General features: G+C 72.8%; 199 protein-coding genes, 1 other RNA gene and 2 pseudogenes (2 of these 202 cut by a window edge). 105 read left to right on the top strand and 97 right to left on the bottom strand.

Annotated elements, in window-relative coordinates; translation table 11 throughout:
* The 3 genes from QSK20_RS02705 to QSK20_RS02695 form a co-directional block, all read left to right on the top strand.
* Nucleotides 1–1085, top strand: partial view of a ferredoxin reductase family protein gene (locus tag QSK20_RS02705; RefSeq protein WP_285786927.1) — the 3' portion only. The gene continues 334 nt to the left of window position 1, outside the view; the window shows 1085 of its 1419 coding nt (coding positions 335–1419); its start codon lies beyond the left edge, outside the window; the stop codon is at nucleotides 1083–1085.
* 11 nt (nucleotides 1086–1096) lie between these two features.
* Nucleotides 1097–1696 carry an FMN-binding protein gene (locus QSK20_RS02700; RefSeq protein ID WP_285786926.1) on the top strand — a complete coding sequence of 200 codons (600 nt, stop codon included), beginning with the start codon at nucleotides 1097–1099 and terminating at the stop codon, nucleotides 1694–1696.
* Between the two features lie 253 nt (nucleotides 1697–1949).
* Entirely contained in the window at nucleotides 1950–2669 is a 720-nt protein-coding gene (locus QSK20_RS02695) for an FAD:protein FMN transferase (RefSeq protein ID WP_285787196.1), read from the top strand.
* Nucleotides 2670–2910: 241 nt separating this feature from the next.
* On the opposite strand, the gene QSK20_RS02690 is transcribed toward QSK20_RS02695, so the two are convergent.
* Nucleotides 2911–3579: a bifunctional DNA primase/polymerase gene (locus tag QSK20_RS02690; protein WP_285786925.1), complete on the bottom strand. Its 669-nt coding sequence runs from the start codon at nucleotides 3577–3579 to the stop codon at nucleotides 2911–2913.
* A 223-nt stretch (nucleotides 3580–3802) separates the two neighbouring features.
* Here QSK20_RS02690 and QSK20_RS02685 point away from each other — a divergent pair, with 223 nt between their 5' ends.
* The 8 genes and pseudogenes from QSK20_RS02685 (at nucleotide 3803) to mctP (ending at nucleotide 11648) form a co-directional block, all read left to right on the top strand.
* Nucleotides 3803–5032, top strand: a complete 1230-nt coding sequence (locus QSK20_RS02685) for a helix-turn-helix domain-containing protein (RefSeq protein WP_285786924.1) — start codon at nucleotides 3803–3805, stop codon at nucleotides 5030–5032.
* The gene (locus QSK20_RS02680) at nucleotides 5029–5604 is read left to right on the top strand and encodes a flavoprotein (protein WP_285786923.1); all 576 of its coding nucleotides are present in this window, start codon (nucleotides 5029–5031) and stop codon (nucleotides 5602–5604) included. The genes QSK20_RS02685 and QSK20_RS02680 overlap by 4 nt, the downstream gene beginning before the upstream one ends.
* Nucleotides 5605–5745: 141 nt before the next feature.
* Nucleotides 5746–6297 (top strand): M23 family metallopeptidase, encoded by a 552-nt coding sequence (locus QSK20_RS02675; protein ID WP_285786922.1) that lies wholly within the window; start codon nucleotides 5746–5748, stop codon nucleotides 6295–6297.
* A 195-nt stretch (nucleotides 6298–6492) separates the two neighbouring features.
* Nucleotides 6493–7332: pseudogene (locus QSK20_RS02670) on the top strand (Nif3-like dinuclear metal center hexameric protein); the annotation flags it as partial.
* Between the two features lie 182 nt (nucleotides 7333–7514).
* Nucleotides 7515–8252: a zinc ribbon domain-containing protein gene (locus tag QSK20_RS02665; protein WP_285786921.1), complete on the top strand. Its 738-nt coding sequence runs from the start codon at nucleotides 7515–7517 to the stop codon at nucleotides 8250–8252.
* Nucleotides 8249–9463: a bifunctional RNase H/acid phosphatase gene (locus QSK20_RS02660; protein ID WP_285786920.1), complete on the top strand. Its 1215-nt coding sequence runs from the start codon at nucleotides 8249–8251 to the stop codon at nucleotides 9461–9463. The genes QSK20_RS02665 and QSK20_RS02660 overlap by 4 nt, the downstream gene beginning before the upstream one ends.
* 269 nt (nucleotides 9464–9732) lie before the next feature.
* Nucleotides 9733–9993 (top strand): DUF3311 domain-containing protein, encoded by a 261-nt coding sequence (locus QSK20_RS02655; protein WP_285786919.1) that lies wholly within the window; start codon nucleotides 9733–9735, stop codon nucleotides 9991–9993.
* Nucleotides 9993–11648: a monocarboxylate uptake permease MctP gene (mctP, locus tag QSK20_RS02650; protein ID WP_285786918.1), complete on the top strand. Its 1656-nt coding sequence runs from the start codon at nucleotides 9993–9995 to the stop codon at nucleotides 11646–11648. The genes QSK20_RS02655 and mctP overlap by 1 nt, the downstream gene beginning before the upstream one ends.
* A 109-nt stretch (nucleotides 11649–11757) precedes the next feature.
* Here the strand turns inward: mctP and QSK20_RS02645 are convergent, their stop codons facing one another.
* Nucleotides 11758–12519, bottom strand: coding sequence for a sulfite exporter TauE/SafE family protein (locus QSK20_RS02645; protein ID WP_285786917.1), 762 nt, complete (start codon nucleotides 12517–12519; stop codon nucleotides 11758–11760).
* Nucleotides 12520–12624: 105 nt separating this feature from the next.
* Between QSK20_RS02645 and QSK20_RS02640 the strand changes: the two genes are divergently transcribed.
* The 3 genes from QSK20_RS02640 (at nucleotide 12625) to QSK20_RS02630 (ending at nucleotide 15872) form a co-directional block, all read left to right on the top strand.
* Entirely contained in the window at nucleotides 12625–14085 is a 1461-nt protein-coding gene (locus QSK20_RS02640) for a hypothetical protein (protein ID WP_285786916.1), read from the top strand.
* Nucleotides 14086–14189: 104 nt separating this feature from the next.
* An RNA gene (gene rnpB, locus QSK20_RS02635) (RNase P RNA component class A) lies at nucleotides 14190–14608 on the top strand.
* A 283-nt stretch (nucleotides 14609–14891) separates the two neighbouring features.
* Nucleotides 14892–15872, top strand: a complete 981-nt coding sequence (locus QSK20_RS02630; RefSeq protein WP_285786915.1) for an HNH endonuclease — start codon at nucleotides 14892–14894, stop codon at nucleotides 15870–15872.
* 453 nt (nucleotides 15873–16325) lie between these two features.
* Here QSK20_RS02630 and QSK20_RS02625 read toward each other — a convergent pair whose 3' ends face one another.
* From QSK20_RS02625 to QSK20_RS02610, 4 genes are all read right to left on the bottom strand, one after another.
* Nucleotides 16326–17057: an HNH endonuclease gene (locus tag QSK20_RS02625; protein ID WP_285786914.1), complete on the bottom strand. Its 732-nt coding sequence runs from the start codon at nucleotides 17055–17057 to the stop codon at nucleotides 16326–16328.
* Nucleotides 17054–18391, bottom strand: a complete 1338-nt coding sequence (locus tag QSK20_RS02620; RefSeq protein WP_285786913.1) for an AAA family ATPase — start codon at nucleotides 18389–18391, stop codon at nucleotides 17054–17056. The genes QSK20_RS02625 and QSK20_RS02620 overlap by 4 nt, the downstream gene beginning before the upstream one ends.
* A 164-nt stretch (nucleotides 18392–18555) precedes the next feature.
* The gene (locus QSK20_RS02615; RefSeq protein WP_285786912.1) at nucleotides 18556–19245 is read right to left on the bottom strand and encodes an HAD family hydrolase; all 690 of its coding nucleotides are present in this window, start codon (nucleotides 19243–19245) and stop codon (nucleotides 18556–18558) included.
* Complete coding sequence (locus QSK20_RS02610; protein ID WP_285786911.1) at nucleotides 19242–20108, bottom strand: GntR family transcriptional regulator; 867 nt, start codon at nucleotides 20106–20108, stop codon at nucleotides 19242–19244. Before QSK20_RS02610 ends, QSK20_RS02615 begins: the two co-directional genes overlap by 4 nt.
* Before the next feature lie 201 nt (nucleotides 20109–20309).
* Between QSK20_RS02610 and QSK20_RS02605 the strand changes: the two genes are divergently transcribed.
* From QSK20_RS02605 to QSK20_RS02565, 9 genes are all read left to right on the top strand, one after another.
* Nucleotides 20310–20633, top strand: coding sequence for a hypothetical protein (locus tag QSK20_RS02605; protein WP_285786910.1), 324 nt, complete (start codon nucleotides 20310–20312; stop codon nucleotides 20631–20633).
* A 187-nt stretch (nucleotides 20634–20820) separates the two neighbouring features.
* Nucleotides 20821–20943, top strand: coding sequence for a hypothetical protein (locus QSK20_RS02600; RefSeq protein ID WP_285786909.1), 123 nt, complete (start codon nucleotides 20821–20823; stop codon nucleotides 20941–20943).
* Between the two features lie 97 nt (nucleotides 20944–21040).
* The gene (locus tag QSK20_RS02595) at nucleotides 21041–21316 is read left to right on the top strand and encodes a hypothetical protein (protein WP_285786908.1); all 276 of its coding nucleotides are present in this window, start codon (nucleotides 21041–21043) and stop codon (nucleotides 21314–21316) included.
* Nucleotides 21316–21552: a hypothetical protein gene (locus tag QSK20_RS02590; protein WP_285786907.1), complete on the top strand. Its 237-nt coding sequence runs from the start codon at nucleotides 21316–21318 to the stop codon at nucleotides 21550–21552. The genes QSK20_RS02595 and QSK20_RS02590 overlap by 1 nt, the downstream gene beginning before the upstream one ends.
* A gap of 381 nt (nucleotides 21553–21933) precedes the next feature.
* Nucleotides 21934–23022: an FtsK/SpoIIIE domain-containing protein gene (locus tag QSK20_RS02585; RefSeq protein ID WP_285787195.1), complete on the top strand. Its 1089-nt coding sequence runs from the start codon at nucleotides 21934–21936 to the stop codon at nucleotides 23020–23022.
* Between the two features lie 5 nt (nucleotides 23023–23027).
* On the top strand, nucleotides 23028–23963 hold the full coding sequence (locus QSK20_RS02580) for a hypothetical protein (RefSeq protein WP_285786906.1): 936 nt from the start codon (nucleotides 23028–23030) through the stop codon (nucleotides 23961–23963).
* Between the two features lie 134 nt (nucleotides 23964–24097).
* Nucleotides 24098–25408: a replication initiator gene (locus QSK20_RS02575; protein ID WP_285787194.1), complete on the top strand. Its 1311-nt coding sequence runs from the start codon at nucleotides 24098–24100 to the stop codon at nucleotides 25406–25408.
* 10 nt (nucleotides 25409–25418) lie between these two features.
* Complete coding sequence (locus QSK20_RS02570) at nucleotides 25419–25574, top strand: helix-turn-helix domain-containing protein (protein ID WP_502888827.1); 156 nt, start codon at nucleotides 25419–25421, stop codon at nucleotides 25572–25574.
* Complete coding sequence (locus QSK20_RS02565; protein WP_285786904.1) at nucleotides 25575–26777, top strand: tyrosine-type recombinase/integrase; 1203 nt, start codon at nucleotides 25575–25577, stop codon at nucleotides 26775–26777. It abuts the gene before it with no gap.
* A 509-nt stretch (nucleotides 26778–27286) separates the two neighbouring features.
* Here the strand turns inward: QSK20_RS02565 and QSK20_RS02560 are convergent.
* Together QSK20_RS02560 and QSK20_RS02555 are read right to left on the bottom strand one after the other, a co-directional pair.
* Nucleotides 27287–28117: a M23 family metallopeptidase gene (locus QSK20_RS02560; protein WP_285786903.1), complete on the bottom strand. Its 831-nt coding sequence runs from the start codon at nucleotides 28115–28117 to the stop codon at nucleotides 27287–27289.
* Between the two features lie 158 nt (nucleotides 28118–28275).
* The gene (locus tag QSK20_RS02555) at nucleotides 28276–28635 is read right to left on the bottom strand and encodes an ArsR/SmtB family transcription factor (protein WP_285786902.1); all 360 of its coding nucleotides are present in this window, start codon (nucleotides 28633–28635) and stop codon (nucleotides 28276–28278) included.
* A gap of 177 nt (nucleotides 28636–28812) precedes the next feature.
* On the opposite strand from QSK20_RS02555, the gene QSK20_RS02550 reads away from it, so the two are divergent.
* Nucleotides 28813–29787 carry a cation diffusion facilitator family transporter gene (locus QSK20_RS02550; protein WP_285786901.1) on the top strand — a complete coding sequence of 325 codons (975 nt, stop codon included), beginning with the start codon at nucleotides 28813–28815 and terminating at the stop codon, nucleotides 29785–29787.
* Nucleotides 29788–29963: 176 nt separating this feature from the next.
* Here the strand turns inward: QSK20_RS02550 and QSK20_RS02545 are convergent, their stop codons facing one another.
* Both QSK20_RS02545 and QSK20_RS02540 read right to left on the bottom strand, forming a co-directional pair.
* Nucleotides 29964–30461 (bottom strand): YcxB family protein, encoded by a 498-nt coding sequence (locus QSK20_RS02545; protein WP_285786900.1) that lies wholly within the window; start codon nucleotides 30459–30461, stop codon nucleotides 29964–29966.
* A gap of 199 nt (nucleotides 30462–30660) precedes the next feature.
* Nucleotides 30661–31197 carry an XRE family transcriptional regulator gene (locus tag QSK20_RS02540; protein WP_285786899.1) on the bottom strand — a complete coding sequence of 179 codons (537 nt, stop codon included), beginning with the start codon at nucleotides 31195–31197 and terminating at the stop codon, nucleotides 30661–30663.
* Between the two features lie 411 nt (nucleotides 31198–31608).
* Between QSK20_RS02540 and QSK20_RS02535 the strand changes: the two genes are divergently transcribed.
* Complete coding sequence (locus tag QSK20_RS02535) at nucleotides 31609–31836, top strand: hypothetical protein (RefSeq protein ID WP_285786898.1); 228 nt, start codon at nucleotides 31609–31611, stop codon at nucleotides 31834–31836.
* Nucleotides 31837–31841: 5 nt separating this feature from the next.
* Here the strand turns inward: QSK20_RS02535 and QSK20_RS02530 are convergent, their stop codons facing one another.
* A complete protein-coding gene (locus QSK20_RS02530) occupies nucleotides 31842–32636 on the bottom strand; it encodes a GntR family transcriptional regulator (RefSeq protein WP_285786897.1) in 795 nt (264 codons plus the stop codon).
* Between the two features lie 212 nt (nucleotides 32637–32848).
* Between QSK20_RS02530 and QSK20_RS02525 the strand changes: the two genes are divergently transcribed.
* From QSK20_RS02525 to QSK20_RS02505, 5 genes are all read left to right on the top strand, one after another.
* Entirely contained in the window at nucleotides 32849–33001 is a 153-nt protein-coding gene (locus QSK20_RS02525) for a hypothetical protein (protein ID WP_285786896.1), read from the top strand.
* A gap of 169 nt (nucleotides 33002–33170) precedes the next feature.
* The gene (locus QSK20_RS02520) at nucleotides 33171–34232 is read left to right on the top strand and encodes an XRE family transcriptional regulator (protein ID WP_285786895.1); all 1062 of its coding nucleotides are present in this window, start codon (nucleotides 33171–33173) and stop codon (nucleotides 34230–34232) included.
* A gap of 162 nt (nucleotides 34233–34394) precedes the next feature.
* Nucleotides 34395–34754 carry a GntR family transcriptional regulator gene (locus QSK20_RS02515; RefSeq protein ID WP_285786894.1) on the top strand — a complete coding sequence of 120 codons (360 nt, stop codon included), beginning with the start codon at nucleotides 34395–34397 and terminating at the stop codon, nucleotides 34752–34754.
* A complete protein-coding gene (locus QSK20_RS02510; protein ID WP_285786893.1) occupies nucleotides 34751–35629 on the top strand; it encodes an ATP-binding cassette domain-containing protein in 879 nt (292 codons plus the stop codon). The genes QSK20_RS02515 and QSK20_RS02510 overlap by 4 nt, the downstream gene beginning before the upstream one ends.
* Nucleotides 35626–36321 (top strand): ABC transporter permease, encoded by a 696-nt coding sequence (locus QSK20_RS02505; protein ID WP_285786892.1) that lies wholly within the window; start codon nucleotides 35626–35628, stop codon nucleotides 36319–36321. The genes QSK20_RS02510 and QSK20_RS02505 overlap by 4 nt, the downstream gene beginning before the upstream one ends.
* A 121-nt stretch (nucleotides 36322–36442) precedes the next feature.
* On the opposite strand, the gene QSK20_RS02500 is transcribed toward QSK20_RS02505, so the two are convergent.
* A complete protein-coding gene (locus QSK20_RS02500) occupies nucleotides 36443–36940 on the bottom strand; it encodes a DinB family protein (RefSeq protein ID WP_285786891.1) in 498 nt (165 codons plus the stop codon).
* Between the two features lie 91 nt (nucleotides 36941–37031).
* On the opposite strand from QSK20_RS02500, the gene QSK20_RS02495 reads away from it, so the two are divergent.
* The gene (locus QSK20_RS02495) at nucleotides 37032–37370 is read left to right on the top strand and encodes an Imm51 family immunity protein (protein WP_285786890.1); all 339 of its coding nucleotides are present in this window, start codon (nucleotides 37032–37034) and stop codon (nucleotides 37368–37370) included.
* Nucleotides 37371–37445: 75 nt separating this feature from the next.
* Here QSK20_RS02495 and QSK20_RS02490 read toward each other — a convergent pair whose 3' ends face one another.
* From QSK20_RS02490 to QSK20_RS02445, 10 genes are all read right to left on the bottom strand, one after another.
* A complete protein-coding gene (locus tag QSK20_RS02490; protein ID WP_285786889.1) occupies nucleotides 37446–38564 on the bottom strand; it encodes a Gfo/Idh/MocA family protein in 1119 nt (372 codons plus the stop codon).
* A gap of 1 nt (nucleotide 38565) precedes the next feature.
* Entirely contained in the window at nucleotides 38566–39627 is a 1062-nt protein-coding gene (locus QSK20_RS02485) for a Gfo/Idh/MocA family protein (protein WP_285786888.1), read from the bottom strand.
* The gene (locus tag QSK20_RS02480) at nucleotides 39624–40547 is read right to left on the bottom strand and encodes a sugar phosphate isomerase/epimerase family protein (protein ID WP_285786887.1); all 924 of its coding nucleotides are present in this window, start codon (nucleotides 40545–40547) and stop codon (nucleotides 39624–39626) included. The genes QSK20_RS02485 and QSK20_RS02480 overlap by 4 nt, the downstream gene beginning before the upstream one ends.
* A gap of 29 nt (nucleotides 40548–40576) precedes the next feature.
* Nucleotides 40577–41416: an ATP-binding cassette domain-containing protein gene (locus QSK20_RS02475; protein WP_285786886.1), complete on the bottom strand. Its 840-nt coding sequence runs from the start codon at nucleotides 41414–41416 to the stop codon at nucleotides 40577–40579.
* Nucleotides 41413–43236, bottom strand: coding sequence for a dipeptide/oligopeptide/nickel ABC transporter permease/ATP-binding protein (locus QSK20_RS02470; protein ID WP_285786885.1), 1824 nt, complete (start codon nucleotides 43234–43236; stop codon nucleotides 41413–41415). Before QSK20_RS02470 ends, QSK20_RS02475 begins: the two co-directional genes overlap by 4 nt.
* A complete protein-coding gene (locus QSK20_RS02465) occupies nucleotides 43233–44174 on the bottom strand; it encodes an ABC transporter permease (protein ID WP_285786884.1) in 942 nt (313 codons plus the stop codon). Before QSK20_RS02465 ends, QSK20_RS02470 begins: the two co-directional genes overlap by 4 nt.
* 79 nt (nucleotides 44175–44253) lie before the next feature.
* Complete coding sequence (locus QSK20_RS02460; protein WP_285786883.1) at nucleotides 44254–45774, bottom strand: ABC transporter substrate-binding protein; 1521 nt, start codon at nucleotides 45772–45774, stop codon at nucleotides 44254–44256.
* 72 nt (nucleotides 45775–45846) lie between these two features.
* Nucleotides 45847–47034: an ROK family transcriptional regulator gene (locus tag QSK20_RS02455; protein ID WP_285786882.1), complete on the bottom strand. Its 1188-nt coding sequence runs from the start codon at nucleotides 47032–47034 to the stop codon at nucleotides 45847–45849.
* Nucleotides 47035–47610: 576 nt separating this feature from the next.
* On the bottom strand, nucleotides 47611–48003 hold the full coding sequence (locus QSK20_RS02450; RefSeq protein WP_285786881.1) for a hypothetical protein: 393 nt from the start codon (nucleotides 48001–48003) through the stop codon (nucleotides 47611–47613).
* 156 nt (nucleotides 48004–48159) lie between these two features.
* The gene (locus QSK20_RS02445) at nucleotides 48160–48759 is read right to left on the bottom strand and encodes a dihydrofolate reductase family protein (protein WP_285786880.1); all 600 of its coding nucleotides are present in this window, start codon (nucleotides 48757–48759) and stop codon (nucleotides 48160–48162) included.
* Between the two features lie 104 nt (nucleotides 48760–48863).
* Between QSK20_RS02445 and QSK20_RS02440 the strand changes: the two genes are divergently transcribed.
* Both QSK20_RS02440 and QSK20_RS02435 read left to right on the top strand, forming a co-directional pair.
* Complete coding sequence (locus tag QSK20_RS02440; protein WP_285786879.1) at nucleotides 48864–49355, top strand: winged helix-turn-helix transcriptional regulator; 492 nt, start codon at nucleotides 48864–48866, stop codon at nucleotides 49353–49355.
* Between the two features lie 82 nt (nucleotides 49356–49437).
* Nucleotides 49438–49914: a DUF6194 family protein gene (locus QSK20_RS02435; protein ID WP_285786878.1), complete on the top strand. Its 477-nt coding sequence runs from the start codon at nucleotides 49438–49440 to the stop codon at nucleotides 49912–49914.
* Nucleotides 49915–49972: 58 nt separating this feature from the next.
* Here QSK20_RS02435 and QSK20_RS02430 read toward each other — a convergent pair whose 3' ends face one another.
* The 4 genes from QSK20_RS02430 to QSK20_RS02415 all read right to left on the bottom strand — a co-directional run bounded on the left by QSK20_RS02430 (nucleotide 49973) and on the right by QSK20_RS02415 (nucleotide 53213).
* Nucleotides 49973–50491 (bottom strand): OsmC family protein, encoded by a 519-nt coding sequence (locus tag QSK20_RS02430; protein WP_285786877.1) that lies wholly within the window; start codon nucleotides 50489–50491, stop codon nucleotides 49973–49975.
* Nucleotides 50492–50626: 135 nt separating this feature from the next.
* Complete coding sequence (locus tag QSK20_RS02425; protein WP_285786876.1) at nucleotides 50627–51109, bottom strand: roadblock/LC7 domain-containing protein; 483 nt, start codon at nucleotides 51107–51109, stop codon at nucleotides 50627–50629.
* Nucleotides 51106–51477 carry a hypothetical protein gene (locus QSK20_RS02420; RefSeq protein WP_285786875.1) on the bottom strand — a complete coding sequence of 124 codons (372 nt, stop codon included), beginning with the start codon at nucleotides 51475–51477 and terminating at the stop codon, nucleotides 51106–51108. The genes QSK20_RS02425 and QSK20_RS02420 overlap by 4 nt, the downstream gene beginning before the upstream one ends.
* Nucleotides 51478–51779: 302 nt before the next feature.
* The gene (locus tag QSK20_RS02415; RefSeq protein ID WP_285786874.1) at nucleotides 51780–53213 is read right to left on the bottom strand and encodes a hypothetical protein; all 1434 of its coding nucleotides are present in this window, start codon (nucleotides 53211–53213) and stop codon (nucleotides 51780–51782) included.
* Nucleotides 53214–53348: 135 nt separating this feature from the next.
* On the opposite strand from QSK20_RS02415, the gene QSK20_RS02410 reads away from it, so the two are divergent.
* Nucleotides 53349–54773, top strand: coding sequence for an RNB domain-containing ribonuclease (locus QSK20_RS02410; RefSeq protein ID WP_285786873.1), 1425 nt, complete (start codon nucleotides 53349–53351; stop codon nucleotides 54771–54773).
* A 68-nt stretch (nucleotides 54774–54841) separates the two neighbouring features.
* A complete protein-coding gene (gene npdG, locus QSK20_RS02405) occupies nucleotides 54842–55537 on the top strand; it encodes an NADPH-dependent F420 reductase (protein ID WP_285786872.1) in 696 nt (231 codons plus the stop codon).
* Here the strand turns inward: npdG and QSK20_RS02400 are convergent.
* The 3 genes from QSK20_RS02400 to QSK20_RS02390 all read right to left on the bottom strand — a co-directional run bounded on the left by QSK20_RS02400 (nucleotide 55524) and on the right by QSK20_RS02390 (nucleotide 58885).
* A complete protein-coding gene (locus QSK20_RS02400; RefSeq protein ID WP_285786871.1) occupies nucleotides 55524–56054 on the bottom strand; it encodes a hypothetical protein in 531 nt (176 codons plus the stop codon). The two genes, npdG and QSK20_RS02400, sit on opposite strands and share 14 nt — an antisense overlap.
* A 91-nt stretch (nucleotides 56055–56145) precedes the next feature.
* Nucleotides 56146–57021: a 3-methyl-2-oxobutanoate hydroxymethyltransferase gene (panB, locus tag QSK20_RS02395; protein WP_285786870.1), complete on the bottom strand. Its 876-nt coding sequence runs from the start codon at nucleotides 57019–57021 to the stop codon at nucleotides 56146–56148.
* A gap of 97 nt (nucleotides 57022–57118) precedes the next feature.
* Nucleotides 57119–58885: an NAD+ synthase gene (locus QSK20_RS02390; RefSeq protein ID WP_285786869.1), complete on the bottom strand. Its 1767-nt coding sequence runs from the start codon at nucleotides 58883–58885 to the stop codon at nucleotides 57119–57121.
* Between the two features lie 221 nt (nucleotides 58886–59106).
* On the opposite strand from QSK20_RS02390, the gene glnA (QSK20_RS02385) reads away from it, so the two are divergent.
* The 3 genes from glnA (QSK20_RS02385) (at nucleotide 59107) to QSK20_RS02375 (ending at nucleotide 64621) form a co-directional block, all read left to right on the top strand.
* Nucleotides 59107–60456: a type I glutamate--ammonia ligase gene (gene glnA / locus QSK20_RS02385; RefSeq protein WP_088982775.1), complete on the top strand. Its 1350-nt coding sequence runs from the start codon at nucleotides 59107–59109 to the stop codon at nucleotides 60454–60456.
* 78 nt (nucleotides 60457–60534) lie between these two features.
* Nucleotides 60535–60960, top strand: coding sequence for a DUF350 domain-containing protein (locus QSK20_RS02380; protein ID WP_285786868.1), 426 nt, complete (start codon nucleotides 60535–60537; stop codon nucleotides 60958–60960).
* A 205-nt stretch (nucleotides 60961–61165) separates the two neighbouring features.
* Nucleotides 61166–64621: an NACHT domain-containing protein gene (locus tag QSK20_RS02375; protein ID WP_285786867.1), complete on the top strand. Its 3456-nt coding sequence runs from the start codon at nucleotides 61166–61168 to the stop codon at nucleotides 64619–64621.
* 32 nt (nucleotides 64622–64653) lie between these two features.
* On the opposite strand, the gene QSK20_RS02370 is transcribed toward QSK20_RS02375, so the two are convergent.
* Together QSK20_RS02370 and QSK20_RS02365 are read right to left on the bottom strand one after the other, a co-directional pair.
* Nucleotides 64654–65091 (bottom strand): hypothetical protein, encoded by a 438-nt coding sequence (locus QSK20_RS02370; RefSeq protein ID WP_285786866.1) that lies wholly within the window; start codon nucleotides 65089–65091, stop codon nucleotides 64654–64656.
* A gap of 163 nt (nucleotides 65092–65254) precedes the next feature.
* A complete protein-coding gene (locus QSK20_RS02365) occupies nucleotides 65255–66130 on the bottom strand; it encodes a S66 peptidase family protein (protein ID WP_285787193.1) in 876 nt (291 codons plus the stop codon).
* A gap of 178 nt (nucleotides 66131–66308) precedes the next feature.
* Here QSK20_RS02365 and QSK20_RS02360 point away from each other — a divergent pair, with 178 nt between their 5' ends.
* The 6 genes from QSK20_RS02360 (at nucleotide 66309) to QSK20_RS02335 (ending at nucleotide 75390) form a co-directional block, all read left to right on the top strand.
* A complete protein-coding gene (locus tag QSK20_RS02360) occupies nucleotides 66309–67076 on the top strand; it encodes a type 1 glutamine amidotransferase (protein ID WP_285786865.1) in 768 nt (255 codons plus the stop codon).
* A gap of 6 nt (nucleotides 67077–67082) precedes the next feature.
* A complete protein-coding gene (locus QSK20_RS02355) occupies nucleotides 67083–70064 on the top strand; it encodes a bifunctional [glutamine synthetase] adenylyltransferase/[glutamine synthetase]-adenylyl-L-tyrosine phosphorylase (RefSeq protein WP_285786864.1) in 2982 nt (993 codons plus the stop codon).
* The gene (locus tag QSK20_RS02350) at nucleotides 70057–71724 is read left to right on the top strand and encodes a hypothetical protein (protein ID WP_285786863.1); all 1668 of its coding nucleotides are present in this window, start codon (nucleotides 70057–70059) and stop codon (nucleotides 71722–71724) included. Before QSK20_RS02355 ends, QSK20_RS02350 begins: the two co-directional genes overlap by 8 nt.
* A gap of 96 nt (nucleotides 71725–71820) precedes the next feature.
* Entirely contained in the window at nucleotides 71821–73344 is a 1524-nt protein-coding gene (gene mptB, locus QSK20_RS02345; RefSeq protein WP_285787192.1) for a polyprenol phosphomannose-dependent alpha 1,6 mannosyltransferase MptB, read from the top strand.
* A gap of 103 nt (nucleotides 73345–73447) precedes the next feature.
* Nucleotides 73448–73957 (top strand): SigE family RNA polymerase sigma factor, encoded by a 510-nt coding sequence (locus QSK20_RS02340; RefSeq protein ID WP_285786862.1) that lies wholly within the window; start codon nucleotides 73448–73450, stop codon nucleotides 73955–73957.
* The gene (locus tag QSK20_RS02335; protein WP_285786861.1) at nucleotides 73954–75390 is read left to right on the top strand and encodes a beta-propeller domain-containing protein; all 1437 of its coding nucleotides are present in this window, start codon (nucleotides 73954–73956) and stop codon (nucleotides 75388–75390) included. Before QSK20_RS02340 ends, QSK20_RS02335 begins: the two co-directional genes overlap by 4 nt.
* Before the next feature lie 122 nt (nucleotides 75391–75512).
* Here the strand turns inward: QSK20_RS02335 and glnA (QSK20_RS02330) are convergent, their stop codons facing one another.
* Nucleotides 75513–76937, bottom strand: a complete 1425-nt coding sequence (gene glnA / locus QSK20_RS02330; protein WP_285786860.1) for a type I glutamate--ammonia ligase — start codon at nucleotides 76935–76937, stop codon at nucleotides 75513–75515.
* Between the two features lie 259 nt (nucleotides 76938–77196).
* Here glnA (QSK20_RS02330) and QSK20_RS02325 point away from each other — a divergent pair, with 259 nt between their 5' ends.
* On the top strand, nucleotides 77197–77601 hold the full coding sequence (locus QSK20_RS02325; RefSeq protein ID WP_285787191.1) for an RDD family protein: 405 nt from the start codon (nucleotides 77197–77199) through the stop codon (nucleotides 77599–77601).
* Nucleotides 77602–77696: 95 nt separating this feature from the next.
* Here QSK20_RS02325 and QSK20_RS02320 read toward each other — a convergent pair whose 3' ends face one another.
* The 3 genes from QSK20_RS02320 to lipA all read right to left on the bottom strand — a co-directional run bounded on the left by QSK20_RS02320 (nucleotide 77697) and on the right by lipA (nucleotide 81128).
* Nucleotides 77697–78386, bottom strand: a complete 690-nt coding sequence (locus QSK20_RS02320) for a DUF4191 domain-containing protein (protein ID WP_285786859.1) — start codon at nucleotides 78384–78386, stop codon at nucleotides 77697–77699.
* Nucleotides 78387–78449: 63 nt separating this feature from the next.
* Nucleotides 78450–79937, bottom strand: a complete 1488-nt coding sequence (locus QSK20_RS02315; protein WP_285786858.1) for an NAD(P)/FAD-dependent oxidoreductase — start codon at nucleotides 79935–79937, stop codon at nucleotides 78450–78452.
* 147 nt (nucleotides 79938–80084) lie between these two features.
* Complete coding sequence (gene lipA, locus QSK20_RS02310) at nucleotides 80085–81128, bottom strand: lipoyl synthase (RefSeq protein ID WP_285786857.1); 1044 nt, start codon at nucleotides 81126–81128, stop codon at nucleotides 80085–80087.
* Between the two features lie 371 nt (nucleotides 81129–81499).
* Between lipA and aspS the strand changes: the two genes are divergently transcribed.
* On the top strand, nucleotides 81500–82786 hold the full coding sequence (aspS, locus tag QSK20_RS02305) for an aspartate--tRNA(Asn) ligase (protein ID WP_285786856.1): 1287 nt from the start codon (nucleotides 81500–81502) through the stop codon (nucleotides 82784–82786).
* 142 nt (nucleotides 82787–82928) lie between these two features.
* Here aspS and lipB read toward each other — a convergent pair whose 3' ends face one another.
* Both lipB and QSK20_RS02295 read right to left on the bottom strand, forming a co-directional pair.
* A complete protein-coding gene (gene lipB, locus QSK20_RS02300) occupies nucleotides 82929–83567 on the bottom strand; it encodes a lipoyl(octanoyl) transferase LipB (RefSeq protein WP_285786855.1) in 639 nt (212 codons plus the stop codon).
* 219 nt (nucleotides 83568–83786) lie between these two features.
* The gene (locus QSK20_RS02295) at nucleotides 83787–85613 is read right to left on the bottom strand and encodes a DUF6311 domain-containing protein (protein ID WP_285786854.1); all 1827 of its coding nucleotides are present in this window, start codon (nucleotides 85611–85613) and stop codon (nucleotides 83787–83789) included.
* A 179-nt stretch (nucleotides 85614–85792) separates the two neighbouring features.
* Here QSK20_RS02295 and QSK20_RS02290 point away from each other — a divergent pair, with 179 nt between their 5' ends.
* Complete coding sequence (locus tag QSK20_RS02290) at nucleotides 85793–87007, top strand: extracellular catalytic domain type 1 short-chain-length polyhydroxyalkanoate depolymerase (RefSeq protein WP_285786853.1); 1215 nt, start codon at nucleotides 85793–85795, stop codon at nucleotides 87005–87007.
* Nucleotides 87008–87203: 196 nt separating this feature from the next.
* On the opposite strand, the gene QSK20_RS02285 is transcribed toward QSK20_RS02290, so the two are convergent.
* The 4 genes from QSK20_RS02285 to lpdA form a co-directional block, all read right to left on the bottom strand.
* Nucleotides 87204–88121 carry a TIGR01777 family oxidoreductase gene (locus QSK20_RS02285; RefSeq protein ID WP_285786852.1) on the bottom strand — a complete coding sequence of 306 codons (918 nt, stop codon included), beginning with the start codon at nucleotides 88119–88121 and terminating at the stop codon, nucleotides 87204–87206.
* Between the two features lie 112 nt (nucleotides 88122–88233).
* Nucleotides 88234–88578, bottom strand: coding sequence for an antibiotic biosynthesis monooxygenase family protein (locus QSK20_RS02280; protein WP_285786851.1), 345 nt, complete (start codon nucleotides 88576–88578; stop codon nucleotides 88234–88236).
* 219 nt (nucleotides 88579–88797) lie between these two features.
* A complete protein-coding gene (gene sucB, locus QSK20_RS02275; protein WP_285786850.1) occupies nucleotides 88798–90648 on the bottom strand; it encodes a 2-oxoglutarate dehydrogenase, E2 component, dihydrolipoamide succinyltransferase in 1851 nt (616 codons plus the stop codon).
* A gap of 74 nt (nucleotides 90649–90722) precedes the next feature.
* Nucleotides 90723–92168, bottom strand: a complete 1446-nt coding sequence (lpdA, locus tag QSK20_RS02270) for a dihydrolipoyl dehydrogenase (RefSeq protein ID WP_172900399.1) — start codon at nucleotides 92166–92168, stop codon at nucleotides 90723–90725.
* Nucleotides 92169–92290: 122 nt separating this feature from the next.
* On the opposite strand from lpdA, the gene QSK20_RS02265 reads away from it, so the two are divergent.
* Nucleotides 92291–92626, top strand: a complete 336-nt coding sequence (locus QSK20_RS02265; protein WP_088982797.1) for a hypothetical protein — start codon at nucleotides 92291–92293, stop codon at nucleotides 92624–92626.
* A gap of 145 nt (nucleotides 92627–92771) precedes the next feature.
* On the opposite strand, the gene QSK20_RS02260 is transcribed toward QSK20_RS02265, so the two are convergent.
* Nucleotides 92772–94340 (bottom strand): leucyl aminopeptidase, encoded by a 1569-nt coding sequence (locus QSK20_RS02260; RefSeq protein WP_285786849.1) that lies wholly within the window; start codon nucleotides 94338–94340, stop codon nucleotides 92772–92774.
* A gap of 158 nt (nucleotides 94341–94498) precedes the next feature.
* Between QSK20_RS02260 and gcvT the strand changes: the two genes are divergently transcribed.
* Complete coding sequence (gcvT, locus tag QSK20_RS02255; protein ID WP_285786848.1) at nucleotides 94499–95629, top strand: glycine cleavage system aminomethyltransferase GcvT; 1131 nt, start codon at nucleotides 94499–94501, stop codon at nucleotides 95627–95629.
* A 36-nt stretch (nucleotides 95630–95665) separates the two neighbouring features.
* Here gcvT and QSK20_RS02250 read toward each other — a convergent pair whose 3' ends face one another.
* The 4 genes from QSK20_RS02250 to QSK20_RS02235 form a co-directional block, all read right to left on the bottom strand.
* On the bottom strand, nucleotides 95666–96952 hold the full coding sequence (locus tag QSK20_RS02250) for a DUF2314 domain-containing protein (RefSeq protein ID WP_285787190.1): 1287 nt from the start codon (nucleotides 96950–96952) through the stop codon (nucleotides 95666–95668).
* 65 nt (nucleotides 96953–97017) lie between these two features.
* Nucleotides 97018–97791, bottom strand: a complete 774-nt coding sequence (gene cobS / locus QSK20_RS02245; protein WP_285786847.1) for an adenosylcobinamide-GDP ribazoletransferase — start codon at nucleotides 97789–97791, stop codon at nucleotides 97018–97020.
* Between the two features lie 191 nt (nucleotides 97792–97982).
* Nucleotides 97983–99929 carry a bifunctional adenosylcobinamide kinase/adenosylcobinamide-phosphate guanylyltransferase gene (locus QSK20_RS02240; RefSeq protein WP_285786846.1) on the bottom strand — a complete coding sequence of 649 codons (1947 nt, stop codon included), beginning with the start codon at nucleotides 99927–99929 and terminating at the stop codon, nucleotides 97983–97985.
* 52 nt (nucleotides 99930–99981) lie between these two features.
* The gene (locus tag QSK20_RS02235; RefSeq protein ID WP_285786845.1) at nucleotides 99982–101832 is read right to left on the bottom strand and encodes an AMP-dependent synthetase/ligase; all 1851 of its coding nucleotides are present in this window, start codon (nucleotides 101830–101832) and stop codon (nucleotides 99982–99984) included.
* Between the two features lie 211 nt (nucleotides 101833–102043).
* Here QSK20_RS02235 and QSK20_RS02230 point away from each other — a divergent pair, with 211 nt between their 5' ends.
* Nucleotides 102044–102244: a hypothetical protein gene (locus QSK20_RS02230; RefSeq protein WP_285786844.1), complete on the top strand. Its 201-nt coding sequence runs from the start codon at nucleotides 102044–102046 to the stop codon at nucleotides 102242–102244.
* The gene (locus tag QSK20_RS02225; protein ID WP_285786843.1) at nucleotides 102241–103038 is read left to right on the top strand and encodes a site-2 protease family protein; all 798 of its coding nucleotides are present in this window, start codon (nucleotides 102241–102243) and stop codon (nucleotides 103036–103038) included. The genes QSK20_RS02230 and QSK20_RS02225 overlap by 4 nt, the downstream gene beginning before the upstream one ends.
* Before the next feature lie 169 nt (nucleotides 103039–103207).
* On the opposite strand, the gene QSK20_RS02220 is transcribed toward QSK20_RS02225, so the two are convergent.
* Together QSK20_RS02220 and QSK20_RS02215 are read right to left on the bottom strand one after the other, a co-directional pair.
* Complete coding sequence (locus QSK20_RS02220) at nucleotides 103208–104206, bottom strand: aldo/keto reductase family protein (RefSeq protein ID WP_285786842.1); 999 nt, start codon at nucleotides 104204–104206, stop codon at nucleotides 103208–103210.
* A 61-nt stretch (nucleotides 104207–104267) separates the two neighbouring features.
* Entirely contained in the window at nucleotides 104268–109454 is a 5187-nt protein-coding gene (locus QSK20_RS02215; protein WP_285786841.1) for a WG repeat-containing protein, read from the bottom strand.
* Nucleotides 109455–109616: 162 nt separating this feature from the next.
* On the opposite strand from QSK20_RS02215, the gene QSK20_RS02210 reads away from it, so the two are divergent.
* From QSK20_RS02210 to QSK20_RS02200, 3 genes are read left to right on the top strand one after another with little or no spacing between them, the layout of a single operon-like run.
* Nucleotides 109617–110468 carry an ABC transporter permease gene (locus QSK20_RS02210; protein ID WP_502888826.1) on the top strand — a complete coding sequence of 284 codons (852 nt, stop codon included), beginning with the start codon at nucleotides 109617–109619 and terminating at the stop codon, nucleotides 110466–110468.
* The gene (locus tag QSK20_RS02205; RefSeq protein ID WP_285786839.1) at nucleotides 110461–111276 is read left to right on the top strand and encodes an ABC transporter permease; all 816 of its coding nucleotides are present in this window, start codon (nucleotides 110461–110463) and stop codon (nucleotides 111274–111276) included. Before QSK20_RS02210 ends, QSK20_RS02205 begins: the two co-directional genes overlap by 8 nt.
* The gene (locus QSK20_RS02200) at nucleotides 111273–112244 is read left to right on the top strand and encodes an ABC transporter ATP-binding protein (RefSeq protein WP_285786838.1); all 972 of its coding nucleotides are present in this window, start codon (nucleotides 111273–111275) and stop codon (nucleotides 112242–112244) included. Before QSK20_RS02205 ends, QSK20_RS02200 begins: the two co-directional genes overlap by 4 nt.
* 124 nt (nucleotides 112245–112368) lie before the next feature.
* Here QSK20_RS02200 and QSK20_RS02195 read toward each other — a convergent pair whose 3' ends face one another.
* From QSK20_RS02195 to nadA, 3 genes are all read right to left on the bottom strand, one after another.
* The gene (locus tag QSK20_RS02195; protein WP_285786837.1) at nucleotides 112369–113007 is read right to left on the bottom strand and encodes a DUF3043 domain-containing protein; all 639 of its coding nucleotides are present in this window, start codon (nucleotides 113005–113007) and stop codon (nucleotides 112369–112371) included.
* 109 nt (nucleotides 113008–113116) lie between these two features.
* Nucleotides 113117–114472, bottom strand: a complete 1356-nt coding sequence (gene murA / locus QSK20_RS02190; RefSeq protein ID WP_088982810.1) for a UDP-N-acetylglucosamine 1-carboxyvinyltransferase — start codon at nucleotides 114470–114472, stop codon at nucleotides 113117–113119.
* 213 nt (nucleotides 114473–114685) lie between these two features.
* The gene (nadA, locus tag QSK20_RS02185) at nucleotides 114686–115861 is read right to left on the bottom strand and encodes a quinolinate synthase NadA (RefSeq protein ID WP_285786836.1); all 1176 of its coding nucleotides are present in this window, start codon (nucleotides 115859–115861) and stop codon (nucleotides 114686–114688) included.
* Nucleotides 115862–115904: 43 nt separating this feature from the next.
* On the opposite strand from nadA, the gene QSK20_RS02180 reads away from it, so the two are divergent.
* The 3 genes from QSK20_RS02180 to QSK20_RS02170 all read left to right on the top strand — a co-directional run bounded on the left by QSK20_RS02180 (nucleotide 115905) and on the right by QSK20_RS02170 (nucleotide 118841).
* Nucleotides 115905–117065 (top strand): glycerate kinase family protein, encoded by a 1161-nt coding sequence (locus QSK20_RS02180; protein WP_285786835.1) that lies wholly within the window; start codon nucleotides 115905–115907, stop codon nucleotides 117063–117065.
* 163 nt (nucleotides 117066–117228) lie between these two features.
* Nucleotides 117229–117597: an iron-sulfur cluster insertion protein ErpA gene (gene erpA, locus QSK20_RS02175; RefSeq protein WP_088982811.1), complete on the top strand. Its 369-nt coding sequence runs from the start codon at nucleotides 117229–117231 to the stop codon at nucleotides 117595–117597.
* Nucleotides 117598–117863: 266 nt separating this feature from the next.
* A complete protein-coding gene (locus QSK20_RS02170; protein WP_285786834.1) occupies nucleotides 117864–118841 on the top strand; it encodes a carbohydrate kinase family protein in 978 nt (325 codons plus the stop codon).
* A 136-nt stretch (nucleotides 118842–118977) separates the two neighbouring features.
* Here QSK20_RS02170 and QSK20_RS02165 read toward each other — a convergent pair whose 3' ends face one another.
* Together QSK20_RS02165 and QSK20_RS02160 are read right to left on the bottom strand one after the other, a co-directional pair.
* Entirely contained in the window at nucleotides 118978–119205 is a 228-nt protein-coding gene (locus tag QSK20_RS02165; protein WP_285787189.1) for a sulfurtransferase TusA family protein, read from the bottom strand.
* A 110-nt stretch (nucleotides 119206–119315) separates the two neighbouring features.
* Complete coding sequence (locus tag QSK20_RS02160; protein ID WP_285786833.1) at nucleotides 119316–120467, bottom strand: cysteine desulfurase family protein; 1152 nt, start codon at nucleotides 120465–120467, stop codon at nucleotides 119316–119318.
* A 196-nt stretch (nucleotides 120468–120663) separates the two neighbouring features.
* Between QSK20_RS02160 and ctaC the strand changes: the two genes are divergently transcribed.
* Together ctaC and QSK20_RS02150 are read left to right on the top strand one after the other, a co-directional pair.
* Nucleotides 120664–121638 carry an aa3-type cytochrome oxidase subunit II gene (ctaC, locus tag QSK20_RS02155; protein ID WP_285786832.1) on the top strand — a complete coding sequence of 325 codons (975 nt, stop codon included), beginning with the start codon at nucleotides 120664–120666 and terminating at the stop codon, nucleotides 121636–121638.
* A gap of 10 nt (nucleotides 121639–121648) precedes the next feature.
* Nucleotides 121649–122074: a cytochrome c oxidase subunit 4 gene (locus QSK20_RS02150; RefSeq protein ID WP_285786831.1), complete on the top strand. Its 426-nt coding sequence runs from the start codon at nucleotides 121649–121651 to the stop codon at nucleotides 122072–122074.
* A 130-nt stretch (nucleotides 122075–122204) separates the two neighbouring features.
* On the opposite strand, the gene QSK20_RS02145 is transcribed toward QSK20_RS02150, so the two are convergent.
* The 4 genes from QSK20_RS02145 to QSK20_RS02130 all read right to left on the bottom strand — a co-directional run bounded on the left by QSK20_RS02145 (nucleotide 122205) and on the right by QSK20_RS02130 (nucleotide 125252).
* Nucleotides 122205–122411 (bottom strand): hypothetical protein, encoded by a 207-nt coding sequence (locus QSK20_RS02145; protein ID WP_285786830.1) that lies wholly within the window; start codon nucleotides 122409–122411, stop codon nucleotides 122205–122207.
* 246 nt (nucleotides 122412–122657) lie between these two features.
* Entirely contained in the window at nucleotides 122658–123704 is a 1047-nt protein-coding gene (gene trpD / locus QSK20_RS02140) for an anthranilate phosphoribosyltransferase (RefSeq protein ID WP_285786829.1), read from the bottom strand.
* Between the two features lie 117 nt (nucleotides 123705–123821).
* The gene (locus QSK20_RS02135; protein ID WP_145836323.1) at nucleotides 123822–124229 is read right to left on the bottom strand and encodes a hypothetical protein; all 408 of its coding nucleotides are present in this window, start codon (nucleotides 124227–124229) and stop codon (nucleotides 123822–123824) included.
* A gap of 93 nt (nucleotides 124230–124322) precedes the next feature.
* Nucleotides 124323–125252 (bottom strand): cytochrome c oxidase assembly protein, encoded by a 930-nt coding sequence (locus tag QSK20_RS02130; RefSeq protein WP_285787188.1) that lies wholly within the window; start codon nucleotides 125250–125252, stop codon nucleotides 124323–124325.
* A gap of 129 nt (nucleotides 125253–125381) precedes the next feature.
* On the opposite strand from QSK20_RS02130, the gene ctaE reads away from it, so the two are divergent.
* The 5 genes from ctaE (at nucleotide 125382) to QSK20_RS02105 (ending at nucleotide 130514) form a co-directional block, all read left to right on the top strand.
* A complete protein-coding gene (ctaE, locus tag QSK20_RS02125) occupies nucleotides 125382–125981 on the top strand; it encodes an aa3-type cytochrome oxidase subunit III (protein WP_088982818.1) in 600 nt (199 codons plus the stop codon).
* Nucleotides 125982–126044: 63 nt separating this feature from the next.
* Nucleotides 126045–126881, top strand: a complete 837-nt coding sequence (gene qcrC, locus QSK20_RS02120; RefSeq protein WP_285786828.1) for a cytochrome bc1 complex diheme cytochrome c subunit — start codon at nucleotides 126045–126047, stop codon at nucleotides 126879–126881.
* Nucleotides 126882–126948: 67 nt separating this feature from the next.
* Nucleotides 126949–128028, top strand: coding sequence for a cytochrome bc1 complex Rieske iron-sulfur subunit (gene qcrA, locus QSK20_RS02115; protein WP_285786827.1), 1080 nt, complete (start codon nucleotides 126949–126951; stop codon nucleotides 128026–128028).
* Nucleotides 128025–129650: a cytochrome bc1 complex cytochrome b subunit gene (gene qcrB, locus QSK20_RS02110; protein ID WP_285786826.1), complete on the top strand. Its 1626-nt coding sequence runs from the start codon at nucleotides 128025–128027 to the stop codon at nucleotides 129648–129650. Before qcrA ends, qcrB begins: the two co-directional genes overlap by 4 nt.
* Nucleotides 129651–129800: 150 nt before the next feature.
* Nucleotides 129801–130514 (top strand): DUF4142 domain-containing protein, encoded by a 714-nt coding sequence (locus tag QSK20_RS02105; protein WP_285786825.1) that lies wholly within the window; start codon nucleotides 129801–129803, stop codon nucleotides 130512–130514.
* Between the two features lie 129 nt (nucleotides 130515–130643).
* On the opposite strand, the gene QSK20_RS02100 is transcribed toward QSK20_RS02105, so the two are convergent.
* From QSK20_RS02100 to QSK20_RS02080, 5 genes are all read right to left on the bottom strand, one after another.
* Nucleotides 130644–130931, bottom strand: coding sequence for an Lrp/AsnC family transcriptional regulator (locus QSK20_RS02100; protein ID WP_088982823.1), 288 nt, complete (start codon nucleotides 130929–130931; stop codon nucleotides 130644–130646).
* A gap of 160 nt (nucleotides 130932–131091) precedes the next feature.
* Nucleotides 131092–131973 carry a nucleotidyltransferase family protein gene (locus tag QSK20_RS02095; RefSeq protein ID WP_285786824.1) on the bottom strand — a complete coding sequence of 294 codons (882 nt, stop codon included), beginning with the start codon at nucleotides 131971–131973 and terminating at the stop codon, nucleotides 131092–131094.
* Nucleotides 131970–132563 carry an NUDIX hydrolase gene (locus QSK20_RS02090; protein WP_285786823.1) on the bottom strand — a complete coding sequence of 198 codons (594 nt, stop codon included), beginning with the start codon at nucleotides 132561–132563 and terminating at the stop codon, nucleotides 131970–131972. The genes QSK20_RS02095 and QSK20_RS02090 overlap by 4 nt, the downstream gene beginning before the upstream one ends.
* 55 nt (nucleotides 132564–132618) lie before the next feature.
* The gene (locus QSK20_RS02085; protein WP_285787187.1) at nucleotides 132619–134403 is read right to left on the bottom strand and encodes a RelA/SpoT family protein; all 1785 of its coding nucleotides are present in this window, start codon (nucleotides 134401–134403) and stop codon (nucleotides 132619–132621) included.
* A 129-nt stretch (nucleotides 134404–134532) separates the two neighbouring features.
* Entirely contained in the window at nucleotides 134533–136287 is a 1755-nt protein-coding gene (locus QSK20_RS02080; RefSeq protein WP_285786822.1) for a DEDD exonuclease domain-containing protein, read from the bottom strand.
* A 128-nt stretch (nucleotides 136288–136415) separates the two neighbouring features.
* On the opposite strand from QSK20_RS02080, the gene QSK20_RS02075 reads away from it, so the two are divergent.
* The 4 genes from QSK20_RS02075 (at nucleotide 136416) to QSK20_RS02060 (ending at nucleotide 140764) form a co-directional block, all read left to right on the top strand.
* Complete coding sequence (locus QSK20_RS02075; protein WP_285786821.1) at nucleotides 136416–137885, top strand: NYN domain-containing protein; 1470 nt, start codon at nucleotides 136416–136418, stop codon at nucleotides 137883–137885.
* Between the two features lie 144 nt (nucleotides 137886–138029).
* Complete coding sequence (locus QSK20_RS02070; protein WP_285786820.1) at nucleotides 138030–138239, top strand: hypothetical protein; 210 nt, start codon at nucleotides 138030–138032, stop codon at nucleotides 138237–138239.
* 144 nt (nucleotides 138240–138383) lie between these two features.
* On the top strand, nucleotides 138384–139643 hold the full coding sequence (locus tag QSK20_RS02065) for a M48 family metallopeptidase (RefSeq protein ID WP_285786819.1): 1260 nt from the start codon (nucleotides 138384–138386) through the stop codon (nucleotides 139641–139643).
* Nucleotides 139640–140764, top strand: coding sequence for a glycosyltransferase family 4 protein (locus tag QSK20_RS02060; protein WP_285786818.1), 1125 nt, complete (start codon nucleotides 139640–139642; stop codon nucleotides 140762–140764). Before QSK20_RS02065 ends, QSK20_RS02060 begins: the two co-directional genes overlap by 4 nt.
* A gap of 111 nt (nucleotides 140765–140875) precedes the next feature.
* Here QSK20_RS02060 and QSK20_RS02055 read toward each other — a convergent pair whose 3' ends face one another.
* From QSK20_RS02055 to QSK20_RS02035, 5 genes are all read right to left on the bottom strand, one after another.
* Nucleotides 140876–142726 carry a putative bifunctional diguanylate cyclase/phosphodiesterase gene (locus QSK20_RS02055; RefSeq protein ID WP_502888825.1) on the bottom strand — a complete coding sequence of 617 codons (1851 nt, stop codon included), beginning with the start codon at nucleotides 142724–142726 and terminating at the stop codon, nucleotides 140876–140878.
* Complete coding sequence (locus tag QSK20_RS02050) at nucleotides 142677–143483, bottom strand: SAM-dependent methyltransferase (protein ID WP_285786817.1); 807 nt, start codon at nucleotides 143481–143483, stop codon at nucleotides 142677–142679. Before QSK20_RS02050 ends, QSK20_RS02055 begins: the two co-directional genes overlap by 50 nt.
* Before the next feature lie 188 nt (nucleotides 143484–143671).
* Complete coding sequence (locus QSK20_RS02045) at nucleotides 143672–144340, bottom strand: response regulator transcription factor (RefSeq protein ID WP_088982832.1); 669 nt, start codon at nucleotides 144338–144340, stop codon at nucleotides 143672–143674.
* A 7-nt stretch (nucleotides 144341–144347) separates the two neighbouring features.
* Nucleotides 144348–146048: a sensor histidine kinase gene (locus QSK20_RS02040; protein WP_285786816.1), complete on the bottom strand. Its 1701-nt coding sequence runs from the start codon at nucleotides 146046–146048 to the stop codon at nucleotides 144348–144350.
* A 14-nt stretch (nucleotides 146049–146062) separates the two neighbouring features.
* Nucleotides 146063–147874 carry an AMP-dependent synthetase/ligase gene (locus QSK20_RS02035; protein ID WP_285786815.1) on the bottom strand — a complete coding sequence of 604 codons (1812 nt, stop codon included), beginning with the start codon at nucleotides 147872–147874 and terminating at the stop codon, nucleotides 146063–146065.
* Nucleotides 147875–148026: 152 nt separating this feature from the next.
* On the opposite strand from QSK20_RS02035, the gene QSK20_RS02030 reads away from it, so the two are divergent.
* The 6 genes from QSK20_RS02030 (at nucleotide 148027) to QSK20_RS02005 (ending at nucleotide 153279) form a co-directional block, all read left to right on the top strand.
* Nucleotides 148027–148482: an SRPBCC family protein gene (locus QSK20_RS02030; RefSeq protein WP_285786814.1), complete on the top strand. Its 456-nt coding sequence runs from the start codon at nucleotides 148027–148029 to the stop codon at nucleotides 148480–148482.
* A gap of 39 nt (nucleotides 148483–148521) precedes the next feature.
* Nucleotides 148522–149163, top strand: a complete 642-nt coding sequence (locus QSK20_RS02025) for a hypothetical protein (protein WP_285786813.1) — start codon at nucleotides 148522–148524, stop codon at nucleotides 149161–149163.
* 68 nt (nucleotides 149164–149231) lie between these two features.
* Nucleotides 149232–150179, top strand: a complete 948-nt coding sequence (locus tag QSK20_RS02020) for an ROK family glucokinase (protein ID WP_285786812.1) — start codon at nucleotides 149232–149234, stop codon at nucleotides 150177–150179.
* Between the two features lie 62 nt (nucleotides 150180–150241).
* Complete coding sequence (locus QSK20_RS02015; RefSeq protein WP_285786811.1) at nucleotides 150242–150937, top strand: endonuclease/exonuclease/phosphatase family protein; 696 nt, start codon at nucleotides 150242–150244, stop codon at nucleotides 150935–150937.
* Nucleotides 150938–151042: 105 nt separating this feature from the next.
* Nucleotides 151043–152452, top strand: coding sequence for a flavin-containing monooxygenase (locus QSK20_RS02010; protein ID WP_285786810.1), 1410 nt, complete (start codon nucleotides 151043–151045; stop codon nucleotides 152450–152452).
* A complete protein-coding gene (locus QSK20_RS02005) occupies nucleotides 152449–153279 on the top strand; it encodes an alpha/beta hydrolase (protein ID WP_285786809.1) in 831 nt (276 codons plus the stop codon). Before QSK20_RS02010 ends, QSK20_RS02005 begins: the two co-directional genes overlap by 4 nt.
* A gap of 64 nt (nucleotides 153280–153343) precedes the next feature.
* On the opposite strand, the gene QSK20_RS02000 is transcribed toward QSK20_RS02005, so the two are convergent.
* Nucleotides 153344–154747 (bottom strand): alpha,alpha-trehalose-phosphate synthase (UDP-forming), encoded by a 1404-nt coding sequence (locus QSK20_RS02000; protein ID WP_285786808.1) that lies wholly within the window; start codon nucleotides 154745–154747, stop codon nucleotides 153344–153346.
* Nucleotides 154748–154937: 190 nt separating this feature from the next.
* Nucleotides 154938–155771, bottom strand: a complete 834-nt coding sequence (locus QSK20_RS01995; RefSeq protein ID WP_285786807.1) for a DUF308 domain-containing protein — start codon at nucleotides 155769–155771, stop codon at nucleotides 154938–154940.
* A 368-nt stretch (nucleotides 155772–156139) separates the two neighbouring features.
* Here QSK20_RS01995 and QSK20_RS01990 point away from each other — a divergent pair, with 368 nt between their 5' ends.
* A complete protein-coding gene (locus tag QSK20_RS01990; protein WP_285786806.1) occupies nucleotides 156140–156832 on the top strand; it encodes a lysophospholipid acyltransferase family protein in 693 nt (230 codons plus the stop codon).
* Nucleotides 156833–156871: 39 nt separating this feature from the next.
* Here QSK20_RS01990 and QSK20_RS01985 read toward each other — a convergent pair whose 3' ends face one another.
* On the bottom strand, nucleotides 156872–160615 hold the full coding sequence (locus QSK20_RS01985) for an ATP-binding protein (protein ID WP_285786805.1): 3744 nt from the start codon (nucleotides 160613–160615) through the stop codon (nucleotides 156872–156874).
* A gap of 123 nt (nucleotides 160616–160738) precedes the next feature.
* On the opposite strand from QSK20_RS01985, the gene QSK20_RS01980 reads away from it, so the two are divergent.
* On the top strand, nucleotides 160739–160927 hold the full coding sequence (locus QSK20_RS01980; RefSeq protein WP_088982843.1) for a hypothetical protein: 189 nt from the start codon (nucleotides 160739–160741) through the stop codon (nucleotides 160925–160927).
* A gap of 195 nt (nucleotides 160928–161122) precedes the next feature.
* Here QSK20_RS01980 and QSK20_RS01975 read toward each other — a convergent pair whose 3' ends face one another.
* Nucleotides 161123–161815 carry a Crp/Fnr family transcriptional regulator gene (locus QSK20_RS01975; RefSeq protein ID WP_145836300.1) on the bottom strand — a complete coding sequence of 231 codons (693 nt, stop codon included), beginning with the start codon at nucleotides 161813–161815 and terminating at the stop codon, nucleotides 161123–161125.
* Between the two features lie 345 nt (nucleotides 161816–162160).
* Here QSK20_RS01975 and QSK20_RS01970 point away from each other — a divergent pair, with 345 nt between their 5' ends.
* From QSK20_RS01970 to QSK20_RS01940, 7 genes are all read left to right on the top strand, one after another.
* Complete coding sequence (locus QSK20_RS01970; protein ID WP_088982845.1) at nucleotides 162161–162658, top strand: polyadenylate-specific 3'-exoribonuclease AS; 498 nt, start codon at nucleotides 162161–162163, stop codon at nucleotides 162656–162658.
* Between the two features lie 161 nt (nucleotides 162659–162819).
* Nucleotides 162820–163323 (top strand): pyridoxamine 5'-phosphate oxidase family protein, encoded by a 504-nt coding sequence (locus QSK20_RS01965; RefSeq protein WP_285786804.1) that lies wholly within the window; start codon nucleotides 162820–162822, stop codon nucleotides 163321–163323.
* Between the two features lie 181 nt (nucleotides 163324–163504).
* Nucleotides 163505–164533 carry a 6-phosphofructokinase gene (locus tag QSK20_RS01960; protein WP_285786803.1) on the top strand — a complete coding sequence of 343 codons (1029 nt, stop codon included), beginning with the start codon at nucleotides 163505–163507 and terminating at the stop codon, nucleotides 164531–164533.
* Nucleotides 164534–164643: 110 nt separating this feature from the next.
* Nucleotides 164644–165462 (top strand): pyrroline-5-carboxylate reductase, encoded by an 819-nt coding sequence (gene proC, locus QSK20_RS01955; RefSeq protein WP_088982848.1) that lies wholly within the window; start codon nucleotides 164644–164646, stop codon nucleotides 165460–165462.
* A gap of 586 nt (nucleotides 165463–166048) precedes the next feature.
* Nucleotides 166049–166483 carry a DoxX family protein gene (locus tag QSK20_RS01950; RefSeq protein WP_285786802.1) on the top strand — a complete coding sequence of 145 codons (435 nt, stop codon included), beginning with the start codon at nucleotides 166049–166051 and terminating at the stop codon, nucleotides 166481–166483.
* 849 nt (nucleotides 166484–167332) lie between these two features.
* Nucleotides 167333–174274 carry a LamG-like jellyroll fold domain-containing protein gene (locus QSK20_RS01945; RefSeq protein ID WP_285786801.1) on the top strand — a complete coding sequence of 2314 codons (6942 nt, stop codon included), beginning with the start codon at nucleotides 167333–167335 and terminating at the stop codon, nucleotides 174272–174274.
* A 378-nt stretch (nucleotides 174275–174652) separates the two neighbouring features.
* The gene (locus tag QSK20_RS01940) at nucleotides 174653–174901 is read left to right on the top strand and encodes a hypothetical protein (RefSeq protein WP_285786800.1); all 249 of its coding nucleotides are present in this window, start codon (nucleotides 174653–174655) and stop codon (nucleotides 174899–174901) included.
* A gap of 48 nt (nucleotides 174902–174949) precedes the next feature.
* Here the strand turns inward: QSK20_RS01940 and QSK20_RS01935 are convergent, their stop codons facing one another.
* Entirely contained in the window at nucleotides 174950–175783 is an 834-nt protein-coding gene (locus QSK20_RS01935) for an exonuclease domain-containing protein (RefSeq protein WP_285786799.1), read from the bottom strand.
* 497 nt (nucleotides 175784–176280) lie between these two features.
* Between QSK20_RS01935 and QSK20_RS01930 the strand changes: the two genes are divergently transcribed.
* Nucleotides 176281–177069, top strand: a complete 789-nt coding sequence (locus QSK20_RS01930; protein ID WP_285786798.1) for an SGNH/GDSL hydrolase family protein — start codon at nucleotides 176281–176283, stop codon at nucleotides 177067–177069.
* Nucleotides 177070–177136: 67 nt separating this feature from the next.
* Here QSK20_RS01930 and QSK20_RS01925 read toward each other — a convergent pair whose 3' ends face one another.
* Together QSK20_RS01925 and QSK20_RS01920 are read right to left on the bottom strand one after the other, a co-directional pair.
* Complete coding sequence (locus QSK20_RS01925; RefSeq protein WP_285786797.1) at nucleotides 177137–177571, bottom strand: MarR family winged helix-turn-helix transcriptional regulator; 435 nt, start codon at nucleotides 177569–177571, stop codon at nucleotides 177137–177139.
* 136 nt (nucleotides 177572–177707) lie between these two features.
* Nucleotides 177708–178202, bottom strand: coding sequence for a glutathione peroxidase (locus QSK20_RS01920; protein WP_285786796.1), 495 nt, complete (start codon nucleotides 178200–178202; stop codon nucleotides 177708–177710).
* Nucleotides 178203–178433: 231 nt separating this feature from the next.
* On the opposite strand from QSK20_RS01920, the gene QSK20_RS01915 reads away from it, so the two are divergent.
* The 4 genes from QSK20_RS01915 to QSK20_RS01900 all read left to right on the top strand — a co-directional run bounded on the left by QSK20_RS01915 (nucleotide 178434) and on the right by QSK20_RS01900 (nucleotide 183672).
* Entirely contained in the window at nucleotides 178434–180041 is a 1608-nt protein-coding gene (locus QSK20_RS01915) for a glycosyl hydrolase family 18 protein (protein ID WP_285786795.1), read from the top strand.
* Between the two features lie 332 nt (nucleotides 180042–180373).
* Nucleotides 180374–180883 carry an outer membrane protein assembly factor BamD gene (locus QSK20_RS01910; RefSeq protein ID WP_285787185.1) on the top strand — a complete coding sequence of 170 codons (510 nt, stop codon included), beginning with the start codon at nucleotides 180374–180376 and terminating at the stop codon, nucleotides 180881–180883.
* Nucleotides 180884–181104: 221 nt separating this feature from the next.
* Nucleotides 181105–182511, top strand: a complete 1407-nt coding sequence (locus tag QSK20_RS01905; protein WP_088982856.1) for a class II 3-deoxy-7-phosphoheptulonate synthase — start codon at nucleotides 181105–181107, stop codon at nucleotides 182509–182511.
* Nucleotides 182512–182652: 141 nt separating this feature from the next.
* Nucleotides 182653–183672, top strand: coding sequence for a threonine aldolase family protein (locus QSK20_RS01900; protein WP_285787184.1), 1020 nt, complete (start codon nucleotides 182653–182655; stop codon nucleotides 183670–183672).
* Nucleotides 183673–183897: 225 nt separating this feature from the next.
* Here the strand turns inward: QSK20_RS01900 and QSK20_RS01895 are convergent, their stop codons facing one another.
* Nucleotides 183898–184761, bottom strand: coding sequence for a deoxyribonuclease IV (locus tag QSK20_RS01895; protein ID WP_285786794.1), 864 nt, complete (start codon nucleotides 184759–184761; stop codon nucleotides 183898–183900).
* Nucleotides 184762–186768 (bottom strand): Stk1 family PASTA domain-containing Ser/Thr kinase, encoded by a 2007-nt coding sequence (gene pknB / locus QSK20_RS01890; RefSeq protein ID WP_285786793.1) that lies wholly within the window; start codon nucleotides 186766–186768, stop codon nucleotides 184762–184764.
* A gap of 153 nt (nucleotides 186769–186921) precedes the next feature.
* Between pknB and QSK20_RS01885 the strand changes: the two genes are divergently transcribed.
* From QSK20_RS01885 to QSK20_RS01875, 3 genes are read left to right on the top strand one after another with little or no spacing between them, the layout of a single operon-like run.
* Nucleotides 186922–187302, top strand: a complete 381-nt coding sequence (locus QSK20_RS01885; protein ID WP_088985664.1) for an Rv2175c family DNA-binding protein — start codon at nucleotides 186922–186924, stop codon at nucleotides 187300–187302.
* 1 nt (nucleotide 187303) lies between these two features.
* Nucleotides 187304–187735, top strand: coding sequence for a lycopene cyclase domain-containing protein (locus QSK20_RS01880; RefSeq protein WP_285786792.1), 432 nt, complete (start codon nucleotides 187304–187306; stop codon nucleotides 187733–187735).
* Nucleotides 187732–188091 carry a lycopene cyclase domain-containing protein gene (locus QSK20_RS01875; protein WP_285786791.1) on the top strand — a complete coding sequence of 120 codons (360 nt, stop codon included), beginning with the start codon at nucleotides 187732–187734 and terminating at the stop codon, nucleotides 188089–188091. The genes QSK20_RS01880 and QSK20_RS01875 overlap by 4 nt, the downstream gene beginning before the upstream one ends.
* An 18-nt stretch (nucleotides 188092–188109) precedes the next feature.
* Here the strand turns inward: QSK20_RS01875 and QSK20_RS01870 are convergent, their stop codons facing one another.
* Both QSK20_RS01870 and QSK20_RS01865 read right to left on the bottom strand, forming a co-directional pair.
* Nucleotides 188110–189192 (bottom strand): polyprenyl synthetase family protein, encoded by a 1083-nt coding sequence (locus tag QSK20_RS01870; protein ID WP_285786790.1) that lies wholly within the window; start codon nucleotides 189190–189192, stop codon nucleotides 188110–188112.
* Entirely contained in the window at nucleotides 189189–190682 is a 1494-nt protein-coding gene (locus QSK20_RS01865; RefSeq protein WP_285786789.1) for a helix-turn-helix domain-containing protein, read from the bottom strand. The genes QSK20_RS01870 and QSK20_RS01865 overlap by 4 nt, the downstream gene beginning before the upstream one ends.
* Before the next feature lie 303 nt (nucleotides 190683–190985).
* Here QSK20_RS01865 and metF point away from each other — a divergent pair, with 303 nt between their 5' ends.
* Both metF and QSK20_RS01855 read left to right on the top strand, forming a co-directional pair.
* Nucleotides 190986–191903: a methylenetetrahydrofolate reductase [NAD(P)H] gene (gene metF / locus QSK20_RS01860; protein ID WP_285786788.1), complete on the top strand. Its 918-nt coding sequence runs from the start codon at nucleotides 190986–190988 to the stop codon at nucleotides 191901–191903.
* A 173-nt stretch (nucleotides 191904–192076) separates the two neighbouring features.
* Complete coding sequence (locus QSK20_RS01855; protein WP_285786787.1) at nucleotides 192077–192790, top strand: CDP-alcohol phosphatidyltransferase family protein; 714 nt, start codon at nucleotides 192077–192079, stop codon at nucleotides 192788–192790.
* A 216-nt stretch (nucleotides 192791–193006) separates the two neighbouring features.
* Here the strand turns inward: QSK20_RS01855 and QSK20_RS01850 are convergent, their stop codons facing one another.
* The 6 genes and pseudogenes from QSK20_RS01850 to QSK20_RS01825 form a co-directional block, all read right to left on the bottom strand.
* Nucleotides 193007–194512 carry a phytoene desaturase family protein gene (locus QSK20_RS01850; protein WP_285786786.1) on the bottom strand — a complete coding sequence of 502 codons (1506 nt, stop codon included), beginning with the start codon at nucleotides 194510–194512 and terminating at the stop codon, nucleotides 193007–193009.
* 13 nt (nucleotides 194513–194525) lie between these two features.
* A complete protein-coding gene (locus QSK20_RS01845; RefSeq protein WP_285786785.1) occupies nucleotides 194526–195707 on the bottom strand; it encodes a glycosyltransferase family 2 protein in 1182 nt (393 codons plus the stop codon).
* Nucleotides 195704–196510, bottom strand: coding sequence for a carotenoid biosynthesis protein (locus QSK20_RS01840; RefSeq protein ID WP_285787183.1), 807 nt, complete (start codon nucleotides 196508–196510; stop codon nucleotides 195704–195706). Before QSK20_RS01840 ends, QSK20_RS01845 begins: the two co-directional genes overlap by 4 nt.
* A 175-nt stretch (nucleotides 196511–196685) precedes the next feature.
* A pseudogene (locus tag QSK20_RS01835) lies at nucleotides 196686–197246 on the bottom strand (GNAT family N-acetyltransferase); the annotation flags it as partial.
* On the bottom strand, nucleotides 197243–197983 hold the full coding sequence (locus QSK20_RS01830) for a monooxygenase (protein ID WP_285786784.1): 741 nt from the start codon (nucleotides 197981–197983) through the stop codon (nucleotides 197243–197245). The gene QSK20_RS01830 and the pseudogene QSK20_RS01835, both read right to left, overlap by 4 nt.
* Nucleotides 197984–198182: 199 nt before the next feature.
* Complete coding sequence (locus QSK20_RS01825) at nucleotides 198183–199199, bottom strand: EamA family transporter (RefSeq protein WP_285786783.1); 1017 nt, start codon at nucleotides 199197–199199, stop codon at nucleotides 198183–198185.
* Between the two features lie 423 nt (nucleotides 199200–199622).
* On the opposite strand from QSK20_RS01825, the gene QSK20_RS01820 reads away from it, so the two are divergent.
* The 4 genes from QSK20_RS01820 (at nucleotide 199623) to QSK20_RS01805 (ending at nucleotide 206221) form a co-directional block, all read left to right on the top strand.
* Entirely contained in the window at nucleotides 199623–200066 is a 444-nt protein-coding gene (locus QSK20_RS01820; protein ID WP_285786782.1) for an SAV_6107 family HEPN domain-containing protein, read from the top strand.
* Nucleotides 200067–200150: 84 nt separating this feature from the next.
* A complete protein-coding gene (imuA', locus tag QSK20_RS01815; protein ID WP_285786781.1) occupies nucleotides 200151–200891 on the top strand; it encodes a DnaE2-dependent mutagenesis accessory factor ImuA' in 741 nt (246 codons plus the stop codon).
* Nucleotides 200892–201043: 152 nt separating this feature from the next.
* Nucleotides 201044–202747: a DNA polymerase Y family protein gene (locus QSK20_RS01810; RefSeq protein ID WP_285787182.1), complete on the top strand. Its 1704-nt coding sequence runs from the start codon at nucleotides 201044–201046 to the stop codon at nucleotides 202745–202747.
* Between the two features lie 108 nt (nucleotides 202748–202855).
* Nucleotides 202856–206221 carry an error-prone DNA polymerase gene (locus tag QSK20_RS01805; protein ID WP_285786780.1) on the top strand — a complete coding sequence of 1122 codons (3366 nt, stop codon included), beginning with the start codon at nucleotides 202856–202858 and terminating at the stop codon, nucleotides 206219–206221.
* 834 nt (nucleotides 206222–207055) lie between these two features.
* Here QSK20_RS01805 and QSK20_RS01800 read toward each other — a convergent pair.
* A complete protein-coding gene (locus QSK20_RS01800; RefSeq protein ID WP_285786779.1) occupies nucleotides 207056–207775 on the bottom strand; it encodes a sulfite exporter TauE/SafE family protein in 720 nt (239 codons plus the stop codon).
* Between the two features lie 171 nt (nucleotides 207776–207946).
* Between QSK20_RS01800 and QSK20_RS01795 the strand changes: the two genes are divergently transcribed.
* The 5 genes from QSK20_RS01795 (at nucleotide 207947) to QSK20_RS01775 (ending at nucleotide 212080) form a co-directional block, all read left to right on the top strand.
* On the top strand, nucleotides 207947–208126 hold the full coding sequence (locus QSK20_RS01795; protein ID WP_285786778.1) for a hypothetical protein: 180 nt from the start codon (nucleotides 207947–207949) through the stop codon (nucleotides 208124–208126).
* A 196-nt stretch (nucleotides 208127–208322) separates the two neighbouring features.
* The gene (locus QSK20_RS01790; RefSeq protein ID WP_285786777.1) at nucleotides 208323–209105 is read left to right on the top strand and encodes a methyltransferase domain-containing protein; all 783 of its coding nucleotides are present in this window, start codon (nucleotides 208323–208325) and stop codon (nucleotides 209103–209105) included.
* Complete coding sequence (locus tag QSK20_RS01785; protein WP_285786776.1) at nucleotides 209102–210277, top strand: alkaline phosphatase family protein; 1176 nt, start codon at nucleotides 209102–209104, stop codon at nucleotides 210275–210277. Before QSK20_RS01790 ends, QSK20_RS01785 begins: the two co-directional genes overlap by 4 nt.
* 29 nt (nucleotides 210278–210306) lie before the next feature.
* A complete protein-coding gene (locus QSK20_RS01780; protein ID WP_285786775.1) occupies nucleotides 210307–211566 on the top strand; it encodes a DNA polymerase IV in 1260 nt (419 codons plus the stop codon).
* A gap of 115 nt (nucleotides 211567–211681) precedes the next feature.
* Nucleotides 211682–212080 (top strand): SCO2097 family morphological protein, encoded by a 399-nt coding sequence (locus tag QSK20_RS01775; protein ID WP_285786774.1) that lies wholly within the window; start codon nucleotides 211682–211684, stop codon nucleotides 212078–212080.
* A 555-nt stretch (nucleotides 212081–212635) separates the two neighbouring features.
* Here the strand turns inward: QSK20_RS01775 and QSK20_RS01770 are convergent.
* Genes QSK20_RS01770 through QSK20_RS01760 form a run of 3 tightly spaced genes read right to left on the bottom strand, consistent with a single transcriptional unit; the run spans nucleotide 212636 to nucleotide 217477 of the window.
* Complete coding sequence (locus QSK20_RS01770) at nucleotides 212636–215113, bottom strand: transglutaminase TgpA family protein (protein ID WP_285786773.1); 2478 nt, start codon at nucleotides 215111–215113, stop codon at nucleotides 212636–212638.
* 10 nt (nucleotides 215114–215123) lie between these two features.
* The gene (locus QSK20_RS01765; protein WP_285787181.1) at nucleotides 215124–216422 is read right to left on the bottom strand and encodes a DUF58 domain-containing protein; all 1299 of its coding nucleotides are present in this window, start codon (nucleotides 216420–216422) and stop codon (nucleotides 215124–215126) included.
* A 2-nt stretch (nucleotides 216423–216424) separates the two neighbouring features.
* Nucleotides 216425–217477 carry an AAA family ATPase gene (locus QSK20_RS01760; protein WP_285786772.1) on the bottom strand — a complete coding sequence of 351 codons (1053 nt, stop codon included), beginning with the start codon at nucleotides 217475–217477 and terminating at the stop codon, nucleotides 216425–216427.
* Between the two features lie 549 nt (nucleotides 217478–218026).
* On the opposite strand from QSK20_RS01760, the gene leuS reads away from it, so the two are divergent.
* Together leuS and QSK20_RS01750 are read left to right on the top strand one after the other, a co-directional pair.
* On the top strand, nucleotides 218027–220879 hold the full coding sequence (leuS, locus tag QSK20_RS01755) for a leucine--tRNA ligase (protein ID WP_285786771.1): 2853 nt from the start codon (nucleotides 218027–218029) through the stop codon (nucleotides 220877–220879).
* Between the two features lie 176 nt (nucleotides 220880–221055).
* Nucleotides 221056–221370: a hypothetical protein gene (locus QSK20_RS01750; protein WP_285786770.1), complete on the top strand. Its 315-nt coding sequence runs from the start codon at nucleotides 221056–221058 to the stop codon at nucleotides 221368–221370.
* A gap of 59 nt (nucleotides 221371–221429) precedes the next feature.
* Here QSK20_RS01750 and QSK20_RS01745 read toward each other — a convergent pair whose 3' ends face one another.
* The 8 genes from QSK20_RS01745 to QSK20_RS01710 form a co-directional block, all read right to left on the bottom strand.
* Nucleotides 221430–221987: a gluconokinase gene (locus QSK20_RS01745; RefSeq protein ID WP_285786769.1), complete on the bottom strand. Its 558-nt coding sequence runs from the start codon at nucleotides 221985–221987 to the stop codon at nucleotides 221430–221432.
* Nucleotides 221977–223206 (bottom strand): D-mannonate dehydratase ManD, encoded by a 1230-nt coding sequence (manD, locus tag QSK20_RS01740; protein WP_285786768.1) that lies wholly within the window; start codon nucleotides 223204–223206, stop codon nucleotides 221977–221979. The genes QSK20_RS01745 and manD overlap by 11 nt, the downstream gene beginning before the upstream one ends.
* 37 nt (nucleotides 223207–223243) lie before the next feature.
* Nucleotides 223244–224197 carry a sugar kinase gene (locus QSK20_RS01735; RefSeq protein WP_285786767.1) on the bottom strand — a complete coding sequence of 318 codons (954 nt, stop codon included), beginning with the start codon at nucleotides 224195–224197 and terminating at the stop codon, nucleotides 223244–223246.
* Nucleotides 224194–224832 (bottom strand): bifunctional 4-hydroxy-2-oxoglutarate aldolase/2-dehydro-3-deoxy-phosphogluconate aldolase, encoded by a 639-nt coding sequence (locus QSK20_RS01730; RefSeq protein ID WP_285786766.1) that lies wholly within the window; start codon nucleotides 224830–224832, stop codon nucleotides 224194–224196. Before QSK20_RS01730 ends, QSK20_RS01735 begins: the two co-directional genes overlap by 4 nt.
* 5 nt (nucleotides 224833–224837) lie before the next feature.
* Entirely contained in the window at nucleotides 224838–225986 is a 1149-nt protein-coding gene (gene dgoD, locus QSK20_RS01725; protein ID WP_285786765.1) for a galactonate dehydratase, read from the bottom strand.
* Between the two features lie 7 nt (nucleotides 225987–225993).
* Nucleotides 225994–226809: a carbohydrate ABC transporter permease gene (locus tag QSK20_RS01720; protein ID WP_285786764.1), complete on the bottom strand. Its 816-nt coding sequence runs from the start codon at nucleotides 226807–226809 to the stop codon at nucleotides 225994–225996.
* On the bottom strand, nucleotides 226806–227756 hold the full coding sequence (locus QSK20_RS01715) for a carbohydrate ABC transporter permease (protein WP_285786763.1): 951 nt from the start codon (nucleotides 227754–227756) through the stop codon (nucleotides 226806–226808). Before QSK20_RS01715 ends, QSK20_RS01720 begins: the two co-directional genes overlap by 4 nt.
* A gap of 78 nt (nucleotides 227757–227834) precedes the next feature.
* The gene (locus QSK20_RS01710) at nucleotides 227835–229121 is read right to left on the bottom strand and encodes an ABC transporter substrate-binding protein (protein ID WP_285786762.1); all 1287 of its coding nucleotides are present in this window, start codon (nucleotides 229119–229121) and stop codon (nucleotides 227835–227837) included.
* Between the two features lie 169 nt (nucleotides 229122–229290).
* Here QSK20_RS01710 and QSK20_RS01705 point away from each other — a divergent pair, with 169 nt between their 5' ends.
* Nucleotides 229291–230052: a FadR/GntR family transcriptional regulator gene (locus tag QSK20_RS01705; protein WP_285786761.1), complete on the top strand. Its 762-nt coding sequence runs from the start codon at nucleotides 229291–229293 to the stop codon at nucleotides 230050–230052.
* Nucleotides 230053–230162: 110 nt separating this feature from the next.
* Here QSK20_RS01705 and QSK20_RS01700 read toward each other — a convergent pair whose 3' ends face one another.
* Nucleotides 230163–230686 carry the 3' portion of an ABC transporter permease gene (locus tag QSK20_RS01700; RefSeq protein WP_285786760.1) on the bottom strand. The gene runs 367 nt beyond the window's last position, so only the last 524 of its 891 coding nucleotides appear in the window; its start codon lies off the right edge, out of view — the gene reads right to left on this strand; its stop codon occupies nucleotides 230163–230165.

The raw sequence follows: 230686 nt of genomic DNA, 5'->3' as shown, positions 1-230686 counted from the left end.
CCCGCTGGCACCGGGACATCGGGGTGACCCTGCTGGTCGCGGTGCTGGCCCACGTGTCGCTGACGCTGACCGGGTACGCCCGGTTGCAGAAGCAGTCGGTGCTGGCCGAGGCGGGGGTGCTGCTGCGCGACTACGAGGACATGCCCGGCGCGTTCGCCGCCGCCGGCATCCTGACCCTGCTCGGCCTCACCGGGATCCGGGCCGTCCGCACCGCCCTGCCCTACGAGCTCTGGCACCACCTGCACCTGAGCAGCTACCTGGTGCTGCTGCTCGGCTTCGGCCACCAGTTCGCCCACGGCCAGCAGCTCTTCCGTCCCGGACCGGTGCGCACCGGCTGGATCGTGGCGTACCTGCTGGTGGCCGCCGCGCTGCTCTGGGGCCGGTTGGTGGTGCCGCTGCGCTTCAACCTCCGGCACGGCCTGCGGGTCGCCGACGTGGTCGCGGAGAACCCGGACACCATCTCCATCTACCTGACCGGCCGCCGGCTGAACCTGCTCGACCTGCGCGGCGGGCAGTTCCTCCGGTGGCGCTTCCTCACCGCCGGCCGTTGGTGGCAGGCGCACCCGTTCTCCCCGTCCGCGGCCGGCAACGGCCGGTGGGTGCGACTGACCGTCAAGGTCGTCGGCGGGCACACCGCCGGTCTGCGTGGCCTGGCCCCGGGCACCCGGGTCTGGGCGGAGGGGCCCTCCGGGGTCTTCACCGCCGCACACCGCACCCGGGACCGGGCCCTGCTGATCGCCGGTGGCAGCGGCATCACCCCGATCCGGGCGCTGCTGGAGGAGCTGCCGCCGAACGCGGCGCTGATCTACCGGGCCCGGACCCCGGAGGACGTGCTGCTGCACCGGGAGCTGGACTGGCTGGCCGAGGCCCACGGCACCGACGTCTGGTACGTCATCGGCTCCCGCGACGACCCCGGCCCCCGGCGGTTGATGAGCCCGCAGGGGCTGCGCCAGCTCGTGCCGGACCTCGCCGACCGGGACGTCTGGCTCTGCGGACCACCCGGCCTGGTCACCTCGACGGTGCGGGCACTGCGCCGGGCCGGCGTGCCCCGCCGGCAGATCCACCTCGCCACGTTCGAGCTGTAGGGAGGTTCCCCATGCGTCGCGCGTTCCTCGCCGTCACCGGCCTGGCCGCCGGCACGACCCTGCTGGTCGTGCTCAAGGGCGCGCCGGAGACCACCCGGGTCGCCGAGACCGCCGCACCCGAGCGCCCGCCGGTGGTCCCCGCGCCCACCGGTCCGACGCCCGTCGACTCCGCGCCGGCCAGCCCCGACCGGACCGGCGCGCCCCGGAACACCGTGCGGTCGGACGAGCCGTCCACCCCCGCGGCCACCCGCACGCCCCGGAGCGCGGGCGGCCGGACCACCGCCGCCACCCCCACCCCGCGCCGGACCACCGCGCCGCCGTCGGGACGACGTACGGTCACCGGGCCGGTGGTCGGCAACGAGTACGGCAACGTGCAGGTGCGGATCACCATCACCGGTGACCGGATCGTCGACGTGGTCGCCCTGGAACTGCCCGAGGAGACCGCCGAGTCCGACCGGCGCAGCTCCTCGGTGGACAACCGGTACAGCGGCACCGACGGGGAGGTGGTGCGACGGCAGGACGCCGACCTCGACACCGTCTCCGGGGCCACCGCGACCAGCGACGCGTACCAGCAGTCGTTGCAGGCCGCCATCGACGCCGCGCGGCGCTGACATGGCCGCGTTGCGTACCGCCGCCCCGCCGGCCACCCGCTCCGGCCCGGGTGTGCCCGCCCGCTCCGGCCCGGAGGTCGTGCCCGCCCGTCCCGGCCCGGAGGTCGTGCCCGCCCGTCCCGGCCCGGAGGTCGTGCCCGCCCGTCCCGGCCCGGAGGTCGTGCCCGCCCGTCCCGGCCCGGAGGTCGTGCCCGCCCGTCCCGGCCCGGAGGTCGTGCCCGCCCGTCCCGGCCTGCGCCGGGTCGAGCAGGTCATGGGCACGCCGATCAGCCTGGACCTCGCCGACGACCTGCCCCGGAGTGTCCTCGACGACCTGGCCGACGAGGCGTTCGGCTGGCTGCGTGAGGTCGACGCCCGGTTCAGCACGTACCGGGCCGACAGCGAGGTGAGCCGGTTCGACCGGGGCGAGGTGCTGCTCTCCGAGGCGTCCCCCGACCTGCGGCTGGTGCTGGAACGCTGCGCGGACCTCTGGGGGGCGACGGACGGCTGGTTCGACGCGTACGCCACCGGGAGCTTCGACCCGTCCGGTTACGTCAAGGGCTGGGCCGCGCAGGTCGCCTCGGACCGGCTGCTCGCCGCCGGGGCCGCCAACCACTGTCTCAACGCCGGTGGGGACGTCCGGCTACGCGGCCACTCCCCGGCCGGCCGGCCCTGGCGGGTCGGTCTCCAGCACCCGTGGGACCGCAGCGCCACCTTCCTCGTGCTCACCGGCACCGACCTGGCGGTCGCCACCTCCGGGGTCTACGAGCGGGGACACCACGTGGTCGACCCGCGTCGCGGCGAGCCGGCCCGGGGCCTGCGCTCGGTGACCGTGGTCGGCCGGGATCTGGGGGTGGCCGACGCGTACGCCACGGCGGCGGTCGCGATGGGCTCGGCCGGAGCGGGCTGGCTCGGTCGGCTGGCCGGGCACGAACACGCGGTGGTCACCGACAGCGGCCGGTGCCTGCGCTCACCGCGCCTGCCCGTCGCCTGACCGCGTCAGCGGGGTGGGCGGTTGCTTCCGGAGGGGCGACTGCCGAGCGGGCGCGGGCGGCCCGGACGGGAGCCGGCCGGTCTCGTGCCGATCCGGCGGTACGCCCGGCGGCGGTGCGGTGGTGGCTCGGCCCCCTCGGCTCGGCGGGCCGAATCGTCGATGGACATCGTTCCCCCGATCAGGGCGCGACCGCGCCCCCACCCGGAACAACGATGCGCCGCCCCAACGGGACGTGGCGGGGTCAGAAGCCGCGACGGGGGAGCGGGAGTTGGCCGGGGAGCAGATCGGCGGTCAGGGCGACGCCGGTGGCCCGCAGCGCGTCCACCATCACCTTCTGCACGAGGTACGAGTCGGGCAGCCGCCAGCGGGCCTGTTCCGGCGCGAGGGCCCAGCGCACCGGTCCCTCCGGCAGCCGGGTCGGCGGGGCGGGGATCCACGAACCGACCCCGTGCCGGACGACGTGGAAGCAGTGGTCCAGTTCGGGCCGGAGCGGGTCGCCGGGGCGGACCAGGAACATCCACCGACCGGAGGGGGTGACCGCGACCGGACCACGGGCCCGGTCGGCGGGGTGGTCGGAGATCGCGTCGAGCACGTGCCGGCCCAGGTACGAGGGCATCTCCAGCACGTCGAAGGCCCGCCCGGTGGGGAGCAGCACCCCGTGCGGGCGGCTGCGCCACCAGGTCGCGATCCGGGCCGGGTCGGTGCTGGCGGCGAGTTCCCAGTTCTCCAGGGCGGGGTGACAGCCCACGGTCGGGCAGCCGGCCCGGCCACAGACGAAGCGGCTGCGGGCGAGGCACGCGCCGGGGGTGACCTCCCAGCCGTGCATCGCGTACCGGACCGCGATCCGGCGCAGCCGCACCCGTTCGAGCGGCGACAGATGGACGACGTGCGGTCCGACGGTCCCCCACATGGTGTGTGCTCCTCTCGGGTGTCACGTTCCGGTCACGTCGGGCGTCGAGCCCCGTCACTGCCGTCACCGGTGCTCGTTGCGACAGGCGAAATGCAAGTTGCACGAAAGCTATGGGGTTCAGCAGGACGAGTGCCGCACAGTCTGTGCGATCAGGACAAAACAGACTGACGTTTGTCGCCTGTGGTGGGACTCCCGGAGGATGCCGGGCGTGGAAGGAGCGGGAATGGACGAGTTACCGATCGGGCGACGGGTGGCCTACTGGCGTGGGCGGCGCAAGATGTCGCAACAGGTGTTCGCCGATCGGTTGGGCAAGTCCAAGAGCTGGGTCGACAAGATCGAGCGAGGGGTGCGCCGGCTCGACAAGTTCTCCGTCCTCTACGAGATCGCCGACATCCTCGAGATCGACGTGCAACTGCTGGTCGGCCGGGACCCGGAACGGCGCAGCGACGCGTTGCACTGCATCGACCAGGTCGAGGTCGACCAGATCCGGGCCGCGCTGGAGCGGTACGACGCGCTCAGCGCGTACTTCGACGCGGCGCCGTACCCGCCGATGCTCGGCGACATGCGCAAGGCGGTCAACCACGCCTGGCTGACCTACCAGTACGGCCGGTACGGCTCGCTGACCCGGGCGCTGCCGAAGCTGCTGCGCGACGCCCAGGCCGCCGACGCCGCGTACGGCGGCGACGACCAGGGGCGGGAGGCCGCCCACCTGCTGGGGCAGGTCTACCAGGTCACCTCGTCCGTGCTGCGCAAACTCGGCGAGTGCGAGCTGGCCTGGCTCGCCGCCGACCGGGCGCTGGCGGTCTCCCAGCGCGCCGACGACCCGCTCCTCGCCGGGATCGCCACCACCCGGGTGGGCAACGCGCTGCTCGCCATGGGGCGGGCCCGTTCCGCGCTGGAGCTGAACCTGCGGATCGCCAACCGGCTCGCCCCCGGCGGCGGCCAGGACGCGACCCCGGAGCACCTCTCGGTCTACGGGATGCTGCTGCTCCAGGGCGCGATGGCCGCCGCCCGGGACGGCGACTCCGCCACCGTGGACGACCTGCTCGACGGCGCGCAGGAGGCCGCCAACCGGCTCGGCGGGGACCACAACCACTACTGGACCTGTTTCGGGCCGACCAACCTGAAGCTGCACCGGGCCGCCGCCGCCGTCGAGCTGGGCGACGGCGGGCGGGCCGTGGAGACCCATCACTCCATCGAGCTGCCCGCGTTCAACGGGCTGCTGCCGGAGCGGCGGGCCCACCACATGCTCGACATCGCCCGGGGCTTCGCCCAGATCGGCGACGTGGCCAGCGCCGGGGAGATGTTGCTGAAGGGTGACCGGCTCGCGTCGTCCGAGATCCGCTGCCGTCCGATCGCCCACGAGGTGATGTCCGACATCCTGCGTCGCACACGGGGTGCGCCGTCTTCGCCGATCGCGGAGTTGGCTGAGCACATGGGAGTCGGAATATGAACGCGGTCGTCCCCCCGGCGCGCGACCGCCGGCAGGTGCTCTACGTGATCGTCTGTGGTTCGCCACTGGCCGGCCGGGTCGGCCACCTGGTCGAGCTGGCCCAACGGGACGGCTGGGACGTGTGCCTGGTCGCCACACCGGACGGGGCGAAGTTCGTCGACGCGCCGGCGCTGGCCCGGCTGACCGGTCACCCGGTCCGCACCAGCTACAAGCAGCCGCAGGACCCGGACGTCCTGCCACCGGCGGACGCGATGGTGGTCTGCCCGGCCACCGTCAACACGGTCAACAAGTGGGCGGCCGGGATCACCGACACGCTCGCGCTCGGCCTGCTGGTGGAGGCACAGGGGCTCGGCGTGCCGATCGTGGCGGTGCCCTTCACCAACAACGCCATGGCGACCCACCCCGCCTTCCGGGCGGCCCTGGACCGGCTGCGGGAGTGGGGTGTCACGGTGCTCTTCGGCGACGACGTCTACCCCCTGCACGCGCCGGGCACCGGTGAGCGGTACCTGCACACCTTCCCCTGGCAGTTGGCACTGGACGCGCTGTCCGCCCCGGCCTGCCCCGCCAGGTAGCCGTCGAAGTCGGCCGCTCTGCGTAACCCCTATCCGCCGCGCCTGACATTGATCATTCGCGTGTCGCTTGCTTGGATGCCGGGAGCATCGTCAACGACAGGTCTGAATCTCTGTCACGCGCAGGAAAGTGGGGAGAGCGTGATGAACGCATCGAAGGTGCTACGCAGGGTGGTCGCCATGGTGAGCGCGGCGGTGACCGCCGCCGCGCTCACCCTGACCGGGGCCACGCCGGCCTCGGCCGCGAACTACTACTACGAGCTGCCGTACCCGGCGGGTGAGTCGTACCTGGTGACACAGGGGCCGGGAGGCTCGTTCTCGCACACCGACGTGTACAACCGGTACGCCTGGGACTTCGGGCTCCCGGTGAACTACGAGGTCTCCGCCTCGCAGGCCGGCACCATCGTCTACTCGGACTGGTCGCCGTACTGGCAGAACGGCATCGAGGTGATCATCCGGCACTCGAACGGCACGTGCACCCACTACGCGCACCTGAACCGGTCCTTCTACTGGCCCGGCGACTGGGTCCCGCAGGGCCGGATCGTCGGCTGGGTGGGCAGCACCGGGGCGTCGACCGCGCCGCACCTGCACTTCCAGGTGATCAATTGCAGCACCCGGGTGGGCATCTCGGCCGCCCTCCAGGGCTGGGTCCCGTGGACCGGCACCCGGCCGGTGAGCGTGAACCACTACGCCTGATCCGTCGTGCGCCGGGTCGGCCGGCCCGGTTGCTCCGGTCGCCCCAGTTGTTTGCAGGGGTCCCCTACTACCGCTTTCTGGGTAGCAGGGGACCCCTGCTCATCCGCCACCCGTGCGCTCCGTCGCGGCCCGGACGCGACGTGTCCCGAGCCGGGTCGCGTCCCCGCCGGGCCGACGCCGGTAAGCTGGCCCGCCGTGAGCACAACCGGATCCCCACGACCGACGGTCGCCGACGTGGTGGCCGTGCTGGAGCGGCGCTACCCACCCGCCTGGGCCGAACAGTGGGACCGGGTGGGGCTGGTGCTCGGTGAGCCCACCACCGCCGTACGCCGGGTCGCATGCGTGGTCGACGTGGTCCCGGAGACCGTCGACGAGGCCCTCGCGGTCGGGGCGGACATGATCGTCGCGCACCACCCGCTGCTGCTGCGCGGGGTCTCCTCGGTCGCGCCGACGACGTACAAGGGCCGGATCGTGCACCAGCTCATCCGCGCCGACGTGGCGCTGTACGTGGCCCACACCAACGCCGACGTGGCGAACCCGGGAGTCTCCGACGCGCTCGCGGCGCGGCTCGGACTGACCGGGCTCCGCCCGCTGCACCCGCCCGCGCCGGGCAGCCCGGCGTACGGCGAGGGACGCGGCATCGGCCGGATCGGCGAGCTGCCCCACCCGATGACGCTCGCCGAGCTGACCCGGCACGCCGCCGACGTGCTGCCCCCCACCTCGTGGGGGGTGCGTGCCGCCGGGGACCCGTCCCGCGTGATCCGTACCGTCGCGGTCAGCGGCGGCTCGGGCGACGGCTTCCTCGCCGACGCCACCGCCGCCGGGGTGGACGCGTTCCTCACCGCCGACCTGCGCCACCACCCGGCCGGCGAGCACCTCGCCGAGGGGGGACCCGCGCTGCTGGACGCCGCGCACTGGGCCACCGAGCGCCCCTGGCTGGACGACCTGGCCGCGCACCTGCGCGCGACGTTGGGCGTCGAGACGTACGTGTCCGACCTGGACACCGACCCGTGGAGCGTGCACGCCGCGAGCCCGCCGCCGCCCATCGGCACGAGCGCGCCCGCCGACAACCCCACCCACCGGCCCGCGTCGTCTTCGCCGGCCACCCCGCAGGAGAACCACACCCCCGCCCCCGGTGCCACCGCGACCACCCGGGGCCGTACCGCATCCGCCCAGGACGACCTCCACCCCGCCGTGGACGACAAGGAGCCCCGACCGTGAAGGCTGAACCGGCAGTCCAGCGCCGCCTGCTCGACCTCCAGGCGATCGACACCGCCCTCGCCCAGCTCGCCCACCGCCGGCGCACCCTGCCCGAGCGCGCCGAGCTGGAGGCCCTCGCCCGGGAGCTGTCCACTCTGGAGGACCAGCGGGTCCGCGCCCAGGTGGCGGTGGACGACCTGGACCGGGACATCGCCCGGCTGGAGAAGGACGTCGACCAGGTCCGCACCCGCAAGGGCCGCAACGAGGACCGGCTCGCCGCCGGCACCGGCCCGGCCCGCGAGCTGGAGGCGCTCCAGCACGAGCTGACCTCCCTCAACCGGCGGCAGAGCGACCTGGAGGACGCCGAACTGGAGTTGATGGAGCAGCGGGAGACCGCGCAGGCCGTCCTCGACGGCATCGAGCAGCGCCTGGGCGAGGCGCGCGAGAAGCGCGCGGAGACCGAGCGGCGGCGTGACGAGGGCCTGGCCGAGATCGCCAAGGAGGAGGAGTTCAAGCGCTCCGCCCGGCAGCCGCTCGCCGCCGACCTCCCGACCGACCTGGTCACGCTCTACGACAAGATCCGCGAGTCGACCGGGCTGGGCGCGGCCCTGCTGCGCGGTGGCCGCTGCGGCGGCTGCCGGCTCGACCTCTCCGGAGCCGACCGGGCCCGGATCGCCAAGGCCGCTCCGGACGAGGTGGTCCGCTGCGAGGACTGCCGCCGGATCATGGTCCGTACGAACGAATCCGGGCTGTGAGCCTGGACGCGGTGGTCGTCGAGGCCGACGGGGGCTCCCGGGGCAACCCGGGCCCGGCCGGCTACGGCGCCGTGGTCCGCGACGCGGCCACCGGTGAGGTGCTGGCCGAACGTTCCGAGGCGATCGGCACCGCCACCAACAACGTCGCCGAGTACCGGGGACTCATCGCCGGCCTGACCGCCGCCGCCGAACTCGGCGCGACCCGGGTCGAGGCGCGGATGGACTCCAAGCTGGTCGTCGAGCAGATGTGCGGGCGCTGGCAGATCAAGAACCCGGGGCTGCGTCCGCTGGCCGCCGAGGCCGCCGTGCTGGTCCGTCGCTTCGCGGCGGTGACCTTCACCTGGATCCCCCGGGACCGCAACCGGCACGCCGACGCCCTGGCCAACGCCGCGATGGACGCCGCCGCCGGCCGGGCTCCGGCCGCCCCCGCCACGACCACGCCCCGCACCGTCGAGCCGCCACGCGAGGTGGCCGCCCCGGACTCGCCGGCCCGCGCGGCCGCGCGGGAGGCCGCCGCCCGTGCCGCCACGAAGGCCACCACCGGCACCGACCCGGCGACCGCGCCCGCCTCCTGGGAGCCGCGTGGCACCAGCGAGGCGACCCGGCTGGTCCTGGTCCGGCACGGCCAGACCGAGTGGACCGCGCAGCGTCGCTACTCCGGCCGGGGCGACGTGCCGCTGTCGGAGCGGGGGCGGGACCAGGCACGGGCCACCGCCGCCCGGGTGGCCGCGCTCGCGCCGACCGTCGCGGCCGTGGTCAGCTCACCCCTGTCCCGGTGTACGGCCACCGCCCGGCCGATCGCCGTCGCGCTCGGCGGCGTCCCGCTGCGCACCTCCGACGACCTCGTCGAGTGCGACTTCGGCGCCTGGGAGGGCCGCACCTTCGCCGAGGTGCGCCAGGACTGGCCCGGCGAGCTGGACGCCTGGCTCGCCTCCACCGCGGTGGCCCCGCCGGACGGTGAGTCGTTCACCGACGTGACCGTCCGGGTGCGCCGGGCGCTGCGCGGGCTGCTCGACGCGTACCCGGGGGAGACCGTGGTGGTGGTCTCGCACGTCTCCCCGATCAAGATCCTGCTACGGGACGCGCTGGCCGCCGGGGACGCCTTCCTGCACCGGCTCTACCTCGACCCGGCCGGGGTGTCGGTGCTCGACGTCTGGGCCGACGGCGGGGTGGCCGTCCGCTCCGTCAACGACACCGCCCACCTCGGCTGACCCTCACCCTCGACCGGGGTGAGGTGGTAGCAGGGGCCCCCTGTTACCGCTTTTTGCCGAGCAGGGGACCCCTGCAACCACCCGACGCGGCGAGCGGGGCGCGTCGACCCGTGGATGGGAGTCCGATCTGCGGGGTGTGCGGTGATGTGCCGCTCGGCGCAGCCGGCACACCGCTGAGCGCAGTAGCCCGCTGTCATGAGTGACGGCGGTCACAATATCGATAACCTCCGGGCCGTCTGTGTGCACTACGACCTCCCGGAGGTGGGCCCATGGCCGCGACCGAACCGGAGCCGCCGACCCCGACGCGACGGCCGGCCACGGTACGTTCCCGGGCGAAGGACCACAGCCCGTGGAACTGGCTGCTCTTCGTCCCGATCGTGGTACCGCTGATCCCCGTGCTGTTCAACGGCGACTCGCCCCGGATCTTCGGCTTCCCGCGCTTCTACTGGCTCCAGCTGGCGTACATCCTGCTCGGCGTCGCCACCACCACGCTGGTCTACCAGATGACCAAGAAGCGGGGTGACCACTGATGTGGCGTGACCACCTCACTGAGATCATCGTCTTTACGGTGCTGTTCCTGCTGGTCAGCGCGATGGGCTTCGTCGCCGCCCGGTGGCGGGCACCGAAGGACATGGCCCACCTGGACGAGTGGGGGCTGGGCGGACGCAACTTCGGCGGCTGGATCACCTGGTTCCTGGTCGGCGGTGACCTCTACACGGCGTACACCTTCGTGGCGGTGCCGGCGCTGATTTTCGGAGCGGGCGCGGCCGGGTTCTTCGCCGTGCCGTACACCATCGTCATCTACCCGATGGTCTTCCTGGTGCTGGTCCGGCTCTGGTCGGTGTCACACCGGCACGGCTTCGTCACGCCGGCCGACTTCGTCCGCCGGCGTTTCGACTCCCCGGTGCTCGCCCTGCTCGTCGCGATCACCGGCATCGTCGCCACCATGCCGTACATCGCGTTGCAGTTGGTCGGCATCGAGGCGGTGCTCAAGACGATGGGCGTGACCGGGGAGAGCACGTTGGCCCGGCACCTGCCGATCATCGTGGCGTTCGCCATCCTCGCCGCCTACACCTACCAGTCCGGACTGCGTGCCCCCGCGCTGATCGCCTTCGTCAAGGACAGCCTGATCTACGTCGTCATCCTGGTGGCGGTGCTCTACCTGCCGTACAAGCTGGGGGGTTGGGGTGAGATCTTCGACGCCGCGGACGCCAAGTTCGCCGCTTCGGAGAACCCGAACGACGGCATCCTGCTCAACGCCAACAACCAGCTCCAGTACGTCACCCTGGCGTTCGGCTCGGCGCTGGCGCTGTTCCTGTACCCGCACAGCCTGACCGGCGTGCTGGCCAGCCGGAACCGTGACGTGATCAAGCGGAACATGTCCGCGCTGCCCGCGTACAGCCTGCTGCTCGGGCTGATCGCGCTGCTCGGCTACATGGCCATCGCGGCGCAGGTGACCCCGTTGCCCGGCGCGAAGGAGGGCACGGTCGACAGCAACACCGTCGTGCCGGTCCTGTTCGACCAGCAGTTCCCGGACTGGTTCGCCGGGGTGGCGTACGCGGCCATCGGCATCGGCGCCCTGGTGCCGGCGGCGATCATGTCGATCGCGGCGGCGAACCTGTTCACCCGCAACATCTACAAGGAGTACCTGAAGCGGGACGCCACCCCGGCCCAGGAGGCGAACGTCTCCAAGATCACCTCGCTGGTGGTGAAGGTCGGCGCGGTCGCCTGCATCGTCTTCCTCGACCCGCAGTTCTCCATCGACCTGCAACTCATCGGCGGCGTGATCATCCTCCAGACGCTGCCGGCGGTGGCGCTCGGCCTCTACACCCGCTGGTTCCACCGGGGCGCGCTGATCGCCGGCTGGGCCGCCGGCATGGGACTCGGCATGTGGATGCTCTACCAGATCCCCAACGCGGCCACCGGCCGAAAGCACTTCGGCGGCTCGGCCTTCCCACTGGCCGACTTCGGTGTCGACACCAGGATGACGATCTACGTCGGCATCGTCGCGGTGCTGGTCAACCTGGCCGTCGCGGCGATCGTCACCCTGGCGCTGCGAGCCGCCCGGGTGCCCGAGGGGGCCGACGGCACCACGCCCGACGACTACTTCGCCGACGAGGACGACCCCCGTGTCACCGCCGGCCCGAACCGGGACGCCGACAGCGCTCCGGAGCCGGTCGCCTGAGGTGGGGTGGTTGCAGGGGTCCCCTCCTCATCAAAAAGCGGTAACAGGGGACCCCTGCAACCACCCCCGGCGCAGTCCGACCCCCGGCGACACCCCGTCCGGTGCCCACTCAGCGCAGCGCGCGGTGCAGCAGGTAGCCGCCGATCACCGTGCCGAAGACCACGATCAGGGACTTCAGCACCACCGGCGGCAACCGGCGGACCAGCCGTGCGCCCACGTACCCGCCGACCAGCGTCGCCGGAGCGACCACCGCCACGGCGGCCCAGTTCAGCGGCCCGAAAGCGGCGAAGATCCCCACCGTGGTCAGCCCGACCACCGCCGATAGCAGGTTCTTCAACGCCGACACCCGGGCCAACGCCTCGTCCAGCACCAGGGCCAGCCCGGCAATCAGCATCACCCCGAGCGCGGCCCCGAAGTAACCCCCGTACACCGTGCCGAGCAGCACCATCGCCTGGAGCGTGACCACCCGGCGGCGCGCACCCAGGTCGCGCGGATGACCGACCAGCCGGCGCAGCGGATCCTGGAACGCCAGCACCGCCGTCGCCCCGAGCACCAGGAACGGTACGACCAGCTCGAACGCCCGGGCCGGCGTGTTGAGCAGCAGCAGCGCCCCGACCGTCGTACCGAGCAGGGCGGTGGGCAGCAACGCCAGCACCGTCCGTCGGGGCGGCAGGTCCCGCCAGCTCCCCGCCACGCTCGCCAGGTACCCGGGACACACCGCCACCGAGTTGCTCACGTTCGCCGCCACCGGGGGCAGCCCCACCCCGATCAACGCGGGAAAGGTGATCAGGGAACCGCCGCCGGCCACCGCGTTGACCGTGCCCGCGGCGAGACCGGCGACGAGCAGCAACGCGGCGTCGGAGAGATCCATGGCGACCCGAGGCTACCCCCAGGACACCGCCCGGACGCACACCCCACCCGCGTCGACCCGCCGAGGCGGCACGCTTGCCCGCCGCGGAAACGGGAAGAGCCGCACATGGCCCAGCCCCGACCACGGGAGACCCGTCGTGCCGCCGGTGCCATCCTGGCCTGCGCCGTTCTCGCCGCCCTGCTCCGGCTGCCCTTCGTCCGGACCGGTCTCTCCATGGACGAGGGCGGATACGCCCACGTCGCCCGGGAATGGGCGCGCGGCGTGCCGCTGTACCGCGAGGCATGGCTCGACCGGCCGCAGGGACTGCTCCTGACGTACCGGATGCTGCTCGGCCTCGACCCCGACGGCGGCGCCATCCGGATCGGCGCGGTGGCCGCCGGAGCGACGATCACCGTGCTGGTCGGCCTGACCGGCTGGCTGCTCGCCGGCCGGCGCACCGGCACGATCGCGGCGGCGCTCTACGCGGTCGTGGGTGTGGCGCCCCGGATCGAGGGCTTCACCCTCAACGGCGAACTGCTCGCCAGCGTCCCGGCCGCCCTCGCGGTCACCGCCGCGCTGCTCTGGCGGCGGTACCACACCCGGACCTGGCTGGTCGTCGCCGGCATCGCCGCCGGGGGAGCGGTCACCATGAAGCCCTCCGGGCTCGACGGCCTCACCGCCGCGCTGGCCGTCCTCGCCGTCACCACCGGACGCCACCCCCACCGGTACGCCCTCCTCCTGGCCGGAGCCGCCCTGCCGGTCGGACTCTGCGCCCTGCACGGCGCGACGGTCGGCTGGTCGCGGTACTGGCACGCGCTCGTCGGCTACCAGTTGGCCGCGCTCGGCGGCACGACCACCGGCGTCGACGACCGTGGCACCGCCCTCCTGCACAGCCTCCGCACGGCCGCGCCGGAACTCGCCGCCCTCGGAGTGGCGGCCGCCATCGGCCTCTGGTCCGTACGCCGACACCGGACGACGACCGCGACCGTGGCCGCCTGGCTCGCCGGTGGCCTGGTCGGAGTCAACCTCGGCGGCTCGTACTGGCCGCACTACTGGGTCCAACTCCTGCCCCCGCTGACCGTGCTCGCCGCCGTCACCGTCACCACCGTCGGAGCACACCGCCCCGGTGTGCGTGCCGCCGCCTTCGGGGCCGTGCTGCTGCCGCAGGTCGCCTGGCTGGCGGCGCTGGTCCCGGCCACCCCCGCGCAACGGGAACGAGCCGTCCCGTACGCCGAAGCGGCCCGACGCGACGCGCGGATCGCGGCGGTGATCCGGGCCGGGACCCGCCCCGAGGACCAGATCTTCGTGCTGGTCTCGCAGGCCGACATCTACTTCCTCGCCCGGCGGCGCACCGACTACCCGTACCTGTGGGGCAAGCCGATCGAGAAGATCCCGGACGCGCTGCCCCGGCTCCGGACGATGCTCGACGGGCCGAACCGCCCCCGGGTGGTGGTGCTCAACAACGCCCCGGCGCGGGTCGATCCCACCGGACAGGTCGAGCGGATCCTCGCCGAGCACTACCGCCCGTGGCGGGAGGTCGAGGGGGTGCCCCTGCTCCGGGCCGTACCGGACACCCCGCCCCGCTGACTCCCGTCCGGCTCGCGGTTCGCCCGTTCGCCCGGCCGGGACGCCGGTGGAACGGGCCGGCAATAGTCGCGGCCGTCGCGTCGTTAGGATGAGAGCGCGACGGACGAGTCGACCGGGCGGTCGCGTCGGCGGGCCAGGTGCCCGCCGCCGAGGAACGTCCGGACTCCACAGGGCAGGGTGGTTGTTAACGGCAACCCGGGGCGACCCGCGGGACAGTGCCACAGAAAACAGACCGCCGCGCCCACAGGGCGCGGTAAGGGTGAAACGGTGGGGTAAGAGCCCACCAGCATCCCGGGTGACCGGGATGGCTCGGTAAACCCCACCCGGAGCAAGGCCAAGAGGGCCGCCGACCGCGAGGACGGTGGCCTGCGCAGACGCTTGAGGGCGGCCCGCCCGATGTCTGCGGGTAGGCCGCAAGAGCCTGCCGGCGACGGTAGGCCGAGATGGATGGCCGCCGCCGATGCGGACCCGGTGACGGGGTACGCGTCGCGCACAGAATCCGGCGTACAGGTCGACTCGTCCGTCGCCCACCAGCTCATAGCCTTGATCAAGGCTATGAGCTGGTCTTATTTCTGGCTGTCTATGGGCGTTGTTGGTCGATGTTGGCCAGCATTTGACGGCCTGGCGACGGCCTGACGGCCTGGAGACGGCCTGATCTTGGGCGTTCCGTGGGCTGGCTGGGATTGCGGCCAACTGCCCCTGATCTTGAGCTCCGGGCGACCCAGTCGCATGTCTCCGCCTGCGTTGTTGCGCTCTATCGGCAGGTGCCCTTCGGCCCTGTCGCACGGGCGTCGTAGCCTCGGCCGGTGACCCTCGCCGATGTAACCCGTGTCAGTGTGCTTGCCGCGGTAGAAGAGTTCGACCGGCTCGGCCGAGACGCCTTCCTCAAGTCGACCGGCTTTGGCAGGTCGCGAGCCTACTACCTCGACCATCAAGGGAGCCTTTACGACTCGAAAGCGATCATCGGGTACGCACACGGCGTCAGTACTGGGACAGCTTGGGGTCCCGCTGACTTCAGCGGCGGCGACAAGACAGTTGCCCAACGACTAGAAGCACTCGGCTTCGTGGTCGCCTTCCTGCCGAATCCGGACTGGACTCGGGACGAGATCATTCTCGCGTGCGACCTCGTACTGGCCAATGGTTGGCGACAGCTCGACGCCAACGACGAACGAGTACGAACTCTGTCAGAACTACTGCAAAGCCCTGCTATCCACCGCGGTCGTCGGAATCCGGACTTCCGCAACCCAGCCGGCGTCGCTCTGAAGACCTACAACATCGTGGCCGACAGCAGCAACGGCAACCAACTAGACAAGCTGGTACGCCAGGAGTTCCAGGATCAGCCGACTGAGATGCAGGCGTTGGCTGGCCGCATCCGTGAGCTGCTTCGCGAAGAAGCCGAAGTAGAGCCGGTAAGCAATGATCCCGACCTCGACGAGATGTCGGCACGCGAGGGTGGGGTCACCTTGCGGGCTCACCTTCGCCGAGAGCGCAACCCAAAGCTCCGGCGCCAGAAGCTGGCCGACGCGAAACGCCGCGGCATGGCCATCGCTTGCGAGGTATGCGGATTCGACTTTCAACGTGTCTACGGCGACAGAGGACGCGATTACATCGAGTGCCACCACCGGACTCCACTACACGTCTCCGGCGAGACCAACACGCGTCTCAGCGACCTTGCCTTGATCTGCTCGAACTGTCACCGGATGGCTCACCGCGGCAGCCCCTGGCTGACGATTGAACAGCTGAAGGCACTGGTAACTGCGTCGTCAGCCTCTGTCGGAGCCGTCTGAACGTCAACCGCATCTGGACTCGGCTTTCGTGTCACGGTCCGGCACCCGGCGGACACCGCCACAGCAGCGCCCTTGACCTGACCCGGACCGGCGACGGCGTCGGCTCCTGGGCGACCGGCCCGACCACGGCGGCCCCCTCCCCCTTCCCAGGTGCCGGGTTTGACCTGACCTGGATTGCGGTAGCGGCTGGCGCGGGGGGTCGTCTGCTCGGGCACGGCGGGTGCCGCCCCCATGCTTGGGGCTTGCCGCTCGTGCCTTGCGGGGCATTCTCGGGGTCGCGCTCCGGCGATGGTCGGTTCTAGCTCCTGCTGCGCCGTGCGCCGGGGCGTGACCGGCCGCCAGGCCGCACGCGCGCCCCGGCGCGACACGGCGGCGGGCCGCTTGCGGCCCGCCCTTGACCAAGTAAAGAAAATCTGAACACACGCTACGCAAGATCTCCTGACCTCAGAACGACTACAGGCGGCAGCCGGGAAAGACCGACTTCACTACAGGAAGACTGTTCAGTGCATAACGGGCCAGTTTCGGGGCAACTGCCTTGTGAACGAGACGGTCGGTGGCGACGTCGTGCGCGAAGTGATGGAACGCGTCGACTACCGGCAAGAAACGCAGATCCTCGAGGTCGTCGGTATCGATCAAAGGCTTTTCTCGCGCTGCCTGCTCGAAAACACGGATGACGCCGCGCCATGATCGATATCGCGCCTCAACTAGCTCGCTGCGGGCGTTGAGCCCGAGCACGTCGATGGTCTCGCGACCTTGGGGTGTGAGTTCGATAAAAAGCCCGGTGCTGGCGAGGGTCATGTGATCGGCAGAGTCGTCGACGCTCGGGTCTAGTAGGAGCGGATGCCCCATCGGGTCGACCGGGAAACTTTCCTTCTTTGCCTGCTGATTGCAGTAGCCGCAGGCGAGGATGTGGTTTTTCCATTCGAAAGTCTGCGCCGGATCGCGGGCGATTGGCACGAAGTGGTCGACGTCCGTGCCACGGCTTTCGTAGCAGTACATGCAGAACGAAGGTCGCGCGCACATCCCCAGAAGCTGAGCTTTGAGCTGCCGACGAGTACCGGTCGCACCGCTCCAACTCGTGCGAGCCGTCTTTTGAGGGGTGGCGCTGGCGACAATCTTTGCGGTCTTGTCGGTCAGGCGCTCTGAAATGTGCGCGGGAAGCGGCCGACGCGTGATCGGGATCAAACGTCGTCCCCTAGCACGTCCCGCACCCGACTGCCGGGCGACGGCGACAGGGCCTCGGACAATTCTGTTAGCCTGGCCAGATCTTCTGGGCTTGCCTGACCACGAATGGCAAGTCGTTCCAGTCGGGTCAGTGCAGTTCGCAGCTCGTCAACACGTTCAGAATATGGAGAGTCCAATCCGAAAAGCTCCGTCAGAACGGCATCGTCGCCACTTCCGTTCACGACGCGTCGAAAGAGCTCATCTTTGGCGATGCGCGGCGGGAACTCCTCCTCAGGTCCGGGAAGCTGGATTAGGCCGCCCGGCGACGCGCTCTGGCAAATATATGGACTATGGCTTGTGACAATGAACTGAATGTAAGGGAAGTGCTTCAATAGCCAGGGCGCGATACGCTTCTGCCAGGAAACATGAAGATGTACGTCGATCTCATCGATAAGAACGACTCCCGATGTCAGGAGGACTGCCCGACCGTCTTTTGACCACTCGATCTTCCCGTCGAAGCACTCATTTATTTGGCGGACGATGTCGGTTATCAGTGCCGTAACGGTGCGGTATCCGTCGCTCATCTCATCGATCCGGACGGGCGAACCGGACTCCTTGGTGATCCATAGGCCGTCCGGATCGACCCTATCGACTAAATAGCCGTCGGGGAACAGGCCGTCGTTAAGTAGCCCGATGACGCGTTCCTCCAATTCCGCATAGCCTGCACGGCCGGACCGGGCGCGATAGTTGACCTGCTGAAGCCACTGCACGGTCTCGGCGAGTGAGGCTTCCTCTCGAAACAGGGTTATGAAGCGTGCCGCTGTCCAGTCTCCGGCCATCAGGCGTGCGACCTCGCCGCTCGTGCCGGCCAAGCGTCGGAACGGCCCGTAGCCTGCGGCGAACCAGCCGGTCGGTTTCGGAGACCAGAGAGATCGCTCGGCCATCTTGCCTCCTCGCCCGCGGCGTGTGTCGGCTTGGGGCCGTGCCCGCGCGCCCTCAGTCCGCTCCCACTTCAACGCAGCGGAGAAGACGTCTGCAGGCCGGCCCGTGCCAAGGTTGACTTCGTAGAAGTCCCGTACTATTTCCGCGTTGACTGTTGCTACTGTCTGCCCGTGACTAATCCAGTCGCGGTCGCCCTCCGTCAAACTGTTTGCCACTTCGGGACCGGCCAGTGCGGTTGCGGCGGCACGGAGAAGGGTTGTTTTGCCTGATCCGTTGCGGCCTGCGATAACGCAGAACCCCTTATAACGCTTGTAGAAGTCCTCGTCCTCGGGGCTCCGCTCAAAGCGGAGGTCGACGGCGCGAGAACCGTAAAAGCCCCGCACTCCTTGGATGCGCAGGCGATGTAAGTACACCGACAGTCCTCCACAAATCTTCGATCCGTACTTAGTCGTGAGCGCTGTTCGCTGCCAGCAGTCTACTGCGGTATCCGGGAGAGGGTCATCGGCTTGTTGCCACTCTGGACTAATCCCGGCTGAAAGTGCTGACTCGTTTTCGACCTCGTTCAACCTCGGGTGCTTTAGTGTCGCTTAACCAGGGCATCAGCAATTTCCCGCATGGTGGTCACCACCCAATCCGCCCCGGCTGCCTGGAATTTCTCGACTTTGGTTGGGCGGTTCGCGTACCCGATCACTCGTACCCTGGCTGCCCGCGCCCCGTCGATGTCCGTGCGGGAGTCGCCAATCAGTACGCACCGGGCCGGCGGCTCGCCTACCGCGTGCGTAGCTTGCCAGATTGGTTCCGGGTTGGGCTTCATCCGCTCCGGGGCGGCGTAGGCCCGGCCAACAACCGGCGAGACATGACCGGCAAGGCGGTGCGCTGCCAGGTAGGCGCTCACGGCTCCTGCCGAGTTGTTGCTGACCACCGCCACGGGGAAGCCGGCCTGCCGGGCTGCCACGATGACCTCCCGGCCGTACGGCGTCGGTTCGGCGGTCTCGACGGCCTGGCGCTCGGCCGCGCAGAGTGCGTCCTCTACGGCCCGTGTCGCGTTCTGGTCGCCGGTGGCCCCGATGCGACGTAGTACCTCAAGCGGGTCCGGTTCGCTGGCGAGATCCGGCGGGACCTCGATGCCACGCCGGTACAACACCTCGACCAGTTCCGCGGCGACCCTCGGAGCCGGATAGCCCGCGAAGATGCTGCACACCGGCCCGTCGAAGTCGAGCAGCACGGCACCGACTTCGTTGAGCAGTCGGCCAAGGTCGGCATTCATGCGTCGTACCGGTATGCGATGGTCGACCACACCGAGTCGAACCACTGGAGGGACGCTTCCACGAACTGCGTGCCGTGGGAGGCGTCGTCATCGGTCACCGCGTAGTGGAACAGCGGCACGTCCTTGCCCATCAGGTCGTAGATCGCCATCGGCTCACCCTTGATCGAGACGGTGCGCTCTACGACCGGGTAAAAGCCGTAGAAGACCTCTTCGCCGTTGATGATGTAGAGCTTGAACAGCGGGGACGCGCGGTGCATCCGTACCTCGACGGTGGTCGACCGAATCAGGCCCAGGTCGCCCAGCTCGGTGACATGGTCGATGATGCCGTCTGCTGCCCGACGGGTGATCCGCTCTGCCCGCTCGCGTACGGATGGATCGTCGGCCTGGGTCTCGGCTCGTGCGGGCAGCGCCATCGGCACGGTCATGTCGGAGATCAGGACGCGCACGGTGATCGTCTCTGGTGTGAGTCGCCCGACCCGGACCTTGTCGAGCGCCTCAGCGAGCGCGTCCCTCAGCGTCTCGCCAGAGAACCCGGCGAAGTCGATGCTGACGTGAGGTCGTTCGAATGCGGCTTCGATGTGGGGGCGAAGCTCGACGGCCCGCTGTGTCTGAGCGCGGACGAACGCGCCGCTTCCCTGCCGGGTAACGATCAGTCGTTCTGCCCGAAGCAGGTCCAGGGCTCGCTTGACGGTTTCCCGAGCGACGCCGTAGCGCGCTGCTAGGTCGGGCTGTGACGGCAGCTTGTCGCCGGGGGAGAGCCGGCGCGTGAGGATGGCAGCCCGCAGCTTGTTCGCGATCTGTTGCGACGCCTGCTTCGGGTCATCAGGGTCCAGCTCACCGAGGAAGTCAAGGTTCTCACTCACAGGACCACACTAGCCCTGACTAGCCAAGTAGGGAAACTTCTTGGCTGCGCTCTTGACCTGGCTAGCCAGGCTGGGCTACCTTCGAGGCCTTGCTTGGCTAGCCAGGTGCAACAAGCTGGCGGAACTTCGGTCAGGCGGACAACTCCGTTGGATGCGCGCTGTGCGCAATGAGACCGATCAAGATCAAAGGAGAGCGGCGAGATGCGGAACATCCCGGTGAACCTGGCTGGCTTCAAGCTTCGCGTGGTGGAGGAGCCGTCGATCAAGGCGGATCAGGACGGGAAGATGATCACGGCTTACGGGACGGATGACCCGCTGTACGTGGTGGGTGTGTTCGCCAAGCCCATGGCGACGGAGGACGGCTACCGGGGTAAGGGCGAGGAGCTGCGGATCACGCTGTCGACCAACCCTGAGGGGATCGAGGAGGGCGACGTGGTCGAGCTGATCGGGGCCACGGTGTCGCACTGGGAGCGGGACGGCCGTTCCGGTCTGACGTGGAAGGCGCAGGGCCTCAAGCCGGTCTGAGTTCGGTTTTTCGCCCCGCCCCTTTCTGGTGGGCGACCCGTTCGAGTCGGGTCGGGGCACTTTCGTTCGGAGACGTGGCCTGGCGTGGCTTCGTCCTCGGGCGTCGCGTTCGTTGAGAATTCCACAGTGGATAAAGCCTTGCCTAAAACAGGTCGAATATGCCATTCGAGTTTGAAGGGAGGTTGCTATGTCGGATTTCGAGTTGATCCTCATCGCGTTGCTGTTGCTGTCGATTTTGATCAACGTCGGGTTGATTCGCCGGGAGACGCGGCGTTGGCGTCGGGTGTGGCGTCTGACCGGTCGGGAGTAGCCGCCGGTCGGTGGCTCACTATCCGTCCCTTGGTGGATCTGCCGGGGGCGGGTGGTGGCCTACCGATGGTGGGGAAGACCGGACCGGAAGGAGCGGCATGGATTTGGTGCCGGAGTTCGTGAAGGAGTTGACCGGCAGACGGCGGTACGAGGCGCTGATGGGCAACGCGCAGGGTCTGGCGATGCTGCTGGACGGCGTGAAGAGCCTGATCGCCGCGTGTGAGCCGCCGCCGGGCACGGTGTACCAGTACGCGGCCCGGATCGAGGATTTGGAAGACGCGCACAAGCAGGCGGCGGAACACCTGAGGGCGTTCCATCTGCGGGTGAAGACGTTCGAGGCGGACCTGATCGCCAAGCCGTGGAAGGTGAGCTGATGTCGTACAAGGTTGATGACACCTACGACGGTATCGATCGGGCTATGCGCCTCCTGCGGGATTCGATGCGGGGAATGCCGGAGCGGCATCGGTACCTGCGGCAGTACGACGAATTGCGTCGGTCGGTCGCGGTGCTCCTGGTCCTCCTGGAGGAAGCTACTCCGTGGATGGACGAGACGCGGGAAGCGAAGCAGGCCACGTCTCGCGCTAAGCAGATGCTCTCGGCGGTGAGCTGACAGTAATTGCTCTACGGGAAAGGCCCGGATTGGTGATCCGATCCGGGCCTTTTCTTGCCCAAAAACAACACATGACGATTCATTCACAAATGGTGAAGGTGGGTGCGGGAAATGGGTAAGCGTGCTCAGGGGTGGGAATGGCGGGTCGCGGGTTGGTTCGCTCGGCACCCCGGTTTCGTGGCGGCTCCGACCGCTGTCACTGCCGGCCTGGTCGAGTTCGGGCCGATGACGACGGGTGGTGTGCTGGCGGGTGCGGTGGCGGCGGGTGTGGGCTGGTACCGGGGTCACCCGGACTCCTGGTCGCGGTGGGCGGCTCCGCAGCTTCGGGCGGTGCGTCGGCGGTGGCTGTCGCGGGCGTACCTCGGGCCGTGGTGGGGTCGGGTGACGGAGGCGTGCAACCTGGTGACGGTCCACCGGTCCACGGGCGTCGTCTCCGTGCCCCGGATCATCCGGGTCCGGTCGCACTCCCCGTCCACTGAGACGGTCTACGTGCGGCTCCTGCTCGGGCAGACGCCAAAGATGTGGGAGGAAGCCGCCGAAGCCCTGGCCGTGGCGCTCAAGGCTGAGCGGGTCGGCGTCGAGCGGGTCCGCCCCCAGGTCATCGCGCTCATCGTCCAGCGCTCCGAGCCGTTCACCGAACCGATCATCTCGCCTGACCTCCTCGGTGACTCCGACGCGGTGGACCTGGCGCGGGTGTACCTGGGTGAGACGGAGCACGGTACCGACTGGTGGGCGCCGCTGACCGGGCAACACTGGCTGGTCGCCGGGGCCACCGGCTCGGGTAAGAACTCCGTGACGTGGATGGCGCTGCGGGCGTGCGCTCCGCTGATCCGTGACGGCCTGGTGCGCGTGCACGTGGTCAATCCCAAGGGAACCGAACTCAACGCCCTGCGGCCGGTGTCGTACCGGTACGCCGAGACGGATGCCGACATCGTGGACGTCATCCAGGGCTTCTGGGGTGGCATGCAGGAACGCAAGCGCATCCTCGCGGAGCAGGGCCGGCGGACGTTCGCCATGTCCCGCGAGACTCCGCTTGACGTCCTGGTGCTCGATGAGCTGGGCGCGGTGACCGGCTACGGCGACCGGTCCTTGACCAAGGGTGCTCAGGCGGCGTTGCCGCTGATCCTGTCGCAGGCTCGGGCGCTGGGCGGCAGCGTGATCGGCGCGCTTCAGGAACCCACCAAGGACGTCATCCCGCAGCGTGACCTGTTCTCCCTGCGGGTGTGCCTGCGGGCGACGTCGGCCGGCCACGTCGACATGGTTCTTGGTGAGGACATGCGGCGTCGGGGCGCTCTGGCCGACGAGATCCCTAACGTGCCGGACTCGGCCGGGATCGGGTTCGTCGTCAAGCAGCGCTCCCGTACCCCGGTGCGGGTCCGGGCCGCGTACTGCGACGACTCCGACATTGCCGACCTCGTGCGGGTCGCCGGCTGGCCGGTGTCCGAGCTGGCGCACGCGGGGCAGGGGTGAACGAGATGAAGCGGGACGACAAGCAGGCTCGGCAGCCTCGGCAGGTCCGCCGGCTGAGCAAGCGTCTGGATGTGGCGCGGCAGCTTCACGACCTGGAGCAGGATGCCGCGCTGGACATCGTCGACATCGAACGGCTGCGGGTGTCCGTGACGCGGTCGCTGTGGATCTTCCTGGCGGTCGGGTCGGTGTTCACCACCACCGGCGTTCAGGACTTCCTCGCCGGTCACCTCACCCCGGCCGACCCGGTGTGGTGGGGCTGCTGGGGCGTCGAGCCCTGCCTTGTCGGCGTCCTCATCACGGTGCTCCGCTGGGAAGCGGCGATGATCGCCCGAGAGATCGAGATCGGCTCCAAAGCGGTCGACTGGCTCAAGCGGTTCCTCCTCACGTGCACGCTGGTCATGAACGTCGTGCCGGCGCTCTGGCCTCGTGAGGGTGGGATCAGCGCGGGCATGCTGGCGGCGCACATCATGGTGCCGGTCCTGGTGTTCTTCCTGGCCGAGGTCATGCCGATCGTGCAGGCGCGCTGCACCCAGGCGCGACGGGCGGTCACCCTGACCAAGCCTCAGACCAGTGAACCCGCCTCGTCGGCCCCGGCCGTCGAGCCGCCGGCCTCATCGGTGGAAGCGCCGGCTGTCGTCGCACCCCCACCGCCGGCCGTCCCGGTCGAGCCTCCGGCTGTTCCCGTGGTGCCCCCGACCGTGGCGACCCTGCCCCCGGTCGCCCCGGTGGAGACCCCGGCCCCGGCTCCGCCTCCGGCGGTCGAGCTGGACGGGCTCGGCATCCCGACGGCGATGCAGGCACAGATCCGGCAACTCGTCGCGGACTCCACCGACCCGGTGACCGCCGCCGACATCCAACGCGCCACGCGGCTGCCGCTGACCATCGCGGCACGGGTGGTCGACCGGCTCACCCCGGTCACCGCCAACGGCTACGCGCACTAACCCTCGCACCTTCTCGCTCTGTCCTGCCGTGCCCCTACACGTCCCAGGGGCACGGCAGGGCCGTATCCGGAGGGATTCCTATGTCCTCGTCCCCGTGGCCCGTGCATGACCCTGAGGCGGCGCTGACCCGGTGGATGCGCTCACCGGCCTACCGGGAGTGGCGGGCCGGCGTCGAGTCCGTCCAGGGCTGCCTACAGCCGGTCCGCCTCACTGGCAAGTGGGAGGTCCGCCACCTCGGTAGCGGTGACCTGATCGCGTCCCGGCAGGGTCGGGTGTGGGCCTCCTGCGGCACCCGCCGGGCGGCTGTCTGCCCGACCTGCGCCGACCGGTACGCCGCCGACGCCTGGCACCTGATCCACGCGGGCATGTCCGGCGGTAAGGGCGTCCCCGACACCGTGGCCCGGTCCACGCGGCTGTTCGTGACCCTCACGGCTCCGTCGTTCGGCGCGGTGCACAACCGGCCCGGCAAGCGGCCCTGCTCCTGCGGACGCTGGCACCCCGAGGGTTACCGGCTCCTCGGTAGCCCGATCGCCCCGGACTCGTACGACTACACCGGCGCGGTGCTGTGGCAGGCGCACAGCGGCGGCTTGTGGCACCGGTTCACCATCGCCCTACGCCGCGCCGTCGCCGCTGCCGGTGGCCTGACCGTCCGGGAGTCCGGGGCGTTCCTGCGGATCTCCTACGCCAAGGTCGCTGAGTATCAGGGGCGCGGCCTAGTCCACTTCCACGCGGTCATCCGCGCGGACGGCCCGACCGGTCCGGACTCCTCGCCCCCGGTGTGGCTGACTCCTGACGTCCTGGCCGATGCGGTGCGCTCCGCGGCTTCGTCCGTCGAGCTGGACACTGTCCGCCCCGATGGAGTTCCGCTGCCGCTGCGGTGGGGCACGCAGGTCGACGTCAAGGACATCACCGCCACCGACATCGACATCCCGGACGGGACCGACGACGGGGACCAGGTCGTCAACGACACCCGGCTTGCCGGCTACATCGCGAAGTACGCCACCAAGGGCACCGGCGCGACGGAGACCGGAGACCGGCGCATCCGCTCGCAAGCGCACATCGACCGGCTGACCATCTCCAACCACCACCGGGCCATGATCCAGACCGCGTGGGACCTCGGCGGCCTCGACCAGTACGCCGACCTCAAGCTTCGCCACTGGGCGCACATGCTCGGCTTCCGGGGCCACTTCCTCACCAAGTCGCGCATCTACAGCACGACCTTCAAGAACCTTCGCGCCGAACGTCGCGCGCATCAGCTACAGACCGCGCTCACGGAAGCCGGCCTGCCTGAGGACACGGACGTCCTGGTCGTCAACGACTGGCAGATCCTCGGCATCGGCTACGACACCCGCGAGCAAATCGAACTCGCCACCGCCATCGGAGACCGCATCCGAGCCGCGCGGAGGAATCGCACATCAGAAAGGGGAGGGGATTCCAATGACTGAAGTTTGGTCGGTGGAGGACGTAGCTCGGTTCCTGCGCGTCCCGGTGGCGACCGTCTACCGCTGGCGGAAGGTCAATTACGGCCCGCCGGCTGCTCGCGTGGGGAAGTACCTGCGGTACGACGCGACCGACGTGCGGGCCTGGTTCAAGGCACAGGCGGCGGCATAGATGGCGCACATCGAAGATCGCTGGTACAAGACCATCCGGCACCCCACCGGGCGGACCGAGCGGGTCAAGTCGGAGCTGTTCGGTACGGGCAACCGCTACCGGGTCCGGTACATCGCACCGGACGGGCGGGAGCGCAGCAAGTCGTTCCCTGACCGGGCCAAGCGGGACGCTGAGGCGTTCCTCGTCTCGACGGAGACGGACAAGCTCCGGGGCTCCTACGTCGACCCGGTTGCCGGGCGGATGACCTTCATGGAGTACGCCGAGACCTGGCTCCGTACGCGCTCGTTCGACGAGTCGACCCGGGAGAGCACGGAATTCCGGGTACGGAAACACCTGCTGCCGTTCTTCGGCTCTCGGCAACTGGCGTCGATCAAGCCGGGTCACATCCGGGAGTGGGATGCCGCGATGGTCGGCAAGCTGGCTCCGGCGACCCGGGCCGTCGTCTTCGCGCACCTGCGGACCATCCTCGGCGCGGCGGTCGACGACGAACGGATCGCAAAGAATCCGTGTTCGGCAAAGTCGGTCAAGCCGCCGCGACCGGTTCAGCGTCGGGTGGTGCCGTGGCGGTACGAACAGGTTTCGGCAATCCGCGGTGGCCTCGCCCAGCGGTACCGGCCGATGGTCGACCTCGGCGCGGGGTGCGGGCTGCGACAGGGGGAGATCCTAGGGCTCGGCGTCGACGACATCGACTTCGACGGCGGCTGGGTGCACGTCTCGCGTCAGGTCAAGCTCGTCCGGTCCCGGCTGGTGTTCGGGCTGCCCAAGAACGATCGTGACCGCCGGGTGCCGCTGCCTGACTCCGTCGCCCTGGTCCTGCGGCAGCACGTCGACGACTTCGCCCCGGTGAAGCTCACCCTGCCGTGGGAGAACCCGGCCAGCGACGAACGGGTCACCGTGCCACTGCTGTTCACCACCACCCGGCGCGGCGCGATCAACCGGCGCACCTTCGACGACAAGAGCTGGCGACCGGCTGTCGTGGCGGCTGGCATCACGCCGACCCGGGCCACCGGGATGCACGCGCTGCGCCACTTCTACGCCTCGTCGCTGCTCGACGCGGGGGAGAGCATCAAGGCCCTTGCGTCGTACCTCGGCCACGCCGATCCCGGCTTCACGCTCCGGGTCTACACGCACCTGATGCCGGCCAGCGAGGAACGCACCCGGAACGCGATCGACGACCTCTTCGCGTCGGGGGAGAAGCCCTGACGGCCTGGCGACGGCCTACAGCGGTTGTCGCCAGGCTCCGCCCCAGGTCAGAGGGCGCTTCACCGTCATAATCCGGCGTACAGGTCGACTCGTCCGTCGCCCAACCAGTTCAGAGCCTCGATCGAGGCTCTGAACTGGTTCTATGTCCGGGTGTCGACGGTCGTTCATGGTCAACTTTGGCCAGCGTCTGACGCCCTGGAGACGCCCTGATCTTGCGGTATCCGCGATCGCTAGGCGACGACCTGGTAGCGGGCGAGCATCGACATGATGGTCTCGATGCGGGCTGCCAGTAGTCGGTCGGGCGGATGATGCACTCGAACCGTTGTGACGATGGAGTCGGGATCGTTAGCCATCTCTAGACGGAGCGTCATGGTCCCGATGAGTGGGTAGCTGTACCACCCTTGCGAGTCGGCCCGTCCGTCCTTTCACGTTGCAGAGCGACGCTGAGGATTACCAGGGGTCACCCCGGCAAGGCGGGGATCCCGAACCGCCGTGACGCGCGGGGGCCATCAACCGATGCCGTCGACCGCCGCCCTGAGTGCATTGATCGACGGCTCCCAGCTGAAGTTCAGGACGGGGATGCCGGAAGCGGCGGCATTGCTGTCGCCACCGAGGACCACTGCCCGCGGCTTACCGGTGCCCTGGGGGACAACGAGGTACCAGTTGCCCCTGACATTCGCGACGAACACGTCATCTACCTCCTGGTCGGGCGGGTTCGGGTTGGTGGCGTCCCCGACGTGGTTCTCGAAGTCCACCGTCGCGCTGAAATTCGTCGGACTGCCGGTGTTCAGCCAGAGGCTCGTGTGCACATGCGGTCCGACGCCGTAGTCGCTGCCGTGCGCCGAGGCGCCGGAGTAGGCGATCGTCTGGCCCCGCGACACGCGTTGACCGGTTGAGACGGCGATCCTCGACAGGTGCAGGTGCCGGGTATAATTGCCGTCGTCGTGGGCCATCCCCACGACGCGTCCGGTGGCGGTGGAGGTGTCGGTCTTCACGTACCGGATCGTGCCGTGCGCCGCGGCCATCACCGGGGTGCCGGTTCCGACCGCATAGTCGGTGCCCGGCTCACCCGAGGGCGGTGTCCGGTTCCGGTGGTCCTGCCAGGAGCTCGAGATCCGGACGTTTCCGCACGGTCTGAGATAGCTGCCGGCAGCCTGGGCGGCGTCGGGCAGCAGCGCAAAGGCGGTCGACACCCCGGATGCCGCCAGCACGGCGCTTGTGATGAACCCCCGTCTCGAGAGCCCTCGCAGATAGGCGATGCCACCGAGATCCTCGGGCCGCAGATCGGGGTGGCTGACGGTCCGAGGAGGGTCAGGGCGAGGCTCCCCGCTGAGGATCATCAATGCAACTTAAGGCTGCGTCCGTTGGAGGGCAAGGCTTTCGCTGCGATCGCTTCTGGAAGTCGCACGAGTTCTCTGCGTGAAGTAGCCAGGCCGAGTCCACCGGGCGGTCGCGTCGGCGGGCCGGGCGCCCGTCTAGCAGTAAGGCTCCGCCGGGTTCACTCGTGGTCGGGGATGCCAGCCACCCGGTGAGACGCGGCGTGCATGACCTCGGTCACCAGCCGTCGTACATGCCCGCCCCGCGCCGTGTAGAGGGCTCGGCGGCCTTCCCGACGCATCGCCACCAGTCCCGCCAACCGCAGCTTGGCAAGGTGTTGCGACACCGCCGGCCGCGCCACCCCCAGCGCGGTGACCAACGCCGTCACGTCGTGCTCGCCGTCGACGAGCAACCGCATCAACCGTAGTCGGGTGCCGTCGGCCAGCATCCGCAACATCTCCGTCGCTGCCTCCACATGGCTGTCGGGAGGGAGGCGTCGTTGCAGGTCAGAGGCAGTTGCAGCATTGTCGCGTGCGTACATGAGCACATATTATGCCGCTGTCAAGGGGTACCTGCCCGCCAACCGCCGAAGGTGTTGGGAGACGCGGTGGACAACCACAACCACGGTCACGACGGCCATGGCCACAACCACGCCCATGGCCACGGTCACGACCACGGGCATGGCCACTCGGGTCGGCTCGCTGCATGGTGGCACCGGTTGACGCACGCGGTCGTTCCGCACTCGCATGACTCCCGGGCGAAGATCGACCCCGCGTTGGAGTCCTCCCGCGAGGGTCTACGTGCGCTGTGGATCTCGCTGGTCGGTCTCGGCGTCACGGCCGTGGCCCAAGCGGTCATCGTGGTGCTGTCCGGCTCGGTCGCCCTGCTCGGCGACACCCTGCACAACGTCGCCGACGCGCTGACCGCCGTGCCGCTGGGCATCGCCTTCCTGCTCGGCCGGCGGGCCGCCACCCGCGCCTACACCTACGGGTACGGACGCGCCGAGGACATCGCCGGCATCGTCATCGTCGCGGTCATCGCCGCCTCCGCCGTCGCCGCAGCCTGGACCGCAGTCGCTCGTCTGTTCCACCCGGCCGAGGTCACCCATCTACCGTGGGTCGCTGCTGCCGGCCTCGTCGGCTTCGTCGGCAACGAACTCGTCGCCCGCTACCGCATCCGGGTCGGCCGCCGTATCGGCTCTGCCGCCCTGGTTGCCGACGGCCTGCACGCCCGTACCGACGGCTACACCTCCCTTGCGGTGCTCCTCGCCGCTGGTGGGGCCGCGCTCGGCTGGCGGTGGGCCGATCCTGTGATCGGCCTGGTCATCGCGGTCGCCATCGCCTTCGTCCTCAAGGATGCCGCCCGCGAGGTGTACCGGCGGCTCATGGACGCCGTCGACCCCGCCGTGGTCGACCAGGCCGAGACGACTCTCCGGGCCGTGGACGGGGTGCGTGACGTGGCCGCGATCCGCCTGCGCTGGATCGGCCACCGGCTGCACGCCGAAGCAGAACTGGTCGTCGACGCCGATCTCAGCCTTATCGCCGCACACGAGATCGCCGCCGACGCGGAACATCAACTCACTCATGCCGTACCCAGGTTGACCGGTGCCACCGTCCACACCGACCCGGACAGTCACCCCGGCGGCCACCACCACACCGACCTGTCACACCAACGCCGCCAACGCACCCGCTGATCGAAGGGTCGGCCTACCTGGGGTGCGGGCGACGGCCGGCGCGGTGGATTTGCCAACGGTCAACGTTCTCGGGTGGTGCCAGCGATCAATCGACCACATCGGCATGGCCCGTCGGTTGCCTCTCCGGTCCTGCCGGTGTGGCCCCTGACGTCCGCTCGGTGGCAGACGAAACGTGTTCACCGAGGCTGGAGCAGCCCACGTTCGGCCATGAAGGCTCGCAACGTCTCGGCGTCCTCGGCGGACATCAGGCCACGTGGGATCACGGTCGCCGGCACCCCGCGGACGTACACGATCCAGAACTCGGGGGTGTCCCGCACCTGGTCGACCCCGTCCCAGGCGATACCGCCGGACTCCGAGCCGCTGCGCATCATGATGTTGTCGTCGGTGATGTCGTAGGAGCCCTCGACCGCGTAGCGACCGGAGCGCCGCCGGGCCCGCCACCGTGCCCACGGTGCGTAGAGCATCGCCAGCACGCCACCCACGAGCATCGGTATCCACAGCGGTGCGAGCTGCTCGCCCCACCCGAATCCCCGCGAGGCGGCGAGCCCGACTGCCCCGACCGCCGCCAGCACCGCGCCGACCTGGCCGTATCTGCGCAGTCGGAACCTGCTGAGCGCGGCGGCCACGCGGCCCGGATAGTCAGGATCGGCCGGGACGTCGAAACGGATGCGCACGCCAGCACGATAGTGCCCATGCCCGCTCCGGGCAGCGACCGACTCCCGCCCGAACCGGGAGCGCACCTAAAGCGGGCACCTGCGACGCCTAGAAAGGGGCGTGGCCAACGAGGTGACCGTTCCCCTGCTGCCGTCCCAAACGCTTCCTTGATCTTGAGGCGGTTGTGGAGGGGGTCCAGGCGGCGGGGGTGAGCGAATCTCAGTCCGCCGGGCCGATGGACTTTCCGGCGGCCCAGAGGGATTCGAAGTGCTCGACGTACCTGTCGAATGCGCCCCCGTCCTGCCCTCGTCGCAGGTGCAGCGTCACGGAGTCCTGTCCGAGTCCCGCGCCGATGTGGGTGGCGACGATCGCCTCGTCGTCGAAGACCCATACGGACATGGCGATGTGCCGGTCGGAGAGGCGTACAGGAATCGCCGCGTTCGCTTTGTTGATCTCTGCCCGGGTCATCGCGATGCGGGTGGCCAGGGTGAGCGGAGTCGACTCGATTCGTTCGCGTTCGGCGGTGACCGGGCTGTCCGGGTCGCCGAGCAGGAACCGCACGTCCGCCCCGGCGTTGACCTTGGCGGCGAGGGTTGCCGCCGCGTCGGGCACCTCCAACCAGAGGAAGTAGCTGGTGTACCCGCCGAACCACAGTCGGGAGCCGCCGCGTTCGATCGCCTCCCGGAATACCGATCGGGGAAGGTCGGCCCGGCGAGGGTAGATGCCGACCAGCTCACGATCGGTCCCGACCTTCACCGCGCGTCGTACGATCTCAGGCCACAACACCCCCACATCGTGACCCAACACCTCGGCCGCCCGCACCCTGGACCGGGGATGCGGAACCCGGCCCCGGCTGACCCATCTCTCCACGGTCTTCACGTCGACCTGGCAGCGTTCTGCCAGGTCAGCCACGGTGAGCCCGGATCCCATGATCGTCTGTCTGAGTACGTCGTTACGCGCCATGACCACCAGGGACCTTTCCTGGACGTCCTCGCAAGGTCTCATCTGGACGGTGCAACGGTCCGTGACGCGCTGGCAGCGTTTCGCACATGCCGAACCCGTCCCCGCCTGTCTGCGGTGTGGATCTAGGGCAAATCGTCGTTCGTGGAGATCCGCCAACAACGATTTTCCCTAGATCGACGTGACGGGGGCGCGGGCGGGGCGGGTTTGACCACCCTCGGAGGGGCGGACGGTCGTGGGTCGGGGTGCGGCAACACTCCCGCCCTCGACCTCGCCGGAAAGGTGAGCGTGTTCGTGGTGCTCGGGGTCTCGTTGATCGTGCTCGGTGGGTCGGCGTTGAGCTTCGTGCTCGGGCTCGGCGTTCAGGTGCGGTCCGCGTGGTGTTCGCGGTGTGGACGGTCCACCGCCGGGCTGCACCGGGCGGGGCGGCGATGAGCGGGTCAGTCGGCTTCGGGCTCGTCGGCGGGTGGCGTCCACGGGTCGACGGGGACTTCGTACACCAGGCGGTATCGGTCGCCGGGGAAGACGATGTCGGCGGTCTCGACAGCGGTCCGCCCGGCATGGTAGGTGCGTTCGACGGCGATCACCCACCGGCCGCCGCGCCGGTCGAGGGCGAGGGCGTCGACCTCCTCGGGCAGCGCCGGGCGGGTGGTGACCTCCTCGGTGAACCGGTCGATGGCCACGCCGATGAAGTCCATCCGGGCGACGACACCGACGACCGGCCCTCGCTCGGGAAACTCCACCCGCGTGCCGCCCGTGACGGCCAACGGCTCGTACGAGTCGGCGAGCTGGATCGGTGTGTCGTCGGCCAGGTACCGGTAGTGGGTGTGCATCACCGGGTCGCCGGGTTGGATGCCCAGCCGGGCGGCCACCTGCGGCGGGGCGGGGATCTTCCGGCTGTCCGCCTCCCAGCTCGGGCGCTTGCCGGCGGCTTGGCTGTCCCGCGCGAACGGCGACGTGCTCCCGACCCGGTTACGCAGGTCCCGGGAGTGGGCCCGCCGCACCAGCCGGGTCCGGTCGCGTACGTAGTTTCCGGAGCCGCGTCGGCCCTCAATGAGCCCTTCGCTGCGCAGCAGGGTGAGTGCGTTCTTGATGACCGTGGTGGAGAAGCCCCATCGCTGTTGGAGTTCCCGCTCGGTGGGGAGCTTGTCGCCGGGGGCGAGTTCACCGTCGAGGATCCGCGAGCGCAGATCGTCCACGACGCGCTGGTAGCTGGGCGGTTCCTTGTCGGTCATCGGTGGCCCCTCCGAGTCGACGCGGTCACTGGTCCCAAGTCGACCATGGCCCACCCGACACGGCAAACAACGTCCTTCTCCATCATCCGCAAGTTAGTGCACCCGATCTTGTTCTGAAGATATGTGAGTGCGCTAACTTGCCGCCTGTTGAGGCGTTCAGCCGTCGTTCCGCTACCCGTACCGATGTGGGGTGGCCTGGTCGGAAGGTGGGTGTGTCCGTGGTTGCCGAGGTGATCGTGTCGGCCGTTTTCGGCGGGCTGGTGCCCGGGTTCCTGCTCGGGCTGCTCGCGTTCCGGGTGAAGTCCCGGTGGTGTCCGCGCTGCGGGCAGTCCACTGAGAGCCTGCACCGGGGGGTGCGCCGGTGAGCGTGCCGCCGCCGTGCGACAACCGTCGTGAGTTGCCCATCGGCCGGCGGATCGCCCAGCTCCGCACCCGCCGGGGCATGAACCAGCAGGTCTTCGCCGACCGCACGGCCGGTCGAAGAGCTGGGTCGACAAGGTCGAACGCGGCGTCCGCCGCCTCGACCGCCTCCCGATGATCGAGGCCGTGGCCGCCGCGCTCGGCGTCACCCCAGCGGTGCTGCTCGGCCGTAACACCCGCCGCGCCCCGGCTGCCGGTGGCACTACCGCCGCCGTCGAAGCCGTCCGGGAAGCTCTCGCGGATCATGACACCCCCGCCGGCCGGGACCGGCCGTCGACCGTCACCGAGCTTGACCGGCAGCTCCGGTACGCCGAGACCGCCTACCGGCATGCCCACCACCGGCAGGTGTTGCGCGTCCTGCCGGGCCTGCTCACCGCCACCCGCCACGCCCACCACACCGCACCAGCGCTCACCGACCCCCTGGTGCGCGTGCACCGGCTCACCGCCCAGACCCTGGTCAAGCTCGGCGATCCCCACCTCGCCTGGTTGGCCGCCGACCGGGCCATGACCACGGCCGTCGGCGATGCCCGCCTCACCGCCTGCGCAGCCGTCGCCCTCACCCAGGCGTTACGGGCGCTCGACCGGGGACGGCTCGCGCTGACCGTGGCCACCACCGCCGTACGCCGGTTCGCTCCGCGCCCGCACTGGGACACGCCGCCCGACCATCTCCCGGCCGACGGCCTGGCCCTGGCCGGGACGCTGCTTGCCGAAGCGGCCATCGCCGCCGCCACCTGCGGCGACGCCACCACCGCCCAGGAGTGTGCCGACCAGGCGCTCCGCCTGGCCACCAGCCACCACGCCCGGGGCCTCCACGACGACGACGGCTTCGCGCCCGTCCTGGTCGAGTTGGCCCGCGCCCTGGTCGCCGCCCGCCTCGGCGACCATGGCACCGCCCTCGCCCTCCACCACCACGCCACCCGCGACACGGCCTGGCAGCGGCTGCCCGCCGAACACCGCGCCGCCCACCTGATCGACATGGCCCGCGCCCACCTCGACACCGGCGACCATCACGCCGCCGGCCGGGCCCTGCTCACCGCCGACCAGATCGCCCCCGCCGAGGTGCGCCTCCGCCCCGCCGCCCACACCCTGCTCACCACGCTTGTCCGCGCCGGCCGTACGCCCGCCGACCTGACTCGCCTCGCCGCCACCATCGGCCTCACCCGCCAGCCCCGGTAGCCACGCACCCGCCGGGAAGTCGCCGTGCCACGTGAGTGAAGAGGGCCGCCACCCGGTAACGAGGGGCGCTGGCCTGCTGGTGGGCGCGGCAGGGGTGCTCTTGACAGCCAGGGTTTGCCGGTGCCATGGTTAGCTACATGAGTAATGAACCGATGAGGCGAGATGGACGATGATCGGCCGATCTTCGTCCAGATTGCGGAGCTGATCGAGAACTCGATCGTCGACGGGACGCTCGCCGAGGAGACCCAGGTGCCGTCCACGAACGAGCTGGCGGCGTTCCACCGGATCAATCCGGCGACCGCCGCCAAGGGGATCAACCGTCTGGTGGACGACGGGCTTCTCTACAAACGCAGGGGGATCGGGATGTTCGTGGCAACGGGGGCCCGCGAAACGCTCCGGGAACGTCGGCGGCTCGACTTCGCCCACCAGTACGTGCGCCCTCTCGTCGAGGAGGCCCGCAAGTTGGGCATCGGCACCGAAGAGCTGAAGAAACTCATCGAGACCTGGGAGGAACAGCGATGAGCGTCGTGGCGGCAGCCGGCCTCACCAAGCGGTTCGGTGACGTGACCGCTCTCGACGACGTCACCTTCACCCTGGAGGAGAACACGATCTACGGCCTTCTCGGCCGCAACGGCGCCGGCAAGACGACGCTGATGCAGCTGATCACCGGCCAGACCGGTGTCACCTCCGGTGACCTGACGCTCTTCGGTGAGCGCCCGTACGAGAACGAGCAGGTGCTCAAGCGGGTGGTCTTCGTCAAGGAGAGCCAGAAGTACCCGACCGTCTACAAGGTCCGGCACGTGCTGAGCCTGGCGGGCCGGCTCTTCCCCAACTGGGACGACGACTTCGCCCGGTCCCTGGTGGACGACTTCGACCTGCCCCGCGACCGGGACGTGCGCAGGCTGTCGCGCGGCATGACGTCCGCGCTGGGCGTGACGATCGGCCTGGCCGCGCGGGCACCGCTGACCTTCTTCGACGAGCCGTACCTCGGCCTCGACGCGGTCGCCCGGCAGCTCTTCTACGACCGGCTGCTGGCCGACTACGCCGAACACCCGCGCACGGTAGTGCTCTCCACGCACCTCATCGACGAGGTGGCCGACCTGATCGAGCACGTCCTGCTGCTCGACCGGGGCCGGCTGCTGCTCGACGCGCCCAGCGACGAGCTGCGCGGCGAGGTGGTGGACGCGACCGGGCCCGCCGAGGTGGTCGACGGCTTCGCGACCGGACACCAGGTGCTGCACCGCAGCCAGCTCGGCGGCACCGTACGGGCGACGTTGCGTGGCCCGTTCGACGACGCCGAACGGCTGCGCGCCAAGCAGCTCGGCCTCGACCTGGAACCGGCGTCGCTCCAGCAGGCGGTCGTCCGCCTGACGACGGAAAGGGAACTGGTCCGATGACACGCATCCTCGACGTCGCACGGCTGCACACCGTGGCCTGGGTCAGCCAGATGGCGTGGCCCTGGGGCATCATGGCCAGCTCGCTGGCGATCAACATCCTGCTCTTCGCGTCGATCGACGAGGCGGCGCCGGGCAAGACCAGCACCGGTGGCCTGTCCAGCATCTACGTCGTCGCCGCGATCGGTGCGGCCGTCTCGATCAGCCAGATGTTCCCGTTCGCGCTCGGCATGAGCGTCACCCGGCGCACCTTCTACCTCGCCACCACGCTGGTCACCGTCGTGCAGGCGGTCGTCTACGGCGCCCTGCTCTACCTGCTCAACCTGGTCGAGGGCGCCACCAACGGATTCGGGATCCAGCTGCACTTCTTCCGGGTGCCGTACGTCGACGTCGCCAACGGGCTGTTGCAGGTCGCCGTCTACGCGGCGCCGTTCCTGTTCCTGAACTTCCTCGCCATCTTCACCGCCGTCTGGTTCGTCCGGTTCGGCACCAACGGCCTGTTCACCGTGATCGTGGCCGCGATCCTGGTGTTCGGCCTGCTCGCCGTGCTGGTCACCTGGCAGGGCTGGTGGGGTGACATCTGGCACTGGCTGAGCAGCCAGCACCAGGCCAGCCTGTTGGTGGGATGGCCCGTCCTGGTGGCCGCGGTGGCCGCCCTGGGGGGAATGGCGGGCATCCGCAGGGCCAACGCCTGACGGTGGCCCACCCGGCGACCGCCGGTCCGCCTGGAGCGGGCCGGCGGTCGCCGGCGGACCGGGACCGGCCAGGGGCGGACGCGGCGTCCGGTGGGTGGCCCACCGAGCGGACGTGCACGGACTACCCGTCGACGAGTTGCTCCCGGAGAATGTCGGCGTGCCCACAGTGCTGGGCGAGTTCACGCAGCACGTGGAGGTACACCCAGCGCAGCGGAAGCGGGCCCCGCCGGTGCCCGTGCAGGATGTCGTCCAGACCCAGGGACGACGTCGCGTGGCGTGACGCGTCGCAGGCTACGCGGTGCGCGTGCTGGACGGTGGCGATCGTGTCGTCGTCGTCGAGGACGAACGACTCCTCCGACCGCTCGGGAATGCCGATCTCCGCGCGCGTCCGGCCCGTGACGGCTTCGTCGAACCAGACCTTCTCGACGAAGGTCGCGTGCTTCACCAGACCCAGCAGCGTGGTCCGGGAGGCCACCAACGACCGGCGTGCCTGCTCCTCGGTCAGCCCGTCCAGACAGCTGTTGAGCGCGTTGCGGTGCTCGTCGAGGAACGTCTCGAACTGGGCGCGGGCCGGTTGTGCGACGACGTGGTCGGCGAAGGTCGGCGGGTAGGAAGGCATGGCCGAAGCATCCCAGAGCGCCGCCCGGGGACAAGCGAAGGTCGTGTCCGGGATGCTTGCCGCCGGTTACCGGGGGTGCCAGGATCGTCCGGTGACTCCGCTCAAACTGATCGAGACGACCCCCGGAAAGTACTCGCTGCTGCTGAACGCGGGCACCACCCCGGTCGACGGGCTGGTCGAGGAACTCGGCCACGAGCCGAACGGGTACTTCTGGGAGGGCGTCGCGCGACTGCTCGTCAGCACCGAGGCCCCGGCGCTCGACGGCCGGTTCTCCTACGACCCGGAGGGCGGGATGTTCTGCGCCTACGGTGCCGACCGGAGCGCGCTGGAGGAACTCGCCGTCCGGATGGCCGCCGTCGCCACCGACGGCGAGCTAATGCGGCAGGTGGTCGCGGCGGCCGAGGCGAACGGGTTCGAGTTCGACGACTGAACCCGACGCCTCCGGCCACGTGCGACGCCCCCGTACGCCGGAACCGCACCCGCGGGGCACGCCGGTGTCGGCGGCTCAGGCCGACCCGGGCCCGACGGTGGCCGCCGGTCGCTGGCCGTCCGGGGCCGTCAGCGTCGACTCGATCCGTACGAACCGGCCGCCGTCGCGGGCGGAGTCGGCGATGGCGGTGAGGACTTCGAGGACGTGGAAGCCGCGGGCCGCCGTCGCCTGCGCGGGGCGACCGGTCAGGATGGACCGGGCCAGGTCGACCAGGCCCATCCCCATGAAACCGTCGGACGCGGTGGGCTCCGGCAGCACCTCGGTGAACTCGGCGTCGCCGGTCGTCCGGACGAGCACCGGGCCGCCCCACGAGTTCGCCTGCGCGGCGACGATCGTGCCCTCGGTCCCGTGGATCTCCAGGTGCGGGGTGCGGGTGGCGGTGACGTCGAAGCTCGTCACCAGCAGGCCCAACGCCCCGTCGGCGAACTCCAGGACGCTGTTGACGTGGGTCAGGGTCTCCACCCCGAACGTCGTTCCCGCGCGGGGCCCGGTGAGCACCACCCGCTCGGGTCGCGCCGTGGCCCCGAGGGCGCCCACCCGGGCGACCGGCCCCATCAGCGCGGTCAGGACCGTCAGGTAGTACGGCCCGATGTCGAACAGCGGGCCGGCGCCCGCCTGGTAGAGGAACTCCGGTTCCGGGTGGAAACGTTCCGGTCCGGCGTTCATCATGGCGGCGTTCACCGAGACCGGGGTGCCGATCCGCCCCTCGGTGACCAGCGCCGCGCAGGCCCGCGCGCCGGCACCCAGGAAGGTGTCCGGTGCGGTGCCCACCCGCAGCGACCGGGCGTCGGCGGTCTCGACGATGCGGCGGGCGTCGGCCATCGACGTCGCCAGGGGCTTCTCCGTGTACACGTGCTTACCGCCGGCCAGGGCCCGCAGGGTCGTCTCGGCGTGCGCCCGGGGTGGGGTCAGGTTGAGCACGAGGTCGACCCCCGGGTGCGCCAGCAGGTCGTCGACCGACGGTACCTCCGGCACCCCGTGGGCGGCGGCGAGCGCCCGCGCCCGCGCCGGCTCGGCGTCGGCGCAGGCGACGACGGTGACCTCCGGCTGCCCGGCCAGGTTGGCCAGGTAGCGGGAACTCACGTTGCCGCAGCCCAGCACCCCCACCCGGACCGTCGCGTGGTCGTGGCCCATCTCAGTCGAGCCTGATCTCGCGGCCGGTCCGGGCCGACTCGTAGACACCGGAGAGCATCCGCATGACCTCCGCGCCGTGCCAGACCGGCGCCACCTCCTCGGCCTCGCCGAGGCAGAGCGCGACGAAGTGGGCGATCTCGGTGGCGAACCCCTCGGCGAAGTCGAAGGACAGGTGGTCGATCTGCGGGTCCACGTTCAGCACGGTGTCGGCCCGTTCGGTGGCGATCCGCAGCTTCGGTTCGAGTTCCGCCCCGCCCCGGTCCCCGAAGACCGCCACCTCCAGCCGGTCCTCCAGGGCGTGCAGGGAGTAGCTGGTCTCCAGGGTCAGGGACGCCCCGTTGTCGAAGCGGATGAGCGCCGCGGCGAAGTCCTCGACGTCGCTGCGGGACGGGTCGTAGTCGGCCACCTTGTAGCGGGACAGCGAGGTCACGTTCGCCCGGTTCCCGAGCGGCGAGTGGGTGACCGCGCTGACCGTCACGGCCTTCGGGGTGCCCATGAAGTACCAGCACAGGTCGAGGACGTGCACGCCGATGTCGATCAGCGGCCCGCCGCCGGAGCGCTGGCTGTCGGCGAACCAGCCGCCCGGGTTGCCGAGGCGTCGGATGTTCGTGGCCCGCGCGTGGTAGACGTGGCCGAGCATGCCGTCGTCCACGAACGACTTCAGCACCCGGGCGTTGGCCCCGAAGCGCCGGACGAAGCCGACCTCGAGGTGCCGGTCGTTGCGTTCGACCGCCGCCACCAGGGCCTCGGCCTCGGCGACCGTACGGCTCAGCGGCTTCTCCACCAGCACGTGCTTGCCGGCGTCCAGCGCGGCCGTGGCGATCTCGGCGTGACTGTCGTTCCAGGTGCAGATGCTCACCGCGTCGATCTCGGGATCGGCCAGCAGGCTGTCCAGGGTCGGGTGGACCCGGGACACGCCGAAGGTCGCCGCCTTCTGCGCGCCGCGTTCCGCGTTGAGGTCGTACACGCCGACGAGCCGGACCCGGGGGTTCGCGGCGTACGCGGCCAGGTGCATGTCGGCGATGCTGCCGACCCCGATCACCCCCACCCCGAGCCGGCTCACTTGGCGGCCCCGGTCCCGGCGTGCGCTCCTGCCTGCGCGTCGGCCTGCGCCTCGGCGAAGAGGCGCCTGGCGTTGGCCAGACCGATCGGGTTGGCCGTCAGGCACTCCTCGATGCCCTCGAACTCGATGGAGATGAACCCGTCGTAGCCCGCCGCGACGATGCCCTGCACGATCCGCCGCATGTCCAGGTCGCCGTAGCCGACGATGGAGCCGAGCAGGTACATGCCGCCGGGCGTGTGGTGCCAGCCCTCGCCGGGGTACTGCTTACGGACGTAGAAGTCCTTCAGGTGGACGATGCTCGCGTACCGGGCGTTCTCGGCGACGGACACCACCGGGTTGTCGTCCACCGACATGAAGTTGCCGACGTCGAGCGTGGTCTTGAAGTTCGGTTCGTCGACCAGGTGGATGAGCCGGCGGACCCGCTCGCCGCCGTTCATCAGCAGCCCGTGGTTCTCCACGCTGGTGGTGATGCCGTACTGGGCGGCGTGGCGGGCGATCTCCTGGCACGCCTCCACCATCCGGGGCATGAGCGCCTCGAACTCGGCGATGTCCTTCGCCCGGTGCGCCCACCGGGCGACGTCGTGGCGGAACAGGCCGATGCCCAGCTCCGCGGCGACCTCCAGGTGCCGCTTGACCCGCGCCATGTGCCGTGGCGCGTCCTCGCCGAGCAGGTCGGCCGGGACGACGAGGTTGGAGAGGGTGACCCCCTGGTCGGCCGCGCGGGTCTTCACCTCCCGCACGAACGCCGGGTCCTGGTCGAGGGTGGAGGTGTCGTTGGAGATGTCCGGGGACAACGACACCGTGGCGATCTCCATGTGGGTGGCGTCGCTGGCGCCGATCCAGTCGATGACGTCGAACAGGTTCATCCTGCCGGTGCGCAGGTGCTGGTAGAAGGAGTACGAACTGAAACCGAACTGCACTGGTACGTCCTTTTCTCTGTACGGGTTGGTCAGGTGAGGGCGGCGTAACGGCGGCGTCGTTCCGCCTGGCGTACCGGGTCGGGGATGGGTGAGGCCATGAGCAGCCGCCGCGTGTAGGGGTGCTCCGGTGCGGAGGTGACGGCGTCGCCGGCACCGGTCTCGACGATCCGGCCCTTGAGCATCACCGCGACCCGGTGGCAGATGTAGCGGACCACCGACAGGTCGTGGGAGACGAAGAGGTACGCGACGCCGGTCTGCTCCTGGATGTCGATGAGCAGGTCGAGGATGCGGGCCTGGGTGGAGAGGTCCAGGGCACTCACCGGCTCGTCGCAGACGACGAGTCGGGGCTCCAGGGCGAGCGCCCGCGCGATGGCGATGCGTTGGCGTTGACCGCCGGAGAACTCCCGGGGATAGCGGCGTCCCGCGTCGGCGCTCAGGCCGATCTGCCGGAGCAGCTGGCCGATGCGTTCGGCGGCGTCGGCACGGGGCGTGCCCTGGGCCCGCAGCGGCTCGGCGAGGATGCTCTCCACGGTCATGGCCGGGTTCAGCGACGAGTACGGGTCCTGGAAGACGACCTGGATGTCGCGGCTCAACGCGCGGCGGGCACGTCGACCGGCCCGGGTGATGTCGACGCCGTCGAAGGTGACCGTTCCGCTGCTGACCGGGGCGAGACCGAGGAGGGCACGGCCAAGCGTGGTCTTGCCCGATCCGGACTCGCCGACCAGGCCGACGGTCTCGCCGGCCCCGATCCGCATCGAGACGTCGTGCAACGCGTGGAAGGACGGGGACCGCCAGCGGCGTCCGGGGTAGACGACGTTGAGGTCGCGGACGTCGAGCAGGGGAGTGTCGGGGCGGGTGCCGTCGGTCACGGGGACACCTCCGGGCGGGCGGCGCGGGCGCCCCGGGGTGGGGCGTCGTCGAGGGTCGAGTCCAGGAGCATGCGGGTGTACTCGTGCCGGGGGTCGGCGAAGAGGTCGGCGACGGGTCGCTGCTCCACGACGAGGCCGTCCCGCATGACCGCGACCCGGTCGCAGATGTCGGCCACCACACCCAGGTTGTGGGTGACGAGGATGAGGCCCATGTCGCGTTCCCGTTGCAGGTCCCGCAGGAGCGTGAGCACCTCGGCCTGCACGGTGACGTCGAGCGCGGTGGTGGGTTCGTCCGCGATGAGCAGCTCCGGGTCGCAGGAGACCGCGCCGGCGATCAGGACCCGCTGGGCCATGCCCCCGCTGAGCTGGTGGGGGTAGGCGGCCATGGTCCGGGGCGGGTCGGGGATGCCGACGCGTTCGAGCAGGCGCAGGGCCCGGTCGGTGGCCTCCCTACGGGAGATCCTGAGCTTGCGGCGCATCGGTGTGGTCAGCTGCGCGCCGACGGTGAACGACGGGTCCAGGTTCGACATCGGCTCCTGCGGGACGTACGCCATCTTCTGGCCGCGCAGCTTCTGCATCTCCCGTTCGGGGAGCCCGACCAGGGACCGGCCGCCGAGGGAGAGGTGCCCGGCGGAGACGAGAGCGTCGGGCGGGAGGAGACCGAGGATCGCGAAGGACGTCTGGGACTTGCCCGACCCGGACTCGCCGACCAGGCCGAGCACCTCCCCCCGGGCGACGTGCAGGGACACGTCCCGGACCACGGTCTTGGTGCTGCCGTCCTCGGCCGCGTACCGCACCGCCAGGTTCTCGACCCGCAGCAGGGCGTCGGCCGGGGCGGCGGAAGTCGACGCGGTGGCCGGCCCGGTGACCGTCGGGTCGTCCGTGGCCGGTGCGTCGACGGGCCCGCTCCGGGTGACGGTCGGATCGTCCTTGGCCGGTGGGAGCGTGGCCCGGCGGGCCCGGCTGCGGCGGCCGGTGCCGAGCGAGTCTGCGAGCGCCGCCCCGACCAGCACCAGCGCCATGACGGTCAGGCCGATGGCGACCCCCGGCGCGACGACCAGTTCGGGCGCGCGGTGGAAGTTCTGGAAGGCGTTGCTGAGCTCGCCGCCCCAGCTCGGTCGCTCCGGATCGCCGAAGCCGAGGAACTCCAGGCCGGACTGGACGATGATGGCCATGCCGAAGATGAACGAGGACCGCACGAGCACCGGCCCCAGCACGACCGAGAGGACGTGCCGGAAGATGATCCGGAGGTCGGAGAGCCCGGCCACCCGTGCCGCGTCGAAGTAGAGCTCCTCCCGTACGGCGATCACGGCGGCCCGGGTCAGCCGGAAGATGTCCGGCGACGCCAGCACGCCGAGGGTGATCATCGTCGGGGCGAGGCCGCTGCCCAGGGAGGCGATGACCACGATGATGATCAGGATCTCCGGCAGCGACATGAGCATGTTGAAGACCCAGCTCGACAGGCCGTCGAACCACTTCGCGTGGTAGCCGGCGAGCAGACCTGCGGGGACCCCGCAGAGGATGGCCGTGACCACCATGATCGTGCCGGCCTGGAGGCTGACCCGTCCGCCGTACAGCAGCCGGCTGAGGATGTCGCGCCCGTTGCCGTCGGTGCCGAGCGGGTGGTCGCCGCTCGGCGGTCGCAGCGCCTCGGAGAGCACCACGAGGTTCGGGTCCTGCGGGGCGAGCAGGGGCGCGAGGACGCTCGCGACGACGATGGACAGCAGCACGCCACCGGCCACCACGCCCATCGGGTTGCTGAGGAAGGCGCGGGCTCTCCGGAATGTCAGGCCCGCGCCGGCGGTCACGTCGGCGCTCATGCGTTCCGTACCTTCGGATTGAGTGCGGCGTAGATGATGTCGACCGCGAGGTTGACGAGGACGACGACGAGCACCGTGAAGAGCAGGACGCCCATGATGACGGGGATGTCGCTGTTGCCCGAGGCGTTGATGGCGACCGCGCCGATGCCCTGGAGACCGAAGACCCGCTCCACGATCGCCGCGCCGCTCATCGCCGCGATGAACTGCAACGAGAGCATGGTCAGCGCGGGCGGGGCCGCGTTGCGCAGGACGTGGGTGAGCAGGATGCGGCGAGCGGACAGGCCACGGCTGCGCAGCGTGCGGACGTAGTCCTGGTTGGTCACGGTGATGACGGAGTTGCGTAGCTGCTGGGCGATGGCGGCGATCGAACCGACCGACAGCGCCGCGATCGGCAGGGTGACGGAGAGCAGCCAGCCGCTCGGCGAGTCCTGGAGGTGCACGAACCCGGTGGCCGGGAACCACCGCAGCTGTACGGCGAAGACCAGGGCCAGGATGATCGCCACCCAGAAGTTCGGCAGGCTGAACCCGAGCACCATGACCACCTGGAGCACGCGGTCGAAGCTGCCGGGGCGGGTCGCGGCGAGCAGGCCGAGCGCGATGCCCAGTACCGCCGCGACCACGACCGCGCCCAGCGCGAGGGAGACGGTGACCGGCAGCCGGGTGACGATGAGGTCGATCACCTCGGTGTTCTGCGCGGAGGACATCCCCAGGTCGCCCCGGAGGGCGCCGCCCAGCCAGTCCAGGTACTGCTCGACGACCGGGCGGTCCAGCCCGAGCTGCGCCCGCTTGACCGCGACCTGTTCCTCGGACGCGTAGAGGCCGAGCGCGCCCCGGGCCGGATCGGACCCGGTGAGCATGAGGAAGAAGAACATCCCGGTGACGACCGTGAACGCCAACAGCAGGCCCATGACCAGGCGCCGAGTGACGAAGCTCAGCATGCCGGCTACCTCCTAGATGAGCTGGTGGGCACCGGGCGGGTCGGCTGGCGTCCGACCCGCCCGGGGCGGATCCGCGGCGTTACTTCGCCGGGGCGAAGAAGCGGAGGCTGGGCATGAGCTGCGCCTGCTGCATGGTCACGTCGATCTCCGGCTTGGCGAGGTAGACGTTCTCCTGCGTGACGATCGGCGCGAACCAGGCATGCTCCACCAGGTGGGTGTTCAGCTCCTTGTAGAGCGCGGCCTGCTGGTCGCCCTGGGCGGCGGGGATCTCCCGCAGCAGCCGGGTGACCGTGTCGTCGGTGTACTGGAAGTTGTTCCACAGCGACGTCGGGGTGAGCTTGTTCAGCACGTCCGTCCAGGCGGGGATGTTCGTGGAGAACGAGAGCATGAACGCCGGCTGGCCCTTCAGGGTCTCCAGGCCGCCGTTGGCGAAGCCGTTGACCGGCACCTGCTCGACGGTGACGCCCACGTCGGCGAGGTACTGCGCGACGATCGGGACCAGGGGGGACATGAAGCCCTCGCTGAACGACACCTTGAGCTTGAAGCCGTTCGGGTAACCGGCGGCGGTCAGCAGTTCCTTCGCCTTGGCCGGGTCGTACGGGTACCGCTCGTTCAGGCTCGGCACCCACGCCTCGCTGGCCGGGTTGAAGGTCTGCGTGGAGACCTGACCGAGGCCGCCGTAGTGCGTGTCGAGGATGGCCTTGCGGTCCAGCGCGTGGTTGATCGCCTGCCGCACCCGGACGTCGCCGAGAGCGGGGGAGGCCTTTCCGGCCCGGTCCTGGAGGATGATGCCCTGCCACTCACCGGGCACCGTGGCGACGGTGAGCCCGTCGGCCTTGGCCTTCGGCACCATGTCCGGCGTGCCGTACATGAACTGGATCTGACCGGTGGTGAGCGCGTTGTACCGGGCGGTGAACTCCTCGTACGGCCGGATCACGACGGTCTCGAACGGGAACGCGTCGCGGTTCCAGTAGCCCTCGCGGCTGGTGAACGTGTAGCGCACGCCCTTCTCGGTGTTGCCGGGGTCGAGCAGGTAGGGGCCGGAGCCCACCGGGGTGGTGGCGATCCCGCCCGCGGCGAGCGCCTTGGGGCTCGCCATGTAACCCAGGTAGGTCGCCAGGGCGGCCAGCAGGCCGGGGCTGGGCTCGCTGAGGTGCAGCTTGACGGTGGTCTTGTCCACCACCTCGACGCGTTCGATCACCCGGGCGGCCTCGGAGGCGCTGCCCGCGCCCTTCTTCCGCGCCTCCAGGTTGACCCGGACCGCCTCGGCGTCGAAGGTGGTCTCGTCGCTGAAGGTCACGTCGTCGCGCAGCTTCAGGGTGAGTTCGGTGAGGTCGTCGTTGTACTGGTACTCGGTGGCCAGGTTGGGTTCGATCTTCGACTCGGGTGTCTTGCGGAGCAGCGGGTCGTAGACGGCCTCCGCGTAGTGGATGACCGCGCCTTCCTTCATCTCGGCGGGGTCCCAGGTCAGGAGGTCGCCGTTGTTGCCCAGGACGAGCTGGGACGTGTCCCCTTCGGCCGCCTCCCCACCTCCGCTGCAACCGGCGAGGGCCAGAGCGACCGCGGCAAGCGCTGCGGTCAGCGTACGGTTCAGTTTCACCGTTTTCCCTTCTGTTACGGCAAAGCCACCGCCGGTCGGCGTTGCTCTGATAGCGAGAATCTGATCGATGGATCAGGTGATGCCCAGCTGCTGGTCCATCACCATGGCGCCGGCGCCGCGCAGGACGATGTCGTCGCCGAGGTCGGAGAGCCGCAGGACGATGTCGCCGTGCGCCTCGGTCAGGGCGCGCTCCCGGATGGTCGCCGTCACGGCGTCGGCCAGCGGACCCTCCAGCACCCGGTGCGGCCCGCTGAGCACGATCTCCGAGACGTTGAGCGCCGCCACGATCGGCGCGAGGACGGCGCCGAGCGACTCGCCGGCGACGGTGAGCACCCGGTTCCGCTCCGCGTCCGTACGGGCGCGTGAGAGGTCGTCCCGGATGCGTCGGGTGGACAACCACGTCTCGAGGCAACCGGCCTTGCCGCAGACGCACTGCCGGTCGCTGGCGACGTCCACGACCACGTGGCCGATCTCGCCGGCGGCGAACCTGCTGCCCAGGACGGGCGTGCCGTCGAGCAGCAGCCCGGCGCCCACGCCGACACCGACCCGGATGAGGAGGGTGTCCGCCGCGCTGCGTCCGTAACTGCGCTCGGCGAGCACGGTGGCGTTCGCGTCGTTCGAGACGACGACGGGGCAGGAGAAGCGCTCGACCAGCACCGACCGGAGGTGAAGGTCCTTCCATCCCAGGTTCGGGGCACTGAGCACGACACCCGTGACGTCCACGATGCCGGGCGTGCCGATGCCCACGCCGAGCAGCGGCGCGGTCACCTGGTCCCGCAGCGCGCCGACGAGCCCGACGACCTTCGCCAGGGCGTCGTCTCCGGTGCTGCCGCCGATCTCGACGTCCTGACGGGCCACGACCGTGCCGCCGAGGTCGAGGACGGCCCCACGGTAGAGCGTCGAGTGGCTGAGGTCCAGGGCGATCATCTGGTGGCCGTGCTCGTGGAACTCCAGCATCATGGCCGGTTTCCCCGGCCGGCTCCCCGAGCGGGTGCCCACCTCGACCACGAGGTCGTCGGCGAGGAGCTCGCCCACCACCTCCGAGACCGAGACCCGGGTCAGCCCGGTACGCCGCGCCAGGTCGGCCCGGCTGTGCGGTCCTTCCCGGTACAGCGTCCGCAGCAGCAGCTCCCGGTTGTGCACCCGAACCTGCTCCGGGCGCACCTTCTCGCCGGAACGGACCCGGCCCGGAGCGCTGCCGCGGGCGGGGCTCTCCAGTGGTTCGACTGCGGGCGGTGCCGCGTCATCAGTGCACGTCACCCGGTTAGTACAGGGGGCTAACAAACCCTCGAACAAGACTCGACCCCGGCTTGTTGCCAAGTCGTGACATTGTTTCGGGTCATGTCGTCCAGGATGGGAGCCGCCGGACAAAGTCCCTGGTGAGGATGCTGGACCCGGGTCGGGTCGCCCCGGAGTGGGTGCCCACCGGGGGGCGGGCCGGTGGCTGGCGCGGACGCCGTCGGACGCCGGTCGCGGCGCCGGGCGGTGGCCCGACGCGGGCGGGGCCCGCAAACGCCGTCCACACCGGTCGAGTGGTCCTCTTCGCCGGTACGGAGAGCGTTCGTCAGGATGGCGGGGAAACGGGCAGCGCGACGCCCGGAGATCGCGGGGGAGAATGCGCGCCGCTGTCGTCGCCGCCACGAACGACGTCGATGTCGAATGCGCCGGTGAATTGCGGCGGCCGTCGATCACGTCGGTGTCAGGCGAACAGTCGTGGCGAAGGTCCGCTGCCGATCCGACCGGCTTTTCCGCGTCGGGGCCGCCGAGCCCGCCCGTCGATGCCGGCTCCTCCGCGCGACTCGGGCAGGCGGCCGACCCGGGCGGCCGCCTGCCCGATCACCCGCCCTGGTCGGGACGGTGAACCGTGGTGGCGGGTCGGTGGAACTCGTGGACGACCTCGATCGGTCCGACGATGTGCGCGTTGAACTCGTCGAGTTCCTCGGCCGGCACCCACAGTTCGAGGATGGTCCGCCCACCGACCTGCCGGACGGGGTAGCGGCGGAGGAAGTCGGAGTCGACCCGGAAACGGGTGACGTAACCGGAGCCGGAGGCCGGCACGTTCCAGTCCCGGGCGATCGTGATCGCGTAGTCCTCGTTCAGGACCGGATAGAAGATCGGCTGGTCCGGCAGGCGCGGCGGCCAGCGCCGCCAGCCGGAATCACGAACGAGGGCCAGTTCCTGTGGCCCGGTGGGGCGCCACAGGACCGTCGTACCGTCACCGCTTCTCATGTCGACCTCGCCACTCGGAATCCTGCCGGGGCCGAACGGTACCGACACATCGACCGGCGACACCACCGCATTCGGTGCCTCCCGGGGCGGGGCGAGTGTGGACACGGCGTCCCGCGTCCGCACCGTGCACGCGTCGCGCCGACCGGGAGGCCGGGGTCAGCCTCGTGTCCGGTAGGTGACGTGCGTGACGAGGGCGGCGGCCCGGGCCCCGACCAGTTCGAGGTGCCGGGGCGGTACGCCGTCGAAGAGGCGTTCACCGGCGCCGAGGGTGACCGGGGCGATGTGGGTGCGCAACTCGTCGAGGAGTCCGGCGGTCAGGTACTGGTTCACGGTGGACGCGCCTCCGGCGATGGCGACGTCGAGATCACCCGCCGCCGCGCGGGCCTGGTCGAGGGCGGCGTGGATGCCCTCGGTGACGAAGGTGAAGGTGGTGCCGCCCTTCATGGTCAGCGGGGCGCGGGCGTGGTGGGTGAGCACGTACACCGGCCGGTGGTAGGGCGGTTCCTCACCCCACCAGCCGGTCCAGCTCAGGTCCCACTCGCCGCGTACCGGGCCGAACATGTTGCGGCCCATCACGTAGGCGCCGGCGGCGGTGATCCGGTCCACCTCGGCCCGGTTCTCGTCGGGGGTGTCGAACATCCACGCGTGCAACCGGTCGACCGGTCCGTCGCCGAACGGCTTCTCGGCCGTCTGGTTCGGGCCGGCGGCGTAGCCGTCGGCGGAGATCGAGATGTCGCAGACGACCCGTGGGGACATGGTGCTCTCCGTTCCGGTGACCGATTGCATTGTGCAACCAGTTCGCACGCTAGCCCATCCGCTTGTAGACTGCAATCAGTTTGGCGTGGCGGAGGGGTTTCGACGTGGCGGAGCGCCGTTCGGGCTGTCCGATCAACCTTGCGGTGGAGGTCCTCGGTGACCGCTGGTCGCTGGTGGTCGTCCGGGACATGATGTTCGGCAACCGCCGGCACTTCCGCGAGTTGCTGACCGGCTCCCAGGAGGGGATCGCCTCGAACATCCTCGCCGACCGGCTGCACCGGCTCGTCGCGCACGGTCTGGTCTCCCGCGCACCCGACCCCACCCACCGGCAGAAGGTCGTCTACTCGCTCACCGAACCCGCCATCCAGCTCGTACCGGTGCTCGCGCACCTCGGCGCGTGGGGCCGGCGCCACCTGCCGGTCAGCCGGGAGCTGGCCGTCCGGGCGGAGTTGCTGGAGCGTGGCGGCCCCGAGCTGTGGGACCGGTTCATGGACGAGCTCCGGGAGCAGCACCTCGGTGTCTCCCGGCCGCCCGGCGCCGGGTCGGTGTTCGCCGAGTTGCGCGCGGCGTACGAGGCCGAGCTGGCCCGGGAGTGAGGTCCCGCGGCGTCCGCCCGCGTGCCGGCCTCGCCGTCGGCGCCCCACCGTGACCGCTGGTGCCCTCCCGCATACTGATCCGATGCGCGAAGAGGATGTCGTCGCCTTCGTCGGCGCACTGCCCGGTGTCGAGCTGCTCACCGCCGGCCCGGAGACAGGTGCCCCCGAGGTGGCGTGGGGGGACCACTTCTTCTACTACGACCCCGAACGGGTCCTGCCCGCCGACCGTCGGATGCCGTTCGCGACGATCGTGGTGAAGGACTACCCGGGCTTCGACACCGCTTCGGACCTCGACCGGGACGGCGTTTTCCGGGTGAACGTGGCCGTCGGCCGGCAGGTCTTCGAGGACCTGTTCGGCTACCCGCCGGCCGCGCAGGCGGAGCACCACGGCGACCACGACTACGCCGCCCTCGACCGGATGCTGCCCCATCCGCTCTACGCGACGCAGGGTTGGATCTCGGTGCTCAACCCGGCCCCGACCACCGCCGGGCAGCTCCGGGACCTGCTCACCGGGGCGCACGCCCGGGCCGCCGCCCGGTACCGCCGCCCGACCGGCTGAGCGGTACGGGGACCGATCCGGCCGGTACGGGTCCGGAGCCCGGACGTCCGGGGCCGGGTCAGGCCGGGAGCCGGAGGTCCGGACCGGTGGATCCGGGCGGCTCCGGCGCGTCGTCGACGACGACGGTCGGCTCGTGGCTGACCGGGAAGCTCACCGAGTTGGCGATGAAGCAGACGGCATGCGCCTGTTCGTGCAGGGCGAGCGCGCTGGTCCGCATCTCGGTCGTGGCGACCCGGACGACCGGCCGCAGCACCACCGAGGTGAAGTGCCCGCCGTCGCCCTGCTGCGCCATGGTGCCGCGCGCCCGGTCGACGTACCCGGTGACGACCACGCCCTGCCGGGCGCAGAGCGCCAGGTACGACAGCATGTGGCACTGCGCGAGCGCGGCGACCAGCAGCTGTTCCGGGTTCCACCGGCCCGGATCGCCCCGGAACGCGGGATCGGCGCTGCCGCCGATGGCCGCCGGGCCGTCGGCGGTCACCTCGTGGTCGCGGTCGTAGTCGCGGTAGCCGCTGGTGCCGGTGCCCCGGTCGCCGGTCCAGCTGACCACCGTCTCGTACTCGTGCAGCCTCGTCATGCCGCGATTCTGCCGATCCGGCCCGCATCCAGCCAGAGCCGGATCAGGTCGCGGCGCAGTGCCGGGTCGGGACGGCCCGGACGGTCGCGTGGCCGTGACAGCCGCCGGGTGCGGGGTCGACGGTGACGGGCCGGCTCAGCGCGGCGCGGCGAGCAGGACGGCGAGGCGCTCGGCCACCCCGGGCGCGTGCAGGTGCAGCCGGGCCACGTTGACCGCGTCCTCGCCGACCACGGCGAGCAGCGCCTGGCTGTCGACGGCGTAGACGCTGAGGTAGCCGGTGGCGTTGCGGACGGTCGACTGCCGGAACGGTCCCTGCCGGAGGCTCAGACCGACCTGCCGGCCCAGACCGAAGGTGCTGGCGGCGAGGGCGGCCAGGTCGTCCGGACTCGATCCGCCGGGCATGGTGTGGGTGATGAGCAGCCCGTCGACCCCGCCCAGGACGCAACCGGTCACACCCGGGATCTGGAGCCGCAGCTCGGCCAGTTCGGTGTTGATCGCCGCGTACGGCAGGGACCGGCTGCCGGCCAGCGACGGGACGTGACGTTCCGGCGGTGGCGGTGGGCCGGCCGGTCGGACCCGGCGGGGAAGGGCTGTCTCGCCCGGGACGGGGGCGCTCACAGCTCCAGGCTCTCCTCGATGTTGCGCAACTGGTGCCGGGCGAGAGCCAGGTTGGCCCGGCTCTTGCTGAGCATCAGGTAGAGGAACAGGCCCTTGCCGTGGCGGCCGGTCAACGGCCGGATCAGGTGGTACTGCGTGCCGAGCGTGATGAGGACGTCCTCGATCTCGTCGTTGAGCTTCAGCATCTCGATGGTGCGCATCTTGGCGCGGACCACGTCGGTGTTGCCGGCTGCGGCGACCGTCAGGTCCAGCTCGGCGGTGCCCCCCGCGACGCCGAGCGTCATGCCGCTGGTGTAGTCCACCACGGCGACACCGATGGCGCCCTCGATCTGCATCGCGTTCTTCAGGGCGACGTCAAGGTTCGCCACGAACTTCCCCCAGTCAGCGAGATGGCGCCGCTGCCGACAGGTACGGTGCCAGGGACGGATGCCCGGGTCGGCGCAACGCCTTGTGGAACGTTGCAACGAGGCTCGCACATCGCCCAGGTCAGCGCACCTCGACAACGGCCCAACCATTCGACCAGCCGTCGGGAGCACACCACTTACCAGCGAGAACCTGCCGTCCGGTGGATGGCTCCGGCGCGTGGTCGTCTGTTAGGGGCCGTGGGTGACCCGTCCGGGTGCCGTACCGGTGTTCTTCGCCGTTTCGCCTCCTGCCGCTGGAAGCACGTCTACTGTGGATGACATCGGCGGCTACGCATGATCCGGTGGCGGCCGGTGGCGCCCGGGTGCACAGTGATGTCATGAGTGACAGCGGACGCGGAAGCTACTACTGGTGCCTGCGACACCATCGGGTCGAGACCGAGGCCGACAAGTGCCCGGCCAAGTTCGTGCTCGGTCCGTATCCGTCGGCAGCCGACGCCGAGAACGCCCTGGAGCGGGTGCAGGAGCGGAACGAGGCGTGGGAGGCCGAGGACGCCCGCTGGGCCGGGGAGGACAGATGAACGACGCGGGACACCCCGCGTCGAGGAACTCCGGGCTCCGGACGGAGCCTCGCGAGCGCATGTCCCCGAGGAGGGAGACGAGATGGCCGACGCACGCAGGGCCGCCACCCGCCCGGCCACCGCCCGGACCACCGCCAGGAAGACCGCCGCGGCGGAGCGGAACACCGCTGCCAGCAGCACGACCCCGGTCCGGAAGTCCACCACGGCGGCCCGCCGTGGCACGGCGGGCGAGGTGACGGCGACCCGTGCCACCACCGCCCGGCGGACCGGCCCGGTCGCCCGGCAGGCACCCGCCGGTGCCGTCGCCAACACGAACCGCACGAGCGTCACCGGTCCGGGTCCGGCCCGAAAGACCTCGGGCGGTACGGGATCCGCCGGCTCGCGTACCGCCGCCCGGAGATCGGCCGGCCCGGACACCGCCGCCCGGAGCGCCGGTACGTCGGCGCGCGGGAACGCCACCACGGGAGCCGGTACGGCGCGGAAGGCTGCCACCGGAGGGACCACGAAGGCGGCTCCGACCGCCCGGCCGACCACGGCGGCGGCGAAGCGGACCGCCACCACCGCGCCGAAGAAGGCAAGCACGGCGAAGAAGGCGACCGCGCCGAGGAAGACGGCGGTGGCGAAGAAGACCAGCGCCCCGAAGAAGACGGCGACGGTGGCGAAGAAGGCAACCGCGCCCAAGAAGACGACGGTGGCGAAGAAGACCAGCGCCCCGAAGAAGACGACGGCGGCGACGAAGACGACCACGGCGGCGAAGCGGACCGCTACCGGCGCGGCGAAGAAGGCCACGGCGGTGACGAAGACCGCCACGGCGGCGAAGCGGACCGTCTCGGCCGCGACCGGCCGCGCCGCCGCGACCGGCCGGAAGGCGACCACCGCGAAGCGCACCGCCGCCACCACGGCCCGGAAGGCGACGACGGCGACCCGCCCGGCGGCCCGGAAGGCGACCACGGCCACCCAGGCCCCGGTCCGCGCGGCCGCCTCGCGGCGACCGGCGTCCACCACGTCGACCGCGAAGCAGGCGCCGTCCCGCACCGCCGCCGCGTCGGCCGCCGCCCGGCGCGAGGCCCGGACCAGCACGTCGACCGCCACCACGAAGCGGACCACCTCGGCCCGCAAGACCGCCGGCCGGAAGGTGGCCGCAGGACGGTCGACGGTCAAGCCGGCGGGCGCCGCTCCGGCCCGAGCCCGCCGGGCCACCGGTCCGGCCGACTGACCCGGGTACGCACGCCGCGCCGTCCACCGGGCGGGCGGCCTCCCGAGCGGAACCGCCCGTGCGCTGCCAGGATGGGTGCCGTGGTCATCCGACGTGTGCTGGCACCCCGCATCGACTTCGGCGCGCTCCGGCGGGAACTGGGGTTGCCCGACCGCTTCCCACCCGAGGCGCAGCAGGAGGCGGACGAGGCGGCGGCGCGTCCCCTGCCGGCGCTCGCCGACCGGACCGACGTCCCGCTGGTCACCCTCGACCCGGCCACCTCCCGCGACCTGGACCAGGCGATGTGCCTGACCCGGCGACCGGGCGGCGGCTACCAGGTGCGCTACGCCATCGCCGACGTCGCCACCCACGTCCGCCCCGGCGGGGCGCTGGAGGCGGAGACCTGGCGGCGCGGACAGACCGTCTACCTGCCCGACGGCAACGTGCCGCTGCACCCGGAGACGCTCAGCGAGGGCGCGGCGAGCCTGCTGCCCGACGTCGAGCGGGCGGCCGTGCTCTGGACCATCGACCTGGACGCCGACGCGGCGACCGTCGGCGTCCACCTGGAACGGGCCCGGGTCCGCAGCCGCGCCAAGCTCGACTACCGGGGCGTGCAGGCCGACGCCGACGCCGGCCGGCTGGCCGAGCCGATCGCCCTCCTGCCGGAACTGGGTGCCCTGCTGACCGCGCGCGGTCTCCGGCGCGGGGCGGTCAACCTGCCCCTGCCCGAGCAGGACGTGGAACCCGACGGCGACGGCTGGCGGCTGGTGCTGCGCGGACCGGTGCCGATGGAGGACCACAACGCGCAGATCTCCCTGCTGACCGGGATGGCCGCCGCCGACCTCATGCTTGCCGGCCGGATCGGACTGCTGCGGACGATGCCCGCCGCGAAACCGGAGGCGGTGGCCCGGTTGCGGGCCGCCGCCGCCCCGCTCGGGGTGGACTGGCCGGACGGGATGCCGGTCGGCGACGTCATCGCCCGGCTCGACCCGGCCCGGCCCCGGGCGGCGGCCTTCGTCGACCAGGCCGCCGAGCTGATGCGCGGGGCCGCGTACACGGCCTTCGACGGCGAGGCGCCGGCCGAGCCGGGGCACGGCGGGGTGGCCGCCGCGTACGCCCACGTCACCGCGCCGCTGCGGAGGCTCGCCGACCGGTACGCCACCGAGGTCTGCCTCGCCCTGTACGAGGACCGGCCGGTGCCGGAGTGGGCGCGGGCGGCGCTGCCGAAGCTCCCCGAGACGATGGCGGCCACCGACCGGACCGCCGGGGCGGCCACCCGGGGCGCGATCGAGCTCGCCGAGGCGGTGCTGCTCGCCGACCGGGTGGGGGAGACGTTCGAGGCGGCGGTGCTGGACGTGGACGCCCCTGCCACCCGTCCGGGCCGGCAGCCCGGCGGGACGGTGGCGCTGGACTCGCCGCCGGTGCGGGCCCGCTGCACCGGTGAGCTGCCGCTGGGCGAACGGATCACCGTCCGTCTGGTGACCGCCGATCCGGCGGCCCGCCGGGTGGCCTTCGCCCGCGCCTGACCGGTTGCGGAGTTTCTCACCGCCGAAGGCTCTGCCGCCCGCGCGGGACCGTTTGCGAGGATGAGCCCATGGCATACGACGCGAGCGCGCTGCCCGACGTGTCCGGGCTGACCGTGGGCATCATCGGCGGCACCGGCGACCAGGGACGGGGGCTCGCCTACCGGTTCGCCCGGGCCGGGCAGACCGTGCTGATCGGCTCCCGGTCCGCCGAGCGCGCCGAGGAGGCCGCGCGGGAGATCGCCGCGTTGCCCGGGGTGGCCGCCGCCACCGTCGCCGGGGCCGGCAACGAGGAGGTGGCCCGGCGCAGCGACGTGGTGATCGTGGCGGTGCCCTGGGACGGGCACGCCGCCACCGTGGCCGCCCTGGCCGGACCGCTCGCCGGCAAGATCGTCGTCGACTGCGTGAACCCGCTCGGCTTCGACAAGCAGGGCCCGTACGCGCTGACCGTCGAGGAGGGCAGCGCCGTCCAGCAGGCCGCCGCGCTGCTGCCCGAGTCCCGGGTGTGCGCCGCGTTCAACCACGTCAGCGCGCCCCTGCTCGCCGACCCGGAGATCGACCGGATCCAGCTCGACGTGCTCGTCTGCACCGAGGACCGGGACGCCGCCGCCGTGGTCGCCGCGCTGGCCGCCCGGATCCCCGGCATGCGGGGCATCTACGCCGGCCGGCTGCGTAACGCCCACCAGATCGAGGCGTTCACCGCCAACCTGATCGCCATCAACAAGCGGTACAAGGCGCACGCCGGCATCCGGGTCACCGACCTGTGAGCCGGTGACGCCGGTACCCGGGTGGCAGCGGGCCGACGAGGAGGCCGTTCTCGTCGAGCGCGTTGAAGACGACGAGCACCGTGTCGCCGAGGTCGACGCCGAGCGCCACGGTCCCGTTCGCCAGGTCACCCGGGTCGCCGTGCCACTCCAGCAGTTCGACGCCGGTGACCGGGCGACCGACCAGGCCGGCCAGCTCGGGCAGCGGCTCCGGACGCCAGACGATCGGGACGTCGTCCATACCGGGCCACCGGACGGCACGTGCCGGGTCGACGGTGTTCCAGGAGACCGTCACCTCGTCGAACTTCCAGTGGTTGACCTCGACCTGTTCACCGGCGAAGTCCAGCAGCACCGGGCAGTCGGCAAACCAGGAGTCGTCGGACAGGTCCCAGGCCAGCCACACCCAGGTCAGCGTGCGGCCGGTCAACGCGGCCAGCCGTGCCCCGTGCGCGGCGGCGACGGCCGTACGCCCGCTCAGCCACCGCGCCCGGTAGCCCGGGATCCCGAAGTCGTCGTCCACCCGCCGATTGTGGCCGTCGGCGACGGCCACCGCTCCCGGGCACCGCGAGCCGCGGCGGTCGGGCCGGGAGGCACCCGGCCCGACCCGTACCTCAGAAGGTGTGCTCGGCGGCCGGGAACTCCCCGGCGCGGACCTCGTCGGCGAAGCGGTGCGTGGCGTCGGTCAGGACGCCGGCCAGGTCGGCGTAGCGCTTGACGAAACGGGGAGCCTTCCCGCCACGGAGGCCGGCCATGTCCTGCCAGACCAGCACCTGCGCGTTGGTCTCCGGACCGGCGCCGATGCCGACGGTCGGGATGGTCAGCGCGCCGGTCACCCGCTTGGCGACCTCACCGGGCACCATCTCCAGCACCACCGCGAAGGCGCCCGCCTCGGCCACCGCCCGCGCGTCGGCCAGCACCTCCTCGGCGGCCTCACCGCGTCCCTGCACCCGGTAACCGCCGATGGTGTGCTCCCGCTGCGGGGTGAAACCGACGTGCGCCATCACCGGGATGCCCGCCCCGGTGATCGCCTCGATCTGGGGGGCGCAACGCCGGCCGCCCTCCAGCTTCACCGCGTGGCAGCCACCCTCCTTCATGAACCGCACCGCCGTGCGCAGCGCCTGCGTCGGCCCCTCCTCGTACGAGCCGAAGGGCAGGTCGGCCACGACCAGGGTGTGCCGGGTGGCCCGGACCACCGCCCGGACCAGGGACAGCATCTCGTCGACGGTGACCGGGAGGGTGGTCTCGTGGCCGAAGACGTTGTTCGCCGCCGAGTCGCCGACCAGCAGCACCGGGATGCCCGCCTGGTCGAAGATCGCGGCGGTGTACTGGTCGTACGCGGTCAGCATCGGCCACCGCTCGCCGCGCTCCTTGGCGGCCAGCAGGTCCCGGGTGCGTACCCGCCGGGTCGCCGGCCCGCCGTAGAGCGCCGTCACCTCGTGGGGACCGGGGTCGCCGGTGGGCACGGCGCCGCTCACTGCTTCGGACATGTCCGCTCCTCTCGCCTCGAGGCCGCCCTCGCGGTCCCCGGGCCACCCGCATCGTCGCACCGCCCGAGGGCGACCCGGCAGAGCGCAGTGGAGGAATTCACAGCCCGTGTTCGCGCCACCGGTTCGTGATCGGCAGTCGCCGGTCCCGGCCGAACGCCTTCATGGAGATCTTCGTGCCCGGCGCGGACTGCCGACGCTTGTACTCGGCGGTATCCACCATCCGCAGCACCCGGTCGATCACCGCCGGGTCGTGACCCGCCTCGACCAGCCCCTCCCGGCCCAGGTCGCCGTCGACGTAGCCGATCAGGATCGGGTCGAGCACCGTGTAGTCGGGCAGGGTGTCGCTGTCGAGCTGGCCGGGGCTCAGCTCGGCGCTCGGCGGCTTGCCGATCGAGTTCTCCGGGATCGGCGGCGTCTCGCCCCGGCTGGCCGCGTCCGCGTTGCGCCACTTCGCCAGCCGCCAGATCAGCGTCTTCCAGACGTCCTTGACCGGGTTGTAGCCGCCCACCGAGTCGCCGTAGAGGGTGGAGTAGCCGACCGCCAGCTCGCTCTTGTTGCCGGTGGTCAGGACCAGGTGCCCCTCCTGGTTCGACAGGGCCATGAGGATCACCCCACGGACCCGGGCCTGGAGGTTCTCCACGCTCACCCCGGAGAGCGACATGTTCGCCAGGAAGGTGTCCACCATCGGCTGGATCGGCTCGACGCGGTAGTCCAGCCCGGTCCGCTTGGCCAGCTCCGCCGCGTCCTCCCGGGAGTGCTCGGAGGAGTGCTGGCTGGGCAGGGAGACCCCGACCACCCGCTGCGGGCCGAGCGCGTCGACCGCGAGGGCCGCCACCACCGCCGAGTCGATGCCGCCGGAGAGCCCGAGCACCACCGAGGGGAACCTGTTCTTGTCGACGTAGTCGCGCAGCCCCAGCACCAGGGCCTGCCACACCTCGGCCTCGTCGGCGACCGGCTCGACGAGGCCACCGACCGCCGGCGGTCCGGCGGGCGCGGGCCCGGCGTCGCTGATCCGGGTGCGGGCGACCCGCATCCCGTCGGCCAGCTCCCCGGACTCCGGCGTGCCGGACTCCGGCGCGGCCGGCAGGTCGAGGTCGTGCACCATCAGGTGCTCGACGAACTGCGGGGCGCGGGCGAGCAGCGTGCCGTCGGCGGCCACCACCATCGAGTCGCCCTCGAAGACCAGCTCGTCCTGGCCGCCGACCATGTTGACGTACGCGATGGCCGCGCCGGCCTCGACGGCCCGGCGGCCGACCAGCGGCAGCCGGATGTCGTCCTTGTTCAGCTCGTACGGCGAGCCGTTGATGGTGACCACCAGGCCCACCCCGGCCTGCCGGGCCACCGCGAACGGCCCGCCGGCCTGCCAGAGGTCCTCGCAGATGGTCAGCGCCACGTCCACGCCGTCGACCCGGACCACGGTGAGCGTGTCCCCGCCGACGAAGTAGCGGTCCTCGTCGAAGACGCCGTAGTTGGGCAGGTGGTGCTTGAAGTAGGTGGCCACCACCGTGCCCCCGTGCAGCACCGCGGCGGCGTTGCGTGCCCCCCGGCCCGGTTCGGCGTCCGCGCTGACCTGCGGCGGCCCGTCCGCGTCCAGGTAACCGACCACGACCGGCAGGTCACCGAGGCCGTCGGCGGCCAGGTCGGCGGCGAGGGAGCGCAGCGCGGCCCGGGACGCGGCCACGAACGAGCGACGGAAGACCAGGTCCTCGACCGGGTAGCCGGTCAGCACCATCTCCGGGAAGGCGACGAGGCGGGCGCCGGCGTCCGCCGCCCGGCGGGTCCACCGGCGGACCAGCTCGGCGTTGCCGGCCAGATCGCCGACCGTCGGGTTGACCTGGGCGAGAGCGAGGCGCAGGGTGGGCATGTCCTCATCTTGCCCCAGCCGGCCGGAGCCGGCGCGGCGGGCGGCCCGGGTGGGGCGTCGCCCGTCGGCGAGCCCGTCCGGAGCGGCGCAGCGGGGTGGGACACCCGGGACGTCGCGCCCGGTGGTCGCGTAACGTCGGCGTAACGAGGCCGGTGAACACTGGTCGGTCAGGCCGTCCCGGGGTAGTCCGACGACGGGCGTGCGACGTGCGAGGGGTGGAAGTGGACCGTCAGCAGGAGTTCGTCCTCCGTACGCTGGAGGAGCGGGACATCCGTTTCGTCCGGTTGTGGTTCACCGACGTGCTCGGCACGCTCAAGAGCGTCTCCGTCGCGCCCGCCGAACTGGAAGCCGCCTTCGAGGAGGGCATCGGCTTCGACGGCTCGGCGATCGAGGGCTTCGCCCGGGTCTTCGAGTCCGACATGGTGGCCATGCCCGACCCGACCACCTTCCAGGTCTTCCCCTTCGAGGGCGGGGTCAGCGGCGAGAGCGCCCGGATGTTCTGCGACATCCTCCTGCCCGACGGCAGCCCGTCCTGGGCCGACCCCCGGCACGTGCTGCGCCGGATGCTCTCCAAGGCCGCCGACCGGGGCTTCACCTTCTACACCCACCCCGAGATCGAGTTCTTCCTGCTGGAGAACGGCCCGCAGGACGGCTCGGTGCCGGTCCCGGTCGACACCGGCGGCTACTTCGAGCACACCACCCACGCGGTGGCCCGGGACTTCCGCCGGCAGGCGGTGCTCGCCCTGGAGCGGATCGGCATCTCGGTGGAGTTCAGCCACCACGAGGTCGCCCCCGGCCAGCAGGAGATCGACCTGCGGTACGCCGACGCGCTGACCACCGCCGACAACATCATGACCTTCCGGCACGTGGTCAAGGAGGTGGCGCTCTCCACCGGCGTGCAGGCCAGCTTCATGCCGAAGCCCTTCACCGACCAGCCGGGCAGCGGCATGCACACCCACCTGTCGCTGTTCGAGGGGGAGCGCAACGTCTTCCACGACGCGGAAGACCCGATGAAGCTCTCCAAGGTGGCGAAGTCCTTCATCGCGGGGCTGCTCACCCACGCCCGGGAGTACACCGCGGTGACCAACCAGTGGGTCAACTCGTACAAGCGGCTCTTCCCGCAGGCGCTGCCGGACCGGATCACCGAGAGCCCGGCGTACGTCTGCTGGGGGCACCTCAACCGGTCCGCGCTGGTCCGCGTGCCCGCGTACGGCAAGCCGAACTCGGCCCGGGTCGAGGTCCGCTCGCTGGACTCGGCGACCAACCCGTACCTCGCCTTCGCGGTGATGCTCGGCGCCGGGCTCAAGGGCATCGAGGAGGGCTACGAGCTGCCGGCCGGAGCCGAGGACGACGTCTGGTCGCTGTCCAGCGCCGAGCGCCGGGCGATGGGCTACGAGTCGCTGCCGGAGAACCTGGCCGAGGCGATCGACGTGATGTCCGGTTCGGAGCTGGTCGCCGAGGTGCTCGGGGAGCACGTCTTCGACTTCTTCCTCCGGAACAAGCGCGCCGAGTGGGAGCAGTACCGCCGCGAGGTCACCCCCTACGAGCGGCAACGCTACCTCTCCCTCTGACCCGGTTGCGGCCTGCCGCTATCGTCTCGACCACGTTGCCGGCGTCCCCTGACCGGCACACCTTGTGGGAGGCAGTCGGTGCTGGAGGACCTCTTCACCGGAGCGATGCAGAGCATCGTGTTCGGAATCGTCGGTGTCGTGTTGATGGCGGCCGGTTTCGGCCTGGTCGACGTGCTCACCCCGGGCAAGCTCCGGGATCTCATCTGGGTCCGGCGCAACGGCAACGCCGCGTTGCTGCTCGCCGCGAACCAGCTCGGTATCGCCGCGATCGTGTTCACCGCGATCTTCACCAGCTACGACGACTTCGCCAAGGGGCTCGCCTCGACGGCGGTCTTCGGGGTGGTCGGCCTGGTCATCATGGCGCTGGCGTTCTTCGTGCTCGACCTGCTGACCCCGGGCAAGCTCGGTGAGATCATCTGCGCCGACGAGCCGCACCCGGCGGGCAAGGTCAGCGCGGCCACCCACTTCGGGGCCGCGTTGATCGTCTGCGCCTGCATCGCCTGACCCGTCCCCCCGGGACCCGCCCGCCCGACCCGCCCGTCACCCGCGCCCCGCCGCAGTCATCCTGCACACCCGCGGATCTTGGACGGTTACCGTTCTGTTTGGACGGTAACCGTCCAGGATTCTGACTCTCGCCACAGGCGTGGCGGGGCGGTCAGGGTGACTCCCGCCCGGCATGCTGGTGGCGGAGAGTCAGGGGAGGGGCGTCGTGCCGGATGTGCTCAGCTACGCCGACGCCGTACGCCTGCTCGGCGGTGAGCGGAGCCGGTTCGTCGAGGCGTTCGACAGGCTTGCCGGCTGGACGCTGCTCGCCGGCTCGGTGCCGGTACCGGCACTGCTGGGTCTCTTCGACGCCAAGGCCGAGTTCGTCCGGCTCGGTCGGGACCTGCTGCGCCAGCTCGCCGAGCAGCGGTCCGGCCTGTCCCGGTACGGCCGGACGCAGCGGCTGGAGGCGGCGCACGCGGTCATCGCGGTGACCGCCTTCTTCGAGGTGCTCGCCGAGGCCGACCTGCCGTTCGCCCTCGCCGACCTGGAGATCGACAAGACCGAGCAGCTCGCCCTGGCCGGCGGCGGAGCCACCCAGCTCACCACGACTGTCACCCAGATGTTCACGGTCTCCGCCGGTACGCCCGGCGCGCACCTGCCCTATCCCCGACTGCGCGAGTCGCTGCACGACCACTACGCGCGACTCGGGTCACGCCTGGCCGAACACGTGAGCGGGCTCGCCACCTGGGACCGGCTGCCCGCGGCCCACCGGGAGGCGTTCCGGGAACTGGTCAGCCGGCTGCCGGACGAGGCGGTGGCCCGACACCGGGACCTGCTCACCGCGCTCGCGGTGGACTTCCCCGAGGTGGCGTACTGGTCCGGGTTGCACGAGCACGAGGCCACCCGGGACGAGGTGCGGCAGCTCGCCGCCGGGCTCGGGGAACTGCACCGGGTGCTCGCCGGGATCTCCACCGGCCGGCTGCCGGACGACCGTCGGGCCGCCCTGGCCCGGGCCCACACGGCGAAACTCGACCGGCCGATCGTCGAGTCGGCCGAGGCACCGGACGGCGTCCGGGTGCCCCTGCTCGGCGAGGCGTACGTGCCGCCCCGGTGCCGGGTGGCCGTCCTGGGGCCGGGGGCGCGACCCAGCGACGAGGAATGGTGGACCCGCCAGAACGTCCGGGACGACCTGGCGAACGTCCTCACCGCTCACCTGACCTCGCCGGCCGCCACCCGGGCGCCTCTGCTGGTGCTCGGCCAGCCCGGCTCCGGCAAGTCCGTGCTGACCCGGGTGCTCGCCGCCCAGCTTCCGCCGGCCGACTTCCTGGCGGTCCGGGTGCCGCTGCGCGAGGTGACCGCCGAGGCGGACCTCCAAGACCAGATCGAACAGGCGATCCGGTACGACACCGGGGAACGGCTGGACTGGCCGGCGCTGGTCCGCTCCGCCGGGGACGCGCTGCCGGTGGTGCTCCTCGACGGCTTCGACGAGCTGCTCCAGGCCACCGGCGTCACCCAGACCGACTACCTGCAACGGGTCGCCCGCTTCCAGTTGCGGGAGGCCGAGCAGGGCCGGCCGGCGGCGGTGCTGGTCACCACCCGTACCAGCGTCGCCGACCGGGCCAAGCCACCACCGGAGACCGTCGCGTTGCGGCTGGAGCCGTTCGACGAGACCCGGGTGCGGCGGTGGGTGGCGACCTGGAACCGGGTCAACGCCGAGGGGTTCGACCCGCTCGGCGTCCAGCCCTTGGAGCCGGAAGCAGTGCTCGCCCACCGCGAACTGGCCGAGCAGCCGCTGCTGTTGCTGATGCTCGCCCTCTACGCCGCCGCGGGGCACGACCTGCGCGCCGCCGAGGGCCTGCGCCGGAGCGAGCTGTACGAGCGGTTGCTGCGCAGCTTCGCCCGGCGCGAGGTGGAGAAACACCGACCGGGGCTCCCCGACCGGGAGCGGGACCGGGCCGCCGAGGACGAACTGCGCCGGCTCGCGGTGGTGGCGTTCGGCATGTTCAACCGGGGCGTCCAGTGGGTCACCGAGGAGGACCTGGAGGCGGACCTCGCCGCGCTGCCCTTCCTCGGGGGACCGCCGACGCCCCGTGGCGGCAGCGACCTGCGGGCCCCGCTGCGCACCGCCGAGGTCGTGCTCGGGCGGTTCTTCTTCGTGCACCGGTCCCAGGCGACCCGGAACGACCGGCGGGTGGCGACGTACGAGTTCCTGCACGCCACCTTCGGCGAGTTCCTGATCGCCCGGACGACCGCCCTGGTTCTGCGCGACCTGACCGCCGTCGCCGCCGCCAGCACCCTGCGGCCGGATCTCGACGACGATCCGCTCGCCGCGCTGCTCTCCTTCGCCACGCTCACCGGACGGGCACCGGTCGTCACCTTCCTCACCGAACTGCTCGGGTCGTGGGAGGCCGACCGCCGGGCGGACGCGGCCGGCGTGCTGCTCCGGCTCTTCCACGCGGCGCACGACCCGCGTCCACCCCGTCGCTTCGCGCAGTACGCGCCCCGGCCGCTCCCGGTGCCGGCGCGGTTGGCCGTGTACGGCGTGAACCTGCTCGTGCTGGGCATCTGCGTGGCCGGTCAGGTCTGGGGCAGTGACCTCCTGCCCGACCCGGAGGACCCCAACCACCTCTGGCGGCGCCAGATCCAGTTCTGGCGGTCGCAGCTCTCCCACAGCGAGTACCAGAGCCTGGTCGGCGCGCTCGTCCTCGACCGGTGCGTCGACGGGTACCGGCGTCGGAACGTCCGCCTCCGGCTCGGTGCCTCCGAGTGGCAACCCGTGGATCTCCGCTGGACGTTCACGCTCGAACTCGTCAGTGCGGACGGCCCGGGACCGGCGAACCTGGCCCCGGAGACCGGGCGACTTCGGCAGCGGGCCCACGTCGAGTGCTGGACGGGAGGTGAGGTGCTGCTCCTGCACGCGCTGGAACCGCTGCTGGAGGACGCCCCGGTTCCGCTCGAACTGCTGGTCGACGGCAGGCTCGGCTGGCGGTCGGCGCTGCACGCCCTGCTGCGGATGTGGCTGACGCCGTCGACGGCGGGCGAGTGGGCGGGCCACGAGGAGAACTACCGGTCGGTGGTGGACGCCGCGACGCAGGTCCCGATGCGGGAGCGGACCCGACTGTTGAGCCTCCTGCTCGACCGGCTCACGACGGACCCGGTGATCCGCCCCCACGCTGCGGCGCGGGTGCTCGGTGACCTCGGGCGTGTCGAGGACTGGGACGTCGTCAGCGGCTGTTCCTTCGTCCGCTGCTGCCTGGCCTTCCTCGGCCGTGACCCGGGGGCGGACGAGGTCCTGGCCGGCCTGCTCGACGCGTTGCCCAACCGGATGCCGGTCGACATCAATCCGCAGTTCGAGATGCTGCTGGCCGAGGCGTACGTGCGGCTCACCGAGCTGAACCGCCGGAGTTACCGGTACGCGGAGTCGGAGGTCGTCCGACTGACGCCGTGGCTCGCGAAGACCCGTCCCGACCTGGTCGAACGACTGCGCCGACTGGCGGTACCGGACGCCGTCATGCCTGCTGCCGTGACGTGGCCGTGGGTGCCGGAGTCCCTCCTCACGGGGAGCGGGAGCCGGACCGACGGACCACCGTCGCCGCGACCCAGTCGGTACGCGGAGTCGGGAACCGGTCGGAACACGGAGTCGGGAACCGGCGAGCCGCCGCCGTCCGTCCCCGGCTGACGAGGGGAACGGACGGCGGCGTCACCGTTCGATCACCTGCCGGGACGGTCGCCCCGGTGGCCGCCGGGGAAGACCCCGGCCTCGACCGCCGCGGTGATCGCGTCGGCCTGCGCCTGGGTGAGCTTGCCGTCCTCGACGGCCTTGGCCAGCCGCTCCTTCAGCGCGGCCTGCCGGTCGGCGGCGTCGCCACCGCGCCACCCGCCACGCTCCGGGCGGTCGCCCTTGCGCTCCTCGCGCACCTTCTCCAGGGCGGCGGTCACCTTGTCGGCGGGCACGCCCAACTCCTCGGCGAGCGCCTCGGCGAACGCGTTCTGCCGGTCGGCCCGGTTCGTGCCCCTGTCCTCGCTGGTGGTGGCACCGGGGCTCGGCGTGGTGTCGCCGTTCTCGGCGAAGGCGACCGCGGGCGCGGCCACCCCCAGGCCGAGTACGCCGGCTGCCGCGAGCCCGGCGATCAGGTGTTTCCTGGCCATGCTTCCTCCTGCTGCTCGGGTGTGACCTGGACTCGACGACGGTGACCGGGATTGCTGGGGGGCACCCATGGCGAGCCTGTCATTCCGCTGAGAGTTGCGGGGCCGGTTTGCGATGAATCCGACGTAAAGCCGTAAAGCGGACATCGCGTGGCAGGAGCAGGGGTCAGCGGACGGCGGGGGCGACGGTGAGGGTGCCGGTCTCGGCGTCGAGGGTGGCGGGGGTGCCGACCGGGACGGTGAGCTGACCGGGACCGTGGCCGATCGGCAGACCGCCGAGCACCGGGACGCCCAGGTCGCCCAGACGGTCGGTCAGCACGTCGACCACGGTGGTGTCCCAGCCGTCGGCGCAGCCGGTGAACTGGCCGACCGCGACCCCGGCGAGGCCGTCCAACGCCCCGGCCCGGCGGAGCTGGGTGAGCATCCGGTCCACCTTGTACGGCGGCTCCTGCACGTCCTCGACCAGCAGGACCGCCCCGGTCAGGTCCGGCATGTCCCGGGTGCCGAGCGAGGCGACGACCAGGCAGAGGTTCCCGCCGAGCAGCGTCCCGGTGGCCCGCCCCGGCACGCGTACCGGAAACGTCTCCTCGGCCGGGTCGGCGGCCACGGTGACCGGCTCGGTGGTGGTCAGCGCGGCGTGCAGCGACTCCGCCGAGCGCAGCGGGGTGCGTTCGTCCCGCCAGGCCGCTCCCGGCCCGTGCACGCCGGCCAGCCGGGCGCCCCGCCAGAGCGCGAGCTGGAGAGCGGTGATGTCGGAGAAGCCGGCCACCACCTTCGGGTCCCGGCGTACGGCGGCCATGTCGATCGCGTCCACCACGCGCTGCGCGCCGTACCCGCCCCGGGTGCAGATCACCCCACGGACCTCGGGGTCGGCGAACGCGGCGTTCAGGTCGGCGGCGCGCAGCTCGTCGGCGCCGGCCAGGTACCCGTGCCGGGCGTAGGCGTTCGGGGCCGGCACCGGGCGCAGCCCCCAGCCGGTGAGCAGCTCGACGCCCCGGGCCAGCCGCTCCGGCCGGGTCGGCCCGGACGGCGACACCAGCATGACCGTGTCGCCGGGGCGCAGGGCGGGCGGGCGGACCACGTCGTCGGGGGTACGGCTCACAGCGGCAGAGCCTAGCCCCCGACCGCGTCGCCGGGCGGTACGGCCGCACGGCCCGGACGTGTTCCACGGCGGCGGAGCCTGTCCGGCGTGGCACGGGTGACCCGATAGCCTCGACGTCGTGGCAACCGCGCTGGTGATCGAGAACGACCCGACCGACGACCCCCGACGACTGGGGGAGTGGCTGACCGAGGCGGGGCTGGAGCTGCGGGTCCTGCGCCCGTACGCCGGTGACGACCTCCCCGCCGACCTCGACGGGTACGCCGCCCTGGTGGTGCTCGGCGGCGAACAGCAGCCGTACCCGAAGCCGGACGGCACACCCGGCGCGCCCTGGTTCCCGGCCCTGGAGGGGCTGCTGCGCAAGGCGGTCCGGCACCGGGTGCCCACCCTCGGCATCTGCCTCGGCGGCCAGCTCCTCGCCACCGCGCACGCCGGCGAGGTGGTGCGCAGCCCGTCCGGCCCCGAGGTCGGCCCGTGCGTGGTCGGCAAGCGGGACGCCGCCGAGACCGACCCGCTCTTCCGCTACGTGCCGCTGATCCCCGACGTGATCCAGTGGCACGTCGACGAGATCACCGAGCTGCCCCGGGGCGCGACGTTGCTCGCCGCCTCCACCCGCTACCCCAACCAGGCGTTCCGGATGGGCGACCGGGCCTGGGGCTTCCAGTTCCACATCGAGTGCGACACCGCCATGATCGCCACCTGGGCCGCCGACTCGGCGCTGCTGGCCGGGCTCGGCTACGACCCGGAGGTGGTGGTGGCCGCCTGCGACGCGGTGATGGCCGACATCGAGGAGGTCTGGCAGCCCTTCGCCGCCCGGTTCGCCGCGCTGGCCCTCGGCGAGCTGGGCGACGAACCGCCCCGGCCCACCCTGCCCCTGCTCGGGCACTGAGCCGGCATGACCAGGTCCACCAGGAACAACCGCCTCGCCCGGTACGGATTCGGCACCGGCGACGACGGGGGCGTGCGCGCCGCCGACCTGCTCGGCCCGGAGGGCCTCGGCCTCTGGCGGCCCGAGTCGCAGGAACCGGCCGACGCGCCGGCCACCGAGCTGCTGACCGCGCTGTCCCGGGCCGCCGACCCGGACCTGGCCCTGCGCCAGCTGCACCGGATCGTCGAGGCCGAACGCCGGACCATCGAGGAGCCGGCCCTGTTGGCCGCGCTGCACGCCGACCCGGGGCTGCGCCGCCGGCTGGTCGCGGTGCTGGGTGCGTCCTCGGCGCTCGGCGACCACCTCGTCGCCAACCCGGACCACTGGCGGATCCTCGTCACGGCCCCGGACGGGCTCGCCCCCACCGCCGACGGGCGGCTCGGCCCGCTCGGCGAGGGCAAGCCGATCCCGGCGCTGCGCGCGGCGTACCGGCTGGCCCTGCTGGGGATCGCGGCGGCCGACCTGACCGGCGGCCGGGCCCTGGAACAGACCATGGCGGCGCTCTCCGCGCTCGCCGACGCCACCCTCACCGCCGCCTACGACATCGCGGTCGGCGAACTGGCCGAGGGCACGCCGGTGCCCCGCCTGGCCGTGGTGGCGATGGGCAAGTGCGGCGGGGGCGAGCTGAACTACGTCTCCGACGTCGACGTGATCTTCGTGGCCGACGACGACGCCGACCTGACCGTGGCCACCACCATCGCCACCCGGCTGATCCACGTCTGCGGACTGGTCGCCTGGCCGGTGGACGCCGCGCTGCGCCCCGAGGGCAACCGGGGGCCGCTGGTGCGCACCCTCGGCAGCCACCTCGCCTACTACCGCCGCTGGGCGCGCACCTGGGAGTTCCAGGCACTGCTGAAAGCCCGTCCGGCCGCCGGTGACCTGGCCCTGGCGCAGGAGTGGATCGACCAGCTCGCCCCGCTGCTGTGGCGCGCCGCCGAACGCCCGGAGGCGGTCTCCGACGTCCGCGCGATGCGTCGCAAGATCATCGAGAACATCCCGCCGAAGGAGCTGGAACGCGAGATCAAGCGTGGTCCGGGCGGGCTGCGCGACATCGAGTTCGCGGTGCAGCTGCTGCAACTGGTGCACGGCCGGGGCGACGAGTCGCTGCGCGAACCGGGCACCATCCCGACGCTGCGCGCGCTGGTCGCCGGCGGCTACGTGGGCCGCGCCGACGGCGAGGGCCTGCTGCGCGGGTACCGCTTCCTGCGCGGCGTCGAGCACCGCCTCCAGCTCCAGGGCCTGCGCCGTACCCACACCGTGCCGGCCGAGCCGGCCGGGCTGCGCTGGCTCGCCGCCGCGCTCGACTACACCGCCACGCCGGGACGCAGCGCCGTCGAGGCGTTCCGCGCCGACTGGGTCACCCACGCCACCGAGGTACGCCGACTGCACGCCAAGCTGCTCTACCGGCCGCTGCTGGAGTCGGTGGCCCGGGTCCCCGCCGACGGGCTGCGACTGACCCCGGAGGCCGCCCGGAACCGGTTGGAGATCCTCGGCTTCGCCGACCCGGCCGGGGCGCTGCGCCACCTCCAGGCCCTCACCGGCGGGGTGAGCCGCACCGCCGCCATCCAGCGCACCCTGCTGCCGGTGCTGCTCAGCGAGTTCGCCGACGCCCCGGAACCGGACCGGGGGCTGCTCAACTACCGGCAGGTCTCCGACAAGCTCGGCAGCACCCCGTGGTATCTGCGGGTGCTGCGCGACGAGGGCCCGGTGGCCCGCCGGCTGGCCCGGGTGCTGTCGCTGTCCCGGTACGCCGCCGACCTGCTCTCCCGGGAACCCGAGGCGCTGCGGCTGCTGGCCGAGGAGAGCGAACTGACCCCGCGCCCCCGCGAGGTGCTCTGCGAGGGCTTCAGCGCGGCGGCGGCCCGGCACACCGACCCGGTGGAGGCCACCCGCGCGGTCCGCGCGCTGCGCCGCCGCGAACTGGTCCGGCTCGCCTGCGCCGACGTGCTCAGCCGGGCCGGCTCGCTCGCCCCGAAGGCGACCCGCCAGACCCCACCGGACGTCAGCGCCGTCGGCGCGGCCCTGGCCGCGGTGACCGACGCCACCCTCACCGCCGCGCTGCGCACCGCCCGGGCCACCCGCCCGGACGTGCCCGGACTCCGGTTCGCGGTGATCGGCATGGGCCGCCTCGGCGGGTACGAGTCGAACTACCTCTCCGACGCCGACGTCCTCTTCGTCTACGATGCCCCGCCCGGGGTGCAGGAGAACACGGCCAGCGCCGCCGCGCGCGGCATCGCCGAGGAACTGCGTCGGCTGCTCGGCATGCCCGCGCCCGACCCGGCCCTCGGGGTGGACGCCGACCTGCGCCCGGAGGGGCGGCAGGGACCCCTGGTCCGCAGCCTCGCCGCGTACGCCCAGTACTACGCCCGCTGGTCACGGGTCTGGGAGGCGCAGGCCCTGCTGCGTGCCCGGTTCGTCTGCGGCGACGCCGACCTCGGCGAGGAGTTCGAGGCGATGATCGAGCCGGTGCGCTACCCGACCGACGGACTCACCCGGGAACAGGTCGTCGAGATCCGGCGCATCAAGGCCCGGGTGGAGACCGAACGGCTGCCCCGGGGCGCGGATCCGGCCACCCACACCAAGCTCGGCCGGGGCGGACTCGCCGACGTCGAGTGGGCGGTGCAACTGCTCCAGCTCCGGTACGCCGGCCGGCATCCGGAACTGCGCGGCACGCGTACCCTCGGGGCGCTGGCCGCCGCCCGCGACGCCGGACTGGTCGACCCGGCCGACGCCGCCGCGATGGCCGCCGGCTGGACGACCGCCGCGCAGGTCCGCAACGCGCTGATGCTGGTGCGGGGCCGGGACGGCGACCAGCTGCCCCGGCACGGCGTGGAACTGGCCGGCGTGGTCCAGCTGCTCGGCGCGGACGACCCGGGCGAGTTCCTCGACGAGTACCTCCGCACCGCCCGGCGCTGCCGTACCGCCATGGAACACGTCCTCGATGCCTGAGCCGGTGCCGCGCCCGACGGCCACGGCCGCCTCCGCCCGGACGCCGACCGCACCGGCGTCCGGCCCCCGGCTTCCGGTCCCGCTGCTGGTCACCGGGGCCGGACTGCTGCTCGCGGTGGCGTTTCTGCTTGCCCCGCCGATGGGCACCGACCTGGCCGCCCAGGTCGCCCGCGCCGACTTCGTCGACCGGCACGGCATGACGCCCGTCGACCTCGGCTGGTACGGCGGCGTCCACCAGTACGGCTACAGCCTGTTCACCGCCGGACTGGGCGCCCTGTTCGGGGTACGGGTGGTCGGCGCGGTCGCCGCAGTGGTCTCCGCCGCCGCGCTCGGCTGGCTGTTCGTCCGGCACCGGGCCCGGCGACCACTGCTGGCCGGGCTGCTCGGCGCGGTGGTGCTGGTCGGCAACCTGGCCAGCGGGCGGATCACCTTCGCCGTCGGGCTGGCCCTCGGGCTGGCCGCCCTGGTCGCGGTCTCCGCCGACCGGCCGTCCCGCCCGCTGCGACTCACCCTGGCCGCGCTGCTCGCCGCGCTCGCCACCTGGGCCAGTCCGGTGGCCGGACTCTTCACCGGGGTGGCCGGCGCGGCGCTGCTGCTGGCCGCTCTGCGACCCGGCACCGGTCCGGGGCGGCCGTTGCCCGGCGGCTGGCGGATCGACCGGCCGCTCGGCGAGGCGCTGACGCTCTGCTTTGCCCCGGCCGTCGCGCTCGCCCCGATGGCGGTGCTCTTCGGCAACGGCGGCACCCAGCCGTACACCGCCGAGTCGATGCGGATCAACGTGGCGCTGGCCGTGCTGGTGTTCGCGGTGCTGCCCCGGCGACGCCGGGTGCTGCGGACCGGGGCCGCGTTGGCCGTGCTGCTGCTGGTCGCCGCGTACCACCTGCCCACCCCGATCGGGTCGAACGCGCTGCGGCTGCCGATGCTCTTCGCGCTGCCCGTGCTGGCCGGCTACGCGACGCTGCCCGCCGGGTGGCTGGCCGCGCTGCTCGCCGCCACCGTCTGGTGGCAGAACCCGGTGATGACCTCCGACCTGGGGCGGGCCGGTTCGCCCGAGTCGTCCGCCGCCTTCTACCGGCCGCTCGCCGACGAACTGGCCCGCCGCGCCCCGGCCGGGCGGGTCGAGGTGGTGCCGCTGCGCGACCACTGGGAGTCGGCGTACCTGCCGTCGACCGTGCCGCTGGCCCGGGGCTGGGAACGGCAGGTCGACACCGACCGCAACGCGCTGTTCTACCGCACCGGCCTGGACGCCGACACGTACGCCGACTGGCTGCGCCACACCGCCGTGCAGTACGTCGCGCTCGCCCCGGACAGCGTGCCGGACCGCTGGGCCCGGGAGGAGGCCGACCTGGTCGCCGGCGGGCTGCCGTACCTGACCGAGGTGTGGCGCGACGACACCTGGCGGCTCTACGCGGTCACCGACCCGACGCCGCTGGTGGCCGCCCCCGGCCGGCTGGTCGCCTCCGACCCGGGCCAGGTGCGGTTCACCGCCCCGGCGGACGCCGGTGACCTGCTGATCCGTGTCCGGTGGTCCCGGTGGCTCAGCCTGGAGGGGCCGGGCGGCTGCCTCACCCGGGGTCCGGACGACTGGGTCACCGTCCGGGTCGACGACGCGGGGGAGTACCGGCTGACCAGTTCACTGCGCCCCCGGGGAGGATGCTGAGTGACGCGGAGCACCGAGGGTGGGGACGGCTCGTCCGCCGGTCGCGGAACCGGCTCGTCCGCCGGTCGTGGGACCGGTCCGGCCGCCGGTCGCGGGATCGTCCCGCCCGGGGCGGGACGGCTGCGGCTGGTGCGCTGGGGCGGCCTCGTCGGCGCCGTGCTGCTGGCCGTCGCCTCCTGGCTCGGCGGGGTCTTCCCGGAGTTCGCCGGTGGGGTCACCCCGGTCTCCATCTGGCGCGGCGAGCACGGTCCGCTCCTGCTCACCGCCTGGCTGGTCGGCACCGCCGGGCTGGTCGGGGCCTGGTGGGCGGCCCGGCACGCCGTCGTGTCGACACGCTGGGCGTACCTCACCGCCGGGCTGTGGACGCTGCCGCTGCTGGTCACCGTGCCGACCGGAAGTCGCGACGTCTACTCGTACGCCTGCCAGGGCTGGGTGTACGCCGCCGGCGGCGACCCGTACGCCGGTGGGGTGGCCGCCGCCGGCTGCCCCTGGCTGGACGCGATCTCCCCGATCTGGCGGGACACCGCCGCCCCGTACGGGCCGGTCTTCGTGCTGCTCGCCGGGGCCGCCGCCGCGCTCGGCGGCTCGCTGCTCGGCACCGTCGCGCTGCTGCGGGTGGTCGCCGTGCTCGGGGTGCTCCTCGCCGCCGCCTGCCTGCCGGGGCTGGCCCGCGCCGCCGGGGTGCCCGTACGGCGGGCGGTCTGGCTGGTGCTGGCCTGCCCGCTGGTCGGCGTGCACCTGGTCGCCGGGGCACACAACGACGCGGTGATGGTCGGCCTGCTGCTGGCCGGGCTGCTGCTGGTGGTCCGGCACCCCGGGCAGTGGCCCCGCCTGCTGTTCGGCGGGGCGCTGCTCGGGCTGGCCGTGGCGGTGAAGGTCACCGCGTTGGTGGTGCTGCCGTTCGCGGCCCTGGCCGCGGTGGCGGGCATCGTCACCTTCCGGGCGCTGCTGCGCGACGGGCTCTGGGTGGTCGCCGGTGCGGTGGCCGCCCTGCTGGCCACCTCGGCGGCCTCCGGGCTCGGGTTCGGCTGGATCGGCGGGCTGACCCGCAGTGGCGACTCCGAGCAGTGGACGTCCCCACCGACCGCCGTCGGGTTCACCGTCGACTACGCCGGCCGGCTGCTCGGCCTGGATCCGAACGCGGTGCCGGTGGCCCGGGCGGTCGCGGTGGCGCTGCTCGCGGTGCTGCTGGTCGTGCTCTGGTTCCGCGCCTGGCGGAGCCTGCGCCGACTCAGCGGCGTCCGGCAGCGGGTGGCCCGGCTGGCCGCCGCACGGCCGCGCGTGGCGCTCGCTGGCGCCGGACTGGCCCTGGCCGCCACGGTCGCCCTCGCCCCGGTCTTCCACCCCTGGTACGCGGTCTGGCCGCTGGCGGTGCTGGCGGTGGCCACCACCCGGACGACCTGGTTCCTGCTGCCCTGCGCGGTGGCGTCCTTCCTCACCCTGCCCGACGGCACCAATTTGGCCCGCTTCACCAAGGCCCCCGGCGCGATCCTGATGACCGCCCTGGTGCTCTGGCTGGCCGTACGCGCCACCCGCTCCGGTGGTGGCGGTGGTGGTGGTAGCAGGGGACCCCTGTTACCGCTTTTTGATGAGCAGGGGTCCCCTGCTACCACCTCCTGAGGCCCACCACGGCCACCCCGGGGGCCGCCTTCCCGGCGTCCGGAAGATCGCTCCCCTCCGCCGGGGCCGGTGACGGCGTGAAGGTAGGCAGGAGGTGGCGTCAGTGGATGCCGATCGGCTGTCGTTCGAGGCGTACGTGCAGGCCCGTACGACGGCCCTGTCACGAATCGCCTACCTGCTCACCGGCGACCACCACCTGGCCGAGGACCTGGTACAGCAGACGTTCCTGAGCGTCGCGGGGCGATGGCAACGGTTGGCCGCCGGGGGCGACCCGGACCCGTACGTCCGGAAGGTGCTCTACCACCAGCACGTCTCCTGGTGGCGGCGAACGCGACGGATCACGCACGTGCCGCTGACCGGCGTCGACCGGCCGGCACCGGACCGTACCGACGAGGTCGGGGTGACCGTCGCGGTGCAGCGGGCCCTGGCCCGGCTGGGCCCGAGGCAGCGCGCGGCCCTGGTCCTGCGGTACTTCGAGGACCTCACCGAGGCGGAGACCGCCGAGGTGCTCGGCTGCCGGGTGGGCACCGTCAAGAGCCAGGTCCGCGACGGGCTGGCCCGCCTGCGCACCCTCGCCCCCGAACTGGCCGATCTGCTGGAGGTGACGTCGTGAACCGCCGTCCGCCGCTGACCGACGTGTTGACCCGCATCGCCGACCAGGCCCGTCCGGCGCGGATCGACCCGGACACCCGACGCAGGGGAATCCGCCGTCGCCGTACCCGGCATGCTGCTGTCGTCGCGCTGGCGGTGGTCACCGTCGGGGTGACCGCCGTGCTGCTGCCCGTTCCCGGCACCGGACCGGACGTCGCACCGGCCGGCACCGCCGCCCGGGTGCCGTCGACGGTGTACTCCCCGCTGATCGGTCAGGGAACCGTCGACGAGTCGCCACCCGGGCCGGCCGCGATCGTCGTCGCCGGGGACCACGAGCTGCGCGGCAGCGACGTGTGGGGCTGGGAGGGGCGCAGTCTCGTCGTCGGACAGGACGGCCGGTACCGGCTGGCCCGGACCGTCGGCGAGACCGACACCGGCCTCGGCGGCCTGCTGCCCTCCCCGGACGGGCGGTTCCTGGCCGACCGGCCGTGGCTGGAGGGCGCGCGCTGGCCGGCCGACGGCCGGGAGCAGACCGTGGTCGTCGACCTGACCACCGGAAAACTGGTGCAGTACGACGGCGGCGCTCCGGTGCGCTGGTCCCCGGACGGCAGTGCCCTCCTCCAGTACGCCTTCGGGCCGGACGGCGACCCGGGGGCGGACGGCGAGCTGCGCCTGCTCGACCTCGCGACGGGCCGGTCCCGCCCGCTGCCCGGCGTGCCCGGCCTGCGGCGGGCGGGTGACCTCGCGTCCTTCTCGCCCGACGGGTCGCGGATCGCGGTGGCGACCGGTCAGGCCCTGTACGTCGTGGACGTCGCCGGCAACACGGTACGGAAGCTGGCCGACCTCACCGCGGCCGACCGTCTCGCCGGGCCCGGGGCGTGGCTGCCCGACGGCGGACGGATCGCCCTGTACACGGTGGACCGCTGCGTGGGCGACGCCGCCTGTGCCGAGGAGAGCCTCCGGAACCGGCTCTTCCGCCTCCGGTACGTCGACGTCGACGACGGGCGGCCGACCGACGGCCCGACGCTGGCTCCCGCGCGCGGACTGGCCGCCCGGCTGCTCGGCTGGCAGCGCGACGGCGCGGCGGTGGTCGCCACCTACGAGCCGGAGAAGGGGCTGGTCAAGGTGACCGGCGACCCGAACTGGTCGGACCTCGACTGGTGGGCCGTCGGGGGAGTCGACCTGGCGGCGTTCCGTACCGACGGCAGCCGGCACCGCCTGGTCGAGCTGCCCGAGAGCGCGCTGTTCGTCGAGGTGCCGGCCGGTCTCCTCGACAGCTTCGGCGGGCCCGCGCCGTCGCGGATCGAGGGTGCCGTCCGTCGGTTCCTCGCCCTCTACTGGCCGTTCGGTCAGATCGCCGTCCTGCTGGTCGTCCTGGTGGTCGCGGTAGGCACGACGGTGCGGTGGTGGCGGCGACGGCGACGGCTGCGTCCCCGGCCGGCCGCCGGGCGGTGAGACCGTGCCGGTCACCGACTGCCGTCCCCGGCCCGCGGTGAGGCGGACCGGTCACCGCTCCCGGGCACGGGGAAGCCCCCGGGAGCACTCCCGGGGGCTTCCACGACGAGCTGTCGACCGCGTCAGCAGTCGAAGTACATGGCGAACTCGTGCGGGGTCGGGCGCAGGCGCACCGGGTCGACCTCGTTGGCCCGCTTCCACTCCACCCAGGTGGAGATCAGGTCCGGGGTGAAGACCCCGCCGTCGAGCAGGTAGTCGTGGTCGGCCTCGAGCGCGTCGAGCACCTCCGGCAGGGAGCCCGGGACCTGCTTGACGTCGCCCCACTCCTCCGGCGGCAGGTCGTACAGGTCCTTGTCGATCGGCGCCGGCGGCTCGATCTTGCTCTTGATGCCGTCCAGGCCGGCCATCATCATCGCCGAGAAGGCGAGGTAGACGTTCGCCGACGGGTCCGGCACGCGGAACTCGACCCGCTTGGCCTTCGGGTTGCTGCCGGTGACCGGGATCCGGGTGCACGCGGAGCGGTTGCGCTGCGAGTAGACCAGGTTGACCGGCGCCTCGAAGCCGGGCACCAGCCGGCGGTACGAGTTGACCGTCGGGTTGGTGAAGGCCAGCAGCGACGGCGCGTGGTGCAGCAGACCGCCGATGTACCAGCGGGCGGTGTCCGACAGTCCGGCGTAGCCGGTCTCGTCGTAGAACAGCGGCTCGCCGTTCAGCCAGAGGCTCTGGTGGGTGTGCATGCCGGAGCCGTTGTCGCCGAAGAGCGGCTTCGGCATGAAGGTCGCGGTCTTGCCGTTGGCCCAGGTCTCGTTCTTCACGATGTACTTGAAGAGCTGGAGCTGGTCGGCGGCGTGCAGCAGGGTGGAGAACCGGTAGTTGATCTCGGACTGGCCGGCGGTGCCCACCTCGTGGTGCGAACGCTCCACGGTGAAGCCGCTGTCGACCAGCCGGCGCACGATGCTGTCCCGCAGGTCGGCGTAGTGGTCGACCGGCGGCACCGGGAAGTAGCCACCCTTGTACGCGGTCTTGTAGCCGCGGTTGCCACCGGCCTCCTCGCGGCCGGTGTTCCACGCGCCCTCGATCGAGTCGATGTAGTAGAACGACTGGTGCGCGGAGGTCTCGTGGCGGATCGAGTCGAAGATGTAGAACTCCGCCTCGGCGCCGAAGTACGCGGTGTCGGCGATGCCGCTCGCCGCCAGGTACGCCTCGGCCTTCTTCGCCACGTTACGCGGGTCCCGGGAGTACGCCTCACGGGTGAACGGGTCGTGGATGAAGAAGTTCAGCGCGAGGGTCTTCTGCACGCGGAAGGGGTCGATGAAGGCGGTCGCGACGTCCGGGAGCAGGAGCATGTCCGACTCGTGGATCGCCTGGAAGCCCCGGATCGACGACCCGTCGAAGGCGAGGCCCTCGGTGAAGAAGGCGTCGTCCACGGACTCGACCGGCAGGTTGAAGTGCTGCATCACGCCGGGCAGGTCACAGAACCGTACGTCGACGAACTTCACGTCCTCGTTCTTGAGGTATCGCAGGAGTTCCTCGGGATTGGCGAACACACGTCCTCCTGGCACGTCCACGGATGGCTGGCTGCTTGGCGACGCTATGGCCGGGGGGTTGCTCGGCCATGTCCTTACTGTTTCTGCCGTGTTACGACCCACTCTGGCTGCTCTTTCATGCCGGTGAGGGTCGGTGTGGCGCCCCGTCGAGCCGTCTGTCGTCCCCGTTCGGACGATACCCACCCGGGCCGTCCGGTAACGCCGATCGACGTCCCCGTCGCCCGGGTTTCCGTCCCGACTAGCCTTGGCTGCTGTGAGCATGTCCCATCGCCCGGTGCCGCCCGCCACCGACCCCGACTTCACCCCGCCCGGTCTGGGCCGCCGTTTCGGCGCGCTGGTGATCGACTGGGTGCTCTGTCTGCTGGTGTCGAACTTCTTCGCCGACCCGGTGACCGACGGCTGGGCCCCGGTGCTGGTGCTGGTCGTCGAGTACGCCTTCTTCCTCGGCCTCTTCGCCCAGACCCCGGGCATGTACGTCACGCGGATCCGCTGCCTGTCCTGGGCCGACGGGGGCCGGATCGGCATCGGCCGGGGGCTGCTGCGCGGTCTGCTGCTCGCCCTGGTCGTGCCGGCCCTGATCATGGACGACAAGCGCCGGGGCGTCCACGACCGGCTGGCCGGCTCGGTGATCGCCCCGGCCCCTCCTCGCCCGGCCGCCCGCTGACCGCGTCGACGTTCTGCGTCACCGGTAACGACGACGGCGCCCCGCCGAGGGTTCACCTCGTGCGGGGCGCCGTCGGTGGACGGTGCGGGGCGGGCTCAGCGCCCCCGCGTCTGGCGGAACTGGCCCTTGCTGGGGCGCATGTTCTTCGGAATGGCGCCCTTCGGCAACTGCGGACGGGCGGTGAGCGCCTTGAGGCGCTTGTCGAGCGAGTTGACGTCCTTGCCGCTGAGGTTGCGGGGCAGCCGCATCAGCGTCATGCGCAGCTTGCGGATCGGCAGTTCGCCCTCCTCGGTGCCGATCATGTAGTCGTAGAGCGGGGCGGTGCCGATCACCTTCGCCAGCCGGCGCTTCTCCTGGCCGAGCAGGCCGCGTACCCGCTGCGGGTTGCCCTCGGCGAGCAGGATCACGCCGGGACGGCCGATGACCAGGTGCACCATGTCCATCTGGGTGGTGGAGCTGACCGCCGGGGTGACCCGCCAGTCACCGCGCATGTTCTCCATGATCGAGGCCGCCGCGCCGGGCTGCCCCTCGGCGGCGTTCATCATCGCCCGGTTGGACCGGAGGTTGAGCACGATCAGCACGGCGAGCAGGGTGAGCAGGATGCCCAGCGGCAGCCAGAGCCAGCCCCAGAGGATCACCGCGACCACGGTCAGCGCGAGCGGGATCAGCACCGCGCCGGTGACCAGCGGGGCGAACCACCGGTCCTGCTTGGCGGTGAACTTGAACACCATCCCGATCTGCTTCAGCCGCTGGCCGAACGAGACCTTCTCCTGGGGCTTCGCCATGGCGCAAAGTGTAGTGGTCGCCGTACCGGCCGATCACCACGGTCGGCAGCCCGCGCGTACGGCTCAGTCGACGGCGCGGCGGGGGAGGACCGGCGCGGCCCGTCCGGTGCCGTGCCGGCCGTTGCCGGATCCGTCGGTCGTCTTCTCCTCGTGGTACTCCTCCTCGACGTTGACCGCCCAGATGTCGTGTCCGGCGTCGTCGAGGATGTTCTCCGCGGTGAGCATCGCGGTGAGCATGGAGTGGTCCTGGTTGTTGTAGCGGTGCATGCCGTTGCGTCCGACCGGGTGCACGTTCGGCACCGCCTCGGCCAGCCACTGCCGGATGGTGTCGACGGCCTGCTCGTACCCCTCGTCGTAGACCGGGTACGCCTTCGGCATCCGGACCACGTAACCGGTGCGGACCGCGCCCGGCGTGACCAGACCGAGTCGCTCCAGCTCGGCGGTGCCGAGGGCGACGAGATCCTCGTCGGTCGAGGTCCACAGGTCGTCGCCCTCGTTGACGAAGTACTCCAGGCCGAGGCAGGTCGTCCCGTCCTGCACCAGGTACGGCGACCAGGAGCCGAAGTTCTGGATCCGGCCGACCCGTACCCCCGGGGTGTGTACGTAGATCCAGTTGTCCGGGAAGCCGGCGTCCGCCGGCACCACCAGGGCCACGGTGAGGAAGTCGCGGTGGCGCAGCGCGTCGGCGGCGGCCCGGACGTGCGCGGGGGCCGGTGGGTCCATGGTGCGGACCAGCTCGGAGATCGGCATGCTGGAGACGACGTGGTCGACCTCGATCCGGCGCTGCCCCTCCGGGTCGGCGACGGTCACCGCGACCGCGCGTCCGCCGGCCCGGTGCACCGTCCGGGCCCAGGTGTTCAGGGTGACCGTCCCGCCGGCCTTGGCGACCAGCTCGGCGCAGCGCTCCCACATCATCCCCGGCCCGTACTTCGGGTACTGGAACTCCTCGATCAGGCTCGTGATGTCCTTCTGGTTGCGCTTCGGCAGCAGCGCGTTGCGCACCGCGCCGGCCAGTGAGAGGTTCCGGATGCGCTGGGCGGCCCAGTCGGCCTGCAACTCGGTGGCCGGCATCCCCCAGACCTTCTCGGTGTACGTCTTGAAGAACATCCGGTACAGCCGGGTGCCGAAACGGGCGGAGACCCATCCCTCGAAGTGGCTCTGGTCCTTCGGCGGTCGCACCCGGGTCCAGACGTACGACCCGACGCAGCGCACCGCCTCGACCACGCCCAGGTTGCCCAGGGCGTTGCCGGCGCGCAGCGGGTAGTCGAAGAGCCGGCCCCGGTAGTGGATCCGGCTCATCCGGGGCCGGAGCAGGAAGTCGCTGTCCGGCAGGATCTCGTGCCAGAACTCCTCGACCCGGGGCACCTTGGTGAAGAACCGGTGCCCACCGATGTCGAACCGCCAGCCGTCGCGCTCGACGGTGCGGCTGATGCCGCCCACCACGTCGTCGGCCTCGAAGACCTCCACCGGCGCGTTACGCCGGGTCAGCTCGTAGGCGGCGGTGAGACCGGCGGGGCCGGCTCCGATGACGATGGTGTGTGGCGTGGCCATGAGATAAATCCATCACCTTCGACGTGCGGCGGCAACCGTCAAATCGAAGGGTGGGACGGCATGGCCGTGGGCGGGACGCGCGGAATCTAGCACGCCGTCGCGGTGCGTGTCCGTCCCGACACGGTGGCGTGGCGGGCCCGGGCGGGGTCAGCCGACCGGGCTGGCCGCGCGCGCGTCGAGGGCCTGACGGTAGAGGCGGCCGGCCCGGTACGACGAGCGCACCAGCGGCCCGCTCATCACCCCGGCGAACCCGATCTCCTCGGCCTCCTCGCGCAGCTCGACGAACTCCTCCGGCTTGACCCAGCGCTCGACCGGGTGGTGGCGCGGGGTGGGGCGGAGGTACTGCGTGATGGTGATCAGCTCGCAGCCCGCCTCGTGCAGGTCGCGCAGCGCCTGGGAGACCTCGGTGCGCTCCTCGCCCATGCCGAGGATCAGGTTGCTCTTGGTGACCAGGCCGGCGGCACGCGCCTGCCGGATCACGTCCAGGGAGCGCTCGTAGCGGAACGCCGGGCGGATCCGCTTGAAGATCCGGGGCACCGTCTCGACGTTGTGCGCGAGCACCTCCGGCCCGGACCCGAAGACCTCGGCGAGCTGGTCGGGCACCGCGTTGAAGTCCGGGATCAGCAGCTCGACGCCGCAGCCGGCCTGAAGGGCGTGGATCTGCCGGACCGTCTCGGCGTAGAGCCACGCGCCGCCGTCGGGCAGGTCGTCCCGGGCGACGCCGGTGATGGTCGCGTACCGCAGCCCCATCGTGGCCACCGACTCGGCGACCCGGCGCGGTTCGTCGGCGTCGAACTCGGCCGGCTTGCCGGTGTCGATCTGGCAGAAGTCGCAGCGCCGGGTGCACTGGTCACCGCCGATGAGGAAGGTCGCCTCCCGGTCCTCCCAGCACTCGTAGATGTTGGGGCAGCCGGCCTCCTGGCAGACGGTGTGCAGCCCCTCCCGGGAGACCAATCCCCGCAGCGACGTGTACTCCGGCCCCATCTTGGCCTTGACCTTGATCCACGGTGGCTTGCGTTCGATCGGCGTCTCCGCGTTGCGTGCCTCGATCCGCAGGAGGCGCCGCCCCTCGGGGGCGACGCTGGCGGAGCGCGGAGCCTGGGCGGTGGTCGGCGCGGACTGCTCGATGGTCACGCAACCGAGCCTACGCCCGCTGGCGCCTGTCGATGCACTTCGGGCGACCGGGGTCACGCCGCCGGGTACGTGAGCCCACTCACCGCCGTGCCGCCGGAAAAACGCTGTCGGCGCTGCCTGGCCGGCGGTAGCGTGCCCACCACGAGCGACGACGGAGCCGAGTAGCGCCCGCCGAGCCAGTGCAGAGAGCCGCCGAAGTGCTGCGAGGCGGTCTGGTGACGGTGCGTGAAGACCCTCCCGAGCTGCGGGAAGAACGGTGGCGGGGTGACCCCCGCGCCCAGTAGACCCCGCCCGGCTGGCCCCGGTGAACAGGCGACGAACGAGGCTCCCGCCCACGGCGGGAGCGAAGGTGTGGTGGCACCGCGAGGTTCCCGCTCGCCCACACCTCCCTGGGGATCGCGTTGCGATTTGTCGAGGAGGTAACCAGCGTGCAACGCATCCTTTCCGCCCAACTTCCCGCCCATGTCGGCACGACCGTCCGGATCGCCGGCTGGACCCACCGCCGCCGGCTGCTCAAGTCGGTGGCCTTCCTGATCGTCCGCGACGCCACCGGAACGGCCCAGGTGGTGGTCACCGACCCGGCCGCCCGCGCGGCCGTCGAGGCGTTGACCGAGGAGACCGTCGTCGAGGTGGTCGGAACGGTCACCGCGAACCCGGCCGCCCCCGCCGGGGTCGAGCTGACCGACCCGGCGGTACGCCTGCTCGGGCCGCCGGCCGTACCGCCGGGGTTCGACCTGTTCCGGCCGACCCTGACCGCGAGCCTGCCGACGCAGCTCGACCACGCGCCGGTGGCGCTGCGTCACCCGCGCCGGTCGGCGGCGCTGCGCGTCTCGGCGGCGGCGGTCGCCGGGTTCCGGGCCGCCCTGGACGCCCGGGGCTTCGTGGAGATCCACACGCCGAAGATCGTCGGCTCGTCGACCGAGAGCGGGGCGAACGTCTTCGCCCTGGACTACTTCGGCCGGCCGGCGTACCTGGCCCAGTCGCCGCAGTTCTACAAGCAGCTCATGGTCGGCGTCCTGGAACGCGTCTACGAGGTCGGTCCGGTGTTCCGCGCCGAGCCGCACGACACCGCCCGCCACCTGGCCCAGTACACCTCGCTCGACGCCGAGCTGGGCTTCGTCACCGACCACCGGGACGTCATGACCGTGCTCCGGGACACCCTCGCCGGGCTGCTCGGCACCGTCGCCGACCGGGCCGGATCGGCGTTGGCGCTGCTCGACGTGAGCGTCCCGGAGGTGCCGGTGGAGATCCCCGCCGTGCACTTCACCGAGGCGCTGACGATCGCCGGCGCCCCGGCCGACGAGCCGGACCTCGCGCCGGCGCACGAGCGGACCCTGGGGGAGTGGGCCCGGCACGAGCACGGTTCCGACTTCCTCTTCGTCACCGGGTACCCGATGGCGAAACGCCCCTTCTACACCCACCCCGACCCGGCGCGGCCGGGCTACTCCAACGGGTTCGACCTGCTGTTCCGGGGCGTGGAACTGGTCACCGGCGGGCAGCGGCTGCACCGGCACGCCGACTACCTGGCGGCGCTGGCCGCCCGGGGCGAGCCGGTCGAGCCGTACGCGGACTACGTCGCGGCGTTCCGGCACGGCATGCCCCCGCACGGCGGCTTCGCCATCGGTCTGGAACGCCTGGTGTCCCGCCTGGTCGGGGCGGCCAATGTCCGGGAGGTCACCGCGTTCCCCCGCGACCTGCACCGCCTCACCCCCTGAGACGGTGAGCGCCGCCCGGGTGGGGTGGGGTGGGGTGGTAGCAGGGGACCCTTGTTACCGGATTTTGCCGAGGAAGGGTCCCCTGCAAACACCTGAGCCGCAGCGCGGCCCAGCAGCAGCGCGGGAGAACGGGGGTGACGGGTCAGGCGAGCAGGGTGCCCAGGTGCCGCTCGACCACCGGGAGCGCGTCGGCCACGGTGATCGGGCGGCCCAGCTCCGCGCTGAGCGAGGTGACGCCCGCGTCCCGGATGCCGCAGGGCACGATCCGGTCGAAGTGCGTCAGGTCGCAGTCGCAGTTCAGCGAGAAGCCGTGCTGGGTGACGCCCCGGGAGACCCGGATGCCGATCGCGGCGACCTTGCGGGCCGGGCCCCGGTCGTCGGCCGGCACCCACACGCCGCTGCGTCCCTCCATCCGGCCGGCGGTCAGCCCGAACTCCGCGCAGACGTCGATCAGCAACTGCTCGGTCCGGCGGACGTAGGCGACCACGTCCACCGGATCGGGCAGCCGCACGATCGGGTAGCCGACGAGCTGCCCCGGCCCGTGCCAGGTGATCTTGCCGCCCCGGTCCACGTCGATCACCGGGGTCCCGTCCATCGGGCGGTCCCAGGGCTCGGTGCGCTTGCCGGCGGTGTAGACGCTCGGGTGCTCCAGCAGCAGCACGGTGTCGGGGCTCTCGCCGGCCACCACCGCCTCGTGCAGCCGGCGCTGCTCGTCCCAGGCGGCCTGGTAGTCGAGGAGGCCGGCGCGGACCGTGGTCAGGCCGGACGTCGTCGTGGTCACGCCGTCCAGCGTAGTACCGGCCGGACCCGTCGAACCCGGTGAGCCGGCTCACCACCGGCCGGCATCCGGCGCACGCTGCCCGGTCCAGGCGCCTGGCCGGCTCGTGCTGCGGTGCAGGCAGCTGGTCGACGCACGCTGTCGGTTCAGGCACCTGGCGGCTCGTGCTGCGGCGCAGGCACCCGGGCGGCGCACGCTGCCGGTCCAGGCACCCGGGTCGGTTCAGGCGGTCGGCGGGACCTTCCAGAGCCAGACGTCGCGGACCCGCTGCGGGGGGCCGAGCAGATCGGTGGCCGCCCGTCGCAGCGCCTCCTCGTCGAGGTCGTACTTCGCGCCGTGCACCCGGTCGGCGAGGACGACCGCCTCGACCCGCCAGTGCCGCAGGTCGGCGCGGACCATCTCGCGGGTTCCCTCGGTGATGATCGGCACCCGTCCGGTCCGTCCGGCCTGGTCCATCAGCGAGTCGAAGGTACGCGGCACCGGCCCGATCCGGCCCCGTCCGTCCGGTCCGCCGGGGCCGAGGAAGAAGCCGGCCGGAAGGGCGAACTCACCCTGCCGGTGGGCGAGGGCGTACGCCTGCCAGCGCTGCCCGTCCGGGGTGACGTCCACGGTCAACGGAATGGGGGTCAGCACCCCGCCGGGGGAGACGTGCTCGCGCCACGCGCCCGAGGTGACGAACTCCGGGATCGGCTCCCGGGCGATGGTCAGCAGCGGGGTGGGCAGCAGCGGCACCAGCGCCAGCGCGTACCCGACCGCCCAGGCCAGCCCGGCCGACCGGCGCCGGGGCGGATCGGTACGGAGCCGGTCGACGGTGAACGCCAGCAGCAGCCCGATCACCGGCGCGACCACCAGCGCCAGCCGGGCCGGCAGCGCCGCGTTGATCACCGGAAGTCGGCCCAGCCACTCGAACGGCAGCGGGATCCCGGTCCGCTCGCCGTCGACGACGGCCTGCGGCCCCCAGGAGAGCACGGTGAACACCACGGCGGTCACCCCGAGCGCGAGGAGGGTGGCCCGGCGGGTGGCGGCGGCATGCCGCCAGAGGAAGACGAAGCAGGCCAGGGCGAGCAGCAGCAGCGGGGCACCGAAGAACGAGTTCTCCTCGGTCGGGTTCGGGGCCAGCGAGGTGCCGAGGCCGGCCTCGCCCGCCACGGACCGGCGCGGGTACGCCAGGTAGGCCGCCATGTCCTCGGAGTGGACCACCGGGTCGAACCCGGTGCCGTGGAACCGCTGCGGGCCGGCGAAGTGCAGCCAGAGCGGATACGCCAGCAGCACCCCCGCGACCACGGCGGTGACCGCGGTGCCGCGCAGGAAGTCCGGCAGCGCGGCGCGTACCGTGGCCCGGTTCGCCGGGTGCGCCGCCCAGACGGCCAGGAACACGACGAGGGCGAGGGCGGTGAAGAACAGCCCCTCGGCCGCGATCGAGAAGGCGACCGCGACCAGCACGCCGAAGATCACCCCGTTGCGCAGCCAGCGCCCCGGTTCCCGGAGCGCGAACAGCCGCCAGACCAGCAGCGGCACCAGCCATCCGGCGGACCAGTTCAGGTGGGCGTTGGCGTGCGACACCATGCCGGGGGAGAAGGCGATCACCAGCGCCCCGACACCGGCGGCGAGCGGGGTGCGGACCAGGTGCCGGGAGAGCAGCCAGTACCAGGCCAGCGCGGTGGCGGCCAGGTTGAGGGTGAGGATCACCAGGAACGTCGCGGGCGGACCGATCAGGTACGTCAGCGGCGCGAACACCGCCGCGTACACGGTGATCGAGGTGTTGACCGCGAGGTTGACCCCGTCCGGGACGTTGAGCAGGTACGTGAAGAGCGGGTTGTCGCCGTGGGTGAGCGCGTGCGCGCCGAAGGCCAGCAGCCACTCGAAGAGGGCCTGGTCGCTGGAGTTGACGGTGATCGCCCGCCCGTTCGGGTCCCGCCAGAGCCCGCTGGTCACCCAGACCGCCAGGGCGAGCGCGACCAGCACCATCACCAGGTCTGCCCGGCGGCTCCGGGTCGGGGCGGGCGACGGTGCGGGCGGCCCGGTGAGCAGGGACGGGGAAGTCGGCACGGAGCGGACGTTACCAACCGTCTGATGACAGACCGGCCGGACACGGAACCTCCGGGAGCCCGCGTACGTCCACACTTCGGCAATCGTGAATGTGTTAACGGTCGCCATGTCACATCTTCGTCATCCCGGCGTAACGTCGCGGCAATTCAAGTGACTCAGTTCACACCCTGGAGGCCGCCGTGCGTCGACCCCCGTCCGTCCTCTCCCGGCTGGCCGCCGCGCTGGCCGGAGCCGTCCTCGCCGTCACGGCCGCCGCCGTGGCCGCCGCGCCCGCACAGGCCGCCAGCCTGACCCCGGTCACCGGCTTCGGTTCCAACCCCGGCAACCTCGCCATGTACGCCTACCGACCGGACGGGCTGCCCACCAACGCCCCCGCCGTGGTGCTGCTGCACGGCTGCGCGCAGAACGCCACCGGCTACTTCACCAACTCGGGCTGGCGCAAGTTCGCCGACCAGTGGCGGTTCGCGCTGATCCTGGCCGAGCAGAAGTCCGCCAACAACTCGACCTCCTGCTTCAACTGGTTCGAGACCGGCGACACCGCCCGGGGCCAGGGCGAGGCGCTCTCCGTCAAGCAGATGGTCGACCACGCGAAGGCCAACTACGGCACCGCCGCCAACCGGGTGTACGTCAGCGGCCTCTCCGCCGGCGGCGCGATGGCCGCCACCATGCTCGCCGCGTACCCGGACGTCTTCGCCGGCGGCTCGATCGTGGCCGGCGTACCGTACCGCTGCGCGACCAGCATGATCAACGCGTTCTCCTGCATGAACCCCGGCGTCAACAAGACCCCCGCCCAGTGGGGCGACCTGGTCCGCAACGCCCACCCCGGCTACACCGGCGCCCGGCCGAAGGTCGCCGTCTGGCACGGCACCGCCGACTACACCGTGGCCACGGCCAACGCCACCGAGTCCCGCGACCAGTGGACCAACGTGGCTGGCCTCTCCCAGACCCCGGGCAGCACCACCAACCTGCCCGCCGGCACCACCCTGGAGACCTACGGCGACGACCGGGTACGCGTCTACCGGGTCTCCGGCATGGGCCACGGCACCCCGATCGACCCGGGCAGCGGCGCCGAGCAGTGCGGCACCGCAGCCGCGTACTTCCTGGACACCATCTGCTCGGCGTACCGGGACGCGCTCTACTTCGGCCTGAACGGCTCCGGCGGCCCGGCCCCCAGCCCGACCGCGACCGCCGGCCCCACCCCCACCCCGACGCCCACGGCCGCGCCGACCTGCGTGACCGCCAGCAACTACGCCCACGTCACCGCCGGGCGGGCCTACCACTCCGGTGGGTACGCCTACGCGACCGGCTCCGGGCAGCGGATGGGCCTCTACAACACGTTCAGCAGCGCCACCCTCAAGCAGACCGCCCCGAACCACTGGGTCGTCGGCTGCTGACCTGCCCGAGATGCTTCCCGGCGGCCGAGGCGGTGGCACGGGGCTGAGGTGGTTACCGGCGGCTGAGGTGGTTGCAGGGGACCCTTCCTACCGCTTTTTGCCGAGGAGGGGTCCCCTGCAACCAAACAAACCCGGGCGCGCGGGCGCGCACAACCGGAGCGGGGCGCAGGGCGCGGGGCGGATGTGCGGGGGACGTCTACCCGTGCAGGGCGGCGTGCAGGGCGCCCGGCAGGTCCGGGTGCCGGAAGGTGAAGGCGGCACGGTAGGGGCGGCCCGCCCGGGTCAGCACCCCGGGCAGGACCCGGGTGCTGGTCAGGGCCTCCTGGGCGAAACCGCCCAGCGCGACCTTCAACGCCAGCGCCGGGATCGGCATGACCGCCGGCCGGTGCAGTTGCCGGGCCAACTCCCGGGTGAACTCCGCGTTCCGCACCGGGTTCGGGCCGACGACGTTCACCGGGCCGGCCACGTCGGCCCGGTCGAGCAGGAAGATCACCGCGTCGAGCCAGTCGACCATGGAGATCCACGGCACCCACTGCCGGCCGTTGCCGAGCTTTCCGCCGACCCCGAGCCGGAACGGAAGGAGCTGCGGCTTGAGCAGCCCGCCGTCGCGGTGCAGCGGCAGGCCGGTGCGCAGCCGGACCACCCGCACCCCGGCGTCCTCGGCCGGGCGGGTCGCCGCCTCCCAGACGCGGGCGACGTCGGCGAGGAATCCCTCACCGGCCGGGGCGTCCTCCTCCACGACCCGGTCGCCGGTGTTGCCGTACCAGCCGATCGCCGAGGCGTTCAGCAGCACCGCCGGGCGGTCCTCGGCGGGCAACCCGGCAATGGTGATGGCGAGCGTGCTCGTGGTCTCCACCCGGCTCGACCGGATCAGTGCCCGGTACGCGTCGTTCCACCGCTTGTCGCCGACCCCCGCGCCGGCCAGGTTGACCACCGCGTCGGCCCCGGCGACCACCGCCGGGTCGAGCTGCGCGGCCCCCGGATCCCAGCGCACCTCGTCGGGGCCGCGTGGTGGGCGGCGGACCAGTCGGACGATCTCGTGACCGGCGTCGGCGAGCCGGGCGGCCAGTCGGGTGCCGAGAAAGCCGGAGGCGCCGGCCATGAGGATCCGCATGCCCTATCTTCACCCGGAACGAGGCCGGGGGCGCGGTCACCCTGATCATCCCACCCCTGACGACGCTCCCGGTGGCGGCGGGCAGCGACCGCCGGGCAGTGGCGGGGCGCGGTCAGGGGACGCCGTGGTGGGTGCTGCGGACCTCGTACAGCTTGGGGTCGCTCTGCTCGACGAGCGCGCCGATCTCGGCCAGGTGCGGGCGGGCCTCGGGCATCCGGAGCATCGCCTCGAAGTGCCCGGCGCTGGCCCACTGGGCGTAGTTGACGACGCGGGTGCCGTCCTGGCTGGCGTGCACGTTGGCCGACCGGAACCCGGGCACGGTGGCGAAGAACACCCGGGTGGTGCGATCGAGGGCGGCGACCAGTTCGGCCTGTCGCCCGGGCGCCACGGTGAACACGTTGATCAACGTGACCAGGTCGGCGTCGGTGCTGATCACGGTCTGCGGGGTGATCGACATCGTTCGTCCTCGTCAGCCGGGGGTGTCGGTCGGGAGGGGACGGCCCAGCGGGCTCTCCCTGCCGGGCGCACCGCGACGCTGACGATCACCCTAGTGGACGCCTGTCCACGCCACCTCCGCGTCCGATCGCCCCTCCACCCCTTCTCGAGTGTGGATCGCGGTGGGAGAAGACGCCGAAGGGGCGCCCCGGTGAACCGGGACGCCCCTTCGGTGACAGGGTCAGGACAGGCCGAGCTCCGCCTCGAAGTTGCCGGCCTCCAGGCGCTCCTTGACCGCGACCAGGAAACGGGCCGCGTCGGCGCCGTCGATCAGCCGGTGGTCGTAGGAGAGGGCCAGGTAGACCATCGACCGGACGGCGACCACCTCGCCCAGCTCCGGGTCGTTCACCACGACCGGACGCTTGACGACCGCACCGGTGCCGAGCATCGCCGACTGCGGCGACGGCACGATCGGGGTGTCGAAGAGGGCACCCCGGCTGCCGGTGTTGGTGAGGGTGAAGGTCGCCCCGGCGATCTCGTCCGGGCTGATCTTGTTGGTCCGGGTGCGCTCGGCCAGGTCGGCGATGCGCTTGGCCAGACCGCCCAGGTTGAGGTCACCGGCGTCGTGCACGACCGGCACCATCAGGCCCCGCTCGGTGTCCACCGCGATGCCCAGGTTCTCGGACTTCGGGTAGGTGATCGTGCCGGCGTCGAGGTCCATGCTGCCGTTGACCACCGGGTACGCCTGGAGCGCCTCGACCGCCGCCAGCGCGAAGAACGGCAGGAAGGAGAGCTTCACGCCGTGCCGCGCCAGGAAGGCGTCCTTGGCCCGGGCCCGCAGCTTGGCGACCTTGGTGACGTCCACCTCGACCACGGTGGTGAGCTGCGCCATCTCGTGCAGCGACTCCTGCATCCGCTTGGCGATGACCGCGCGGATCCGGGGCATCTTCTCGGTGGTGCCCCGCTTGGCGCTCGGCTGCGCCTTCGGCTGGGCCGGGGCGGCCGGAGCCTGCGCCGGGGCGGCGGCGGGCGCCGGAGCCGCCTTGGCGGCCTTGGCCTTCTCCACCGCGTCCAGCACGTCCTGCTTGCGGATCCGGCCACCGACACCGGTGCCGGTGACCGAGCCCAGGTCGACACCGTGCTCGGCGGCCAGCTTGCGCACCAGCGGGGTCACGTAACCGGCGGCCTCCTCGCCGCCGCCCTGCGCCGGCGCGGACGGACGCTGCGGGGCGGCAGTCGGGGCGGCCGGGGTCGCCTGCTGCTCGGCCTTGACGGGCTGCGCCGCCTTCTCGGCCTCGGCGGACGGCTCGTTGTAGGACAGGCCCGGAGTCGGCTCCTGAGCGGCCGGCTCGGCCTTCGGCTCCGGCTTCGGTTCCGGCTTGGCCTCGGCCTTTGGTTCCGGCTTGGCCTCGGGCTCGGGCTTCGGCTCGGGCTTGGCCTCGGCCGGGGCGGCACCGGCCGCGCCGACCACCGCCAGGGTGGCGCCGACCTCGGCGGTCTCGTCCTCGGGGACCTTGATCTCCAGCAGGGTGCCGGCGACCGGCGACGGGATCTCGGTGTCGACCTTGTCGGTCGAGACCTCCAGCAGCGGCTCGTCGACCTCGATGCTGTCACCGACCTGCTTCAGCCAGCGGGTGACCGTACCCTCGGTGACGCTCTCGCCGAGCGCGGGCATCTTCACCGGGGTGCCCTCGCCAGACGGGGCCGGAGCGGCCTCGGCCTTCGGCTGCTCCTGCTCCTTCGGCTGCTCCGGCTCGGGGCCGGTGCCCTCGGCCGCGGCGGTCGGCTCGGCCTTCTCCGCCGGGGCCTCCTGCTCCTCCTGCGGCGCGCCCGCGCCGCCGCCGGCCTGCTCGCCCTCACCGGCGATGACGGCGAGTTCGCTACCGACCTCGGCGGTCTCGTCCTCGCCCACCACGATCCGGCTCAGCACGCCCGCCGCCGGGGACGGGATCTCGGTGTCGACCTTGTCGGTCGAGACCTCGAGCAGCGGCTCGTCGACCTCGACCGTGTCGCCCTCCTGCTTGAGCCAGCGCGTGACGGTGCCCTCGGTGACGCTCTCGCCGAGCCGGGGCATGGTGACCGATACCGGCATCTTTCAAGACTCCTTCGTAGCCTGGGTACGGATCCTCGCCCGCTTGCCGCCGGACGTCGCGGATGTGGGTGTGGTCAGGCGTGTGCGTGCAGCGGCTTGCCCGCCAGGGCGAGGTGCGCCTCGCCGAGGGCCTCGTTCTGGGTCGGGTGGGCGTGCACGAGCTGCGCCACCTCGGCCGGGTAGGCCTCCCAGTTGTAGATGAGCTGCGCCTCGCCGATCAGCTCACCGACCCGGGCGCCGACCATGTGCACGCCGACCACCGGTCCGTCCTCGACCCGGACCAGCTTGACGAAGCCCGTGGTCTTGAGGATCTGGCTCTTGCCGTTGCCACCCAGGTTGTAGTTGTAAGTCTTGATCTTGTCAGCCCCGTACTGCTCCTTGGCCTTGGCCTCGGTGAGGCCGACCGAGGCCAGCTCCGGGTCGCAGTAGGTGACCCGGGGGATGCCCGCCTCGTCGATCACGGTGGGGTTCCGGCCGGCGATCTCCTCGGCGACGAAGATGCCCTGCTGGAAACCGCGGTGCGCGAGCTGGAGACCGGGGACGATGTCGCCGACGGCGTAGACGTTCGGCACGCCGGTGCGCAGCCGCTCGTCGGTCAGGACGTACCCGCGGTCGATCTTGACGCCCTGCTCCTCGTACCCGAGGTCGGCGGTGACCGGGCCACGGCCGACCGCGACGAGCAGCAGCTCGGCCTCGACGGTCTCGCCACCGGCGATGGTGACCTTGACGCCCTTCTCGGTCTTCTCGACCTTCTCGAAGGGCTTGCCGACCTTGAAGTTGATCTTCCGCTTGCGGAACGCCCGCTCCAGCGCCTTCGACGACTCCTCGTCCTCGGCGGCGACCAGTCGGGGCAGCGCCTCGATGATCGTCACGTCCACCCCGAAGGACTTCCAGACGCTGGCGAACTCGACACCGATCACGCCGCCGCCGAGCACGATCGCCGACGCGGGCACCCGGTCCAGGGTCAGCGCGTGGTCGCTGGTGATCACCCGCTCGCCGTCGACCTCCAGGCCGGGCAGACTGCGGGCGTACGAGCCGGTGGCCAGCACGACGTTACGGCCGGTGTACCGCTTGCCGTCGACCTCGACGACGTTCGGCCCGACCAGCCGGCCGGCGCCGGACACGAAGGTGATGTTCTTGGAACCGCCGACCAGACCCTGGAGACCCTTGTACAGGCGGGCGACCACACCGTCCTTGTACGAGTTGACGCCGGCGATGTCGATGCCGACCAGCTCGGCCTTGACACCGAACTGCTCCGACTCGCGGGTGCTGTCGGCGATCTCCGCCGCGTGCAGCAGGGCCTTGGTCGGGATGCAGCCGTTGTGCAGGCAGGTCCCGCCGAGCTTGCCCTTCTCGATCAGGGCGACCTTGAGGTCCAGTTGGGCGGCGCGCAGCGCCGCCGCATAGCCGCCGCTGCCTCCTCCGAGGATGACAACGTCGAAGGTCGCGTCGTTCGGCTCGCTCACACTCAACTCCCAGGTCGCGTCGCTGCTACGAGGGTCATGCCAGGAAAAGGGCATACTCGCCTCGGTCATCTTGTCACCTGCCCTCGCAGGGCGCGTACTGAGGTGCTCAACGACACGTCGAGGACACGTACGCTTGGCGGAAGCCTTCTCAAGACGGCGGGTGGAGGGGATGGCCGGTGGCCCTGTTCCGACGACGACGCAAGCCCAGCGGTGGTGACTCGGGTCCGGGACGCGCGGCCAGTCGCGCCGACCTCGAACACCTGGAGAACTTCGTACGGACCAGACGCGGGGTCGAGGCGTTCATCGAACCGCAGACCACCGTCACCGAGACCACGGTGATGCTGATCGCCGACGACGGGGAGTGGACCCGTCGCCGTATCGACTCGCCGGAGAACGCCCGCCGCTTCGCCCACCGGCTCGCCATCCCGATCTACGACGTGCGCCTGGTCGGGTACCCGCAACGGATGCGCGACTTCAACGAGCGCCGTAAGCGCCGTCCCGAGCTGTACTGAGGCACCGGTCGTGCCGGCCCTGCCCGGCGGCGGCGCCCCGGGCGAGCGCCGGGCGGCGTCTTCGGGTGTGTGGGGCGGTGCCCCGGGTGTGTGCAGGGGTCCCCTGTTACTCGAAAAGCGGTAACAGGGGACCCCTGCTACCACCTCAGCCCTCGGTGGCGATGTCCTCGACGAGCTGGACGAGGGTCCGGACCGGCACGCCGGTGCCGCCCTTGGTCCAGTAGCCGGTCGGCTCGCCCGAGTGGTAGCTCGGACCGGCGATGTCGATGTGCGCCCAGGCCACGTCGTCGGTGACGAACTCACGCAGGAACGTGCCGCCCTGGAGCATGTGCCCGGCGCGGTCCATCCCGGCGTTGACCTGGGAGATGTCGGCCACCTCGGAGTCCATGCCCTTGCGCACGTCGTCCGGCAGCGGCATCGGCCAGGCCGGCTCGCCGACCGCGTCGCCGACCGTCCGCACCCGCTCGCAGAGCTCCGGCGTGCCCATCACCCCGGCGACCCGCTTGCCCAGCGAGATGACCTGCCCGCCGGTCAGCGTGGAGGTCTCGAAGAGGTAGTCGCAGCCGTCGGCGCAGGCCCGCGCCATCGCGTCGCCCAGGACCATCCGGCCCTCGGCGTCGGTGTTGAGCACCTCGACCCGCTTGCCGTTGAACATGGTGATCACATCGCCCGGCCGGTACGCCGTGCCCGACGGCATGTTCTCCGCGATCGGCACGTACGCGTTCACCGCCACCGACGGCTTCAGCGCCGCGACGGCCAGCATGGTCGCCGCGACCGCCGCCGCGCCGCCCATGTCGGACTTCATCTCCCACATGCCCTGGGACGGCTTGATGGAGATGCCGCCGGTGTCGAAGGTGATGCCCTTGCCGACCAGCGCGACCCGCTTGCCGGTGGCCCCGCCCTCCGGGGTGTAGGTGATCTTGACCAGGCGCGGCGGGGCCTCCGAGCCCTGCCCGACCGCGATGATGCCGCCGTAGCCCCCCTCGGCCAGGGCCGTCTCGTCGAGCACCTCGACGGTCAGGCCGGCCGCCCGGGCGGCCTCGGCCACCGTGTCGGCGAAGGCCGGCGGACGCTTGTCGTTGGGGGCGGTGTTCACCCAGTCCCGGCTCAGCCGGACCGCGCCCGCCACGGTGGTCGCGCGGACGATCTCCGCCTGCGCGGTGGCGTCCGCGGCGTCCGGCACCGACACCAGCACCTCGGCCACCGGGTCCCGCCGGGTCGGCTGCGGCTTGGTCTTGTAGCCGGCGAACCGGTAGCCGCCCAGCAGCGCGCCCTCGGCGACCGCGCGCAGCGCCGCCGGGGCGTCCGCGTCGTCCGGCAACGGCAGGCTCAGCGCCACCCGGGGGGCGCCGGCCAGCGCCCGGACCACCGATCCGGCGGCCCGGCGCAGCGTCTCCGGGGCCGGGGCGGCACCGGTCGGCTCCGGACCCAGCCCGACGGCGGCGACGAGCGGCGCGGTGATCGTGCCCAGCGTCGCGAGCTTGATCACCTCGCCGGGAGCGCCGGTCGCGCCGAGCAGCGCCAGCGTCTCGGTCAGCTTGCCGTCGAAGGCGGCGGCGATGCTCTCCGCGCCGCTGCCGAGGAGCAGGGCACCGGCGGGGCCGCTGGTGGCGTCCTCGCCGGTCTGACTGTGCACACCGATCACGATCGCGTCGACGGCAAGCTCGGCGGGGTCGGTGTCGACCAGGCTCAGGGTGGTGCTGGGCGATGTCACTGAAGCTACTCCGGGCGGGCCGGGCCGGTCGCGGGTTGCGTCCGGCGGTGGGGGTCTCCGGGGGCAACCTACCCGCCGGGGACAGGGCTGTCCCGCCCGTTGATCGGGCGAGTCCCGCCGATGCTAACCAGCGGCGCGGTCCCCGGTAAGTTGCCCTCATGACCGACGTGACCTCCGACGTGACCGCGACCCGGCCGCGTCGTTCCCCGCTGCACGAGCGGCACACCGCCGCGGGCGCGAAGTTCGCCCCCTTCGGGGGCTGGGAGATGCCCCTTGAGTACGCCGGCGGCGGCGTGCTCAAGGAGCACACCGCGGTCCGGGAGGCCGTCGGCGTCTTCGACGTGTCGCACCTCGGCAAGGTGCGGGTGACCGGCCCCGGCGCGGCCGGGTTCGTCAACTCCTGCCTCAGCAACGACCTGGACCGGATCGGCCCCGGCCGGGCGCAGTACACGCTCTGCTGCGACGACGCCACCGGCGGCGTGGTCGACGACATCATCGCCTACCTGCACGACGACGAGCACGTCTTCCTCATCCCGAACGCCGCGAACACCGCCGAGGTGACGCGCCGGCTGCGCGCCGTCGCGCCGCCGTCGGTCACGGTCACCGACGAGCACGAGGCGTACGCCGTGCTGGCCGTGCAGGGCCCACGGTCGGCGGAGCTGCTGGCCGCCCTCGGCCTGCCCACCGGGCACGACTACATGAGCTTCTCCACCGCCACCCTCGACGGGGTGGAGCTGACGGTCTGCCGTACCGGCTACACCGGCGAGCTCGGCTACGAACTGGTGGTGCCCGCCGCGCACGCGGTCGCGGTCTGGGACGCCCTGTTCGCCGCCGGGGCGGAGTTCGGGTTGCGTGCCTGCGGCCTGGCCGCGCGGGACACCCTGCGCACCGAGATGGGGTACCCGCTGCACGGGCAGGACCTGTCGCTGGACATCACCCCCGTGCAGGCGCGGTGCGGCTGGGCGGTCGGCTGGACCAAGCCGGCCTTCTGGGGGCGGGACGCGCTGCTGGCCGAGAAGGCCGCCGGTCCCCGCCGTACCCTGCGGGGTCTGGTGGCGGTCGACCGGGCGATCCCCCGTGCCGGCATGGCCGCGCACGTCGGCGACGCCACCGTCGGCACGGTCACCAGCGGCACCTTCTCGCCCACCCTCAAGCAGGGCATCGCCCTGGCCCTGCTCGACACGGCGGTGAACCTGGCCGACGGCGACGAGGTGGAGATCGACGTCCGGGGCCGCCGCGCCCGGATGCGTGTCGCCCGTCCGCCCTTCGTCGACCCCTCGGTCCGCTAGCCCGTCCCGCCGGCCCCCGCCGACGACGGGCGGGGGTCAGTGGGGGCGGTCGCCGGAGTCGAGGACCGCCTGGGTCCAGCCGCCCTCGAGAACGCCGGTGGGGCCGAGCAGCGCCCAGTCGACGACGTCGGTCGCCTCCACCACGATCGGGGCGCCGATGCGGACCTCCGGGTCGTTCGTGGCGTCGCTGGCGCTGGTGCCGGCGAGCCGCTCCGGGGTCTCCCAGGAGGTCACCGCCGCCCAGACGAACTCCGGACCGTCCTCACCCGGCAGGCCGTACTTCACCACGAGCTGCGTCTCGGCGGGCAGCGCACCGGCCAGGAACCGGGCCCGGACGTCCGGCAGCCCGGCCCGGGCGGTGGCCACCGCCTTCGACATGGCGTCGCCCCGGCGGGCGTACCGCACGTCGGGCTGGATGCCGGCGAAGAGCGTGGCGCACGCCGAGGCGAAGTAGCGCCCGGGCGGTCCGGGGTTGCCGGCCGGCGGGTGCAGGCTGAGGAACGAGTCCGCCTCCGGATCCGTCGCCGGGTCCAGCTCCAGCCGCAGCAGCACCGGCGCGGTCGCGCCGTGCTGTTCCGGGTTGCCGTACGCCACCGCGATGTCGTGCCCGGTCACCGTGCTCAGCACCGGAAGCGGGACGAACGCCGGCACCTCCTCGCCGGCCAGCCCGTCGGTCCAGGTGCGCAGCAGCCGGCGGGCCACCCCGGTCAGCACCGCCCCCCAGGCACGGGTGAGGTGGTCCGGCACGCCCTGGGTCTGCAACTCCAGCAGCCCGAACCGACGCAGCCCCTTGGTGGTGAACCAGAGTCCGTCGGCGTCCGAGGAGTACGGCACCAGCACCCAGTCGACCAGGCGGACCCGGCCCTGCTCGTCGGGGAGCGAGCGCAGCGCGGTCGCCGGGTCGAGGAACTGCAACCCGAAGACGTCCACCACGTCGCCGTCGACGCTTTCGGCGACGGCGGCGGCCACCGCCCGGGCCGCCCACTCGTGGGCCGGCGGCCACCCCGGCCGGTACTCGGCCCGGACCACCACCACGTGCGTCGCCTGGGCCAGCCGCTCCAACTGCTCGCGGGTCGCCCCGAACGCGGTCAGCAGGTCCGGCGGGAGCGCGGGGAACTCGTCGATCGGTCGGGTGTCCACGCTCATCAGCGGGCTCGCCAGCATCTGCCGGGCCAGCCCGTACACCGGTTCGGCCAGCCGCCCGGCCAGCGCCGTCACCGCCGTCCGGGTGGACACCCTCGGCAGGCCGCGTATCGGCACCAGGTACGTCGCGGTCAGCGTCTCCGGAACCGGAACGGGCAGGAAGTCGTCCGTGATGAGCAATTCGTCCCCCATCGCCGCGCCGGGTGCTGTCGGGGAAGAACGCTACCCGGCATGGTGAGTCGTCCTCAGCCGGACAGCACGACTCCCAGGTAGACCACCGTCGTGGCGACCTCCACGTTCGCGCCGAGCACGTCGCCGGTGATCCCGCCGAGCCGGCGTACCAGGTGGCGCAGGAGCAGCAGCACGGCGGCGAGCGCGACGGCGACGGCGAGTGGCCCCTGCCACGGGCGACCCGGCACCGCCGCGAGCGCCGGCAGCGCGACGGCGACCGCCCCGACCGCCACCGCGACCGGCCCGACCGTGCCGGCCACCAGCGCGCCGAGTCCCTCCGGGCGGGCCGCCGGCACACCGCGACGACAGGCCAGGGTGACCCCGAACCGGCCGGCGGCGGTCGCGGTGACGACCGCCGCGAGCGCCGCCGGCCACGACCGGGCGGCCAGCTCGGCGAGCACCGCGCTCTGCGCCAGCAGGACGAGGACCAGCGCGGCCACCCCGAACGGCCCCACGTCCGGCTTCTTCATGATCTCCAAAGCGGCGGGACCCCGCCGGTACGAGCCGAGCGCGTCGACCGTGTCGGCCAGCCCGTCCAGGTGCAGGCCCCGGGTGAGCAGCGCGCCGCAGCCGACCGTCACCACCGCGGCGACCAGTGGCGGGGCCACCGTGGCCAGGCCGAGCAGCACCCCGCCCAGGACCACCCCGAGCACGGCCCCGACCAGCGGCGCGACCGCCATCGCCGTGCCGGCGGCGGCCCGGTCCACCCGACCGGGACGCACCGGCGCGGTGGTGAACGTGGTGACCGCCAGCCGCAGGCCGGCTCCGAGCCGGGACTCAGCCGGCACGGCCGACACCGGGTGCGGCCCGCATCCCGCCCGACCGGCCCGGCGGCGGCCCGGCCGGTGTCACGCCGGGCCGGTGGAACCGCGAACGACCGGCGGGTCGGGGTGGCGGCGGTGTGCCGGTCGGTCGGGACGGTGGCGGCGCGCCGGCCGGACGGGTCGGCGCCGGCGTGCCGGGCGGGCGGTTCGGCGGCTCAGCCGGCATGCCGGTCGGGAGCGTCCGTCCGCTCCTCGTCGTCCGAGCCGGTGGTGGCCGGTCCGGGGCCGGCCGGCTCCGGCTCGGCGAACTCGGGCGTCTCCTCGTCGGCCGGTTCACCGGCGGGGCCGGCGTCGTCCTCCCGGGCGGGGAGCGCGGCGGACAGCGCCAGCACCGAGCGCAGCAGCGGCAGCGCGGCCAGGGCGTTCGCGCCCTCTCCGAGGTCGAGCCGCAGGTCGAGCAGGGGGGAGAGGCCGAGCACGTCGGCGGCGAGCCGGACAGCGGGGTGCCCACCGTCGTCGGGCAGCAGGCACCAGTGGCGGGCCTGCCCGGCCAGGTCCCGGCTGACCATGCCGGCCGCCACGCCCACCGGACCGTCCAGCAGCACCGGCAGTCGGCGGGCGGTCGCGCCGAGCAGGATCCCGGTGGCCACCGCGATGTCACCGCCGCCCAGCTCGGTCAGGACCGTCTTCGCGTCGCGGGACGCGTGGCGGGTCCGGTGCAGGGCGTCGCGGACCGTCGCGCAGCGGGTCATCCACGCCGTGTCGTCGACCGTGCCGTCACGGACCACCCGGCCGAGCACGGCCGGCGGTTCCGCCCCCGCCGTGGCGGCCAGCACCGCCGCCGCGGCGGCCTCGGTGCCGGCGCCGCAGGCGGCCAGCACCAGCAGGTGTACGCCCGCGTCGGCGGCCTCCTCGGCGAGGCGCCAGCCGTGCCGCAGCGCCGACTCGACCGCCTCGGCGGTCAGCGCCGCCCCGACCTCCATCGGCGCGGCCGTGGGGGCGTCCACCACCTGGAGGGTCGCGCCGTTCTCGGCGGCGAGGCGGGCCAGCACCCCGACCCCGGCGCGCGCCTGCGCGGCCCGGCGGGCCGACTCGTCGACGGTCGACCCGGCGGAGGCCCCGCCCTCGTGGTCACCGTGCAGCAGCAGGACCCGTACCGGCCCCCACGGCTGCGGGGTGGGCGTGCCCTGGGTGGCGGCGGCGAAGCCGACCACCCGCTCCAGGACGCCGAGACCCGCCCCCGGCACGTCCCGGGTGGCGAGGCGTTCCACGGCCTGCGGGCCGGCGTACTCGTCCGGCAGGGGCAGTTCCATGCCGCTCTGGATGACCAGGCCGGTGGCGACCATCGGCAGGGTCATGGTCGGCGCGGCCCAGCCGGCGCCGTCCGCCGGTCGCGCGGCGGGCGGGACACCCGGGGTGAGCACCTCGGGCAGGGCGGCTTCCGTCAGCGGAGCGCCACCGCCCGGGGCGGCGGTGACCGGCGCGTCCGGTTCCGACGGGCCCGCCTGCGTCGGGATGCCCGCCCGGTGCCCGTTCGGCGCGGCCGGGTCCATCGGGACCGGATCGACCAGGGACGGGACGGGCGGCGACCCGGCGGCGCCGGCCGACGGGGCGTCGGACCGCTTCAGCCAGCAGGCCTGCCCGGCCACCACCAGCGCCACCGCGTCGCAGGCGTCGGCGACGGCCCGGTTGGCCGACCCGAGCGCGTCGGCGAAGGCCCGCCCGAGCGGGGTGGTCGGCACCAGCGACAGCCCCACCTCCGGGCTCACCAGCACCAGACGCGCCGGGCAGGCCCGGACCGCCTCGGCCAGCTCGGCGATGGTGACCGTGTCGTCGGCCGGCTGGTGGGCCGGGTCGAGCAGCACGGTCACCCAGCCGCCGAGGTCGTCCACGAGCAGCGTCTCGTGCGGCTGCGCCGAGGCGAGCACGTCGGCCAGCCGGCGCGGGTCGTCACCGGTCTCCTCGGTGGTCCAGGTCTCCGGGCGACGGCTGCGGTGCGCCGCCAACCGGGCCGCCCACTCGGCGTCGTCGGGGTCCCCGCCGGTCGCGGTCGCCACGTAACGGACCGTGACCGCGTCGGCCACCAGTGCTTCGGCGAACTCGGACTTGCCGGACCGGATACCGCCGAGCACCAGGACCGTGTTGCAGCCGTCTACGGACATGCCCGTACCTTAGGCCACCGTTCGCGTTCCGACCCCGCAGGTGCGACGTACCTCAACGGTCGGGGTAGAGGGCGGCGACGTCGGCGGCGTACCGCTCGCGCACCACGTCCCGCCGGACCTTGAGGGTGGGGGTGAGTTCCCCGGCGTCCTCGGTGAGATCCCTGGGCAGGATCCGGAAGGTCTTCACCGCCTCCGCGTGCGAGACGGACCGGTTGGCCCGGTCGACGGCGGTCTGGATCTCCCGGCGCAGCGCGGGGTCCTCGCGCAGCTCGGCCACCGAGGCGTCCGGCCGCCCGTGCTCCTCCCGCCACCTGGCGAACCGGCGCGGGTCGACGGTGACCAGCGCGGCCACGTACGGCCGGCCGTCACCGACCAGCATGCACTGGCTGACCAGGGGATGAGCGCGGATGCGGGCCTCGATCGGGGCGGGTGCCACGTTCTTGCCGGAGGCGGTGACGATGATCTCCTTCTTCCGTCCGGTGATCCGCAGGTAGCCGTCGGCGTCGACGCTGCCGAGATCACCGGTGCGCAGCCACCCGTCGGCGGTGAACGCCTCCCGGGTCGCCTCCGGGTTGTTCCAGTACCCCCGGAACACCACGTCGCCCCGGACGAGGACCTCACCGTCACCGGCGATCGCCAGCCACACGCCGGGCAGGGGGCGGCCGACCGTGCCGATCCGGAGCGCCGAGGGACGGTTCACCGCCAGCGCCGGCGAGGTCTCGGTCAGCCCGTACCCCTCCAGCAGGAGGATCCCGGCCCCCCGGAAGAAGTGCGCCATCCGCTCGCCCACCGGCGCGCCGCCGACGATGGCCACCCGGCACCGACCGCCCAGCACCCGCCGCACCCGTCGGTACGCGACCACGTCGCACAGCAGGTGGGCCAGGCGCAGCGCGGCCCCCGGCCCGGCGGGGGTGTCCAGACGCCGGCTGTACGCGACCGCCACCCGGTACGCCGCCTCGGTCGCCCAGCCCCGGACCGCGACCCCGACCCGCCGCCCCTCGCCGGGGCGCTGCCGGATCCGGTCGTGCAGTTTCTCGAACACCCTCGGCACGGCCAGCACGAACGTGGGACGGAACCGCTGGAGCTGGTCGACCAGGCCGGACGGGTCGCCGACGTGCACCAGGGTCGCGCGGGCCCGCACCGCCCCGACCTGCACCAGCCGGGCGAACGCGTGCGCCAGGGGCAGGAACAGCACGGTGGACGCCTCCGCGCGGAACAGCTCCGGCAGGACGGCGGTGGCGTTGCTGACGTCGAGCAGGATGTTGCGGTGCGTCAGCACGCAGCCCTTGGGGCGGCCGGTGGTGCCACTGGTGTAGACGATCGTGGCGATGTCCTCGCCACCGACCGCGCACCGCCGGGCCGACACGCTCTCCGGGTCGACGGCGTGCCCCCGTTCCACCAGGTCCACCAGGGCGCCGGCGTCGATCTGCCAGACGAGCCGCAGCTCCGGCAGGTCGGGCCGCAGGCCGGCCAGCGTCCGGGCGTGGCCGGCGGTCTCCACCACGCAGGCCACGGCCCCCGCGTCGGCGAGGATCCAGGCCACCTGGTCCGGGCTCGACGTGTCGTACACCGGCACCGGCACCGCGCCGATCGACCAGAGGGCGTAGTCGACCAGGGTCCACTCGTACCGGGTCCGGCTCACCAGCCCCACCCGGTCCCCGGCCGCCACGCCGACCGCCGCGAACCCCCGTGCCAGGGCGATCACCTCGTCGCGGAACTGCCGGCAGGTCACCGGCGTGACACCGTCGACCACCGGCTGCGGGGACGGCCAGGCCCGCTGGTCCGGGTCCGGGCGGAGGAACAGCACCGCCTCCGGGTCCCGGCGGGCGTTCTCCCACAGCATGCCGGCCACACCGCCGCCCCCGACGCCGGTGACCACCGGCGCCACCGCCACGTCCCGCACCACCGCACCTCCAGCGCCGTTCGAGGAGTCCCGGCCGATCATGTCGCGGGACAGGGCGGCGCCGGCGGGGAACGCGTGAACCGCCGCGCCGCGCCGTCCGGGGTGCTAGACGTCGCCAGCGGCGACGGCCGTCCATGTCCCGGAGCCGGTACGCCGACTAGGCTGGCAACGGCCGTCTTGGGCGGGACGCATCAGCGAGGGGAGACACGGCATGCCGTGGAGCTGGCGGTACGAGGGCGCGAACGGCGAGTCGGTGGACGGGCCCACCGAGTCGTTCAGCAGCCAGGCGGACGCCGAGTCCTGGATCGGGCAGACCTGGCGGCAGCTCGCCTCGTCCGGGGTCACCGCGGTCGACCTGGTCGAGGACGACCGGGTCGAGTACCGGATGAGCCTCGCGCCCGCCGCCGAGTGACCGGGTACGACCGCCCGGGCGGCGGCGAGCGGCTGGTGCTCGGCGTGCCCCGGGCGGCGTTCCGGCCCAGCCCCGTCTTCCTGGCCCTGGTCGCGCTCTTCGTCACCAGTGCCGTCCTCACCTGGCACCGGGTCGGCAACGTCCGGCTGGACGTGTTCCTCTTCGTCGTCTCCGGCTGGCTGGTCTCGCTCTGCCTGCACGAGTACGCCCACGCGATCGTGGCCTTCCGGGCCGGCGACCGGAGCGTGGCGCACCGGGGCTACCTGACCCTCAACCCGCTGAAGTACAGTCACCCGCTGCTGTCGATCGTGCTGCCGGTGGTCGTGGTGCTGCTCGGCGGCATCGGACTGCCCGGCGGCGCGGTCTGGGTGGACCGGCACCGGATTCCCGGTCGGCTACGGCACACGCTGGTCAGCCTCGCCGGCCCGGCCACCAACGTGGTGTTCACCCTGGTGCTGATCCTGGCCCTGCGGCTGACCGGTCCCGCCCCGCTGGAGTTCCTCGCCGCCCTGGCGCTGCTGGCCTTCCTCCAGCTCACCGCGAGCGCGCTCAACCTGCTCCCGGTGCCGGGCCTGGACGGCGGCAACATGATCCAGCCGTGGCTCAACCCGCAGTGGCGACGAATGTACGACCTGTTCGCGCCGTACGGGTTCATCCTGCTCTTCGCGCTGCTGTGGAACCCGCGTATCGCCGGTTGGTTCTTCGGCGCGGTCTTCGCCGTCGGCGACGTCCTCGGCCTGCCCGCGCCGCTCTACGCACACGGGCTCGACCTGATCCGCTTCTGGCAGTCCTGACCCGGCCCGTCCCCGGTTCCGCCGGCCCCCGGCCCGGTCCACCGCCCGGATTCCGTCGACCCACCGTCCGGGTTCCGTCCACCCGCCGGCCGCCCCGCCGGCCGCCCCGCCGGCCGACCGGTCCGGGTCGTCGTCGTGGTCGACCGACGGCCCGGACCGGTCCCGGCGGTCAGGGCCGCTTGGCGGGGCTCTCCGTCTTGGCCGGGTCCCGCTCGGTGATCGGGCCGACGATCTCGTCGATCGCCTTGAGCAGGTCCGCGTCCAGCTTCACGCCGCTCGCCTTGACGTTGTCGTGCACCTGCTCCGGACGGGAGGCGCCGATGATCGCGGAGGAGACGTTCGGGTTCTGGAGCACCCAGGCGATGGCGAGCTGGGCCATGCTCAGCCCGGCCTGCTCGGCGAGCGGCCTGAGCCGCTGCACGGCGGTGAGCACCTCGTCGGTGAGGAACCTCGCCACGAACGCCGCGCCGGACTTCTCGTCGGTCGCCCGGGAACCGGCCGGCGGCGGCTGCCCCGGCAGGTACTTGCCGGAGAGGACGCCCTGCGCCATCGGCGACCAGACGATCTGGCCGACGCCCAGCTCCTCGCTGGTGGGGACCACCTCGGCCTCGATCACCCGCCACAACATCGAGTACTGCGGCTGGTTGGAGACCAGCGGGATGCGCAGCTCACGGGCGAGCTGGTGGGCCTCGCGGATCTGCGACGCCTTCCACTCCGAGACGCCGATGTAGTGCGCCTTGCCGGAGTGCACGATGTCGGCGAACGCCTCCATCGTCTCCTCCAGCGGGGTGCTGTAGTCGTACCGGTGGGCCTGGTAGAGATCCACGTAGTCGGTGCCCAGCCGACGCAGCGAGCCGTTGATCGACTCCATGATGTGCTTGCGGGACAGTCCCCGGTCGTTGCGCCCCGGACCCGTCGGCCAGAAGACCTTGGTGAAGATCTCCAGCCCCTCGCGGCGCTCGCCGTGCAGCGCCCGCCCGAGGACCTCCTCGGCCCGGGTGGCGGCGTACACGTCGGCGGTGTCGAAGGTGGTGATGCCGACGTCGAGGGCGGCCCGGACGCAGGCCAGCGCGGCATCCTCCTCGACCTGCGACCCGTGGGTGATCCAGTTGCCGTACGAGATTTCGCTGACCATCAGGCCCGAACGGCCCAGGTGACGGAATTTCATGCCTCGACCCTAGCCCGGATCCGGCCCTCACCAGGAGGACGCCCCGGCGTGCCGGTGCCCATCAGAGCAACGGCTCGGTGTCCGCCAGCAGGTGGTCGATCTCCGCCATCAGCCGGTCCCGGCTGCCGTGCGCCGGCTCGATCAGCGGCTCGCCCCGTCGGTCCAGCGCGCCCCACCGGCCGGCCGTGTCCCGGACCAGGAAGGCGACCGGGTGGACGACCACCGCGGCGTGTTCCGGCGCGACGACCACGCGACCCGACCGGTCCAGCACACCGCGCCGGCCGCCGAGATCCACCACGGCCAGCCCCTCGTCGGTGAAGCCGTCGACGTACCGGCCGTCGGCGAGCGGGGTGGTGAAGCCGGCGTACCTCGGGGGCACCACCATCCGCCCGGACCGGTCGACCGCGCCCCACGCGCCGTCGACCCGGACCGCCGCCACCCCTCGCCGGAACGGCCGGACGTCGTCGAAACGCGACGGGACGACCACCACGCCGGCGGTGTCGACCGCCTGCCAGCCACCGGAGGAGTCCCGGGACACCCAGGCCAGGCCGTCGGAGAACGAGCGGACGTCGAGGTAGGACGCGTCGACCAGGGTCGTCCCGGTGTCGTCGATCAGCTCCCAGCCGTCGACGTCCGGGCGGCGTACCCAGGCGACCCCCTCGCGGAACGGCTGCACCTCGGCGTACCCGGCGGCCACGACCAGTTCGCCCTCGACGTCGGCGTACCCCCAGAGCTGTTGCTCCTCGTCGAGGCTCGGCACCGGTGGCCGGCGCGTCTGGAGAATCTCCTCCCGGGCCCGGGGGAGCGGTCCGAAGCCCTCCGCGGCGGCCTTTGCGAGGACCGCGTCCAGCGCCACCTCGGTCCGCGCGATCTGCTCGCGGTCCTCGCCCCGGCGCAGGTCCAGGGCCCGTTCGAAGTGCTGGCAGGCCTCGACGAGCCGACCCTGCTCGTAGCCGGAGCGGGCCAGGTGCTCGTGCAGGGTGGCCCGGAGCCGGTCGGGCAGCTCCGGGGAGTTCGCCTCGGTGAGGAGACGGTCGGCCTCGGCGAACTCGCCCCGCCACTGGAGCACCCGGGCCAGCCGGGCCCGCACCAGCGCGGTGCGCCGCAGCTCGCCGGTGGCCTCGGCGTAGGTCAGCGCGAGCCGGCCGTCGTCGAGCGCGTCGTCGAGGTCACCCAGCATCCGGTTGGTCACCGCGCGGAGGCTGAGCAGCCGGGCCCGCGAACGGTTGTCGGCGACGTCGCCCAGCTTCTCGGTCAGGCCGTGCCGAGCCTCCCGGAGGGCGTCCGGCGCGTCGACCACCTCGCGCAGGGTCTCCGGGTGGAGCCGCCAGCGGCGTCCGGACAGCCACTGCTCCGGATCCGGGCGGAACGGTCCCGTCCGGTCGGATGCCGGGCCGTCGCCGTCCCGGGCCCGCCCCACGGACGGCGCGAACAGGGCGTGGCCGGACGGTCCGGAGACCGGTCGGTGCGGTGGTCCGGAGACGGGACGTCCGGGCGGTGCCGCAGTCGGTCGGCCCGGTGCCGGTGACACGGGCTGCCCCGGTGGCCCGGAGACGGGTCGGTACGGCGCTCCGGAGACAGGACGTGCCGGTGGTGCGGAGACCGGTCGGCCCGGCGCCGGTGAGACGGGCTGTTGCGGTGGCGCGGAGGTCGGCCGGCCCGTCGCCACGGAGCCGGAGCGCTCCGGCGGGGTGGAGACGGAGGAACCTGCGGGCGCGACGACGGGACGGAAGGCCGGGGGCGCCGAGACCGGGGAGACCGGGGGCGTGGCAGGCGGGCGGGCCGGGTCGGGAGCGGGTCCCGGCGGAGCGCCGGCCTCCGTGCGCCACCGGTCGGGCACCGGCGTCGACGGGGCCGGCGGTGTGGGGGACACCGGCTGTTTCGGCCGGAACCAGGCGTCCGCCCCGTGAGGATCGACCGGAACGCGCGGCGACGGGCCCGGTGGCACGTCGGCCGGCGGCGACACCGGAGCACTGGAGGGCCGGACCGTGCTGAACGCCCCGGGTTCCGGTGCGTCCGGTGGCGACGACGCGCCGCCAGTGTCCTCCGACAGCGGTTCCGGAACGGTTACCTGAGCCGGCGGGGCCGACACCGCAGCTGTCACGGGCGCGTCGGGCACCTGGCGCGCCGACACCGGTACGGCGGAGATCGGGGGAGCCGACACGGGACGGGCCGGCGGCGGCGTGGCGGGCGTCGGTATGCCGAACACGGGCGGCGCGGACACGGGAACCACGGGCTCGGGAACCAGAGGCTCGGGCGGCATGGACCCCGGCGCGTCGGCCGCGGACCGTGCAGCGACGGGTGGCGCGGAGACCGGCCGTGGAGCGACGGGTGGCGCGGAGCCGGGCGGAGGGGCGACCGGCGGTGCGGAGACGGGCGGTGCGGAGACAGGCGGTGGGGCGACGGGCGGTGCGGGGACGGGTGGTGCGGAGACCGGCCGTGGAGCGACCGGCGGCGCGGAGACGGGTGCGGTGGCGGTCTCGTCGGGCGGGACCTCGGCACCGTCCACCGGGGACGCGGAGACCGGTCGGACGGCAGCGGACCCGGACGGCACCGGGACGGGCTCCGCCGGCACCGGTGCCGCCACGTCGAGGCCCCCGGCCGACCCGGTGCCGGTCACCGCCGGGGCAGCGGTGGTGGGCTCGTCGTCGTCGGCCGGCTCCGGCACGGCCGGCGGCGTGGGGGAGACCGGCGGTGCGTCCGCAGGCACGTCGGGTGGCGGCCCGTCGAGCACCGGCGCGTCGGGCCCCGCCGCGTTCAGCGGTGGTACGTCGGGCGGCGGCGGTGCGTCCACCGGTGGCGCCGACACGAGCGGATCGTCCGCCGACGGCGGGGACACGGGTGCGCCGACCGTCTCCGGCGTGGTGGCGCCCGCATCGGCCGCCACCCCGCCGGCCGTGTCGATCCTGCCGACCGTGTCCACCGGGCGGACCGGCTCCGGCGTGCCGGCGATCTCTGGTGCGGCAACCGGTTCCGGTATGGCAGCCGTCCCTGGCGCGGCAGCCTGTTCCGCTGCGGCGGGTTCCGCCCCGGTCCCCACCTCGTCGGCTGGTACGTCCAGGGCCGGTCCGTGGCCGGGGTTCCGAGGTGTGACCTCGCGTCCGTCGTTGCTGTCGCCGTCGGTAGGGCCGGTGCGGGGAACGCGCGTCGGGTCGTCAGCCTCACCGGCTGATCCCGTCGGCCGGTCGTCGCCGACGTGATCAGGCCGGTCGTGGTCGACCGGCTCCGGCTCCGGCTCCGGGGCCCGGGCCGGTCCGGTGTCGACGGTGTCGGTCGACGCCTCCACCACGGCCGTCCCCGGTGCCGGATCGTCGGTGCCGTTGGCCGGGACCGGCGTGTCGAGCCGGTCGTCCGTCGTCTCCGGGGCGTCGGGGGCCGGGTGGGTGCCGGTCGCGGCTTCCTCGTCCGTGGGCTCGGACAGATCCGCGTCGCCCTGGCGGCCCGCCTCGTCGAGGGTACGGTCCGTCCGGGTGCCCGCAACGGCGTCCTCGGCCTCCGGCGCGGGGCGGACGTGACCGGGTGCCGGCTCGGCCCCGTCGGTGTCCGCATCCGGCGTGGGGCGGTACGCGTCCGGGACGGCGGCATCGTCGTCCGTGGTCTGTCCAGGTGTGCCTGCGGCCCCGGGGGAGGGCAGGAACTCCAGGCGCAGCCCACCGAGGGCCGGTGCGGTGGTCGGTGCGGACGAGGCCGGACCGTCGGCCGGTACGGCAGCCGCTCCGCCGACCTCCGGCACGGGACCGGTTTCGTCGTTGGCCGCAGACGGCGTCGGCGCCACGGTCGGCGTGGCGGTGGGTGGTTCGGCCGGTGGTGACGTGACCGGGCGCAGATCCTCCGCCGTCAGGCGTTCCCACTCGGGGACGAGCTGCTCGTCCCGGGCCGTCGACCGGGCCGGCCCGATCCGGGCGGTGTCCTCGACCTCCGGGGACCACTCCTGCCGCGCCCGCGTCGGCTCCTCCGGCCGGGCGTCCCACCGTCGGGCCCCGGCGTCCCACGGTTGTGGTCGGGCGTCCTCGGGGGTGTCTCCCGGCCGCATGTGCACGGGGTCGTCCTGCGGCTGCGGCCGGGCGGTCTCGGGGACCCCCGGCCGACCCGGGCGGGACCACGCCTGGGTGGTCTCGTCGTCGGCCGGAAACCAGTCCCGGGCGCGGGGCGCGGGTTCGCTCCGGCTCTCCGACCACGGTGGAGCCACCGACGCGTCGTCCCGGGCGACGGGCTGCCGGGGGTAGGCCCGGGTGTCGTCCCGGGACCACTGCGGACGGGTGTGCCGGTCGTCTCCGGAGCGGTGTTCGCCGGACCAGCGCCGCTCGGGTCCGGTGGCCGGGCGGTCGGGCCACGGGGAGGTGGCGTCGGCCGGGGGCGGGGGTGGGGCGACCGGCGGCCGGAACGGCTCCCGTTCCGGGGAGCGGTGTGCGGTCCAGCCGTCCCGGCGGCCGTCCGTCGCGCCGTCCGGACGGTCGTGTCCGGGCCCGGTGTGCTCGGGCACGTCGGGTCGGGAAACCGGGCGCCCGGACGCGTCAGGCCCGGGCGTCGTGCGCCGGGGCACCGGGTAGCCCCGCCGCTCCGGCGGGTCGTGCCAGCGTGCGCCGTACGGCGGCTCCTCGGGCTCGGGCCGGCGCCCGCCGTACGGGGAATGCTCCCCGGGCTCCGGCAGCCATCCCGGCTCCTGCCGCGGCGCGGGGGAGACCGGTGGGTACGGGCGGGGGTCGCGGCTCGACGCCGCCCACCCGTCGGGCCCGTGCTGCGGGCGGTCGCCGTGCCAGCCGCCGGGACGGTCCGGCTCCCGGCCCCGGGGCCGGTCGCGGTCGACCGTCCACCCGGGCGGTTGGTGCCGGAGGTCGGGGCGGGGCTGGTCGGCCGGTGGACCGGTCCGCCATCCCGTGTTCGGAGCCGGCTCCACCGGGTGGCGGTCCTGCGGCGGTGGCCATCCCGTGGACGGCCGGGCGTACGGGTCGTCGACCGGGGACCGCTGTTCGTCCCACCGACCCGACCAGCCCTGTCCGGCGGGGCCGCCGTGGTCGTCGCGGGCGGGCCCGCGCCGGTACCGGCCGTCCTGGTCGAGCGGCACCAGTGGGACCACCTCGGCCCGGCCGGTGGCGGTGGCCCGGTTGCGGTCGCCCCGGAACGGGACCTGCTGGATGCCGATGTCGCCGGGGTAGCGCTGCCCCGGGAACTGGGGATGCCACTCGGTGGTCGGCTCGACCATCCAGGACGGTTCGGCCGGGTCGCGCCAGCGGTCGTATCCGCTCATCCGGTGACCTTCCGCCCGCCCGCGCGCCGCGCCCGGGGGGCCGGATCGCGTCGGTCGCTCACGGCGGTGTCACCTCGTCGGAAATTGTCGCGCTGGCAGCCGGGGCGTGTCTGTAGAGTCGCCCGGTCCGGCACTGGGTGGCTGCGGAAGGAGGGTAACGGCGTGGGCTCCGTCACCGCCACTGTGGGACCGGCCCGGCACTCAAACGTTATCCTATGGTTTCGGACATTTGCTGCGATAGTCGGATCGGGATTCCGGCGTTACTCCACGTATCGGCAGGCTGCGGTGGCCGGGGTGGTCACCAACACCGTCTTCGGTTTCCTCCGTTGCTACCTCCTGCTCGCCGTGGCCCGGCAGGCCGGCTCGGTCGCCGGTTACGACCCGGCCCGGCTCGCCACCTTCGTCTGGATGGGGCAGGGGCTGCTCGCCGTCGTCCTGCTCTGGGGCTGGACCGACCTGGCCGACCGGATCCGCACCGGGGACGTGGTCAGCGACCTGCTCCGCCCGGTCGATCCGGTGACCAGCCACCTCGCCGCCGACCTGGGCCGCGCCGGCTACGCGGTGCTGGCCCGCATGGTGCCGCCGGTGCTGGTCGGCCCGCTCTTCTTCGAGGTCTACCTGCCGACCCGCTGGTCCACCGCGTTGCTGTTCCCGCTGTCGGTGCTGCTGGCGGTGGTGGCCTGCTTCGGCTGCCGGTACCTGGTCAACGCCACCGCCTACTGGTTGCACGACGTCCGCGGCGCGATGATCCTGTGGACGCTCAGCTCGGGTCTGCTGGCCGGGCTCTACTTCCCGCTGCGCTTCCTGCCGGAGGGGCTCCACCAGACGCTGTGGATCGTCACCCCGTTCCCGAGTCTCTTCCAGACCCCGCTCGACGTGCTGGTCGAGGTCGACCCGCCGTCGATCTCGCTCGCCCTGGTCGGGATCCAGGTGGTCTGGGCGGTGCTGATCCTGGCGTCCTGCCGGCTGGTGCAGCGCCGGGCCGAGCGTCGGCTGGTGGTGCAGGGTGGCTGACCCGGCCGGCACGACGACCGGCGCGTACCGGGCGCTGCTCGGCGCGCAGGCACGGTCGCAGACCGCGTACCGGGTGTCGTTCACCGTGGACCTGGTGGGCAACGTCGGGGCGACCGTCTTCGACGTGCTCACCGTCTTCGTGCTCTTCGGGGTGACCCGGGAACTCGGCGGCTTCACCCTGCGCGAGACGTTCGTGATGGTCGCCCTCTCCGCCTGTGCCTTCGCCACCGCCGACCTGCTGGTCGGCAACATCGAGCGGCTACCCCGGTACGTCCGCACCGGCCTGTTCGACACGGTGCTGCTGCGACCGCTCGGCGCGCTGCCGCAACTGCTGCTGATGGACCTGCCGCTGCGCAAGGTCTCCCGGGTGGTCTTCGGGCTGGCCGTCCTGGTGGTGGCGGTCGGTACGGCCGGGATCGAGTGGACCCCGGCCCGGGCGGCACTGGTGGTCCTCGCCCCGCTGGCCGGGGTGGTCTTCTTCGGCTCGGTCTTCGTGGCCACCGCGACCGTCTCGTTCTACTGGGTCGAGTCGGGGGAACTGGCCAACTCGGTCACCTACGGCGGGCGGGACTTCACCTCGTACCCGGTCACGGTCTTCGGGGGCTGGTTCCGGGCGGTCTTCGCGTACGGTCTCGGCTTCGCCTTCGTCAGCTACCACCCGGCGCTGGCGCTGCTCGGCCGGGACGACCCGCTCGGCCTGCCGGCCTGGGTGGGGTGGGCCTCGCCGGGCATCGCGGTGGTCGCCGCCGCGATCGCCGCCACGGCGTGGCGGATCGGTGTCCGACACTACCGGAGTACGGGGTCATGAGCACGACCGTGATCGAGGCGCACGAGCTGCGCAAGGAGTTCACCGTGCGGGTCCGGGCCGGGCGGCTGCGCCGGCACAAGCGGACCGTCACCGCTGTCGACGGGGTCGACCTGCGGGTGGAGCGGGGCGAGATGCTCGGCTACATCGGGCCGAACGGGGCCGGGAAGTCCACCACCCTGAAGATGCTCACCGGCGTGCTCACCCCCACCGCCGGCCGGGTGCGCGTCTGCGGCCTGGCGCCGGTCGCCCGGCGGACCCGGCTGGCCCTGCGCATCGGCGTGGTGTTCGGGCAACGTTCCCAGCTCTGGTGGGACCTGCCGCTGCGCGACTCGTTCGACCTGCTGCGGCACGTCTACCGGGTGCCGGCCGCCGACCACGCGGCCCGGCTGCGTCGCTGCCGGGAGCTGCTCGACCTGGACGCCTTCCTCGACACCCCGGTCCGCCAGCTCTCCCTCGGCCAGCGGATGCGCGGCGAGCTGACCGCCGCCCTGCTGCACGGCCCGCAGGTGCTCTTCCTCGACGAGCCGACCATCGGGCTGGACGTGGTCAGCCGGCAGGCGGTCCGGGGCTTCCTCGCCGAGCTGGGCCGGACCGGGGACACCACCCTGGTGCTCACCACCCACGACCTGGCCGACATCGAGCGCCTCTGCCGACGTCTCGTGGTGATCGACCACGGCCGGGTGGTGCACGACGGCTCGATCGCCGCCCTGCACAGCAGGTACGGCTCCCGCCGGCTGGTGGTCGCCGAACTCGACGTCGCCCTGCCCGAGCCGCCGACGCTGCCCGGCGCGCCGTTGCAGCGGGTGGAGGCGGACGGGCACCGGCTGGTCTACGCCCTGGAGGCGGCGGGTGCGGCCGAGGTGGTCGCCGGGCTGGCCGGGCTCGCCACGCTCCGTGACATCTCGATCGTCGAACCGGACATCGAGGACGTGGTGGCCCGCCTCTACCGCAGCCCGCATCCGGTGTGATGCGGGGGAGGCGCGGGCGTGCCCGGTTGGTAGCAGGGGACCCCCTGTTACCGCTTGATGAGGAACAGGGGTCCCCTGCTACCACCGCAGAAGCGCGGTGCTGCCACCGTGGGAGAACGGAACGTCAGATCGGGTCGCCGAGGTTGACCCGGGGTGCCGGGGCGCGCATCTTGCGGAACGTGATCGAGCGCATGATCGCGTAGAGGTAGAGCGAGCCCATCCGCTGGCCGGTGTTGGGATAGCGCTCACGGACCAACTTCTTGATCTTGCGGCTGATCAGGATGGAGTCGATCACCACACCGATCGCCAGCGCGGCCCAGAGCAGGTTCGAGACCAGGCGCACGGTCGGCGGCATCGCCGCCGACGAGCCGATCAGCACGACCAGCGCGCCGCCGAAGAACCAGGTGCCGACGGTACGTCGGGAGTCGACGACGTTACGGGCCAGCAGCCGTTCCGGCCCCCGGTCCCGGGGGCCGCCCTCGCGGCGGAACTCCTCTGCCGCCTCGGCCCGCAGACGACGCCGCCGCTCCTTGGCCTCCTCCTTGCTCAACGGCTTGGTGGCAGCGGCGACCCGGCGGTTGGCCGTGGGTCGCTTCGGGGTCTCCCGTCCCTTCGCGGGCGTGTAGCCACGCGGGCGGGCGGAGTCGGACGTCTCGTCCACCGTCACCTCGGTGACGGCCTCGTCGGCGAGGTCGGTGGACTTGCGGCGAAACAGCGAGGGCACGTGGTGAAGGGTAGCCAACCGTCGGCGGCCGGTGCACATCACGGTGCGCCGGCCGCCGGCACGGGTGAGTCAGGTCATGCCGGGCGGTGGGTCCGACCGGAGTCCGGGGCGGCCGACCGGGCCGCCCACGCGGCCCCGCCGGCTCCGGTCACGGGCGCTCGACGTGCGCGCCGAGGTCGGCGAGTTTCGCCTCGAAGTCCTCGTAGCCCCGGTTGATCAGGTCGACGCCGTACACCCGGGAGGTGCCCTCGGCGGCGAGCGCGGCGATCAGGTGGCTGAACCCGGCGCGCAGGTCCGGGATGACCAGGTCGGCGGCGTGCAGCTTGCTCGGGCCCGCGATCACCGCGGAGTGCTTGAAGTTGCGCCGGCCGAAGCGGCACGGGGTGCCGCCCAGGCAGTCCCGGTAGACCTGGATGTTCGCGCCCATCGAGTTGAGCGCCTCGGTGTAGCCGAGCCGCTGCTCGTAGACCGTCTCGTGGACGATCGACAGACCCCGGGCCTGGGTCAGCGCGACGACCAGCGGCTGCTGCCAGTCGGTCATGAAGCCGGGGTGCACGTCGGTCTCCAGCGCGGTGGCGTGCAGCTCGCCGCCCGGGTGCCAGAACCGGATACCGCCCTCCTGGCCGAGGTCGCCCAACCGGGGCGGACGGGTGTCGGTCACCTCGTACTCGCCGCCGACGGAGCGGAAGACGTTCAGGAAGGTCATCATGTCGGCCTGCTGCGCGCCGAGCACCTCGACGTGACCCCGGGTGGCCAGCGCCGCCGCCGCCCAGCTCGCCGCCTCGATCCGGTCCGGGATCGGTCGGTGGGTGTAGCCGTGCAGCTTCGGCACGCCCTGGATCTCGATCACCCGGTCGGTGTGCACCTTGATGATCGCGCCCATCTTCTGGAGCACGCAGATCAGGTCGATGATCTCCGGCTCCACCGCCGCGTTCCGCAGCTCGGTGACCCCCTCGGCCATCACCGCGGTCAGCAGCACCTGCTCGGTCGCGCCCACGCTCGGGTACGGCAGCGCGAACTTCGTGCCGTGCAGGCCGTTCGGCGCGGACAGGTGCAGCCCCTCCGGGGTCTTCTCGACCGTCGCGCCGAACTCGCGCAGCGCCTGGAGGTGGAAGTCGATCGGCCGGGGGCCGATGTGGCAGCCGCCCAGGTCCGGGATGAAGGCGTGGCCGAGGCGGTGCAGCAGCGGGCCGCAGAACAGGATCGGGATGCGGCTCGACCCGGCGTGCACGTTGATCTGGTCGGTGCTCGCGCTCTCCACGTTCGCGGGGTCGAAGACCAGCTCGCCGTCTTCCTGGCCGTCGCTGACCTTCACGCCGTGCAGGCCGAGCAGACCCCGGACCACCTCGACGTCCCGGATCTTCGGTACGTCGAACAGTCGGCTCGGGCTGTCGCCGAGCAGGGCGGCGACCATCGCCTTGGAGACCAGGTTCTTCGCGCCGCGCACGCGGATCCGCCCTTCCAGCGGAGTTCCTCCGTGTACGACCAGGACGTCGTTGGTCAACGCAACCTCCAGCGCGTCGGTGCTGCCGTGTGGGGTGATTGAGGGGCCGGCGACTCGTCGCTACCCGGACGGCGGCCGGTGGTAAACGGCTCGCTCAGTCGTCGCACGGGCAGCATAGCCCTCGGTGACGAGAATGACTCGGGCAGACCGCATCGGATGCCGTGAAAGGGTGACGGGGGTACGTATCAGCACCCCACCGGTCACCGGCGGTCGTCAGGACCCGGGCAGGGCCAGCATCTGGTCCAGGGCCGCCCGGGCGTGGTGGGTGGTGTCCGGATCGACGGTGATCTGGTTCACCACCCGGCCGGCGACCAGCTCCTCCAGCGCCCACACCAGGTGCGGCAGGTCGATCCGGTTCATCGTCGAGCAGTAGCAGACCGCCTTGTCGAGGAACATGATCTGCTTGTCCGGGTGGGCCAGCGCGAGCCGGCGGACCAGGTTCAGCTCGGTGCCCACCGCCCAGGCAGAGCCGGCCGGGGCCGCCTCGATGGTCCGGATGATGTACTCGGTCGAGCCCACCTGGTCGGCGGCGTTGACCACCTCGTGCCGGCACTCCGGGTGCACCAGCACGTTGACCCCCGGCACCCGCTGCCGTACGTCGTTGACGCTGTCCAGGGTGAAACGGCCGTGCACCGAGCAGTGCCCCCGCCACAGGATCATCCGTGCGTCACGGAGCTGCTCGGGGGTGAGCCCGCCGTTCGGCTTGTGCGGGTCGTAGAGCACGCAGTCGTCCAGCGAGAAGCCCATCTCCAGCACGGCGGTGTTGCGGCCCAGGTGCTGGTCGGGCAGGAAGAGCACCTTCGAGCCCTGCTCGTACGCCCAGTCCAGGGCCCGCTTGGCGTTCGACGACGTGCAGACCACCCCGCCGTTGCGGCCGACGAAGCCCTTGATGTCGGCCGAGGAGTTCATGTACGTCACCGGGACCGTGTCGGCGGCGACACCCAGCTCGGTCAGCACGTCCCAGGCGGTCTCCACCTGGGAGAGCACCGCCATGTCCGCCATCGAGCAGCCGGCGGCCAGGTCGGGCAGGATCACCTTCTGGGCGTCCGACGTGAGGATGTCGGCGCTCTCCGCCATGAAGTGCACACCGCAGAAGACGATGTACTCGGCGTCCGGGCGGGCCGCCGCCTCCCGGGCCAGCTTGAACGAGTCGCCGGTCACGTCGGCGAACTGGATCACCTCGTCGCGCTGGTAGTGGTGACCCAGGACGAAGACCCGGTCGCCCAGCGCCGCCTTGGCCGCCGCCGCCCGGGACACCAGGTCGGGGTCGCTCGGCGCCGGCAGGTCGCCCGGACACTCCACGCCACGCTCGGTGACGGGATCACTGCCCCGGCCGAGGAGAAGCAGCGCCGTCGCGGTGTTGGAGGGTTCCACCCAGGTCGAAGTCACGACCCCATGGTCCCACAGCGTGGCCGTGGTGCAGCCTTCCCGGATGTGGGCTGCCACACTGCTGGGCATGCGTGTGCTGCTCTGTCCGGACAAGTTCGCCGGCACCCTGCCGGCCCAGGAGGTGGCCCACGCGGTGGCCACCGGCTGGCGCGAGGTCGCCCAGGGTGACGAACTCCTCATCCGGCCCCTCGCCGACGGTGGGCCCGGCTTCGTCGCGGTTCTCGCCGACGCGCTCGGCGGCCGGCGGATACCGGTGCCGACGGTCGACCCGCTGGGCCGCCCGGCCGCCGGGGAGATCCTGCTCACCGACGACGGGACCGCGTACCTGGAGAGCGCCCAGGCGTGCGGCCTGCACCTGCTCGCCCCGGACGAGCGCGATCCGAAGACCACCACCTCGTACGGGCTCGGGCTGCTGGTCACCGCAGCGGTGGAGCACGGCGCGCGGACCGTGGTGATCGGGCTGGGCGGTTCCGGCACCAACGACGCCGGTGCCGGGATGTTCGCCGCGCTCGGCGCGACCCCGCTGGACGACGCCGGCCGGGCGCTGCCGTACGGCGGAGCGGCGCTGGCCGCCGTCGCCGGCCTGGACGGCGTGCCCCGGCTGCGCGACGCCACCCTGGTCGCCGCCAGCGACGTGGACAACCCGCTGCTCGGGCTGCACGGGGCGAGCAACGTCTACGGCCCGCAGAAGGGGGCGACCCGCGAGGACGTGCTGCTGCTCGACGCGGCGCTGGAGCGTTTCGCCGGCGTACTGGAGAAGGACCTGCCGGGCTGCCCGACCAACCTCGGCGCGCTGCCCGGCGGTGGCGCGGCCGGTGGGCTCGGCGCGGCGGTGCTCGCCCTCGGCGGCCGGTGCGAGTCCGGCATCGGGCTGGTCACCCGGGCGATCGGCCTGGAGGCGGCGCTGGACGCGGTGGACCTGGTGATCACCGGAGAGGGCTCCTTCGACCACCAGTCGCTGCGCGGCAAGGTGGTCGCCGGGGTGGCCGGCGCGGCCCGGGACCGGGGCGTGCCCTGCGTGGTGGTGGCCGGCCGGGTCAGCACCGGCCGGCGGGAGGCCGCCTCGGCCGGGGTGACCGACACCCACAGCCTGGTGGAACACTTCGGGGGTGAGGAACACGGCGGGGTCGAGGCGGCGATGAGCCGCCCGGCGGAGGGACTCCGGGCGCTGGGCGCCCGACTGGCCGGACAGTGGAGCCGCTGACCGCCGGGTCCCGCACGGTGGCATCGGCTGCCGACCCACCGCCGGCTGGGCCGTACCGCCCCGGAGCGGCCTACAATCAGACCTGGACCACAGTGGGAATCACTGGACCGGCGAGGACGTTGGCCCGGAGAGACCACACCGACGCGCGCAGGGAGAATTCCACGTGACCACGCCAGCGCAGACCGACTCGACCGAGGCCAAGGCCCCCACGACCGTCGTCCTCACCGACGTCGCGGCGCAGAAGGTCAAGGCCCTGATCGAGCAGGAAGGCCGCGACGACCTGCGGCTCCGGGTCGCGGTGCAGCCGGGTGGCTGCTCCGGCCTGCGGTACCAGCTCTTCTTCGACGAGCGTTCCCTCGACGGGGACGTCGTCACGGACTTCGGTGGTGTCGAGGTCGTCGTCGACCGGATGAGCGCCCCGTACCTCACCGGCGCCACGATCGACTTCGCCGACCGGATCGACGCCCAGGGCTTCACCATCGACAACCCGAACGCGGGCAGCTCCTGCGCCTGCGGTGACTCGTTCAGCTGAGTCGCCCACCTCGGCCCGACGGCGGGGCCGCCCCTCTTCCGGGGTGGCTCCGCCGTTCTCGTACCGCCCCGTCACGGTTCCGCCCTGCTCGTGTCGGGTGGTAGCAGGGGCCCCCTGCAGTGCGAAAATCACCTGTAGGGGGCCCCTGCTACCACCCGGGCGCTCAAGCGCCGCTCGAAGGGCCATGTCCCGATCGGCGGGCCGGTGGAAAGATGATCGGGCCGGTAGGCTGACCGGCGCTCTGCTCCCCGACCGCGAGGGTTGACATGAAGATCGCCGTGACCGGCTCGATCGCGACCGACCACCTGATGAGCTTCCCCGGCCGGTTCGCCGACCAGCTCATCGCCGACCAGCTGGACAAGGTCTCGCTGTCCTTCCTCATCGACGACCTCATCGTCCGGCGTGGTGGTGTGGCCGCGAACATCGCCTTCGGGATGGCCCAGCTCGGGTTGAGCCCGGTGCTGGTCGGCGCGGTTGGCGCCGACTTCGCCGACTACCGCTCGTGGCTGGAGCGGCACGGTGTCGACTGTGACTCGGTGCACATCAGCGAGGTCGCGCACACCGCTCGTTTCGTCTGCACCACCGACACCGACATGTGCCAGATCGCCTCCTTCTACGCCGGGGCGATGAGCGAGGCCCGCAACATCGAGTTGGCCCCGGTCGCGCAGCGGGTCGGTCGCCTCGACCTGGTGCTGGTCGGCGCCAACGACCCCGAGGCGATGCTGCGTCACTCGGCCGAGTGCCGGGAGCGCGGCTACCACTTCGCCGCCGACCCCTCCCAGCAGCTCGCCCGGATGGACGGCAGCGACGTCGCCGGCCTGATCGACGGTGCCACCTACCTGCTCACCAACGAGTACGAGAAGTCGCTGCTGCAGAGCAAGGCCGGCCTCACCGACGCCCAACTGCTCGACCGGGTGACCATCCGGGTCACCACGCTCGGCAAGGACGGCGTGGAGATCGAGGGGCGGGATGTCCCGCGCATCCACGTGCCGGCCGTCCGGGACGTCCGCGAGGTCGACCCGACCGGCGTCGGTGACGGATTCCGCGGCGGCTTCTTCGCCGGCCTCTCCTGGAATCTGAGCCTGGAGCAGGCCGCCCAGGTCGGCTGCCTCTCCGCCGCGATGGTGCTGGAGAACCACGGCGCGCAGGAATACCAGATCCACCGGGACGCCTTCGTCAAGCGCCTCGCCGAGTCCTACGGCGACGCCGTCGCCGACGAGGTCCGCCCCCACCTGCTCGGCTGACCGCCGCCGCAGACGCACGCCGCTCCGGGCAGCCGCCGTGTGCCGGTGGCCGCCCGGAGCCGGGCGGCGACGGCGGCCGACCCGCTGAGTGACATCGGTCTCCCGTCGTCAGCGGGCCGCGCCGTTCAACCCGCGCTCAGCGGGTGCGGCGGACGTCGTAGCCCGGGCCGTCGACGGCGGCCACGAACTCCTGCCCGCGCATCCGACACCAGGCCGGGATGTCCACCGCCGCCGCCGGGTCGTCGGCGAGCACCCGCAGCACCGCGTCGACCGGGAGGTCCGGCAGGCGGCGGGCGAGCGCGATGACCGGCAGCGGGCAACGCTGCCCGAGACAGTCCAGCACCTCGTCCGGCCCAGTCGTCACGCCCTGCTCCGGCCCGCCCGTCGCCGCCTGCTCCGGCCTCGCGGTCGCGCCCTGTTCCGGCCCGGCGGCCGTGGCGCGTCGCGGGTCGTCCCCGGCGGGCTGTGTGGCGGTCACAGGCCCACCACCCCGGCCTCGGCGCGCAGGTCGGCGACGATTCCCGGCAGCTCGGACAGGAACCGTTCGACGTCCGCCTCGGTGGTCTCCCGGTGCAGGCTGATGCGGACGTTGCCGTGCGACAGCACCCCCATCGCCTCCAGCACGTGTGACGGTCGCAGCGTCGACGCGGTGCACGAGGAACCGGAGGAGACGGCGAAGCCGCGCCGGTCCAGCGCGTGCAGCAGCGCCTCGCCGTCCACGTAGAGGCAGGAGAAGGTGACCAGGTGGGGGAGCCGGTCCACCGGGTCGCCCACCACCTCGACGTCCGGCACCTCCGCCGCGACCCGGGCCCGGATCCGCTCCACCAGCGGCGTGAGCCGGGCGGCCTCGGCCGTCGCGTCGGCCGCCGCGGCGCGCAGGCTGGCCGCCGCCGCGACCACCGCCGGCAGGTTCAACGCCCCCGGCGTACGGCCGGACTCCCGCTCGTCGGCCGGCCAGGGCGACTCCCAGCGGGTGCCCTTGCGGACCACCAGCAGCCCCACGCCGGACGGGCCGCCCCACTTGTGGGCGCTGGCGGTCAGCACCGACCAGCCGGCGGGCACCGGCGCCCGGCCGACCACCTGGGCGGCGTCGACGTACAGCGGCACCCCCGCCCCGGCGCAGGCGGCGGCGGCCCCGGCGACCGGCTGCACGGTGCCCACCTCGTGGCTGGCCGCGATCAGGCTGGCCCACGCCACCCCGGGCGACCGGACCGCCGTCGCCCACGCGTCGAGGTCGAGCCGGCCCGACCGGTCGACCGGTACGGACACCGCCTGACCGCCGCCGGCGACGTGCCGCTCGGCGGCGTGCAGGACGGCGGAGTGTTCGATCGCCGAGTGCACCAGCACCCGGCCGACCCGCCGTCGGCCGGCCAGCCCGCCCAGTACCGCGCCGTGCGCCGCCGTGGTGCCGTTGGCGGTGAAGGAGAGCTCGTCGGGGCGTACCCCGAGGGTCTCGGCTGCCGCGGCCCGCGCGGCGTCGAGGAGTTGGCGGGCCCGGCGGGCGGACGTGTAGAGCCGACCGGGGTCGGCCCAGCCGTCGGCCAGGGCGGCGGCCAGCGCCTGTCTGGCCACCGGGTGCAACGGAGTGGCGGTGGCCGCGTCCAGGTAGACCGGGGGAGCGCTCACGGGTGCCAACGTAACGCGTGGGGGGTGTTCGCGATCCCTCGACCGGGGCGGACACGCGACCCCAGGGCATTCCGGTCCGTCATGGTCGAGTAATCTGCGACCGTCGGTGACGCCTTTGCCGCCGGTGCTGTCAATCCGCCGGCCGGGCCGGCGGAACCGGGTCAGACACCGCGGCGCGCTAGGGAGGCAGGACCAGGTGGTCGCAAGGAGTTCGGAGGTACGGCCGACGGCCGTACGGCACAGCACTTCCCCGGGAGCCGGTGGGCGCCGGGGACGGGGTGCCGGGCGGCTCGCCGGTCTCGGTCTCGGCGCAGGGGCGACTCTGGTCCTGCTGACGGGTTGTGACGTCGGTGCGGCGTTCGACGGTTTCGGCTGGCCGCAGGGCGGCATCTCGGCCGAGTCCCGGCGGATGTACGACCTCTGGATCGCGTCCTGCATCGCGGCGCTCGCGGTCGGGGTCTTCGTCTGGGGCCTGATCTTCTGGTGCATCGTCCGGTACCGCAAGCGCGGCAACGAGCTGCCCGTGCAGACCCGGTTCAACATGCCGATGGAGTTCCTCTACACGATCGCGCCGATCCTGATCGTCTCGGTGCTCTTCTACTACACCGCGGTCGTGCAGACCGACGTGGAGAAGCGCACGGCGAACCCGGACGTGGTCGTCGAGATCGTCGCCTTCAAGTGGAACTGGCAGTTCAACTACCGGGACGGCCTGGGCAAGGACGCGAACACCGTCGCGTCGGTCCTCGGCACCAGCGAGGTCATCCCGGTGCTGGTGCTGCCGACCAACCGGTCCATCCGGTTCGAGGAGACCAGCAAGGACGTCATCCACTCCTTCTGGGTGCCGGAGCTGCTCTTCAAGCGGGACGTCTTCCCCGGCAAGATCCGCAACGAGTTCGAGATCTCCGAACTGGTGGCCGAGGGCGCGTACGTGGGCCGTTGCGCCGAGCTGTGCGGTAGCTACCACGCCTTCATGAACTTCGAGCTGCGGGTCGTGTCGCCGCAGGAGTACGACCAGTTCCTCGCCGCGAAGCGGGACGGCCGGTCGACCCAGGAGGCGCTCCAGTCCATCGGCGAGGAGCCGTACGCGACGACCACCCGGCCCTTCGAGACCCGGCGCACCGAGAGCAACTTCAACAACGCGGCCGGCACGCCGGCCGGCGCGGGACGCTGAGGGGGCCGGCATGAGGACCGAGTGGAAGATCTTCTCCATCATCGCGGTGTTCCTGCTCGCCGTCAGCGTCCTCTACGGCGTCTGGACGTTCGGTGACACCGGTCATGTCGAGTGGGTCGGCACCGTCGCCCTGCTGCTGTCGTTCGGGCTCTGCGCGATGTGCGGCGGGTTCTTCTGGTTCGTCGCCCGCCGGATCGACCTGCGTCCGGAGGACCGCGCTGACGGTGAGATCGCCGACGGCGCCGGCGAGGTCGGCTTCTTCAGCCCCGGCAGCTACTGGCCGTTCGGCCTGGCGCTCGCCGCCGCCGTCACCGGCTTCGGCCTGGTGATCTGGCAGTACTGGCTGATCGCCCTGGGCCTGGTGGCGGTCGCCCTGGCCACTTCCGGTCTGCTCTTCGAGTACTACACCGGCACCCGGCGCACCGCCGAGCACTGACCGGCGTCGTCCGACCACGACGAGGGCCGCCTCCCGAAGGGGAGGCGGCCCTCCGTCGTGTGGACGGTCCGACCGGGCGGGACGACCCTCGCGGGACGGGACGGGGACGGGGCCGCGCCGACGTGCCGGGTCAGGCGGCCCTACGGTGTCCGCGCGGCACCGGTCGGCGGTCGGCCAGCCGGGCGGGAGCGAACCGGAAGGTGGCGATCAGCACCGCCGCGCCGCACCCGGTGCAGCTCAGCTCGGGGCAGTCCGCCCCGTGCCCGTCCGCGCAGGGCGGGACCTCGAACAGTTGGACGCCCCGGCAGCTGTCGCAGTACAGCTCGCGCTCCGACACGGGCGTCTCCTCTCTGTGCGGGCTGCCGGCGGGGCGGGCCTCCGGTCGACCCGGACGGCGCGTGCCGGCACCTGGACCACCTGGCACCCGTGCACACCTGGCACCCGTGGACCAGCGGCACCTGTGGACCAGCGGCACCTGTGACCGCCCGGCACGGCAGCAGCGAAAACTACTCGGCTGTAGTTTGGCACGCGGGCCCGACAACCTGGTCAGAAGCCCGGCCGGGGAGCCGTCGGTTCCCGCCGCTCAGACCGAGCGGGCCACCTCGATCCAGCGGTCGAGGGCCCGCGCCGCCGCGCCGGAGTCGATCGACTCGGCGGCCCGGTCCAGCCCGGCCCGGACGGCGGTCAGCAGGTCGCCGTCGAGCGGCCCCTGGGTGGCGAGCGCGGCGGCGGCGTTGACCAGCACGGCGTCGCGTACCGGGCCCCGCTCGCCGGCGAGCAGCCGCCGGACGACATCGGCGTTGTACGCCGCGTCAGCGCCGCGGAGGTCGGCCAGGGTGGCCCGGGGTACCCCGAGGTCGGTCGCGTCGAGCAGCGCCTCTCTGACGGTGCCCTGCTGGGCCACCCAGAAGCGGGTGGGGGCGGCGGTGCTGAACTCGTCCAGCCCGTCCTCGCCCCGCATCACCAGGGCCGAGTCGCCCCGGGCGGCGAAGACGGCGGCCATCACCGGCGCCATCCGCAGGTCGAAGCAGCCGACCGCCCCGGCGCGCGGCCGGGCCGGGTTGGTCAGCGGACCGAGGAAGTTGAAGAAGGTGGGCACGCCGATCTCGCGGCGGACCGGGCCGGCGTGCCGCATGCCCGGGTGGAACCGGGCGGCGAAGCAGAAGCCGATGCCGGCCTCGGTGACGCAGCGGGTGACCCCGGCCGGGTCGAGGTCCAGCGGGACGCCGAGGAACTCCAGCACGTCGGCGGTGCCGCAGGAGGAGGAGGCCGCCCGGTTGCCGTGTTTGACCACCCGGACCCCGGCCCCGGCCACCACCAGCGCTGCCATGGTCGAGATGTTGACCGTGTGGGCGAGGTCACCGCCGGTGCCGACCACGTCGAGGGCGCTGGCCCGGACGTCCTCGGGCAGGTCGACGGGGACGGCGTTGCCGAGCATCGCCTCGACCAGGCCGGCCAGCTCGGTCGGGCTCTCGCCCTTGGCCCGCAGGCCCACCGCGAAGGCGGCGATCTGGATCGGTGTGGCCGCGCCCGTCATGATCTCGCCCATCGCCCACGCGGTGTCGACGGTGGGGAGTTCCTCACCGCGCAGCAGCGCGGCGAGCAGGTGCGGCCAGGTCCGATCGCCCATGGTGGGCCTCCCGAGCAGGCGTGGGATGCGGGTGACGGCACCGGTGTCGACGGTGACGGACCGGGCCGGACGATCGCGGACCCGGGCGGGCCCGGACCGTGACGGTGGAGCGTCGCCTCAGGCGGCGCGGCCGGCGCCGGCGTGCCGACGCAGCAGCTCGGCGACGGTGGAACCGGTGGTCACCGGGTCCAGCGGGTGCACCAGGGTCGCGTCGACCTCGGCGTACGCGGCCAGCCAGCGGTCGGCGGCGCGGGCGATCACGACGCAGGTCGGGGGAGCGTCGGCCCGGTCGTCCTTGACCTGGCGGGCGATGCCGATACCCCCGGCCGGGGTCGCCTCGCCGTCGAGCATCATCAGGTCGATCTCGTAGTCGTCGACCAGCCGGATGCACTCGGCGTAGCTGGCCGCCTCGGTGAACTCGACGCGCAGGTCGGCGGCGGGACGGGTGCCCACGGCGAGCCGCATCCGGTCACGCACCTGCGGGTCGTCGCTGTAGAGCAGGACGGTGTAAAGACGATCGCTCATCGCTGGCTTGGCTCCCACGTCGTAGCTGCTCGCTGATCGTACCGGTCGGGTCGGGCCGGTCGGCGTCGGTGCCCGCGGCGGCCCGGCACCGGCTCAGGCCGGGGTGCCGGCGGCGCGTTGCCGGGCCTCCTGGCGGTCCAGGTCGCGGTCGATCCGACGGGCCTCCCGCTCGGACTGGCGGACCCACTGCACCACCAGCACCGCCAGCATGGTGATGCTGACGAACTCGCCGCCGGCCCAGACGATGCCACCGGCCACCACCTGGTCGTCCCACGGGTCCGACCAGGCGAGGTTCAGCGACGGGTACCAGTCGCCGCCGAACAGCGTGCTGCTCTGCATGATGGTGAGCCCGAGCACGGTGTGGAACGGCACCGACAGCAGCATCAGCAGCGCCCGGCCCGGGTACGGCCAGCGGTTCGGGATCGGGTCGAGGCCGAGCATCGGCCAGAAGAACACGCAGCCGGTCATGATGAAGTGCGCGTGCACCACCTCGTGCGCCCAGGCGTGCTCCAGGGTGTACCGGTAGAGGTCGGTGAAGTAGAGCACGAACGGGTTCACCACGAAGATCGTGAAGGCGACCAGCGGGAATGTGTAGACCCGGGCGACCCGGCTGTGCACCACCGCCACCAGCCGCTGGCGCGGGCCCTTGGGCAGGGTGCGCAGCGCGAGGGTGACCGGGGCGCCGAGCGCGAGGAAGATCGGCGCGATCATGGAGAGCACCATGTGCTGCACCATGTGCACCGAGAAGAGCGCGGTGTCGTACGCGTGCAGTCCGCTGACCGTGACCGAGGCGATGCCGCCCAGCCCCGGCCCGAGGAAGAACACCGTCCGGGCGACCGGCCACCGGTCGCCGCGCATCCGTAGCCGGTGCACGCCGTAGAGGTAGAGACCGGCGGCCAGGACCAGACCGACCGCCAGCCAGGAGTCCAGCCGGGTCTCGGTGAACACCCGGGTGATCTCGAACGGCGGCGGCGGCTCGGCGGCGAGCACGGGTCCCGCTCCGGCGGCCGGGGCGGCGGTCATGATCGGATCGAGGTACCACACGCTTTTCAGGCTAGGCCAGGCGAACCGGACGCCCTCCGTCGGCCCGCCGGAACGACCGTTATGCCACCCCGATGCTCGCCGGGCCTGATCGGGCGCAATAATGACGGCGTGACTGCGGCCCCAGCCATTGACAAGAGCCGGATCCATTCCCTGACCCGACCCAACATGGTCAGTGTCGGGACGATCGTCTGGCTCTCCAGCGAGCTCATGTTCTTCGCGGCGCTGTTCGCGATGTACTTCTCCATCCGCGCGGCGGCGCCGGAGCAGTGGGAGAAGCACACCGAGGTGTTGAACATCCCGTACGCGACGACCTTCACGCTGATTCTGGTGGCGTCCTCGGTGACCTGCCAGCTCGGCGTCTTCGCCGCGGAGAAGGGCGACGTGCACGCGCTCCGGCGCTGGTTCACGATCACCTTCGTGATGGGCCTGATCTTCGTCCTCGGTCAGCTCAACGAGTACCGCGAGCTGGTCCACCACGGCGTCAAGATCAACGCGGACGGGTACGGGTCGATGTTCTACCTGACCACCGGGTTCCACGGCCTGCACGTGACCGGCGGTCTGGTGGCCTTCATCATCTTCATGATCCGCACCACCATGGGTCGGTTCACCCCGGCCCAGGCCACGTCGGCGATCGTCGTGTCGTACTACTGGCACTTCGTCGACGTCGTGTGGATCGGGCTCTACTTCATGATCTACTGGCTTCAGTGATCTTGGCGCCGCGCGCCGCTCCGTCCCCGAGACACAAGGTCCAACCGGTTAAGGACACAGGTCATGACTTCTGACAACGACCGCCGACGCGGCCTGCTCGCGCGGCTGCGCCGCCAGCGGTCCGTGGCACCCAGCAGGGGCCGCCGCCGGCTGGGTGCCGCAGTCCGGCTGATCGCCGCGCTCATGCTGGCCGGCGGTGCCTACGCCGTCTTCGCCCCCGGCGCCCAGGCGCAGGACAACCCGCCGCTCACCGGTGCCGCAGCCGAGGGCAAGGCGCTGTTCGACGTGAGCTGCGTGAGCTGCCACGGCCGCAACGCGCAGGGCGTCGAGGGGCGCGGGCCGAGCCTCATCGGTGTCGGCGCGGCCTCGGTCGAGTTCCAGGTCAGCTCGGGCCGGATGCCGATGGCCCGGCAGGAGGCCCAGGCGGAGCGGAAGACCCCGGTCTTCACCGACGAGCAGACCCGCCAGCTCGCCCAGTACATCCAGGAGCTCGGTGGCGGCCCGGAGGTCCCCGAGGGGGACCTGCGCGCGGACGCCAACCTCTCCACCGGCGGTGAGCTGTTCCGGATCAACTGCTCGCAGTGCCACGCCTTCGGCGGTGGCGGGGGCGCGCTCTCCTCCGGGAAGTACGCGCCGAGCCTCCACCCCGCCACGGACCGGCAGATCTACGCCGCCATGCTGAGCGGTCCGCAGAACATGCCGGTGTTCGGCGACAACCAGATCACCCCGGAGCAGAAGGCGGACATCATCGCCTACATCCAGGAGACCCTGAAGGACGACCGGGACCCGGGCGGGTTCAACCTCGGCCGCTACGGTCCCTCCACCGAGGGCGTGGCGATCTTCCTGGTCGGCGTCGTCGCGCTCGTCTTCGCCAGCCTGTGGATTGCGGGCAAGTCGTGACCGAGCGAATCGTCGGATTCAGCGCCGCGGTGCCCACGCTCGGCACCGCCCGTAGCGAGGTGACGGCATGAGCACGCACACCGAGAAGTCGGCCCGGGAGCCGATCGACCTGGACGACCCGGAGCTGACCCGGTTCGACGTCGTCCAGGAGGGGCTGCGCCGGGACGACATCGAGATCGTCCACTACGAGCCGCAGTTCGTCCCGGGCAGCAAGGCCGAGCGCCGCACCACCCGCCTGGTCGCCTCCTTCTTCCTGCTGACCGGGTTCGCCGCGACCGCCTTCCTGGTCGTCTACATCTGGTGGCCCTGGCAGTACGAGCCGGGTCACGGCGGGGACAAGTACTACACTCCGCTGCTCGGCCTGACGCTCGGCGTGGCCCTGCTCGGCATCGGCTTCGGCATCCTCACCTGGGGCAAGAAGCTGCTGCCCAAGGAGGTCGCCATCCAGGACCGGCACGAGGGCGAGGTGGACCAGGAGGGTCGCAAGATCACCGGGCAGACCATGCTCTTCGTCGCCGACGAGCTGGGCGTGAAGCGTCGTCCGCTGCTGGGCATCTCGCTGCTGGCCGGCCTCGCGCCGGTCGGCGCGGTCGCCGCCGCGCCGCTGGTCGGTGGCCTGATCAAGCAGCCGCACGAGAACAACCAGATGTTCACCACCGGCTTCACGCCGGGCGAGGGTGGCGAGCGGATCCGGCTGGTCCGCGAGGACGGCCGGCCGGTCCGTCCGGCGGACATCAGCGCCGGCGGCCAGATCACCGTCTTCCCCGGTATCGAGCACGGGGTGAGCAACAAGCACGCCGACTCGGTGACCCTGCTGATCCACCTGCGGGAGTCCGACGCCGTCGAGGCGCGTGCGGCCAACGACCGGGTCGGCCACAACGACTACATGTGGGGCAACTACGCCGCGTACTCCAAGATCTGCACGCACGCGGGCTGCCCGGCCAGCCTCTACGAGCAGCAGACCAACCGGCTGCTCTGCCCCTGCCACCAGTCGCAGTTCCTGATCACCGACAACGCCCGCCCCATCTTCGGTCCGGCCAGCCGCCGCCTGCCGCAGCTGCCGATCGAGGTGGACGACGAGGGCTTCTTCGTGGCAAAGTCCGACTACACCGAGACCGTCGGGCCCGACTTCTGGGAGCGGCCATGAAGCGCCGAAAGTTTGACATGGCAGCGGTGCCGGGAAAGGCCGCTGCCGGAGTTGACGACCGGTTCGGCGTGTCGACCCCGCTGCGTCGGGTGCTCAACAAGGTCTTCCCCGACCACTGGTCCTTCCTCCTGGGCGAGATCGCGCTCTTCTCGTTCGTCGTCCTGCTGCTGACCGGTGTCTTCCTGACCTTCTTCTTCGAGCCCGCGCTCACCGAGGTCGTCTACAACGGCAGCTACGCGCCGCTGCGCGGTACGCCGATGACAGCGGCCTACGCCTCCACGCTGGACATCTCGTTCGACGTCCGGGGCGGCCTGATCATGCGGCAGATGCACCACTGGTCCGCCCTGCTGTTCATGGCCGCGATCGTGGTGCACATGCTCCGGGTCTTCTTCACCGGCGCGTTCCGCAAGCCGCGCGAGACCAACTGGATCATCGGCTCGCTGCTCTTCTGGGTGGGCTTCCTGGCCGGCTTCACCGGCTACTCGCTCCCGGACGACGGCCTCTCCGGCACCGGTCTGCGGATCGCCTCGGCGATCATGCTCTCCATCCCGGTGATCGGCTCCTGGGTCACCTCGTCGATCTTCGGTGGCGAGTTCCCCGGTGACATCATCATCAGCCGGTTCTACATCGCCCACGTGCTGCTGATCCCCGGCCTGCTGGTGGCGCTGATCGGCGCCCACGTCGGCCTGGTCTTCAAGCAGAAGCACACCCAGTGGCCGGGCCCCGGCCGGACCAACGACAACGTGGTCGGCGAGCGGATGTTCCCGCGCTACGCGCTCAAGCAGGGCGGCTTCTTCATGGTCGTCTTCGGCGTCATCGCGCTGATGGGCGGTCTGTTCCAGATCAACCCGATCTGGCTGTTCGGCCCGTACGAGGCATGGGTGGTGTCGGCGGCGAGCCAGCCCGACTGGTACGTCATGTTCCTCGACGGCTCGACCCGACTGATGCCCGCCTGGGAGATCAACATCCCGATCGGCGACGGCTACGTCATCCCACCGCTGTTCTGGCCGACGGTGGTGCTACCCGGCATCCTGGTGGGGCTGTCGATGCTCTATCCGTTCGTCGAGGCCCGCCAGCTCAAGGACTACCGGGCGCACAACCTGCTCCAGCGCCCCCGGGACGTCCCGCACCGCACCGGCCTGGGCGCGATGGCCATCGCCTTCTACCTCGTCCTGACGCTCTCCGGCGCCAACGACGTGATCGCGGACAAGTTCCTGATCAGCCTGAACGCGATGACCTGGGCCGGTCGGATCGGCCTGCTGATCCTGCCGCCGCTGGCGTACTACGTCACGTACCGGATCTGTCTCGGTCTCCAGCAGCACGACCGCGAGGTTCTCGCGCACGGCGTGGAGACCGGCATCATCCGGCGGCTGCCGGACGGCCGGTTCGAGGAGGTCCACCAGCCGCTCAGTGCGGTGGACGGCCACGGCCACGGCGAGCTGGAGTACGTCGGCTGGGTGGTGCCGAAGAAGATGAACCGGCTCGGCGCGCTGGGCCCGGCCATCAAGGGCTTCTTCTACCCGATCGAGAAGCCGGTCGAGGCGCCGGTCTCCCCGGGGCACCCGCCCGTGGAGGCCCGCCCCGAGCGGGAGGAGATCGGCAGCGGCCCGAGCCGCCACTGATCGCCCGACCGACCGCAGCACCCGTGGCGCCCGCCGGATCACCGGCGGGCGCCACGCCCGTTTCCGCCCCGGCCCGTCGGCCCTGCGGTGTCGGGGGTTAAACCCGGCCAGCCGGGTATCCGTGCGGTCCAACGACCACGGGGAGGGAACATGTTGGGTATCAAACGGCTCGGGGTGGTGGCCGCCCTGACGCTGGTCGGGCTGGCGCCGGCCGCCGCAGCGCAGGCGCAGGCCCAGCCGTCGACCCAGGACCGGCAGTACCTGCAGGCGATCCACCAGGTGAACCTGGCCGAGATCGTCACCGGTGAGCTGGCCCAGCAGAAGGGGCAGAACCAGGGCGTCAAGGATCTGGGCGCCAAGTTCGTGACCGACCACACCCAGCTCGACCAGACCGTGCAGGACACGGCGAAGCAGCTCGGGGTGGACCTGCCGACCGAGCCGACCGCCGACCAGCAGGCCGTGGTGGACCAGCTGAACAACGTCAACGGTGCCGAGTTCGACCGGCAGTGGGTGACCGCCGAACTGGCCGGGCACGTCCAGGCCATCCAGGCCACCCAGACGGAGATCTCGCAGGGCTCCGAGCAGTCGGTGGTCCAGCTGGCCCAGGACGCCCTGCCGGTGCTCCAGGCGCACTACGACGAGTTGGTGACGCTGGCCGAGGAACTGGGCGTGCCGGTGCCGCAGGCCAGCGCCAGCGGCACCTCGGGGCCGGGTGGCAGCGGGACGCCCGCGCCGACCCCGTCGGTGACCGGACCGGGCTCGCCGACCGCCCCGGGCGGTACGGCCACCACGCCGGCTCCGGGCGGCACCACCGGCCCGGGTCAGGGCGGCGTCACCGAGTCGCCGGCCCCGACCGGTAGCTGATCACCGCGCGTGCGCCGGTCCACCTCCGGGTGGGCCGGCGCACGCGCGTCCGCCGGAGATCCGGTGCCGGCCACGGACCGGTGGGCTGTGCCGCGCCCTCCCCGACCGGACGACCGGCCCGGAGTGGCCTCAGTCGGCGTTGGCCAGTCCGATCGCGAACGCCTCCTCCAGATCGTGCTGGGAGTACGCCCGGAAGGCGATGTGCGACTCGGTGTTGATCACCCCGGGGACCTTGGAGATACGGCCGGCGATCACCTGGGCGATCTGCTCGAACTCGCGTACCCGGACCATGGCGATGAGGTCCACGTGACCGGCCACCGAGTAGACCTCGCTGACCCCGGGCAGGGCGGCCAGCGCTTCGGCCACCTCGGGGATCGCGTCGGTGGCGCAGTCGATCAGCACGATGGCGGTGATCACGGGCGATCTCTCCGTTCGTCGACGTCAGGCCCATGCTAGTGGCTGGCAGGTTCCCGGACTCCGCCAGCCGGGCGACGACCTCGTCCCGCCGGTACCGCAGCGTGCTGACGTGGTAGCAGGGGACCCCTGCACGGCAAAAAGTGGTAACAGGGGACCCCTGCTACCACGAACCGGTGGCGACGGTGAGGTCGTCGGCGGCGCGGATCACCCCGTGCAGCCGCTCGTCGGGGTGGACGGTCGCGCCGGGCCAGACCACCGAGCCGGTCACCGTGCCGGCCACCACCGCGTCCGCGCCGACCACCGTCCGTTCGCAGTGGCCGGTCACCGTGGCGGCCGGGTCGATCAGGTTGCCGTCCCCGGCGGCGTGCAGGTTCGCGGCGAGGTAGTCACCGGGGGTTCCGGTGTCGTAGAAGGTGCCGGGAAAGGGCACCACCTCCAGCGCCCCGGCTGCCTCGGCCGGGCGCCAGGCGCTCCGGACCAGGTCGCCGAAGGTCGGCGGCAGGTCGCGGACCCGCCGCCAGGGCAGCAGGGAGAAACCGACGAACCGGTGGCCGCTGAAGGTGCCCGGCTCACGGGGGTCGGGCGCCGGCTGGCCGAGCAGGCGGACGGTCTCGCCGTCCCAGCCGTCGAGCAGGGCGGCGATGTCCGGACCGGGTGCGGCGTGCGGGTCGGCCAGGTAGGCGTCGGCGTTGCCGACCAGTACGCCCCGACCGGCGATCCAGTCCCGCAGGTTGCCGATCCCGCCGGCCGTACCGAGGGGATCACCCGGCTCGACCGAGAGGTGCGCGCGGGAGCCGACCCGGTCGACCACCTGCCCGCCGAGATAGCAGGCGTTCACCGCCACCCGGTCCGGGCCGGTCAGGTCGAGGCCGGCGACCCGGGCCAGGGCCCGGTCCAGCAGCGTCACGTTGCCCACCGGGCAGAGCGCCTTGGGCACGTGTTCGGTCAGCGGGCGCAGCCGGGTGCCCTCCCCGGCGGCGAGCACCACCGCGCAGATCTCTCCGGTGGTGGGCGCGCCGCGGGTCTCGCCGGAGGGGGTCACGCCGTGGGCCGCCCGTCCGGCGGCTCCTGGCCGTCCGGCGGGTCCTGGTCCTCCGGCGGGTCCTGGTCCTCCGGTGGGCGCTGGTCGGCGAGCGGCCCGATGCCGTAGAGCCCGAGCAGCCGGGCGGTGGCCCGGCTCAGCCGGGGCAGGTCGTCCAGCGGGTGCCAGGCGGCCTCGAAGACCTCCGCGCCGTCGACCACCAGCTCGGTCCGTGACGCCGGCACCTCCGCCTCGAAGACCACGTCCACCCAGCCGAGGGCGTGCACCACGGCGTTCGGCACGGCGGGACGCAACCGGTCGGGGGAGAGGCGGACCCCGGACTCCTCGGCCAGCTCGCGGGCCGCGCCCACCACCGGGGCCTCACCCCGGCGCAGCAGCCCGGCGGGGAGGCTCCAGCTGTGGCCGGGGGGCTGGCGCAGCAGCAGGAGGCGACCCGCGCCGTCCGCCTCGGAGTCCCGGACCAGGGTGACCGCGCCGACGATGTACTTCGGCACGGTCATCCGGACCAGCCGCCGGCGCAGGGACACCGGCAGGCGGTAGAAGGTCCGGTAGACGACGGCCCGAACGACCGCTCGGGAGCGGGGGATCATGACCCCAGGTTAGTGGCCCGGGTGCGGTGGCCGGGTCACCGGGGGAGAGAATCCCTCACTGTCGGTGGTCGACCAGGTCGATGAGCTGCGTGACCACGGCGTCCGGGTCGAGCACCCGGTCGAAGACGGCGACCAGCATCGTCTCCAGGTCGGGGTAGCCCAGTTCCTCGGAGAGCCGCAGCAGCGGCAGGTCGCTGGCCAGGCCCCGGTCGTGTCGGCGTAGCGCCAGCCCGATGGTGGCCCGGCCCAGGCGGACCTTGTCGGCGATCGAGATGCCCGGTTCCGTGTGCTCGGCGAACCACCGGTTGATCTGCATCTGGGCGTGCGGCGACTTGACGAAGTCCAGCCACTCGCGGCGGGGCCCCCGGGGGGCGGCCAACGCGTCGAAGCCGTGGTCGTCGGTCTCGGTGAAGATCTCCACCACGTCGCCCTCGTCCAGTTCGGACGACAGCGGCGCGAGCCGACCGTTGATCTTCGCGGCGAGACATCGGTCGCCCCGCTCGGTGCCCAGCTCGTACGCCAGGTCGACCGGCGTGGCCCCGGCCGGCAGCACGACCTGCCGCCCGTCGGCGAAGACCTGGATCTGGGCCTCGGCGAGGTCGCAGCGCAGCGAGTGGAGGAACTGGTTCGGGTCGGGGGCGTCCTGCTCCCAGTCGAGCACCCGGCGCAGCCAGTCCAGCTGCCGGGCGCGTACCGCCGTCCCGTCGGTGCGGGGGAAGCGGAAGTCGGCGGCGACGCCGTACTCGGCCAGGCGGTGCATCTCCTCGGTGCGGATCAGCACCTCGACCGTGCGGTCCTGCGGGCCGCGCACGGTGGTGTGCAGCGAACGGTAGAGGTTGTTCTTCGGGGAGGCGATGAAGTCCTTGAACCGGCCCGGCACCGGCCGCCAGAGCCCGTGCACCGCGCCGAGCGCCGCGTAACAGTCGGTGGCCGGGCCGTCCACCACGATCGCGATCCGGGGCAGGTCGAACGGGACGGTGTGGCCCCGGGCCACGGTGTCCTTCCAGATCGAGTAGAGGTGACGCGGGCGGGGGGCGACGGTCGCGTCCACCTTGCTGCGGCGCAGCGCCACCCGGGTCCGGGCGACCACCTCGCGCAGGTACGCGTCCCAGCCCGGCCGGTCGTGCAGGTGACGTTGGATGCGGGTGTGCTCCTCCGGCTGGAGGTGCAGCAGCACCACGTCGTCCAGCTCCCGTTTGAGGGCCTGGATGCCCAGCCGGTCGCAGAGCGGCACCAGCACGTCGAGGGTCTTGGTGGCGATCCGGTTGCGGGAGGCCGCCGAGCGGACGCCGAGGGTGCGCATGTTGTGCAGCCGGTCGGCCAGCTTGATGATGAGCACCCGGACGTCCTTGCCGGCCGCGATGATCATCTTGCGGGTGGTCTCCGCCTCCGCGGCCTTGCCGTAGAACGCCTTGTCGAACTTGGTGACGCCGTCGACGAGGTGCGCCACCTCGGGACCGAAGTCCTCGGCGAGCGCCTGGAGGGTGTAGCGGGTGTCCTCCACGGTGTCGTGCAGCAGCGCGGCGACCAGGGTGGTGGTGTCCATGCCGAGGTCGGCGCAGATCTCCGCGACCGCCAGCGGGTGGGTGATGTACGGCTCGCCGCTCTTGCGGAACTGGCCGCGGTGCATGTTCTCCGCGATCGAGTACGCCTTGCGCAGCACCGCCGTGTCGGCGCTGGGGTGGATGCCGCGGTGCGCCCGGACCAGCGGGTTGACCGGGTCGTTGTCGGTGGTCGGCCAGGAGAGCAGGGACCGCAGTCGGCGGGCCAGCGGCAGCTCGCCGGCGGGTGTGGGAAGGGCGCCCCCCAGGGCGGCGCCGTGTCCGGCGTCGACGTCCACCTGGGACACCTCCTCACCCCGGCCCCACGGCCGCCGGCGTCCGGCAACCGGGAGCAGGCCCACGAATCGGGCAGGACTGCACTTCTCTAACAGCCTATGTGAGGTGACGTCATCCGATCGGTCACTTGCTCATGGGCTTTCGGTCGATAGTTGGGCCGACACCGCCTGATCTGCCTTCGCCAGCAGGGCTCGGAACCGGGCCGCACCGGCCACCGGGGAGGACCAACCGGCGGAGGACTCCACCAGCCTGGTCTCCGGTCGTTCCAACCAGGACAGGATGCGTTCGGTCTCCTCGGCGGTGGCCGCGGGGACCGGACCGTGCCCGGGGGAGACCGTCTCGGCAGTGGCCCGGATCACCTGCAACGTCGGTCGCGGGTGGACGCCCGGCGGGGAGACCCCGGCTCCGGCGAGCCGACCGTGCCGCACCAGGGCCAGCTGCCAGCCGCCGCCGGGGGCGGGGTGCGCGGCGGCCAGCTCGGCGATCCGGGTCAGGCCGGCCAGCCGCTGCATCCGTACGGTCGCCCGGAGCACCGCCGCCAGCCGCGAGCGGACCACCGCCGCCTCCTCGTACCGCTGTGCCCCGGAGAGCGCCTCGATCCGGGCCAGCAGCGCGTCCACCACCGGCTGCGGGTCGGCGGCGGTGGCGGAGCGGAACGGTGCCGCCGCGCGGTGGTCGTACTCCTCGGGGGTGATCCGGTGCTCGCAGGGCGCCGGACAGCGGCCCAGCTCGGCCAGCGCGCAGGCCGGTGTCACGGTGCGCAGCGACAGCCGGTGGGTGCACTGACGCAGCGGCAGCGCGTCGTGGAACCCCGCCGCCGCCAGCTCCGCCGCCCGGCGGGAGCCGAACGGACCCAGGTAGGCCAGGTCGGCCGGGCCGATCTCCCGGACCACCGACAGGCGCGGGTACGGCCCGTCGGTGAGCTTGAGCCAGAGCATCCGCTCGGGGAACTTCGACCGTCGGTTGTACGGCGGGGCGTGCGCGGCGATCAGCCGCAGCTCACGCACCTCGGCCTCCAGCGGGTGGGCGCACTCGACCGCCTCCACCCGTTCGGCGGCGGCCAGCATCTCCGACATCCGGGCCCGCTTCTCGGCGGCGGTGAAGTAGCTGCGTACCCGGGTGGCGATGTCGCCGGAGGTGCCGACGTAGAGCGGCCGGTCGTCGGCGGCGCGGAAGACGTAGACCCCGGGGGCCTTGGGTAGCCCGTCGGCGAGGTAGCGCTTGCGGCGCTGGGTGGGGGTGACGGCCCGGGCGAACTCGATCGCCTCGCCCAGGGTGTGCACCCGGTGCCCGCCGAGCCGGCCGATCAGCCCGTGCAGCACGTCCACCGTCGCCCGGGCGTCGTCCAGCGCCCGGTGGTTCGGCTGGGTGGCGGTGCGGAAGTACGCGGCGAGGGTGCCCAGCTTGCGGTTGGGCACCTCGTCGCGGGTGAGCACCCGGCGGGCTAGCGCGGCGGTGTCGAGCACCCGGGGGTTGGGCCAGCGGTGGCCGTGCTTCGCGCAGGCGGCCTTGAGGAACCCCACGTCGTAGGGCGCGTTGTGGGCGACCAGCACCGCGTCGGCGAGGAACTCCAGGAAGCTCGGCAGCACCGCCTCGATCGGGGGCGCCGGCAGCAGCATCGCCTCGGTGATGCCGGTGAGCACGGTGATGAACGGGGGAATCGGCTGCCCGGGGTTGACCAGGGTGCCGAGCACGCCCAGCTCCTCGCCGCCCCGGACCTTCACCGCGCCGATCTCGGTGATCCCGCCGCCGTCCGGCGCCCCGCCGGTGGTCTCCAGGTCGACCACGACGAAGGTCACCGCGTGCAGCGGGAGGTCGGGATCCGTCCCCCCGCCGGCCGGACCCAGCCCGGCCAGCGTCTCCTGCACGTATTCCCCTGCGGTCACGCCTCGGCACGGTAGTGCCCTGGTCCGACACTCCCGCAACACGTGCCCCGGGCGTTACCACGCGACTAGGATGAGAGATCGGCTCACTCACCGGGCGGTGGGCCCGCTCGCGGTGGGAGACTTGCCACATGCCCCTCATCGAGCCGTACGACGACCACACCCCCGACCCGGGGACGGTCGCCACGGGGCTCGACGCCGCCGGTGGCGGCGAAGACACGGCTGCGCCCGTCCCGGAGGCGGGGGGTGCCGAACCCGAGCCGGGAAGTGTGGAACCGGAGCCGGGAGGTGCGGAACCCGAGCCGGTGCTGCCCGAGCCGGTCCGGCAGCGGATCGTCACGCTGACCGCGGCGGTGCTGCCCGGCCTGCCGGCCGACGAGGTCCCGGTGCCGCTGCGCCGGGTGGCCAAGTTCGCCCCCAACCGGCGGGCCCGGCTCGGTGCGCCGGCCATCGCCGCCCAGCTCACCGCCGACCCGCTGTTCCGGCAGCGGGTCACCGCCCGGGTGCTCGCCGACGCCGGTGACCTCGGTGCCGCCGTGGTCGAGGGGACGGCCCCGGCCGCCGCCGACCCGGTCGAGGTGGCCGCGCTGGCGTATCTCGCCCGGCCGGCGGGCTGGCGTGACCTGGTCGACGCCAGCGGCGCGGCGGTACGCGCCGAGGCGGACAGCGCGGTCGTCGCCGAACTGGTCCGCGAGGCCGAACAGCGGGCCACCCGGGCCGAACACGACCGGGCCGTGGCCCGGGTGGAGGCGGAGAAGCTCCGCGACGAGCTGGCCCGGGTCCGCGACGAGCTGGGCCAGCTCCGTGAGGAGCACCGGGTGCTGGCCCGTACGCTGCGGGAGATCCAGTCCCGGGAACGCCGGGCCAACGAGCTGCTCGCCACCGAACGGGGCCGGGCCACCCGGGCCGCCGCGGACGCCGACGCCGAGCTGCGCCGGGTCCGGACCCGGCTGGCCGAGGCGGAGGCCGTCGCCGGGGTCGCCCGCGCCAGCGCCAAGGAGGCCCGGTCGGTCGACGACGCGAAGCTCTGGCTGCTGCTGGAGACGATCGGCCAGGCGGCCGTCGGCCTGCGCCGGGAACTGGCCCTGGACCCGGTGGACCGGCTCCCCGCCGACTTCGTCGCCGACGCCTTCGCCGACCAGCCCACCGCCGCCCCGGCCGGCCCGTCCGCCCGGGCCCGGGACACCGACGACCCGGCCCGGCTGGACCAGCTGCTCGCCCTGCCCAAGGCGCACCTGGTGGTGGACGGTTACAACGTGACCAAGCGCGGGTTCGGCGAGATGTCCCTGGAGCAGCAGCGCAAGCGGCTGATCACCGGGCTGGGCGGGATCGCCGCGCAGACCGGGGACGAGGTGACCGTGGTCTTCGACGGCGCGGAGCGGATGCACGGGCTGCCGCCGACGCCGCGTGGGGTGCGGGTGCTCTTCTCCCGTAAGGGGGAGACCGCCGACGAGTTGATCCGCCGGCTGGTCCGGGCCGAGCCGCCGGGGCGTCCGGTGGTGGTGGTTTCCTCCGACCGGGAGGTCGCCGACGGCGTCCGGCGGCACGGGGCCTACCCCCTCGGCGCGGACGCGCTGCTGCGCCGCCTGGCCCGCTCCTGAACGACCGGCGCGGAACCTGTCGTACCCCGGGAGTAGCGTCGGGGTGACCGACGGTGTTCGGGTGTCGTGCGGGCGGTTGGCCGTGAAGGTTCGCCCGTGTGGCGGTGGCCCGGGCGCCGCACCGCATCGCTTCGGGAGGAAGCCATGCTCATCGACTGCGCCAGATGCGAGATCCGGGGCCGTGGCTGTGCCGACTGCCTGGTCACCGTGCTGCTCGACACGCCGGGACAGGTCGCCGGGCTCGGTGCCGCCGAGCAGCACGCGGTCGAGGTCCTCGCCCGCGCCGGCTTCGAGGTCGAGGTCCTCGCGGTGACCGTCCCGGCCCCGTCCGTCCGTCCGTTCCGCGCCGCGTAGCATCGCCCGCGCCCCGGCCGGATCGACCCGTCCGGGCCACTTTCGACCGAGATCTCCGCCCGCTCCGGCCGGGCCCTAGGATGGGCGGTCACGGGGAGAGGGAGACGGCATGGTTCGGGTACGCGGCCTCGGCGGGGCACGCCGGTGAGCCCGCGCGGCTGGGCGGTGCTCACCCTCGCGGTCCTGGTCACCGCCGGACTGCTCACCGTGGCGCTGCTGATCCCGTGGAACCGCCCGCCCGCGCCCCGCGCCGACCAGCTCGCCGCCCTACGGGACCTCCCCGTCGACCAGGTGGAGCGGGCCCGCGAGTTCCGGGCCGCGCTGCGTCCCGGCGGCTGGGCCGCCCTGGCCGTCGGGCTGCTGGTGGCGCTCCTGCTCGGGCTCACCCCGCTGGGCGCGCGCCTGGTCGAGCTGGCCGGGCGCCCCTTCGGCGGGCACTGGACCGCCGAGGCGCTGGCCGGCGGGCTCGCCGTGGTGCTCGTCGCCGACCTGGTCACCCTTCCGTTCGCCGCCTGGCGGCAGGCGGTCCTCACCCGGTACGGGATGAGCACCAACGGCTGGGGCGGCTGGACGGTCGACCTGCTCAAGTCGTACGCGCTCAGCGCGGTCGTCGGCGCGGTCGCGCTGCTCGGCTTCTACACCGTGCTCCGGCTCGCCCCCCGCTGGTGGTGGGCGTTCGGGGCGGCCGGCGCGGCCGGGCTGGTGCTGCTCCTCTCCTTCGCCCTGCCGGTGCTGGTGGAACCGGTCTTCAACCGGTTCGCCCCGATGGAGCCCGGCCCGCTGCGGACCGAGGTGATGGACCTGGCCGCCCGGGACGGCGTGCCCGTCCGTGACGTGCTGGTCGCCGACGCCTCCCGACGCACCCGTTCGGTCAACGCCTACGTCTCCGGGTTCGGCCCGACCCGCCGGATCGTCGTCTACGACACCCTGCTGCGGGAGGCGACCCCGCAGGAGGTGACCAGCGTGGTCGCCCACGAGCTGTCCCACGCCAAGCACCGGGACGTGCTGGTCGGCACGGCCACCGGCGCGCTCGGCGCGGCGGCGGCGGTGATCGTCCTCTACCTGCTCGGCTCGGCCGGCGGGCTGCTGCGCCTGGCCGGGGTCGACTCGATCCGGGACCCCCGGGCGTTCCCGCTGCTGCTCGCGCTGGTCACCCTGGTCGGGGTGGTGAGCACCCCGGTCCAGGCGATGCTGTCCCGCCGGGTCGAGGCCCGGGCCGACGCGCACGCGATGGCGCTCACCGGCGACCCGGCGACGTTCGAGGCGATGCAGCGCCGGTTGGCCGGGGCGAACCTCGCCGATCCCGATCCGCCCCGCTGGGAGTACCTCTACTCCGCGTCGCACCCGTCCACCGTGGAGCGGATGGCCGCCGCCCGCGCACACGCCAGGGAGACCGGCCGATGAGCCGTACGCTGCTGATCACGAACGACTTCCCGCCCCGTCCCGGGGGCATCCAGTCCTTCGTCCACAACCTGGCGCTGCACCAGCCGGCCGGCTCGGTGGTGGTCTACGCGTCGACCTGGCGGGACGCCGAGAAGTTCGACGCCGACCAGCCGTTCGAGGTGGTCCGGGAACGCACCCGGGTGCTGCTGCCCACCCCGCTGGTCGCCCGGCGGGCCGCCGCCCTGGCCCGGCGGTACGACTGTGACAAGGTCTGGTTCGGGGCGGCGGCCCCGCTCGGGCTGCTCGCCCCGGGGCTGCGCCGCCGGGCCGGGATCCGCCGCGTGCTGGCCCTGACCCACGGGCACGAGGTCGGCTGGGCCGCGCTGCCGGTCGCCCGGACGGCCCTGCGGCGCATCGGCCGGGGCGCGGACGTGGTCACCTACCTCGGCGACTACACCCGGGTCCGGCTCGACCGGGTCCTGCACGGGCTGACCGACCTGCGACGGCTGGCACCGGGGGTGGACGTCGACGCGTACCACCCGGACGTCGACGGGGAGGCGGTCCGGATGCGGCTGGGCCTGACCGACCGGCCGGTGGTGGTCTGCGTGTCCCGGTTGGTGCCGCGCAAGGGGCAGGACACCCTCATCCGGGCCCTGCCGGAGATCCGCCGGCGGGTGCCGGACGCCGCGCTGCTGGTGGTCGGGGGCGGACCGTACCGGGGCACCCTGGAGAAGCTCGCCCGGCAGACGGGGGTGGAGCGGGACGTGGTCTTCACCGGCACCGTCCCCGCCGCCGAACTGCCCGCCCACTACGCCGCCGGCGACGTGTACGCGATGCCCTGCCGCACCCGCAACCGTGGGCTGGACGTGGAGGGGCTGGGCATCGTCTACCTGGAGGCGTCCGCCACCGGCCTGCCCGTGGTGGCCGGGGACTCCGGCGGCGCGCCGGACGCGGTCCGCGAGGGCGAGACCGGGTACGTGGTGCGTGGACGGGACACCGCGCGGCTCGCCGACCGGGTGGCGACCCTGCTCGCCGACCGGGACCTGGCCCGTCAGTTCGGCGCGGCGGGACGCGCCTGGGTGGAGCGGGAGTGGCGCTGGGAGACCCAGGCCCAGCGTCTGGCCGCCCTGCTCGCCGGCTGACCACCGGTCGGCCGCGCTCCTGGTCGGCGACCCCGCACCCCCACCGGCCCCGGCGACTCCGGGGCTCCGCCCCGCGTGCAGGGCACCCACGGCGTCCGGCGGTGGCGCGGTTCAGCGGGGTGCGGCGATGACGGTCGGAGTGGTCTGCCGTTCCCGGTGCAGCAGGTCGAGGATCTGCCCGGAGGGGCCCGGCCGGCCGAAGTGCCAGCCCTGGGCCGCGTCGCACCCGATCGCCCGCAGCCGTTCGGCCTGGGCGGCCGTCTCCACCCCCTCGGCGGTGACGGTGAGGTTCAGCGCGTGCGCCAACGACACCAGGGAGGCGAGGATCCGTTCGTCGGTGCGGCTCGACGGGTCGTTCGGGGAGCCCCGCAGCCCGGCGACGAAGTTCCCGGCGAACTTCAGCTCGGTCACCGGCAGGTCACGCAGGTAGGCGAGGTTGGAGTAGCCGGTGCCGAAGTCGTCGATGGCGATCCGTACGCCGGCGTCGGCCAGCGTCCGCAGCGCGCGTACCGGTTCCCCGGTGGTGCTCATCATGGCGCTCTCGGTGATCTCCAGCTGGAGCCGCTCCGGCGGCAGGCCGGTGTCCTCCAGCAGGTCCCGCACCTGCCGCACCAGGCCCGGACCGTGCACCTGGCGGACGGCCAGGTTGACGCTGACGAACGGCGCGCGCGGCCGGCCGCCCGCCGGCCAGCACTCCGCCTCCCGCGCCGCGTCGGCGAGCACCCAGCCGCCGAGCGGCACGATCAGGCCGGTCTCCTCGGCCAGCCCGATGAAGCGGTCCGGCCGCAGCTCGCCCAGCTCGGGGTGACGCCACCGGACCAGCGCCTCCGCCCCCACCACGCTGCCGTCGCGCAGCGAGGTCAGGGGTTGGTAGTCCAGGTAGAACTCGCCCCGCTCCAGCGCCGTGGGGATGGCGGCGGAGAGGGCGTACCGGGCCAGCTCCTGCTGGTTGCGGTCGACGTCGAAGAGTTCCCAGCGGGCCCCGCCGGCTCCCTTCGCCCAGTGCAGCGTGCTGTCGGCGGCCCGCATCAGGTCGCTCGGGGTGGTGCCGGCGACCGGCCGCTCCACGATGCCGATGCTGGCGGAGACGGTCAGCTCGTTGCCGTCCACCAGGGCGGGCCGGTTGACCGCGTGCAGCGCCGCCTCGGCGACCCGGACCACGTCCTCGGTGCCGGTGGTCCGCTCCACCAGGATCACGAACTCGTCGCCACCGAGCCGCGCCACCAGGTGGTCACCGACCGCCTCGTGCAGCCGCCGGCCCACCGAGACCAGCAGCGAGTCGCCGACCTGGTGGCCGAGCGTGTCGTTGACGACCTTGAAGCGGTCCAGGTCGAGGAAGCAGAGCCCGACCCGCTGGCCGTCGCGGCCCGGCCGCTCGATCGCCGCCGCCAGGCGCTCGGTGAACAGGGTGCGGTTCGGCAGGCCGGTCAGCGGGTCGTGGGTGGCCTGGTGCCGGAACCGCGCCTCGCTCTCCCGGAGCGCCCGCTCGGCCTGCGCCCGCGCCATCATGGCGGCCCGGCGCAGCGACTCCTGGGCGTCGAGCGTCCGGTCCCGCAGCGCCCGCGCGTAGCCGGTGGCGACGGTCGCCAGCAGTCGGGCCAGTCGGTCCTCGGCGTCGTCGGCGACCAGTCCGAGGTCGTGCAGCAGCCGGAGCTGGATGATCTCGATGGTCCGGCCGAGCCCCTCGGCCGAGGCGATGTGCGCGGCCACCAGGTCGATTCCCACCTGGTGTCCGACCCGTGGCTCGAAGGGCTCGGCGCGCATCGCGTCGGCGAGCCGGTCGGTGAGCCCCTGGAGGAAGACCTCCAACTGCTCCTGCGTCATCGGCAGGTAGCTCGTGCCGGAGACCGCCCTGGCCCAGGCACGGGCGAAGGAGCCGGGACACGGGCGGGACCCCGTCGCCGGGGTCGGCTCACCCACCGAGCCGCCCCACCCCGCCCAGGAACCCCGACCGGGCGGCATCCTCGGCGTGCTCGGGGAACTCCGGCCGCCACGCGGGCACCCACACCAGACCCGGTTCGACCAGGTCGAAACCGTCGAAGAACGCGGTCAGCTCGGCGCGGTCCCGGAGGATGAGCGGGTTGTCCGTGTTGCGGTAGACCCGTTCCGCGTCGGCCCGGGCGTCGCCGTACTGGCCGATGTCACTGGCCTGGGAGAGGACCAGGTAACTGCCCGGGGGAAGGGCGTCCCGGAGGGTGCGCAGGATCTCCGCCGGCCGGTCGTCGTCCGCGACGAAGTGCAGCACGGCGACGATCATCAGGGCGACCGGTTCGGTGAGGTCGAGCAGGGCGTGCAGGTCGGGATGCTCCAGGATGCGCTCCGGTCGGCGCAGGTCCTCCTGGAAGGCGACGGCCTGGTCGTTGCGGCTGAGGATCTCCCGGCTGTGGGCGACCGCCACCGGGTCGACGTCGACGTACACCACCCGGGAGTCCGGCGCGACCCGCTGCGCGACCTCGTGCACGTTCCCCACGGTCGGGATTCCCGAACCGATGTCGAGGAACTGCCGCACGCCCGATTCGGCCAGGAAGTGCACGACCCGCCGCATGAACGCCCGGTTGGCCTGGGCCATCAGCGGCGCCTCCGGGACGGCGGCCATCATCGCCCCGGCGGCGGCCCGGTCGGCGGCGAAGTTGTGCGAGCCACCGAGGTAGTAGTCGTACATGCGGGCCACGCTCGGGCGCTCGACGTCGATGGTGTCGGGTGCCCAGTCCGGCCGCATGCCCTACCCCTTTTGACACGTACACGACAACGGTCGCCCCCGTGGGCCACCCGGGTATTCTGCCCGTTCGCCGCCCGAGTGACCAGAGCACGTCAAATCGGCTTCATGTCCGACGCCGGGCGCAAGCGAGCGGGGGGTCCGGGTCCCCCATCCCGGGTGGACGCGGACCCCCCGCTCGACGGGCGTCGTCAGAACTTCGGCGCGTCCGGGGCCTCCAGCAGACCCAGCCGCAGGGCGGTCATCAGGGCCTGGGCCCGGTTGGCGGCACCGAGCTTCTCGTAGAGCTTCGAGATGTGCGTCTTCGCCGTCGACTCGCTGACGAAGAGCTGCTTGGCGATGCCGGCGACGCTCATCCCGTCGGCCAGCAGCCGCAGCACCTGGCCCTCCCGGGGCGAGAGCTGCGGACCGGACGGGGCGAGCCGGCGCTTCATCGCCTCGGCCAGGTCGGCGGCGGTGAAGGCGCTGGGGGAGGAGGCGGCGTGCCGGGCGGCGGCCACCACCTCGTCGGCCGGCGCGGTCTTCGGCACGAAGGCGCTCGCCCCGGCCTCCAGGGCCCCGAAGAGCTGGTCGTCACCGGCGTACATGGTGAGCACGACGATGCCCATGGTGGCGCTGGACTTGCGCAGCGCCCGGGTCGCCTCCAGACCGCTGCCGTCGGGCAGGCGCAGGTCCATGATCACCACGTCGGGCTGGAGCGCGCCGGCCTGCCGGACCCCCTCGGCGGCGGTGGCGGCCTCGCCGACCACCTCGAACTGACGGTCCCGCTCGAAGGCGTGCCGCAGGCCCTTGCGGATCAGGTCATGATCGTCCACAAGGAGGACCTTGGTGCGGGTGGCCGGTATCGGACTGGTGGTCATCCTCGGGTTACTTCCCTTCTCCTGCGGTCGCGCTACCGCGCACGTTATCGCGTCGGGGCGAGGTGCCGAGAACCACCGCCACCGTCGTGCCGCTCGGTTGCCGTGGACGAATCTCCAGTCGGCCCCGGATACGTTCCGCCCTCTCCGCCATGATCGCAAGGCCGTACCGGCCGTCCGGGCGCTGGTCGGCGATTCCCTGACCGTCATCCGACACTTCGATCTGCGCGTACGGGGGGTCCACCTCGCAGGTGACCCAGAGGTTGGACGCGCCGGCGTGCTTGCGGGCGTTGGTCACCGCCTCCTGGGCGATGCGCAGCAACTCGGCCTCGGTGGCGGCGGGCAGCCGGGCGGTCGACTCGTCCAGCGACAGGTGCACCCGCAGCCCACCGGAGGCGCCGACGGTCCGCGCGTACTCGGCGATCGCGGCGGCCAGCCCGCCGTGCCGGTCCACCTCGCTGCGCAGCTCGAACAGGCTCAGCCGCAGCTCGGTGATCACCCGGGTCACCTCCTGGCGCAGCGTGCGCAGGCTCTCGGCGGTCTCCTCGGTGTCGTCGTGCACGGTGGCCAGGGCGTTGTCGATGCCGTAGCCGACCATCACCAGCTCCTGGGCGACCCCGTCGTGGATCTCGCGGGCCAGACGCTGCCGCTCCTCGTTGGTGGCCAGCGAGCGCACCTCGTCGAAGAGGAGCGCCGCCTCCAGCCGCAGCGCCGCCGGGCGGGTCAGCGCGGTCACCTTCGCCACCACCGGGGCGGGGTACGCCTGCGCCACGTCCGCCTCCAACGCCACCAGGCCCACCGTCCGGACCCCGGCGACCAGCGGCACGATCAGCGCGGAGACGTCGCCGCCCCGGTGCGAGCGGGCCTGCGACCGGTTGGCGGTCTGCGGCTGCTGGCTGGCCCAGGCGTCGGCGATCGCCGAGTCCGCGTCGAGCGTGGTCTCCCAGTCCACCCGGTCCACGCCCACCTGCGCGAGCACCACCAGCCGGCCGCCGCCGCTGGCGGAGAGCACCGCCGCCCGGTCCGCCCGGGTGACCGTGCGCAACTCCTCCAGCAGGTGCTCGGAGATGCCGCCCGGGTCCAGGGTGGCGCCGGGGAGCTGCCGGGCGACGCCACGCAGCTGGGTCAGCAGCCGGGTCGCCTCGGCGTACGGCTGGTGCTGGGGTTTGACCTCGGTACGGACGGCCATCACCCGGTGCAGGGTGCTGGCGGCGTAGAGCCCGAGGCCGGCCAGCAGCAGCCACTGGGCGCAGACCGCGAGGTACCCGAGCTGGCCGAGTTGCCGCTCGTCGCCGACCTCGGTCAGCGCCCCGCTGAGCAGCAGGGTGGCCGCGGTGACCGCGAGCAGCGTCGCGCCCTCGCGGAACTGACGCCGCAGCGCGGTCACGGTGACCGGTACGGCCAGGTAGGGCAGGACGGCCGAGGCGCCGAGCCCGCCGATCGGGCCGCCGATGGTGGCCACCGCGGCCACCTGGCTGGCGGCCAGGCCCAGCACCACCACCTCGGCGGCGCGACTGAGCGGACCGAGGAGCCGGTCGCTCGGGGCGAGCAGCGCCGGCACGCCGGCCAGCGCCAGCAGGGCGATCCACCAGAGCTGGTCGACCTCCCGGGTGGCGATCAGGGTCAGGACGGCGACCAGCGCGAGCATGACCACGCGGGCGGTGACGGCCAGCGGGTGCGGCTGGGGCCGGGTGGGTGTGGAGGCGGACACGTGACGGATCGTAGTCAGCGGGCGTAGATGTCGGCGATCTCGGCCGCGTACGTCTCGTGCACGACGTTGCGCTTCACCTTCAGCGACGGGGTCAGCTCGCCGGTGGCCTCGGTGAAGTCACGTGGCAGGATCCGGAACACCTTGATCGCCTCGGCCTTCGAGACGGCCCGGTTGGCCGCGTCGACCGCGCCCTGGATCTCGGCGCGCAGCGCCTCGTGCCCCCGCAGCTCGTCGACCGTGGCGGTGGCCGGCAGGCCGGCCGCGTCCCGCCACTTCGGCAGCGCCTCCTCGTCGACGGTGATCAGCGCGGCGATGAACGGCTGCCGGTCGCCGACCACCACGCACTGGCTGACCAGCGGGTGCGCCCGCACCTGGTCCTCCAGCACCGCGGGGGCGACGTTCTTGCCGCCCGCGGTCACGATGATCTCCTTCTTGCGGCCGGTGATGCTGAGGAAGCCGTCGGCGTCGAGCCGGCCCAGGTCCCCGCTGTGGAACCAGCCGTCGGAGAGCACCTCGGCGGTCGCCTCGTCGTTGCGCCAGTACCCCTGGAACACCAGGTCACCGGCGATGAGGATCTCGCCGTCGTCGGCGACGCGGACGGTGACCCCGGGCAACGGCCGCCCGACCGAGCCGATCCGGGTGGCGTCGGGCAGGTTGGCGGCGGCGGCCGGGGAGGTCTCGGTGAGGCCGTAGCCCTCCAGGATCGTCACCCCGATGCCGCGGAAGAAGTGCCCGAGCCGGGCGCCGAGCGGGGCGCCGCCGGAGATGGCGTCCCGGCACCGACCGCCGAGGGCGGCGCGCAGCTTCCGGTACACCAGTCGGTCGAAGAGCGCGTGCTGGGCCCGCAGTGCCAGCCCCGGGCCGCCCGGCCGGTCCTGCGCCTCGCTCCAGGCGATGGCGACCGCCTCGGCCCGGTCGAAGATCCGGCCCTTCCCCTCGGCCTGGGCCTTCTGCCGGGCCCCGTTGTAGACCTTCTCGAAGACCCGGGGCACCGAGAGCACGAAGCTCGGGCGGAACTCCTGCAACTCCGCGACCAGGTTGGTGGTGTCGGCGCAGTGCGCCATGGTGGCCCGGGCGTGCACCACGCCGATCTGGACGAGCCGGGCGAAGGCGTGCGCCAGGGGCAGGAAGAGCAGGGTGGACGCGCCCGCGTTGAACAGGTTCGGCAGCACCGGGACGGCGTTGGCGATGTCGGCGTACATGTTGCGGTGGGTCAGCACGCAGCCCTTGGGGCGGCCGGTGGTGCCGCTGGTGTAGATGATGGTGGCGACGTCGTCGGCGCGGACCTCCTTGCGGAGCCGTTCGATCTCCCGGGGGTCGACCGGCGCGCCCAGGGTGACCAGCTCGTCCACCGCGCCCAGGTCGATCTGCCAGACCCGGTCGAGTTCGGGCAGCCGGTCGGAGACGCCAGCGACCAGGGTGGCGTGCGCGGTGGTCTCCACCACGCAGGCGACCGCTCCGGAGTCGGCCAGGATCCAGGCGGCCTGCTCGGCGCTGGAGGTCTCGTAGATCGGCACGGTCACCGCGCCGGCCGCCCAGATGGCGTAGTCGAACAGGGTCCACTCGTAGCGGGTGCGGCTCATCAACCCGATCCGGGAGCCCCGGGTGATGCCGGCCGCGACCAGGCCCCGGGCCACCGCGACCACCTCGTCACGGAACTGCCGGCAGGTCACGTCCGTCCAGGTCCGGCCCGCCCCGTCGGCTGCCGGTACCGGGCGCGCGAACTGCACCGCGTCCGGTGCGGCGTCGGCGTTCGCCCAGACCGGGTCGGTGAGGTTGGCCGCGTCGCCGACGGTGACGATCGGCGGGACGGAGAACTCGCGCACCTGCACTCCTCGTGCTCGCGGACGGTCGACCGGGCCGTCGGCGGGGACGGACGGCCTCGTCGAAACCTACCCGCAACCCCCGGTCAGCAGGTGGACCGGGTTCGCGGGGGTGGACCGGGGCGAGGTCCGGCCCGGCCGGGTAGCCTCCCCCCATGGCGGACTCCTCCACCCAGTCGATCACCATCGACGCGCCCCCGGACCGGGTGGTCGCGGTCATCTGCGACTTCGCCCGGTACCCGGAGTGGACCGAGGCGTTGCGTCGGGTCGAGGTGATCGAGGAGTACGAGGACGGCTACGCCAGCCAGGTCCGGTTCACCATCGACGCCGGGGTGATGGCCGACGAGTACGTGCTGGCGTACGAGTACGCCGAGGACCTCTCCCGGATCGAGTGGCACCTGGTGGCCCCGTCCCGGATGCAGCGCGCCCAGCGTGGCTCGTACGACGTCGTCGGGAACCCGGACGGCACCTCCACGGTGACCTACACGCTGGAGGTGGAGCTCTCCGTGGGCATGCTCGGGATGTTCCGCCGCAAGGCCGAAAAAATGATCATGGATACGGCGTTGAAGCAGTTGAAGCACCGGGTAGAAGCACCCGGTGCGACCCGCTGAACCGACCGGCGCGGTGTCGCCGGGGTAGAGGAGCCGAACGTGGGAGGTACCGATCCGGGTTCGGCCCGGGAGGAGGCGGAGCGGTTGGTGGCCACCGTGCTGGCCACCGCGCGACTGGCGGCGGCCGGAACGCCGACCGGGTCGTGGGGTCCGCTCGGTGGGATGCTCGCCGGTGTCCTCGGTCACAATGGGCCTTTCGGGGCCGGCGGCGTCCCGGGCGGGAGCACCGGGACCGGCGCTCCGCACGGCTTCGCCACCGGTGCGGTCGAATGCGACGTCTGTCCGATCTGTCGGGCGATGCGCGCCCTGCGCGACCCCAGTCCCGAGTTCGCCGAGCGCCTGGCCACCGGCGCGGGCGACCTGGCGGCCGGCGTCGCCAGCCTGCTCAGGGCGTTCGCCCCCGAGCCCACGGCGACCACCGCCCCCGGGCCGGCCCCGGCCAATGATGATCAGGTGTGGCGCGAGGCCACCCGTACCGGGCATGATTCTCAGCCGGCGCCCGCGCGGGACGTCTGGTCCGCCGCGACCCGCGCGGAGGACGCGGCGAGCCCGTCCGGCGCCGAACCGCCCGTCGACGCCGCCGGGCCGGACCCGGAGCGATCCCCGACCGCGGATCCCGTGGTGCCCGCAGCGCGCGTGCCCGACAGGGCGGACGGGGACCCGGCAGGCGACGGGGCCTGACCCACGACATCCCGACCCCGGCCACCGGCCGGCGGCGCCGGGCGGCACAGCAGAGGGGAGTGGCAGCGGTGACGCTGACCATCGGAGTCGACGTCGGTGGCACCAAGGTGGCCGGCGGTGTGGTCGACGACACCGGCCGGGTGCTGGCGCAGGCCCGACGGGACACCCCCGCCGAGGACGTGGGCAAGACCCGGGACGTCATCATCGAGGTGGTCACCGAACTGGCCGCCGGCCGTCCGGTCGACGCGGTCGGCATCGGCGCGGCCGGCTGGATCGACGCCACCCGCTCCACCGTGCTGTTCGCCCCCAACCTGGCCTGGCGGGACGAGCCGCTGCGGGCGTACGTCAGCGCCGCGGTCGGCCTGCCGGTGATCGTGGAGAACGACGCCAACGTGGCCGCCTGGGCGGAGTTCCGCTACGGCGCGGCCCGGCACGCCGAGGACTCGATGGTCATGTTCACCATCGGCACCGGTGTCGGCGGTGGCATCGTCCTCGGCGGCGATCTGGTGCGGGGCGCCCACGGGATCGCCGCCGAACTGGGGCACATGCTCACCGTTCCCGACGGTCACCAGTGCGGCTGCGGCCGGCTCGGCTGCATCGAGCAGTACGCCAGCGGCAACGCCCTGGTCCGCTTCGCCCGGGCCGGCGCCCGGCAGGAGCCGCAGCGCGCCGCCGCGCTGCTCGGTCTGGCCGGCGGCGACGCCGAGTCGATCACCGGCCCGATGGTCACCGCCGCCGCCCAGGGTGGCGACCCGGTCTCCTGCGAGGCGTTCGCCCAGATCGGGCGCTGGCTGGGGACCAGCCTCGCCGACATGGCCCAGATCCTCGATCCGCAGGTGCTGGTCGTCGGCGGCGGCGTGGTCGAGGCCGGTGACCTGCTGCTCGGCCCGACCCGGCGGTCGTTCGCCGACGCGCTCGCCCAGCGGGGCCGCCTCCCGGTGGCCGAGGTGCGCCCGGCCGAGCTGGGCAACACCGCCGGCGTCATCGGCGCCGCCGACCTGGCCCGGCGGTTCTAGGTGAAGCGCGAGGAGTGCAGCGCAGCGGAGCCCCGCAGTCGCGAACGAAAGGTGGTGTCCTGATGGGGGGCGTGCCGCTGCGGGTGGTGTCGTACAACATCCACACCCAGCGGGACGACACGGCCGCGCTGGCGGAGGTGGTCCGGTCCGCCCGGCCGGACGTGGTGATCGTGCAGGAGGGGCCGCGCCGGTTCCGCTGGCGGAGCAAGTGCGCCGCCCTGGCCGAGTCGTTCGGCCTGGTGGTGGGCGCCGGTGGGTTGCCGGCGCTGGGCAACCTGCTGCTGACCAGTCTCCGGGTGCGGGTGCACGCCACCCGTTGCCAGCGGTTCCCGCTCACCCCCGGCCGGCACCTGCGCGGCGCGGCGTTCGCCGAGTGCGCGGTCGGCGGGGCCCGTTTCGTGCTGGCCGGCACCCACCTGTCGACCGACCCGGCGGAACGCCCCGACCAGGCTGCCCTGTTCCGGGCGGAGGTCGAGGCGGCGCGGTGGCCGGTGCTGGTCGGGGCGGACCTCAACGAGGGACCGGGCGGTGCCGCCTGGCGGACGATCGCCGACGGACTCACCGACGCGGCCGTCGCCGCCGACCGGGCCGACCGGCTCACCTACTCCTGTGCGGACCCGCGCCGCCGGATCGACGCGCTCTTCGTCGACCCCCGGATCACCGTGGTCGACTACGACGTGGTCGACACCCCGCAGACCCGCCGGGCCAGCGACCACTTTCCGGTCCTGGCGGATCTGCTGCTGCCGGTCACCGACTGACCGACCGGCCGGGCCGCCGGGTCGGGCTGGACAAACACTCTCCGAAGTGGAGAGGATGCGGCGGCGGCCCGGCACGCGTACGGCGTCCCCAAGGAGAGATACCCGGTGTCCACCCCCACCGACCACGGCGGTCCCGACGACCCGTCGGTCACGCTCGCCCTCACCCCCGACGGCCGTACGGTCTCCGACCGTGGTGACACGGTCTGCGTGATCGGCGCCGGGGCCAGCGGCCTGACCACGGTCAAGAACCTGAAGGAGCACGGCTTCGGCGTCGACTGCTACGAGCGGGAGACCGGCGTCGGCGGCGCGTGGAACTGGCGGCACGACCGCAGTCCGGTCTACGCGAGCACCCACCTGATCTCGTCGCGACCGTTCACCCAGTTCCCCGACTTCCCGATGCCCGACTCGTGGCCGGACTACCCGCACCACAGTCAGCTGCTGGCGTACTTCGAGCGGTACGCCGACCACTTCGACCTGCGCCAGCACATCTGGTTCGGCACCGAGGTGGTCCGGGTCGAGCCGGTCGCCGGGGACCGCTGGGACGTGACCACCCGCAGCACCGGCGGCTACGGCCCGGAGCGCACCTCCCGGTACGCCGCCGTCGTCGTCGCCAACGGTCACAACTGGTCGCCGAAGCTGCCGGAGTACGAGGGGCTGGCCGACTTCCGGGGCGAGACGATGCACGCCTCGGCGTACAAGGACCCGGCCCAGTTGCGGGGCAAGCGGGTGCTGGTGGTGGGCGCCGGCAACACCGGCTGCGACATCGCGGTGGAGGCCGCCCAGCAGGCCGCCACCTGCTGGCACTCCACCCGGCGCGGCTACTGGTACGCGCCGAAGTACGTCCTCGGTCGCCCCGCCGACCAGGTCAACGACCTGCTGCTGGCGCTCCGGGTGCCCCTGCGCGTGCGGCAGTGGCTCTACCACCGGACGCTGCGGCTGACCGTCGGTGACCTCACCCGCTTCGGGCTGCCCCGGCCCGACCACCGGGTCTACGAGACCCACCCGATCGCCAACAGCCAGCTCGTCTACTACGTCGGGCACGGCCGGATCGCCCCGGCGCCGGACGTCCGCCGCTTCCACCCGTACGCCGTGGAGCTGACCGACGGCCGGCAGATCGAGCCGGACCTGGTCGTCTTCGCCACCGGTTACCTGCCCCGATTCGAGTTCCTCGACGCGCGGCTCCTCGGCGACGAGGCCGGGATCGGACGTCCCACGCTCCACCTGAACGCCTTCCCCCGCAACCACCCGACGCTCGCCGTGGTCGGACTGGTCCAGCCGGACTCGGGACTCTTTCCGATCTCGCACTGGCAGGCGGTGCTGGTCGCCCGGCTGCTGCGGCTGCGCCAGTACCGTCCGGAGCGGGCGGAGGCGTTCGCCGCGGCGGTCGCCGCCCGGGCCGGGAAACGCTACTCCGGCCGGGTCGAGGACAGCAGCCGGCACTGGTTCGAGGTGGGGCACGTCGACTACCTGCGCGCCGTCCAGCGCGCCCTGAACGAGTTGGAGGCGGTCTCATGAGTGGCGGGCGGGTGCGGATCGTCCGGGGTCGGGAGTGGGCCCGGCCGGTGCGCCCGGTCCGCCGCGAGGTGCTCAGCGCGCTGCCCGAGCTGGAGCAGGGGCGACCGCCGCTGCTCTTCGTCCCGGGCTTCGGGCACGGCGCGTGGGCGTTCGCCGAGCACTGGCTGGAGCACGCCGCCTCCCGGGGCTTCCCCGCGTACGCGGTGAGCCTGCGCGGGCACGGCGGCAGCGAACCGGCGCCGGAGGCGTCGCTGCGGGCGTACGCCCACGACGTGGTGCAGGTGGCGGCGGAGCTGCCGCGTCAGGCGGTGCTGGTGGGGCACGGCGCGGGGGCCCTGGTGGTGGCGCACGCGCTGGCCCGCTACCCGGCACGGGCCGGGGTGCTGGCCGCCCCGGTGTTCGGGGGCTGGGGCACGCTCGGCGCGGCGCTGCGCCGTAACCCGGTCGGTACGATCCCCGCGTTCTGGGGCGGCCGGCTGCGGCTGAACCGGCGGCAGCTGTTCAGCGCGGAGCTGCCGGAGACCGTCGCCGGCGGCCACCTGGCCCGGCTGGGCCGGGCCGGTCGACGCGCCCAGTGGCGGCTGCTCTTTCCCGGCGCGCTCGAACCGGCGGTGGGCCGCCCGCCGATGCTGGTGCTCGGCAGCCCGGACGACCGGGTGGTCCCGGCGACGGCGCTGACCCGCGCCGCCCGGCGGTACGGCTCGGCCCCGCTGCTCTTCCCCGGCATGGGGCACGACCTGATGCTCGACGCGCGGTGGCGGGAGCCGATCGACGCGGTCCTCGACTGGCTGGTCAAGGAGCCGGCGCCGGCCGTCGTACCGGTCTGACGGTTCGCGGGCCCGCCCGGTCGTACCGGTCCGACGGTCCGCGGGCGGCCCGTTCGGCCGGTGGTCACCCCGTGGGCGCGGAGACGGTCTCGTCCAGCGTGCTGAGGTAGGAGCGGACCCAGGACCGGATGTCGTACCGGTGCAGGTGCTCGCGCATCGCCCGCATCCGGGTCGCCGCGTCCTCCGGGTCGGCCTCCAGGGCCGCGAGCAGCCCCTGCTTGAGCCCTTCCAGGTCGTGCGGGTTGACCTGGTACGCCTCGGGCAGCTCCGCTGCGGCTCCGGCGAACTCGCTGAGCAGCAGCGTGCCGGAGTCGTCGACCCGGGCGGCGACGTACTCCTTGGCGACCAGGTTCATCCCGTCCCGCAGCGGGGTCACCGCCATCACGTCCGCCATCCGGTAGAGGGCGGCCAGTTCGGCGCGGTCGAAGGGCTGGGTGAGGTAGTGGATGGCCGGCTCGCCGACCCGGCCGAACTCGCCGTTGATCCGTCCGACCTCGCGTTCGACCCGGTCCCGGAGGATCTGGTACTGCCCGACCCGTTCCCGGCTGGGCACGGCCACCTGCACCATGACCGTGTCCCGGACCTTGACGTGACCGCTGGCGATCAGCTCGCTGTACGCCTTGAGCCGGTGCTCGATGCCCTTGGTGTAGTCCATCCGGTCGACACTGAGGATCACGTGTTCCGGGCTGCCGAGGTCGTTGCGGAGCCGCTCGGCGCGGGCCACCACGTCCGGCCGGGCGGCCAGCGCGGCCATCTCGGCGGTGTCGATGGAGACCGGGAAGGCTCCCACCCGCACCGTGCGGCCGTCCACCTCGATCTGCCGGTCGGTGGCGGGCACGCCGAAGACCTTCGCCACCAGCTGCGCGAAGTTGTGCGCGGCCTGCGCGCGCTGGAAACCGACCAGGTCCGCGCCGAGGATCCCGCGCAGCAGCTCGGCCCGGCGGGGGAGCTGCATGAACAGCTCGGGCGGCGGGAACGGCACGTGCAGGAAGAAGCCGATCCGCAGGTCGGGGCGGAGGTCGCGGAGCAGGGCGGGCACCAGTTGCAGGTGGTAGTCCTGCACCCAGACCACGCCGCCCGGCTCGGTCACCGCGGCGGCGGCCTCGGCGAACCGCCGGTTGACCCGCTGGTACGCCTCCCACCAGCGCCGATGGTGCTCGGGCTGCTCGACCGCGTCGTGGTACAGCGGCCAGAGGGTCGCGTTGGCGAAGCCCTCGTAGTGGTCCCGGAAGTCCTCCGGGGTGAGCGGAACGGTGTGCAGCCGGACGCCGTCCACGTCGGGCAGGGCGGGGGCCGGTCCGGTGCCGCCGGCCCAGCCGATCCAGGTGGCGGGGGTGTGCTTCAGCAGCGGGTGCAGGGCGCTCACCAGGCCACCGGGGCTGCGGCGCCACTCGCAGGCGCCGTCGGGCGCCACGCTGTCGTCGACGGGAAGGCGGTTGGCCACCACCACGAGGGAGCTCTGTCGCATCTCGGTCATTCCGATCTGCCGAGGGATGACCACCCGTGCGGGGAGGAAACGGGCAGCCAGCAAGGGAAGTGACGTTACAGCCGTATTCCTACTGACCGTAAGTTACACCACTGTTACTTCCCATGTCCGGGGTGGTGGGCGTCCCGTCATCCGGACGCTCGGACGGACGCGCGTCGGCGACCGAAGTCGATCAGACGACCGCGCCGTCGTCCGGGTCGTGGTCCTCGGCGTCGCCGGGGCGGAGCCGCCAGATCAGGGTGACGAAACCGGCGAGGATGCCGGTGAAGCCGAGCAGGGTCACCACCGCGCGGTCTGCCGGCAGGACCGACGGGAAGAGGAAGAGCACGAAGCCGACGACGACGGAGAGCACGCCGGCCACGGCGTACTTGGAGACCGCGGGCAGCGGTGGGGGCGGCGGCGGGGTGTAGCCGCCCTCGTCGTCCGGGTCGTCGGGCAGGTCCGCGCCGAAGGTGTCCAGGCCGTCCAGGAGGGACGGCTCGTCGTGCCGCCGCCCGACCGAGACGCCGGAGAAGTCGGTGGCGGAGGGAAGCGGACGGACCCCGGTGACGGTCGGGGCGGTGCCCTCCTCGGTGCGGCCGATCGTGCCGCCCGGCGTCTGCGGGGGCTCGTCCAGTTCCTCGGCGGCCGGCCAGGGCGTGGGACCGGGGGTCGGGTCACGGTGGAAGCCGGCGACGATGCGGGCCCACTCGGCCTCGACGTCAGGCTCGCCGGGGCGGGTCTGCCCGCTGATGCCCTCGTCACTGAGCTGGGTGAGGTAGTCCCGGGCGGTGGTCAGGTGGGAACGGTCGACGTAGAGCCGGTCGACCGGCCGGGCGGGAACGGTGGTCGTCCGGGTCACCGGGTTCAGGTCGGCCGACGGTTGCAGGTAGGCGGCGATGCCGCCGGCGGCGAGCACGTCGAGCAGGTGCTCACCGACACGTGGATCCACGTCGCCCGCCACGGCGTACTCGCTCGCGTCGAGCCCGTTGTCCCGCCGTCCCCGGCGTGCCCCACCCGCTGACACCGGCGTCCTCCTCCTCGCACCTGGCGGCGCAGGTCCTCCGGCGCCCCCGCCCGCACGCCGTGTCCTGAATCGTGACACGTCCGCCCCCGGTTCCGGGAGTGCGTTGTGGCGCGTTGCCGAAAGTCAACGACGCCACCGCAGGTCGGGGGCATGGATTTTTGTCTGTTTGTGCGGGAAGTGCGAGCATGCGGCGGGACCGGGCCGCCCGAGTGTGACCTACCCGTCCCCGATCGTGCGGGGCGCGCGTTGTGAGGCTTGGCTTCCGGTTCGTAGGCTCAGGGCCGACGGTTCGTGGGCCCCCGGCCGACGCTCGGCGTTCGCCCCGGACGCTCGGCGGTGCCGTCACGGACCCTTCGGGAAGGACAGCGGTGCTGTACTGGCTGATGAAGTACGTCATCCTCGGCCCCTGGCTGAGGCTGATCTTTCGACCGCACGTCGAGGGTTTCGCCCATCTGCCCGCCACCGGTCCGGTGATCCTGGCCAGCAACCACCTCTCCTTCTCGGACTCGATCTTCCTGCCGCTGATCGTCCCCCGGAGGGTGACCTTCGTGGCCAAGGCCGAGTACTTCACCGGCCGGGGCCTCAAGGGCTGGCTGACCCGGTTGTTCTTCGTGGGCACCGGCACCCTGCCGATCGACCGCTCCGGCGGACGGGCCGCCCAGGCGGCGCTGGACGCGCAGCTCGCGGTGCTCCGGGCCGGCGGGGTCGCCGGCATCTACCCGGAGGGCACCCGGTCCCCGGACGGCCGGCTCTACCGGGGCAAGACCGGCGTGGCCCGGCTGGCCCTGGAGAGCGGCGCCCCGGTGGTGCCGGTGGTCATGCTCAACCTGGACGAGATCCAGCCCCCGGGCAAGCTCGTCCCCAAGGTGGCCCAGGTGCGCATCCGGTTCGGTGCCCCGCTGGACTTCTCCCGGTACGCCGGCCTGGCCGGTGACCGCTTCGTCGAGCGTGCGGTCACCGACGAGATCATGTACGAGCTGATGGAACTCTCCGGCCGCGAGTACGTCGACATCTACGCCCAGAAGATCAAGAACCAGCCGGCCACCCCCGTCCCCGCCTGACCCCCGCCCCGGCCCGCCGCTCCGGTGGGCCGGGACGGGTCAGGAGGCGAGGGTGGGGGAGGAGTAGGTGGGCACGTCCGGGTCGCCGAGGCGGAGCAGACCGGGGGCGCGGTTGCGCAGGGCGAACGCGCGCACCTCACCGAGCACGGTGGCCGCCCCCGCCGGGTCGCCCGCCCGCTCCAGTTCCTTCGCGGCGAGCACGAGCGCGAGCATCCGGTCGGTCACCGCCGGGATCCGTCCGTACAGCTCGGCGGCGGCGCCGTAGAGCTGACCGGCCCGACCGTGGTCGCCGTCGGTCGCGGCGAGCGTCGCGGTGACGGTCTGCCGCGCGGCGTCGGTCCACGGGGTCCGGTGCGGCGCCCGCTCCAGCATCCCGCGTACCCGCACCGCCGTGTCCCGTCCGCAGATCACCGCCGCGTACGCCGCCGCCGCGATCCACTCACCGCTGAGCAACGCCGGCACCGCGGACCACGAGTCGTCCAGCTCCGCCAGGAGCTCCCCGGCCTCGCCGGTACGCCCCTGCAACGCCCGGCAGAGCGCGCTGATGCCCAGCGTCGTCCAGTGCAGCCGCCGGAACCCGCTGCGCCGGGCGGTGTCCAACGCGTCGCTCACGTCGTCGACCGGCCGGGGCGCCGGGCTGCCGACCGCGGTCAGCACCGGCGAGGCGCCGGACGCACGGCCCCGTTCGGCCGGCACCGCACCCGCACCGCCCCGTTCCCCCGGCACCGGCTCGTCCCGCAGGATCCGCAGGCAGGCCCGCAGCCCGCGTACCTGCATGTCCCACCGGCCGGTCGGAGTGTCCACGAAGGCGTCCGCCGCGGCCAGCAGCGCCCCGAACTCGCCCTCGAAGTACGCCCGCATCGCGTCGCCGGAGTATCCCGTGGTCAGCCCGGGCGAGCCGGACAGCTCTGCCGCCTCGGTGAGCAGCTCGTTGGAGCGGATCCAGTCGCCCTCCTCGCAGACCACGTAGGCGAGGTTCTGCATCGCCCGGGGCAGGGCGAGCAACTGCTGCGCCCGCGCGGTCTCGAACGCGGCGTGCAGCTCGTCCACCCCGGTCCGGTCCCCGGCCTGGTAGCGGGCCGTGGCGGCGGTGATCTGCGCGTCCACCCGGGCCTCCACCAGGCCCAGCCGCTCGGCGATGCCGGCGGCGGTGCTGGCCGCCGCCACCGCCTCGGCGCTCTCGTTGTTGAGCATGTGCAGCCGCCCCAGCTCGGCGTAGGCGTCCGCCTTCTGCTCGCTGTCGGGCAGTCCCTCGAACAGCTCCACCGCGCGGGCCAGCCGGGCCAGCGCGGTGTCCCGGTCGGTCCGGATCCACGCCGCCCGCCCGAGCAGCGTCCACGCCCGGGCGGCACAGCCGACGTCGCCCTGCGTGAAGAGCTGCTCGGCCAGGTCGGTCAGCGTCTCGGTGCCGCCGGCGTCGAGGAAGGCCGCGCCGTCGCGGAAGAACGAGATCTCCGCGCCGAGCAGCTCCAACTGGAGCCGGCCCACCAGGTCGGCGTCGTCGGCCAGGCCGAGGGCCCGGGTCGTGTGGTGCGCCGCCGCGTCCAGGGCGTGCAGCGTGTACGCGCGCCGCGCCGCCCGGTGCAGCGCCTCGCGCGCCGCCGTGGCGTACCGCCGGGTGTCCAGCCCGAGGGTACGGGCGATCTCGTGCGCCGCCCACCGGTGGTTGGCCAGCACCTCCGCCAGGTCGGTGTCCCGCCCCCGGGCCAGCGCGTCGACCCAGTCGGCGGTCCGCTCGTGCCGGGCGACCCGCTCGGTGCGGGGCAGCCGCTGGTAGCAGACGTCCCGGACCAGGACGTGCCGGAACTGGTACTCGGCCTGACCGGCCATCGTGGACGCCGGCAGCTCGACGACGAAGTCCCGCTGCCCGAGCCGGCGCAGGGCCCGCTCCACCGCCTCGACCGGCTGCCCGAGCGCGGCGGCGACCGCACCGGGCCAGAACTGGGTGCCGACCACCGAGGCGGCCAGCAGCACCGCCCGGTCGGCCGGGTCGAGCAGGTCGACCCGGTTGGCGATCACCGCGTGCACGTTGTCCGGGATCGGCAGCCCGTCCTGCTTCTTCAGCAGCCAACCCCGCCCCGACTGGCGCAGGAAGCCCTGTTCGATGAGCATCCGCACGTACTCGTGGGCGTAGAGCGGGTTGCCGTCGGCGACCTCGACCAGCGGGTTGATCAGATCGGGGGAGAAGGCGGACTGGCCGAACAGGTGCGCGTACAGCGAGGTGATCCCGCTCGGGCGCAGCGGTGGCAGGGTGATGGTCAGCGACCCGGCGATGGTGCCCGCCCAGGTGGGGTCGCGGTTGATCAGTTCCGGTCGGGCGGTGCAGAGCACCAGCAGCGGCACGTCCCGGGCGGACGCCCCGAGCAACTCGACCAGGCGCAGCATCTTCTCGTCGGCCCAGTGCAGGTCCTCGAAGACCAGCACGGTGGGACGGCGGGCGGCCAGCGCCAGCAGGAACCGCCGCCAGGCGGACTGGGTCTCCTCGGCCGGCAGCGTCGGCCCCGGCAGGCCGACCAGCGGGCGCAACGCGTCGACCAGCCGGTCCGCCTCGCCGGGACCGACCAGGTCGGCCACGGCCGCCCGCAGCCGGGGCGCGGCGGCGGTGGCCGGATCGGTGTCGAGGATGCCGGCCTCGGACTTGACGATGTCCGCCAGCGCGGCGAACGTGACGTTCTCGCCGAACGGCGGACACCGGCCGGTCCGCCAGGTCAGCGACGCGTCCGCGCTGGCGCGCGTGTGCCGGTAGAGTTCCCGGACCAGCCGGCTCTTGCCGATCCCGGCCCGGCCGAACACGGTGACCAGTTGCGGCATCCGCTCCCGGGCCGCCCGGTCCAGCGCGTTGACCAGCAGGCCCAGCTCGTGTTCCCGGTCGATCAGCGGGGTGGTGTCCGGTTCCCGGTCGGGCTGCCGTCGCTGGGCCGCTCCGAGCGCCAGCCACACCTCGGTCGGCGACGAGCGTCCCTTGAGGGTGACCGCCGGCTGCTGTTCGTACCGGACCGCGCCCCGGGTGAGCCCGTACGTCGTCCCGCAGACCAGCACGCCGCCGGGCGGAGCCACCGACTGCATGCGGGAGGCGGTGTTGACCACGTCACCGGCCACGATGGCCTGACCGCCGTGGTGCGCGGCGGCCACGTCCACCAGCGCCTCCCCGGTGGCCACCCCGACCCGGAAGCGCAGCCCGTCGGCGCCGACCGGGGCGAAGCGGGCCAGCACCCGTTGCAGCTCCAGCCCGGCCCGGACACAGCGCAGCGCGTCGGTCTCGGTGGCCACGGGCGCGCCGAACAGCGCCATGACCGCGTCGCCGATGTACTTCTCCACCACCCCGCCGTACTGGCCGATGACCCGGCGGGCGGCGGAGAAGAAGCCGGTCTGCAACCCCCGGACCAGTTCCGGATCGGACTGTTCGACGTACGGGGTGAAGTCGATCAGGTCGACGAAGAGCACGCTGACCCGGCGGCGGTCCTCCTGCGGCGGCGCGGTCGGGGTGGCACCACCGACCCGCACCGTCGGGTGCGTGTCGCGGCCCGCGCGGGCCCGTCCGCAACCGGTGCAGAAGGCCGCGTCCGAGGCGAGCGGCCGGTCGCAGTGTTCGCAGGTGAGGGCCAGTTCCGCACCGCAGCCACCGCAGAAGCGGTCGTCGGGCGCGGTGGGGCGGCCGCACTGGGCACAGTGGGCGGCGATGCCAACCTCCCGGGACGATCCGAGCTGAGCGAGCCGGCCGGGCGCGTCACGCCGGCGGCGGTGACCGAAAGTGGCCGTCGACGGCCCACGGGGGCCGTCCACCGTCAGTATCCCGGTAACAAGCTGCTGTCGGGTACCCGCCTGTTGGCTTACGGACAGTGTCTTTGTTGCTGGCAACGGCTACATTCAGTCAGCCCAGATTCGATCACACAGGGGGAGAATTCCATGGTGTACGTCCGACTGGAAGCGGAGTGGACCGACATCGACGGCGTGAACCACGCCGCGGGGGAGACCGTCGACGTGGACGCCGCGACCCTGGCCGAGCTCCAGGCTGCCGGCATCGTCACCGAAGTCCCGAAGTCGGGCGGCGACGCGACCACCGACTGGGTCGGGCCGACCAGCACGAAGCCCTGACCGACGCACCCGACACGGTGCCCCGCTGCCACCCGGCGTGCGGGGCACCGTCGTGTCCGCCTCCGGCGTGCCCGGTGCCGTCGTGCCCCTGCGGCACGTGGGGGCACGGCAGCCCGCCCCGGTGCGGCCCGGAACGCGGTTCCGTGCCCGCCGCCGACACGCGTCGGGCGGGGCGGACCGGGCGTCGCGACCCGGTCAGCGGTCGGCCATGCCGGCCCTGCGGCGCAGCGCCGCCACGTCGGTCACCACGATCCGGCGTCCCTCGGTCCGCAGCCAACCCCGGCTGGCGAACGAGCCGATCGCCTGGTTGACGCTCTGCCGGGAGCCCCCGGCCATCTCCGCCAGCTGGGACTGGTTCAGCTCGATCGTGATCATCGGAGCCTGGCTCTCCCCGGCCAGCCGGACCAGCGTCTTGGCGACCCGGCCGGGCAGGTCGAGGAAGACGTGGTCGGCGTTCTGCTCGGTCAGCCGGCGGATCAGGCCGCCCAGCGACCGCATCACCGCGTCCAGGATGCGCGGGTTGGAGTGCACCAGCTCCATGAAGGCCGGTCGGGACAGCGCCAAGGCGCTGCAGTCCTCGATCGCCTCAGCGGACGCCGACCGGGTCGAGGCGTCGAGGAGGGACACCTCGCCGAGCACGTCCGGCGGTCGGATCACCGACAGTACGGCCCGCTCTCCGGTCGGGGCGGTGCGGAACACCGCGACCGCGCCCCGACGGAGCACGATCAGGGACTCGCCGGGGTCGTTCTCCACGAAGAGCAGCTGCCCCTTGCGGTAGGTGCGCGGCACCGCCGCCGCGATCACCCGCTGGCGGACCTCCGGCTCCAGGCCGGCGAACATCTCGACTCCCGTGAGCGCGTCACCCGGCTCCGGCAGGCGCATCTCCACGGCCCAACCCCTCCCCGGTCAAGGACCACAACTCGCAGCCGGGTGAACCTGACAGCCCCCGGGTGGAGGTGAACTGACACCGGTTCGGCGTCCGGTAGCGGTACACATCAGATCATGACGTCCATGTCGCTTGCTGTACACCCCTGAAATCACTTCCGTGACAATCCTGAGCTGCGAAGGATGCCAAGGTGAGAGGACCGGACCACCGGCGGGCGACGACCGTACGGGGGCGCGGTGGAACGGGTCGCGGATCGCCGCGACCGGCCGGCGCGGGGGGCGGGACCACCCTCGCGCCGACCGCCCCCGCCGGTCGGGCCGCCCCGACGGTGCGCGAGGATGACCGGGATGGTCTACCGCTACTTCTACGACTGCGAGTTCATCGAGGACGGCCGCACCATCGACCTCGTGTCGATCGGCGTCGTCGACGAGTACGGCCGTGAGTTCTACGCGGTCTCCACCGAGTTCGACGACTCCCGCGCGGTGCCCTGGGTGCGTCGCAACGTGCTCGACAAGCTGCCCTCGCCCGCCGACCGGGCGTGGCGCTCCCGGGAGCGCATCCGGGAGGACCTGCTCGAGTTCCTGGCCGAGCCGGTGCGTGGCCGGTCGGGCGAGCAGATCGAACTCTGGGCGTGGTACGCCGCCTACGACCACGTGGCGCTCGCCCAGCTCTGGGGCTCGATGATCACCCTGCCCCGGGAGATCCCCCGGTTCACCAAGGAACTCCGTCAGCTCTGGGACGACCGGGGCCGTCCGCCGCTGCCGTCCGCCGAGGCGGCCCGGCACGACGCGTTGGTCGACGCCCGGCACAACCTCGCCCGGTGGCGGGCGATGACCGGCGACTGAACCGGGAGGCTCCCCGTCGCGCCGGTCGGGGATCTCCGCACCGTTCCGGCGTCGGGTCGGTCGTACCAGGTTTGGGCGGTTCCGTCCCGGGCACCGGTTCTCGATCCGGTGCCGGGCACCGCACCCCGGCCCGCGCGGAACCGACGCGAGGGAGTGCCACCATGAGTCCTGAGCCGACCACGGACGCCGAGGCGCGGCACCGGGTCACCGAACTGATCCGCGCCGCGGGCGTCTGCATGCTCACCACGATCGCCGTCGACGGGCGGCAGGTCAGCCGTCCGATGGTGTTGCAGGAGGTGGAGTTCGACGGCGACCTGTGGTTCTTCGCCCGGACGGACTCGGCCAAGATCCGTCAGATCCGGGTCAATCCGGAGGTCAACGCGGCCTTCGGCGACCAGCGGCGACACACCTGGATCTCCGTCTCCGGCACCGCCCGGGAGGAGAACGACCGGGCCGACGTCGAGCGGCTCTGGCATCCCGCGCTGCGGGTGTGGTTCCCGGACGGACCGGACACGCCCGGACTGACCCTGATCAGGCTGCACGCGAGCTCGGCCGAGTACTGGGACTCGCCGGGCAGCACCGTGGTCAACCTGCTCGGCGCCGCCCGGGCGGCGGTGACCGGCCGGCCACCACGGCCGGGTGAGAACCGCACGGTCGGTTACTGAGCCGTGAACGGCGCGGGGCGGTGGGTGGACACCTTCCGGGGCGCGCTGTCGGGGCACAGCCGTGCCGACTACAGTGCGCTCTGACGGCCCGCCCCGGGCCGGCAACGGCGCCGTGGTCGGATCTGACCCATATCCTGGGGCTTTGTTGGGCTAACCGAGGCTCCAGGAGGATGAGCAGATCATGCGTATCGGCGTGCTCACCGGCGGTGGCGACTGCCCCGGTCTCAACGCGGTGATCCGGGCGGTGGTCCGCAAGGGCGTCGCCAGCTACGGCCACGAGTTCGTGGGCTTCCGGGACGGTTGGAAGGGTCCGCTGGAGGGCCTGTCCCGTCCGCTGGGCATCGCGGAGGTCCGCGGCATCCTGCCCCGGGGCGGCACCATCCTCGGCTCGTCCCGCACCAACCCGTTCAAGATCGAGAACGGCGTCGAGAAGATCAAGGAGAACCTCGCCGCGCAGGGTGTCGACGCCCTGATCGCGATCGGCGGTGAGGACACCCTCGGTGTGGCCACCAAGCTGCACGAGCTGGACGTCAAGGTCATCGGCGTGCCGAAGACCATCGACAACGACCTCGGCGCCACCGACTACACCTTCGGCTTCGACACCGCCGTCAACATCGCGATGGAGGCGATCGACCGGCTGCACACCACGGCCGAGAGCCACCACCGGACGCTGGTCGTCGAGGTGATGGGGCGGCACGCCGGCTGGATCGCCCTGCACGCCGGTCTGGCCGGTGGCGCCAACGTGATCCTGCTGCCGGAGCGGCAGTTCGACGTCGAGCAGGTCGCCGGCTACGTCGAGAAGCGCTTCCAGCACCAGTACGCCCCGATCGTCGTGGTGGCCGAGGGCGCGCAGCCGCTCGACGGCCAGATGGTCCTGCACAACCAGGAGCTGGACGCCTTCGGGCACGTCCGGCTCGGCGGCATCGGCCAGTGGCTGGCCGAGCAGCTCGAGGCGAAGACCGGCAAGGAGGCCCGCACCGTCGTGCTCGGCCACATCCAGCGGGGCGGCACCCCGACCGCCTTCGACCGGGTGCTGGCCACCCGGCTCGGCCTCCAGGCGATCGACGCCGCGCACGAGGGCGACTGGGGCAAGATGGTCGCCATGCAGAGCACGGACATCGTCCGGGTTCCGCTCGCCGACGCCACCCGCGAGCTGAAGACCGTGCCGCTGGAGCGGTACGCCGAGGCCGAGGTCTTCTTCGGCAGCTGACCGGCACGGGGCGGCGGACGTTCCGGCGTCCGCCGCCCCGCGTACCGGGTCGGCGCGGTCCGACGGCCGTCGCCGTCGGCGCGGGCGGGACAGGAAAGGGGTACGGCGGGATGTCGACTGGGGTGCACACGGTCGCGGTGATCGGCGCCGGCAAGATCGGCGAGCTGATGCTCTCCGGGCTGCTGCGCTCGGGCTGGCCGGCCGACCGGCTGCTGGCCACCGCGCGGCGTCGGGAACGCGCCGAGGAGATCGCCACCCGCTACGGCGTCCGGGTGGTCGACAACCTCACCGCGGTGCAGGACGCGGAGGTGCTCGCGGTCTCGGTCAAGCCGCAGGACGCGGGAGTGCTGCTCGACGAGATCGGCCCCAAGGTCCCCGACGGGAAGCTGGTCATCTCGCTCTGCGCCGGCCTGCCCACCGGTTTCTTCAGCCGGCGGCTGCCCGCCGGCACCCCGGTCGTCCGGGTCATGACGAACACCCCGGCCCTGGTCGACCAGGCGATGACCGCGATCTCGGCCGGCGCGCACGCCACCGGGGAACACCTCGCCCTGGCCGAGGAGATGTTCAAGCCGCTCGGCGCGACGATCCGGGTGCCCGAGTCGCAGCAGGACGCGGTGACCGCCCTCTCCGGCTCCGGACCGGCCTACTTCTACCTGCTGGTCGAGGCGATGGTCGACGCCGGCATCCTGCTCGGCCTGCCCCGTCAGGTGGCCCACGAGCTTATCGTGCAGACCGCCATCGGATCGGCGGTGATGCTGCGCGACTCGGGCGAACACCCGGTGAAGCTCCGCGAGGCGGTCACCTCGCCGGCCGGTACCACCATCTCCGCCGTGCGCGAGCTGGAGAAGCACGGCGTACGGGCGGCGCTGCTCGCCGCCCTCGAGGCGGCCCGTGACCGGGCCCGGGAACTGGCCGCCCAGGCCACCTGAGCCTGCCTTCGGCTCCGGCCGGCGGGCCGGCCCGCGCCGATGGTCACCGCACCCGTCGGTCCGGGTCGCGCCGTGGCCGGGCTTCACACCGTTATCGGGTCTGCTGCCGGGGTCGGGGTGATTGACCCCGCTCGCCCGTGCCCGCTCCTGCGGTGACAACGAGCGAATCCGGCATGTCGGTAGGAGCCGGTTCCCGGACGGGGTGGCGTCGGACGTCCGGTGGACGGACCTGCGGTGGGCCGGCGACGGCATCCGTGGAGGTTGGCGTCCTGGACGTTGAACCGTCCGCCCGATCCGCTCGTGCATATCACCGGAAGCCGATCAGGTCCCTTGTGGTCGGTCGTCCTGGTCCGGCGCGGGCCCCGCAACTCTCAGTGAGACATCTATTGACTTAACGCCATCAATGGGTGATAAAGGGTTTAGCGGACTTCTTGCCCAGTCAAAAATCGACTCCTCCCGTAGTGCCGGGCCGCAACCGGGTGCCACCCGCGGTGTGGGGGAGCGGACGGGAAGTCCGTCGGTGCCGCGAGACCCGGCACCGGTCCGTGCAAAGCCCACAGGTACCTGTCAACGGAGAGGGACGATCGTGACTGTCAACCGCCTTACCGACCCGGTGATCAGCCTGTTCCGCATGGTTGTCGGACTGCTGTTCCTGATACGCGGTATGTCCTCGATATTCGGCGTCTTCGGGGGCAGTCAGGGCAGCGGCGAAGCCATCGAGGTCGGCGTCTGGCCGCACTGGTGGGCCGCGTTGATCCAGCTCGTCGGGGGTCTGCTCGTCCTGGTCGGGCTCTGGGCCCGCCCGGCCGCCGTGATCTGTTCCGGATCGATGGCCTACGCCTACTTCGTGGTGCACCAGCCGACGGCGTTGCTGCCGATGAACAACCGGGGCGAGCTGGCCGCGCTGTTCTGCTGGTCGTTCCTGCTCATCGCGGTCGTCGGCGCGGGCCGTTGGTCGCTGGACGCCCTGCTCGGCCGGCGGCGGGAAGGGGTGCGCGGCAGGGAGACGGCCGCCGTCTGACGACGGCATCGACCGGGTGGCCCGCCTGGGTGGGCCACCCGGTCCGCGTCTCGTGCTGCCCCTCGGTCTCCATCGGCGGTTGCCGGTGTGGTGGACGAAGGCGATCGACTCGCCGCCTCGGCGGACTGTGTTTCCGTCAGGGTGTCTCGACTTGGTCACCGGTTCGTTATTGTTCGACCGCATGCCGCGTCCGGAATGGCTGTTTTGGTGGTCGGTCGGCGATGCTCGGCAACTATCATCAGGTTTAGTGGCTTGGTCGCCGATTCGGTGAGTTTTGTGAGCCTGCCGTTCGGCCAGTTACATTAATCTTGCTCTGTGTGTATGGTGGATTGGTCCCCGGAATCGTCGGGCCGCCGAAAGACGGCTCGTTATGTGGGCTGGGGATCTGTTCGCGCATCCTTCCTGATCCGGCCGGCGGAGGTCCGCTGCCGGATGGCGCAGGTGTGCCGTGGCTCTCGAAAGGACAGGCATGTCAACGGTGCGGCACGCAGTCCCGTCCACGGGACCTAGCTCACTGGGGCAGGGTCCTGCTGTTGATGGAGCCCCTGCCGACCGGAGCGCCAGTCACCCTGTGCCGGGGCGGGCCGACCACCACACACCCTCCTCATCTGCGGCAGGTCTCGCCGCGGAGCGCCTTTCCGGCACGACGATCCGCCGGTGAGCGCTATTCCGGTGGCGTCACCTCCTCGTATCGCCGCACTGACCGCGTCGTAATCCCGCAGAACTCGACCGCCCGGATTCCGAGGCGGACCGTGCTACCCGAAAAGGATCGGTTCGGTGCGTCCGGAACGGTCCCGGCGTTTTCCTGTGCTTCTCACATCAGCGGTCCATCGACCTGGGGGTAAGTGAGTGCCGAACAAGAACGTGGTCAGGACGTACAGCGACCGGAAGTACGTGTACACGACCATGGTCCGTCACCAGGGCGCGACAGTGGCCTTCGCGATGGACGACTCGCGGCGGATCTACTACAACGTGCTGAATCTGGACCTGGGCAGCCGCGAGCGGGGCGAGATCGACAGCTCGTACTGGAACGACAACCCGCCGCTGCTGGTGTTCCCGAGCGAGATCACCGAGGTCGGTTTCGCTGGTGGCGAGACGGTTGGCGTGCCGCCGGTACGACTGGGTGGGCGGGCCGAGACTGCTGCTGGTACGCAGCTCCAGCCCGAGGATCTGGACGCGTTCCTGTCCACGACGGCCCGGCTGGGCGCCCAGGCGCCGTTCCAGGTCGTCTCGGACGGCCGGTACCTGCTGCTGTTCCGTCAGGCGCTCGACGCGGCGCACCCGGACGCGTTGTTCCGGCTGGCCGGCGGCGGCGTCTCCGGGGACGCGGGCCGCACCGACTACGCCCAGGCGGGCGGGGCGAAGGTGCCGCTGGTGTCCCGCACCATCCTCTGTGACCGGTTCGTGCAGGTGGGCGCGGCGGTCAAGCCGGTGCTCGAGGTGCGCTACCGCCGCAGCCGGAGCAAGACGTCGCCCGCCTATACCGGTGACACCCTGGGGACGAGGGACCTGGACGGCAATCCCTTCTACGAGCCCACCCGGCAGCTGTCGTTCGTCCGGAACGTCACCGACGGCCAGTTCGCGGTGATGCTGCTGCCGACGCAGGTCAACGACGTGTCGCGGTGGCAGCTGTTCACCGCGAACGCGGTGACCGGCCGCATCGACGGGTTCAACGTCGAACGGGCCGACGACGGGCTGTTCAACCTGGCGGGCACCCAGTTCTACACCAGCCCGGACCCGAGGTACGCCGCTTCGGTGTTCGAACGCGAGCCCGGCGCGGACCCGTTCACCAAGAAGCCGCTGGTGCCGGTCCCGCTGCCGACCGACCGCGCCGGGACCGCACTGCGGCTGGACGGCCAGGACGACTACCTGGAGCTGGGGAGTGCCGCGAACGCGCGGCTGACGGGCGCGTACACGGTGGAGGCGTGGATCAACCCGGCCGCCGCCGGTGGGGTCGTCGTGGCCGCCGGGGACGGGTCGCAGGCGGGGTCGTTCACGCTGCGCCTGACCACCGCCGGGGCGCTGGTGCTGGCCCATCCCGGCAGCGGCAACACGGTCAGCTCGGCCGACGGCGTGGTGCCGGTCGGCCGCTACTCCCACGTCGCCGCGGTGTTCGGCGGCACGCCGGCCATGGGCCGGCTGTACGTCGACGGCGTGGAGGTGGGCAGTCTCGCGATGTCGTTCGCCCCGTCCTCCTCGGGGGTGGTGACCTACGTCGGCGCGCGGCGGTCGGGGCCCGGTTTCGGCGAGTTCCTCCGGGGCGACGTCGACGAGGTGCGGATCTGGAGTCAGGCACGGTCCGCCGCCGACCTGGCCCGCGACGTCCGTCGCCGCCTCGCCGGGGTCGAGCCGGGTCTGGTCGCCTACTACCGCTTCGACGAGGGTGGAGGGACCAGCGTCGCCGACCACACCGACAACGGGTTCAACGGCACCGTCCGGGGCGGCGCGGCCTGGGTGACCTCGGGCGCGCCGGTGGGCGACAGCCCGGGACTGTCCCGGGAGACCTTCGGTGTCACGGGCCGGTCGCTCGCCTCCGGCGTGGCCGCGGTGCTGTACTTCCAGCAGGAGGAGACTGCCGCCGGTTACGCCGAGCAGCCCAGCCCGGCGAAGCGGCAGGCGCGGGTCCTGCTGGCGTTTCCGACGGTCGACTCCGCCGCCCCGGGCGGCACTCCGTTGCTGGCGACCCTCGACCTCGCTCTCGCCGCCGACGGCCGGCTCGCGCAGGTGCCCCGGTCGGTCACCCTGGCCACCATCGGGCGCCCCGACCCGACCAAGGACATGGACGCGCTCAGCGCGGCCCAGGCCGCGGTCACGGACGCGCAGGCGAAACTGGTCATGGACCAGCATCTCCTCGACCAGGCGGACCAGGCGGTACGGAACTCCTACCCGGAGCACCAGTACTGGAACGACAGGTACTGGGCCTTCGTGAACTCCGGCTACTGCTACGACCAGGGAAACTTCGTGTGGCCCCACGAACGTTCGGGTCGGGCGAACGATCTGCTCACAGCGCTGGGCTCGGCATCCTCGACCTACCAGGCCGCCCTCCGCTCTCAGGGGGACGCGAAGGCGCAACTCGCCCGGGACCAGACGCTGCTGGCGGACCGGCAGGCCGCGTTGGCCGCGCTGAGCGGAGGATTGCAGGGCGGCGACGACGTGCTGCTGGCGATGCCGACGGTCGCCGTCGACAACACCGGGCTGAGCATCTTCGGGGCTCTGCTGGCCTTCGCGTGGAGCCGGAACGCCCCGGTCCTGCTCGACAGCGCGACCGGCGAGGTGGTGCTGTACTTCCGTGGTGTCGACGGGCAGTTCTTCTCCGTCTACTACGACGTCACCGCCTCCCGGGCGACCAAGAAGATCACGCTTGCCTCCGGCCGGCTCCAGGTGACCAGCCGGGACACCGGGGTCGCCCTGTCCGAGCTGGGTCTCACCGTCTCGGACGGTCCGGACGCCGACCGCTGCACGGTGGTGGTCACCCGTGCGGCGAACAACACGACCCACACCGAGACGTTCAACGCGGTGCCGAGGCGCGCGGACCACTTCGCGGCCGTCCTCAACGGCACCCCGGTCGGGGATCTGCTGGGCAGGGTGGCCTCGATCCAGGGCAACACCGTGATACTCGCCGCGCCGCTGGCCGCAGGACTGGCGGCGGGCACCAGGATCAGCATGGCCGGGTCGGTCTACCAACTGCGGGACTCCGTGCCCTCCGTCTCCAGCTTCACCTTGACCGCCACCCCGGCCGCAGTGCCGGCCGGCTCCGAGGTGCGCAGGGTCGTCTACGACTACGCCTCGGCCACGTCCAGCCGCCCCGGCGCGCGGCTGGACCGCGGCTCCCTGTTCGTCGCGGTCGATGCCGGTACGGCCACCGCCGCCGTGCCCAACGGCACCGCCGCCGACGTGGTGGCCGGGCGGGGCAACCGGTGGCAGGGCCACGCCCCCGGGCGGGCGTACGCGTTCGACGGCACCAAGCGGCTCGCTCTCCCGGCAGCCCAACGCCCCCGGGCGACGATGGTCGGCGACCTCACCCTGGAAGCCTGGGCCAACCCGGGCTTCGTCGGCACGCAGAGCCGCATCCTGCACGCCAACCTGCCCGGCACCCCCACCACCCGGTACACCCTCGGCGTCTCCGGCGCGCCCTACCCCTCGGCCCTGGAGTTCAACGGGAGCAACGACTATCTCGACTGCGGCGCCGGCATCGACCTGACCAGCACCTCCTTCACCGTGGAGTTCTGGGCCAAGCGTCTGGCGAGCGGCCGGGACGACTACGTCGTCGGCCTCGGCGGCACGAGTTCGGTGGACCAGAGCCTGCACATCGGGTTCCGCTCCAACAACAACTTCACGCTGGCCTTCTGGGGCGACGACCTGGACGTGTCGAGCTCCTACAGCGACCAGAACTGGCACCACTGGGCGTGCGTGTACGACCGGGAGGGCACCAACCGTAACCAGATCGTCTACCGGGACGGCGTGGAGGTTGCCCGCCGCCCCGCCACCGGACACTTCGCCGGCACCGGCAAACTCCTGCTCGGCCATGCCCCGGTCGGTGCCAACAAGGCGTACGTCCAGCTCGACGAGGTGCGGATCTGGGGCCGCGCCCGCTCCGCCCAGGAGTTGACGGCGGACAAGGACCGTCGGCTGACCGGGCGGGAGACCGGCTTGCTCGGCTACTGGAACTTCCTCGGCCGGCGGACCACGGACCTGACCGGACGGGGCAACGACGCCACGATCGCCGGGAACCCCAGGGTCGTCGACTCCCAGTTCCCCGGCTACAAGATCCTCGCCGGGGTGGGCGACCAGTTGGTGCGTAGCCGGGACGTCTACCCGGCCGGCCAGTGGGGCCACCTGGCGGCGGTCTTCGAGCAGGACTGGGCGCTGCGCTTCGACGGCGCCGCGTGGCTCGACACCGGCCGCGCCGCCGCCCTCAACGTCACCGGCGACCTGACGATCGAGGTCGCGCTCCGGATCGACACGCTGGGCAGCGCCCAGGGACTGGTCTGCAAGGGCGGGCTGGCCGACGGTGCCGGCGGCACGGTGCCGTACGCCTTCTGGGTGCAGCCCGACGGGGCGCTGGCGTTCCGGTACGAGAACACCGCGAGCACCCAGCCGGGCACCGCCGTCTCGACGACGAAGGTGCCGGCCGGCACCTTCACCCGGGTAGCGGTGACCCGCAGACCCAGCCCGGCCAACCTGAACGCGCAGGAGATCGTGTTCTACGTCAACGGCGCGCAGGCGGGCAGCGCCACACTCACCGGACCGGCGCCGACGGGCAACGACGGCGTTCTCGAGATCGGCCGCTACCGCAGCGGCCAGACCGGCCACGGGCTGCGCGGCGTGCTCAGCGAGGTACGACTCTGGAACGTCGCCCGGGAAGCGGCGAAGATCGGCGCGGCGGTCAGCGAGAGCACGCCGGGCCTGGTCGCCCGGTGGACGTTCCCGGAGGACGCCGGGAACACCACCGCCGACGTCGCCCGCACCTACACCGGCAGGCTGCACGGTGCCGCGTGGGTCAAGACCCCGGACCCGGACGGCAACCGGTTCCGGCTGTACTGCAACGGCGACGCGACCCCCGCCGACCCGGTCCCGGCCACCGAAGCCGTCGTCACCGCCGGTTACGGGCCGGAACAGTTCACCATCGGCGGGTGCACGACCACCGGTAACACCCTGCGTGACGGCTTCGCCGGCACTCTCGACGAGATCCGGGTGTGGCAGACCGCGCGGACCGGCGAACAGATCCTCGACAACACCTTCGGCCGACTGCGGGGCGAGTCGGAGGACCTCGTCTGCTACTACCCGTTCGACGCCGCCTCCACCGCCACCGGCGCCCCGATCCTCGACGCCGGCCCACGCGGGAACAACCTGACCGCCACCGCCGGCAGCGAGCCCGTCATCGTGCTCTCCACGGCGCCCATCTCCACCGACACCGCCGAGGTCCGCTCGGCGCTCACCGGTATCCGCACCGCCTTCCACGGCCTCGTCGGAAACTCTCCCGCCGTCGCCGAGTACGCCGACGTCCAACGCGTCCCGCACCGCGGCGTGCGGGGGGTGATGAAGCGCTGCTACACCTACCAGCAGGCCGGACGCTGGTATCTCATCACCGGTTACAAGGTCGGCAACCTGGTCAGCAAGTGGGTCGGCCAGGCCCAGTTCGACCCGCAACTCGTCGGCTACATCGAGGGCGCGCCGCCGGTCCCGTCCGAGAACCTCGTCAAGCGTCCGGGCACCGACGACTACGTCGGCGCAGCCACGGTCTCCTTCGTCCAGGCCGAAGAGGTCACCAACACGCTGTCGTCCAGCCAGGAGTCCAGCATGGACGTCTCGGCGAAACTCAAGTTCTCCTGGGAGGTCTCGGCGGACGTCCTGAACATCACCGCACCCCTCGGTATCGGCACCGCCCAACCGCTCGCCAAGCTCTCCAAGGAGGGAAACCTCGAGTTCGGCCTCGACTACTCCAACGGCTGGACCAGGGACACCGAGGTGTCCGAGGGCAGCAACACCACCCGCACCAGCACCGTCGCCCTCAGCGGCGCGTGGGAGGACCCGAACAACCCGATCAACCCCGCCGCCGGCCAGCGGTGGATACCGGCCAACACCGGCTACGCCCTCGTCCAGTCCGAGACCGCCGACGTCTTCGCCCTGCGCCTCGGACACACCGGTGCGCTGGTCGCGTACCGCATGATGCCCAATCCCGACATCCCCCGGGACTGGAACATCATCGAGTTCCAGATCAACCCGCTCTACACCAAACAGGGCACCCTCGACGGCCTCGTCGGCAACGGACTGGCCGGTCCCTTCCCCGACCCCACCCACTACCCGACCGCCGGTGACGGCGCCGAGTACAGCTACTTCAAACCCCGCGAGGCGTACGCCCTCAAACGCCGGGTCGAGCGGCAGGCCCAGCAGTTGCAGAGCTACTACGACTCGGTGTCCACCCAGACCCACGCTCCGGACCGGACCGCCGAGAAGGCCAAGGAGATCGCCAACAAGTCGTCGGCCCGGCGCAACCTGGTCAACACCTACGTCTGGACCGCCGGCGGCGGCTTCTTCGCCGAGTCGACCCAGACCACCGACACGGTGACCGAGACCACCGGCGGCTCCTACTCGGTCAAGGGCACCATCAGCGGCGGCGGCATGTTCGAGGTCAAGGGCGCCGCCGGCGGCATGAAGCTGGGCTTCGAGGCCAGCATCGCCGGCGGCACCAGCGTCACCCGCACCAGGGCCAAGTCGTCGACGAAGACGTTCGGGCTCGACGTCGCCTGCACCGGCGGCCGGGACCTCCAGCGCTACACCGACGCTGGCGCCCCCGTCTACGACCCTGCCACCAAGCAGCCCGTCACCAGCCCCGGCAGGGTCGACGCCTACCGGTTCATGACCTTCTACCTCGATGTCACCAAGGACAACTTCGAGGACTTCTACGGCAAGGTCATCGACCCGATCTGGCTCGCCACCTCACCCCAGGCTGCCGCCCTCCGCCAGGCGCACCAGGCCGACCAGAAACCGCCCTGCTGGCGCGTCTTCCACCGGGTCACCTTCGTCAGCCGCCTCCTCGACCCGGTCGCCGCCTCCCCCAACGCCCCGGCATCCCTGGCCAAGGCACTGCAGAGCGAGGGGTTCAGCAGCATCTACGACCTGATCCAGACCATCGAACCCGACGTCAGGAAGAGCCCCGCCAACCTCGCCAGCCTCGCGAACCTGACCGCCGCCACCACCGAGATCGTCACCAAGAAGCTGTACCGACTCACGCCCCACACCCAGGAGATCATCGTCCACGTCGCCCGCTACCTCGGCATCGACCGGTAACCGCGCGAACCACGCCGAGCCGGCCGGTCCGGGCCGACGGCCTCCGGCGCAGCCACCCCTGCGCCGGAGGCCGCACGGTCTCGGCGAGCACGCGGACGCTGTTGCGAGGACTCCGAGTGGTCAGAGGGTGGTCGACAGCATGGCGAGATAGGTGGGGGAGTGCTCCCAGCCCGGCCGGAGTTCTCCTATCGGTCGGTAACCCCATCGGGAGTACGCCCCGCGCGCGAACTCGTTGTCGGGCTCGACGAGCAGCGTCGCCCGCGTTTCGGGACGGTCGGCGAGCAGCGCGCGGTGCAGCCGACCGCCGGCGCGCTGAAATGGATTCGTGTGCGGTGAGCAGCGCTCCGGTCGCCGTCCGGAGTGAAGGGAGGTCACTGCGTGGCGGCGGAAATCCGTTACCGCACGCAGTGGTGGCAACTCAGATGTACGACACGCCGAGCGGACTGCATCTCAGGCAGCCACGAAGCCTCGGACACCCGGTTGGCCGGATCGGCGCGGGACTGGTCCAACGAGATCGTCACCGAGATGCGCAGTGTCAGCGACGTCGAGTTCTTCGACGATCCGTTTGCCCTCAACAAGCGGCTCGACAGGATGGTGCCGCTGCCGGATCCCGCCCGTCAGCTCTGACCCGAGGCATCACGGGTCGCCGTCCGGGCGGGTGACGCGGCGTACCGGTCAGTCGCGGTCTGCTGTCTCCAGCGGCCACTCCAGGCTCACCGTTCGGTTCTGGCCGGTGCGGTCGAAGTAGCGTTGGAGATCGCGGCCCTGTTCGGCGTACCAGTCGATCTGGGCCTGGTGCAGTTCGGGCAGTGGCATCCGGGCGATCCGCTCGTGCCGGGCGGCGATGGAGCGGGCCAGGCCGACGGCAGCGCGGGCGTCGCTGGCCGCCTCGTGGGCGGTGTCCAGCTCCACCCCGTAGTAGGGGCAGAGGTCGCCGAGCTGCCGTCCGCCCGACCAGTACCGTTCCACCTCCCGGTGCAGGACGGACGGGTCGACGACGAGGGCCCGGTCCCACGGGATCGACGGCAGGTTGTGTCGGGCGAGTTCGGTGTGCAGGGCGGTGACGTCGTAGGACGCGCAGAACGCGACCAGCGGCGAACCGTCGGCGATCAGTTTCGCCACGGCCGTGCCGATCTCGGCCAGCGCCTCGCGGGCCGGCCGGCCGTGCGCCCGGACCATGTCGTCACTGATGCCGTGCAGGGCGGTGGCGTCCGGCGGGATCGGCATGCCGGGATCGACGAGCCAGGTGTCCTGGGTGCCGTCGGGGTAGGTGAGGGCCGCCGACACGATCCGGGTCCGCATCGGCTGCGGCACGGTCGCCTCCAGGTCGAAGCCGACCAGCGGCAGGTCGTGCCAGCCGGGATGGGTGCCCCGGGGCGGCGCGGTCCGTGCCGGAGCGCACCCGTGGTGGTACGAACTCCAGCGGCCACCGACCCTGATGGCCTGGCCGGCTCCGGCCTCGACCCAGGTGCGGCACGTGCCGCAGCTTCCGCCGTACTTGTTGATCACGTTCTGTTGTCTCCTGGTGGGGCTGGTGACGTGGGGCCGTTCCGGCCGCCGCGCACGGGGAACCGGATCATGGTGACCGGTCGAAGCGCGATGGTGGCGCGGCCGAACAGGCCGACTGGCGGCCTTTGTGGACAGTACGCGGTGTCCGGCAAGGCCTGTCACCGAGCCGGCCAGACCGTTTCGGGCCACCGGAACATCCACCGTCGGGTGTGGAGCGGAGCTGCTCGGGGGTGGTCGGATGTCTGCGGATTTCGGGGCTGCTTGTCGGTGGGCCGTCCGACGGTCCAGCTGCCGCGTCTGCTGCTCGACGCGTGCCGGTCGGGGATGCCCGGACCGGGGTGGCGCACCCTGACGACGATCTTCGGCTAGGGGTTGGGAATCGAAAAATATCGACGTACACCCCTACTTGGTCTTCCGGACGCGGCCATTAAGTGATATCTATCTCTTGCTGATCTTTCTCCTAGCCCCCGGGAGTGTGCGACGTGCGGAGATCCCGCTTGGTAACCCTCGCCCTGAGCCTGACAGCGGCTCTCGGCGCCACCATCGTGACGGCCGTTCCCGCCCAGGCGGCGGCCACCGACCGCTACGTGGCCCTCGGCGACTCGTACGCCTCCGGCGTGGGCGCCGGCAGCTACACGAGCGAGAGTGGCAGCTGCAAGCGCAGCACCAACGCCTACCCCGCGTTGTACGCCGCCAACATCAAGCCGGCCTCCTACAAGTCGGTCGCCTGCTCGGGGGCCACCACCACGAGCGTCATCAACACCCAGCTCTCGGCGCTCACCTCGACCACCACCCTGGTCAGCGTCCAGGTCGGTGGTAACGACGTCGGCTTCGCCAACATCATGACCACCTGCGTGCTCTACGGCACGAGCCAGTGCGTGGCCTCGGTGGACGCTGCCATGGTCAAGGCCCGCAACGACCTGCCGCGCCTGCTGGACAACGTCTACAACGGCATCAAGACCCGGTCTCCCTCGGCCCGCGTCGTGGTCGTCGGCTACCCGGTGTTCTACCAGCTGAACACCCCCTGCGTCGGGCTCACCGACACCGCGCGGGCGAAGATCAACGAGGGCATCAACCTGGTGGACGACATCATCCGCAGCCGGGCCACCTCGCACGGCTTCCGCTTCGCCGACGTGCGCAACGCCTTCATCGGGCACCAGCTGTGCAGCTACGGCGAGAAGTGGCTGCACGCGTTGAACATCCTCGACATCGGCGTGTCGTACCACCCGACCGCGGCCGGTCAGTCCGGCGGCAACTACCCGGTCTTCCGCTCCGTCGCGGGCTGAACCGGAACCTCGTCCGCACCGGGCCCGCCGCGCACCGACGCGGCGGGCCCGGTGCGTCGGTACGCCCCTATCGGCTCTTTGCCCCGGCTGCCGGCGAGGCCGACTCCAGGTTGCCGGCCATCACCGCGAGCACCCGTACCGTCTCCACGTACTGCTCGGTGGTGAGACCGGACATGAGCAACGCGCGGGCCTCCTCGACCCGGGCGGCCATCTGCGCGTGGGCGGTTCGACCGGCGGTGGTCAGGTCGAACCGGCCGTCGTCGCCCCGCGCCACCCAGCCGCGCCGGGCCAGATCGTCCACGGCGCCGTCGCCGTCGGTGCCGAACGGGGCCAGGGCGGCATCCAGTTGCGCCGGGGTTCGCGCGGCCTCGTGCAGCAGGTGCAGGGTCTGCCAGTGCCGCCGGCCGAGCCGGTCCTCGGCGAGGGCGGCCTCGAACTGTGCCTCGATCAGATCGTGCAGGTGTCGCAGCCAGTAGCCGATGGGCCGGCTGGTCGGTTTCATGGCACTCCCGGTCGCTCGACGTGGGGGACGATGGTCGGTCCGCAGTGTGGACGGACGCGCCATCGACCCGGTCGAGGCGTGTTGGGGGCGGGGTGCCCCGGTCCGCAGGTCGGGCATACCGGACAGGGCGTGGACCTCAGTCCGTCGCCGGCAGGACCCGCTGGATCGCCGCGTGCAGCTCCGGAGCGTCCGGCTCGACCGTGGGGGCGAACCTCGCGGCCACCGTGCCGTCCGGCGCGACGAGGAACTTCTCGAAGTTCCAGCGAACGTCGCCGGTGTGGCCGTCGGCGTCCGTCGTCTGGGTGAGCAGCGCGTACAGCGGGTGCCGGCCGGGACCGTTGACCTCGACCTTCTCCGTCAGCGGGAAGGTCACCCCGTAGGAGATCCGGCCGAACTCGCCGATCTCGTCGGCCGTGCCCGGCTCCTGTCCGGCGAACTGGTTGCACGGCACCCCGAGCACCACCAGCCCGCGTCCGGCGTAGGCGTCGTACAGCTTCTGCAGGCCGGCGTACTGCGGGGTGAGGCCGCACTGGGAGGCCACGTTCACCACGAGGAGCGCACGCCCCCGGTGGCCGGAGAGGTTGGCCGCGCCGCCGGCGAGGGCGTTGATCTCGATGTCGAAGACGCTCATGCCGGCGAGGCTACCGCCGCGTAGACGTACGTGGGCGGACGACGGGCCGGCCGGGGTGGTGAACCCCGGGTGACGGCTGGTCGACAACCCGTACGGGTCGGGCCCGCCCCGCTGACCGGCAGGGATCCCAGATGTAAATCGATAGATGCGCATCTTGACGAAGTGATGACGGCGTGAGTAGCGTCTCAACCACCATCTGGAAAGTTTCCTAACTGTTTAGGGAGACGCCGCATGAGAAGATCACTCCGCCGAGCCCTCTGGGCCAGCGCCGTGGTCGCCGTGACCGTTGCCGCGGTCCCGATGACCTCGGCCTTCGGCGCCGGCAGCGTGACCACCAGCTTCACCAAGGCCTCGGACTGGGGCACCGGCCACGAGACGCGGGTCACCATCACCAACGGTTCGGACGCCACGGTCAGCACCTGGCGTATCGAGTTCGAGCTCCCCTCGGGCACCAGCGTCAGCAGCTCCTGGGACGCCGACGTCACCCGCAGCGGAAACCGGTACGTCGCAGTGAAGAAGAGCTGGGCCGGCGGCATCGCGCCGGGCGCCACCTTCAGCTGGGGCTACAACGGCACCGGGGCGTACAAGGCCCCGCTGAGCTGCACGATCAATGGCGCCCCGTGTGGCGGTGGCACCCCGCCGCCGACCACCGCGCCGCCCACCACGGCCCCGCCGACCACCCCGCCCCCGACGACCCCGCCCCCCACCACGCCGCCGCCGACCGGGGACAAGAAGCTCGTCGGCTACTTCGCCCAGTGGGGCGTCTACGGCCGGAACTACCACGTCAAGAACATCCACACCAGCGGCTCGGCCGCCAAGCTGACCCACATCATGTACGCCTTCGGTAACACCACCGGGGGCCGGTGCACCATCGGTGACAGCTACGCCGACTACGAGAAGGCGTACACCGCAGCGGACAGCGTGGACGGCGTGGCGGACACCTGGGACCAGCCGTTGCGCGGCAGCTTCAACCAGCTCCGCAAGCTCAAGAAGATGTACCCGCACCTGAAGGTGGTCTGGTCCTTCGGCGGCTGGACCTGGTCCGGCGGCTTCACCCAGGCCGCGCAGAACCCGGCCGCGTTCGCCGAGAGCTGCTACAACCTGGTCGAGGACCCGCGCTGGGCGGACGTCTTCGACGGCATCGACATCGACTGGGAGTACCCGAACGCCTGCGGCCTGACCTGTGACAACAGCGGTCCGGCCGCGTTCAAGAACGTGGCCTCCGCGCTGCGGTCGAAGTTCGGCTCCTCGAACCTGGTCACCGCCGCGATCACCGCCGACGGCACCAACGGCGGCAAGATCGACGCCGCCGACTACGCCGGCGCCGCCGGAAGCCTGAACTGGATCATGGTGATGGCCTACGACTACTTCGGCGCGTTCAACGCCCAGGGGCCGACCGCCCCGCACTCGCCGCTGTACTCGTACAACGGCATCCCGACGCAGGGCTTCTACGCCGACGCGGCGATCCAGAAACTGAAGGGCAAGGGCATCCCGTCCAACAAGCTGTTGCTCGGTGTCGGCTTCTACGGCCGAGGCTGGACCGGCGTCACCCAGGCCGCCCCGGGCGGCACCGCCACCGGCCCCGCGCCGGGCACCTACGAGCAGGGCATCGAGGACTACAAGGTGCTCAAGAACACCTGCCCGTCGACCGGCACCATCGCCGGCACGGCGTACGCCAAGTGCGGCAACAACTGGTACAGCTACGACACCCCGGCCACCCTCGGCGGCAAGATGACGTACGCGAAGAACCAGGGCCTCGGCGGGGCGTTCTTCTGGGAACTCTCCGGCGACACCAGCAACGGTGAACTGATCAGCGCCATGAAGGGCAGCCTCGGCTGACCCGACCGCACCACCCGTCGGGGGTGGGGATTCGGCCGGGCCGAATCCCCACCCCCGACGCCGTACCGGTGGCTGGCGTGCTGCCCCGGGTGTGTGCAGGGGTCCCCTGTTCCGCAAAAAGCGGTAACAGGGGACCCCTGCTACCACGTGGCGCGGCGCCGGCCGGTGGTGCGACGGTGCGGGGTGCTGGGTCGTTGATCTGTCAGGTGCTCCGGCCGGCGGCGGGCGGAGGTGGCCGGACACCCGGGTCGGTGGTGACGTGGCCATGCAAGGGAGTCGATGTGACAGACTCGCGGCTCGGTCGGCTCGACGTGGCGGGCGAGGAGGCTCTGATGGCGGTGAAGCGGGGGGCGCTGCCCCTGGCGGTCGTACTGGCCGCGCTGACGTTCGCCCTGTCCGGCTGCGGGATCGGCGGCGACGAGCCGGCCGAGGAGCCGGACCGCGCACCCGCCGAGGAGGCGGCCACCCGGTCCCGGGAGCGCGTGCAGGCGTACCTCGACGCGATGGTCGCGAAGGACGTCGCCGCCGGACGCAGCCAGTTCTGCGCCACCGCGCACGCGGCCTTCGACGCCGCCGCGACCAGCCCGAACGGCGACTTCGCCGAGCACTTCACCGTTCCGGCCGCGACCGTCACCGACGTCCGGCCCGGGGCGCGCGGGCAGGAGGTCAGCGCCTCCGTGACGGTCTCCGTCGGCGGTCAGTCGACCACCCGCGCGCTGGTGTTCACGGTGACCCGCACCGGCGCCGACTGGTGCATCGCCGACGAGGTCCCGGGCGACCCCACGGCCCCGGGCGCCTCGTCGACGCCGACCGTGGCGCCGAGCCCCTCGTCCGCGCCGTAGCTGCCCCTGGGCGTCGTCCCGCGGTTGGCTGCGGCGGCGGTTCCGGGCATGGGCACCGGCGGTCGGCCGTCGGGCCAGGCGGCCGGGCCCGCACCCGCCGGCCCAGGGCTGCCCGGCAGTGCCTCCCGGCCCGCCGGGCGGGCCGCCGGGGCGGCTCCCAACCACCGGAACCCGCCCCCTCGGCTGGGACCCGCCGCCCTTGTCGCCGTAGGCTTTCCGGCATGCGCCAAGAGTGGCATCAGCTGACCCACCCCGCCGTCGGCGGCCCCGGACTCCAGACCAGTCGCCCGACCGCGGACTCCGCCGAGGACGCCGCGCTCGGCCTGGACCACTGGCGGAGCCTTCCGCGCGCCCAGACCCCGCCGTGGCCCGACCCGGCGGCGGTCGCCGAGGTCTGCACGGTGCTCGACACCGTCCCGTCGGTCGTCGCCCCGTACGAGGTCGACCAGCTGCGCCACCGGCTGGCGCTGGTCTGCGAGGGGCGGGCCTTCCTGCTCCAGGGCGGCGACTGCGCGGAGACCTTCGCCGACAACACCGAGAGCCACCTGCTCGCCAACGCCCGCACCCTGCTCCAGATGGCGATCGTGCTGACCTACGGCGCGTCCCTGCCGGTGGTCAAGGTCGCCCGGGTCGCCGGGCAGTACACCAAGCCCCGGTCGCTGCCGACCGACGCGCGTGGCCTGCCGGCCTACCGCGGCGACATGATCAACTCGCTGGAGGCGACGCCGGAGGCCCGGGTCGCCGACCCGCAGCGCATGATCCGGGCGTACGCGAACTCCGCCGCCGCGATGAACATGCTCCGGGCGTACCTCGCCGGTGGGCTGGCCGACCTGCACGCGGTGCACGACTGGAACAAGGACTTCGTCAAGCACTCCCCGGCCGGTGAGCGCTACGAGGCGATCGCCCGGGAGATCGACCGGGCGTTGGCCTTCATCCGCGCCTGCGGGATGACCGACGAGGAGGCGCTGCGTACCGTCACGCTCTACTGCTCCCACGAGGCCCTCGCCCTGGAGTACGACCGGGCGCTGACCCGGGTCTCCGACAGCCGGGCGTACGGGCTCTCCGGGCACTTCCTCTGGATCGGCGAGCGGACCCGGCAGATCGACGGCGCGCACGTCGACTTCATCTCCCGGATCGCCAATCCGATCGGTGTGAAGCTCGGCCCCACCACCACGCCGGACGAGGCGCTGGAACTCTGCGAGAAGCTCAACCCGGAGAACGTCCCGGGCCGGCTCACCCTGATCAGCCGGATGGGTAACCACAAGGTCCGGGACGCGCTGCCGCCGATCGTCGCCAAGGTCGACGCCGCCGGGGCGAAGGTGGTCTGGCAGTGCGACCCGATGCACGGCAACACGCACGAGTCCTCCAACGGCTACAAGACGCGGCATTTCGACCGGATCGTCGACGAGGTGCTCGGCTACTTCGAGGTGCACCGCAACCTGGGCACCCACCCGGGCGGGCTGCACGTCGAGCTGACCGGCGAGGACGTCACCGAGTGCCTCGGGGGTGCGCAGAACATCGCCGATCTCGACCTGCCCGGCCGGTACGAGACCGCCTGCGACCCGCGACTGAACACCCAGCAGTCGCTGGAGCTGGCCTTCCTGGTGGCGGAGATGCTCCGTGGCTGACGCGAGGAGTGAGCTTGCGAGCTCTGCGGTCGGCGGCCGGAGGAGGCACCGTGGCTGACGCGAGGAGTGAGCTTGCGAGCCCCGCAGTCGGCGGCCGGAGGAGGCACCGTGGCTGACGCGAGGAGTGAGCCTGTGGACACGATCGTCGACCTCCGGTCGGACACCGTCACCCGGCCCACCGCAGGGATGCGGGAGGCGATGGCCACCGCTGACGTCGGCGACGACGTCTACGGCGAGGACCCGGCCGTCAACGCGCTGGAGGCCGAGGCCGCCGCGCTCTTCGGGCACGAGGCGGCGCTCTTCGCCCCCAGCGGTTCGATGGCCAACCAGATTGCCCTGCAACTGGTGGTGCCCCCCGGCCACGAGCTGCTCTGCGACGCCGACGCGCACGTGGTCACGTACGAGATCGGCGCGGCGGCGGCGTACGGCGGCATCTCGTCGCGGACCTGGCCGGCGGTGGGTGGGGACGTCGACCCGGACATGGTGGCCGCGATGGTCCGCCCGGACGGCTACTGGGCGGTGCCCACCCGGGCGATCGCCGTGGAGCAGACCCACAACCGGGGCGGTGGCGGGGTGCTTCCGCTGACCACCCTCCAGGCGTTGCGTCGGGTCGCCGACGACGCCGGGGTGGCCCTGCACTGCGACGGCGCCCGGATCTGGCACGCGCACGTCGCCGACGGGGTGCCCCTGGCCGAGTACGGCGCGCTCTTCGACACCCTGTCGGTCTGCCTCTCCAAGGGGCTCGGCGCGCCGGTCGGTTCGCTGGTGATCGGCAGCGCGGAGCAGATCGAGCGGGCCCGCTTCATCCGTAAGCGGATGGGTGGTGGCATGCGGCAGGCCGGCATCCTGGCCGCCGCCGGCCGGTACGCGCTGGCCCACCACGTGCCACGGCTCGCCGAGGACCACGCGAAGGCCGCCCGGCTGGCCGAGGCGATCGCCCCGTTCGGGCTGCTCGCCACCACGGTCCGCACCAACATCGTCCCGCTGGATCTGACCAAGGCATCGCTGGACGCGCACGCGCTGGCCGCCGCCGCCCGTGCCGAGGGGGTGCTGGTGTCGGTGCTCGGGCCGCGTACCGCCCGCCTGGTCACCCACATGGACGTGGACGACGCCGGCATCGACCGGGCCATCGCCGTGCTGACCCGCATCCTGGCCGGCTGACGTACCGGACGGGCGCGGACGCGGGGCGGTCCGGGGCCTCTCGGCCCAGCGCGTCGGAGGCTCCGGCCTCCCGCGTCCCGCGAACCCGACCCCCCGGCCACGCCCCACCGCTCCATCGATCATGGAGTTGTGGCGGGCGATTATTGACGGTTGTCGGGTTTGGGTGGTGCCCGAACTCCATGATCGACGCGACGCGACGCGGCGCGACGGGGGAGTACGGGTGGTTCAGGGGCGCAGGCGGCGGAGGGTGGCGATGTCGGCGGCGTGGCCGACGTGCTTCTCGGTCGGGGTCTCCACGACGACCGGGACGCCCGCGGTGGCCGGGTGGGTCATCAGTTCGGCGAACGCGGGCTCGCCGATGGTGCCCTTGCCGATGTTCTCGTGCCGGTCCCGGGTCGAGCCGCAGAGATCCTTCGAGTCGTTGGCGTGCACCAGCCGCAGTCGGTCCGCTCCGACGGTGGCCACCAGGGTGTCCAGGGTCGCGGTCATCCCGCCCTCGACGGCCAGGTCGTGTCCGGCCGCCCAGGCGTGACAGGTGTCGAAGCAGACCCCGAGCCCGGGATGCCGGTCCACCGCGTCCAGGTACGGCCCGAGATGCTCCACCCGGGACGCCAGTGACCGGCCGCCCCCGGCGCTCGGTTCGACCAGCAGCATCGGCCCACCGGCCGCCTCGGCGGCGTCCAGCAGCGGCAGCAGGGACTCACGGACCTGCCGCATGGCGGCGGCGTCGTGGGCGGCGTCGACCGAGCTGCCGGCGTGGAACACCACCCCCCGTGCGCCGATCGCCCGGCCCCGCCGCAGCGCGTGGTCCAGGGTCTCCACCGAACGGGTCACCGTCGCCGGCGTGGGGGAGCCGAGGTTGACCAGCAGCGACGCGTGGATGAAGACCGGGATGCCCCGGGCCGCGCAGCCCTCGGCGAAGAGGACGTCCTGGGCCGGGTCACCGGGTGGCAGCGCCCAGCCTCGCGAGTTGGAGACGTAGACCTGCACCACCTCGGAGCCGGCGGCGGCGGCGTACGGCAGGGCCGCCTTCGCCAGCCCGCCCGAGGTGGGGGTGTGCGATCCGACGGGCCGGTCGGTGCCGGCCATCTAGAAGCACCCGATGGTGATCGGGGTGCCCGGAGCGACCTGGGAGTTCTCGCCCGGGTTCTGGAAGCGGACCACCCCGTTGGGGTTGAACTGCACCACCACCGGGAAGCCCTGGCTCTCCAGCACCTGCTTGCCCTGCGGGCAGGGCATGTCCACGACCCGGGGTACGGCCACCGGGGCCGGCCCCTTGCTGACCTCCAGCTTGACGTCGGTGCCCTTCTCCACGCCGGAGCCGTCGGCGGGCGACTGCCCGATCACCTCGTCCTTCGGCCGGTCGGAGTCGCGGTAGGTCTCCACCGGCGACAGGCCGAGCTGCTGGAGTTCCTTCCGGGCGTCGGTGACGCTCTTGCCGACCAGGTTCGGCACGGTGATCGGGGCGCGTCCCCGACTCAGCACCACGGTGACCTTGGCGCCGACGTTGACCTCGGCACCCGCCTTCGGGTCGGTGTCCAGCACCACCCCGGCCGGCAGGTTGTCGTCGTAGCGGGCCTTGCCCTTGACCACCTCCAGGCCCAGGTGGCGCAGGTCCGCCTCGGCGAGTTCGTACTCCTTGCCCACCACGTCCGGCACCGGGAGACGGTCCGGCCCGAGGGAGAGCGTGAGGGTGATGGTGCCGCCCCGGACGATGCGGTCGGCCGACGGGGGGTCCTGCGTGAGGACGCTGTCGCGGGGCACCTTCGCGTCGTACCTCGGCTCGGCGTAGGTGAGGGAGAGCCCGGCGCGGGAGACCTGCGCCTCCGCCTCGGCCTTGGTCAGGCTGACCAGCGCGGGGGCGGCCGTGTACCGCCCGACGCCGAACCACCAGCCACCACCGGCGAGGAGCAGCGCGACCACCACCACGGCGGCGATCAGGGGCAGCCGGCCCGACGTGGCCTCCGACAGCTGCCGGCGCAGCCGGGTCCACGGGGTGTCCCCTTCGGGAACGGCCCGACGCCGGTGCGGTCGGTCCGGCGCGGTGGTGTCCCGCGACCGGCGGCCGGTCTTCGGCTCGGGCAGCCGGGCCCAGGAGGGACGCTCGGCGGGCTGGACCGGCGCGACGGCCATGGTGGGCTGGGCGACGGCCGGGACGACGCCGTCGGTGAACCGGCGCAGCACGGCGGTGTGCGCGTTGCTGCCGAGGTCCTCCCGGGCCATCTGCACCTCGGCCAGGAACGCCCCGGCGTCCGTCGGACGGGCCCCCGGCTCGCGACGGGTGGCCCGCGCGACCAGTTCGTCGAGCGCCTTCGGCAGCCCCGGCACCAGGGTGGACGGGGCCGGCACATCCCGGTCCACGTGCTGCCAGGCGACGTCGACCGGGCGGTCGCCGTCGTACGGCACGCGACCGGTGAGCATCTCGAACAGCACGATGCCGGCCGAGTAGACGTCGGTGCGCGGGTCCGCGTGTCCGTCGGTGACCAGCTCCGGCGCGACGTACGCGACGGTCGCCATCAGCTGGTTGCCCTGCTCCTCGCTGCCGCTCGCCTCGACCGCGCGGGCCAGGCCGAAGTCGGCCACCTTCACCACGCTGTCGACCAGGTTCGCCGCGCCGCCGGTGGGCGCCTCGGCGACCAGCACGTTCTCGGGCTTCACGTCCCGGTGCACCAGACCGGCCCGGTGCGCCGCGCCGATCGCCGCGAGCATCTGCTCGGTGATGGCCAGCGCCTCGTCCGGGTTGAGTCGGCGGCGCTCGGCCAGCACGTCCCGCAGGGTCCGGCCCCGGACGTACTCCATGACCAGGTAGGGCAGGCCACGGTGGGTGCCCTGGTCGTACACGGCGACCACGTTGGGGTGGGTGAGCCGGGCGATGGTCTTGGCCTCGTCGGTGAACCGCTCGACGAAGCCCGCCAGGGGGGACCGGGGGTCCGGCGCCTGGGTGGGGTGAATGATCTTGACGGCGACCGTGCGCTCGAGACGTTCGTCCGTGGCGGTGTACACGGTCGCCATGCCGCCCCGGGCGACGCGACCGCGAATGCGGTAGCGTCCCTCGATCAGCGAGCCCAGCAACGTGTCGGCGACCTGTGTGTCCATCGGGGGGCAGTCTATGTCTCCGGGAGGCGACGGCAGAACAGGATGCCACAGTGCCGCCGGATCGTCACCTTGACGCACCCGGCGTCGCCAGCCCCGTCGACCGGCTGGACGCCCCGTTGGCCGGTGGACGGCACGACGTGGCAGGGTGATCGGGTGAGTGAATCCGTACCCGCCGACCGGGCTGTTCCGGGCCCCGGTCCCGCCGCCGACGACGCCTGGCTGACCCTGCCCGACGTCGCCGAACGCCTCGACGTGTCGATCAGCAAGGTCCACCAGATGATCCGGGACCGCGAGCTGGTCGCGGTCCGCCGTGACGGCATCCGGAAGATCCCCGTCGACCTGGTCGCCAACAAGACCGTGCTCAAGCACCTGCCGGGGGTGCTCAACCTGCTCGCCGACGCCGGCTACGACGACGACGCCGCGCTGCGCTGGCTGTACGAGCCGGACGACACCCTGCCGGGCACCCCCGCCGTGGCCCTCGGCGGTGACCTGGCCCGCGAGGTCAAGCGCCGGGCCCAGGCGCTCGGTTTCTGACGTGCGGCAGTTCGCCTACCTCGGGGTGCTGGCCGGGTGCCTGGTCTGCGCGCTCTGGCTGGAGCCGGTGTTCCGGGTCAACGTGTTGCGTCGCTGGCGTCGGCTGCTGCTGACCCTGGTGCCGGTGGTGCTGGTCTTCGTGCTCTGGGACCTCGCGGCGATCGCCGCCGGGCACTGGACCTTCGACCCGGAGCAGACCACCGGAGTGCTCCTCCCCGGCGAACTGCCCGTGGACGAACTGCTCTTCTTCGTCGTCGTACCGGTCTGCACGATCCTCGGCTTCGAGGCGGTACGCGCGGTCAACCGCTGGCCGGCGGGGGACGAACCCGCCGGCCCGACGGTCCGGCCCGGCAGAGCGGTGACGGACGGCGCGGAGCCGCCGACCGGACGGCCGTCCGACCGGGTGCCGCCGGGAACCGGGGGGCCGGCATGACGTACACCGTCGCCGCCCTGATCGGTGCGGCCTGCGTGGCCGTGGTCGACCTGTACGTGCTGCGCACCCGGCTGCTGCTGCGGCCGGTCTTCTGGGCCACCTACCCGATCATCGTGTTCTTCCAGCTCATCTCCAACGGCATCCTGACCGGCCGGAACATCGTCCGGTACGACCCCGAGGCGATCATCGGCCTCCGGCTCGTGTACGCGCCGGTGGAGGACCTGGTCTTCGGCTTCGCGCTGGTCCTGCTGACCCTGTCGGTGTGGGTCTGGCTCGGTCGCCGGGGCGTGCAGCGCACCCCGACCGCCGGCGAGGGCAGCCGGCTGCTGCGCCTGCTGCGCCGCCCCCGCTCCTGACCTCCGGGGGCGGCGGGATCAGTCGGCGCGGCGGGTGGCGGCGATGGCGAGGTCGACCAGGGCCTGGCGGGCCTCGGTCTCCAGGTCGACGGTGGCGAGCGCGGCCAGCGCGGTCTCGGTGAGAGTGGCGATCCGTTCCTCGGTACGCGCCAACGCCCCGCTGGCGATGATCACCTCGCGGAGCCGGGCCACCCCGGCCTCGTCCAGTTCGGGATCGCCGAGATGCTGCTCGACCATCGTCCGTCCCGCGTCGTCGGTCCCCGCGACAGCCGCCGCCACCAGGTAGGTCCGCTTCCCCTCGCGCAGGTCGTCGCCGGCCGGTTTGCCGGTCTGCGCCGGATCACCGAACACCCCGAGCACGTCGTCACGGAGTTGGAACGCCTCGCCCAGCGGCAGCCCGTACGCCGAGTAGGCCGCCTCGACCTCCGTGGTCGCGCCGGCGAGAGCCGCGCCGAGCAGCAACGGCCGCTCGACGGTGTACTTGGCCGACTTGTAGCGGGCCACCTTCCCGGCCCGCTCCAACGAGGTGTCCCCGGTGGCCTGGGTCAGCACGTCCAGGTACTGCCCGACGGTGACCTCGGTGCGCATCTCGTCGAAGACCGGCCGGGCCCGGGCCAGGGTCCGCGCGTCCAGGCCGGCGCCGTGCAGCATCTCGTCGGACCAGACCAGGCAGAGGTCGCCCAGGAGGATCGCGGCGGCGTCGCCGAAGCCCTCCGCGTCCCCGGTCCACCCGGCGGCGCGGTGCCGGGAAGCGAACCGCCGGTGCACCGCCGGCTCACCCCGCCGGGTGTCCGACCGGTCCATCAGGTCGTCGTGGATCAGCGCGCTGGCCTGGACGAACTCCAGCGCGGCGAGGGTGGCGACCACCTGGTCGGAATCCACCCCTCCGGCACCCCGGTAACCCCAGTAGGCGAACGCCGGCCGCAGCCGCTTGCCGCCGCGCAGCACGAACTCCTCGACCGCCTCGGCGACCGGCGTCAGCGCCTCGTCGACCCCGGTCAGCCAGCCGCGCTGGTTGGCCAGGAATCCGGTCAGGGCCTTGTCGACGCGTTGTCGCAGGCCGGCACGGTCGACAGGGGATACGGGAGCTGCGTGGGTCACGTGTCGACGCTAGCCGGTCGCCGTCGACGACCGCGCACCACCGGGGGTGTGACGCGCCGGGGAAGGTACGGACGGGCCGCCGTGACCAGCGCCGCGTGCCGGCGTACGGCGGGTTCCGCCCGCTGCGCGGCCAGCCGCCGCCCCACCTCGGCGAGCTGACCCGTAGCCCGGACGGATCCGGCCCGGACGGCGGCGAGCAGGGCGTCCCCGGCCACCGCGCAGGCCTGCTCGACCTCGCCGAGATCGAGGTAGGCGCGGGCCAGCCAGCCCCCGTAGACGGCGGTGGCACGCGGCTGACCGGGCCGGCAGCCGGCGCGTAGCAGCGGCTCGGCGCGCAGCGGTCGACCGAGCACGGCCAGCGTCCGGCCGGTCATCGCGGCCAGCTCCGTCGGGTCGAGCCAGTAGAGCCAGGGCGGCTCCCGGCGCGGGTCGTACCGGTCGGCGACGCGCCCGGCGGCGGCGAGCGCCTGCCCGGCGGTGGCGTGCCGGCCGTCGAGCGCGGCGGCCAGCGCGACCCGGTGCAGCAGCACCGCCCGCAGTCCGGCCGGGGCGTCCGGACCGGCCCCGGTGTACGCGGCGTGGGCCAGCGACAGCGCGCCGGCCGGGTCACCGACCCCGGCGAGCAGGTGGCTCGCCGAGCCGAGCACGTGTCCGGCCAGCATCCGGTCACCGGCCGCCGTGGCGGCCCGCAACCCCAACCGGTACGCGGTCAGCCCACCGGCCGGGTCACCGGCGTCGGCGGCGAGCCAGCCGGCGAGCTGCGCCGCCTCGGCCAGCACCGGCAGCAACCGGCGCCGCCCGGACGGGCCGGCCAGTCGGACGGCGCGGGCCACCCGCCCCAACCGGGACGCGCCGAGCCCGGCCAGGTCCGCGCCGCCGGACAGGTCGTCGAGCCGGCGCAACCCGGCCAGCCATCCCGCCGGGTCGTCCGATGTCAGGCGGTCTCCGCACGTCGGACCGGAGACGTGGGTGACCTCGGCGCGGCCCGGCATCTCGTCGGTCGACGCGTGGGTGGTCGGCGTGTCACCGATCGAGGTGCGGGCGGTCGGGTTGTGGGCGGTCGGCGTGCGTGCGGTGAGCGTGCGGACGGCCGACGTGGGGGCGGTCGGCGTGCGGACGGTTGGCGGACCGGGCGGCAGAAGGGACCCGTCCGGGTCGGCCAGCCACCGCTGGGCCAGGGCCAGCAGGGCCCGTCGGGCCCGGGACCCGTCCGTCGCCGGGTACGCGCCGGTGTGGCGGCTCGCCGCCGCGGCCCCGGACAGCCGTGCTCGGGGGATCTCCAACACGACGGCGAGCCAGTCGAGCCAGAACTCCCCGGGCACGCGTACCTGCCGCTCCCAGCGGGAGACCTCGTGCCGGCTGAGCGTGGCGACCCCGGCGGCGGCGCAGAGCCGGGCGGCGAGCTGGGCCTGACTCCAGCCACGGGCCAGCCGGAACCGGGCGAGCAGGGGCCCGGACAGCTCCGGACCGTGCGGCGATGGCGGGATCATGGGGCCTCCGGGAGGGTCACGGCGGCTCCCGGCGGCCGGGGAGACCCGGACCGGTGCGCCGTCGATCGGACTGCGGACCCCCGCACGGCGGGCGGCCGACCCCACACCCGCTCACCGCGCTGCCTCCTGCATACCGGAGGGGTACGACGACTCCGCAGCGAAAGGATCCGCTCCCTCCGACCGGTGTACCGCCGCGTCGCCCCGCCGGGAGTCCGGCGTTCCTCGACCGGGAGTCCGGCGTCTCTCGACCGGACCGCACATCGGCGGACCGCCGGAACCGCCCCCGCCCGGTAGAGTCGTGGAGTGGCGCTCGGTCTTCCCTCGGTCCTTCCCAGCTCCCAGCCGTCGATCGGGGAGCTGATCCGCGACTGCCAGCCGACCTTCTCGTTCGAGTTCTTCCCGCCCAAGACCGCGGCGGGGGAGACCCTGCTCTGGCAGGCGATCCGCGAGCTGGAGTCGCTGCGTCCCTCGTTCGTCTCGATCACCTACGGTGCGGGCGGCTCGACGCGGGACACCACCGTGGCGGTCACCGAACGGATCGCCACCGAGACCACCCTGCTGCCGATGGCGCACCTGACCGCGGTCAACCACTCCGTCGCCGAGCTGCGGCACGTGATCGGGCGGCTGGCCGGAGTGGGAGTGCGCAACGTGCTGGCGGTGCGGGGCGACCCGCCCGGCGATCCCACCGGCGAGTGGATCCCGCACCCCGAGGGGGTGCACTACGCCGAGGACCTGGTGCGGCTGGTCCGCGACTCCGGTGACTTCAGCGTCGGGGTCGCCGCCTTCCCGTACCGGCATCCCCGTTCACCGGATGTCGTCTCCGACACCGAGCACTTCGTCCGCAAGTGCCGGGCGGGAGCGGACTTCGCGATCACGCAGATGTTCTTCGACGCCGACGACTATCTCCGGCTGCGCGACCGGGTGGCGGCCGCGGGGTGCGACACCCCGATCCTGCCCGGGGTGATGCCGGTCACCCAGCTCGCCACCATCGCCCGGTCCGAGCAGCTCTCCGGCGCGCCCTTCCCGCCCGCGCTCGCCGAGCGGTTCGAGCGGGTCGGTGACGACCCGGAGGCGGTCCGCCGGCTCGGCATCGAGCAGGCCAGCGAGATGTGCCGACGGCTGCTCGACGAGGGCGTGCCGGGGATCCACTTCATCACCCTGAACCGTTCCACCGCCACCCGGGAGGTCTGGCGCAACCTCCAGGTCGGCGCGCGGGTGTGACGGGAGGATCCCCCGCCGTCTCGTTGCCGTGCCGGTCGTCGGGGCCGGCGCGCGGGCGGGCGACCGGGTGGTGGACGTCGTCGCCCCGGTGGGCCCGACCCCGGTTGTCCTGGCCCGGCTCACGACCGGGTCCCGCCGCCGCGACACCCGACGGGCCCTCCTACGGTTGATCCGTGGTGGGCACTCCGCTGAGATGGGACGACTACGCGACCGCCTGGGCCCGGCTGCACGGGGGCTTCGATCCCCGGGCAGCCGCCCCGGTGGTCCGCGGCTGGCTGCGTTTCGCGTACCACGTCGGCTACCTGCTGGGCCGGCTGCGGGTCACCCCGACGGCGGTCACCGCCGCCGGGGTGCTGCTCTGCTTCTGTGTGCCGCTGCTCGCCGTACGCCCCTCCGACGGCCCGTTCCTCGCCGCGCTCTTCGTCCTGCTCGCCGCGGTGGCCGACAGCGTGGACGGCGCGGTGGCGGTGGTGACCGGCCGGAGCACCCGACTCGGCTACGTCTACGACTCGCTGGCCGACCGGCTCGGTGAGATCGCCTGGCTGCTGGCGTTCTGGCTGGTGGGAGCGCCGGGTGCGCTGGTGGTGGCCGGTGGCGCGCTCTCCTGGCTGCACGAGTACGTGCGCGCCCGCGCCGTCGCCGCTGGCATGCGCGAGATCGGCGCGGTGACGGTGGGGGAGCGGCCGACCCGGGTCAGCGTCGCGTTGGTCGGGTTGCTGGTGGCCGGGCTGGCCGGACTGGTCCGGCCGGAGCTGGCCGCCGGCACGATCACCCTGGCCACCGCCGTCTGGGTGCTGCTCGCCGGTTTCGGGCTGGGGCAGTTGCTCTCCGCCGTCCGCCGCGCCCTGCTCGCCGCCGACACCCCCACGCCGGCCCGGACCCGCTGAGGTCGCCCGCCCGCCGGAGGGGAGGCGGTTGCGTTCCAGCGGTGGTCGGGTTCCGTCGGTGGTCGGTCTCCAGCGGTGGTTGCAGGGGGCCCTTCCTCATCAAAAAGCGGTAACAGGGGGCCCCTGCTACCAGCAAAGCCCTGCTACCGGCAAAGCGCAGGATCGCCGACTCCACGCGGCGCAGCAGCGAAGCGCTACCAGCGGAGCGCCGCCACCTCAGGCGGGGCCGATCCGGTCGGCGACGATGCGGGCGGAGAGGGTCACCATGGGCAGGCCGCCGCCCGGATGGGTGGAGCCGCCGACCAGGTGCACGCCGTGCGCCGGGGCGCGGTTGGCCGGCCGGAGCAGTCCGCCGGCCGTGCCGTAGATCGCGCCACCCGGCGCCCCGGTGGCGCTGTCCAGGTCGGCCGGGGTGCGGATCTCGCGGAACAGCAGCCGGTCCCGTACGTCGACGCCCCGCTCGGCGAGCACGTCCAGGATCCGGTCCGCGTACGCCTCGGCGAGTCCCGGTCGACGCCAGTCGACGGCCGACGTGGCGGTGCCGTGCCGGGCCGCGTTGACCAGCACGAACCACGCCTCGTGGTCGGCCGGGCGGACCATCGCGTCGTCGGCCACGGTGACGAAGATCGTCGGGTCGACCGCCGGCCGGGCGCGCCGACCCCGCCCCGGGTCGCCGAAGACCGCGTCGAACTCGGCGTCGTAGTCGCGGGGGAAGAACACGTTGTGGTGCGCGAGGCCGGTCGGCCCGCGTACCCCGAGCAGCAGCACGAACCCGGCCAGGCTGCGGTCGGCGAGCCCGGCCAGCCGGCCGGGGCTGGGCAGCAGGTCGCGGTAGAGGGTCAGCGCGTCGACGTTGGCCACCACCACGTCGGCGGGGACCGGTGTGGCCGCGCCGTGCAGGCGTACCCCGTGGACCCGGCCACCGGCCGCGTCGATCCGGGTGACCGTGACGCCGGTCTGCACGACCACGCCGAGGTCCAGGCAGCGTGACAGCAGCGCGTCGGCGAGCGTGCCCAGGCCGCCGCGCAGGTACCAGCCACCGAAGGCCAGTTCGGCGTAGGGGACGGCGACGAGCGCGGCCGGGGCGCGGCGCGGGTCCGCGCCGGTGTAGGTGGCGTACCGGTCGAGCAGCATCCGCAGCCGGGGGTCGCGCAGGTGGCGGCGACCCAGTCCGCGCAGGGTACGACCGGGTGCGATCGCGGCCAGGTCGCCCAGCCGCCAGGCCAGCGTCGCCAGGTCCCGTGGGGAGTCGATCGGCCGGCGCAGGATGTCCCGCCAGGACGCCTCCCAGACCCGGCCGGCGCGCCGCCACAGTCCCCGCCAGTCGGCCGCCGCCCGGTCCCCGAACGTCGCGCCGATCCGCTCGGTGAACTCCACCGGGTCGGCGCAGGAGTCCAGGATGGTGCCGCCGGCCGCCGTGCCGGGCCCGCCGTCGGGGAAGACGTGCCGCACGATCGGGTCCAGCGGGACGAGGTCCAGGTACTCGTCGAGCTTCGCCCCGGTCGCCTCGAACAGTTCGGTGAAGACCTCGGGGAGGGTGAGCAGGCTCGGACCGGTGTCGAAGTGGAACGACCCGGCGGGCGTGTCGTGCGTGTACCGGCCGAGCTTCCCGCCGACCGTGTCGGCGCGCTCGAAGACGGTCACCTCGTGCCCCGCGGCGGCCAGCCGGGCGGCGGCGGCCAGCCCACCCATCCCGGCACCGACGACCACAACCCGAGCCATGTGTCGCGCCCTCCTAGCCGACCGGACGACCCCGCCAGGAGAGACGGCGTCGCTTCCGCAGATGGTACGACCGGACGGTCAGCCAACCGAGGACCACGACCGACACGGGGTGGGCGAGCGCGTCGGGCCACCACCGGCCCCCGGTCGCCCGGGCGCTGACCACCCGTCCGGCGACGCCGAGCAGGTAGCCGGCTCCGGCCAGCGCGGCGACCGTCGGCGCGCCGACCAGCAGCGTAGTGGCGACCAGCAGCGGCGGCGCCACGTACAGCAGACCGAGCATGGCCACCACGACGGCCGCCGCGCCCGGGTGGCCGAACGAGGCCCAGAGTGACTTGGTGTAGCCGTCGCGCAGTTGCGGCCAGGTGTCGTACATCCGGCAGTCGGCCAGCCGGGAGCCGTCGGCGAGGGCGATCCGGCCGCCGGACCGCTTGACCGCGCGGGCCAGCTCGATGTCCTCCAGCACCCGGTCCCGCACGGCCGCGTGCCCGCCGGCGGCGGTGTAGCCGGCCCGGTCCACCACCAGGAACTGCCCGCCCGCCGCGGCCAGCGACGGCCGGGGCGAGCGTTCCATCGCGCGCAGCGGCAGGAAGGTCAGCCACAGCCACTGCAACAGCGGCTGGACCAGCCGGTCGCCCGCCGTCGCCACCAGGATCCTCGGGTACGGCGACAGCAGCGTCGCCCGCGCGGCGCGCAGTTCGGTGACGGCCGCCGCCACCGCGTCCGGGGCGAGCACGACGTCGGCGTCGACGAAGACCAGCGCGCTGGCCGCCGGGTCGGCGTGCTGCGCGAGCTGGTGGCAGGCGTGCGGCTTGCCCAGCCAGCCCGGCGGCGGCGCGACCCCGGTCAGCACGGTGACCCGCCGGTCGTCGCCGTCCACCGGGTGGTCCCCGGCGCGGCGCCGCCGGTCGTCCTCGACCACGGCGCGCACCACCTCGGCGGTGCCGTCGGTCGAGCCGTCGTCGAGCACCACGATCCGCAGTCCCGGCACGCCCCGCTGGGCGAGCAGCGCCCGCAGGCACGGGGTGACCCGGTCGGCCTCGTCGCGCAGCGGCAGCAGCACCGCCACCGGCTCGCCGACGACGACCGGCCGGTCGGCGGGGCGACGCAGCCAGCGGGTGGCGTTGACCAGGGTGTGCCCGGTCAACGCGGCGAGCACGACCAGCAGGACCAGCACGGCGACGACCGGGACGGTCATGTGGTGGCGTCCACCCGCCGCTGGTCGGACCCGTCCTGCCGGCCGGTCGGTGGCCGCTGCCGTCGGTGGCCGCGGGCGAGCGTGACCGCCAGCGGCACCGCCGCCACCGCCATGCCGACGGCGCCCCACAGCGCCGAGGCGGGCAGGCCGAGGAAGACCGCGTGGGCCAGCACGCTGGAGAAGTACGTCCACAGGTACAGCGCGTACATCGGGTGGTCCGCCGGGCCGGTCCGGTCGGCCGACGCTCCGGCCAGCGGCCGCAGCAGCGTCATCATCAGCACCCCGAACAGAAGCCAGCCGAGGTAGTTGCTGACCGGGATACCGGGCAGGCCGGGCAGGGCCGGGGTGGCGTCCCGCCAGCGCCAGTACCCCTCGGCGACCATCTGCGGGTCGAGGAAGAGGTCCCAGGCGGCCAGGCCGACGGCGGCCAGCGCGATCCGCCGTACGCCGGGCCGGACGAGGCGCGTCGCGGCGAGCCACGCCGGCCAGGCCATCCAGGTCCAGGCCAACGGGATGATCAGGGGAACCCCGGCGAGCTTCGGCCCGAGTTCGCCGGAGTAGTCGTAGCTGCCGAACGGGAAGCCGGTGGCCACGCCGAGCGCCTCGATGGCGAACCCGCCGCCGGTGGCGACCGCGACCAGTGCCGCCGCCGTCCGGGGACCCCGGGTGAGCAGCGCGTGGCCGACCGAGAGGAGGTAGCCGAGGACGACCGTGGCCACGGTCAGCGCCGCCCGGGTGCTCCCGCTGGTGAGCGGGTAGCCGATCTGGGCGAGGACGAGGACGCCGAGCAGCACCCAGGTCAGTCGGGGCGGCCGGGTGGCCCCGTCGCCCCGTCCCGGCCGGAGCGCGGCGGCGGGCCGGCCGTCGGGCGCGACGGGTGCGGAGCGGCCGGTCACGACGGGTGGGGGCCGGTCACCGGTCATGACGGACGGGGCCGGTCACCGGGGGCGGGCCGGAGACGGCCGGGCCGGCGGATGCCGCCGGACCGGAGGGGGCCGGCGGTGGAAGGGGGAGGGGGCGGCCGAGCACGCCGAACGCGCGTTCGTCGCCGGGGAAGTGGAAGTTCCGCAGGACGTCGACGAAGCCGAACCGACGGTAGAGCCGCCAGGCGCGGGAGCGTTCCTCGTCGGCCTCCGGGGTGGACAGCAGCGTGCTGCTCCCCTCGGCCATGGCGAGCAGTGCCCGCAGCTGCCCCGCGCCGAGGCCGTGCCCCTGCGCCGGGGGCCGGACGTGCAACTCGACGACCTCGAAGCAGTGGCTCAGCCAGATCTCGCGCCGGGTCGGGTCGAGCGCCCGGCTGACCTGGTCGTGCCACCACTGCCCGGGGGTGCCGAGGTAGCCGTACCCGAAGCCGGCCAGGTGGCCCTCGGAGGTGAGGCTGGCCACCGCGCGGAAGCCCGGCCGGCGGACGTGGGTGGCGATGTAGCCGCGCCGGGACTCCAGCAGGTCCGGGCGGTACCCCATCGCCTCGCCGTAGACGGCGACCACGTCGTCCAGCCGCCGGACGAGATCGTCCGGGGTCCACCGCACCAACCTCATGCGCCCTCCACCGTCTCCGTGTCGTCGTCACCGGTCCAGCCCAGCACCGCCCGGTCACCCACCACGGCACGCACCTCGAACCGGGCGAACAGTTCCTCCGCGTACCAGCCCTCGGTGGGGGTGCGGGTGATCGCGGCCCGGTGCTGCGGGTGACGGTACGCGAACTCGACCAGGCTCGCCGGGTCCCGCCACACGCTGACCGTGCCCTGCCAGCCCAGCGGCGCCTCCCCGACGCCGAACCGGGCGAGCAGGCCGGGGGCGTGGCGCAGCGCGGCGGCCACCGGGGGGACCGCCCGCCAGAAGGTGGCGGCCCGCCGGGGGCGCAGTCGGGCGCGGGTCAGCGCCAGCACCGGTCCGGTCACCGGACCGCCGGCCGGCTCGCCGAACGGCTGCCGGCCGGACCACGCGCCCCGGCTGGTCACCGGCCGTAGGTCGAGTCGGACGGCCGCGCGGGCCAGCCGGGCCCAGGACCGGCCGACCGGGGAGTCGTCGAACCGGGTCGCCGCCTCCGCCGACGCCCAGACGGTCAGCGCGGCCCAGCGGGTCGGGTCGACGTCGCCGGGGCCGAACCCGGTGCCCGTTCCGGTGCCGAGCAGCTTGGCGAAGCGCACCCCCTCGGTGGCGCGCAGCCGGCGCGGGCCGGACGCCATCCGGGGCAGCACCCGGGGCAGGTCGGTCCGACCCACCCGCCAGACGTGCAGGGTGACCAGTTCGGGGACGGGATCCGGCCGGCTCACGCCACCCCGGCCGGGACGCCGGCGGTGATCCGCACGCTGGGGTGTGACTGCATGCCGATATTCTCCCCGGTAGGCCGCCGCCCGTCGCATCGGCCACGCCAGGCCGGGACGGGCCGGTCCGCTCCGGGGTGGCGTGCCCGCTCCGGGGTGGCGTGCCCGCTCCGGGGTGGCCCGGCCGCTCCGGGGAGTCCGGAGCGGGTCAGGCGCGGTTCCCCGGTCCGGAACCGACCGGACCGGTGGTGACCACGGCGACCACGTCCGGTGGACCGGGCTGGTCGGTCTCCGCCGCTGGGGGCGGGCCACCCGGGGCGACCCGGGCCGTCTCGGCCAGCGCGACCCCGACCAGCACCAGCAGGCCCCCGCCGAGCTGGGCGGCGTTGAGCGCCTCGGTCGCGCCGAGGGTCACCCAGGCGACCGCCGAGGCGATCACCGGCTCGACCATGCCGATGATCCCGACGCTGGTCGCCGGTAGGTGCCGCATCGCCCCGGCGACCAGCAGGTACGGCACCACCGAACCGAGCACCACCACGTATCCGAGCAGCAGCACGACCGGTACGCCCCGGCTGGTGCCGGCCAGTGGCGTCCAGTCGCCGACACCGGTGACCGCCCGGGTGAGCAGGCCGGCCACGGCGGCCGCGCCGAACGCCCAGGTGCAGAGCGAGACGGTGTCCCGTCCCTCGACTCCGCGTGCGCCGAGCACGTAGTAGATGGCGAGGAAGAACGCGGCCCCGAGACCGGCCAGCACCCCGAGCCCGTCCAGGCTGAACCCGCCCCAGACCTCGGCGACGCAGGCCAGCCCGACCAGGCTCAGGGCCAGGCCGGACCAGAGCCGGGGCCGGACCGGGTGCCGCTGGCCGAACCGGGCCCAGAGGGCGACCAGCAGCGGGGCGGAGTACTCGAAGAGCAGCCCGATGCCGACCGGCAGCCGGGAGATGGCGACGAAGTAGAGCATCGGCACCAGGAAGAAGCCGGTCAGCCCGTACCCGACCAGCAGCGGGACCTGCCGGGCGGTGACCCGTAGCCGCCGGACGCCGGGACGGACCAGCACGCTCAGCGCCAGCAGGACGGTGAACGCGCCGGCCGCGCGGAGCAGGGTGAGTTGGGGCGCGTCGATGCCGGTGCGGAGCACCAGCTTGGAGACGGTGCCGTTGACGGCGAAGAGGATGCCCGAGGCGAGCACCATCACGACACCCAGGGCGGGGCGGGGGCTGATCACGACTGGGAGGTTACCGAGTCCGGGTCGTGTCACACGTTGCGTTTTCCCCGGCGGCAGGGTGTACTGTCAGCAGTGGTTAGAACGGGTGTTCGATTGAGTCGGGCACCGGTTCCCACTGCCCGGGAGGGGTGTTTCGCGGCGCTGCTCCCGGGATGGTGCGGTGACGCGGACCGCACCGGGCACCGGGCAGTCGCGCGCCCGGTCCCGTCAAGGCAGGATCGCCGTCCGCCGCCCACGACCCCCGGGCGGCGGACGGCGAACCCGCCGGTCAAGCCGGCCGGGTGTGGTGTGGGGAAGCGTCCACACCCGGCCGGCCGCACCGGATGCGTCTTCCTCCGCACCATCCCAGAACCGGGCCCCGCCGCCGGACGGATCCGCCTCCGCCGGTGGCGCGGCCGTCTCGGCGACGCGGAGGAGACAGTCATGCCGTCCCATCCGGCACCCACGGTGCCCACGCACGTGCTGCCGCACCGCACCCCGACCCAGCTTCTCGCCGTGGCCCGGGGTGGGCTGGCCGAGGCCGCGCAGACCCGCCCCGACGGCCTGCGTTACGCCGCCGCCCACCTGGCCGCGCTGCGTGCGGCGGCGGCCCTGCTGGCCGCCCGGGCCCGTCCCGCCCCCGCCCGACGTAACCGGATCACCAGCGTCTGGGTCCTGCTCGCCGGGGTCGCCCCGGAGTTGGGCGAGTGGGCCACCTTCTTCGCCGCCGGCGCCGGCAAGCGGGCCGCCGCCGAGGCCGGCATCCCCCGGGTGGTGACCGCCCGCGAGGCCGACGACCTGCTCCGTGCCGCCGAACAGTTCGTCCTGGTGGTGGAGACGGCGCTCGGCCTGAGCCACCAGCCGGCCCTGGACGGCCTCGCCGCCTGACCCGGCCCCGACCCGGTCCGCCATCCGACCCGGTCGGCCGGCCACACACCACTGATCCAGTACGACACGACGGGGGGCTTGTCCATGGCGGGCCGGATGGTGCTCGGCTCCGCCGCGCTGGCCGGGCTGGTCCGACCGGCCAGCGCGCCCGACCCGGCGGACGCCCAGCGGGTGCTGCCGGTCCTGCCTGAACTCACCGGGCTGCTGCCCAACCGGGGCCTGCGCCGGGGCAGCACGGTCTCGGTCGCCACCGGCCAGCCCCGGCGCAGCGGCGGGACGTCCCTGATGCTGGCGCTGCTCGCCGAGGCGTCCCGGGCCGGCTCGTGGTGCGCGGTGGTCGGGGTGCCGACCTTCGGCGCGGTGGCGGCGGCCGAGGCGGGCATCGCCCTGGACCGGCTGGCCCTGGTGCCGTACCCCGGTCCGGAGTGGGCCACCGTCGTCGCCGCCCTGATCGACGGGGTCGACGTCGTGGTCACCGCGGTCCCCGCCACGGTCTCCGCCTCGGTCGCCGGTCGACTGGCCGCCCGGGCGCGGCAGCGCGGCAGCGTCCTCGTCCCGTACGGCCGATGGGCGGGGGCCGACGTCACGTTGCAGGTGGTCCGGGGCGTCTGGGAGGGGATCGGGCCGGGGCGGGGCCGGCTCCGCCGGCGGGAGGTGACCGTCTCGGCGCGAGGCCGGGGCGCGGCGGCCCGGCCGAAGGAGATCACCGTCTGGTTGCCCGGCGACGGCCGCACCCGGATCGTGCCCCGGTCCGCCACCTCCCGTCCGGCCGCGCCCGCCACGGTGCCCCGGCGGGGCCCGTTGACCCTGGTCGGGTCGGCGTGACCCCGGCGTCCCGGCACCCCGCCCGAGCGGCGGCCGGAGCCGTCGACCAGCCGGCGGCCGGTCCGTCCCGCGCCGTCGGCCAGTCGACGGCCGCTGATCCGTCCCGCGCGGTCGGCCAGCCGGCCACCGACCCGTCCCGCGCCACCCGGACCCTGCTGCTCTGGTGCCCGGACTGGCCGGTGGTCGCCGCCGAGATCGTCGAGGGGGTGCCCGCCACCGGGCCGGTCGTCGTCCTGCACGCCAACCGGGTGGTCGCCTGCTCGGAACGCGCCCGCGCCGACGGGATCCGGCGCGGTCTGCGTAAACGGGAGGCACAGGGCCGCTGCCCCGGGCTGACCGTGGTCGACTACGACCCGGCCCGGGACGTCCGCGCGTTCGAGCCGGTGGTCGCCGCCATGGAGGACCTGGTCGCCGGGGTGGAGGTGGTCCGGCCCGGGGCCTGCGCGGTGGCCGCCCGGGGACCCACCCGGTATTTCGGCGGCGAGGAGGCGGCGGCCGAGCGGATCATCGAACACGTCGCCCAGACGTGTGCGGTGGAGAGCCAGGTCGGCATCGCCGACGGGGTGTTCGCCGCCGGGCTGGCCGCCCGTACCGGGCAGGTCGTGCCGCCCGGCGGCACGCCGGGGTTCCTGGCCGTGCTGCCGGTCGAGGCGCTCGGCCGTCCGGCCCTGGCCGACCTGCTGCGCCGGCTCGGCATCCGGACGCTGGGCGACTTCGCGGCGCTGCCCGCCGGGGACGTGCTGGCCCGCTTCGGCTTCGACGCGGCGCTGGCCCACCGCCTCGCCGCCGGGCGGGACCACCGCCCGCTCGCCGTCCGGGTGCCCCCGGCCGAGCTGACCGTCAGCGCCGACTACGACGAGCCGCTCGACCGGGTGGACGCCGCCGCGTTCGCCGCCCGGGCGCTGGCCGAGCGGCTGCACGACCGGCTGGCCGCGCACGGCCTGGCCTGTACCCGGCTCGGGGTCGAGGCGGTCACCGCGCACGGCCAGGAACTGCACCGGGTCTGGCGGCACGACGGCCTGCTCACCGCCACGGCCATCGCCGACCGGCTCCGCTGGCAACTCGACGGGTGGCTCTCCGGCGGCCCCGGTCGTCCGAGCCGTCCGACCGCCGGGATCATCCGGCTCCGGCTGGTCCCGGACGGGGTGCTCGCCCAGGTCGGGTTGCAGCCCGGCCTGTGGGGCGCCACCGGGGAGGAACGCGAGCGGGCGCACCGGTCGCTGAGCCGGGTGCAGGGTCTGCTCGGCCCGGAGTCGGTGGTGACCGCGGTGCTCGGTGGCGGACGCTCCCCGGCCGACCAGGTCCGTCTGGTGCCGTGGGGCGACGAGCGGCTCCCCGCGCGTCCCGGTGAACCGGGCTGGCCGGCCGCCGACCGGCCGACGGGCTCCGACGGGTCGACGGGCTCCGGACCGGCCGGTGCGCCGGATTCCGTTCCTGCCGGTATGGCGGGGCGGCGGTCGGGTTCGGGTGGCCGGTCCAAGGGCCGCCGGGCGCGTCCGGGAGGGGCGACCCCGACGCGTCCCGAGCTGCCGCCGTGGCCGGGGCGACTGCCGCCGCCCGCGCCGGCCGTGGTGCTGCCCGCCCCGCTCGCCGCGACCGTGCACGACGCCACCGGTGGGCCGGTCGGGGTCAGCGCCCGGCTCCAGCTCACCGCCGCGCCCGCCCGGGTGGCCGTCGGCTCCGCCCCGCCGGTGGAGATTGTCGGCTGGGCCGGGCCGTGGCCGGTCGACGAACGGTGGTGGGCCCCGACCGAGGCACGGCGCGCGGCCCGTTTCCAGCTCCTCCTCGCCGACGGTGCCGCACTCCTGCTGGCGGTCGAGGCCGGCCAGTGGCTGGTGGAGGCGATCTATGACTGAGCGGGGAGTGGATCGTGGCAGGTTGGTGCCCCGGGAGGGGCCGGAACCCACCACGATCGGTGGCGGCGAGCGGTGCCGCCCGCACCTTCCGACGGGGAACGGGGCACGGTGAGTTTCCACAATCCGAAGCTGCCCTGGTCGGAGCTGGAGCGGGTGCTCTCCGGGCGGCCCGGCGGTGACGGCCGCCCTGGGGAACGGCACCTGCACGTGGTGGATCCCCTCGCCGTCGACGGCGACGGCGGGGACGCCCCCGCCTGGACCCGGAAGCGCCCGCACTACGAGGCGCCCGAAATGCCCCGCCCCGACGGCGAGGTGCCCTACGCGGAACTGCACGCGCACACCAACTTCAGCTTCCTCGACGGGGCCAGCCACCCGGAGGAGCTGGCCGAGGAGGCCGCCCGGCTCGGGCTCACCGCGCTCGCGGTCACCGACCACGACGGCTTCTACGGGGTGGTCCGCTTCGCCGAGGCGGCCCGCGCCCTGCGGCTGCCCACCGTCGTCGGCGCGGAACTCTCCCTCGACCTGCCCGGCCCGCAGAACGGCGAACCGGACCCGCTCGGCCGTCACCTGCTGCTGCTCGCGCACGGCCCCGAGGGGTACGCCCGACTCGCCGCCACCATCTCCCGGGCCCAGCTGCGCGGCGGCGAGAAGGGCCGCCCGGTCTACGGCACGCTGGAGGAGGTCGCCGAGGGGCTGCGTGACCACGTCCTGGTGCTCACCGGATGCCGCAAGGGGCACGTGCCGGCGGCCCTGCTCACCTCCGGCGTCGACGCCGCCGCCCGGGAGCTGGACCGGCTGACCGCCCTGTTCGGCGCGGACACGGTCGCGGTGGAGCTGACCGACCACGGGCACCCGGTCGACGCCGACCGTAACGACGCCCTCGCCGACCTGGCCGCCGTCGCCGGCCTGCCCACGGTCGCCACCAACAACGTGCACTACGCGACGCCGGGGCGGCGTCGGCTGGCCACCGCGCTCGCCGCCGTACGGGCACGGCGCAGCCTCGACGAGATCGACGGCTGGCTGCCCGCCGCCGGCACCGCGCACCTGCGCAGCGGGGCCGAGATGGCCGCCCGGTTCGCCGCCTACCCGGGGGCGGTGGCGCGGGCCGCCGAGTTCGGCCGGGAACTCGCCTTCGACCTCCAGCTCGTCGCGCCGCAGCTGCCGGCGTACCCGGTGCCGGCCGGGCACACCGAGATGAGCTGGCTGCGCCACCTCACCGAGCAGGGCGCGCGGGAACGCTACGGGCCACGCGCGGCACACCCCGAGGCGTACGCGCAGCTCGACCACGAACTGGGCATGATCGAGAAGCTCGGCTTCCCCGGGTACTTCCTGGTGGTCTACGACATCGTCGCGTTCTGCCGGGAGCAGGACATCTACTGCCAGGGGCGGGGCTCGGCGGCCAACTCGGCGGTCTGCTACGCGCTGCGGATCACCAACGTGGACGCCGTCCGGCACCGGCTGCTCTTCGAACGCTTCCTCGCCCCGGAACGCGACGGCCCGCCCGACATCGACGTGGACATCGAGTCCGACCGCCGGGAGGAGGTCATCCAGCACGTCTACGCCCGGTACGGCCGGGAGCACACCGCCCAGGTCGCCAACGTCATCTCGTACCGGCCCCGGTCGGCGGTGCGGGACGTGGCGAAGGCGTTCGGTTTCTCCCCCGGCCAGCAGGACGCCTGGAGCAAGCAGATCGACCGCTGGGGGTCGGTCGCCGCCGTCGACGTCGAGGGCATCCCCGAGCAGGTGGTGACGTACGCCAACGAACTCCAGACCTTCCCCCGGCACCTCGGCATCCACTCCGGCGGCATGGTGATCTGCGACCGTCCGGTGATCGAGGTCTGCCCGGTGGAGTGGGGGCGGATGCCCGGCCGCAGCGTCCTCCAGTGGGACAAGGACGACTGCGCCGCCGTCGGCCTGGTCAAGTTCGACCTGCTCGGCCTCGGCATGCTCTCCGCCCTGCACTACGGGTACGACATGATCGGCATGAGCCTGGACCTGGGCGACATGTCGCTGGACGACCCCGAGGTCTACGACATGCTCTGCCGGGCCGACTCGGTCGGGGTGTTCCAGGTGGAGAGCCGCGCCCAGATGGCCACCCTGCCGAGGCTGAAACCCACCTGCTTCTACGACCTGGTGGTCGAGGTGGCACTGATCCGTCCCGGCCCGATCCAGGGCGGCTCGGTGCACCCGTACATCCGGCGCAAGAACGGCCAGGAGCCGGTGACCTACCCGCACCCGCTGATGCGCAACGCGCTGGAGAAGACCCTCGGCGTGCCGCTGTTCCAGGAGCAGCTGATGCAGCTCGCCATCGACCTGGCCGGCTTCGACGCGGCCGGGGCCGACCAGCTGCGCCGGGCGATGGGGGCGAAACGCTCGGCGGAACGGATGGCCCGGATCGCCGAGCGGCTCTACGCCGGCATGGCCGAACGCGGCATCACCGGCGAACTGGCCGACGACGTCTACCGCAAGCTCTCCGCCTTCGCCAGCTACGGCTTCCCGGAGAGCCACGCGATGAGCTTCGCCTACCTGGTGTACGCCAGCTCCTGGCTCAAGCGCTACCACCCGGGCCCGTTCCTGGCCGCCCTGCTCAACGCCCAGCCGATGGGCTTCTACTCGCCGCAGACCCTGGTCGAGGACGCCCGCCGGCACGGCGTCGAGGTGCGCCGCCCGGACGTCAACGCCAGCGGGGCGAAGGCCACCCTGGAGTCCACCCCGCAGACCCGGTGGGGGAGCGGACCGGGGGAGCCGCCGCACGCCTGGGGGCTGGGCGGTCCGGCGGTCCGGCTGGGCCTGTCGGGTGTGCGTACCCTCGGCGACGGGGTGGCCGAGCGGATCGAGGCGGACCGGGCGGCGCACGGGCCGTACCGGGACATGCCGGATCTGGCCCGGCGGGTCGGTCTCACCGCCGCGCACCTGGAGGCCCTGGCCACCGCGGACGCCTTCGCCGGTTTCGGGCTGAGCCGGCGGGAGGCGCTCTGGGCGGCCGGCGCGGCGGCCCAGGAGCGGCCCGACCGGCTGCCCGGCACGGTGACCGGCGTGACCGCGCCCACCCTGCCCGGCATGGACGCGGTGGACCGCCTCGTCGCCGACGTGTGGGCGACCGGGCTCTCCCCGGAGAGCCACCCGGCCCGCTTCCTCCGGGACCGGCTGGACGCGCTCGGCGCGGTGCCGGTTGCCCGGCTCGGTCAGGTGGAGCCCGGTCGGCGGATCCGGGTCGGCGGCATCGTCACCCACCGGCAGCGCCCCGCCACGGCCGGCGGGGTGACCTTCCTCAACCTGGAGGACGAGACCGGCATGCTCAACGTGAGCTGCTCACCGGGGCTGTGGCAGCGCTACCGGCGGGTGGCGAAGACGAGCAACGCCCTGGTGGTCCGGGGTATCCTGCACCGGCACGAGGGGGTCACCAGCCTCACCGCCGACCGCCTCGACCCGATCGACGCCCCGGTCACCCCCGCCTCCCGCGACTTCCGCTGACCCGGCGTCCCTCCGGGGGAGGGGGTGTCAGCAGGGGCACGGCAACGGGCAGCGGCAGGACGCCTCGCTCGTGGGCGTCGGTCAGCCCGGAGTGTCCTCGTCCGCCGCCGGCCGCGGACGGCGGTGATCCCGGATGTACGCCTCAACGTCGGACCGTAACCAGATCGAGCCGGCCTGCAAGGTCTGGAACGGGTGCGGGAAGTGCGGCTGCATGATGACCTGCCTGAACCGCGACCGAGCCACGCCGAGCATGTCCATGATCTCGCCCGGACCGACGAGGGGCCCAGGGACCTCCGGCTCACCCGTACGCATGACGGTAGGCACGGGCTGACCTACCCTAAAGCAGTTCCACGAGCCGAGCATGTTTCGCCTCATCCGTGTGCTCGACCGGCCGGCGTTCGACGGGTGGAGACGGGTACCAGCTCGACGCCAGGGGCGACGCGGTGGCCCGGAGGTCGTTCTTCGTGCAACCGGCGGGGCTGCGGAGACTGATGGAACCTCCCCAACCCCGCCGCGCACCGGGGGTGACCACCCGCGCTTGATCAGTGTCGCCGCCACCGGCCCTCGTCGGTGACCTTCGGGGCGAACTCTGGCTAGTGCCTCCCGCACGCAGTCGTGGCAGCTCAGCTGTACGACACGCCGAGCGGATTACAGCTCAGGTAGCCACTAAGCCTCGGACGCCCGCTGGTGGCGGGGCGTGGGATCCGGACCGGGCGGCGGCACAACCTGCGGCAGTGGCAGGTCGGCCAGCCGACATCCGGATCCGAAGAACTGACCAGCTGCCAACTCCTGAGGACGGTCCGTTCCGGGTGGCGTCACGCCGAGGGCCTCGGTTCAGGCGGCGACGGCGGCGAGGGCCGCGCCCGCGCTGCCCAGCAGGCCGACCAGCACGATCCGGCGGAACACCGCCGGGGCGATCCGGTCGAACACCAGGTTCCCCAGCCACCAGCCGAGCGGCACGGCGGGCAGCGCCGCCAGGCTCAGCCGGAGCACCTCGGCGTCGATCCGGCCGGCCAGGGCGAACCCGGCCAGCGCGATCAGCCCGGCGCCGGAGAAGACCGCCGCGAGGGTGGCCCGGAAGGTGCGCGGGTCGTAGCCGAGGGAGTGGAAGGCGGCGACCAGCGGTGGCCCGTTCGTGCCGGTGGCGGCGGTGAGCACCCCGACCAGGACGCCGACCGCGCCGATGCCGACCGCCCCGGTGCGCAGCCGTGCGCCCGACCAGACCAGGACGACGCTTCCGAGCACCACGACCGCGATCAGCGCGCTGAGCAGCCGCTCCGGAAAGGTCACCAGGACCAGCAGACCGATCGGCACACCGATCAGGGCGGTGGCGGTCACCACGCCGGTCATCCGCCACCGCACGTGCCGGTGGTCCCGCGCGGCGGCGACCACGGTCAGCCAGATGTTGGTCAGCGCGGTCACCACCACCGCGGTACGCGGGTCGATGACCGTGGCCAGCAGGGGTACGGCCACCAGGGCGAACCCGAAGCCGCTCACCGACTGGGCGAAGGCGCCGAGGAGCACGATGCCGAAGGCGGCGATCAGCAGAAGCACCCGCAGAGCGTGACGCATCGACATACGGCGAGCAACGAGCGTTGCTGGAGAGCAGCTCAGCGGCGAAGAACACACCTGGCGGACGTTTCGGGGCCTACCCGGTGGAGAACATCCCCAGCGTTCTTTGTGATCATGCTGGTTCAGCAACCTTCGTCTACCACAGGGGGATCAATGATGATTCGCCAGTCGGCACAGGCCGTGGCGAACACCCGCCGGACCCGCCTCGGCGCGGGCTGGGTGCCCAGCCACCACGCCGAACCGCGCGAGTACCCGGTCACCGCCGGCCCGGTCGCCAACGACCGGCGGGCGCAGGTCGTCGACGACGAGATCGGGGCGACGGAGTCCTGCTGACCCACCCGCCGGGGTGGTAGCAGGGGTCCCCTGTTCACGTTTTTTGTCGAACAGGGGACCCCTGCACACATCGCAGCGGCGGCGGAGGGCGGCTCTGCACACATCGCAGCGGCGGCGGACGGCGGCTCTGCACACACCGCGGCGGCGGCGGAGGGGGTTCCTGCGTGCACCGTCCGGCAGCACTAGGCTCGACCGGGTGGAGCAGACACGAGGCCGGTTCACCGGGCCGCCGCTGACCCCCCGTACCGCCGTCATCTGGTCGGTGCTCCGAGCCGAACTGGACCGTCGCGGCGACGAGCAGTTGACCGTGCTCGACGTCGGCGGCGGCACCGGCGGGTTCGCCGTGCCGCTGGCCCACGCCGGGCACCGGGTGACCGTGGTCGACGCCAGCCCGGACGCGCTCGCCGCGCTGACCCGGCGGGCCGCCGACGCCGGGGTCGGCGACCGGGTGCACGCGGTGCAGGGTGACGGCGACGCGCTCGCCGGCCTGGTCGAGCCGGCCAGCGTCGACCTGGTGCTCTGCCACGCCGTCCTGGAGGTGGTGGACGACCCGACGCCGGTGGTGGCGTCGCTGGCGACCGCGTTGCGTCCGGGCGGCGCGGCGAGCGTGCTGGTCGCCGGGCGGGCCGCCGCGGTGCTCGGCCGGGCGATGAACGGCCACCTGACCGCTGCGGCGACCCTCGCCGCCGACCCCGGTGGCAGCACCGGCCCACGGGACACCCTGCGCCGACGCTACGACGCCGACACGGCCGCCGCGCTGCTGCGCGCCGCCGGGCTCGCCGTCGAGGAGATCCACGGGGTACGCGTCCTCGCCGACCTGCTCCCGGCGGCGGTCGCGGACGGACAGCCGGCCGCCCTGCTGGAGCTGGAACGGGCCCTGGCGGCGCAGCCGCCCTACCGTGATCTCGCCGCCCAGCTGCACCTTTTCGCCCGTCGGCCGGCGGGCCCGTCCGGCCGACCCGTCCGGCCCCCGGCATGACCGGAGCGTCGAGTCCGGGCGGGACCGGACCGCTGGACCCGGTCGCCCCCCGGTACGGTTCGGGCAGCCTCGCCGACGTGCTGCCCAGCGCGTTGGCCGTGCTCGGCGTGCCCGGCAGCCCCGACCCGCTGGGCCTCACCGCCGACCTCGACGGGATCCGCCGGGTGGCCGTGCTGCTCGTCGACGGTCTCGGCTGGTACCAGATCCCCACCGCGCGCCCGTACGCCCCGACCCTGTTCGGGCTCCATGCCCTGCTCGGCCGGCGGCTCACCGCCGGTTTCCCGTCGACCACCCCGGTCAGCCTGGTGAGTCTGGGCACCGGGGCGGCGCCCGGCGCGCACGGGGTGCTCGGCTTCCGGGTCCGGCTGCCGGAGACCGACCGGCTGCTCAGTCACATCGAGTGGGGCCGGGAGCCGGAGCCGCGGCACTGGCAGCCGGTCCCCACGCAGCTCGAACGGGCCCGCGCGGCCGGGGTGGCGGTGACCGTGGTCAGCCGCCCCGAGTACGACGACAGCGGCCTGACCGTGGCCGCGAACCGGGGCGGCGACTACCGGGGCGCGGCCGGCGCGGACGAGCTCGCCACCGAGATGCTGGCCGCGCTCACCGCCGGGGACGGGCCCACCCTGGTCTCCGGCTACCACCCCGACCTGGACCGGCAGGGCCACCTGCACGGGGTGGACTCGCCGCCCTGGCGGATCGCCGCCGCCGAGGTCGACCGGCTGCTGGCCCGCCTGGTCGACGGTCTGCCCGGTGACGCCGCGCTGCTGGTCACCGCCGACCACGGGCAGCTGAACGTCCCCGAGGAGCACCGTGTCGACCTGGACGCCGATTCCCGGCTGCTGGCCGGGGTGCGGGTGGTGGCCGGCGAGCCGAGGGTCCGTTACCTGCACGTGGCGCCCGGCGCGGTCCCCGACGTGGTGGACACCTGGTCGGCGGTGCTCGGTGACGCCGCCCGGGTGCTGACCCGCGACGAGGCGGTGGCGACCGGCTGGTTCGGGCCGGTGCCGGAGTCCCACCTCCAGCGGATCGGTGACGTGGTGGTGGTCTGCCGGGACACCTGGGTGGTCGTGGCCACCCGCTCGGAGCACCCGATGGAGTCACGGCTGGTCGGCTACCACGGTTCGGACACCGCCACCGAGATGACCATCCCCCTGCTGGTGGTCCGCGGCTGAACGTCGTACCCGCCGGCTAGCCTGCGGGGATGGGGCGTAGCCAGTCGTTGCCGCGCGGCGGTGATCCGCGTTTCGGCCCGGACGCCGACGACGCCGGCTGCCCGATCCTGCACGTCGACATGGACGCCTTCTTCGCCTCGGTGGAGGTCCGCCGCCGTCCCGAGCTGCGCGGTCGGCCGGTGGTGGTCGGCGGCGTCGGCCCGCGCGGGGTGGTCAGCTCCGCCAGCTACCCCGCCCGGCGGTACGGCGTCCGCAGCGCCATGCCCACCGCGCGGGCCCGGTCCCTCTGCCCGAACGCGGTCTTCCTTCCGCCGGACTTCCCGGCCTACTCGGCGGCCTCCCGGGCGGTGATGCAGGTCTTCCGGGACGTCACCCCGCTGGTCGAGCCGCTCTCCCTGGACGAGGCGTTCCTCGACGTGGCCGGCGCGCGACGCCTCTTCGGTCGCCCCGCCGAGATCGCCCGGCTGATCCGCGCCCGGGTGGAGCAGGAGCAGGAGCTCACCTGCTCGGTCGGGGTGGCACCGACGAAGTTCGTGGCCAAGTTGGGTTCCACCCGGGCCAAGCCGGACGGGATGCTCGTCGTCCCGGCCGCCCGGGTGCTGGAGTTCCTCCACCCGCTGCCGGTGGACGCGCTGTGGGGCGTCGGCGAGCGCTCCGCCGCGACCCTGCGTCGGCTCGGCCTGGCCACGATCGGCGACCTGGCCGAGGCGCCGCCGGGCATGCTGCGCCGGGCGGTGGGGGAGGCCGCCGCGGCGCACCTGCGCGAGCTGGCGCACGGGCGGGACCCGCGCCGGGTCAGCCCCGAGCAGGTGGAGAAGTCGATCGGCGCGGAGACCACCTTCGACACCGACGTCGACGACCCCCGGCAGATCCGCCGGGCCCTGCTCGCCCTCGCCGAGAAGGCGGGCGTCCGGCTGCGCCGGGCCGGTCAGGTGGGGCGGACGGTGTCCCTCAAGGTCCGGCTGGCCGATTTCTCCCTGGTGAGCCGGTCCCGCACCCTGGGCGCGCCGACGGACGTCACCCGGGAGATCTTCGACACGGTCTGGGCGTTGTTCACCGCTCTCGACCCGGGGCAGCTCGTCCGGCTGGTGGGCGTACGGATCGAGGGGCTCAGTGCCGCCGAGGCCACCCCGCAACAGCTCGCGTTGGGTGCTCCCGAACACGGATGGCGTGAGGCGGAAGCGGCGGCGGACGCCGCGGCTGCCCGTTTCGGGCGGTCCGTCATAGGTCCGGCCAGTCTTCTGGAGACCCGTGATCGGCGTCGGCGGGAAAATCCGCCCCACCCATAGGTCGTCCCGCTTTCCGACGCGCGAGGGCCCTCGTAGACTTGCGGGTAAGCAGCCGGTTGGCTGCCACGGTCTGTCGGTCCGAACGGGCCGACCAACGTGACCGGGGAGGAGTGCCGTGCCGCTCTCGGAGCACGAGCAGCGGCTGTTCGAGCAGATCGAGCGGTCGCTTGCCGAGGACCCCAAATTCGCCTCGGCCGTGCGCGCCAGCGACCCGCGTTTCCACACGCGGCGTCGCCTGCTCGTCGCTGCCGGCGTGATCATCGCTGGCCTGGCCCTCGTGGTCTACGGCGCGGTGATCAAGACCCCGCCGCTCGCGGTGGCGGGTTTCGTCGTGATGCTGGCGTCAGCGGCGTTCGCGGTGCAGTCGCACCGCCGGGCACAGTCGCCCGACCTGCACGTGGTCGGCGGCACCACCAGCCGGCGGCGTCCCCGGACGGCCCGCGCCGGCCGCCGGTCGTCGCTCCTCGACCGGCTGGAGGACCGGTGGCGGCAGCGCCCGGAGGGGCACCGCTGACCAACGGCTGACGGGGGTGGGGCCAGCGCCGTCCCGCCCCGCGTCGCATCACCGTGCCCAGAGTCCGGCGGCGTCCTGCCGGGGCCCTGGGCGCTTCGTCGATGGCTGCGCCCGCCCGTTGCGGCCCCGGGACCCTGGGCTCTTGGTTGATGGCAGGGCCCCTGTTGCGGCCCTGCCTCCTTGCGCCTTGCGGCCCTGCCCTGTGCCTTGCGGCCCTGCTTCCGCACCTCGCGGATCTGGCTTCCGCACCTCGCGGATCTGGCTTCCGCACCTGGCGGCCCTCTTGACCGCCGTCACCTGCACCGCCCTCGTCGCCCGCCACCCCGTCATCACCCGCAGCGCCGGCCCCCTGATCCGTCACCGCGACATGCGGGATGTCGGGGTGTTCGGGCGTGCGGAGGAGGCGACATGCGGGATGTCGGGGTGTCCGGGGACGACCGGGGACGAGAGGGACGACCGGGGGCGACGGGGACAGGGTGACGCGGGGCGGGGCGTGACGCGAACGCCCGGTCGGCCCGTCAGGGGGCCGACCGGGCGTCGGTTGCCGTAGCCGGGTCAGCGGGCCGGTCGGCCAGCCAGGAGCCGCCGGGGGTTCCACCGCAGCAGACGGGTCCGGGTCCGACCGGTCGCCGCCACCAGCCGGGACGACGCGTCGGTGACGGCGGCACGCCAGCGCAGCAGCACCGACGGCGGCAGGATCGCCGCGACGACCCGGGTGCGCCGGTCGGCCCGTGCGCCGAGCGCGTTGCGGACCGTCCCGAGCGCCGGGTGCAGCTCGCCGCCGGCCAACGGGTCCCGCGCGTAGCGTGCCCGCTCCTCGGCCCGTCCGAGGAGGCGGACCGCGGTGGCCGCCGGCTCGTCCTGGGCGAGGGCATCCCGGACCAGCCGGTCGGCGGTGGCCCGGGGGGTCTCCGTCCGGTCCACCCGGACCCGGTAGTCCACCAGCGTGTCGAGCAGTTCGTCCCAGGCGGCGTGTGCCCGGGCACGGGCGCTGTCGGCGTCCGCCTCGACCACCACCAGCGGACCGGTCCCGCCGGCCGGCCCACCGGCCGCGTCGACCGCCGTGGCGACCGGCGGGTCGGCCGGGGCGGCTCCGCGTCGGCGGCGCAGCGCCGACCGGCGCATCGCCGGCACGGCCAGCAGCACCAGCACCGCCAGGGCGGCGGCCAGCCACCACGGCCAGACCGGAGCCTGCTCCGTCGGGGCACCCGTGGTCGGGACGACCCCCTCCTCGATGTTCCGGTCGGCCTCGTCCGGCCCGGCCGGTCCGGCCGACGGGTCGGTCTCGCCCGGGGCGGCCGGAGCACCGGCCGACGGGGTGACCGGGTCGGGCGCGTCGTTGTCCGGCGCCCAGTCCGAGCGGGCGTTGCCCGGCACCCCGTACGCCGGGGTGGCGTCGAACGGCACCCAGCCGACGGCCTCACCGAAGTAGACCTCGGTCCAGGCGTGCAGGTTCCGGTTGGTCAGGACGTAGGTGTTCCCGTCCTTGCTGGTGCCGTTGGTGAACCCGAACGCGACCCGGGCCGGGATGCCGGCCGCCCGGACCAGCCAGGCCATCGCGGCGGCGTACTGCTGGCAGAAGCCGGCCTTGTTGTTCAGGAAGTCGACGATGTCCCGGCCGCTGGTGCCCCCCTCGGTGCTCAGTGAGTAGCGGAACCCGTTCCGGGCGGAGAAGTGGTCGTAGATCGCCCGGACCCGGTCGTAGTCCGTCTCGCGCCCGTCGACCAGCTCCTCGACCAGCGCGTCCACCTCGGGAGCCGGCGGCGTGTCGGTCAACTGCTGCACCATCGGGTCCGCCGCGGGCAGCGACGGGGCCCGGCGCAGCAGCTCGGGGGTGTAGAGGGAGCGGACGTAGTCGAACTCGTACCGCTTGCCGCGTGAGTTGTCCCGGTTGGAGTAGACGATCTGGAGGTTCGGGTCGTACTGCCAGTTGCCGTTGAGCCCGTCGGTGCGGACCGGTTCGGCGTAGACCGGCATCAGCGGCATGTTCAGGTCCCGGGTGACCTCGACGGTGGCCCGGTGGCGTTCCTGCCGGACCTGGGGCGCCACGCCCTCGGTGGGGTCGGGCAGGTTGCGGGTCACCGGCCGCCCGGACGGGTTGCGCACGTGGAAGCCGTTCGGGCGCAGCTCGTCGGCGACCCCGAACCGCAGGTAGAACGGGTTCTCCTCGGTGGTGGTCACCTTCACCAGGTCGGCCACCTCGGACTGGTTGAGCTGGCCGCTGAGCGAGGCGAACAGGTCCACCCGGCCGGGGCTGCCGCCGACGCCGGCCCGTCCGTTGCCGTCGCCGTTGCCCGACTGGAGGCTGTCCAGCAGCCCGCCGGTCATCCCGGGCACCGCCAGCGGCGCGAGCACCGCGACCACCACCCCGACCACGGCCAGCCGACGCCCGGCGCTGGCCAACGGCGAGGACTCCCAGACGTCGACGTCCCGGCCGTCGCCGGTGAACCGCCGGCCGAACCGGCGTACCCGGTCGATGTTGTCGCTGACCAGCAGCCACAGGTAGCCGGCCGCGCCGATCACGAACGGCACCGGCGGGACGCTCTCGACGTAGACCGCGACCGGCACCGAGTAGATGGCGAGCATCGGCAGACCGGCCAGGGCGGGCCGGCGCAGGCCCACGGCGAGCAGGTCGACCACCACGGCCACCCCGCCCACCCCGAGCACGGTGATGAAGAGCAGCGGGTCGGTGTCGGGCACCTTCACGCCGTACGAGCGCATGTCCTGCACCGAGCCGCCGACCAGCTCGCCGAAGTGGGCGATGGTGCCCGGCGTGGGCAGCACGGCGGCCAGCTCGCTGCCGCTGGGGAACATCCAGGTCAGCGCGATCAGCAGCCCGGCCACCATGCCGAGCGCCTGACCCCACAGCGGCGCCCGGACCAGCCGCAGCAGCGCGGCGGCCCCGGCGACCACCGCCACCGCGATGGCCGCCTGCACCAGCCACGTCCAGCGTTGGAAGATCGCCGACAGCGGCGCGGCGGCGAGCAGCGTCGCGGCTGCCGCCACCAGGCCGAGCCCACGGTTCGCGATCACTCGTCCCCCCTCACTTCACGCCACCGGCCACGGTCTCGGCCAGCGCGGCGCGCACCGCGAACCCCTGCGAGCCACGGGCCGCCTGCGGCCAGAGCGCGGCCAGCTGGCTGCCGTGTTCCACCCCGATCACCCGCCATCCGCTCTGCAACAGGGCGAGCGCGGCGGCGGCGTGGGCCTGCTGCGCCTCGGCCCGGGCCCGCTCCGGCAGGTTGAGCCAACCGGCGCTGTCCAGCAGGAAGGCCACGCAGGTGGCGCCGTTGCCGCGCAACGCGGCCAGCAACTGCGCCTCGGCGGTGCTGAGCGAGCCGAGCAGGGCGATGATCAGCCCGCCGTCGGCGCGTTGGCGGACCCGCTCCACCAGGGTGGTGAGTTCGCCCCGCTGCTCCAGCCGGACCTCGGCGAGATGGTCGAGGAGCACGCCGTCACCGGCGGCCTCGGTCGCGTCGACGTCGGCTCCGGAGCCGGTCACCAGGCGCAGCTTGTAGCCGGCCTGGCGCAGGTGCACGGCGATGCTCGCGGCGGCCGACACCGCCCACTCGAAGCTCGCCGTCGGCCCGTCGCCCCGGTGTCCGTACGCACGGGTGTCCAGCACCACCGTCGCCCGGCTCTCCCACGGCTGCTCCTCGCGCCGCACCATCAGCTCCCCGGTGCGCGCGGTCGACTTCCAGTGCACCCGGCGCAGGTCGTCGCCCATCCGGTACTCGCGGGTCGCCGCGTCGTCCTCGCCGTGCACCGCCACCGAGCGGGCCCGGCTGTCGCCGCTGCCGGCGTACTCACCGGGCAGCCGGATCGACGGCAGCGGCGTGACCTGCGGGATCACCGTGAGCCGGTCGGTGCTGGGAAAGGCCCGGCTCAGCTCGCAGAGGCCGAACGGGTCGGTCATCCGCACCCCGAGCGGCCCCACCGCGTACCGGCCGCGCACGTCGGCGCGGACGGTGTACGCCACCGAACTGGCCTGGAACGCGCCGAGCCGCTCCAGCACCACCCGGGGCCGGCTGCCCAGCGCGTACGGCAGCCGGTCCTCGATCAGCAGCGTGCCGGTGGGCAGGCGGGACATGTTCTGCAACCGCAGCACCACCCGGGAACTGGCCCCGACCGGCGCCCGGTGCGGGTCCAGCGACCGGACGCAGGCGAGCTTGTAGCGGCTGCGCCCGACGTAGGCGGCGGCGAGCAGGGGCAGCACGGCCAGCAGCACCGCCACCCGGAGCAGGTCCCGCTCCCCGAGCAGCAGCGCCGAGATCGCGGCGGCCACGGCGGCGGCCAGGAAGGACCGGCCACGGGTGGTGAGCCCGCGCAGCCCGTCGCGCACGGTCACCGCCTCCGCGGCTCGTACGCGGAGCGACCGTTCCCGCCCGCCGGCCGGGTGTCGTACGGCGAGCGCCTGCGGTCCTGCGGCACGGTGAGCCGGTGCACCAGGTCGGAGACGATCGCGTCGGTGGTGCGCCGGGCGAGCTGCGCGTCGGCGGTCGGGATGATCCGGTGCGCCAGCACCGGCACCGCGAGGGCCTGGAGGTCGTCGGGGAGGACGTAGTCGCGTCCCTCCAGCGCGGCGACCGCGCGGGCGGTGCGCAGCAGTTGCAGGGTGGCCCGGGGGGACGCGCCGAGCCGCAGCTCGGGGGCCTCCCGGGTGGCGGTGACCAGGTCGATGGCGTACTGCTTGACCGCGTCCGCGACGTGCACCTCGCGGACCGTGGCGATGAGCTGCCGTACGGTCGCCGCGTCGGAGACCGCCCGCAGGTCGTTCAGCGGGTCGACCGCGCCGTGTCCGTCGAGCATGGCCAGCTCGGCCTCCGGGCCGGGGTAGCCCATGGCGATCCGCGCGGTGAACCGGTCGCGCTGCGCCTCGGGGAGCGGGTACGTCCCCTCCATCTCGATCGGGTTCTGCGTCGCGATCACCATGAACGGCGTCTGGAGCTGGTAGGTGACGCCGTCGACGGTGACCTGGCGCTCCTCCATGCACTCCAGCAGCGCCGACTGGGTCTTCGGCGAGGCCCGGTTGATCTCGTCGCCGACGACCAGGTTGGCGAAGACGGCACCCGGACGGAACTCGAAGTCGTGGGTCTCCTGGTTGTAGACGCTCACCCCGGTGACGTCGCTGGGGAGCAGGTCGGGGGTGAACTGGATGCGTCGTACCGAGCAGTCGATGGACCGGGCCATCGCCTTGGCGAGCTTGGTCTTGCCGACCCCGGGGACATCCTCGATCAGCAGGTGCCCCTCGGCGAGCAGCACCGCGAGCGCGAGCCGCACGGTGGCCGTCTTGCCCTCGATGACCTGCTCGATGTTGGCGACGATGGCTTCACTGGCGGCGCGGAACTCGTCGTGCGGCAGCACGCCGCCCACCTCGTCCCAGGTCTGTTGTGTCAACGGGCCTCCCTCTCGTCGCCTGGACGGCAGCTCTGTATAGAGCACCTGGACCCGCCGTGGGGTTCGCGCGTCGAGCCTCTGATGCCGCAGGAATCACTGATATCTCAGGCTAACCATGTTTCCCGCCTGCGCCGAACGCCGCAGGTAGACGGTCGGTTACGTACCGAATAACCGTCCGACGGGGGATCTGTGCCGGTGCCGGACGAACCGCCCGCGCGGGCCCGTGGCCGTCCCGCCGGGTGGAAGCCCCCGACGCGGTCCGGTCGCCAGGCGGTACACTCCGGGTCATGGCCGGTTTCGTGCTGCTCCTTACCGGGCCGTGCTGATGCGCTGAACGCGCGACGGCACGGCTGCCCCTCCTGCGCGAGGGGCTTTTTTGTGCCCACGGGCCGACCACCACGAACACCGACCCGGCGCCCGTCCCCGCGACGGAGCGTCACCACCACGGCGTCCCCACCGGACGTCGACGAGGACGGCGTCCCCACCGGGGCGTCACCAGCACGGCCGAGGCGTCGGCCCCGGCGGCCACGAGCGAAGCGAGGACACGCGATGACTGAGGCAGCCGCGAGCGACATCCCCCCGTTCCGGTACACCGCGGCGCTGGCCGGTGAGATCGAGCAGCGCTGGCAGGACACCTGGGAGCGGGAGGGGACGTTCCACGCCCCGAACCCGACCGGGCCGCTGGCCGATCCCGGGCACCCCCGGGCCGGCGCGGAGAAGCTCTACGTGCTGGACATGTTCCCCTACCCGTCCGGCTCGGGCCTGCACGTCGGGCACCCGCTGGGCTACATCGGCACCGACTGCTACGCCCGCTACCAGCGGATGGCCGGGCGCAACGTGCTGCACACGATGGGCTTCGACGCGTTCGGCCTGCCCGCCGAGCAGTACGCGGTGCAGACCGGCACCCACCCGCGTACCACCACCGAGGCCAACATCGAGCGGTACCGGACGCAGCTGCGCCGGCTGGGCCTGGCCCACGACGACCGGCGTTCGGTGGCCACCACCGACACCGACTTCTACCGCTGGACCCAGTGGATCTTCCTGCAGGTCTTCAACTCCTGGTACGACACCGAGGCGCGCAAGGCCCGTCCGGTCACCGAGCTGGTCGCCGAGTTCGCCGCCGGCACCCGGCCCACCCCGGACGGCCGCCCCTGGACCGGCCTGACCGCCGCCGAACAGCGGAGGATCGTCGACGACCACCGCCTGGCGTACGTCTCCGAGGCGCCGGTCAACTGGTGCCCGGGGCTGGGCACCGTGCTGGCCAACGAGGAGGTCACCGCCGACGGCCGCTCGGAGCGGGGCAACTTCCCGGTCTTCAAGCGCAACCTGAAGCAGTGGATGATGCGGATCACCGCGTACGCCGACCGGCTGGTCGACGACCTGGACGCGCTGGACTGGCCGGAGCCGATCAAGCTGATGCAGCGCAACTGGATCGGCCGCTCCACCGGCGCGCACATCTTCTTCCCGACCGGTGGTTCCGCCGACGCGGACACGGCCCGCATCCAGGTGTTCACCACCCGGCCGGACACCGTCTTCGGCGCCACCTACATGGTGCTGGCCCCCGAACACGAGCTGGTCGACGCGCTGGTGCCGGCGGCCTGGCCGGCGGGGACGAAGGAGGTCTGGACCGGTGGGCACGCCAGCCCGCGTGCGGCGGTCGAGGCGTACCGGAAGGCGGCGGCGGCCCGCACCGATGTGGAGCGGCAGGCCGAGACGAAGGAGAAGACCGGCGTCTTCGTCGGCGCGTACGCCACCAACCCGGTCACCGGCGGGCAGATCCCGATCTTCATCGCCGACTACGTGCTGGCCGGCTACGGCACCGGCGCGATCATGGCGGTGCCGGCGCAGGACGAGCGGGACTGGGACTTCGCCGAGGCCTTCGACCTGCCGATCGTCCGGACCGTGCAGCCGCCGGAGGGCTTCGACGGCAAGGCGTACACCGGGGACGGGCCGGCGATCAACAGCACCGCCCCCGACGGTGGCCCGGACCTGGACGGCCTGGGGGTCGCCGACGCCAAGGCCCGGATCGTCGAGTGGCTGGAGGCGAACGGGCACGGCGCCGGCGCGGTCACCTACCGGCTGCGCGACTGGCTGTTCAGCCGGCAGCGCTACTGGGGCGAGCCCTTCCCGATCGTCTACGACGAGACCGGCGCCGCCGTCGCGCTGCCCGAGTCGATGCTGCCGGTCGAGCTGCCCGAGGTGGACGACTTCGCCCCGAAGACGTTCGCGCCGGACGACGCCGACTCGAACCCGGAGACCCCGCTGTCGCGCCGCCGCGACTGGGTCGAGGTCGAGCTGGACCTGGGGGACGGGCCGAAGCGGTACACCCGGGAGACCAACGTGATGCCGCAGTGGGCCGGCTCCTGCTGGTACGAGCTGCGCTACGTGGACCCGACCAACTCGGAGCGGTTCGTCGACGCGGAGAACGAGCGGTACTGGATGGGGCCGCGCGGCGCGGGCGACTGCGGCGGCACCGACCTGTACGTCGGTGGCCAGGAGCACGCCGTGCTGCACCTGCTGTACGCCCGCTTCTGGCACAAGGTGCTGCACGACCTGGGCCACGTGTCGTCGTTCGAGCCGTACCGCAAGCTGTTCAACCAGGGCATGATCCAGGCGTACGCCTACACCGACGCCCGGGGCGTGTACGTGCCCGCCGAGGAGGTCGTCGAGGTCGACGGCCGGTACGTCCACGGCGAGACGGAGGTGCGCCGGGAGTACGGCAAGATGGGCAAGTCGCTGCGGAACGTGGTCACCCCGGACGAGATGTGCGCGGCGTACGGCGCGGACACCTTCCGGGTGTACGAGATGTCGATGGGCCCGCTGGAGGTCTCCCGGCCCTGGGAGACCCGGGCGGTGGTCGGCTCGTACCGCTTCCTGCAGCGGGTCTGGCGCACCGTGGTCGACGAGGCCACCGGCGTGCTGCGGGTCACCGACGACCCGGCCGACGAGGCCACCCGCCGACTGCTGCACAAGGTGATCGACGGGGTCCGCGCCGACATGGAGGGGATCCGGTTCAACACCGCGATCGCCAAGCTGATCGAGCTGACCAACGGGCTGACCCGGCTGTCCGCCACGCCCCGTGAGGTGGCCGAGCCGCTGGTGCTGATGGTGGCCCCGTTCGCCCCGCACGTCGCCGAGGAGCTGTGGCAGCGGCTGGGGCACACCGGCTCGCTGGCGTACGTGGACTTCCCGACCGCCGACCCGGCCCTGCTGGTGGCCGAGACGGTCACCTACCCGGTGCAGATCAACGGCAAGGTCCGGGGCCGCGTCGAGGTGCCCGCCGACGCCTCCGAGGACGCGGTCCGGGCGGCGGCCCTGGAGACGGTGGCCGGTTCGCTGGCCGGCAAGGAGCCCCGCAAGGTCATCGTGGTCCGGGGCCGGATGGTGAGCGTGGTCGCCTGACCCGGTACGGGAGGGGGCGGCGGGTCCGCCGGCCCCTCCCGTCCGACGCCCCGCGTCCAGCCGGCGTTTGACCGCCGGGGGCGGGGGAAGACCCTGCGCTCAGGTCAGCTTCCCGAGGAGCGACGATGGCGGACGCAGGACGGGCCAGGAAGGCAACCGGGGCACCCAGGGCCCCGATGAAACGGGCTACGGCGGCGAAGAAGGTGGCCACGGCCACGAAGCGCGCCGCCGGGGCGACCGCGGCCAAGTCCCCGGGTGGGAAGCCCACGCCGACGACGCCCCGCGTCGCCCGGAAGAAGGCCACCTCCGCCACCGCGGCGCCCGCCCGCAGCCAGAAGGCGCCGGCCACGATCGCGCCGGCGAAGAAGGCGCCCCGGAAGACGGCGGCGAAGAAGGCCGCCCCCGCTTCCACGACCACGGGGACGCCGGCCCGTGGGGCGACCACCATGGAGTCGTTCGGCAACCGGCGGTCGCCCCGCGCGAGCCGCTGATCCGGCCGGTGCGGCCGGCGCGGTGGCCGACCGTACGGCGGCACCGCGACCGGCCACGGCTACCCGTCGACGGCGACTTCGGTCGACAGGCCGAGCCCGGCGAGCGCCGCCGCGACGAGTTCGTCCGGGGTCAGCGCCACGTCGAGCACCAGCACCGACTCGTCCGAGTGGGGCTGTTCCAGGGTGGCCAGCTGGGACTCCAGCAGGCTCGTCGGCATGTAGTGCCCGGCCCGCCGGGACATCCGTTCCCGGATCACCTCGGCCGACCCGTCGAGGTGGACGAACTCGACGTGCGGCGGCCCCTGGCGGAGCACGTCACGGTACGACCGCTTCAGCGCCGAGCAGGCCAGCACCGTCGACACGCCGTCGGCGGCGCGGCCGGCCATCCAGCCGGCCAGGTCACGCAGCCAGGGCAGGCGTGCCGCGTCGTCGAGCGGCACGCCGGCCCGCATCCGGTCCACGTTGGCCGGCGGGTGGAACTCGTCCGCCTCGGCGAAGACGAAACCGGCATGGGCGCTGATCCCCCGGGCGACGGTCGTCTTGCCCGCCCCGGACACCCCCATCACGACCACGTGGCGGGTCCGGGACGGGCGTTCCGGAGGACCGTCACCAGTCATGGACGGTGCCGTCCTGAAGCCGGTTGAACGGCAGGTAGGCCGGCACGTACGGGTACTTCGCGGCGGTGGCCTCGTCGAGTTCGACTCCGATTCCGGGTTGGTCGCCGGGGTGGAGGTAGCCGTCGGTGAAGGTGAAGGACTGCCGGAACACCTCGTTGGTGAGGGGCCCGTGCTGCATGTACTCCTGGATGCCGAAGTTGTGGATGGCGAGGTCCAGGTGCAGGGCGGCGGCCATGCCGACGGGTGAGATGTCGGTGGGGCCGTGGATGCCGGACTTGATCTGGTACTGGGCGGCGAAGTCGAGCAGTTTGCGCATGGCGGTGATGCCGCCGGTGTGGGTGACGGCGGACCGGACGTAGTCGATGAGCTGTTCGCGGATGAGGGTCTGGTAGTCCCAGACGGTGTTGAAGACCTCGCCGATGGCCAGCGGGGTGGTGGTGTGCTGGCGGACCAGGCGCAGCGCTTCCTGGTTCTCCGCCGGGGTGCAGTCCTCCAACCAGAACAGGTCGTACGGTTCGAGGGCCTTGCCCAGTTTCGCGGCCTGGATGGGGGTCATCCGGTGGTGGCCGTCGTGCAGCAGCGGCAGTTCCGGGCCGAACTCGTTGCGGACCGCCTCGAACACGCCGGGCAGGTGACGCAGGTAGGAGCGGGTGTCCCAGTCCTCCTCGGCGGGCAGCGGGGTGCGCTGGGCCGGTTCGTAGTCGTACCGGGTGCCGCCGCTGCTGGGCTGCGCGGCGACCCCGTACACGGCGTTGATGCCGGGCACGGAGGTCTGCACGCGGATCGACCGGAAACCGAGGTCGAGGTGGTGCCGGATCGAGTCGAACAGCTCCGGCAGGTCCCGGCCGGAGGCGTGCCCGTAGGCCATGATGCCGGTCCGGGACGCCCCGCCCAGCAACTGGTACAGCGGCATGCCGGCGGCCTTGGCCTTGATGTCCCACAGGGCGACGTCCACCGCGGCGATGGCGGCCATGGTCACCGGCCCGCGCCGCCAGTACGCCGACCGGTACAGGAACTGCCAGGTGTCCTCGATCCGGTGCGGATCCCGGCCGACCAACAACGGAGCGACGTGGTCGCGCAGGTACGAGGCGACCGAGAGCTCCCGGCCGTTGAGCGTGCCATCGCCCAGACCAGTGACACCCTCGTCAGTGGTGATCTTCAAGGTGACGAAGTTGCGGTCAGGGCTGGAGACGATGACGTCGACTGCGACGATCTTCACGGGATGCCTTTCTTCCTTGAGGGGTGCGCGGGCGCGGCTAGCGGATGACGCTTCCCGCCTCGTGGCCGTCCAGGAGGGACAGTTCGGCGCGGCGCGGCAGCCCCTCCCAGTCGCCCGGACTGGAGACCGCGAACGCGCCGAGGGTGGCCGCGCGGCGCAGCCGACCGGGCAGGTCGAGTCCGTCGAACCAGCCGGAGAGGTAGCCGGCGGTGAACGCGTCCCCGGCACCGACGGTGTCGACGGCGGTCACGGCCAGCGCCCCGGCGTGCCGGACGCCGTCCGGGGTGTGCGCGCGGGCGCCGTCCGCGCCCAGCTTGACCAGCACCGTGTGCACGCCCCGCCGGAACAGGTCCGCCACGACGGTGGACTCGTCGGCCCCCGGCTCGCCGAGGAGGTCCAGCTCGTCGGCGGAGGCGACGACGGTCGAGACGTGGTCCGCCAGCGGGGTGAGCACCGCACGGGCGGCGTCGCGGGACCAGAGCCGGGCGCGGTAGTTGACGTCGAGGCACACCGGGATCCCCGCGTTCGCGGCGGTCTCGGCCGCCCACCGGGTCGCCGCGCGGGCGGTGTCGGAGAGCGCCGGGGTGATCCCGGTCAGGTGCAGCAGCCGCGCTCCGGCGGCCAGCGGCGCGCGCAGGTCGTCGACGCGGAGCGCGGACCCGGCCGATCCGGCCCGGCGGTACTCCGCCCGGGTCAGGTCGGCGGTGCGCCGCTCCAGGATCATCAGGCCGGTCGGCCGGTCGGGATCGCGGATCACGCCGTCGACACCGACGCCCTCGGCGCGTAGCTGCCGCAGCACGTACTCGCCGAACTCGTCGGTGCCGACCCGGCCGGCCCAGGCGGCCCGGTGACCCAGCCGGGCCACCCCCACCGCCACGTTGGACTCCGCGCCGGCCAGGTGCATGGTCAGCGACCCCCCGGCGGCGAGCGGTCCGGTCGAGCGCAGCGACACCATGGACTCGCCGAGGGTGAGCAGATCCGGCGCGCTCATGATCCGGCCGATTCCCCGACGGCGTCGAGGTAGGTCCGCGCCCGTACCCGCAGGGCGGCCAGGTCGCCGCCGGAGGCGGCGTCGCCCACCAGCGGCCCGCCGACGCCGACCGCGATCGCGCCGGCCCCGAGGTAGCCGGGCACGTCGGCCAGGCCGACGCCGCCGACCGCGACGAACGGGATGTCGGGGAACGGGTCGCGCACCGCCCGGAGGTACGCCGGTCCGCCGACCGACGCCGGGAACAGCTTGACCGCCGACGCCCCCATCCGCATCGCGGTGTACGCCTCGGTCGGGGTGAGCGCCCCGGCGGCGACCGGGAGCCCACGGCCCGCCGCCTCGGCGATCGACTCGACCACGGCCGGCGTCACCACGAACTGCGCCCCGGCGGCGGCCACGTCGGCCACGTCGGCGGCGGTGAGCACGGTGCCCGCGCCGACCAGGGCCCCGGCGGGGGCGACCGCGCGCAGCGCCGCGACGGCCCGGACCGCGTCCGGTGTGGTGAGGGCGACCTCGACGAGGCGTACGCCCTCCTCCAGCAGGGCGGTGCCCGCGGCGATCGCGCCGGCGGTGTCGGTGCCCCGGATCACCGCGAGGAGACGGGCGGCGGCGAGTTCCGCGCCGAGGTCGAGGGTCATGTCGGTCACCATTCCGCGTAGGAGCCGTCGAAGTGCCGCCAGGTGGGGCTGCGCCAGGCGTGCCCCCGCTTGTCGGCCGTCCGGACGGCGTGTTCGTCGATCTCGATGCCGAGGCCGGGCCCGGTGAGTCGCTCGACGTACCCGTCGACGAACGTCAGCGGGGCCTTGTCGAGGCAGTAGTCGAGTACCTCGGCGCCGAGGTTGTAGTGGATGCCGATGCTCTGTTCCTGGATCAGGTAGTTCGGCGTGGCGAAACCGACCTGGAGGCAGGCGGCGAGCGCGATCGGCCCGAGCGGGCAGTGCGGAGCGAGCTGTACGTCGTACACCTCGGCCAGCGCGGCGATCTTCCGTACCTCGGTGATGCCACCGGCGTGCGAGAGGTCCGGCTGGGCCACCGCGATGCCGGCCTGGAGCACGGGAAGGAACTCCTGCCGGTTGTAGAGCCGCTCGCCGGTCGACACCGGCGTGGTGGTGGACCGGACGAACTCGCCGATGAGGTGCGAGTTCTCCGGCACCACCGGTTCCTCCAGGAAGAACGGCCGGTACGGCTCCAGCAGCGGGGCGACCCGGCGGGCGGTGGCGAGGCTGAACCGGCCGTGGAAGTCGACCGCGACGTCCCGCCCGTCGCCGAGCACCTCGCGGGCGGCGGCCACCCGCTGGACCACCCCGTCGAGTTCGGCGACCGAGGCGACCGCGCTCATCCGGCCGGACGCGTTCATCTTCACCGCGGTCAGGCCCGTCTCGATCGCGGCGCTGATCTGGTCGCGGACCTCGTTCGGCTCGTCGCCGCCGACCCAGCCGTAGACCCGGATCCGGTCCCGGACCGGGCCACCGAGCAACTGGTGCACCGGTGCCCCGTACCGCTTGCCGGCGATGTCCCACAGCGCCTGGTCGAGCCCGGCCACGGCGCTGGCCAGGATCGGCCCACCCCGGTAGAACGACCCCTTGGTCATCACCTGCCAGTGGTCCTCGATGCGCAGCGCGTCCCGGCCGACCAGCAGTTCGCTGAGCTGCTCGACGGCGGTGCGGACGGTCTCGGACCGGCCCTCGCAGGTCGCCTCGCCCCAGCCGACGATGCCGGAGTCGGTCTCGACCCGGACGAACAGCCAACGCGGCGCGACCAGGAAGGTCTCCACCCGTGCGATTCGCGTCATGGTGACCTCAGCCCTTCGTGGCGCCGGCGGTGAGGCCGGAGACGACGTATTTCTGCACGAACAGGGCGATCAGCATGATCGGCAGGGTGACCACGGTGGCCGCCGCCATCAGGCCGCCCCAGTCGATGCTGGCGTAGCCGACGAAGTCGAAGATCGCCACCGGGAGCGTCTTGGTGTCGGCGCCGGAGAGCACCAGGGCGAACATGAAGTTGTTCCAGGAGAAGATGAAGGACAGGATGCCCGCGGTGGCGATGCCGGGCACCGACAGCGGCAGGGTGATCCGTCGGAACGCGCCGATGTGGGTCAGTCCGTCGACGAGCGCCGCCTCCTCCAGCTCCGTCGGCAGGCCGTCGAAGTAGCCCATCATGATGTAGACGATCAGCGGCAGCGACACGAACATGTGGCTGAGGACCAGCACGGTGAACCCGCCGACCATCTGCAGGTTCGAGAAGACGTAGTACCAGGGCACCAGCAGCGAGACGCCGGGGATGACCCGGGCCATGAGCACGACGAGCGCGGACTTCTTCATGTTGAACCGGCTCATCGAGTACGCGGCGGGCACCCCGAGCAGGAGCGACAGCACGGTGGCGGCGAACGCCACCCAGAGGCTGTTACCGATGAACTGGACGTAGTTCGCCTGCTGGAGCACGTTGCTGTAGTTGTCCAGCGTGGGGGAGAAGACGAACGCCTTGTCGGTGTCGTAGATGTCGACGTTCGTCTTGAACGACGCGGCGATCATCCAGATCAGCGGCGCCATCAGCGACAGCACCACCAGGGTGAGCGCCACCGTCCGGAAGATCCTGTACGGCCTGCGCAGCTTCATCGGTCCAGCCCCTTCTTGCGGTAGGTCAGGGCCCACATCACCCCGATGATGATCAGGAAGAAGATGATGAGGACTGTCGATGAGACGCCGTACTCGTTGTAGTCGAAACTCAGGCCGTAGGCGTACACGTTGAGGGTCTCCACCTCGTGGAAGGAGCCGCCCCCGCGTCCCTTGGTGGCGTAGAGGATGTCGAAGGTCTTCAGCGCGTCGATGCCGCGCAGCAGGATCGCGACGATCACGGTGGGCATCAGCAGCGGCAGGGTGACGTGCCGGAACCGCTGCCAGGTGCTGGCGCCGTCGATCAGCGCCGCCTCCTGCGGCTCGTCGGAGAGCGACGTCAGGCCGGCGAGCAGGATCAGCACCACCATCGGGGTCCACTGCCAGATGTCGATGAACATCGTCGTCGGCAGGGCCGAGCCCTGACCGGCCAGCCAGGGCTGGGGGCCGATCCCGAACCAGCCGAGCACCTGGTTGGCCATGCCGATGTTGGGGTCGAAGATCAGCCGCCACATCATGCCGACCGCGACCGGGGTGGCCACCAGCGGCAGGAGGATCGCGACCCGGACCCACTTCTCACCCTTGAACGGTCGCCACAGCAGCAGGGCGATCGCCATGCCGAGCACGACCTCGAAGAAGAGGACGACGCCGGTGAAGGCGGCGGTACGCCACACCGCCGGCCAGAACCGGTCGGTGTCGCCGAGGACGTCGAGGTAGTTCTGGAAGCCGATGAACTCGCTCTCGGCACGGACCGAACCCTCGGCGTCGGTCAGGCTGAGGTATCCGGTCCACGCCACCGGGAAGATGATCAGAACAGCGACAAAGGCCATCGCGGGTGCCGCGAAGAGCCACTTGCGGTGCTCGTTGGCCCAGCGCGACCAGGCCGACGTCTCCGGGGACGCCGGAGGGCTCCCGGGTGATCTGGTGACGGGTGTGGTGACGGCTGACATGAGGTCTCCCGGTGGGTCAGGGCCAGGTCCCGGCGCTCAGGTGGCGGGGCCGGACGGCCCCGCCACCTGCGCTTCGGGCTACTTCGCCTCGTCGTCGAGGAACTTCTGGAACGCCTCGTTGGCCGAGTCCGCCGAGGCGGCCACGTCCTTGCCGGTGATCGCGTCGACGATCGGCTGACCGACGATCTCCCGCGCCTGGGCGACCTTCACGACCAGCGGACGGTCGTGTCCGACGCCGTTGGCGGTGCTGACCGTGGTGGCCTCGGCGAGGTCCTTCGGGTAGGTCGCGGTGCCCTCCGGGTTCGCCCACACCGAGGTACGGGCGCTGGGCACGCCGGCCTTCTGCTGTGCCAGCGCCTGCTCCTTGCCGGCCGCCCACTGGATGAACTTCCAGGCGTTGTCCTGGTTCTCGGAGGCGTCGTTCACGCCGAGCGCCCAGGACGGGATGTTGTACGGCTTGGAGCCGGCCGGGCCGGCCGGGAAGGCCGCGAAGCCGACCGTGTCGGAGACCTTCGACTTGGCCGGGTCGGTGGCGTTCTTGTAGAGCGAGTTGGCCTCGGTGTAGAACGCCGCCTTGCCCTGGGTGAAGATCGCCATCGCCTCGGACCAGCTCATGTCGGTGCTGATGTTCTCCGGGCCGTGCTCCCGCAGCAGCCCGCCGTAGTAGGCGTACGCCTGCTTGGCCTGCTCGGTGTTGACCGAGGCCTTGCCGCTGCCGTCGACGAAGTCGCCGCCGAAGCTGTAGAGGAAGCTGGAGAACTGCGTCACGGCGGCGGCCTTGCCGGTGCGGGACACGAAGCCGGCCACGCCCGGGTTGTCCGCCTCGACCTTCGCCGCCTGCGCCTTGAGCTCGTCAAGGGTCTTCGGCGGGGCGGTGAAGCCCGACTTCTCCAGCAGGTCCTTGCGGTAGTAGAGGACCTCCTGCTCGGTGATGATCGGTACGCCGACCACCTTGTCCTCGTGCGTGGTGGCCTGCACCGGTCCGGCCTGGAAGTCGCCGAACTCGAACGCGCCGTCCGACTTGGCCTTGTCGGTCAGGTCGGCGAGGTACTTGTTCGAGGCGAACAGCTTCCCCTCCTGGAGGGGCCGGTACATCATCACGTCGAGGTCGCTGGACCCGGCGTTCAGCTTGACGTTGTACTGGTCGGAGAGCTGGTCCTCACCGAGTTGGGTGACCTCCACCTTCAGGCCCGACTGCTTCTCGAACTCCGGCAGGGCCTGCTTGATGTTCTCGCTCCACACGTGGTTCACCAGCGTCACACGCACGGTGTTCGACGCTGCGGCGTCGTCCCCGCCACCGCAGGCGGTCAGGCCGAGGGTGACGGCCGCCGCCAGGGTGGTGCCGATGACTGCTCGACGTTTCACGTCCATCTCTCCTTATGCCGTGGCCGTTGGGGGCCGGCCGACTGCCGCGGGGACGTGTCCGTCGTCTCGACGGTCGCCACCTGGCGTTTTACGTCCGCTTAACATCGGGATGCTAGGCCGAAAAAGCAGATTTATTCAAGGGGTAGACCTAACTGATATGCTCCGAGCCGTGGAACAGCCTGCCCCAGGGGTCGCACTCGCCCCCGTCGCCCCGGTCGAGGCTGGTCTGCACGCCCGGGTCCTCGACAACCTCGGCACGGCCATCTGCGGGGGCGAGCTGCGCCCCGGGATGGTCCTCAACATCGACGAGCTGGTCGACCGGTACGCCGTGTCCCGATCGGTCGTCCGCGAGGTGCTGCGGGTGCTCGCCTCGATCGGGTTCATCGAGACCCGGCGTCGCGTCGGCGTCATGATCCGGTCGAGCGAGGCGTGGAACGTCTTCGATCCGCAGGTGATCCGCTGGCGGCTCGCCTCGTCCGGCCGCATCGCCCAGCTCCGCTCGATCACCGAGCTGCGCACCGCCGTCGAGCCGCACGCCGCCTGGCTCGCCGCGCAACGCGTCGGTCACGACGAGGCGAGCGACCTCGTCGGGCTCGCGGCCAAGATGTGGGCCGCCGGCAAGGCCGGGGACGAGGAGCGCTTCCTCGAACTGGACATCGACTTCCACCGGCGGCTCCTGGTGGCCTCCGGCAACGAGATGTTCGTCCGGCTGCAGGACCTGGTCGCGGAGGTGCTGACCGGCCGCCACCAGCACCACCTCATGCCGCACCACCCGCACGAGCAGGCTCTCCAGTTGCACGCCGAGGTGGCCCAGGCGATCCAGCGACGCGACGGCGACCGGGCCCGCCAGGCGATGGTGCAGCTGACGGAGCAGGCCTTCGGCGAGATGAGCTCGATCTGGGAACGGACCGCCGAACCCGGAGGCCGCTGAGACCACCGCCGCGCCGCCCCGGCACGGCCACACCACCGTCCACCGTGGTGACGTGGGGGCGCGCCGGGGCGTGCGACCCGTCGGCCGCCGTCCTGGTCCGGTCCGGCCGGTCAGGGTTCGCGTCGACGGACGACCAGCACCGTGACCAGGGTTGCCAGCGCCGCCCAGCCGGCGTACGTGACCCATGCGCCGCCGACCGTGGCCCGGTGGGCGACGTCCACCCAGGGCGGCGCCTCGCCGCGTTCGATCAGGCGCTGCCAGGCGGGCACCGGCATGGCGTGCCGGATCAGGGCGGTCCAGCGTTCGTCGTCGTCGACCACGGTCGGCAGCAGGAGCAGGACCGTCGCGGCGGTGACGATCGCGGGCGCGGTGTGGCGGACCAGCGCGCCGAGCCCGGCGCCGACGAGGGTGCAGAGCGGCACCAGCAGGGCGGACGCGACGAGTGCCCGCAGTGCCCCCCGCTCACCGAGCGACATTCCGCCCCGTCCCGCCAGGATCGCCTGGGAGACGCCGAAGGCGGCGGCCGAACCGAGCAGGCCCAGGACCGTGGTGACGGCGGTCAGCACGGCGAGCTTCGCGGCGGCCACGGACCCCCGGGCCGGGACCGCCGCGAAGGTCGTCCGGAACAGCCCGG

This window comes from Micromonospora sp. NBRC 101691 (genome assembly GCF_030269285.1).
GTDB lineage: Bacteria > Actinomycetota > Actinomycetes > Mycobacteriales > Micromonosporaceae > Micromonospora > Micromonospora echinospora.
The sequence above is the reverse complement of the archived record's forward strand: the minus strand, read 5'-3'. Positions and strand labels throughout refer to the sequence as shown.

What these genes read in the sequence shown, in the direction of transcription:
- QSK20_RS02700 (WP_285786926.1), top strand. Translation starts at nt 1,097, where the DNA reads ATGCGTCGCGCGTTCCTCGCCGTCACCGGCCTGGCCGCCGGCACGACC.
- QSK20_RS02695 (WP_285787196.1), top strand. Translation starts at nt 1,950, where the DNA reads ATGGGCACGCCGATCAGCCTGGACCTCGCCGACGACCTGCCCCGGAGT.
- QSK20_RS02690 (WP_285786925.1), bottom strand. Translation starts at nt 3,579, where the DNA reads ATGTGGGGGACCGTCGGACCGCACGTCGTCCATCTGTCGCCGCTCGAA.
- QSK20_RS02685 (WP_285786924.1), top strand. Translation starts at nt 3,803, where the DNA reads ATGGACGAGTTACCGATCGGGCGACGGGTGGCCTACTGGCGTGGGCGG.
- QSK20_RS02680 (WP_285786923.1), top strand. Translation starts at nt 5,029, where the DNA reads ATGAACGCGGTCGTCCCCCCGGCGCGCGACCGCCGGCAGGTGCTCTAC.
- QSK20_RS02675 (WP_285786922.1), top strand. Translation starts at nt 5,746, where the DNA reads ATGAACGCATCGAAGGTGCTACGCAGGGTGGTCGCCATGGTGAGCGCG.
- QSK20_RS02655 (WP_285786919.1), top strand. Translation starts at nt 9,733, where the DNA reads ATGGCCGCGACCGAACCGGAGCCGCCGACCCCGACGCGACGGCCGGCC.
- mctP (WP_285786918.1), top strand. Translation starts at nt 9,993, where the DNA reads ATGTGGCGTGACCACCTCACTGAGATCATCGTCTTTACGGTGCTGTTC.
- QSK20_RS02645 (WP_285786917.1), bottom strand. Translation starts at nt 12,519, where the DNA reads ATGGATCTCTCCGACGCCGCGTTGCTGCTCGTCGCCGGTCTCGCCGCG.
- QSK20_RS02640 (WP_285786916.1), top strand. Translation starts at nt 12,625, where the DNA reads ATGGCCCAGCCCCGACCACGGGAGACCCGTCGTGCCGCCGGTGCCATC.
- QSK20_RS02615 (WP_285786912.1), bottom strand. Translation starts at nt 19,245, where the DNA reads ATGAATGCCGACCTTGGCCGACTGCTCAACGAAGTCGGTGCCGTGCTG.
- QSK20_RS02605 (WP_285786910.1), top strand. Translation starts at nt 20,310, where the DNA reads ATGCGGAACATCCCGGTGAACCTGGCTGGCTTCAAGCTTCGCGTGGTG.
- QSK20_RS02600 (WP_285786909.1), top strand. Translation starts at nt 20,821, where the DNA reads ATGTCGGATTTCGAGTTGATCCTCATCGCGTTGCTGTTGCTGTCGATT.
- QSK20_RS02595 (WP_285786908.1), top strand. Translation starts at nt 21,041, where the DNA reads ATGGATTTGGTGCCGGAGTTCGTGAAGGAGTTGACCGGCAGACGGCGG.
- QSK20_RS02590 (WP_285786907.1), top strand. Translation starts at nt 21,316, where the DNA reads ATGTCGTACAAGGTTGATGACACCTACGACGGTATCGATCGGGCTATG.
- QSK20_RS02580 (WP_285786906.1), top strand. Translation starts at nt 23,028, where the DNA reads ATGAAGCGGGACGACAAGCAGGCTCGGCAGCCTCGGCAGGTCCGCCGG.
- QSK20_RS02575 (WP_285787194.1), top strand. Translation starts at nt 24,098, where the DNA reads ATGCGCTCACCGGCCTACCGGGAGTGGCGGGCCGGCGTCGAGTCCGTC.
- QSK20_RS02565 (WP_285786904.1), top strand. Translation starts at nt 25,575, where the DNA reads ATGGCGCACATCGAAGATCGCTGGTACAAGACCATCCGGCACCCCACC.
- QSK20_RS02560 (WP_285786903.1), bottom strand. Translation starts at nt 28,117, where the DNA reads ATGATCCTCAGCGGGGAGCCTCGCCCTGACCCTCCTCGGACCGTCAGC.
- QSK20_RS02555 (WP_285786902.1), bottom strand. Translation starts at nt 28,635, where the DNA reads ATGTACGCACGCGACAATGCTGCAACTGCCTCTGACCTGCAACGACGC.
- QSK20_RS02530 (WP_285786897.1), bottom strand. Translation starts at nt 32,636, where the DNA reads ATGACCGACAAGGAACCGCCCAGCTACCAGCGCGTCGTGGACGATCTG.
- QSK20_RS02520 (WP_285786895.1), top strand. Translation starts at nt 33,171, where the DNA reads ATGATCGAGGCCGTGGCCGCCGCGCTCGGCGTCACCCCAGCGGTGCTG.
- QSK20_RS02515 (WP_285786894.1), top strand. Translation starts at nt 34,395, where the DNA reads ATGGACGATGATCGGCCGATCTTCGTCCAGATTGCGGAGCTGATCGAG.
- QSK20_RS02510 (WP_285786893.1), top strand. Translation starts at nt 34,751, where the DNA reads ATGAGCGTCGTGGCGGCAGCCGGCCTCACCAAGCGGTTCGGTGACGTG.
- QSK20_RS02505 (WP_285786892.1), top strand. Translation starts at nt 35,626, where the DNA reads ATGACACGCATCCTCGACGTCGCACGGCTGCACACCGTGGCCTGGGTC.
- QSK20_RS02500 (WP_285786891.1), bottom strand. Translation starts at nt 36,940, where the DNA reads ATGCCTTCCTACCCGCCGACCTTCGCCGACCACGTCGTCGCACAACCG.
- QSK20_RS02490 (WP_285786889.1), bottom strand. Translation starts at nt 38,564, where the DNA reads ATGGGCCACGACCACGCGACGGTCCGGGTGGGGGTGCTGGGCTGCGGC.
- QSK20_RS02470 (WP_285786885.1), bottom strand. Translation starts at nt 43,236, where the DNA reads ATGAGCGCCGACGTGACCGCCGGCGCGGGCCTGACATTCCGGAGAGCC.
- QSK20_RS02465 (WP_285786884.1), bottom strand. Translation starts at nt 44,174, where the DNA reads ATGCTGAGCTTCGTCACTCGGCGCCTGGTCATGGGCCTGCTGTTGGCG.
- QSK20_RS02450 (WP_285786881.1), bottom strand. Translation starts at nt 48,003, where the DNA reads ATGAGAAGCGGTGACGGTACGACGGTCCTGTGGCGCCCCACCGGGCCA.
- QSK20_RS02445 (WP_285786880.1), bottom strand. Translation starts at nt 48,759, where the DNA reads ATGTCCCCACGGGTCGTCTGCGACATCTCGATCTCCGCCGACGGCTAC.
- QSK20_RS02435 (WP_285786878.1), top strand. Translation starts at nt 49,438, where the DNA reads ATGCGCGAAGAGGATGTCGTCGCCTTCGTCGGCGCACTGCCCGGTGTC.
- QSK20_RS02430 (WP_285786877.1), bottom strand. Translation starts at nt 50,491, where the DNA reads ATGACGAGGCTGCACGAGTACGAGACGGTGGTCAGCTGGACCGGCGAC.
- npdG (WP_285786872.1), top strand. Translation starts at nt 54,842, where the DNA reads ATGGCATACGACGCGAGCGCGCTGCCCGACGTGTCCGGGCTGACCGTG.
- panB (WP_285786870.1), bottom strand. Translation starts at nt 57,021, where the DNA reads ATGTCCGAAGCAGTGAGCGGCGCCGTGCCCACCGGCGACCCCGGTCCC.
- QSK20_RS02390 (WP_285786869.1), bottom strand. Translation starts at nt 58,885, where the DNA reads ATGCCCACCCTGCGCCTCGCTCTCGCCCAGGTCAACCCGACGGTCGGC.
- QSK20_RS02370 (WP_285786866.1), bottom strand. Translation starts at nt 65,091, where the DNA reads ATGGCCAGGAAACACCTGATCGCCGGGCTCGCGGCAGCCGGCGTACTC.
- QSK20_RS02365 (WP_285787193.1), bottom strand. Translation starts at nt 66,130, where the DNA reads ATGCTGGTGTCGCCGTCCGGGCCGACCCGGCCGGAGCGGCTGGCCCGG.
- QSK20_RS02355 (WP_285786864.1), top strand. Translation starts at nt 67,083, where the DNA reads ATGACCAGGTCCACCAGGAACAACCGCCTCGCCCGGTACGGATTCGGC.
- QSK20_RS02350 (WP_285786863.1), top strand. Translation starts at nt 70,057, where the DNA reads ATGCCTGAGCCGGTGCCGCGCCCGACGGCCACGGCCGCCTCCGCCCGG.
- QSK20_RS02325 (WP_285787191.1), top strand. Translation starts at nt 77,197, where the DNA reads ATGTCCCATCGCCCGGTGCCGCCCGCCACCGACCCCGACTTCACCCCG.
- QSK20_RS02320 (WP_285786859.1), bottom strand. Translation starts at nt 78,386, where the DNA reads ATGGCGAAGCCCCAGGAGAAGGTCTCGTTCGGCCAGCGGCTGAAGCAG.
- QSK20_RS02315 (WP_285786858.1), bottom strand. Translation starts at nt 79,937, where the DNA reads ATGGCCACGCCACACACCATCGTCATCGGAGCCGGCCCCGCCGGTCTC.
- QSK20_RS02285 (WP_285786852.1), bottom strand. Translation starts at nt 88,121, where the DNA reads ATGCGGATCCTCATGGCCGGCGCCTCCGGCTTTCTCGGCACCCGACTG.
- QSK20_RS02280 (WP_285786851.1), bottom strand. Translation starts at nt 88,578, where the DNA reads ATGTCGATCACCCCGCAGACCGTGATCAGCACCGACGCCGACCTGGTC.
- sucB (WP_285786850.1), bottom strand. Translation starts at nt 90,648, where the DNA reads ATGCCGGTATCGGTCACCATGCCCCGGCTCGGCGAGAGCGTCACCGAG.
- lpdA (WP_172900399.1), bottom strand. Translation starts at nt 92,168, where the DNA reads ATGCCCTTTTCCTGGCATGACCCTCGTAGCAGCGACGCGACCTGGGAG.
- gcvT (WP_285786848.1), top strand. Translation starts at nt 94,499, where the DNA reads ATGACCGACGTGACCTCCGACGTGACCGCGACCCGGCCGCGTCGTTCC.
- QSK20_RS02240 (WP_285786846.1), bottom strand. Translation starts at nt 99,929, where the DNA reads ATGTCCGTAGACGGCTGCAACACGGTCCTGGTGCTCGGCGGTATCCGG.
- QSK20_RS02230 (WP_285786844.1), top strand. Translation starts at nt 102,044, where the DNA reads ATGCCGTGGAGCTGGCGGTACGAGGGCGCGAACGGCGAGTCGGTGGAC.
- QSK20_RS02220 (WP_285786842.1), bottom strand. Translation starts at nt 104,206, where the DNA reads ATGAAATTCCGTCACCTGGGCCGTTCGGGCCTGATGGTCAGCGAAATC.
- QSK20_RS02215 (WP_285786841.1), bottom strand. Translation starts at nt 109,454, where the DNA reads ATGAGCGGATACGACCGCTGGCGCGACCCGGCCGAACCGTCCTGGATG.
- QSK20_RS02200 (WP_285786838.1), top strand. Translation starts at nt 111,273, where the DNA reads ATGAGCACGACCGTGATCGAGGCGCACGAGCTGCGCAAGGAGTTCACC.
- QSK20_RS02195 (WP_285786837.1), bottom strand. Translation starts at nt 113,007, where the DNA reads ATGTGCACCGGCCGCCGACGGTTGGCTACCCTTCACCACGTGCCCTCG.
- QSK20_RS02180 (WP_285786835.1), top strand. Translation starts at nt 115,905, where the DNA reads ATGTGGGCTGCCACACTGCTGGGCATGCGTGTGCTGCTCTGTCCGGAC.
- QSK20_RS02170 (WP_285786834.1), top strand. Translation starts at nt 117,864, where the DNA reads ATGAAGATCGCCGTGACCGGCTCGATCGCGACCGACCACCTGATGAGC.
- QSK20_RS02150 (WP_285786831.1), top strand. Translation starts at nt 121,649, where the DNA reads ATGAGGACCGAGTGGAAGATCTTCTCCATCATCGCGGTGTTCCTGCTC.
- trpD (WP_285786829.1), bottom strand. Translation starts at nt 123,704, where the DNA reads ATGGGCGATCGGACCTGGCCGCACCTGCTCGCCGCGCTGCTGCGCGGT.
- QSK20_RS02135 (WP_145836323.1), bottom strand. Translation starts at nt 124,229, where the DNA reads ATGAGCGATCGTCTTTACACCGTCCTGCTCTACAGCGACGACCCGCAG.
- QSK20_RS02130 (WP_285787188.1), bottom strand. Translation starts at nt 125,252, where the DNA reads ATGACCGCCGCCCCGGCCGCCGGAGCGGGACCCGTGCTCGCCGCCGAG.
- qcrC (WP_285786828.1), top strand. Translation starts at nt 126,045, where the DNA reads ATGACTTCTGACAACGACCGCCGACGCGGCCTGCTCGCGCGGCTGCGC.
- qcrA (WP_285786827.1), top strand. Translation starts at nt 126,949, where the DNA reads ATGAGCACGCACACCGAGAAGTCGGCCCGGGAGCCGATCGACCTGGAC.
- qcrB (WP_285786826.1), top strand. Translation starts at nt 128,025, where the DNA reads ATGAAGCGCCGAAAGTTTGACATGGCAGCGGTGCCGGGAAAGGCCGCT.
- QSK20_RS02105 (WP_285786825.1), top strand. Translation starts at nt 129,801, where the DNA reads ATGTTGGGTATCAAACGGCTCGGGGTGGTGGCCGCCCTGACGCTGGTC.
- QSK20_RS02090 (WP_285786823.1), bottom strand. Translation starts at nt 132,563, where the DNA reads ATGATCCCCCGCTCCCGAGCGGTCGTTCGGGCCGTCGTCTACCGGACC.
- QSK20_RS02075 (WP_285786821.1), top strand. Translation starts at nt 136,416, where the DNA reads ATGCCCCTCATCGAGCCGTACGACGACCACACCCCCGACCCGGGGACG.
- QSK20_RS02070 (WP_285786820.1), top strand. Translation starts at nt 138,030, where the DNA reads ATGCTCATCGACTGCGCCAGATGCGAGATCCGGGGCCGTGGCTGTGCC.
- QSK20_RS02060 (WP_285786818.1), top strand. Translation starts at nt 139,640, where the DNA reads ATGAGCCGTACGCTGCTGATCACGAACGACTTCCCGCCCCGTCCCGGG.
- QSK20_RS02055 (WP_502888825.1), bottom strand. Translation starts at nt 142,726, where the DNA reads ATGCCGCCCGGTCGGGGTTCCTGGGCGGGGTGGGGCGGCTCGGTGGGT.
- QSK20_RS02050 (WP_285786817.1), bottom strand. Translation starts at nt 143,483, where the DNA reads ATGCGGCCGGACTGGGCACCCGACACCATCGACGTCGAGCGCCCGAGC.
- QSK20_RS02045 (WP_088982832.1), bottom strand. Translation starts at nt 144,340, where the DNA reads ATGACCACCAGTCCGATACCGGCCACCCGCACCAAGGTCCTCCTTGTG.
- QSK20_RS02030 (WP_285786814.1), top strand. Translation starts at nt 148,027, where the DNA reads ATGGCGGACTCCTCCACCCAGTCGATCACCATCGACGCGCCCCCGGAC.
- QSK20_RS02015 (WP_285786811.1), top strand. Translation starts at nt 150,242, where the DNA reads ATGGGGGGCGTGCCGCTGCGGGTGGTGTCGTACAACATCCACACCCAG.
- QSK20_RS02005 (WP_285786809.1), top strand. Translation starts at nt 152,449, where the DNA reads ATGAGTGGCGGGCGGGTGCGGATCGTCCGGGGTCGGGAGTGGGCCCGG.
- QSK20_RS02000 (WP_285786808.1), bottom strand. Translation starts at nt 154,747, where the DNA reads ATGCGACAGAGCTCCCTCGTGGTGGTGGCCAACCGCCTTCCCGTCGAC.
- QSK20_RS01980 (WP_088982843.1), top strand. Translation starts at nt 160,739, where the DNA reads ATGGTGTACGTCCGACTGGAAGCGGAGTGGACCGACATCGACGGCGTG.
- QSK20_RS01970 (WP_088982845.1), top strand. Translation starts at nt 162,161, where the DNA reads ATGGTCTACCGCTACTTCTACGACTGCGAGTTCATCGAGGACGGCCGC.
- QSK20_RS01965 (WP_285786804.1), top strand. Translation starts at nt 162,820, where the DNA reads ATGAGTCCTGAGCCGACCACGGACGCCGAGGCGCGGCACCGGGTCACC.
- QSK20_RS01960 (WP_285786803.1), top strand. Translation starts at nt 163,505, where the DNA reads ATGCGTATCGGCGTGCTCACCGGCGGTGGCGACTGCCCCGGTCTCAAC.
- proC (WP_088982848.1), top strand. Translation starts at nt 164,644, where the DNA reads ATGTCGACTGGGGTGCACACGGTCGCGGTGATCGGCGCCGGCAAGATC.
- QSK20_RS01925 (WP_285786797.1), bottom strand. Translation starts at nt 177,571, where the DNA reads ATGAAACCGACCAGCCGGCCCATCGGCTACTGGCTGCGACACCTGCAC.
- QSK20_RS01920 (WP_285786796.1), bottom strand. Translation starts at nt 178,202, where the DNA reads ATGAGCGTCTTCGACATCGAGATCAACGCCCTCGCCGGCGGCGCGGCC.
- QSK20_RS01915 (WP_285786795.1), top strand. Translation starts at nt 178,434, where the DNA reads ATGAGAAGATCACTCCGCCGAGCCCTCTGGGCCAGCGCCGTGGTCGCC.
- QSK20_RS01910 (WP_285787185.1), top strand. Translation starts at nt 180,374, where the DNA reads ATGGCGGTGAAGCGGGGGGCGCTGCCCCTGGCGGTCGTACTGGCCGCG.
- QSK20_RS01905 (WP_088982856.1), top strand. Translation starts at nt 181,105, where the DNA reads ATGCGCCAAGAGTGGCATCAGCTGACCCACCCCGCCGTCGGCGGCCCC.
- QSK20_RS01895 (WP_285786794.1), bottom strand. Translation starts at nt 184,761, where the DNA reads ATGGCCGGCACCGACCGGCCCGTCGGATCGCACACCCCCACCTCGGGC.
- pknB (WP_285786793.1), bottom strand. Translation starts at nt 186,768, where the DNA reads ATGGACACACAGGTCGCCGACACGTTGCTGGGCTCGCTGATCGAGGGA.
- QSK20_RS01875 (WP_285786791.1), top strand. Translation starts at nt 187,732, where the DNA reads ATGACGTACACCGTCGCCGCCCTGATCGGTGCGGCCTGCGTGGCCGTG.
- QSK20_RS01865 (WP_285786789.1), bottom strand. Translation starts at nt 190,682, where the DNA reads ATGATCCCGCCATCGCCGCACGGTCCGGAGCTGTCCGGGCCCCTGCTC.
- QSK20_RS01850 (WP_285786786.1), bottom strand. Translation starts at nt 194,512, where the DNA reads ATGGCTCGGGTTGTGGTCGTCGGTGCCGGGATGGGTGGGCTGGCCGCC.
- QSK20_RS01845 (WP_285786785.1), bottom strand. Translation starts at nt 195,707, where the DNA reads ATGACCGTCCCGGTCGTCGCCGTGCTGGTCCTGCTGGTCGTGCTCGCC.
- QSK20_RS01820 (WP_285786782.1), top strand. Translation starts at nt 199,623, where the DNA reads ATGCCGTCCCATCCGGCACCCACGGTGCCCACGCACGTGCTGCCGCAC.
- imuA' (WP_285786781.1), top strand. Translation starts at nt 200,151, where the DNA reads ATGGCGGGCCGGATGGTGCTCGGCTCCGCCGCGCTGGCCGGGCTGGTC.
- QSK20_RS01795 (WP_285786778.1), top strand. Translation starts at nt 207,947, where the DNA reads ATGATGATTCGCCAGTCGGCACAGGCCGTGGCGAACACCCGCCGGACC.
- QSK20_RS01785 (WP_285786776.1), top strand. Translation starts at nt 209,102, where the DNA reads ATGACCGGAGCGTCGAGTCCGGGCGGGACCGGACCGCTGGACCCGGTC.
- QSK20_RS01780 (WP_285786775.1), top strand. Translation starts at nt 210,307, where the DNA reads ATGGGGCGTAGCCAGTCGTTGCCGCGCGGCGGTGATCCGCGTTTCGGC.
- leuS (WP_285786771.1), top strand. Translation starts at nt 218,027, where the DNA reads ATGACTGAGGCAGCCGCGAGCGACATCCCCCCGTTCCGGTACACCGCG.
- QSK20_RS01750 (WP_285786770.1), top strand. Translation starts at nt 221,056, where the DNA reads ATGAAACGGGCTACGGCGGCGAAGAAGGTGGCCACGGCCACGAAGCGC.
- QSK20_RS01745 (WP_285786769.1), bottom strand. Translation starts at nt 221,987, where the DNA reads ATGACTGGTGACGGTCCTCCGGAACGCCCGTCCCGGACCCGCCACGTG.
- QSK20_RS01735 (WP_285786767.1), bottom strand. Translation starts at nt 224,197, where the DNA reads ATGAGCGCGCCGGATCTGCTCACCCTCGGCGAGTCCATGGTGTCGCTG.
- QSK20_RS01730 (WP_285786766.1), bottom strand. Translation starts at nt 224,832, where the DNA reads ATGACCCTCGACCTCGGCGCGGAACTCGCCGCCGCCCGTCTCCTCGCG.
- dgoD (WP_285786765.1), bottom strand. Translation starts at nt 225,986, where the DNA reads ATGACGCGAATCGCACGGGTGGAGACCTTCCTGGTCGCGCCGCGTTGG.
- QSK20_RS01720 (WP_285786764.1), bottom strand. Translation starts at nt 226,809, where the DNA reads ATGAAGCTGCGCAGGCCGTACAGGATCTTCCGGACGGTGGCGCTCACC.
- QSK20_RS01715 (WP_285786763.1), bottom strand. Translation starts at nt 227,756, where the DNA reads ATGTCAGCCGTCACCACACCCGTCACCAGATCACCCGGGAGCCCTCCG.